The sequence below is a fragment of the Roseburia sp. AM16-25 genome (assembly GCF_003473825.1).
Taxonomy (GTDB): Bacteria; Bacillota; Clostridia; order Lachnospirales; family Lachnospiraceae; genus Pararoseburia; species Pararoseburia lenta.
Genome location: NZ_QUCW01000002.1, coordinates 519,044 through 734,397, shown reverse-complemented (window position 1 = coordinate 734,397; position 215,354 = coordinate 519,044). Strand labels below are relative to the sequence as shown.

212 protein-coding genes, 1 tRNA gene, 1 rRNA gene and 1 pseudogene (1 of these 215 cut by a window edge) are annotated in these 215,354 nt (G+C 45.5%); 148 read left to right on the top strand and 67 right to left on the bottom strand.

The annotated features are described in order from the left end of the window. The first annotated feature begins 165 nt into the window (after positions 1-165). From DW183_RS07465 to DW183_RS07310, 32 genes are all read left to right on the top strand, one after another. A 23S ribosomal RNA gene (locus tag DW183_RS07465) occupies positions 166-3,060 on the top strand. Positions 3,061-3,162: 102 nt separating this feature from the next. Next, positions 3,163-3,233, top strand: a tRNA-Trp gene (locus DW183_RS07460). A 93-nt stretch (positions 3,234-3,326) separates the two neighbouring features. After that, positions 3,327-3,899, top strand: a complete 573-nt coding sequence (locus DW183_RS07455) for a rhomboid family intramembrane serine protease (protein ID WP_118281347.1) — start codon at positions 3,327-3,329, stop codon at positions 3,897-3,899. A gap of 146 nt (positions 3,900-4,045) precedes the next feature. Then, a complete protein-coding gene (locus DW183_RS07450) occupies positions 4,046-4,444 on the top strand; it encodes a hypothetical protein (protein ID WP_118281346.1) in 399 nt (132 codons plus the stop codon). 12 nt (positions 4,445-4,456) lie between these two features. Further along, a complete protein-coding gene (locus DW183_RS07445; RefSeq protein ID WP_118281345.1) occupies positions 4,457-4,768 on the top strand; it encodes a hypothetical protein in 312 nt (103 codons plus the stop codon). Positions 4,769-4,908: 140 nt separating this feature from the next. Continuing rightward, the gene (locus DW183_RS07440) at positions 4,909-5,814 is read left to right on the top strand and encodes a LysR family transcriptional regulator (protein ID WP_158573036.1); all 906 of its coding nucleotides are present in this window, start codon (positions 4,909-4,911) and stop codon (positions 5,812-5,814) included. A gap of 138 nt (positions 5,815-5,952) precedes the next feature. After that, the gene (nikB, locus tag DW183_RS07435) at positions 5,953-6,897 is read left to right on the top strand and encodes a nickel ABC transporter permease (RefSeq protein WP_243069533.1); all 945 of its coding nucleotides are present in this window, start codon (positions 5,953-5,955) and stop codon (positions 6,895-6,897) included. After that, positions 6,894-7,730 (top strand): nickel transporter permease, encoded by an 837-nt coding sequence (gene nikC / locus DW183_RS07430; RefSeq protein ID WP_118281343.1) that lies wholly within the window; start codon positions 6,894-6,896, stop codon positions 7,728-7,730. The genes nikB and nikC overlap by 4 nt, the downstream gene beginning before the upstream one ends. Next, on the top strand, positions 7,730-8,509 hold the full coding sequence (locus DW183_RS07425; protein WP_199642615.1) for an ABC transporter ATP-binding protein: 780 nt from the start codon (positions 7,730-7,732) through the stop codon (positions 8,507-8,509). Before nikC ends, DW183_RS07425 begins: the two co-directional genes overlap by 1 nt. 3 nt (positions 8,510-8,512) lie before the next feature. Further along, a complete protein-coding gene (locus DW183_RS07420; RefSeq protein WP_118281341.1) occupies positions 8,513-9,271 on the top strand; it encodes an ABC transporter ATP-binding protein in 759 nt (252 codons plus the stop codon). A 46-nt stretch (positions 9,272-9,317) separates the two neighbouring features. Next, positions 9,318-10,871, top strand: coding sequence for an ABC transporter substrate-binding protein (locus DW183_RS07415; RefSeq protein ID WP_118281340.1), 1,554 nt, complete (start codon positions 9,318-9,320; stop codon positions 10,869-10,871). Between the two features lie 108 nt (positions 10,872-10,979). Further along, positions 10,980-12,413 (top strand): ATP-binding protein, encoded by a 1,434-nt coding sequence (locus DW183_RS07410; protein WP_118281339.1) that lies wholly within the window; start codon positions 10,980-10,982, stop codon positions 12,411-12,413. A 14-nt stretch (positions 12,414-12,427) separates the two neighbouring features. Next, positions 12,428-13,489, top strand: a complete 1,062-nt coding sequence (locus tag DW183_RS07405) for a response regulator (protein ID WP_243069532.1) — start codon at positions 12,428-12,430, stop codon at positions 13,487-13,489. 35 nt (positions 13,490-13,524) lie between these two features. Continuing rightward, on the top strand, positions 13,525-14,334 hold the full coding sequence (locus DW183_RS07400; protein ID WP_118281338.1) for a CheR family methyltransferase: 810 nt from the start codon (positions 13,525-13,527) through the stop codon (positions 14,332-14,334). An 11-nt stretch (positions 14,335-14,345) separates the two neighbouring features. Continuing rightward, on the top strand, positions 14,346-15,377 hold the full coding sequence (locus DW183_RS07395) for a protein-glutamate methylesterase/protein-glutamine glutaminase (RefSeq protein WP_118281337.1): 1,032 nt from the start codon (positions 14,346-14,348) through the stop codon (positions 15,375-15,377). 18 nt (positions 15,378-15,395) lie between these two features. Next, on the top strand, positions 15,396-15,788 hold the full coding sequence (locus DW183_RS07390; RefSeq protein WP_118281336.1) for a response regulator: 393 nt from the start codon (positions 15,396-15,398) through the stop codon (positions 15,786-15,788). Between the two features lie 13 nt (positions 15,789-15,801). Next, positions 15,802-17,952 (top strand): chemotaxis protein CheA, encoded by a 2,151-nt coding sequence (locus DW183_RS07385; RefSeq protein ID WP_118281335.1) that lies wholly within the window; start codon positions 15,802-15,804, stop codon positions 17,950-17,952. Positions 17,953-17,968: 16 nt separating this feature from the next. After that, positions 17,969-18,472: a chemotaxis protein CheW gene (locus DW183_RS07380; RefSeq protein WP_118281334.1), complete on the top strand. Its 504-nt coding sequence runs from the start codon at positions 17,969-17,971 to the stop codon at positions 18,470-18,472. A gap of 1 nt (position 18,473) precedes the next feature. Then, the gene (locus DW183_RS07375) at positions 18,474-19,817 is read left to right on the top strand and encodes a methyl-accepting chemotaxis protein (RefSeq protein WP_118281333.1); all 1,344 of its coding nucleotides are present in this window, start codon (positions 18,474-18,476) and stop codon (positions 19,815-19,817) included. Between the two features lies 1 nt (position 19,818). Beyond that, positions 19,819-21,153 (top strand): Hpt domain-containing protein, encoded by a 1,335-nt coding sequence (locus tag DW183_RS07370; RefSeq protein ID WP_118281332.1) that lies wholly within the window; start codon positions 19,819-19,821, stop codon positions 21,151-21,153. 13 nt (positions 21,154-21,166) lie between these two features. Beyond that, on the top strand, positions 21,167-21,895 hold the full coding sequence (locus tag DW183_RS07365; protein ID WP_118281331.1) for a hypothetical protein: 729 nt from the start codon (positions 21,167-21,169) through the stop codon (positions 21,893-21,895). Between the two features lie 85 nt (positions 21,896-21,980). Continuing rightward, a complete protein-coding gene (locus DW183_RS07360) occupies positions 21,981-22,667 on the top strand; it encodes a response regulator transcription factor (RefSeq protein WP_118281330.1) in 687 nt (228 codons plus the stop codon). Beyond that, entirely contained in the window at positions 22,651-24,135 is a 1,485-nt protein-coding gene (locus DW183_RS07355) for a sensor histidine kinase (protein WP_243069531.1), read from the top strand. The genes DW183_RS07360 and DW183_RS07355 overlap by 17 nt, the downstream gene beginning before the upstream one ends. Before the next feature lie 94 nt (positions 24,136-24,229). After that, positions 24,230-24,910: a hypothetical protein gene (locus DW183_RS07350; protein WP_118281329.1), complete on the top strand. Its 681-nt coding sequence runs from the start codon at positions 24,230-24,232 to the stop codon at positions 24,908-24,910. Between the two features lie 37 nt (positions 24,911-24,947). Continuing rightward, the gene (locus DW183_RS07345; protein WP_118281328.1) at positions 24,948-25,865 is read left to right on the top strand and encodes a chemotaxis protein; all 918 of its coding nucleotides are present in this window, start codon (positions 24,948-24,950) and stop codon (positions 25,863-25,865) included. Between the two features lie 76 nt (positions 25,866-25,941). Then, positions 25,942-27,678 carry a hypothetical protein gene (locus DW183_RS07340; RefSeq protein WP_118281327.1) on the top strand — a complete coding sequence of 579 codons (1,737 nt, stop codon included), beginning with the start codon at positions 25,942-25,944 and terminating at the stop codon, positions 27,676-27,678. 17 nt (positions 27,679-27,695) lie between these two features. Further along, entirely contained in the window at positions 27,696-28,301 is a 606-nt protein-coding gene (hisH, locus tag DW183_RS07335) for an imidazole glycerol phosphate synthase subunit HisH (protein WP_118281326.1), read from the top strand. Positions 28,302-28,323: 22 nt separating this feature from the next. Beyond that, the gene (gene hisF, locus DW183_RS07330) at positions 28,324-29,085 is read left to right on the top strand and encodes an imidazole glycerol phosphate synthase subunit HisF (RefSeq protein WP_118281325.1); all 762 of its coding nucleotides are present in this window, start codon (positions 28,324-28,326) and stop codon (positions 29,083-29,085) included. Positions 29,086-29,099: 14 nt separating this feature from the next. Then, positions 29,100-29,780: a uracil-DNA glycosylase gene (gene ung / locus DW183_RS07325; protein ID WP_118281324.1), complete on the top strand. Its 681-nt coding sequence runs from the start codon at positions 29,100-29,102 to the stop codon at positions 29,778-29,780. Between the two features lie 109 nt (positions 29,781-29,889). After that, on the top strand, positions 29,890-30,651 hold the full coding sequence (locus tag DW183_RS07320; protein WP_118281323.1) for a hypothetical protein: 762 nt from the start codon (positions 29,890-29,892) through the stop codon (positions 30,649-30,651). A 216-nt stretch (positions 30,652-30,867) separates the two neighbouring features. Further along, positions 30,868-31,581, top strand: a complete 714-nt coding sequence (locus DW183_RS07315) for an IMP cyclohydrolase (RefSeq protein WP_118281322.1) — start codon at positions 30,868-30,870, stop codon at positions 31,579-31,581. Between the two features lie 31 nt (positions 31,582-31,612). Further along, entirely contained in the window at positions 31,613-32,791 is a 1,179-nt protein-coding gene (locus tag DW183_RS07310; RefSeq protein ID WP_118281321.1) for a phosphoribosylaminoimidazolecarboxamide formyltransferase, read from the top strand. Positions 32,792-32,843: 52 nt separating this feature from the next. Here the strand turns inward: DW183_RS07310 and DW183_RS07305 are convergent, their stop codons facing one another. Next, entirely contained in the window at positions 32,844-34,085 is a 1,242-nt protein-coding gene (locus tag DW183_RS07305) for a nucleotidyltransferase (protein ID WP_158573035.1), read from the bottom strand. A 210-nt stretch (positions 34,086-34,295) separates the two neighbouring features. Here DW183_RS07305 and DW183_RS07300 point away from each other — a divergent pair, with 210 nt between their 5' ends. From DW183_RS07300 to DW183_RS07055, 50 genes and pseudogenes are all read left to right on the top strand, one after another. Continuing rightward, positions 34,296-35,492 (top strand): acetate kinase, encoded by a 1,197-nt coding sequence (locus tag DW183_RS07300; RefSeq protein ID WP_118281319.1) that lies wholly within the window; start codon positions 34,296-34,298, stop codon positions 35,490-35,492. A 74-nt stretch (positions 35,493-35,566) separates the two neighbouring features. Next, positions 35,567-36,091, top strand: a complete 525-nt coding sequence (locus DW183_RS07295) for a YceD family protein (protein WP_118281318.1) — start codon at positions 35,567-35,569, stop codon at positions 36,089-36,091. A 6-nt stretch (positions 36,092-36,097) separates the two neighbouring features. Continuing rightward, positions 36,098-36,277 (top strand): 50S ribosomal protein L32, encoded by a 180-nt coding sequence (gene rpmF, locus DW183_RS07290; RefSeq protein WP_118281317.1) that lies wholly within the window; start codon positions 36,098-36,100, stop codon positions 36,275-36,277. 139 nt (positions 36,278-36,416) lie between these two features. Next, a complete protein-coding gene (gene plsX / locus DW183_RS07285; protein WP_118281316.1) occupies positions 36,417-37,436 on the top strand; it encodes a phosphate acyltransferase PlsX in 1,020 nt (339 codons plus the stop codon). A 15-nt stretch (positions 37,437-37,451) separates the two neighbouring features. Next, complete coding sequence (acpP, locus tag DW183_RS07280; RefSeq protein ID WP_118281315.1) at positions 37,452-37,682, top strand: acyl carrier protein; 231 nt, start codon at positions 37,452-37,454, stop codon at positions 37,680-37,682. Positions 37,683-37,748: 66 nt separating this feature from the next. After that, positions 37,749-38,447: a ribonuclease III gene (rnc, locus tag DW183_RS07275; RefSeq protein WP_118281314.1), complete on the top strand. Its 699-nt coding sequence runs from the start codon at positions 37,749-37,751 to the stop codon at positions 38,445-38,447. A gap of 19 nt (positions 38,448-38,466) precedes the next feature. Then, on the top strand, positions 38,467-42,027 hold the full coding sequence (smc, locus tag DW183_RS07270) for a chromosome segregation protein SMC (protein WP_118281313.1): 3,561 nt from the start codon (positions 38,467-38,469) through the stop codon (positions 42,025-42,027). Positions 42,028-42,038: 11 nt separating this feature from the next. Then, on the top strand, positions 42,039-42,968 hold the full coding sequence (gene ftsY, locus DW183_RS07265) for a signal recognition particle-docking protein FtsY (protein WP_118281312.1): 930 nt from the start codon (positions 42,039-42,041) through the stop codon (positions 42,966-42,968). An 11-nt stretch (positions 42,969-42,979) separates the two neighbouring features. Continuing rightward, the gene (gene ilvA / locus DW183_RS07260) at positions 42,980-44,191 is read left to right on the top strand and encodes a threonine ammonia-lyase (protein WP_118281311.1); all 1,212 of its coding nucleotides are present in this window, start codon (positions 42,980-42,982) and stop codon (positions 44,189-44,191) included. A gap of 87 nt (positions 44,192-44,278) precedes the next feature. Continuing rightward, on the top strand, positions 44,279-44,623 hold the full coding sequence (gene ylxM, locus DW183_RS07255) for a YlxM family DNA-binding protein (protein WP_118281310.1): 345 nt from the start codon (positions 44,279-44,281) through the stop codon (positions 44,621-44,623). Position 44,624: 1 nt separating this feature from the next. Further along, complete coding sequence (gene ffh, locus DW183_RS07250; protein WP_118281309.1) at positions 44,625-45,977, top strand: signal recognition particle protein; 1,353 nt, start codon at positions 44,625-44,627, stop codon at positions 45,975-45,977. A gap of 43 nt (positions 45,978-46,020) precedes the next feature. Beyond that, on the top strand, positions 46,021-46,266 hold the full coding sequence (gene rpsP, locus DW183_RS07245; protein WP_118281308.1) for a 30S ribosomal protein S16: 246 nt from the start codon (positions 46,021-46,023) through the stop codon (positions 46,264-46,266). 39 nt (positions 46,267-46,305) lie between these two features. Then, the gene (locus DW183_RS07240; RefSeq protein WP_118281307.1) at positions 46,306-46,533 is read left to right on the top strand and encodes a KH domain-containing protein; all 228 of its coding nucleotides are present in this window, start codon (positions 46,306-46,308) and stop codon (positions 46,531-46,533) included. An 82-nt stretch (positions 46,534-46,615) separates the two neighbouring features. Further along, the gene (gene rimM / locus DW183_RS07235; RefSeq protein ID WP_118281306.1) at positions 46,616-47,128 is read left to right on the top strand and encodes a ribosome maturation factor RimM; all 513 of its coding nucleotides are present in this window, start codon (positions 46,616-46,618) and stop codon (positions 47,126-47,128) included. Positions 47,129-47,132: 4 nt separating this feature from the next. Further along, positions 47,133-47,867 (top strand): tRNA (guanosine(37)-N1)-methyltransferase TrmD, encoded by a 735-nt coding sequence (trmD, locus tag DW183_RS07230; protein WP_118281305.1) that lies wholly within the window; start codon positions 47,133-47,135, stop codon positions 47,865-47,867. A 112-nt stretch (positions 47,868-47,979) separates the two neighbouring features. Then, a complete protein-coding gene (gene rplS / locus DW183_RS07225; protein WP_118281304.1) occupies positions 47,980-48,333 on the top strand; it encodes a 50S ribosomal protein L19 in 354 nt (117 codons plus the stop codon). Positions 48,334-48,445: 112 nt separating this feature from the next. Then, positions 48,446-49,075, top strand: a complete 630-nt coding sequence (gene lepB, locus DW183_RS07220) for a signal peptidase I (RefSeq protein WP_118281303.1) — start codon at positions 48,446-48,448, stop codon at positions 49,073-49,075. Between the two features lie 8 nt (positions 49,076-49,083). Next, positions 49,084-49,953, top strand: coding sequence for a ribosome biogenesis GTPase YlqF (gene ylqF, locus DW183_RS07215; RefSeq protein ID WP_118281302.1), 870 nt, complete (start codon positions 49,084-49,086; stop codon positions 49,951-49,953). A 1-nt stretch (position 49,954) separates the two neighbouring features. Next, positions 49,955-50,539 (top strand): signal peptidase I, encoded by a 585-nt coding sequence (gene lepB / locus DW183_RS07210; protein ID WP_118281301.1) that lies wholly within the window; start codon positions 49,955-49,957, stop codon positions 50,537-50,539. A gap of 21 nt (positions 50,540-50,560) precedes the next feature. Further along, complete coding sequence (locus DW183_RS07205; protein ID WP_118281300.1) at positions 50,561-51,331, top strand: ribonuclease HII; 771 nt, start codon at positions 50,561-50,563, stop codon at positions 51,329-51,331. Between the two features lie 21 nt (positions 51,332-51,352). Further along, positions 51,353-53,029 carry a flagellar hook-length control protein FliK gene (locus DW183_RS07200; RefSeq protein WP_118281299.1) on the top strand — a complete coding sequence of 559 codons (1,677 nt, stop codon included), beginning with the start codon at positions 51,353-51,355 and terminating at the stop codon, positions 53,027-53,029. A gap of 2 nt (positions 53,030-53,031) precedes the next feature. Next, the gene (locus tag DW183_RS07195) at positions 53,032-53,340 is read left to right on the top strand and encodes an EscU/YscU/HrcU family type III secretion system export apparatus switch protein (RefSeq protein WP_118281298.1); all 309 of its coding nucleotides are present in this window, start codon (positions 53,032-53,034) and stop codon (positions 53,338-53,340) included. Then, positions 53,337-53,705, top strand: a complete 369-nt coding sequence (locus tag DW183_RS07190) for a YraN family protein (protein ID WP_256386595.1) — start codon at positions 53,337-53,339, stop codon at positions 53,703-53,705. Before DW183_RS07195 ends, DW183_RS07190 begins: the two co-directional genes overlap by 4 nt. Continuing rightward, positions 53,702-54,532: a peptidoglycan editing factor PgeF gene (pgeF, locus tag DW183_RS07185; RefSeq protein WP_118281296.1), complete on the top strand. Its 831-nt coding sequence runs from the start codon at positions 53,702-53,704 to the stop codon at positions 54,530-54,532. Before DW183_RS07190 ends, pgeF begins: the two co-directional genes overlap by 4 nt. 22 nt (positions 54,533-54,554) lie before the next feature. After that, positions 54,555-55,871 carry a DUF512 domain-containing protein gene (locus DW183_RS07180; RefSeq protein WP_118281295.1) on the top strand — a complete coding sequence of 439 codons (1,317 nt, stop codon included), beginning with the start codon at positions 54,555-54,557 and terminating at the stop codon, positions 55,869-55,871. A 16-nt stretch (positions 55,872-55,887) separates the two neighbouring features. Next, a complete protein-coding gene (der, locus tag DW183_RS07175; protein ID WP_118281294.1) occupies positions 55,888-57,210 on the top strand; it encodes a ribosome biogenesis GTPase Der in 1,323 nt (440 codons plus the stop codon). Positions 57,211-57,212: 2 nt separating this feature from the next. Next, positions 57,213-57,863, top strand: a complete 651-nt coding sequence (gene plsY / locus DW183_RS07170; protein WP_118281293.1) for a glycerol-3-phosphate 1-O-acyltransferase PlsY — start codon at positions 57,213-57,215, stop codon at positions 57,861-57,863. Between the two features lie 63 nt (positions 57,864-57,926). Beyond that, positions 57,927-58,919: an NAD(P)H-dependent glycerol-3-phosphate dehydrogenase gene (locus tag DW183_RS07165; protein ID WP_118281292.1), complete on the top strand. Its 993-nt coding sequence runs from the start codon at positions 57,927-57,929 to the stop codon at positions 58,917-58,919. Between the two features lie 113 nt (positions 58,920-59,032). Continuing rightward, the gene (nrdD, locus tag DW183_RS07160) at positions 59,033-61,153 is read left to right on the top strand and encodes an anaerobic ribonucleoside-triphosphate reductase (RefSeq protein ID WP_118281291.1); all 2,121 of its coding nucleotides are present in this window, start codon (positions 59,033-59,035) and stop codon (positions 61,151-61,153) included. 14 nt (positions 61,154-61,167) lie between these two features. Continuing rightward, a complete protein-coding gene (gene nrdG / locus DW183_RS07155) occupies positions 61,168-61,659 on the top strand; it encodes an anaerobic ribonucleoside-triphosphate reductase activating protein (RefSeq protein WP_118281290.1) in 492 nt (163 codons plus the stop codon). A gap of 25 nt (positions 61,660-61,684) precedes the next feature. After that, positions 61,685-62,122 carry a dUTP diphosphatase gene (dut, locus tag DW183_RS07150; protein WP_118281289.1) on the top strand — a complete coding sequence of 146 codons (438 nt, stop codon included), beginning with the start codon at positions 61,685-61,687 and terminating at the stop codon, positions 62,120-62,122. 12 nt (positions 62,123-62,134) lie between these two features. Beyond that, entirely contained in the window at positions 62,135-62,800 is a 666-nt protein-coding gene (locus DW183_RS07145) for an orotate phosphoribosyltransferase (protein WP_243069530.1), read from the top strand. Positions 62,801-62,871: 71 nt separating this feature from the next. Further along, entirely contained in the window at positions 62,872-64,794 is a 1,923-nt protein-coding gene (locus tag DW183_RS07140; RefSeq protein WP_118281288.1) for a DNA gyrase/topoisomerase IV subunit B, read from the top strand. A 34-nt stretch (positions 64,795-64,828) separates the two neighbouring features. Further along, positions 64,829-67,066 carry a DNA gyrase/topoisomerase IV subunit A gene (locus DW183_RS07135; RefSeq protein ID WP_118281287.1) on the top strand — a complete coding sequence of 746 codons (2,238 nt, stop codon included), beginning with the start codon at positions 64,829-64,831 and terminating at the stop codon, positions 67,064-67,066. Next, positions 67,066-68,346, top strand: a complete 1,281-nt coding sequence (locus tag DW183_RS07130; RefSeq protein WP_118281286.1) for a bifunctional folylpolyglutamate synthase/dihydrofolate synthase — start codon at positions 67,066-67,068, stop codon at positions 68,344-68,346. The genes DW183_RS07135 and DW183_RS07130 overlap by 1 nt, the downstream gene beginning before the upstream one ends. Positions 68,347-68,349: 3 nt before the next feature. Further along, complete coding sequence (gene folE / locus DW183_RS07125; protein WP_118281285.1) at positions 68,350-68,904, top strand: GTP cyclohydrolase I FolE; 555 nt, start codon at positions 68,350-68,352, stop codon at positions 68,902-68,904. 16 nt (positions 68,905-68,920) lie between these two features. Continuing rightward, entirely contained in the window at positions 68,921-69,469 is a 549-nt protein-coding gene (locus DW183_RS07120; protein WP_118281284.1) for an HD domain-containing protein, read from the top strand. Further along, positions 69,466-70,275 carry a dihydropteroate synthase gene (folP, locus tag DW183_RS07115; RefSeq protein ID WP_118281283.1) on the top strand — a complete coding sequence of 270 codons (810 nt, stop codon included), beginning with the start codon at positions 69,466-69,468 and terminating at the stop codon, positions 70,273-70,275. Before DW183_RS07120 ends, folP begins: the two co-directional genes overlap by 4 nt. Before the next feature lie 2 nt (positions 70,276-70,277). Beyond that, entirely contained in the window at positions 70,278-71,105 is an 828-nt protein-coding gene (gene folK / locus DW183_RS07110) for a 2-amino-4-hydroxy-6-hydroxymethyldihydropteridine diphosphokinase (protein WP_118281282.1), read from the top strand. Next, entirely contained in the window at positions 71,098-71,748 is a 651-nt protein-coding gene (locus DW183_RS07105) for a CPBP family intramembrane glutamic endopeptidase (protein WP_118281281.1), read from the top strand. The genes folK and DW183_RS07105 overlap by 8 nt, the downstream gene beginning before the upstream one ends. Before the next feature lie 39 nt (positions 71,749-71,787). Then, positions 71,788-72,258, top strand: a complete 471-nt coding sequence (locus tag DW183_RS07100) for a methylglyoxal synthase (protein ID WP_118281280.1) — start codon at positions 71,788-71,790, stop codon at positions 72,256-72,258. A gap of 18 nt (positions 72,259-72,276) precedes the next feature. Next, positions 72,277-73,014 (top strand): DUF308 domain-containing protein, encoded by a 738-nt coding sequence (locus tag DW183_RS07095; RefSeq protein ID WP_118281279.1) that lies wholly within the window; start codon positions 72,277-72,279, stop codon positions 73,012-73,014. Between the two features lie 21 nt (positions 73,015-73,035). Beyond that, positions 73,036-74,214, top strand: a complete 1,179-nt coding sequence (locus DW183_RS07090; RefSeq protein WP_118281278.1) for a DUF2974 domain-containing protein — start codon at positions 73,036-73,038, stop codon at positions 74,212-74,214. Between the two features lie 163 nt (positions 74,215-74,377). Beyond that, positions 74,378-74,662 carry a co-chaperone GroES gene (locus DW183_RS07085; protein ID WP_118281277.1) on the top strand — a complete coding sequence of 95 codons (285 nt, stop codon included), beginning with the start codon at positions 74,378-74,380 and terminating at the stop codon, positions 74,660-74,662. A 29-nt stretch (positions 74,663-74,691) separates the two neighbouring features. Continuing rightward, positions 74,692-76,311: a chaperonin GroEL gene (gene groL / locus DW183_RS07080; protein ID WP_118281276.1), complete on the top strand. Its 1,620-nt coding sequence runs from the start codon at positions 74,692-74,694 to the stop codon at positions 76,309-76,311. A gap of 135 nt (positions 76,312-76,446) precedes the next feature. Continuing rightward, positions 76,447-77,316, top strand: coding sequence for a DegV family protein (locus tag DW183_RS07075; RefSeq protein ID WP_118281275.1), 870 nt, complete (start codon positions 76,447-76,449; stop codon positions 77,314-77,316). Positions 77,317-77,341: 25 nt separating this feature from the next. Further along, positions 77,342-78,625: an adenylosuccinate synthase gene (locus tag DW183_RS07070; protein ID WP_118281274.1), complete on the top strand. Its 1,284-nt coding sequence runs from the start codon at positions 77,342-77,344 to the stop codon at positions 78,623-78,625. Positions 78,626-78,797: 172 nt separating this feature from the next. Then, positions 78,798-79,505, top strand: a pseudogene (locus tag DW183_RS07065) (ABC transporter ATP-binding protein); the annotation flags it as partial. A 5-nt stretch (positions 79,506-79,510) separates the two neighbouring features. Next, positions 79,511-81,652 carry a Gldg family protein gene (locus DW183_RS07060; RefSeq protein WP_118281272.1) on the top strand — a complete coding sequence of 714 codons (2,142 nt, stop codon included), beginning with the start codon at positions 79,511-79,513 and terminating at the stop codon, positions 81,650-81,652. Beyond that, positions 81,653-82,195 (top strand): DUF4340 domain-containing protein, encoded by a 543-nt coding sequence (locus DW183_RS07055; protein WP_118281271.1) that lies wholly within the window; start codon positions 81,653-81,655, stop codon positions 82,193-82,195. It abuts the gene before it with no gap. Here the strand turns inward: DW183_RS07055 and DW183_RS07050 are convergent. Continuing rightward, a complete protein-coding gene (locus DW183_RS07050) occupies positions 82,192-82,410 on the bottom strand; it encodes a hypothetical protein (protein ID WP_118281270.1) in 219 nt (72 codons plus the stop codon). The genes DW183_RS07055 and DW183_RS07050 overlap by 4 nt on opposite strands. Positions 82,411-82,586: 176 nt before the next feature. On the opposite strand from DW183_RS07050, the gene DW183_RS07045 reads away from it, so the two are divergent. Next, complete coding sequence (locus tag DW183_RS07045) at positions 82,587-83,096, top strand: SEC-C metal-binding domain-containing protein (RefSeq protein WP_118281375.1); 510 nt, start codon at positions 82,587-82,589, stop codon at positions 83,094-83,096. Between the two features lie 75 nt (positions 83,097-83,171). On the opposite strand, the gene aroA is transcribed toward DW183_RS07045, so the two are convergent. From aroA to aroF, 3 genes are read right to left on the bottom strand one after another with little or no spacing between them, the layout of a single operon-like run. Then, positions 83,172-84,449 carry a 3-phosphoshikimate 1-carboxyvinyltransferase gene (gene aroA / locus DW183_RS07040; protein ID WP_118281269.1) on the bottom strand — a complete coding sequence of 426 codons (1,278 nt, stop codon included), beginning with the start codon at positions 84,447-84,449 and terminating at the stop codon, positions 83,172-83,174. A gap of 18 nt (positions 84,450-84,467) precedes the next feature. Continuing rightward, positions 84,468-85,562 (bottom strand): prephenate dehydrogenase, encoded by a 1,095-nt coding sequence (locus DW183_RS07035; RefSeq protein ID WP_118281268.1) that lies wholly within the window; start codon positions 85,560-85,562, stop codon positions 84,468-84,470. A gap of 19 nt (positions 85,563-85,581) precedes the next feature. Then, positions 85,582-86,595 (bottom strand): 3-deoxy-7-phosphoheptulonate synthase, encoded by a 1,014-nt coding sequence (gene aroF / locus DW183_RS07030; RefSeq protein ID WP_118281267.1) that lies wholly within the window; start codon positions 86,593-86,595, stop codon positions 85,582-85,584. 133 nt (positions 86,596-86,728) lie between these two features. On the opposite strand from aroF, the gene DW183_RS07025 reads away from it, so the two are divergent. After that, complete coding sequence (locus DW183_RS07025; RefSeq protein ID WP_118281266.1) at positions 86,729-87,958, top strand: InlB B-repeat-containing protein; 1,230 nt, start codon at positions 86,729-86,731, stop codon at positions 87,956-87,958. A 257-nt stretch (positions 87,959-88,215) separates the two neighbouring features. Then, positions 88,216-90,633 carry a leucine--tRNA ligase gene (gene leuS / locus DW183_RS07020; RefSeq protein WP_118281265.1) on the top strand — a complete coding sequence of 806 codons (2,418 nt, stop codon included), beginning with the start codon at positions 88,216-88,218 and terminating at the stop codon, positions 90,631-90,633. Positions 90,634-90,684: 51 nt separating this feature from the next. On the opposite strand, the gene DW183_RS07015 is transcribed toward leuS, so the two are convergent. Both DW183_RS07015 and DW183_RS07010 read right to left on the bottom strand, forming a co-directional pair. After that, a complete protein-coding gene (locus tag DW183_RS07015; RefSeq protein ID WP_118281264.1) occupies positions 90,685-90,963 on the bottom strand; it encodes a hypothetical protein in 279 nt (92 codons plus the stop codon). Beyond that, positions 90,963-91,298, bottom strand: coding sequence for a hypothetical protein (locus DW183_RS07010; protein WP_118281263.1), 336 nt, complete (start codon positions 91,296-91,298; stop codon positions 90,963-90,965). Before DW183_RS07010 ends, DW183_RS07015 begins: the two co-directional genes overlap by 1 nt. Positions 91,299-91,378: 80 nt before the next feature. Between DW183_RS07010 and DW183_RS12440 the strand changes: the two genes are divergently transcribed. Then, entirely contained in the window at positions 91,379-91,534 is a 156-nt protein-coding gene (locus tag DW183_RS12440) for a hypothetical protein (RefSeq protein ID WP_158573034.1), read from the top strand. Between the two features lie 49 nt (positions 91,535-91,583). Here DW183_RS12440 and DW183_RS07005 read toward each other — a convergent pair whose 3' ends face one another. After that, on the bottom strand, positions 91,584-91,796 hold the full coding sequence (locus tag DW183_RS07005) for a chorion class high-cysteine HCB protein 13 (RefSeq protein WP_118281262.1): 213 nt from the start codon (positions 91,794-91,796) through the stop codon (positions 91,584-91,586). 172 nt (positions 91,797-91,968) lie between these two features. On the opposite strand from DW183_RS07005, the gene DW183_RS07000 reads away from it, so the two are divergent. The 4 genes from DW183_RS07000 (at position 91,969) to DW183_RS06985 (ending at position 100,115) form a co-directional block, all read left to right on the top strand. Continuing rightward, positions 91,969-94,560 carry a family 78 glycoside hydrolase catalytic domain gene (locus tag DW183_RS07000; RefSeq protein WP_118281261.1) on the top strand — a complete coding sequence of 864 codons (2,592 nt, stop codon included), beginning with the start codon at positions 91,969-91,971 and terminating at the stop codon, positions 94,558-94,560. Positions 94,561-94,660: 100 nt separating this feature from the next. Next, positions 94,661-95,914, top strand: a complete 1,254-nt coding sequence (locus DW183_RS06995; protein ID WP_118281260.1) for a helix-turn-helix transcriptional regulator — start codon at positions 94,661-94,663, stop codon at positions 95,912-95,914. Between the two features lie 136 nt (positions 95,915-96,050). Then, entirely contained in the window at positions 96,051-97,742 is a 1,692-nt protein-coding gene (locus DW183_RS06990; protein WP_118281259.1) for an MFS transporter, read from the top strand. Between the two features lie 12 nt (positions 97,743-97,754). Continuing rightward, positions 97,755-100,115, top strand: a complete 2,361-nt coding sequence (locus tag DW183_RS06985; RefSeq protein WP_118281258.1) for a glycoside hydrolase family 2 TIM barrel-domain containing protein — start codon at positions 97,755-97,757, stop codon at positions 100,113-100,115. 109 nt (positions 100,116-100,224) lie between these two features. Here the strand turns inward: DW183_RS06985 and DW183_RS06980 are convergent, their stop codons facing one another. Beyond that, positions 100,225-102,924 carry a glycoside hydrolase family 3 protein gene (locus DW183_RS06980; protein ID WP_118281257.1) on the bottom strand — a complete coding sequence of 900 codons (2,700 nt, stop codon included), beginning with the start codon at positions 102,922-102,924 and terminating at the stop codon, positions 100,225-100,227. A gap of 123 nt (positions 102,925-103,047) precedes the next feature. Between DW183_RS06980 and DW183_RS06975 the strand changes: the two genes are divergently transcribed. The 42 genes from DW183_RS06975 to DW183_RS06770 all read left to right on the top strand — a co-directional run bounded on the left by DW183_RS06975 (position 103,048) and on the right by DW183_RS06770 (position 151,412). Beyond that, positions 103,048-104,262: an AraC family transcriptional regulator gene (locus tag DW183_RS06975; RefSeq protein ID WP_158573033.1), complete on the top strand. Its 1,215-nt coding sequence runs from the start codon at positions 103,048-103,050 to the stop codon at positions 104,260-104,262. A gap of 53 nt (positions 104,263-104,315) precedes the next feature. Continuing rightward, positions 104,316-105,524 carry an NADP-dependent isocitrate dehydrogenase gene (locus tag DW183_RS06970; RefSeq protein ID WP_118281255.1) on the top strand — a complete coding sequence of 403 codons (1,209 nt, stop codon included), beginning with the start codon at positions 104,316-104,318 and terminating at the stop codon, positions 105,522-105,524. A gap of 9 nt (positions 105,525-105,533) precedes the next feature. Next, the gene (locus DW183_RS06965) at positions 105,534-107,477 is read left to right on the top strand and encodes an ABC transporter ATP-binding protein (RefSeq protein ID WP_118281254.1); all 1,944 of its coding nucleotides are present in this window, start codon (positions 105,534-105,536) and stop codon (positions 107,475-107,477) included. Positions 107,478-107,587: 110 nt separating this feature from the next. Further along, the gene (locus DW183_RS06960; protein ID WP_118281253.1) at positions 107,588-108,217 is read left to right on the top strand and encodes a redox-sensing transcriptional repressor Rex; all 630 of its coding nucleotides are present in this window, start codon (positions 107,588-107,590) and stop codon (positions 108,215-108,217) included. A gap of 21 nt (positions 108,218-108,238) precedes the next feature. After that, a complete protein-coding gene (locus DW183_RS06955; RefSeq protein ID WP_118281252.1) occupies positions 108,239-108,916 on the top strand; it encodes a hypothetical protein in 678 nt (225 codons plus the stop codon). Next, a complete protein-coding gene (locus DW183_RS06950) occupies positions 108,913-110,406 on the top strand; it encodes an NAD(P)H-hydrate dehydratase (RefSeq protein ID WP_118281251.1) in 1,494 nt (497 codons plus the stop codon). The genes DW183_RS06955 and DW183_RS06950 overlap by 4 nt, the downstream gene beginning before the upstream one ends. A gap of 2 nt (positions 110,407-110,408) precedes the next feature. After that, on the top strand, positions 110,409-111,575 hold the full coding sequence (gene alr, locus DW183_RS06945) for an alanine racemase (protein ID WP_330416335.1): 1,167 nt from the start codon (positions 110,409-110,411) through the stop codon (positions 111,573-111,575). A gap of 66 nt (positions 111,576-111,641) precedes the next feature. Then, complete coding sequence (locus DW183_RS06940) at positions 111,642-111,989, top strand: type II toxin-antitoxin system PemK/MazF family toxin (protein WP_118281249.1); 348 nt, start codon at positions 111,642-111,644, stop codon at positions 111,987-111,989. Between the two features lie 49 nt (positions 111,990-112,038). Then, positions 112,039-113,337 carry a hemolysin family protein gene (locus DW183_RS06935; protein ID WP_118281248.1) on the top strand — a complete coding sequence of 433 codons (1,299 nt, stop codon included), beginning with the start codon at positions 112,039-112,041 and terminating at the stop codon, positions 113,335-113,337. Positions 113,338-113,390: 53 nt separating this feature from the next. After that, positions 113,391-114,119 (top strand): YebC/PmpR family DNA-binding transcriptional regulator, encoded by a 729-nt coding sequence (locus tag DW183_RS06930; protein ID WP_118281247.1) that lies wholly within the window; start codon positions 113,391-113,393, stop codon positions 114,117-114,119. 27 nt (positions 114,120-114,146) lie between these two features. Further along, positions 114,147-115,601, top strand: coding sequence for a glycogen synthase GlgA (glgA, locus tag DW183_RS06925; RefSeq protein ID WP_118281246.1), 1,455 nt, complete (start codon positions 114,147-114,149; stop codon positions 115,599-115,601). Positions 115,602-115,696: 95 nt separating this feature from the next. Further along, a complete protein-coding gene (locus DW183_RS06920; protein WP_118281245.1) occupies positions 115,697-116,359 on the top strand; it encodes a ClpP family protease in 663 nt (220 codons plus the stop codon). 82 nt (positions 116,360-116,441) lie between these two features. Further along, a complete protein-coding gene (locus DW183_RS06915; protein ID WP_118281244.1) occupies positions 116,442-117,314 on the top strand; it encodes an undecaprenyl-diphosphate phosphatase in 873 nt (290 codons plus the stop codon). Positions 117,315-117,340: 26 nt separating this feature from the next. After that, on the top strand, positions 117,341-120,187 hold the full coding sequence (locus DW183_RS06910; RefSeq protein ID WP_118281243.1) for an FtsK/SpoIIIE family DNA translocase: 2,847 nt from the start codon (positions 117,341-117,343) through the stop codon (positions 120,185-120,187). 53 nt (positions 120,188-120,240) lie between these two features. Continuing rightward, positions 120,241-121,911 carry a formate--tetrahydrofolate ligase gene (locus DW183_RS06905; RefSeq protein ID WP_118281242.1) on the top strand — a complete coding sequence of 557 codons (1,671 nt, stop codon included), beginning with the start codon at positions 120,241-120,243 and terminating at the stop codon, positions 121,909-121,911. A 26-nt stretch (positions 121,912-121,937) separates the two neighbouring features. Next, positions 121,938-122,783 carry a bifunctional methylenetetrahydrofolate dehydrogenase/methenyltetrahydrofolate cyclohydrolase FolD gene (folD, locus tag DW183_RS06900; protein ID WP_118281241.1) on the top strand — a complete coding sequence of 282 codons (846 nt, stop codon included), beginning with the start codon at positions 121,938-121,940 and terminating at the stop codon, positions 122,781-122,783. Between the two features lie 9 nt (positions 122,784-122,792). Continuing rightward, entirely contained in the window at positions 122,793-123,986 is a 1,194-nt protein-coding gene (locus DW183_RS06895; protein ID WP_118281240.1) for a chitobiase/beta-hexosaminidase C-terminal domain-containing protein, read from the top strand. Between the two features lie 73 nt (positions 123,987-124,059). Next, positions 124,060-124,539, top strand: coding sequence for a 23S rRNA (pseudouridine(1915)-N(3))-methyltransferase RlmH (gene rlmH, locus DW183_RS06890; RefSeq protein ID WP_118281239.1), 480 nt, complete (start codon positions 124,060-124,062; stop codon positions 124,537-124,539). Positions 124,540-124,587: 48 nt separating this feature from the next. Beyond that, positions 124,588-124,878, top strand: coding sequence for a YabP/YqfC family sporulation protein (locus tag DW183_RS06885; protein WP_118281238.1), 291 nt, complete (start codon positions 124,588-124,590; stop codon positions 124,876-124,878). Further along, positions 124,875-126,110, top strand: a complete 1,236-nt coding sequence (locus tag DW183_RS06880; RefSeq protein ID WP_118281237.1) for a sporulation protein YqfD — start codon at positions 124,875-124,877, stop codon at positions 126,108-126,110. Before DW183_RS06885 ends, DW183_RS06880 begins: the two co-directional genes overlap by 4 nt. Beyond that, positions 126,103-127,125, top strand: a complete 1,023-nt coding sequence (locus DW183_RS06875) for a PhoH family protein (RefSeq protein ID WP_118281236.1) — start codon at positions 126,103-126,105, stop codon at positions 127,123-127,125. Before DW183_RS06880 ends, DW183_RS06875 begins: the two co-directional genes overlap by 8 nt. Beyond that, positions 127,100-128,299: a hypothetical protein gene (locus tag DW183_RS06870; RefSeq protein WP_118281235.1), complete on the top strand. Its 1,200-nt coding sequence runs from the start codon at positions 127,100-127,102 to the stop codon at positions 128,297-128,299. Before DW183_RS06875 ends, DW183_RS06870 begins: the two co-directional genes overlap by 26 nt. Continuing rightward, positions 128,296-128,799 carry an rRNA maturation RNase YbeY gene (gene ybeY / locus DW183_RS06865; RefSeq protein ID WP_118281234.1) on the top strand — a complete coding sequence of 168 codons (504 nt, stop codon included), beginning with the start codon at positions 128,296-128,298 and terminating at the stop codon, positions 128,797-128,799. Before DW183_RS06870 ends, ybeY begins: the two co-directional genes overlap by 4 nt. Continuing rightward, on the top strand, positions 128,792-129,886 hold the full coding sequence (locus tag DW183_RS06860; RefSeq protein ID WP_118281233.1) for a DUF3048 domain-containing protein: 1,095 nt from the start codon (positions 128,792-128,794) through the stop codon (positions 129,884-129,886). The genes ybeY and DW183_RS06860 overlap by 8 nt, the downstream gene beginning before the upstream one ends. 17 nt (positions 129,887-129,903) lie before the next feature. Beyond that, a complete protein-coding gene (locus tag DW183_RS06855; RefSeq protein ID WP_118281232.1) occupies positions 129,904-131,568 on the top strand; it encodes a putative polysaccharide biosynthesis protein in 1,665 nt (554 codons plus the stop codon). A 42-nt stretch (positions 131,569-131,610) separates the two neighbouring features. Next, on the top strand, positions 131,611-131,970 hold the full coding sequence (locus DW183_RS06850; RefSeq protein ID WP_118281231.1) for a hypothetical protein: 360 nt from the start codon (positions 131,611-131,613) through the stop codon (positions 131,968-131,970). A gap of 70 nt (positions 131,971-132,040) precedes the next feature. Next, positions 132,041-133,294 carry an NAD(P)/FAD-dependent oxidoreductase gene (locus DW183_RS06845; RefSeq protein WP_118281230.1) on the top strand — a complete coding sequence of 418 codons (1,254 nt, stop codon included), beginning with the start codon at positions 132,041-132,043 and terminating at the stop codon, positions 133,292-133,294. Then, complete coding sequence (locus DW183_RS06840; RefSeq protein WP_118281229.1) at positions 133,291-134,916, top strand: NAD(P)/FAD-dependent oxidoreductase; 1,626 nt, start codon at positions 133,291-133,293, stop codon at positions 134,914-134,916. The genes DW183_RS06845 and DW183_RS06840 overlap by 4 nt, the downstream gene beginning before the upstream one ends. Next, entirely contained in the window at positions 134,906-137,578 is a 2,673-nt protein-coding gene (gene mutS / locus DW183_RS06835; RefSeq protein WP_243069529.1) for a DNA mismatch repair protein MutS, read from the top strand. Before DW183_RS06840 ends, mutS begins: the two co-directional genes overlap by 11 nt. Further along, entirely contained in the window at positions 137,572-139,473 is a 1,902-nt protein-coding gene (gene mutL / locus DW183_RS06830; RefSeq protein WP_118281228.1) for a DNA mismatch repair endonuclease MutL, read from the top strand. The genes mutS and mutL overlap by 7 nt, the downstream gene beginning before the upstream one ends. A 2-nt stretch (positions 139,474-139,475) precedes the next feature. Then, positions 139,476-140,420: a tRNA (adenosine(37)-N6)-dimethylallyltransferase MiaA gene (gene miaA, locus DW183_RS06825; RefSeq protein ID WP_118281227.1), complete on the top strand. Its 945-nt coding sequence runs from the start codon at positions 139,476-139,478 to the stop codon at positions 140,418-140,420. Between the two features lie 24 nt (positions 140,421-140,444). Beyond that, entirely contained in the window at positions 140,445-141,713 is a 1,269-nt protein-coding gene (locus tag DW183_RS06820; RefSeq protein WP_442969793.1) for a methionine gamma-lyase family protein, read from the top strand. 62 nt (positions 141,714-141,775) lie between these two features. After that, positions 141,776-142,789: a rod shape-determining protein gene (mreB, locus tag DW183_RS06815; protein WP_118281225.1), complete on the top strand. Its 1,014-nt coding sequence runs from the start codon at positions 141,776-141,778 to the stop codon at positions 142,787-142,789. 12 nt (positions 142,790-142,801) lie between these two features. Further along, positions 142,802-143,656, top strand: a complete 855-nt coding sequence (gene mreC, locus DW183_RS06810) for a rod shape-determining protein MreC (RefSeq protein ID WP_118281224.1) — start codon at positions 142,802-142,804, stop codon at positions 143,654-143,656. 2 nt (positions 143,657-143,658) lie between these two features. After that, positions 143,659-144,195 (top strand): rod shape-determining protein MreD, encoded by a 537-nt coding sequence (mreD, locus tag DW183_RS06805; RefSeq protein ID WP_118281223.1) that lies wholly within the window; start codon positions 143,659-143,661, stop codon positions 144,193-144,195. Then, the gene (locus DW183_RS06800) at positions 144,188-147,046 is read left to right on the top strand and encodes a penicillin-binding transpeptidase domain-containing protein (RefSeq protein WP_243069528.1); all 2,859 of its coding nucleotides are present in this window, start codon (positions 144,188-144,190) and stop codon (positions 147,044-147,046) included. Before mreD ends, DW183_RS06800 begins: the two co-directional genes overlap by 8 nt. A gap of 13 nt (positions 147,047-147,059) precedes the next feature. Next, entirely contained in the window at positions 147,060-147,740 is a 681-nt protein-coding gene (locus DW183_RS06795; protein ID WP_118281222.1) for a septum site-determining protein MinC, read from the top strand. A gap of 11 nt (positions 147,741-147,751) precedes the next feature. Continuing rightward, positions 147,752-148,462 (top strand): nucleotide-binding protein, encoded by a 711-nt coding sequence (locus tag DW183_RS06790; RefSeq protein WP_118281221.1) that lies wholly within the window; start codon positions 147,752-147,754, stop codon positions 148,460-148,462. Positions 148,463-148,475: 13 nt separating this feature from the next. Then, a complete protein-coding gene (locus DW183_RS06785) occupies positions 148,476-149,576 on the top strand; it encodes an FtsW/RodA/SpoVE family cell cycle protein (RefSeq protein WP_118281220.1) in 1,101 nt (366 codons plus the stop codon). Between the two features lie 18 nt (positions 149,577-149,594). After that, entirely contained in the window at positions 149,595-149,990 is a 396-nt protein-coding gene (mgsA, locus tag DW183_RS06780; protein WP_118281219.1) for a methylglyoxal synthase, read from the top strand. Continuing rightward, on the top strand, positions 149,974-150,966 hold the full coding sequence (locus tag DW183_RS06775; RefSeq protein ID WP_118281218.1) for a D-alanyl-D-alanine carboxypeptidase family protein: 993 nt from the start codon (positions 149,974-149,976) through the stop codon (positions 150,964-150,966). Before mgsA ends, DW183_RS06775 begins: the two co-directional genes overlap by 17 nt. 23 nt (positions 150,967-150,989) lie before the next feature. Next, positions 150,990-151,412 (top strand): twitching motility protein PilT, encoded by a 423-nt coding sequence (locus tag DW183_RS06770; protein WP_118281217.1) that lies wholly within the window; start codon positions 150,990-150,992, stop codon positions 151,410-151,412. A gap of 58 nt (positions 151,413-151,470) precedes the next feature. Here DW183_RS06770 and DW183_RS06765 read toward each other — a convergent pair whose 3' ends face one another. Further along, a complete protein-coding gene (locus tag DW183_RS06765; RefSeq protein ID WP_118281216.1) occupies positions 151,471-151,668 on the bottom strand; it encodes a DUF378 domain-containing protein in 198 nt (65 codons plus the stop codon). Between the two features lie 66 nt (positions 151,669-151,734). On the opposite strand from DW183_RS06765, the gene DW183_RS06760 reads away from it, so the two are divergent. The 7 genes from DW183_RS06760 to DW183_RS06730 are packed head-to-tail and all read left to right on the top strand — an operon-like array spanning position 151,735 to position 157,781. After that, positions 151,735-153,120 (top strand): HlyD family efflux transporter periplasmic adaptor subunit, encoded by a 1,386-nt coding sequence (locus DW183_RS06760; RefSeq protein WP_118281215.1) that lies wholly within the window; start codon positions 151,735-151,737, stop codon positions 153,118-153,120. Between the two features lie 33 nt (positions 153,121-153,153). After that, the gene (locus DW183_RS06755; protein ID WP_118281214.1) at positions 153,154-153,849 is read left to right on the top strand and encodes a YggS family pyridoxal phosphate-dependent enzyme; all 696 of its coding nucleotides are present in this window, start codon (positions 153,154-153,156) and stop codon (positions 153,847-153,849) included. Between the two features lie 27 nt (positions 153,850-153,876). Then, positions 153,877-154,455: a cell division protein SepF gene (locus tag DW183_RS06750; protein WP_118281213.1), complete on the top strand. Its 579-nt coding sequence runs from the start codon at positions 153,877-153,879 to the stop codon at positions 154,453-154,455. Positions 154,456-154,458: 3 nt separating this feature from the next. Continuing rightward, positions 154,459-155,217: a YlmH family RNA-binding protein gene (locus DW183_RS06745; RefSeq protein ID WP_118281212.1), complete on the top strand. Its 759-nt coding sequence runs from the start codon at positions 154,459-154,461 to the stop codon at positions 155,215-155,217. A 15-nt stretch (positions 155,218-155,232) separates the two neighbouring features. Next, entirely contained in the window at positions 155,233-156,330 is a 1,098-nt protein-coding gene (gene aroB, locus DW183_RS06740; protein WP_118281211.1) for a 3-dehydroquinate synthase, read from the top strand. Between the two features lie 9 nt (positions 156,331-156,339). Then, entirely contained in the window at positions 156,340-156,870 is a 531-nt protein-coding gene (lspA, locus tag DW183_RS06735; protein WP_118281210.1) for a signal peptidase II, read from the top strand. 2 nt (positions 156,871-156,872) lie between these two features. Beyond that, positions 156,873-157,781, top strand: coding sequence for an RluA family pseudouridine synthase (locus tag DW183_RS06730; RefSeq protein WP_118281209.1), 909 nt, complete (start codon positions 156,873-156,875; stop codon positions 157,779-157,781). 163 nt (positions 157,782-157,944) lie between these two features. On the opposite strand, the gene lexA is transcribed toward DW183_RS06730, so the two are convergent. Further along, the gene (lexA, locus tag DW183_RS06725; protein WP_118281208.1) at positions 157,945-158,559 is read right to left on the bottom strand and encodes a transcriptional repressor LexA; all 615 of its coding nucleotides are present in this window, start codon (positions 158,557-158,559) and stop codon (positions 157,945-157,947) included. Between the two features lie 187 nt (positions 158,560-158,746). Between lexA and yneA the strand changes: the two genes are divergently transcribed. From yneA to DW183_RS06710, 3 genes are all read left to right on the top strand, one after another. Beyond that, positions 158,747-159,067, top strand: a complete 321-nt coding sequence (gene yneA, locus DW183_RS06720) for a cell division suppressor protein YneA (protein ID WP_158573032.1) — start codon at positions 158,747-158,749, stop codon at positions 159,065-159,067. Between the two features lie 88 nt (positions 159,068-159,155). Next, positions 159,156-159,878, top strand: coding sequence for a lysophospholipid acyltransferase family protein (locus DW183_RS06715; RefSeq protein ID WP_118281206.1), 723 nt, complete (start codon positions 159,156-159,158; stop codon positions 159,876-159,878). A gap of 290 nt (positions 159,879-160,168) precedes the next feature. Then, on the top strand, positions 160,169-161,236 hold the full coding sequence (locus DW183_RS06710; protein WP_118281205.1) for a tyrosine-type recombinase/integrase: 1,068 nt from the start codon (positions 160,169-160,171) through the stop codon (positions 161,234-161,236). A gap of 40 nt (positions 161,237-161,276) precedes the next feature. On the opposite strand, the gene rsfS is transcribed toward DW183_RS06710, so the two are convergent. The 20 genes from rsfS to DW183_RS06610 form a co-directional block, all read right to left on the bottom strand. After that, positions 161,277-161,633 (bottom strand): ribosome silencing factor, encoded by a 357-nt coding sequence (rsfS, locus tag DW183_RS06705; protein WP_118281204.1) that lies wholly within the window; start codon positions 161,631-161,633, stop codon positions 161,277-161,279. Positions 161,634-161,650: 17 nt separating this feature from the next. Continuing rightward, positions 161,651-162,865 (bottom strand): nicotinate-nucleotide adenylyltransferase, encoded by a 1,215-nt coding sequence (gene nadD, locus DW183_RS12785; RefSeq protein ID WP_330416331.1) that lies wholly within the window; start codon positions 162,863-162,865, stop codon positions 161,651-161,653. Positions 162,866-162,880: 15 nt separating this feature from the next. Beyond that, entirely contained in the window at positions 162,881-163,168 is a 288-nt protein-coding gene (gene yhbY, locus DW183_RS06695; RefSeq protein WP_118281372.1) for a ribosome assembly RNA-binding protein YhbY, read from the bottom strand. 14 nt (positions 163,169-163,182) lie between these two features. Continuing rightward, on the bottom strand, positions 163,183-164,463 hold the full coding sequence (obgE, locus tag DW183_RS06690; RefSeq protein ID WP_118281202.1) for a GTPase ObgE: 1,281 nt from the start codon (positions 164,461-164,463) through the stop codon (positions 163,183-163,185). 126 nt (positions 164,464-164,589) lie between these two features. Next, positions 164,590-164,880 carry a 50S ribosomal protein L27 gene (gene rpmA, locus DW183_RS06685; protein WP_118281201.1) on the bottom strand — a complete coding sequence of 97 codons (291 nt, stop codon included), beginning with the start codon at positions 164,878-164,880 and terminating at the stop codon, positions 164,590-164,592. A gap of 2 nt (positions 164,881-164,882) precedes the next feature. Beyond that, positions 164,883-165,260 (bottom strand): ribosomal-processing cysteine protease Prp, encoded by a 378-nt coding sequence (locus tag DW183_RS06680; RefSeq protein ID WP_118281200.1) that lies wholly within the window; start codon positions 165,258-165,260, stop codon positions 164,883-164,885. A 15-nt stretch (positions 165,261-165,275) separates the two neighbouring features. Next, positions 165,276-165,584: a 50S ribosomal protein L21 gene (gene rplU / locus DW183_RS06675; RefSeq protein WP_118281199.1), complete on the bottom strand. Its 309-nt coding sequence runs from the start codon at positions 165,582-165,584 to the stop codon at positions 165,276-165,278. A 143-nt stretch (positions 165,585-165,727) separates the two neighbouring features. Beyond that, positions 165,728-166,939 (bottom strand): ribonuclease E/G, encoded by a 1,212-nt coding sequence (locus DW183_RS06670; protein WP_118281198.1) that lies wholly within the window; start codon positions 166,937-166,939, stop codon positions 165,728-165,730. After that, entirely contained in the window at positions 166,926-167,660 is a 735-nt protein-coding gene (locus DW183_RS06665) for a TIGR03936 family radical SAM-associated protein (RefSeq protein WP_118281197.1), read from the bottom strand. Before DW183_RS06665 ends, DW183_RS06670 begins: the two co-directional genes overlap by 14 nt. Further along, on the bottom strand, positions 167,644-169,515 hold the full coding sequence (locus DW183_RS06660) for a TIGR03960 family B12-binding radical SAM protein (protein WP_118281196.1): 1,872 nt from the start codon (positions 169,513-169,515) through the stop codon (positions 167,644-167,646). Before DW183_RS06660 ends, DW183_RS06665 begins: the two co-directional genes overlap by 17 nt. A gap of 23 nt (positions 169,516-169,538) precedes the next feature. After that, the gene (gene hisIE / locus DW183_RS06655; protein ID WP_118281195.1) at positions 169,539-170,822 is read right to left on the bottom strand and encodes a bifunctional phosphoribosyl-AMP cyclohydrolase/phosphoribosyl-ATP diphosphatase HisIE; all 1,284 of its coding nucleotides are present in this window, start codon (positions 170,820-170,822) and stop codon (positions 169,539-169,541) included. A gap of 26 nt (positions 170,823-170,848) precedes the next feature. Next, entirely contained in the window at positions 170,849-171,445 is a 597-nt protein-coding gene (hisB, locus tag DW183_RS06650; protein WP_118281194.1) for an imidazoleglycerol-phosphate dehydratase HisB, read from the bottom strand. A 26-nt stretch (positions 171,446-171,471) separates the two neighbouring features. Next, a complete protein-coding gene (gene hisD / locus DW183_RS06645; RefSeq protein ID WP_118281193.1) occupies positions 171,472-172,767 on the bottom strand; it encodes a histidinol dehydrogenase in 1,296 nt (431 codons plus the stop codon). 9 nt (positions 172,768-172,776) lie between these two features. Further along, the gene (gene hisG, locus DW183_RS06640) at positions 172,777-173,433 is read right to left on the bottom strand and encodes an ATP phosphoribosyltransferase (RefSeq protein WP_118281192.1); all 657 of its coding nucleotides are present in this window, start codon (positions 173,431-173,433) and stop codon (positions 172,777-172,779) included. A gap of 1 nt (position 173,434) precedes the next feature. After that, a complete protein-coding gene (gene hisZ, locus DW183_RS06635; RefSeq protein WP_118281191.1) occupies positions 173,435-174,622 on the bottom strand; it encodes an ATP phosphoribosyltransferase regulatory subunit in 1,188 nt (395 codons plus the stop codon). An 83-nt stretch (positions 174,623-174,705) separates the two neighbouring features. Continuing rightward, a complete protein-coding gene (locus DW183_RS06630) occupies positions 174,706-175,242 on the bottom strand; it encodes a Holliday junction resolvase RecU (protein WP_118281190.1) in 537 nt (178 codons plus the stop codon). 2 nt (positions 175,243-175,244) lie between these two features. Next, a complete protein-coding gene (locus DW183_RS06625; protein ID WP_118281189.1) occupies positions 175,245-176,195 on the bottom strand; it encodes an RluA family pseudouridine synthase in 951 nt (316 codons plus the stop codon). Positions 176,196-176,200: 5 nt separating this feature from the next. Then, positions 176,201-178,132 carry a YgiQ family radical SAM protein gene (locus tag DW183_RS06620; RefSeq protein WP_118281188.1) on the bottom strand — a complete coding sequence of 644 codons (1,932 nt, stop codon included), beginning with the start codon at positions 178,130-178,132 and terminating at the stop codon, positions 176,201-176,203. Positions 178,133-178,146: 14 nt separating this feature from the next. Continuing rightward, positions 178,147-178,791, bottom strand: coding sequence for an HAD family hydrolase (locus tag DW183_RS06615; protein WP_118281187.1), 645 nt, complete (start codon positions 178,789-178,791; stop codon positions 178,147-178,149). Further along, a complete protein-coding gene (locus DW183_RS06610) occupies positions 178,760-179,482 on the bottom strand; it encodes a pseudouridine synthase (protein ID WP_118281186.1) in 723 nt (240 codons plus the stop codon). The genes DW183_RS06615 and DW183_RS06610 overlap by 32 nt, the downstream gene beginning before the upstream one ends. 31 nt (positions 179,483-179,513) lie before the next feature. Between DW183_RS06610 and DW183_RS06605 the strand changes: the two genes are divergently transcribed. Continuing rightward, complete coding sequence (locus DW183_RS06605) at positions 179,514-180,449, top strand: hypothetical protein (RefSeq protein WP_118281185.1); 936 nt, start codon at positions 179,514-179,516, stop codon at positions 180,447-180,449. Here DW183_RS06605 and DW183_RS06600 read toward each other — a convergent pair. The 10 genes from DW183_RS06600 to DW183_RS06555 are packed head-to-tail and all read right to left on the bottom strand — an operon-like array spanning position 180,436 to position 186,548. After that, the gene (locus DW183_RS06600; protein WP_118281184.1) at positions 180,436-181,098 is read right to left on the bottom strand and encodes an ATPase; all 663 of its coding nucleotides are present in this window, start codon (positions 181,096-181,098) and stop codon (positions 180,436-180,438) included. The genes DW183_RS06605 and DW183_RS06600 overlap by 14 nt on opposite strands. Before the next feature lie 14 nt (positions 181,099-181,112). Next, positions 181,113-181,592, bottom strand: coding sequence for a pantetheine-phosphate adenylyltransferase (gene coaD, locus DW183_RS06595; protein ID WP_118281183.1), 480 nt, complete (start codon positions 181,590-181,592; stop codon positions 181,113-181,115). Positions 181,593-181,598: 6 nt separating this feature from the next. After that, positions 181,599-182,153 (bottom strand): 16S rRNA (guanine(966)-N(2))-methyltransferase RsmD, encoded by a 555-nt coding sequence (gene rsmD / locus DW183_RS06590; protein WP_118281182.1) that lies wholly within the window; start codon positions 182,151-182,153, stop codon positions 181,599-181,601. Position 182,154: 1 nt separating this feature from the next. Further along, a complete protein-coding gene (locus DW183_RS06585; protein ID WP_118281181.1) occupies positions 182,155-182,637 on the bottom strand; it encodes a CinA family protein in 483 nt (160 codons plus the stop codon). Next, positions 182,637-183,179: a CDP-diacylglycerol--glycerol-3-phosphate 3-phosphatidyltransferase gene (gene pgsA / locus DW183_RS06580; RefSeq protein WP_118281180.1), complete on the bottom strand. Its 543-nt coding sequence runs from the start codon at positions 183,177-183,179 to the stop codon at positions 182,637-182,639. The genes DW183_RS06585 and pgsA overlap by 1 nt, the downstream gene beginning before the upstream one ends. Continuing rightward, positions 183,176-184,498: a 30S ribosomal protein S12 methylthiotransferase RimO gene (gene rimO, locus DW183_RS06575; RefSeq protein WP_118281179.1), complete on the bottom strand. Its 1,323-nt coding sequence runs from the start codon at positions 184,496-184,498 to the stop codon at positions 183,176-183,178. The genes pgsA and rimO overlap by 4 nt, the downstream gene beginning before the upstream one ends. Then, the gene (rpoZ, locus tag DW183_RS06570; RefSeq protein ID WP_118281178.1) at positions 184,498-184,758 is read right to left on the bottom strand and encodes a DNA-directed RNA polymerase subunit omega; all 261 of its coding nucleotides are present in this window, start codon (positions 184,756-184,758) and stop codon (positions 184,498-184,500) included. Before rpoZ ends, rimO begins: the two co-directional genes overlap by 1 nt. A gap of 5 nt (positions 184,759-184,763) precedes the next feature. Continuing rightward, on the bottom strand, positions 184,764-185,396 hold the full coding sequence (gene gmk / locus DW183_RS06565) for a guanylate kinase (RefSeq protein WP_118281177.1): 633 nt from the start codon (positions 185,394-185,396) through the stop codon (positions 184,764-184,766). Beyond that, a complete protein-coding gene (locus DW183_RS06560) occupies positions 185,393-185,656 on the bottom strand; it encodes a DUF370 domain-containing protein (RefSeq protein WP_118281176.1) in 264 nt (87 codons plus the stop codon). The genes gmk and DW183_RS06560 overlap by 4 nt, the downstream gene beginning before the upstream one ends. Before the next feature lie 13 nt (positions 185,657-185,669). Beyond that, positions 185,670-186,548 carry a YicC/YloC family endoribonuclease gene (locus tag DW183_RS06555; RefSeq protein ID WP_118281175.1) on the bottom strand — a complete coding sequence of 293 codons (879 nt, stop codon included), beginning with the start codon at positions 186,546-186,548 and terminating at the stop codon, positions 185,670-185,672. A gap of 153 nt (positions 186,549-186,701) precedes the next feature. Between DW183_RS06555 and DW183_RS06550 the strand changes: the two genes are divergently transcribed. Continuing rightward, positions 186,702-188,456, top strand: coding sequence for an Rqc2 family fibronectin-binding protein (locus tag DW183_RS06550; RefSeq protein WP_118281174.1), 1,755 nt, complete (start codon positions 186,702-186,704; stop codon positions 188,454-188,456). Positions 188,457-188,550: 94 nt separating this feature from the next. Next, positions 188,551-188,751 carry a small, acid-soluble spore protein, alpha/beta type gene (locus tag DW183_RS06545; RefSeq protein ID WP_158573031.1) on the top strand — a complete coding sequence of 67 codons (201 nt, stop codon included), beginning with the start codon at positions 188,551-188,553 and terminating at the stop codon, positions 188,749-188,751. Positions 188,752-188,786: 35 nt separating this feature from the next. Here the strand turns inward: DW183_RS06545 and recG are convergent, their stop codons facing one another. Genes recG through DW183_RS06530 form a run of 3 tightly spaced genes read right to left on the bottom strand, consistent with a single transcriptional unit; the run spans position 188,787 to position 192,903 of the window. Further along, positions 188,787-190,835: an ATP-dependent DNA helicase RecG gene (gene recG / locus DW183_RS06540; protein ID WP_118281172.1), complete on the bottom strand. Its 2,049-nt coding sequence runs from the start codon at positions 190,833-190,835 to the stop codon at positions 188,787-188,789. Between the two features lie 7 nt (positions 190,836-190,842). Continuing rightward, positions 190,843-192,528 (bottom strand): DAK2 domain-containing protein, encoded by a 1,686-nt coding sequence (locus DW183_RS06535; protein ID WP_118281171.1) that lies wholly within the window; start codon positions 192,526-192,528, stop codon positions 190,843-190,845. Positions 192,529-192,543: 15 nt separating this feature from the next. Continuing rightward, positions 192,544-192,903, bottom strand: a complete 360-nt coding sequence (locus tag DW183_RS06530; RefSeq protein WP_118281170.1) for an Asp23/Gls24 family envelope stress response protein — start codon at positions 192,901-192,903, stop codon at positions 192,544-192,546. 224 nt (positions 192,904-193,127) lie between these two features. On the opposite strand from DW183_RS06530, the gene rpmB reads away from it, so the two are divergent. After that, positions 193,128-193,313 (top strand): 50S ribosomal protein L28, encoded by a 186-nt coding sequence (rpmB, locus tag DW183_RS06525; RefSeq protein WP_118281169.1) that lies wholly within the window; start codon positions 193,128-193,130, stop codon positions 193,311-193,313. 381 nt (positions 193,314-193,694) lie between these two features. On the opposite strand, the gene DW183_RS06520 is transcribed toward rpmB, so the two are convergent. The 17 genes from DW183_RS06520 to proB form a co-directional block, all read right to left on the bottom strand. After that, positions 193,695-194,102 (bottom strand): NifB/NifX family molybdenum-iron cluster-binding protein, encoded by a 408-nt coding sequence (locus DW183_RS06520; RefSeq protein WP_118281168.1) that lies wholly within the window; start codon positions 194,100-194,102, stop codon positions 193,695-193,697. Between the two features lie 152 nt (positions 194,103-194,254). Further along, entirely contained in the window at positions 194,255-194,692 is a 438-nt protein-coding gene (locus DW183_RS06515) for a GerW family sporulation protein (protein WP_118281167.1), read from the bottom strand. A gap of 39 nt (positions 194,693-194,731) precedes the next feature. Continuing rightward, positions 194,732-195,676, bottom strand: coding sequence for a hypothetical protein (locus DW183_RS06510; RefSeq protein ID WP_118281166.1), 945 nt, complete (start codon positions 195,674-195,676; stop codon positions 194,732-194,734). Next, positions 195,677-196,009 carry a hypothetical protein gene (locus DW183_RS06505; protein WP_118281165.1) on the bottom strand — a complete coding sequence of 111 codons (333 nt, stop codon included), beginning with the start codon at positions 196,007-196,009 and terminating at the stop codon, positions 195,677-195,679. A gap of 40 nt (positions 196,010-196,049) precedes the next feature. Then, positions 196,050-197,642, bottom strand: a complete 1,593-nt coding sequence (locus tag DW183_RS06500; protein WP_243069527.1) for a peptidoglycan D,D-transpeptidase FtsI family protein — start codon at positions 197,640-197,642, stop codon at positions 196,050-196,052. Next, entirely contained in the window at positions 197,605-198,954 is a 1,350-nt protein-coding gene (locus DW183_RS06495; protein ID WP_118281164.1) for an FtsW/RodA/SpoVE family cell cycle protein, read from the bottom strand. The genes DW183_RS06500 and DW183_RS06495 overlap by 38 nt, the downstream gene beginning before the upstream one ends. Beyond that, positions 198,954-201,173 (bottom strand): peptidase U32 family protein, encoded by a 2,220-nt coding sequence (locus tag DW183_RS06490; RefSeq protein WP_118281163.1) that lies wholly within the window; start codon positions 201,171-201,173, stop codon positions 198,954-198,956. Before DW183_RS06490 ends, DW183_RS06495 begins: the two co-directional genes overlap by 1 nt. Before the next feature lie 44 nt (positions 201,174-201,217). Next, entirely contained in the window at positions 201,218-201,646 is a 429-nt protein-coding gene (locus DW183_RS06485) for a cell division protein ZapA (protein WP_118281162.1), read from the bottom strand. A gap of 72 nt (positions 201,647-201,718) precedes the next feature. Then, positions 201,719-202,711, bottom strand: coding sequence for a Holliday junction branch migration DNA helicase RuvB (gene ruvB / locus DW183_RS06480; RefSeq protein WP_118281161.1), 993 nt, complete (start codon positions 202,709-202,711; stop codon positions 201,719-201,721). Between the two features lie 9 nt (positions 202,712-202,720). Next, on the bottom strand, positions 202,721-203,323 hold the full coding sequence (gene ruvA / locus DW183_RS06475) for a Holliday junction branch migration protein RuvA (RefSeq protein WP_118281160.1): 603 nt from the start codon (positions 203,321-203,323) through the stop codon (positions 202,721-202,723). A 10-nt stretch (positions 203,324-203,333) separates the two neighbouring features. Beyond that, a complete protein-coding gene (locus tag DW183_RS06470; protein WP_118281159.1) occupies positions 203,334-203,825 on the bottom strand; it encodes a Gx transporter family protein in 492 nt (163 codons plus the stop codon). A gap of 8 nt (positions 203,826-203,833) precedes the next feature. Continuing rightward, positions 203,834-204,214: a NusG domain II-containing protein gene (locus DW183_RS06465; protein ID WP_118281158.1), complete on the bottom strand. Its 381-nt coding sequence runs from the start codon at positions 204,212-204,214 to the stop codon at positions 203,834-203,836. Further along, positions 204,214-205,650, bottom strand: coding sequence for a tRNA (N6-isopentenyl adenosine(37)-C2)-methylthiotransferase MiaB (gene miaB / locus DW183_RS06460; RefSeq protein ID WP_243069526.1), 1,437 nt, complete (start codon positions 205,648-205,650; stop codon positions 204,214-204,216). The genes DW183_RS06465 and miaB overlap by 1 nt, the downstream gene beginning before the upstream one ends. Before the next feature lie 22 nt (positions 205,651-205,672). Further along, positions 205,673-206,920, bottom strand: a complete 1,248-nt coding sequence (locus tag DW183_RS06455; RefSeq protein ID WP_118281156.1) for a glutamate-5-semialdehyde dehydrogenase — start codon at positions 206,918-206,920, stop codon at positions 205,673-205,675. Next, a complete protein-coding gene (locus DW183_RS06450; protein ID WP_158573030.1) occupies positions 206,917-207,492 on the bottom strand; it encodes a 5-formyltetrahydrofolate cyclo-ligase in 576 nt (191 codons plus the stop codon). Before DW183_RS06450 ends, DW183_RS06455 begins: the two co-directional genes overlap by 4 nt. After that, the gene (locus DW183_RS06445; RefSeq protein ID WP_118281154.1) at positions 207,485-207,703 is read right to left on the bottom strand and encodes a DUF896 domain-containing protein; all 219 of its coding nucleotides are present in this window, start codon (positions 207,701-207,703) and stop codon (positions 207,485-207,487) included. The genes DW183_RS06450 and DW183_RS06445 overlap by 8 nt, the downstream gene beginning before the upstream one ends. Continuing rightward, positions 207,703-208,548, bottom strand: a complete 846-nt coding sequence (gene proB, locus DW183_RS06440; RefSeq protein WP_118281153.1) for a glutamate 5-kinase — start codon at positions 208,546-208,548, stop codon at positions 207,703-207,705. The genes DW183_RS06445 and proB overlap by 1 nt, the downstream gene beginning before the upstream one ends. A 113-nt stretch (positions 208,549-208,661) precedes the next feature. Between proB and DW183_RS06435 the strand changes: the two genes are divergently transcribed. Then, positions 208,662-209,699, top strand: coding sequence for an FAD:protein FMN transferase (locus DW183_RS06435; RefSeq protein ID WP_118281152.1), 1,038 nt, complete (start codon positions 208,662-208,664; stop codon positions 209,697-209,699). A 76-nt stretch (positions 209,700-209,775) separates the two neighbouring features. On the opposite strand, the gene DW183_RS06430 is transcribed toward DW183_RS06435, so the two are convergent. The 6 genes from DW183_RS06430 to rsxC are packed head-to-tail and all read right to left on the bottom strand — an operon-like array spanning position 209,776 to position 214,820. Continuing rightward, the gene (locus DW183_RS06430) at positions 209,776-210,573 is read right to left on the bottom strand and encodes an RnfABCDGE type electron transport complex subunit B (RefSeq protein WP_118281151.1); all 798 of its coding nucleotides are present in this window, start codon (positions 210,571-210,573) and stop codon (positions 209,776-209,778) included. Between the two features lie 12 nt (positions 210,574-210,585). Then, the gene (gene rsxA, locus DW183_RS06425) at positions 210,586-211,164 is read right to left on the bottom strand and encodes an electron transport complex subunit RsxA (RefSeq protein ID WP_118281150.1); all 579 of its coding nucleotides are present in this window, start codon (positions 211,162-211,164) and stop codon (positions 210,586-210,588) included. A gap of 11 nt (positions 211,165-211,175) precedes the next feature. Beyond that, the gene (rsxE, locus tag DW183_RS06420; RefSeq protein ID WP_118281149.1) at positions 211,176-211,934 is read right to left on the bottom strand and encodes an electron transport complex subunit RsxE; all 759 of its coding nucleotides are present in this window, start codon (positions 211,932-211,934) and stop codon (positions 211,176-211,178) included. Beyond that, the gene (locus tag DW183_RS06415; RefSeq protein ID WP_118281148.1) at positions 211,927-212,541 is read right to left on the bottom strand and encodes an RnfABCDGE type electron transport complex subunit G; all 615 of its coding nucleotides are present in this window, start codon (positions 212,539-212,541) and stop codon (positions 211,927-211,929) included. The genes rsxE and DW183_RS06415 overlap by 8 nt, the downstream gene beginning before the upstream one ends. Further along, a complete protein-coding gene (locus tag DW183_RS06410; RefSeq protein ID WP_118281147.1) occupies positions 212,541-213,482 on the bottom strand; it encodes an RnfABCDGE type electron transport complex subunit D in 942 nt (313 codons plus the stop codon). Before DW183_RS06410 ends, DW183_RS06415 begins: the two co-directional genes overlap by 1 nt. Positions 213,483-213,497: 15 nt before the next feature. Then, positions 213,498-214,820 (bottom strand): electron transport complex subunit RsxC, encoded by a 1,323-nt coding sequence (rsxC, locus tag DW183_RS06405; RefSeq protein ID WP_118281146.1) that lies wholly within the window; start codon positions 214,818-214,820, stop codon positions 213,498-213,500. Positions 214,821-215,008: 188 nt separating this feature from the next. Here rsxC and DW183_RS06400 point away from each other — a divergent pair, with 188 nt between their 5' ends. Then, positions 215,009-215,354, top strand: the beginning of a protein-coding gene (locus tag DW183_RS06400) for a ribonuclease H-like domain-containing protein (RefSeq protein WP_118281145.1). It continues 743 nt past the right edge of the window; 346 of the gene's 1,089 nt are visible here — the first part of the coding sequence; its start codon is at positions 215,009-215,011; its stop codon lies off the right edge, out of view.

Here is a 215,354-nt window from a genome sequence, read left to right as displayed (position 1 = left end):
AATAGCACCTTGAAAATTTCATACAGATAGATTTTGATGAAAGAAAGTTGAATAAAATCAACTCTCAATATCAAGACATCCGAGAATTAACAAACCAAAAATTCAGTAAAAACTGAGAAAAGCTTTTTTAAGCAAAACAAAATGTTGCAACGCTATGCAACGCGAGGTTAAGCAAAGAAGAGCGCAGGGTGGATGCCTTGGCACTAAGAGCCGACGAAAGACGTGATAAGCTGCGAAAAGCCACGGGGAAGTGCAAATAACTTGTGATCCGTGGATATCTGAATGGGGAAACCTAGCTGAAAGGACTTCAGTTATCCTAACGCCAATCCATAACGTTAGGAAGGGAACCCGGGGAACTGAAACATCTAAGTACCCGGAGGAAGAGAAAGAAACATCGATTTCGGGAGTAGCGGCGAGCGAAACCGAAAGAGGCCAAACCGAGACGCGTGCGTTTCGGGGTTCGGACTGCATTTAGGATTCATCGATTTTAGCAGAATGGTTTTGGGAAAGCCAGCCATAGAGGGTGAAAGCCCCGTAAGCGAAAAGAGAGATGACCGAGCAGGATCCAGAGTACATCGAGACACGAGAAACCTTGATGGAAAGAGCGGGGACCACCCCGTAAGCCTAAATACTACTTAGTGACCGATAGAGCAAAGTACTGTGAAGGAAAGGTGAAAAGAACCCCGGGAGGGGAGTGAAAGAGAACCTGAAACCCTGTGTTTACAAGCTGTGGAACATCTTTAAATGATGAACCGCGTACTTTTTGTAGAACGGTCCGGCGAGTTACGCTTACTGGCGAGGTTAAGGACTACAGGTCTGGAGCCGAAGGGAAACCAAGTCTGAATAGGGCGCATAGTCAGTGAGAGTAGACCCGAAACCGGGTGATCTATCCATGTCCAGGTTGAAGATGATCTAATCGTCATTGGAGGACCGAACCCACATCCGTTGAAAAGGGTGGGGATGAGGTGTGGATAGGGGAGAAATTCCAATCGAACCCGGAGATAGCTGGTTCTCCTCGAAATAGCTTTAGGGCTAGCCTCATATTAGTCTTGTGGAGGTAGAGCACTGAATTTCCGCGGGGGCGTCAAAGCTTACCAAAGAATATCAAACTCCGAATGCCATAAAGATGATGTATGGGAGTCAGACTATACGAGATAAGTTGGATAGTCAAAAGGGAAAGAGCCCAGACCACCAGTTAAGGTCCCAAAGTATGTGTTAAGTGGAAAAGGATGTGGGATTTCATAGACAACTAGGATGTTGGCTCAGAAGCAGCCATACATTCAAAGAGTGCGTAACAGCTCACTAGTCGAGAGGTCCTGCGCCGAAAATGTCCGGGGCTAAAACACAACACCGAAGCTGTGGATTTATACACAAGTATAAGTGGTAGAGGAGCATTCTTAATACCGACGAAGCTGTACCGAAAGGAGCAGTGGAGGGATAAGAAGAGAGAATGCCGGAATGAGTAGCGAGAGTAAGGTGAGAATCCTTACGGCCGAATATCTAAGGTTTCCAGCGTAAAGCTGATCTGCGCTGGGTAAGTCGGGGCCTAAGGCGAGGTCGAAAGACGTAGTCGATGGATAACAGGTTGAGATTCCTGTACCGCATGGTAACAGAACTGTGGGGACGCATGGACAAAGCTCGAGCCGGGAATGGAAAGACCGGTACAAGCGAAGGAGGAGTACGGTTGGCAAATCCGCCGTATAATCCAAGAGCGTGATGTGGAGTGAACTAGAAGTAACGAAGCGAGTAGAGTCTGTGCCGAGAAAAGCCGCTATTGTTTGCCATGTGCCCGTACCGTAAACCGACACAGGTGGATGAGGAGAGAATCCTAAGGCCGACGGAAGAAGCATTGTTAAGGAATTCGGCAAAATGACCCCGTAACTTCGGGAGAAGGGGTGCCTGAGAAATCAGGCCGCAGAGAATAGGCTCAAGCAACTGTTTAGCAAAAACACAGGTCTATGCGAAACCGTAAGGTGATGTATATGGGCTGACGCCTGCCCGGTGCTGGAAGGTTAAGAGGAGAGGTTAGCTTCGGCGAAGCTTTGAATTCAAGCCCCAGTAAACGGCGGCCGTAACTATAACGGTCCTAAGGTAGCGAAATTCCTTGTCGGGTAAGTTCCGACCCGCACGAAAGGCGTAATGATTTGAGCACTGTCTCGACAATGCATCCGGTGAAATTGAAGTACCAGTGAAGATGCTGGTTACCCGCGCCAGGACGGAAAGACCCCATGGAGCTTTACTCCAGTTTGGTACTGGGATTCGGTACTGCATGTACAGGATAGGTGGGAGACTATGAACTAGGGACGCCAGTTTCTAGGGAGTCGCTGTTGGGATACCACCCTTGTAGTATTGGATTTCTAACCAGTCACCGTAATCCGGTGATGGGACAATGCCAGGCGGGGAGTTTGACTGGGGCGGTCGCCTCCGAAAGGGTATCGGAGGCGCTCAAAGGTTCCCTCAGAATGGTCGGAAACCATTTAAAGAGTGCAAAGGCAGAAGGGAGCTTGACTGCGACACCGACGGGTGGAGCAGGTACGAAAGTAGGACTTAGTGATCCGGTGGTATAAAGTGGGATTGCCATCGCTCAACGGATAAAAGCTACCCTGGGGATAACAGGCTTATCACTCCCAAGAGTTCACATCGACGGAGTGGTTTGGCACCTCGATGTCGGCTCATCGCATCCTGGGGCTGTAGCAGGTCCCAAGGGTTGGGCTGTTCGCCCATTAAAGCGGTACGCGAGCTGGGTTCAGAACGTCGTGAGACAGTTCGGTCCCTATCCGGCGCGGGCGGAGGATATTTGAGAGGAGCTGACCCTAGTACGAGAGGACCGGGTTGGACGGACCACTGGTGTACCGGCTGTCAACCAATGGCATAGCCGGGTAGCCAAGTCTGGACGGGATAAACGCTGAAGGCATCTAAGCGTGAAGCCCCCCTCAAGATGAGATATCCCCTCCTATAAGGAGATAAGATCCCTTGAAGACTACAAGGTAGATAGGACAGAGGTGGAAGTGTAGTAATACATGTAGCTGACTGTTACTAATAGATCGAAGGCTTAACCAAGAAGGTTTGATTCAAAGAATCTGTATGAAATTTTGAAGGTGTTATAAAAATTTATATTTGCATTACATCCTATAATCTAGTATTATAGGTTTTGTGATATATAGGGGATTAGTTCATCGGTAGAATAAGAGTCTCCAAAACTCCAGAGCCGGGTTCGATTCCTGGATCCCCTGTCTTAGTAAAGCCTTGAGATATTGTGTTGCAATGTTTCAAGGCTTTTTGTTATGGCAATAGGAAAATTATAGTGAAAAAAGGAGAGAAATTCTATGAAAAACAGTAAGAGAGGTATTCGCATTGTTTTTAATTCACCGGTCATTTTAGGATTTGTATTGATCTGTTTTCTGGTAACACTCCTAAATGAACACACCGGCGGACGGAGCAATCAACTTCTATTTGTAACCTATCATTCTTCTTTCAAGGATCCATTGACTTATGTTAGATTTTTTACCCATGTCTTTGGACATTCCGGCTGGGATCATTTTCTGGGAAATATGACCTATATCCTTTTACTGGGACCGATGCTGGAGGAGAAATATTCATCTAAGAATATTTTAAAAGTGTTCCTGATTACAGCACTTGTGACAGCCCTTATCAATTACATTTTTTTCCCTGGTGTTGGTTTGTGCGGAGCCAGTGGTATTGCCTTTGCTTTTATCGTAATGACCTCCTTTACCGGATTCCGCAGCGGAGACATTCCGCTTACTTTTCTGCTGGTTGCTGCAGTCTTTATCGGACAGCAGGTTTATGAGGGAATTACCCTGCAGGATAATATTTCTCATATGGCACATATTGTGGGCGGAATCATTGGTGCAATCGTTGGATTCAAATGGAATAAATAACAAAATGTTATAGAAGATACGGAATAACAGTATGCTTTGCCTATGATACATAACAGAATGGAATGACTACGAAATTGAAAAATTTGTCATATCGTTTATAATTTATTTATACGCATTATGAAATGCACATAAAGGAGGAGAATGAGATGGCATGTTTTTTAGTTCCAACAACAGAGGCAATTGTTACGACAATTGTTGAAAAAAATGTTGAGGCACATGAAAAAAAAGAAGAAGATAAGGGACAAACACTTCAGAAACAGGGTAAGGTAACATTTTCAAGAAAATTAAAATGGTTAAACACGATGTTATGGGGCGGTGCGGCTTTATTAGCGTTTGAACATGTATGGCATGGAGAGGTAGTTCCGTTCTTTCCATTTTTGACAGCGGCTTCCAATCCATCCGATGCGGCAGAAATGCTTCATGAGATGAGTACGACAGGTGTACTTATGGCGGTATTAGTTACTGTAGTATGGATAGGTATGGTGGCAGTTTCTAATATTTTGGAAAAACGTGATACAGATGTCTTACTTACCAACAAAAGATAGGAGGATAGAATTATGACATTACTTGTGACTGTTTTTGCGGCAATAGTTTCTACTATCCTTTGGTATCAAAAAGAAAACCGTAAGGAATTGCGTTTGGGAACATTGAGTTTAATGTACTGGGGTGCTTCTATTATGTGGTTTGTAGATGCTATCTTTGAATATGCAGAATTGCATGCAGCATACTTTACCCCGGATCCGATGGATATGCTCAACGATTTGTTCCTTGGGCTGTCTGTAGTTGCATTTGGTCTGATCATATGGTTGGTGATTTTATTGATCCAAGATCCTAAGAAGATTGTTAGAAATGCAATATTAAATCAGTAATTGGTAAAAAAGAAGCCTCTACTTTGAAAAGTAGAGGTTTCTTTTATGTAGATAATCTGTCAAGCATAGAAGATAACTGGACGGGATAGATTTTTGACGTTATAATAAAATTGAATACTTAAAGAGGAGATATGTTATCTATGCTGGAAGTGAAGGAGTTACAATATTTTGTGATCTGTGCAGATGTGAGATCTTTTAGCAAGGCCGCCAGGGTGCTTTATACGACCCAGCCCAATGTCAGCAAGGTGATCAAGAGTCTGGAAAGCAAACTGGGATTTCCTGTATTTCGCAGAGAAAATAGAGGAATAACGCTTACCCATAAGGGGAGAAGAGCCTACGAATATGCAGTAAAAATCCTAGAGCAGGAAAAACATTTGGCAGAAATTTATCAGTTAGATGACAGGGAAGAGGTAAATATGTCCAGCAACCCGAGTTCGTGGATTGCGGAAACCTTTACTTCTTTTTATCAACAATTTGGCAAAAAACAGGTCCGCTACCAACTGATAGAAGCGAATCTGAATCATATTCTGGAGCGTGTGTCTAGTGGCGAGGATGATATTGGCTTCATTTTCTTTATGGAATCGCAGAGAGAACATCTGGATTACAAGTTACAAAGGGCACAATTAGAATTCCATGAATTGAAAAAAAGCGAGGCTGTTCTGTATTATGGACAAAATCCGGCTCCGGAAAAGGGCACTGACATCAAAGAGTATATGGCAGATAAACGGTTGGTACAGGCCTATGAGGATGAATTTGCACTGAATCATTACTGGGAAATGGTGAAAGGTCAGGAAGAAGATTTGTTTTCCGACAAAATTGGTGTGATCACCAATAGTGATTACGTCATGAATATGTTACTCAAAAATACAAATCTCTGTAATGTGAGCAGTAATCATCTGGAGAAGCGTTCTATGTTTCAGGGAAGCATACTCTATCATGGGGAAAAATGTGTTTCCTTTGGCTATGTAAAACGCAGTGGCGAGGACATTGTACCACTGGCACAGGAATTTCTTTCTTATATGGAAAAACGATTAAATCTGCCGTAAAAAATGACATATGCTATAACAAAATGGAATGCATAATGAGGCAATTCTCGTCATGCATTCCAATTTTTTTGTTATAATGTTAAACAGTGTTTGCATTGTCCGAAAAGGACATGAGTGCCAAGAAAGAGGATAGTAGCAGTGAAATATGTTTGCAGACGTTTGTTACAACTGATTCCCATTTTATTAGGTATTACCTTTTTATCATTTGCAATGATGCATGTTGCCGGATCAGATGTGGTCACGCAATTATATACGAATCGAGGTGTCGAAGTTTCACAGGAAATCATAGATGCCAAAAGAGCGGAGTTAGGCTTGGATAAGCCTTTTTTGACGCAGTATTTTACATGGCTGAAGGGTATGCTCACCGGCGATATGGGCATATCCTATGTGACCGGAAGAAATGTTTTAGACACATTTATGGAAAAACTACCGGCCACCTTATTATTGACGGTTTTATCCATATTGCTTACGGTACTGATTTCTATCCCGCTGGGGATTCTGGCTGCCATAAAGCAGGGAAAGTGGATGGATCATCTGCTTCGGATAAGCAGTTTTATCGGCAACGCCATGCCGAATTTCTTCGTTGCTATCCTGCTGATGGAATTGCTCAGCATCAAGTTGGGCTGGCTGCCGGTGATTGCCAGCGATGTGTCGTTCCAAAGTGCGATTATGCCGACCTTGACACTTGCTATTTCTATGTCGGCAAAATATATGCGGCAGGTGCGGGCGACTGTTCTGGAGGAATTGAACAAAGATTATGTCATAGGACTTAAGGCAAGAGGCGTGCGGAGCAGGGACATCCTGTGGAAAAATGTCATGAAGTCAGCCATGGTTACGATACTGACACTACTTGCCTTGTCTATTGGCAGTCTCTTAGGAGGAACTGCGATTATTGAGAGCATTTTTATGTGGGATGGTGTTGGTAAGTTGGCAGTGGATTCTATTAACATGAGAGATTATCCTATGATATTGGCTTATGTGGTTTGGATGGCGATCATTTATGTGCTGGTCAATCTTGTTACGGATCTTTTATACCGTGTGCTGGATCCAAGAATACGATTGGGGGAGAAGGCAAAGCAATGAAAAAAAGCAGGAAACAAAGAAATATCGTTAAATTCCGTCTCGTAGTATTTGCATCCCTGGCAGGACTTTTGATCCTTTTTTCTCTGTTCAGTGATAAGTTATGTCCGATGGATCCCTATCTACAGGATTTAAGTAATGCGAAAGCGGCACCCTCTTTTGTACACCCATTGGGAACCGATCGGTATGGACGCGATATGTTATCTCGCATCATTGTAGGAAGTAAGACCAGTATTTTCTCAACGTTACTTTTGGTAACTTTTATTAGCGTGTTTGGGAGCATGATCGGTTTGATCTGTGGTTGGTTTGAAAACAAGATCGATGTCCTTCTTATGCGTATTGCCGATATGTTTCTGGCCTTTCCGGGACTGGTTTTTGCCCTTGCAGTCGCAGCGGTTTTAGGCGGAGGTCTGCAAAATGCCATCATAGCACTGGCTGCGATCTCCTGGCCAAAATACGCACGTCTGGCGCGCAGCCAGACCTTGACACAAAAAAAGGCAACTTATATCAAGGCTGCCCGGTTAGCGGGAGATAGTGATTGGAAACTGATCGTAAGACACATTCTTCCCAATATTATGGGACCGATCTTGGTAACTGCCGTGCTGGATATCGGAACCATGATGATGGAACTGGCGGGGCTGTCCTTTCTAGGTTTGGGTGCAAAGCCTCCGATCGCGGAATGGGGCAGTATGATGAGCGAGACCAGAAATCTTTTGACGACACAGCCATGGGTCACGCTATCGCCGGGAATCGCTATTTTTATCTCGGTTGTTATCTTCAATCTGTTTGGTGAAGCAGTGCGTGATTGGTTGGATCCAAAGAATGGGAGGTCATGATGGCGGAATTATTAAGATATGACCATATAAATATCCGATATGGGCAATCTCTGGTCATAGAGGATGTGGATTTTAACTTGGCGAGCGGTGAGATCTTGGGAATCGTGGGGGAGAGCGGTTCCGGAAAATCCACACTTTTAAAGGCAGGTATGGGACTTTTGGGAAAAGAAGGGCAACTCTGCCGGGGAAAGATCTTGTATGATGGGAAAGATCTGGGGCAATGCAGTGAAAGAGAAATGCAAAAGATCCGTGGAAGGGAACTGGGCATGGTCTTTCAGATGGCAGGAAGCAGTTTTTGCCCGATTCGCACCTTAGGCGTGCAAATGCAGGAAGCCGTCAGGGCGCACAAAAGGATCAGCAAGGCAGAATTTATGGATGAGGCTTTAGACCTTCTGAATAAATTTGGATTTGACAAGCCAGATCGAATCCTAGAGTCCTATCCTTTTGAATTATCCGGCGGTATGCAACAGCGCGTAGGAATTGTTGCTGCCATGCTTTTGCATCCGCGCGTTTTGCTGGCAGATGAACCGACCTCTGCACTGGATGTATCGGTGCAAAAGCAGGTGGTAGAGCAGTTTCTGATGATCCGGGAAAAGTTTGGTACATCTATTTTGCTGGTATCCCACAATATCGGTGTGATCCGTGCCATGGCAGATGAGATTTTGGTCTTACATCAGGGAAAGACAGTGGATTATGGTAAGAAAGACGATATTCTGGCACAGCCGACATCGGAATATACTGAAAAATTATTGGAGGCAGCGCCGAGGTTTAGGAGATAGCATATGCGGACATTGTTGCGGGTAGAACATTTGACAAAAGATTTCTCAACGCATGGAGGAGAAACATACAGGGCAGTAGATGATGTGTCGTTTTCGCTAGGGTTTCATGAAAAAATGGCAGTGATTGGAGAAAGCGGCAGTGGAAAGACAACACTTGCCCGCATGATCACACGGCTGACGGAGGCGACAAGCGGTCAGATCTTTCTGGAAGAAGAAAATATTACGCGGGCAAAAGGACACAATTTAAGAAATATCTATCAGAAAATGCAGATGGTCTTTCAGATGCCGGTAGATTCTTTTGATTCCCGGCGACGGCTGGGCGACGGTATCGCGGAAAGCCTGATCAACCGGGGGATGAAAAAAGCAGAAGCATGGGAAGAAGCAGAACGCTTACTGGGGGAATGTGGACTAGGCAAAGAATTTTTGACCCGGTATCCGCATGAGGTGAGTGGTGGGCAGTGCCAGAGGGCAGCAATTGCGCGGGCACTGGCGATCCAACCTAAATTATTGATCTTGGACGAGGCGACCTCCGCACTTGATATGACCGTGCAAAAAGAGATCATAGGCTTACTGGATAGTTTACAGGAAGATAGAGATATGTCTTATCTTTTTATCTGCCATGACCTTGCGCTCGTGCAGGCGTTTTGTGATCGCATGATCGTGATGCAAAAAGGAAAGATCGTGGAAGAGGGTACAACAGACCAGGTCATCCGGCATCCAAAACATGCTTATACAAAAATGCTGATGGATAGTGTTTTATAGTAGGAAAATAAAAATTATATATAGAGTTAAGAAAGGATAAGGGAGTATGCAAAAGAAAAAGATGATGGCAGTGCTAATTGGCATCTGTCTGGCACTTGGGACTTTAAGTGGTTGTGGAAAGACGCAAAAAGAGGCAAGTGATGGGAAAAAGACGTTGGTCATAGGGGATGTCAGTTTTAACAGTGCCAATGAGGAGGCAGACATCAATCCGCATAATACTTATGCGGGCTGGGCTTGTATCCGTTATGGTATCGGGGAGACTCTGGTCAAGTATTCCGACGATATGGAGATTGAGCCATGGCTGGCAAAGGCATGGGAAAATGTCGATCCACTGACCTGGAAGATCACTTTACAGGACAATGTAAAATTTTCCAGCGGAAGGGATATGGATGCGGAGGCAGTCAAGGAGTGTCTGGAACACTTGCTTGCTGTGCATGATCGTGCGGCAGCAGATACCAAGATCGCCTCTATGGAAGCAGACGGTCAGGTCTTGACGATCAAGACATCCGAGCCTAAACCGGCACTTCTCAATTACCTGGGAGATCCTTATGCTTGTATTATAGATGTTAAAGCAGGATTTGATAATGGCATTGTTTCGGGAACAGGACCTTACATTGCGGTCGATCTAAAGACGGATGATTATTTAAAACTGGTAAAGAATGACAATTATTGGAATGGAGATCCAAAGATCGATGAGATCACGATCAAATCCATTACCGATGGCAATACCCTGGCAAAGGCTTTACAGGCAGATGAGGTACAGGCGGCTTACGGTATGGCATATGAGTCTTATCCTTTATTTGAAGGAGATGATTACCAGTTTTCACAGATCTCGACTTCACGCTGTTTTTTTGCCAAGATGAATTTTGATGAAAATTCGGTGTGTGCAGATCCTGCGGTCAGAAAGGCGATCGCTATGGGAATTGACAAAGAGAGTTTTGTAGATACGCTTTTAGAAGGCAACGGCTATGTGGCAAATGGTGTTTTCCCGGATCAGACTGCATTTGGCGGAGATAAGGTAACGACCGAATCCTATGATCCCAAGGGGGCAAAGAAGGTCTTGGAAGATGCCGGCTGGGTCGATACGGATGGCGATGGCATCCGGGAAAAAGATGGTAAGAAACTGGTCGTTAAATGGCTGACGTATCCGACGCGCCAGGAACTGCCACTTTTGGCGGAAGCCGCACAGGCAAGCCTGAAGGAGATCGGTATCGAGGTGGATATCAACAATACGCTGGATGTCAATGAGGTGGTTCAGGATGCATCCGCCTGGGATGTGTATGCCATGGCAAATGTGCAGGCACCGACCGGGGATCCGGAATACTGGTTCCGCGTGTTTGCACTTAGCGATTCCGCGAAAAACCAGGGCAAGTATTCCAATGCGCAGTTGGATGCACTGGATGAGCAGTTGAGTCAGGAATTTGATACGGCAAAACGTGCAGACCTTGCAGTGCAGATGCAACAGATCCTTTTGGATGACAATGCCTTTGTCTTTTGTTCCTTCCTCAAGATGAGCATGATCTCAAGATCCAATGTATCCAATTATACCTCGCACGCCTGTGATTACTACCAGATCACCGCAGATCTGGATATCGAATAGTGTCAATTTTGTGAAAAGAATGTGTTTTTGCACATTCTTTTTTCTTGCACTTTAGCAGACACTTCTTTACAATAAAATGTGGGTTTTTCTAAATGGAGGACACGTTAGATGGAACAAAAGGAAATCATTGCAAAATCCATAGATCAGATCTGTGATATGATCCTTGCCTGTGATCAGACAGGCAGGATCATTTATATGAATGAGACAGCACAGAAACAACTGGAATATCCTGTGAGTGATCCTTCCATTTCTATTTTTGATATATTTCCCGGCATTTTTACTGAGGCAAAAGATCTGGCAGAGACCAGACAAAAGGCTGAGGTTGATCGTTTGCCGGTGGATATCTATCGATACAACCGGACCTGTTTTCCGGTGTGGATGCGCCTTTTAGATACTGGGAATGCAGATTATATCTGCATTGCACACGACCGGACAAAGGAGATCTATCTGACGCGTAAGGTCGACCAGGTCGGAGAAGAAGCCAAGGCGGCAGCCAAAGTCAAATCAGAATTTGTGGCAAATATCACACATGAATTGCGGACTCCGGTCAATGGGATCTTGGGCAATATCATGTCCTTACGGGAGATCGAAGAAGATTCCAAAAAATTGCAGATCATATCTTTAGTGGAACGCGGTTGTGCTGATATGAATGCTATTATCAATAATATCCTGGATTTTTCCAAGTTGGAAGCAGGCAAGTTTACATTAGAGCAGCGGGAGTTTGATTTCCGCTCTATGATGGAATATGTCAAGGCGAACCATAAGAATAAGATCGCAGAAAAAGGTTTGCAGTTTAGCATGAGTATCTCCCCGGAGATACCGGAACATATCATTGGAGATGAACTCCGTATTGTGCAGGTACTAAACAATCTCTTGTCCAATGCCTGCAAGTTTACATCGGTAGGACGTATTGCCGTGGAGGTCGTCAAGACTTCCCAGATCCACAATCGTATGGAACTCTTCTTTCTGGTCATCGATACCGGTATTGGTATCAGCAAAGAAGATCAGGACAAACTTTTTCAAAGTTTTTCCCAGGTGGATGCTTCTATATCCAGACGCTATGGCGGTACGGGATTAGGGCTGAATATCTGTAAGCAGTTAGTAGAACTGATGGATGGCTCGATCCATGTGGAGAGTACGCAGGGACAAGGTTCCATGTTCTCCTTTCAGATCTGGGTCGAGACACCACAGAGTGAGTTGCAGACCAGCCGGAGCCTGCAGGATCCAACGACTAAGTATGTTTCCTCTATCCATAGTCTTGCGGAGTTTACAGCGGAAAACGGTATGGATCATGTAAGGAAATATGGCACCCAGGAAAATAGAGAAGAATTAAAACGAGATTTAAATAAACTTATATTATCCGTGGAAATGGATAATTGGGTCAAGGCGGAAGAATTTGCAGCCACGGTGCGGGAATTGACCATGGATGCACCACAGGAAGTCAAAAGCGGTGTGCTCCGCCTTAAGATGGCAGTCCAGAAACAAAATTACGATACCGTCAACACCTATTATCAGGCGTTGAAAGAGATCTTGAAGAACTAGGGAGGCAGGAGATTATGGATCAGATTACGACACCTAAGATACTGGTGGTAGATGATGTAGAAGCAAATCGCTTTGCCTTGCGTGATATCATCCGGCAGGCGGGCTACACCCCGGTCCTGACGGAAAGCGGTATGCAGGCAATCAAGGTTTTGGAAAGAACGCAGATCGATCTTGTTATCTTAGATATTGCCATGCCGGAAATGGATGGCTTTGAAGTATGCCGGCAGATCAAGGAGAATGTGAGGACGAGAGAGATCCCGATTATCTTTACGTCCGCTCTGGACAATCCACAGGATATCAAACAGGGCTTTGCCTGCGGGGGAGCAGACTACATCACAAAACCTTTTGTACCGGATATTGTTAAAGCAAGAATTAACATCCATCTTAAATTATATGAGACGACACGCCAGTTACAGGATATGAACCACAAGTTGCAGTTATCTGTGATCGAACAACTGCGGCGTGTGGAAAATGAAAAAAGAAATGTTCTCTACGCCCTGCTGCGGGTTGCCAGAGAAAATGCTGCCTATGATGTGGCGCATATGGAACGCATCAGTAAGAATTGCCGTGTCCTGGCAGAAACCTTGCAACTGACCAAGGAATATGCAGACCTGATCCCGGATGCATATGTGGATACCATAGAACTGGCTGCCCCGGTGTGTGACATCGGAAACGTGGCAGTCCCGACAGAGATCTTACAAAAGACCGATCGCCTGACACCGGAGGAGAGCCGCATCATGCAGCGTCATACCGAAGTCGGGGAGCGTATCCTGCAGGGGATCGATGACGAGGAGCAGGGAAATGATTTTATACAGATGTCGCGGGATATCGTAAAGTATCACCATGAGAGTTGGGATGGCAGCGGCTATCCTACCGGGATTGCGGGAGAGGAGATCCCTTTGTCGGCACAGATCGTAAATATCGTTACCGCCTACTGTGCGCTGACAGAAGATAGGTCATACCGTAGTGCTTTTTCCAAGGAGAAAGCCGTGGAGATTTTAGGAGAAGAAGCAGGTGTCAAGTTTAATCCGGCACTTTACGATGTGCTTTATATGATAAAACGACAGTTGGTATAGGGGAGAATACAAAAGAGAATGAGGACTATAGTACAATGAAGATGACAGAAGCAGAATTCCAACGTATCTACCGATACGTGAAGTTACATTATGGAATTGATATGTCAAAAAAGAAAGAGATCATGACCGGGCGTCTGGAAAACTATGTGGTCGTACATGGCTACGCTTCCTATGATGCCTTTATGAATGCCTTGGAGACAGATCCGACCGGTCATATGGAAAAGCGCCTGATTGGCATGCTTACGACCAATCATACATTTTTTATGCGGGAGTTTGAACACATGGAATATCTATCCCGCGTGGTCTTGCCGGAACTTTCCAAAAAAGAGGCAAAGACAAAAGATCTGGGAATCTGGTGTGCGGCGGCATCCAGTGGAGAAGAACCCTATATGTTAGCTATGCTGATCAAGGATTATTTCGGTCTGGATCATGCAAATTGGGATACAACGATCCTGGCAACGGATGTATCCGCTGAAATCCTGGAGCAGGCGACGCGGGGGATCTATACGGCAGATGCGATCGCACCCATGCCGGCGCAATGGAAACGGCGCTATTTTAAGGCATGTCCGGATGGCTTGCATTATCAGGTGACGGACGAGATCAAAAAGGAGATCCTTTTTAGGCGTTTTAACCTGATGAGTCCCTTTTTATTCAAGCATAAATTTCACATTGTCTTTTTACGCAATGTGATGATCTATTTTGATAACAAAACAAAGCAGGAACTGATCCGCAAGGTCTATCAGTGTATGGAACCGGGTGGATACTTATTTATAGGAAGGACGGAAACGATAGATCGTTCGGTAGCACCATTTCAAATGATACAGCCATCGATTTTTTGCAAATAGGAGGTGGCTTGATGCTTAGAAAGATTAGAGTGTTAGTTGTGGAGGATTCCCTGGTATTCCGGGAACTCCTGGTACAAAATTTGAATAAAGACGAAGGAATCGAAGTCGTGGCTGCGGCAAGGGATCCTTTTGAAGCGAGGGACATGATCCTCAAATATCAGCCGGATGTCATGACCCTGGATATTGAAATGCCGCGTATGGATGGCATAGAGTTCTTACAGAAACTTATGCCCCAGTATCCTATGCCGGTTGTTATGATAAGTTCGCTGAGTGACCGTGTCTTTGATGCCATGAACGCCGGAGCGGTTGACTTTGTTGCAAAGCCGACATCCACAGAACGAAGAGCAATCGAAGAATTTATCCGCACGGAGTTGCCGGTCAAGATCAAGATCGCGTCCATTGCAAAGATCCATCGCAGACGGACGCATGCGGAAGTTGTAAATGCCCTGCATATTCAAAAGCCGACCGGAAAATGCGACCTGATCGCTATCGGGGCATCGACCGGTGGCACGGAGGCGACCATCGATGTCTTGCAGGGATTACATAAAGATGTGCCGGGAATCGTTGTGGTACAGCATATGCCGGCAGGCTTCACGGAACTGTATGCCAGCCGCCTGAACGAGCGGTGTGAATTGGAAGTGCGTGAGGCAAAGAGTGGAGATATTGTCAGACCGGGGCTGGTACTTTTGGCACCGGGTGGTGATCAACATATGGAGTTGATAAGACAGGACAATATGTATAAAATAGTACTCAAAAAGGCACCAAAGGTAAACGGTCACTGCCCGTCGGTAGATGTTTTGTTTTCTTCGGTAGCTAAGCATGCCAAGGAAAATGCCATGGGGGTGATCCTGACCGGCATGGGAGGCGATGGTGCCAAGGGGCTTTTGGAGATGCGCAAAAACGGATCCCATACGATCGGCCAGGACGAGACGACCTGTATCGTCTACGGTATGCCCAAGGTCGCTTATGAGATCGGGGCAGTGGAATATCAGGAAAAATTACCGGATATTGCAAAAAGAATTTATAATGTTTTAAACAAATAAGGGATAAGGAGAGGGAATATGAGGATTTTACTGGCAGAAGACGATTTTGTAACGCGTAAGTTTATGATGAATTTTTTGTCATCTTATGGAGAATGTGATGCGGCTGTCGATGGGATGGAGGCAGTGGATGCCTATCTCATGGCATTGGAGGACGGAGAGCCATACGATCTGGCATGTCTGGATATCATGATGCCGGTGATGGACGGCTATCAGGTCTTGCGTAGCATCCGTGATCTGGAGGCTGATCACGGCATACCGGAGGAAGAACAGGTCAAGGTCATCATGACAACGGCGCTCAACGATGAAGAAAATGTAAAGATGGCATTTGATCTGGGATGCAGTGTGTATTCCGGAAAGCCGATCAACAAAGAAAAATTCGATCAGGCATTAAAGAAATTAGGCTTGATATAGAAAGGAGTCTTTCATGGCAGACGATTTTAATACTGGCGATATGCTCAGTGTTTATCTATTTGAAAACCAGCAGCTTCTGGAAAATCTGCAGAATATCGTAATGGAACAAAAAGATGCGGATGGCTTTGACGAAGATAGTATCAATGAGATCTTTCGTACCATGCACACGATCAAAGGATCTTCCGGTATTATGATGTTTGATGAGATCACAAAAGTATCTCATAAGTTGGAAGATGTCTTTTATTTTATCCGTGAGTCCCATCCGACCACAGTACCACATGTAGAACTGGTGGAACATGTGCTGGATGTCTCTGATTTTATCATGGCGGAGATGGACAAGTTATCGGATGGCGGTGATGCCGATGGCGACGCGACAGAACTGGTCGCAAGTCTGGATGCTTTTTTGCAAAAGATCAAGGGGGAGAATGGAGCCAAAGAAGCGGATACCAAACCGGTACAAAAGGAAGAAACACCAAAGCAGTTCTATATTGCGCCGGAAACCGGTGGCAACAGTCACTTTTTCCGTATCTATCTGACTTATAATCCTGAGATCCAGATGGCAAGTATGCATGCCTACAAGACGGTATTTGCCTTAAAGAAGATCGCCAAGGACATTTTATACTCGCCGGAGGATATCCTGACAAACGAGGCGACATCCGATGAGATTGTTAAAGATGGATTTAATATCCTGATCAAAACAGATGCGACCGAGGAGGATATCCGCGAGATCGTACAGCCGGGCTATGATCTGACTAAAGTTGAGGTCTATGAATGTACGGCACAGGAATTTCAACTAGGATTCGAGGCAGAGGAGGCACAGATTCTGATCGATCTGGATTCCTCCGTGGAGGAGATCGAAAAGCGGGCGGATGCCAAAGAGGGGCAGACAGATACTGCACCGAAAAAGAAGATCGCACCCGGTGATTTCGTCATTGCTTCCAAGGAACCGGGCAAGGGCAAGAACCTGGCAAAAGAGCGTCCGGCGAAAAAGGATAAGGCTTCCTTTATCAGTGTCGACATTGCCAAGATGGATCAACTCATGGATCTGATCGGTGAACTGGTCATTTCCCAGTCGGTCGTCTTACAAAACCCGGATTTGAAAGTGCCGGGACTGAATTTAGACAATTTCAACAAGGCAGCCGGGCAGATGAAAAAGATCTCGACCGATCTGCAAAATGTGATCATGAGCATGCGTATGGTGCCGCTGACCAATACCTTCCAGAAGATGAACCGTATCGTCTTTGAGATGTCACGGAAACTTGGCAAGGATGTAACTTTTGAAATGATCGGCGATACGACAGAAGTAGATAAGAACATCATCGAACATATTTCGGACCCGCTCATGCATCTGGTGCGCAATTCCATGGATCATGGTATCGAGACCAATGAGGAGCGATTGGCGAGCGGCAAGCAGGAAAAAGCCAAGGTCACACTTTCCGCCAAGACAGAATCCGGCAAGGTATGGATCTCTGTTGCGGATAACGGAAAAGGCTTAGACCGCGGGCAGATCATGGCAAAAGCCAGACAGCAGGGACTCTTGGAACCGGGCAGACCGGAGTCCTCTTATACAGATAAAGAGGTATATCAGTTCATTACCCTGCCGGGCTTTTCGACTAACAAGAAAGTGACGGAGTTCTCCGGCAGAGGCGTAGGTATGGATGTCGTTGTTTCCAACCTGCAAAAGATCGGAGGTACGTTAGAGATCGACAGCGTACCCGGTCAGGGAAGTACAATGAATTTAAAGATCCCATTGACACTTGCCATTATTGATGGCATTGTTATGGATGTAGGGGATTCTTCTTTCGTCATGGAGACAGGAGCCGTAAGGGAATTCGTCCATGTCACGGAGGATATGCTTATCCATGAGCCGGATGGCAGGGAGTCGGTCATGATCCGTGGGGCTTGCTACCCGGTCATCCGTCTGGGTGATTTTTATGAGTTACATGACTATGAGACCAAGATTGCAAATGGTATGATGGTTCTAGTAGAAATAGAAAAAAATGTAGTCTGTCTATTTGTAGACCGTTTGGTCGGCAAACAGGAGATCGTCGTCAAACCGATACCGAAGTACATAAAAAAGGTCAAAGGTTTGTCGGGATGCACACAACTGGGAGATGGAAGCATCGCATTGATATTGGATGCCGCCGGTCTGATGGAATACTAGGAAAGGACGAAAGAAGATGAGTGAGTTTGACACACAAAAAGACAAATATGTGACTTTCCAGTCGGGGAGTGAATATTTTGGACTTAAGATCGAATATGTCAATGAGATTATTGTTTTTCAAGAGATAACAGAGATTCCGGAAAGCCCGGAATATGTCAAGGGATTGATCAATCTGCGCGGCAAGATCATACCGGTCGTGGATGTCCGCCTGCGTTTTCATCAGGAACCGATTCCTTATACGGACAGGACCTGTATCATCGTGATCCGTTATGAGCAGATGGTCGTAGGTTTGATCGTTGAAAAAATCGCCGAGGTCGTAGAGATACCGGCAGAAAACATTTTACCTTCCCCTTCGATTGGCAAAAATGATAATGCCAAAAGCCGATTCGTATCCGGTATAGGTAAAGTTGGAAATGATGTCAAGTTGTTGTTAGATCCTGCCAAGTTACTTGGGGATGAAGAAGCCGCACTGGTAGGATATTTGAATAATGAAGATGAGAGTGAAGAAGGAGAAGAGTAACATGAAAGAGAAAAAAGCAATCAAGGTACACACATTATTGATCTTTGCGTTTATCGTGCCGGAGATCCTTTTGATCATTACGCAGATCTTTTCGTATAAGTCTGTGGCTAAGGCACAACATGGTATGATGTCACCGAAATACTTACAGTCATACAATCTGTTTTTGTTTGTGGAATTGGTGATCTGCATTGCATTGATCACGACGGTCTGCATTACGATTTCCAGAAGCATCCGCACTTCATTGGCAAGCCTGAATGCGGCTGCAAGAGAGATTGCTAAGGGAAATGTGGATGTAGAATTAAAGAAAAAACGTAATGATGAGTTCGGCGAACTGGTAGATTCTTTCCAGATGGTCGTAGACAATATCCGTTATGAGTCACAGGTGGCAGGTCAGGTGGCAGAGGGTAATCTGATGATCGATGTCAAGCCATCTTCGGATAATGATGCACTTGGCGCAGCGCTCAAGGACATGGTAGAGAAGAACCAGACAACCCTGTCTCATATTACCGATGCAGCCATGCAGGTATCGACCAGTTCTTCTGAGGTGGCAAATGCATCTGAGGCATTGGCACAGGGATCTACCGAGCAGGCAAGTGCGATCGAGGAGATCACAGCCTCTATCAGTGATGTAGCCGGCAAGACCAAGGAAAACGCCCAAGAAGCATCCAACGCAGCAGAGTTGGTAGAACATGCTTTAGATAACGTACATAGAGGCAATGACCAGATGAGCGAGATGATGAACGCTATGCGTGATATCAACGATTCTTCCGAGAGCATTTCAAAGATCATCAAGGTGATTGATGACATTGCATTCCAGACCAACATCCTTGCTTTAAATGCTGCAGTAGAGGCAGCAAGAGCCGGAGAAGCGGGAAAGGGATTTGCCGTTGTTGCGGAAGAAGTCAGAAACCTTGCAGCAAAGAGTGCTACCGCAGCATCCGAGACCGCAGAACTGATCGAAGATTCCATCCACAAAGTCAATGCAGGTTCCAAGATCGCATCCGAGACAGCCAATGCTTTAGCAGAGATCACAAGCGCCGTAGAGGAGAGCGAAGGCATTATCCTTGGCATTTCCGAGGCATCCAATTATCAGGCAACGGCGATCGCACAGATCAATCAGGCGATCGATCAGGTATCCCAGGTCGTACAGAACAACTCTGCGACCAGCGAGGAATGTGCCGCAGCCAGCATTGAACTTTCCAACCAGGCAAACCGTATGCAGGAACTTTTATCGACCTATCATCTGGGAGATATCAGCCCTCACGAGTTGCCGGAAAGATCTTTTAACGAAGATGCTGCTGAGACACCATACATTCATTTAGATGATGGATTTGGAAAATACTAAGATGGAATCCTACGCAGAAAATGATCTGATCGATCATTTGATGGCGTTTTTGCACGAGACCTATGAAAAAGAACCTATGGGCATGGTCATCGACTGTGATGTCAATGTGCCCAAAAGACTGACAGGGGATCTGCAAACGACGCAGCAGGAGATTTTACAAAAGATACAAGAGGTCTTAAGTTATGGCAAGACCAGACTTTTGGTCATACGTCTGACTTATGAAAGAAGCCTTCCGACAGGTAATCTGTTAGTACTGATACAGACACATCCTGTTCGGGATCAGGGGCAGGCACCGCATGAAATGATGGGGAGAACCGAGACATTGGTTCTCCCTCAATTACTTGTAGAAGAAGGTCCGCTTGTCACCTGTAAAGAACCCTGCCAACTGATCGGTTATTATGAAAGACAACAAAATATGGATGCGGGGGAGCGACAGGCATATCTGATCACCCAGGAGCATCTGGCCAAGCAAATGGGACTGCCTTTTGTTCTCTGTGGCACCATACAGCATTTGCAGGCAGAACTGCAAAAGAAAAGAGAAGTCTGTCTTATGTTATCCATGGCGCAGTATGAGGTGCATCAGGCATACTTTTCCCATCTGCCGGAGCATGTGCGTCTGATCGTCTTTTGCCGGCAGGGACACAGGATAGAAGAACGCACGAATCAGATCGCTCTCTATGTTCCTTTTAGCAGTCTGGAACTGGCAGATGCCATTGTCAGTCCTCTGCCTGAAAAAGAGGATGTCCTGCCTACGCTGGATGCATCCGTTGGACGGCTCTATTGCGGCAATGATGAGATCTACCATAAGATCTTAAAAGACTATGCTTTGCGGGGAAAACACAACTGGGTGCGGATAGAGGAACTTTTTGCCAAGCAGGATTGGGACAATTACAGGATCGAGGTACATGGAATCAAGAGTTCCATGAAGGCGATCGGTGCTATGGAACTGTCAGAGGAGGCAAAGGCTTTGGAAGCCGCCGGAAAAGAAGGCGACATCCTTTATATCCTGTCACAACACGAAAAAATGATGCAGTTTTTTATCCGGGATATTCATAGCATACAGGCATATTTTGATATGCCGCTTTCCCCTCGAAAAGATGTGGGAGCGGAAAACGAAGAAAGTGCATCTGTCAACTTATCCGAAGCAGAGAAAAAAGAACTTCTGACGCAGTTGGAAGATGCAGCATACGGGCTGGATGGACAGGAAATGTTAAAGATACTTCAGCCACTGGAGGCGTCCGGCGGTTTTGTGGGGCTTTTACAGGAAGTAGAGCGAAAGATAGACAGCGAAGATTATTTGTCCGCCTATGATCTGGTGGAAAAGAGATTTACCTAAAAGGAGAAATGGTATGGCATACGTGATCGGTGATTTTTCATTTGAAACAGAAGAAGATGCAAGAGAGGCACAAAAGGAAGTCCAGGCGATCTCCTATATTATGAAGCAGATCGATAACGAAGATCCCAAGGCAGTATTAGCAGCCTATCAGCAGATGGTAAAAAAAGATCTCTTTCATACAAAACTCGGGCTGGGATTTTTGGAAGACATGAGAAAACAACTGCTTGCCCTTCCGGAAATTGATGCGGCAGATCTGCCGCCGGTTCCAAGCCTTCCGCCAAAGCCACAGACCGAGCGGTTACTGATCAAGGAAGAAGAAGCACCGGCACCCAAAAGGCCTGTAGAAAAGAAAGAAGGGGCAAAGCCGGCGCCTAAGCCAGGAGCAGAAGAAAAAAGAGCCGGGGGAAAGAGTGCATCCCGCCCGACCAGGCAGACAAAAAAAGAAAAAGTAGAAAAGGCTTCTCGTAAGGAAAAAAAGCAAAAAGAGAAAATAGAAGATCTGACGCCAGAAAAAATGACGGTGGCTTTGAAACGATATAAGAAATTATCCCGACTACTTCTGATCGCATGTATTACCATGCTCCTTATTATCATTGGCATGTTTGCCATCAATGCGACCAGCCAGAATCCGACGATCTTGAATTATGAAGAAAAGATCGTAGACAAGTATGCGTCATGGGAAGAAGAACTGGATGCCAGGGAACAGGAGTTAAACGAAAGAGAGCAGAAGTTGAACCAATAGGGACTTGGAGACGATAAGGTCACAATTTTGACATAATATATGTGTAGCATGAGAGAAAACAGTAGCAGAAAGGGTGTAGTGTAAGATGGCTGGAAAGAAGATATTGATCGCAGATGACGAGGCGAGGTTGCGCAAACTGGTATCAGATTATCTGGTGCGTGAGGGATATGAGGTATTGGAAGCCGCAGATGGTGAGCAGGCACTGGATATCTTTTACCGGGAAAAAGATCTTTCCCTCATGATATTGGATGTGATGATGCCGGGCGTGGATGGATTTATGGTATGTAAGGAAGTCAGAGAGACCTCCCAGATCCCGATCGTCATGCTGACCGCAAAAAGTGAGGAAAATGACATTCTAAACGGTTATGAATATGGCGCGGATGAATATATTCCAAAGCCCTTCAGTCCAAAGATCTTGGTGGCACATGTCAATGCCATTATCCGCAGGACATCGGATGCAGATGACGGCAACAAAGACCTCTTGGAAGCAGGTGGTATTGTCATTGACCGCAAGGCACATATCGTTACCATTGACGGACAGGAGATCATCCTAAGCGTAAAGGAATTTGAACTGCTGACCTATTTTATGCAAAATGCGGGAATCGCCCTGTCGAGAGACCGGATCTTAAATGGTGTGTGGAATTATGATTATTTTGGGGATGCCAGAACCATCGATACCCATGTTAAGAAACTGCGCGCCAAATTAGGCGACAAGGGAAATTATATCAAGACCATCTGGGGAATGGGGTATAAGTTTGAAGTCGAAGAATAAAGTACAGAGTATCAACCGCCAGATGGCGGGCATTTACATAACGATCATTGCCCTGACGATCGTGGCACCACTCATCATCAATTTCTGCTTTTTGGGCTATTTTTATCAGCACGAAAAGGAAGAAGCCATGATCTCGACCTTTGATCTGGTCAATCGGGCGGCAGTCGCAGGCAGTTTTGATGACGAGGAATTTCTGGATGAATTGGAAAAGGCGCATGCTAATTACAGTATTTCCGTTGTCGTTGTAGATTCGGCGGCAAATGTCCTTTTGACGACGGCACATGACACGGAGGACATGAACTCCCAGTTGTATTACGCCATGTTTGGAAAACAGATGCAGGGCAGTTCGGGGGCAGAAAGAAGTGGTGACAACTATGTCATCAAACAGCAGATGGATCACCGGCTGGGCGAAGAATACCTTGTGCTTTGGGGAACACTTGACAACGGCAATATCATCATGCTCCGTTCTGCGATCGAGGGTATCCGTGAAAGTACCAACCTGACCAACCGCTTTTTGATCTGGATCGGTATTCTGGCACTGACGCTGAGTATTTTAGCAACTTTCTTTTTGACGAGAAGGATCACCAAGCCGATACTTGCCTTAACAGACCTTTCCAAGCGCATGATCGGTCTGGATTTTCAAGCCAAATATCACAGTCAGAAAAAGCGCAACGAGGTGGATGTTTTAGGTGAGCACATGAACGAACTGTCCGAAACGCTGGAAGAGACGATCGTGGAATTAAAGCAGGCAAACCATGAATTGCAGGCAGATATTGCCTTAAAAGAGGAAAATCAGAAACGGCAGCAGGAGTTTATCTCCAATGTTTCACACGAACTGAAAACGCCGATCGCTTTGATCCAGGGCTATGCGGAAGGGTTGGCAGAGGGCATTACGGATGATGAGGAAAGCCGTGAGTTTTACTGTGATGTTATTATTGATGAAGCCAAGAAAATGAACCGTATGGTCTTGTCCATGATCTCCCTCAACCAGATCGAGACCGGCAATAACGAGATGGAGTACGATCATTTCGACATCGTTGCCTTGCTGGAAGGCATGATCCAGTCCATGAAGATCCTCTTGCAGCAGAATGACATCAGCCTGTCTTTTGCACACGATCAGGAGATCTTTGTCTATGCCGATGAATATTCGGTGGAACAGGTCGTCAGCAATTATCTCAGCAATGCCATTCATTATGCCAAAAATGAAAAGAAGATCGATATCAAACTGACAAAGAAAGAGCATGTACTGCGCGTCAGCGTATTTAATACGGGTGACCCGATCCCGCAGGATAGCATGGAGCATATCTGGGACAAGTTTTACAAGGTGGATAAGGCGCGTACCAGAGAATATGGCGGCACCGGAATCGGGCTTTCTATCGTCAAGGCGATCATGGAGAGCATGGGGCAGGAATATGGTGTGCAAAATCATGAAAATGGCGTAGAATTCTGGTTTGAAGTCGAGTGCTGATTTCAGAAAAAGGACAAATTTTTGTTGAATATTGCCAATAAGAATGATAACATAATAGTATATATAGAACAATATCATGTGCAAGGAGCGCAATATGAAATACAAGAAACAGGTTCTTTGTGGGTTGATGTTGTGTTTCTGCTTATGCATGACCGGGTGCGGAAAATTATATGTCATGACCGATGATGAGGAAAATCAGGTCGTGCTTTATGCCGCCAAGATGGTTTCCAAGTACAACCGTGCACAGGACACAGGTTACTCTTATGTATCGGATGAGCATAAGGACCAGCAAAAGGATACCGACGTGGGACAATCAGACGATGCATCGGTGGATGAGACGCAACAGGAGCAAACGCAGATGACATTGTCGGATGCTATTGGTATAGCCGGGATCAGTTTTTCATACCAGGGATATGATATATCTTCCTCATATGAAACGACAGATGTTGCCATACCGGATGCGGGAGAGGGCTATTCTTATCTGATCTTACATGTGCAGGTGGCAAATACGACAGATCAGGCTGTGACGGTCGATCTGATCAACCAGCCGGTCACTTATCAGGTCAAGATCAATGACGGGACAGCGATCGATGGTATCACGACACTTTCTATGGCAGATCTTTCTACCTATTACAACAAATCTTTGGAAGCACAGGCGACGCAGGATATGGTACTTCTTTTTCAGGTCAGTCAGACCGAGTTAGAGTCCATGGATACGCTTCAACTGCTGGTTACCAAGGATGGACAGACGAACACGATTGATTTAAACAATTAGCATACAGTGCCTAGTAGGCATTTGGGAGGAAAAAGGTATGGACACTAATATTTTACTTGAGTCAGGGACAAACGAATTGGAGATTTTGGAGTTTAAGGTAGCGAATAATCACTATGGTATCAACGTAGCCAAGATCCGTGAGATCTTATTGTATCAACCGGTCACTCCACTTCCAAATTCACATCCGTGCGTAGAAGGTATTTTTATGCCGAGAGATACGATGATTTCTGTCATTAACCTTCGCAGATGCCTGAATATTACTGAGCCGGCTGAGACAGACGGATTATTTATCATCACCAACTTCAACAAGTTAAACACAGCATTCCATGTAGATGAGGTACTTGGTATCCACAGAGTATCCTGGGAAAATATCATCAAGCCGGATGCGACTATCAGTGCAGATGATTCTGCCGTATCTACCGGTGTTGTCAAGTTAGATGACAAGTTGGTCGTGATCTTAGACTTTGAGAAGATCGTATCTGACATCAACCCCGAGACCGGACTTAAGGTTTCCGATATGGATAATTATGAGGAGAGAGACCGTAGTTCTTCTCCGATTCTCATTGCAGAAGATTCTCCACTCTTGAGCAAGTTGATCTGCGAATGTCTGCGCAAGGCAGGCTACACCAATCTGATCGTCAATATGAATGGTCAGGAAGCATGGGACAAGTTGTGTGAGATGAATGAGCGTGGCACAGTCTTAGATGATGTTCACTGTATCATTACAGATATCGAGATGCCACTGATGGATGGACACCGCCTGACCAAACTGGTTAAGGAAAATGATGTCATGAAGAAGATTCCGGTGGTTATCTTCTCATCTCTGATCAATGAAGAGATCAGACTTAAAGGAGAATCCCTTGGAGCGGATGCACAGTTGACAAAGCCGGAGATCGGTAAGTTGGTTTCAGCCATTGATGGATTGATCGAGAAATACGAAGCAAACCGCAAATAATATAAGGTTTAGAAGAGGGATGTGCTTTTGACACATCCCTTATCTGTATGTAAATAACCATTTTGGAGGTAACAATTTGGCTAATTCAGAAGATTACTTGGATAGTCTGTTGAATTCGGTACAGACCGTGCGCAAGGATGTCACGGATGCCCAAAAGCAGACAGAAGCAATCCTGAGAGAAAAACAGGAACAGAGAAACAGAATAAAGCCGGATGATGATTTTATGGAAGCCAGCGGGATCCGTGATTATAAGCCGGAACCGACCAGCCATGAAAATCTGCGCAAGGCATTGTCAGAAGATGATTTTCTCAAGATGTTCGAGGAAGAACTGGGCGAGGATCTTGATCAGTCGGATGACTTTATCCGCGAATTTGAAGATGAGATCGCACAGGATGAACTGGAATACGAAAAGTCCTTCCAAGAGGAAGCATCGTTAGAAGAGACGCCGGAAGAAGAAATCTCAGTGCCGGAGGAAACTGTAACCGAGGAAGATACGGTAGAAGGACCAGCCGAGGATCAGGCATCTGATGTGCAGACATCCGACGAAGACAGACCTGCGGATGATACGGCATCTTTTCTGGATAATATCGAAGAAGTCGTCAACAAGGCAAAAGAGCAGATCGAACAGGGCGATGATGACCTGCCGGCGCTGGATGGCTATGGCGAAGATGAGATGGATGCGGAATTTGCCGAGGATAAGGAAGAACCGGATGCGGAGGAGTCGATCGGTGAAGCGGGCGAGGACCTACTGGCAAAGTATCTACAGATGAACGATGCCGAGGCAGCAGATGCAGAAGAACCGTCTTTATTGGACGAAAACGATGAAGATATGGATCTCATGGGACTTTTGTCCGGGGATGAAGATCTGGATGATATAGGCGCTTTGTTACAGGCAGACGGCGAGGATCAGCCTTTAGAAGAAGCCCAGGAGACCTTTGAACAGTTGGCAGAACAGACAGACCCTTCTGCGGATGCGGACCCCGAAGGCAGTCCGGCAGAAGGAGACGGGGCACCGGGCAAAAAGGGTTTGGGAGCCTTGATCGATAAGATCAAATCCATCTTTAGCAAAAAGGATAAAGAGGAAGATCAGGTCTTAGATATCTCTCAGGCACCGCAGGAGGATCTGAATCAGGAAAATCTGGATATCTTGAAAGAACTTTCTGAGGCTGAACAGAAATCCAAGAAGGCAAAAAAGGAAAAGAAGCCAAAAAAAGAGAAAAAACCGAAAGAGCCAAAAGAAAAGAAGGTAAAAGTAAAGAAGGAAAAACCACCGAAGCCACCAAAGGAACCGGACAATTCTCCTAAGATCCCAGCCAAGGTCATTGTCATCTTCCTGGTACTGGCGGTCTCTATCGTTGCGCTGATCACACTCGCGCAGCATATGATGGGATATAAATTATCCTTAAGTGATGCGAGAACCGCATATAATGCAGGAGATTACTTTACTTCCTATGAAGATCTGATGGGTATGGATTTAAAAGAAGCAGATGAGGATCTTTTCAAGAAAGCGAGACTTTTGGGTGATCTGCAAAAACTGGATCAGGAATATCAGGTCTTTGTAAAAAGACAGAAGTATGAGTTGGCATTGGATTCTCTGGTAATAGGTGTTGCCAGATATGAGGAGAATTTAGACGAGGCAAAAGAACTTGGTATCGAGGATGAATACACCAAGTTGGGAGATGCATTAGCAGAACTTTTGCAGGATCAATATGGCGTATCAAGCGAGGATGCGGTCGCTATGTATCAGTTGAACCGCGAGGATTATTCGCTCCGCATTGATGAGATCATTGCATCCTTGCATTTAGACGACTAAGAGGAAAAGGACAGGATATGATAGCAATACTCGATTATGATGCCGGCAATATCAAAAGTGTAGAAAAAGCCTTGAACCATCTGGGACAGGAAACCATTCTGACAAGGAATTTCCATGAGATCCTGCGGGCGGATAAGGTCATCCTGCCGGGCGTGGGTTCCTTTGGCGATGCGATGGCGCACCTCAAGAAATACGAATTAGATCGTGCCATCCGGGAAGTCGTTGCCGAGAAGAAGCCATTTCTTGGTATATGTCTGGGACTGCAGCTTTTGTTTGAAGCAAGTCAGGAGACAGAGGGCGTTGAGGGACTTGGCATTTTAAAGGGACAGTGCCTGCGGATCCCGGAAACAGAGGGACTGAAGATTCCACATATCGGGTGGAATTCTCTGGGTTTTCCATCAGAGGGAAGACTCTTTTCCGGTATTTCAGAGGGGGCTTATGTTTATTTTGTCCACTCTTATTATCTTCAGGCAGAAGATCCTTCCATCGTAAAAGCAACCTGCCAGTATGGTGTGCAGATCCATGCATCGGTGGAAAAGGACAATGTGTTTGCCTGTCAGTTCCACCCGGAGAAAAGCGGGGAAGTCGGACTGGCGATCTTACAGAATTTTGCGGATTTATAAGAGATAGGAAGCGTGAGGATATATGTTTACCAAACGAATCATACCATGTCTGGACGTCAAGGACGGCAGAGTGGTCAAGGGTGTTAATTTTGTAGATTTAAAAGATGCCGGAGATCCGGTGGAGATCGCGGCTGCCTATGATAAGGCAGGGGCGGATGAAGTGGTCTTTTTGGATATCACGGCTTCCAGCGATCACCGGGCTACGGTGGTAGATATGGTGCGCAAGGTGGCAGCCAATGTCTTTATCCCTTTTACGGTAGGCGGCGGGATCCGCAGCGTAGAAGATTTCCGTGTTCTGCTTCGGGAGGGCGCAGATAAGATATCGATCAATTCTTCTGCCCTAAACCGTCCGGAACTTATCTCGGAAGCTGCAGACAAGTTTGGCAGCCAATGTGTAGTCGTTGCCATCGATGCCAAAAAGCGTGCAGACGGCAGTGGCTGGAATGTATATAAAAATGGTGGTCGTATTGATGTCGGTCTGGATGCCGTAGCATGGGCAAAAAAGGCAGAAGCCTTGGGGGCGGGAGAGATTCTTCTTACCAGCATGGACTGTGACGGCACCAAGTCCGGTTATGACATTGCACTCACCAGAAGCATTGCTGAGGCGGTTTCCATTCCGGTGATCGCTTCCGGTGGAGCGGGCACCAAGGAACATTTTTACGATGCTTTGACAGAGGGAAAAGCAGATGCGGCTCTGGCGGCATCCTTATTTCATTACAAAGAATTAGAGATCATGGATCTAAAAGCATATCTGGCAGAAAAAGGCGTATCTGTCAGAAGATAAAGGAGAGATGGCATATGCCTGCAATTTCAAATGATTGGCTGGCACCGCTCAGTCAGGAATTTCGTAAACCTTACTACAAAAAACTATATGAGACGGTTCTGGCAGAATACCAAAGAGGACCGGTATTCCCACCGGCGGACGATATTTTCAATGCCTTTCATCTGACACCGCTTTCAGATGTCAAGGTCGTGATCTTAGGACAGGATCCTTATCATAACTATAATCAGGCGCATGGATTGTGCTTTTCCGTACGACCGGAGGTAGAGATTCCACCATCTCTTGTCAATATCTACAAAGAATTACAGGATGATCTGGGATGCTATATTCCAAATAACGGATACTTGGTTAAATGGGCAGAGCAAGGCGTTCTTCTTTTAAATACCGTACTTACCGTGCGGGCGCATCAGGCAAATTCCCATCAGAATATTGGCTGGGAGGAGTTTACGGATGCGGTGATCCGCATTGTAGATAAGCAGGAGCAGCCGATCGTTTTCCTGCTCTGGGGCAGACCGGCGCAGATGAAAAAGAAACTTCTGACGCCAAATCCCAATCATTTGATCCTGGAGGCTCCACATCCGAGTCCGCTTTCGGCTTATCGGGGCTTCTTTGGATGTAAGCATTTTTCCCAGACCAATGCCTTCTTGGAGGCGCATGGTGCAGCCCCTATTGACTGGCAGATCGAAAATATTGTATAATCTGTATAGGATTAGGTGAAAAAGGTTATGAAAGCAAGCCTTTTTGCCGAAAATAAGTATATAAGTAAGTAACGTACATGGATGTTTTTTTATCAAAGGAGTGATGAAAATGGGACTTACCGTATCAGGATATGATTCTTCCAGTATCAGCACATTGTTCTCCAGTTTGAACAGTTCGAGCAGCAGTGGTGGATCATCTCTTTCCTCTATGACCAGTCTTTTAGGGGAATACAATAGTATCCAATCAGGATCTTATTTCAAACTGCTTCGCTCTTATTACACACCAAAGAACGGAACAGATACAACGACAACGACCGATAAGGACAAGTTACAGACGACGGACAAGCAGATGGCAGAGTGGAAAAGCGATGCTACCGAACTGTCGGATGCGGCGAATACACTTTTGAAAAAGGGAACCGATTCCTTATTCAGCAAGGTTGAACAAAAGGATGCGGATGGCAAGACCACCTATGGTTATGATACAGACAAGATTTACTCAGAGGTCAAGAAGTTTGCTGATGCCTACAATGACATGATCGATAGTGGCGACGGTGCCAGTCTTTCCGGTGTACGCTCTGCGGTATCTGGCATGGAGGGATTGACTTCTGCCAATTCTTCTATCTTAAAGAGCATTGGTATCAGTGTAGGCAGCAATGGGCATTTGTCTGTGGATGAGGCGACTTTTAAAAAGTCAGATATGACGGTTGCCAAGTCTTTATTCCAGACATCCGGCGGCTATGGCTATCAGATTTCTGCAAAGGCTTCTATGGTCAGAAGTAGTGTACTTTCACAGGCTTCCGGCGGTTCTTATACCAGAACGGGTGCCATTTCCATGAATGACCTTATGTCGACCTATAGTTCTTATATTTAATATGATTGATGATAGAGCCGGACTCCGGAAGGGGACTGGCTCTATTTTTTATGTAATAGGAAATTCCACTGATACTTATAAATGAAAGGCGTGTGATAAGATAGACTAATCAATCACATTAGGAAAAGCGCATAGTAAAAAACGGCGCGATACGTTATAATCATCTTATGTAACAAGCCATATAGCATAGACTAGAAAATTTTAGGAGGTTATTTCATGGAAATGTTATCATTAGAAGCGGAATTACAGTCAAATGCCTACCCGGGCAGAGGTATCGTGATCGGTAAGACACCGGATGGCACGAAGGCAGTGACCGCCTATTTTATCATGGGCAGAAGTGAGAACAGCCGTAATCGTGTATTTGTAGAGGACGGAGAGGGCATTCGCACACAGGCATTTGATCCATCCAAGTTGAGTGATCCAAGCCTGATCATCTATGCGCCTGTCCGCGTGCTTGGCAACAAGACCATCGTTACCAATGGCGACCAGACAGATACGATCTATGAACTCATGGACAAGCAGATGACATTTGAGCAGTCCCTGCGTACCAGAGAGTTTGAGCCGGACGGACCAAACTACACTCCTAGAATTTCAGGTATCATGCATATCAAGGACGGAAAATACAATTACGCCATGTCTATTTTAAAGAGTAACAATGGCAATCCGGATGCCTGTAATCGTTATACCTTTGCCTATGAAAATCCGGTCGCAGGCGAGGGACATTTTATCCATACTTACAAGTGTGACGGCAATCCACTTCCGAGTTTTGAAGGAGAGCCGAAACTGGTTGCCATCGAAGACGATATGGATGCTTTTGCAGACAAGATCTGGAAGTCTTTAAATGAGGACAATAAAGTTTCTCTGTTTGTTCGTTATATCGATATTGCAACAGGAAAATATGAGTCAAAGATCATCAACAAGAACAAGTAGATAGTATTGATTATATAAAGGGGACGAAAATATGCAGGAATTAGAATTAAAATATGGATGCAATCCAAACCAGAAACCATCACGTATCTATATGGAAGAGGGCGAACTGCCGATCAAGGTGCTTTGCGGTAAGCCGGGATATATCAATTTCTTGGATGCTTTTAATGGCTGGCAGTTAGTTAGAGAATTAAAGCGTGCAACAGGTCTTGCTGCAGCAACATCTTTTAAACATGTTTCTCCGGCGGGCGCAGCCGTAGGACTGCCGCTTTCTGACGTAGAGCGAAAAATCTACTGGGTAGACGATATGGATATGGAATTTACCCCGCTTGCCAATGCCTATGCCAGAGCCAGAGGGGCTGACCGTATGTCATCTTTCGGTGATTTTATTTCATTGTCCGATGTATGTGACAAGGCAACCGCACTTTTGATCAAGCGAGAGGTGTCTGACGGTGTCATCGCACCGGGCTATACGGATGAGGCGTTGGAGATCTTAAAGCAAAAGAAAAAGGGCAATTATAATGTGATCGAGATCGACCCGGATTATGAGCCAAAGAAGATCGAGAGAAAAGAAGTCTTTGGCGTTACGTTTGAGCAGGGAAGAAATGAACTGGTCATTGATGACGATTTCTTCTCCAATATCGTGACCGAAAATAAGGAACTTCCGGAGCAGGCAAAGATCGATCTGGCACTTGCCATGATCACTTTGAAATACACTCAGTCCAACTCTGTATGCTACGCAAAGGACGGACAGGCAATCGGTATCGGAGCCGGTCAGCAGTCACGTATCCACTGCACACGTCTGGCAGGAAGCAAGGCAGATAACTGGTGGCTGCGCCAGTCTCCACAGGTGCTGGGACTGCAATTTGTAGACGGTATCCGTCGTGCAGATAGAGATAATGCCATTGATCTGTATATCGGCGAGGATTATATGGATGTGCTTGCGGATGGCGAATGGGAAAAGATCTTTAAGGTAAAACCGGAGGTCTTTACCAGAGAAGAAAAGAGAGCATGGCTGGATAAGAACACAGGCGTTGCTTTAGGATCCGACGCCTTCTTCCCATTTGGGGATAATATCGAAAGAGCCCATAAGAGTGGTGTGGCATATGTTGCACAGCCGGGCGGATCTATCCGCGATGATCATGTGATCGCAACCTGTAACAAATATGGTATGACGATGGCGTTTACCGGCATCCGTCTTTTCCATCACTAATCAGAAATTTTCCAGTGGGGACGTTCCTTTTGCCATAAGGAGTGTCCCCTTTTTATGAAAACTTTCTGGTATATTCGTTTGGAAAAAACTGTCCGGTCTTATTGGAAAGCATCATGCGATAAACATCCGATGCAAAGATGTCCTTATCCAAAAGGTGCATGGCCTCCGGTGAGAGGAGTCCCTTGGCATTCTGGGGGCTTGTGATTAGAGGAACAGTTCCGTTTTTTTTGATCTGTTTTAATAAAGGACGACCATTATCTGAAAAACCTAAGATGCGTAGATATGGCGCCAGTTCTTTTGCATCGAGAGGGCAAGTATCGTTTGGCAGGAGCATATCCTGCTTTTTTATATCCAAAAGAATATGGCATAAAACGCGGGAGATCCTGCTATAGGCAAGATCTTTGGATTTTAACAGTTGACAGAAAGAATGAAAACTTGCAAATAAATGTCGATTCTGCAAGATTTTATTCGAAATATCAAAATTAGAATCGGCGATCTCTGTAAAGTCCTGCGTTTCCGTCAATGCATAGTGCAACAGAAGCGAAGTGTCATCTGCAAAAAGAAATTGTCCGTCATGGATCAATTCTTTCACAGAAGCATGCAAGGCTTCCGGAATCTGGTCTAAAAGCAGGGCAAGTTCCTGGTCGCTCATCTGCGGATGGTCTGCCAGAAAATGCCGGAGGCCGGAGGCAGATGCCATGTCCTCATCCAGAGAGGTTTCGTGATAGCCGGCACCCTGTCTTTGCAGACAAAGGGGTGTCATGGAAGAATCTAAGCGGGAGAGAGCCCCTAGATATTCTATGGCTAAGATATTGTTGGGCTGGGCTAAGATCTCGGCATAGGCAGGATTTTCTATGGCTTTTGCGCGGGCAGCGGCATAGGAGGATCCCTCCTGCAAAGCCTGGCGCAGGAGCGCCTGATAGGCAGGGGATTCTTCAGATATCCTGTCTGCAATATTTTTTAAAGCCGCAAGATCAGGACATTCGCTGCCGAATAAGAGGGTATCCACCAGCCCTGCATTTTGCAAAAGAGCCACACCGCCGGTAGCAAAGACCTGGGCACTGGCGGTCGCATAGACGACCGGAAGTTCCAAGACCAGGTCGGCACCGCAGGCAAGGGCATGGCCTGCCCGGCTGTACTTGTCAAAAAGTGCCGGCGTGCCACGCTGGGTAAAAGGACCGCTCATAGCAACGATCACATAGTCTGCGCCGAGCCTTTCTTTGGCATAGCGGATCTGGTATGCATGTCCTTTATGGAATGGATTGTATTCTGCAATGATGCCTACGACTTTCATGTATGGTCTCCTTGAAGATAAGTGCAATATTGATATTAAAACGATAGCATAAAGGCGATCGGGCGACAAGCGACAAATCATATTCTGCCATGCAGATTGAACTTAAATAAATCCATACTGGTATCTTGTACCAAAAAATATTTGATAGTATAATAGATTTAAGTTTGGGCTTGTCCCAAGAAAAGGAAATAAGAAATGGAGAGATAAACGATGAATATTTTAGTTATCAACTGTGGAAGTTCTTCTTTGAAGTATCAGCTCATTGATTCTGAAAGCGAATCTGTACTTGCAAAGGGACTTTGTGAACGTATCGGTATTGACGGCAGACTTGTATATCAGAAGACCGGTCTGGATAAGGAGATCACTGAGACAGATATGCCAACACATAAGCAGGCAATCCAACTTGTGATCGAGGCACTTATCAACGACAAGACAGGCGCGATCAAGAGCCTGGAGGAGATTGATGCCGTTGGACACCGTGTCGTACATGGCGGAGAAAAGTTCGCATCTTCCGTTGTACTTACCGATGAAGTATTAAAGACCATCGAAGAGTGTAATGATCTTGCACCGCTGCATAATCCGGCAAACCTGATCGGTATCAATGCCTGCAAGGAACTGATGCCAAACGTACCTATGGTAGGTGTTTTTGATACTGCTTTCCATCAGACCATGCCGAGAAAGGCTTATCTGTACGGACTTCCATATGAATATTATGAGAAGTATGCAGTAAGACGTTATGGTTTCCACGGAACCAGCCATAGTTTCGTATCTAAGAGATGTGCAGAGTACTTAGACATGGATCTGAAAAATTCCAAGATCATCGTAGCACACCTTGGAAACGGCGCATCTATCAGTGCTGTTTTAAACGGCGAGTGTGTAGACACTTCCATGGGACTGACCCCGCTTGAAGGTCTTGTCATGGGAACCCGTTCTGGTGATATTGATCCGGCAATCATGGAGTTCATCGCAAAGAAAGAAAACTTAAACATCGAAGAGATGGTTACTGTATTAAATAAGAAGTCCGGTCTTTCCGGTATGACAAAGGGCGGATCCAGCGACTTCCGTGATCTGCAGGCTGAGATCAAGGCTGGCAACCAGTTGGCAGCAGACGCTGTTGAAGTATTCTGTTATCGTGTAGCAAAATACATCGGTTCTTATGTAGCAGCCATGAATGGTGTGGATGCCATCGCATTTACCGCCGGTATCGGTGAAAATGTTGCACTTGTCCGCCGCAAGGTATGCGAATACTTAGGTTATCTTGGTATCGCTATTGATGAGGAGACCAACCTTAAGACTTTCGGTGATGAAGTTACCTTATCTACACCGGACAGCAAGGTTAAGGTATGCGTGATCCCTACCAACGAAGAACTTGCTATTGCAAGAGAAACGGTAGCACTTGTAAAATAAGAAATAGGGCGAAAAAGTTGTTGACAAGCGCCTGACATCTATGTATAATAGTTTGAGTGTGAATAGGAGAGACTATGAAGTTTGATATTTTAGATGTCATTTCTACAGCCGATAAGAAACGGGAGATACCTGTTACAACAGAGATGTCAGAAGTTTCTGTGAGCGGAGGAAGATTTCCTATTACCGACATTAAGCCATTCAGTATATGTCTGACAAATGATAACAATAAGCAATTATTGATTTCAGGTGACACTACTCTGGATGTGGTAGTTCCGTGTGATCGATGTCTGTCGGATGTCGATGTTACACTCCAGATTGCCATTGATCGCAAGGTTATGCTTGCAGATGGTCATGTGCAATTTGCAGAGGACGAGGAAAATACCTTTCTGGAGGAACATGAGTTAGATGTTGACAGACTGATTTATGACGAAATCTTGGTGAACTGGCCGACAAAAGTCTTGTGTAAGGATGATTGCAAGGGTATTTGCCCGGTGTGTGGTCAGAATTTGAACCAGCAGGACTGCGGATGTGATCGTCAGGTAATAGATCCAAGAATGGCAAAGTTCCAAGATATCTTTAATGAATTTAAGGAGGTGTGACCCGATATGTCAATTTGTCCAAAGAATAAGTCTTCTAAGGGTAGAAGAGATAAGAGAAGAGCAAACTGGAAGATGACAGCTCCTACATTAGTAAAATGTAGCAAGTGTGGAGAGTTAATGGTTCCACATAGAGTTTGTAAGAACTGCGGTTCCTACAATAAGAAAGAGATCATCGCTCAGGACTAAGATGAAACAGGAGGCTTTCCAATTTCGGAAAGCCTTATTTTTTTGCTCTTTTTCTGGGGAGATTTGGTGTTGATTTATAGGTACACTTATAGTATATTTTTCTTATGATGCATTTTTATGCATAGGAGGAAGGCGTATCATGGATAATATAAAAGTCGTAGCAGTAGATGCTATGGGTGGTGATAACGCGCCGGTAGAGATCGTCAAGGGATGTGTAGAGGCAGTCAAGGAGCGGGAAGACATCAAAGTCCTTTTGGTGGGGCTTGCAGATGTGGTTCAGGCAGAACTGACCAAATACACCTATCCGACAGACCGCATCGAGGTCGTGCCGGCAAGTCAGGTTATCGAGACAGCAGAACCACCGGTTATGGCAATACGCAAAAAGAAAGATTCATCGATCGTTGTGGCATTAAAACTGGTCAAGGAAGGCAAGGCGGATGGCTTTGTTTCCGCAGGCAGTTCGGGGGCGGTCTTAGTGGGCGGACAAGTGATCGTTGGTAAGATCAAGGGCGTAGAACGTGCACCTTTGGCACCATTGATACCGACCAAGAAAGGCGTATCGCTTCTGATCGATTGTGGAGCCAATGTGGATGCGAGATCTTCCCATCTGGTACAGTTTGCGCGTATGGGATCGATCTACATGGAGCATGTCGTAGGTATCCCGAATCCGAAAGTTGCCATTGTCAATATTGGCGCTGAGGAAGAAAAAGGAAATGCTTTAGTCAAGGAGACCTATCCTTTATTAAAAGAATGTAAGGACATCAATTTTATAGGAAGTATTGAGGCGAGAGATATTCCGTCGGGACAGGCGGATGTCATTGTCTGTGAGGCATTTGTGGGCAATGTGATCTTGAAATTATACGAGGGACTCAGTTCGACACTGATCGGTGTTATAAAGACAGGTTTGATGAGTACCTTAAGGAGCAAGATCGGAGCGGCACTGGCTTTGCCGGCTTTGAAGAACACCTTGAAGGCATTTGATGCATCCGCATATGGCGGAGCACCGCTTTTGGGTTTGAAGGGGCTGGTCGTTAAGACCCACGGCAGTTCCAAAGCAAAAGAGATCAAAAATTCAATTATTCAATGTGTGTCCTTTAAAGAACAGGATATTAGTGGTAAAATACAAGCAAACATTTGCGTGGGAGATAAGACAGAATAGAGGAGGTAATTCGAGATGGAATTAGAAATGCTGAGAAAGGTCATTGCCGAGGTCTTGAATGTAGATCAGGCAGAGATCACAATGGATACCACATTTGTGGATGATCTTGGAGCAGATTCACTTGATGTTTTCCAGATTATTATGGGAATTGAAGAAGAACTTGACATTGAAGTGAATGTAGAAGAGGCTGAAAAGATCGTGACCGTTGGCGATGCTGTAGAATTGATCAAAAAGACGGTTGGTTAATCGAACAGAATGTTAGATGACAAAAGCCCTTGGTTCAAGGGCTTTTGCTCTGTTAAGGAGAAAAAAGTGAAGACAATCAAAGAGTTTCAGGAAGTAATAGGATATGAGTTTGAAAACGAAAGTTTATTGCGCCAGGCACTGACCCACAGTTCTTATGCGAATGAAAAGCATATGAAAAAGTTATCCGACAACGAACGGTTGGAATTTTTGGGCGATGCTGTGCTTGAGGCTGTTTCCAGTGAATTTTTGTTTTTGAATTACAGGGATCTGCCGGAAGGAGATCTTACGAGACTTCGTGCAAGTATGGTCTGTGAACCGACTCTTGCCTATTGTACCAAAGAGATCGATCTGGGATCTTATATCTATCTGGGCAAAGGAGAGGACATGACAGGGGGCAGGAGCCGCAAATCGGTCTTGTCAGATGCCTTGGAGGCAGTGATCGGTGCTATCTTTTTGGATGGCGGTTTTGACGCTGCCAAAGCCTTTGTGCTCCGTTATATCATGACGGATATTGAGCACAAGCGCATGTTTTATGACAGCAAGACCATTTTACAGGAAGTGTGTCAGGCAAAGTTCCACCAGAATGTGACCTATCATCTTCTGGGAGAGAGCGGACCGGATCACGCCAAAGTATTCCATGTGGATGTGACGGTGGGAGATCACAAATTGGGCGACGGCAGCGGCGGTACGAAAAAGGCAGCCGAGCAGGAAGCCGCTTATCATGGACTCTTGTATTTAAAGCAGCAGGAGAGTCAGAACAAATAGAAAGTTTTTGGGGAAGAATATGTATTTAAAAAGCATTGAAATGTACGGATTCAAGTCCTTCGCAAATAAGATCGTATTTGATTTTCATAACGGCATCACCGGCATTGTAGGACCGAATGGCAGTGGAAAGAGTAATGTTTCCGATGCGGTCCGCTGGGTACTTGGTGAACAAAGTGCCAAGCAGTTGCGTGGTGCGAGCATGCAGGACGTTATCTTTGCAGGAACAGAGAACCGTAAGCCGCTCAGTTACGCTTATGTAGCGATCACGATGGACAACTCGGATCATCTGCTTCCGATTGATTATGAGGAAGTGACGATTGCCAGACGTGTCTACCGTTCGGGTGAGAGTGAATATCTGCTCAACGGTTCGCCTTGCCGTCTGAAAGATGTCAATGAACTTTTCTATGATACCGGTATCGGTAAGGAAGGTTATTCCATCATTGGTCAGGGACAGATCGAGAGGATCCTGAGTGGCAAGCCGGAGGAACGCCGTGAACTTTTTGACGAGGCGGTCGGCATTGTTAAGTTTAAAAAGCGCAAAGCCGCAACAGTCAAAAAACTGGAACATGAGCGGGAAAATCTGGTGCGTGTCAATGATATTTTATCCGAATTGGAGCGTCAGGTAGGACCCTTGGAGCGTCAGGCAGAGAATGCCAAACTTTTCTTAAAGAAAAAAGAGGAGTTAAAGACCTTAGAAGTCAATATGTTTTTGCTTGAGATTCAAGATATGAACCGTCGTCTTTCCGAGATCGAGAAAAATTATCAGATCGCCGAAACGCAGATGACGGAAAATAAGGACAAGCAGGAAAAGATCAAAGACCAGTATGCATCTCTGGAAGAAGGATTAAATGCCATGGATGAGCAGATTCAGGGTATCCGTGAGGAACAGAGCAATACAACGCTTATGAAGGGCAAACTGGAAAACCAGATCCGCATTTTGGAAGAACAGATCCGTTTCGCGGAGAGTGCTGATGAGAATCTTTCGGAAAGAAAGGGTGCCTTAGAGGCGGAAAAGAAAGAATATATCCGTCAAAAAGATGCCTACGAGACTGAAAAAGCCCAGTTGCAGGAGCAGTTGGAAGAAGTAGAAAGACGTCTTGCTTCTGTGCGTAAGTTCAATGATGACTTGCAGGCAGACATCAAGAAATACACGGATGGAATCGAGCAGAACAATCAGGCTATGATGGAACTTTTAAATAGCAAGGGAACCATCCAATCCAAAGAGCAGCGTCTGGATACCATGTTGGAGCAGATCAATATCCGCAAGGCACAACTCAACCAGCGCCTCTTACAGCGTAAGACAGAGGAAGAAGATCTGAATGAAAGACTAAAGTGTTGCCAGAAGGAATATGAAGACGCCAAGTCTGCCTTAGATGCCAGCAAGCATAAGGAAGAAGAATGCGGACATAAGGCGGTTGAGTGGAAGAACAAGCGCAGGGAAGCCCAGAACCGTCTGACAAGCAGTCAGGATGACTATAATAAATTATCTTCCAAGTTGGAGGCTTTAAAGAATATTGCCGAGCGCTATGACGGCTACGGCAACAGTATCCGCAAGGTCATGGAGCAAAAGGACAGCAATCCGGGCATCATTGGTGTTGTTTCCGATCTGATCCATGTAGAGAAAAAGTATGAGATTGCCATTGAGACGGCACTTAGCGGTAATATCCAAAATATCGTGACCAAGGATGAGGCAACCGCCAAAAAGATGATCACTTATCTGAAAGAAAATCGTCTGGGACGTGCGACTTTCCTGCCACTGACCAGCGTTTCCGGCAAGGGCTTTGCCAAGGATAAGAGCATTTTATCCGATACGGGTGTGCTGGGGCTTGCCAACGAATTGGTGGAGGCAGATGCAGAGTATGCCAATGTTCTTTCTTATCTGTTGGGACGTGTGATCGTGGTCGATACGGTCGATCATGGTATCGCATTGGCAAAGAAGAATCATTATTCTTTACATATCGTTACACTCGAAGGCGAGTATTTCAGTCCGGGCGGATCTCTTTCCGGTGGACGTTTCAAGAACAACAGCAATCTCTTAGGAAGAAACCGTGAGATTGATGATCTGGAAAAGAAACTGGCATCCCTGCGGGATGAAAAAAAGGCAGCAAAGGACCGCATCGCAGAGATTGAGACCGCACAGGCGCTCTTGGAGGCAGACCGCGAAGAAAACCGCAGCGAGATGGAGAAAAATGCACTTGCCTGCAACACGGCGCAGATCCATTTGCAGCGTGTGCAGGAGCAGAAGTCCGAAAGCCAGAATGCTTTCTCCAGTCTGAATACCGAGAGCGAGGAGATGGAGCGTCAGTTGCGTGACATCGCTGCCGGCAAGAAAGAGATCGAGCGCGAGCGTAGCGAAGCTGCCCAAAAGGAACAATCCTTAAAAGAGCAGACCGAGGAATATCAGAAACTTTTGGATGAAAAGACCTATATGGAGACATCGGCAGCCCGCAATGTTTCCGAGGCACAGATCGAAGAAGCCAGTGCCAGACAAAAAGTTACTTTTGTCATGGAAAACTGCCAGCGTGTCGCAAGCGAGATCGAGAAGAAGGAAGCCGATATCGTTCGTCTGGTAGAAGAAGCCCAAAATGGCAAGGAAGATGCCAATAAAAAACGCGGCGATATTGAAGAAATCAAAAAGACCATGATCGCCAGCGATGACAACTTCGCAACACTGGAAAAACGTCTGAAAGAAGCCTTGGAACAAAAGGATGCTATGAACCAGGAATACAAGGGATTTTTCGGACAGAGAGAAGAGATCGCAGACCGCATTTCTGCTTTGGATAAAGAAATCTACCGCTTGAATTCACAGCGTGAAAAGTTGGAAGAAGCCATCAATTATCAGAACACCTATATGTGGGAAGAATATGAACTGACCCAGCGTGGGGCAGAAAAACTCCGCGATCCGGAATATGATAATTTGGATGAGATGCGAAGGGCAACATCCGGTGTCAAGGATGAGATCCGTCGCATGGGAAATGTTAATGTCAATGCGATCGAGGAATATAAGGAAGTATCGGAACGATACAATTTCTTAAAGGGACAGCATGACGATCTGGTTGAGGCAGAACAGACTTTGATGGGTATTATCGACGATCTGGACGAGGGTATGCGCAAACAGTTCACGGAGGGTTTTGCCGATATCCAAAGAGAGTTTGATAAGGCATTTAAAGAACTCTTTGGCGGAGGCAAGGGTACACTGGAATTGGTCGAGGGTGAGGATATCCTTGAGACTGGCATCCGTATCATCGCACAACCGCCAGGCAAGAAACTGCAGAATATGATGCAGTTATCCGGTGGAGAGAAGTCACTGACGGCGATCGCGCTTCTTTTTGCCATCCAGAACTTAAAACCGTCACCATTCTGTCTCTTGGACGAGATCGAGGCGGCACTGGATGACTCGAATGTAGGACGTTTTGCAAATTATTTACATAAGTTGACGAAGAACACGCAGTTTATTATCATTACTCATAGAAGAGGTACGATGAATGCGGCAGACAGACTCTATGGTATTACCATGCAGGAAAAGGGTGTATCTGCACTGGTATCCGTCAACCTGATCGAAAATGATTTGGATGCATAAGGAGAGAAAAAATGGCAGAAGGCGGATTTTTCAAACGATTACTGGCAGGACTTACAAAGACCAGAGATAATTTTGTCAAAAACATGGACTATATTTTCCGGGGCTTTACCAATATTGATGATGAGTTTTATGAGGAACTCGAAGAGATCCTGATCATGGGTGATATTGGTGTTACCACAACGGAAAATATCTTAGAAGATTTAAAGCGCAAGGTCAAAGAACAAAAGATCAAAGAGCCGGGAGAGTGTAAGGAACTGCTTATAGAGAGCATCCGACAGCAGATGGATATCGGTGAGGCGGCATATGAATTTGAAAACCGTACCTCGGTCGTTTTGGTGGTCGGTGTCAATGGTGTGGGCAAGACGACCACGATCGGTAAATTGGCAGCCAAGTTGCGCGCACAGAATAAAAAGGTTCTTCTGGCAGCAGCGGACACTTTCCGTGCGGCGGCAGGTCAGCAGTTGAAAGAATGGGCAAACCGTTCCCAGGTGGATATGATCGGCGGACAAGAAGGCTCTGATCCGGCCTCCGTTGTCTATGATGCTGTATCTGCGGCAAAGGCAAGAGGGTGTGATGTGCTCCTGATCGATACCGCAGGCAGACTTCATAATAAGAAAAATCTCATGGAAGAACTGCGGAAGATCAACAATATCGTTGACCGCGAGTTCCCGGAGGCTTATCGGGAGACTTTGGTTGTCTTAGATGGTACGACCGGACAAAATGCGCTCAATCAGGCAAAGGAGTTTTCGGAGGTCACTGATCTAAGCGGTATCGTGCTTACCAAGTTGGACGGTACAGCCAAGGGTGGTATCGCGGTGGCGATCCAGGCAGAACTTGGCATACCGGTCAAGTATATCGGTGTCGGTGAGTCGATTGAGGATTTAGAGAAGTTTAATGCAGAAGAATTTGTGAATGCATTGTTTTATACAGAAGAACAGTAAAGGAGAAAAAGATGTTGACATTAGACAAGTTTGAAGAAGCAAGTAAGATCGTCAGCGAAGTTACTTTGGAGACAAAGTTGATCTACAGTGATTTTCTGAGTGAAAAGTGTGGTAACAGCATTTATCTGAAACCGGAAAATATGCAGTTGACCGGGGCTTATAAGGTAAGAGGCGCTTATTATAAGATCAGCACACTGACAGCAGAGGAAAGAAAGAAGGGACTGATCACAGCGTCCGCAGGTAACCATGCGCAGGGTGTTGCATATGCCGCAAAGAAATTTGGAGCAAAGGCAACGATCGTTATGCCGACCACAACACCGCTCATCAAGGTAAACCGTACCAAGAATTTAGGGGCAGAAGTTGTCCTTTATGGCGATGTCTATGATGAGGCATGCGCAAAGGCTTACGAACTGGCAGATGAGCATGGATATACCTTTATCCATCCTTTTGACGATCTGGCAGTTGCAACAGGACAGGGTACGATCGCTATGGAGATTTTTAAGGAGTTACCGCTGGTAGAATATATCCTGGTTCCGATCGGTGGCGGCGGACTTGCTACCGGTGTATCAACACTGGCAAAACTTTTAAATCCAAAGATCAAGGTGATCGGTGTAGAGCCGGCAGGGGCAAATTGCATGCAGGCATCCATCAAAAACGGAAAAGTTACAACCCTTCCGACGGTCAATACGATCGCAGATGGTACAGCTGTAAAGACACCGGGAAGCAATATTTTCCCATATATCCAGAAAAATTTGGATGATATCATCACAGTTGAGGATGATGAACTGATCGCAGCCTTTCTGGATATGGTAGAAAACCATAAGATGGTCGTAGAAAATTCCGGACTGCTTACCGTGGCAGCCTTAAACAAATTAAATGTCAAAGGCAAGCGTGTGGTTTCTATCCTTAGTGGCGGTAATATGGATGTCATCACCATGTCATCTGTCGTTCAGCAGGGCTTGATCTTTAGAGACCGTATCTTTACTGTATCCGTACTGCTTCCGGACAAGCCGGGAGAACTTGCAAGAGTCGCAGAGACGATCGCAGGGGTACAGGGCAATGTCATCAAATTGGAGCATAACCAGTTTGTAACGACCAACCGTAACGCAGCCGTAGAACTTCGCATCACCTTGGAGGCATTTGGCACAGATCATAAGAACCAGATTTTAGATGCCCTTGAAAAGGGCGATTATCAGCCAAAGATTGTGAGAACGAGTTTGTAAGAGCAAAATATAAAAAGTACAAGCAGGTGTCAAGAAAAAATACTTGACACCTGCTTTTTGCTATAGTATATTATACGAGGTGATGATATGAACGATAAGATTGAGCAGGGAGATCTTTATGATTTCTATGGTGAACTTTTAAACGATCATCAGAGAAGCATCTATGAAGATTTCGTACTAAATGACCTGTCTTTGGGAGAGATCGCAGCCGATCGAGGCATCAGTCGTCAGGCGGTGCATGATGTGATCAAGCGATCCACTCGAACATTAGAAGAATATGAGGACAAGTTACATCTGATTGAAAAGTTTGTTCATATCAGAGACAAAGTGAGGACGATCGATACTTTGGTTCACACTACCGATCAACATTCTGTGGAAGAGATCTTAGCACAGATCACAATCATATCCAACGATATCCTAGAGGAGTTATAAGATGGCATTTGAGAGTCTTTCAGACAAACTACAAAATGTATTCAAGAACCTTCGTGGTAAGGGACGTCTGAGCGAGGAAGATGTCAAGGCTGCTCTTAAGGAAGTCAAGATGGCACTCTTAGAAGCAGATGTCAATTTCAAAGTCGTAAAGAACTTTGTCAAGACAGTGCAGGAGCGTGCGATCGGTGCGGATGTCATGAACGGTCTGAATCCGGGACAGATGGTCATCAAGATCGTAAATGAAGAACTTACGAATCTGATGGGATCTGAGACGACGGAGATTGCTTATCGTCCGGGACAGCAGATTACGGTCATCATGATGGTAGGTCTGCAGGGCGCCGGTAAAACGACTACGACTGCCAAGTTAGCAGGTCATGTAAAGAAAAAAGGCAAGAAGCCGCTCTTGGTTGCCTGTGATGTATATCGTCCGGCGGCCATTACCCAGTTACAGATCAACGGGGAAAAGCAGGGTGTACCGGTATTTTCCATGGGAGACAAGAACAAGCCGGCAGATATCGCAAAGGCATCCATCGAGCATGCAAAGAAAAACGGCTTTAATGTTGTGATCCTCGATACTGCAGGTCGACTGCATATCGATGAGGGCATGATGGATGAGTTGGTAGAGATCAAGGAATCCGTAGATGTGGCACAGACACTTTTGGTTGTCGATGCCATGACCGGACAGGATGCTGTCAATGTAGCAGGTACTTTCGATGAGAAGATCGGTATTGATGGCGTTGTTCTTACAAAGTTAGATGGTGATACCAGAGGTGGTGCGGCACTTTCCATTCGTGCCGTGACAGGCAAGCCGATCCTTTTCTGTGGTATGGGAGAGAAACTGGATGATCTGGAGCAGTTTTATCCGGATCGTATGGCATCCCGTATCCTTGGCATGGGTGATGTGCTTTCTCTGATCGAAAAGGCAGAGGCATCCATTGATGAGGACAAGGCAAAGGACTTATCCCGCAAGATGCGCAAGGCAGAATTTGATTACAATGATTATCTCGACTCTATGGCGCAGATGAAGAAAATGGGCGGTATCGGCAGTGTGCTTGGTATGATGCCGGGGATGATCCCAGGCATGAACAGTGCGCAGGTCTCACAGTTAGAGGGCGCTATTGATGATAAAAAGATGGCACACATCGAGGCAATCATCCTTTCGATGACCCCGGAGGAGAGAGCCAATCCAAAACTTATGAATCCGAGTCGTAAAAAGCGACTGGCAAGAGGTGCCGGCGTTGACATTGCAGAAGTCAACCGTTTCATCAAACAGTTCGATCAGACGAAAAAGATGATGAAAAAAATGCCGGGCATGATGGGTGGTAAAAGAGGAAGAATGAAATTTCCTTTTTAACAACATAAATTTATAATTTTTAATTTCTTAGGAGGAAAACAAAATGGCAGTAAAGATTAGATTAAGAAGAATGGGACAGAAGAAGAATCCTTTCTACAGAATCGTAGTAGCAGATTCCAGATCACCTAGAGATGGTAAGTGCATCGAGGAGATCGGAACATACGATCCAAATCAGGATCCTTCCGTATATCATGTAAACGAAGAGTTGGCAAAGAAGTGGCTCGCTAACGGAGCACAGCCAACAGAGACTGTAGCAAGAATTTTCAAGCAGGCTGGTATTGAGAAATAATCCATAAAAACAGGCATTGAAAGAACGAGGTATTAGGTGATGAAAGAATTAGTTGAAGTAATTGCAAAGTCACTGGTAGATTACCCGGAGGAAGTTGTTGTTACAGAAACAGAAAATGACAAGACCATTGTTGTTGAGTTACATGTGGCTTCATCAGATATGGGCAAGGTAATCGGCAAGCAGGGACGTATTGCAAAAGCAATCCGTTCCGTAGTGAAGGCAGCAGCCTCAAAGTCGGATAAAAAAGTCGTTGTAGATATTGTATAAGACTAAGATCCCTAATTGCCATGCGAATGTATGGCGGTTGGGGATTTCTTCTTATATAAAAGAATAATTTTGGGAGAGAAGTATGGATTTGTATCAGGTGGGCGCGATCACTCAGACGCATGGCGTCCGGGGCGAGGTCAAGGTATTTCCCTTGACGGATGATGTGATGCGCTTTAAAAATATGAAAGATCTGATCTTAGATACCGGTCGAGAGCAGATCACGCTGGAGGTGACTTCGGCGAGACCACAGAAAAATCTGGTGATCTTAAAGTTCAAGGGCTATGACAGCATCAATGATGTAGAAAAGTACAAGGGCGCCAAGTTGTATGTGACAAAAGAAAATCGTGTTGCATGTGATGAGGATGAGTATTTTATTGCAGATCTGATCGGACTTACAGTTGTGACGGATGATGGAAGTGTACTTGGTACACTGACAGATGTTATTACAACAGGGGCAAATGATGTCTATGCAGTAAAGATGGAGTCGGGAAAAGAACTTTTGATTCCTGCCATTCATGACTGTATTTTACAGGTAAATGATGACGAGAGAAAAATGACGGTTCATTTGCTGGATGGACTGTTGGATGAGGAGTAATCACGTGAAATTTTTCATTTTGACTTTATTCCCGGAGATGGTAATGCAGGGATTGCATACAAGTATTATCGGTCGCGCCGTTGAGAAGGGAAAAATATCCATCGAAGCAGTAAATATCAGAGATTTTACGACAGAAAAACATGGTAAAGTAGATGATTATCCTTATGGCGGCGGTGCGGGCATGGTCATGCAGGCGCAGCCGATCTACGATGCGTGGAAGTCTGTTGTCGATCGTGTGGAAGGCAGTGTACGCACCATTTATCTGACCCCCCAGGGAAAGACTTTTGTACAGAACGATGCAAAGGAACTGGCTAAGGAGGAAAATCTGATCCTGCTTTGCGGCCATTATGAAGGCATCGATGAACGGGTATTAGAGGAGGTTGTTACCGATTATATGTCCATTGGGGATTTTGTCCTTACCGGTGGTGAACTTCCTGCCATGGTCATGGTCGATGCTATTTCCCGTATGGTTCCGGGCGTGCTTTCCAATGGAGACTCCAAAGAGACGGAGAGTTTTGAAAATAATCTCTTAGAGTATCCACAGTATTCCAGACCGGAAGAATGGAATGGCAAGAAGGTGCCTGCCATTCTTTTATCCGGAGATCATGCCAAGGTGGATGCCTGGCGGCATGAACAATCCCTGCTTCGTACAAAAGAGAGGCGACCGGATCTTCTGGCAGCAGCGGATCTTTCAAAACAAGATCGGGAATTTTTAGAAAAATGTAAGGAAATAGAATAAATACTTGCCTTTTGCACGGGTTTATGATATTATCAACGAGTTGTGAAAAGAGATGGTCCTCTGGTACGCATGTATTAAGAACGTCAAGATAATTTAATTAGGAGGTCACAAAATGAACGCAAATGAAATCATCAAGAACATTGAAGCAGAACAGTTAAAGTCTGAAGTAGACGAGTTCCACGTAGGTGATACTGTTAGGGTACACGCTAAGATCAAAGAGGGTAACCGTGAAAGAATCCAGGTATTCGAAGGTACTGTTTTAAAGAGACAGGGTGGAAGCAATCGTGAGACATTTACTGTTAGAAAGTTCTCTAACGGTGTTGGAGTAGAAAAGACATGGCCAGTGCATAGCCCTAACGTAGAGAAGATCGAAGTAGTACGTCGTGGTAAGGTAAGACGTGCTAAACTTAACTACTTAAGAGATCGTATCGGCAAGAAGGCTAAGGTTAAAGAATTAGTTCAGTAGTAAGACCAGAAGAGAGCAACCACAAATGTGGTTGTTCTTTTTTTTCATATCGTGTATAGTAATATAGGATTGTTATATATCCGATAAATGAGATATGATAATAGGATGAATTATGAATAAAAGACAGATTATACGCATGGCGAGGCAGGTAGGGAAAAAAATAGGCACTGGTAGAAGTGGGCTGAATTTCCGCCGCCGACGTCGCAAGATACAGGGTGAAAAAGTCCGCTATGTCAGTATTTGGATCGCAGAGATCTTAGCTGTTATCGCCTTAGCCTTTCTTGTTACCTTAGGCTATGGCAAAAGAATCTCCTGCTCGGGAGAATCCATGGCACCGGCAGTTGTGGAAAATGGCAGTGTGCTGGTCGATCGTGTGGCATATCACATCCGGTCACCGAAAAAAGGGGATGTCGTGGCTTTTACACCAAAGGGCAATACCAGTGCCAACGATAATGTCAAGCGTATCGTGGCGGTGCCGGGGGATACGGTGCAGATCAAAAGTGGTAGACTTTATGTCAACGGAACAGCCACAAACCTCAAACAGACCGGATTGTCTATTAAGGATGCCGGACGGGCTGAGACGGAGATCACCTTAGGGGATGATGAGTACTTTGTACTGGGTGACAATGTCAACAACAGTGAGGATAGCCGCTACGAATCCATTGGCAATGTGACGCGCAAGGAAATGATAGGAAAGGTATGGTTCTGTTTATCCCTCAAGGGATTCGGACCGGTAAACTAGGAGTAGATATGGAATTTCAATGGTACCCGGGTCATATGACCAAGGCAAAAAGACAGATGCAGGAGGACATAAAACTGATCGATCTGGTGATCGAACTGGTGGATGCAAGGATTCCCCTGAGCAGCCGCAATCCGGATATAGACGAACTGGGCAAGCAGAAGGCAAGACTGATCTTGCTGAATAAGGCAGATCTGGCAGACCCTAAGGTGACAGCAGGCTGGAAAACATATTTTCAGGATAAGGGATATTTTGTCGTAACCCTGGATTCCCGCAATCGCAAGGGCATGAAGGAAGTGACACAGGTCGTCATGGATGCCTGTGCCAAAAAGATCGAACGAGACCGGGCGAGAGGGATCAAGAACCGACCGGTGCGTGCTATGGTCGTAGGTATTCCAAATGTAGGAAAGTCGACCTTTATCAATTCTTATGCTGGAAAAGCCTGCGCCAAGACCGGCAATAAGCCGGGCGTTACCAAGGGCAAGCAGTGGATACGCCTCAATAAAAATGTCGAGTTGCTCGATACACCGGGCATCTTATGGCCAAAGTTTGAAGATCAGACGGTCGGACTGCATTTAGCATGCATCGGCTCGATCAAAGATGAACTTTTGCAGACAGAAGAACTCGCCTTAGAACTCTGCAAGATCTTAAAGGACAAGTATCCGGGGGCTCTGGCAGGGCGTTATCAGATCGATGAGACAAAAGAAGTTCTTACTTTCTTAGAGCAGATCGCTGAAAATCGGAATTGCCGCTCTAAGGGAAACCAGTTGGATTACAGCAAGGCAGCCCTTCTGGTGATCGATGATTTCCGCAGCGGAACGATCGGCAAGATTTCTCTGGAATTTCCGGAGAAAATAAAAAAGGAAGAGACGGAAGTATAAAATGACACAAGAACAAAAAAGTACAAAAAAACCGGATCAGGCAGAGCAGACATCACCGGCACATGAGATCTTAAGTTTGCTTTTATATATCGTTATTGTTTTTGGAATCTGTTTTTTGATCATAACCTTTGTGGGACAGCGATCCCGCGTGAGTGGTTCTTCCATGGAACCGACACTTTCCGATGGGGACAATCTGATCGTGGATAAGATCTCTTACCGCTTACATGATCCTGAGCGTTTTGATATCATCATCTTCCCTTATCAATATGAAGAAAACACCTATTATATCAAGCGTATCATCGGTCTTCCGGGCGAGACGGTCTACATCAATGATGCCGGAGAGATCTATATCAACGGCACTCTTTTGAAAGAAAATTACGGACTGGAGACCATCCAGAATCCGGGACTGGCATCGGAACCCATCACACTGGGCGATGATGAATACTTTGTTATGGGTGACAATCGCAACAACAGTACCGACAGCCGTTTTGCCTCGGTAGGAGCGATCAAGCGTCAGGACATCATCGGTAAGGCATGGGTGCGTATCTATCCATTCAACAAGATCATGGTCATCAAACACCAGTAGCATTTAGGAGAAGTCGTGGATATGGAAAAAAAGATCAAAGATATCCAGCAGGAATACAAGGAAAAAGACGATCTGGAATTGCCGGATTTTATTGAAGAATACATAAGAGACGGTAGACCGGGTGTTGCCAAGATCATCGGGCAGGCGAAAAAAAGACTGGACCGGTTGGAACAGGAAAGGCAGCGTTTGGAGGTCTTGCGGACTTATGAGCACCGCTATGAAGATGCATACCCTATGATCTGTGGCATTGATGAGGTGGGCAGAGGACCGCTTGCCGGGCCGGTGTGTGCGGCGGCAGTCATTTTACCAAGGGATTGTGAGATCCTTTATATCAATGATTCCAAGAAATTATCGGAGGCAAGACGTGAGGCGCTCTATGATGAGATCATGGAAAAAGCAGTTGCAGTAGGTCTTGGTTTTGCTTCGCCGGAAAAGATCGATGAGGTCAATATTTTACAGGCGACTTATATTGCCATGCGTCAGGCAATCGCAGAACTTGCGGTTGCGCCGGATCTTTTGTTAAATGATGCTGTGACCATACCGGAGGTATCCGTCAAACAGGTGCCGATCATCAAGGGGGATGCCAAGAGCATTTCCATCGGGGCGGCAAGTATCATTGCAAAAGTGACCAGAGACCGACTGATGAAAGAATACGATGCCATCATGCCGGAGTATGGCTTTGCACAGAACAAGGGCTATGGCACGAAAGAACATATCGAAGCGTTACAGAAGTACGGACCAAGTCCTATCCACAGAAAGTCCTTTATCGGTCATTTTGTGGAATGTGAGTAACTTTTCTAAGGGGGAAGAGAAGTGCAGGTTTCTGATTTGCTGACACAGTATCAAAACAATTTATCTTCCGGCAGTGAGGTCTCCACCAAGACAAAGGGGATAGAGCAATTAGTCGAGACGGTAAAACAATTAAAGACAGGCAATATCTTTGAGGGAACCGTAAATAGCATACGCGGTACTCAGGTAATATTAGGGCTGAGCAGTGGACAGAATATTACAGCCAGATTGGACGCGGGCTTGTCTCTTTCTAAGGGACAGTCTGTTTTTTTTCAGGTGAAATCCAATGACGGAGAACAGATCCGGATCAAGCCGATCGCCATGGGAGCAGGTCAGGGCAATCCGACACTGATGCAGGCACTGGATGCCGCAAGTCTGGCAGTGAGCGAGCGTAACTTAAACATGGTAAATGCCATGATGAAAGAAGGCATGTCGATCGATTCCAAAAGCCTGCAAAATATGGCAAGACAGATCGGCAGTGTCCCGGGCAGTCAGCCGGAGACCATTGTGCAGATGCAGAAATTACAACTTCCCATCGATGCCAACAGTGTCGAGCAGTTTGAAAATTATAAGGCGGACAGGCGTCAAGTCCTAAGTCAGGTGCAGGATCTGGTGGCGGTATTGGGAGAGTCTTTTTTAGATGATGCGGTAGATACCCAGACGATGGTCGGGCAGAACAACCGGCTGGTGGCATTTTTCGGAGATCTTTCCATGCAGGAGGCGTTTGCCACAGGCGAAGCGGTCTATGCAGAGGAAATGCTACCAGCAGAAGGGCAGGAGTCTGTGGATCTGGAATACTTATCCCAGAGGGCGGGGATCTTCTCGCAGACACTGGAGGATATGGATGCCTATGAAGCCGGAACACTTGGCAATAGTCTGGATCAGGGGACATTTGCAGACCTGCAAAATGTCTTGGGACAGATGCCGTCTTTTATCAAGGAACACGCCAATTTTTTTACGGCAGAGGGGCAGCTTCTACCACAGACCAAGGTGGATGCTTTTTTGCAGGAAGTCTCTGTTTTTTTAGGACAAAATGCTGGCAGGCTTTCCAAGGAGAGTGTGCAAGATCTTTTGCGTTCCAAGGGGTATCAGAAGTTATTTTCTGATCTGGTGACAAAAGAGTGGACGGTTGCGCCGCAGGATTTGCCAAAAGAACACAGTATCAGCCACCTGTATGAGAAAATGTCGCAGCAGATCCATGATCTGGAACAACTGGCAGACAAATTTCCAAGTGCCAAAGAGACCATACAGGGGACAGCCAATTCCCTGTCACAAAATATAGAATTCATGAACCAGTTAAGCCAGATGTATTCCTATGTGCAGGTGCCGATACGCCTGCGCGGACAGAATGTCAACAGCGAACTTTTTGTTTATCGCAACGGGGGGCGCGACAAGGGGGCAGACGATGAACTGACGGCTTTTTTACATTTTGATATGGACAATCTGGGCGGTGTGGATATTTCGGTCAAGATGCTCCAAAAAAATGTATCTGCCAACTGGTACTTAGAGGATGCAGACAGTCTGACGCTTTTGGAGGAGAATATGCATCTTTTGACGGATCGCTTAGAAAAAAAGGGTTACACCTGTAGCATGAAATTGGAACAGGATGCCAAAAAGATCGATTTTGTGGAAGATTTTTTAAAGGCAGACCAGAAAAGCAGCGGCGAGGTGCATCGGTATTCCTTTGATGTGAGGGCATAAGTATGGAAAATAAAGAGTGGAAACCCCAGGATTTTTCAAAAGAAAAGACAGCAGTCGCCCTATCCTATGATCCAAATGATATTGCACCAAAGATCGTGGCGACGGGCAAGGGACATGTGGCGGAAAAGATCATTACCTCCGCCAAGGAAAATGATGTGCCTTTTTATCAGGATGGAAAACTGGCAGATACCTTATCCAAATTTGACATTGGAGAAGCCATTCCACCGGAATTATATGAGGTCGTTGCGGAGATACTGGTCTTTGTGGACGGCATGGAAAAGGTGAAAGCAAAACTGGACGGGAGGAAATAGGAACGAAAGCAAATAAAAGAAGTGTGGGGAGCAGGTATGAAAAAGAAGCGGCAGACTATTTAAGGCGTCAGGGCTATGAGATCCTTGTTATGAATTATCGCAACCGCAAGGGTGAGATCGATATCGTGGCGAGGGACGGGGCCTACCTTTGTTTTGTGGAGGTAAAGTACCGCAAGGATGCTGCCGCCGGAGATCCTTTGGAGGCGGTCGGCTGGCGAAAGCAGACGGTCATCTGTCGGGTGGCGGATCATTTCCTTTTGACGCACAGACAGTGGGCAGATCTACAGATCCGCTTTGATGTCGTTGCCATTTTAAAGGACGAGATCACACTTCTTACCAATGCCTTTCCTTATATCGGCTTATGATAGAAAAAAGAAACTACAGATCAGAGGAAGGATATGTTCTGCCTTATCTTTCCTTTTCAAGTTATGAGGCACTGCCTTATATCCGGCATATGTTTACGACCAGAGAGGGCGGTGTCAGCAAGGATATCTATGAAAGCCTGAACCTAAGTTTTACCAGAGGGGATGACGAGACGGCAGTTTTGGAAAACTACCGAAGGGTGGCTCAGGCACTGGGGACGTCCATAGATCATATCGTGACGAGCGACCAGACCCACACGACCAATGTGAGACCTGTGGGAAAGGAAGATCTTGGCAAGGGGATCACGCGCCCACGCGATTATAAAGATGTGGACGGCATGATCACAGACCAGCCGGGTGTTTTGCTTGCCACTTTCTATGCAGACTGTGTCCCGCTTTATTTTGTGGATCCGGTGCATAAGGCGATCGGTCTGTCCCATTCCGGCTGGAGAGGGACGGTAGGACGTATGGGACAGGCGACGGTAGAAGCCATGGAAAGATCCTTTGGAAGTCAGCCGAAAGACCTGCTCTGTGCCATCGGTCCATCCATCTGCCAGGACTGCTATGAGGTGAGCCGGGATGTGGCAGAGGCATTTATATTTGCATTTCCGACTCATGAAAAGGAGATCTTACAGGCAGGCGCGCTCGGCAAATACCAGTTGGATCTGTGGAAAGCCAATGAGATCGTATTGACAGAGGCAGGTGTATTGAAAGAGCATATAGACCTTGCAGGGCTTTGTACCTGCTGCAACAGCAGTATTTTATTTTCGCACAGAGCCAGCAAGGGGAAACGAGGAAATCTGGGAGCATTTTTGATGCTTACCGAGTGACGAGAAAGATGAGGATAGATTTATGAGCACATCACATCAGATTGCTTTTGTAAGACCCGGGAGTCCCGCGGCACTTGCAGGAGTGGAACCGATGGATATCATAAAAGAGATCAATGGTGTCGAACTGATCGATATCTTTGATTATTATTACTACGAGGATGAACCGGCATTTGATATGCTGATCGAAAAGCCGGATCAGACAAGACATCTTGTGCATATCACAAAATCAGAGGGCGAAGATCTTGGTATCACCTTTGAAAATGGACTGATGGACGATTATCGGTCCTGCCACAATAAATGCATGTTCTGTTTCATTGACCAGATGCCGCCGGGCATGCGGGAAACCTTATATTTTAAGGATGACGATACCAGACTTTCTTTTTTACAGGGCAACTATGTGACCCTGACCAACATGAAGGAGGAAGATCTCAAACGTATCATCCACTATCATCTGGCCCCCATCAATATCTCTGTGCAGGCGACCAATCCCGAACTGCGCTGCAAGATGCTCCACAATCGTTTTGCCGGTGACATCTTAGACAAGATCAAGATGTTAGCGGATGCCGATATTGAGATGAATGCCCAGATCGTTTTGTGCAAGGGAGAAAATGATGGGGCAGAACTGGATCGTTCCATCGGAGATCTTTTATCTTTTTACCCGCAGATGCAGAGCATGTCTGTAGTGCCGGTAGGATTGACCAAGTTTCGAGAGGGGCTGTACCCGCTGGAACCTTTTGAAAGAGAAGAAGCGCGCGAAGTGCTTGCTACCATCCACAAATGGCAGGACATCAGTTTTGAAAAGTACGGCACACATTTTGTGCAGGCATCTGATGAATGGTATCTGATCGCCGGTTATGACCTGCCGACGGAAGAACGCTATGACGGCTATACCCAGTTGGAAAACGGTGTCGGCATGATCCGGCTTTTGATGGACGAATTCCGGGAAGCCTTAGCCAAAGAGAAAAAGCATCCTTTTATGCGGAAAAAAGAATGTGCGATCGCGACCGGAAGGCTGGCAGCCCCTTTTATCCGCATGCTGTGTCAGGAATTCATGGAGAAATTTCCCAAAGTCACCGTGTATGTCTATGAGATCCGCAACGATTTCTTTGGCGAAAAGATCACGGTTTCTGGTCTGATCACAGGACAGGATCTGATGGCACAACTCAAGGAACAGCCGCTGGGAAGCCACCTGCTCTTACCGCAGAATATGGTGCGTGCCGAGGAACAGGATTTCTTGGATGATGTGACGGTCGCCCAGTTAAGTGACGCTTTACAAGTAAAGGTGGATATTGTAAAATCAAGCGGACAAGATCTCGTGAAACAATTAATTACATTATAAATAGATGGAGGAAAATATGAGTAAGCCTGTAGTTGCCATTGTAGGACGACCAAATGTAGGAAAGTCTACTTTGTTCAATGCCTTGGCAGGAGAGAGGATTTCGATTGTAAAAGATACGCCGGGAGTGACCCGAGACCGTATCTATGCAGATGTTACATGGTTGAAGCATGAATTTACCATGATCGATACCGGTGGTATTGAGCCGGAATCAAAAGATATTATCATCAGCCAGATGCGTGAGCAGGCGCAGATCGCCATTGATACGGCAGATGTCATCATCTTTATGACAGATGTCAGACAGGGACTGGTAGATGCGGATGCAAAAGTAGCGGATATGCTGCGCCGTTCCAAAAAACCGGTCGTTTTGGTAGTCAACAAGGTTGACAGTTTTGAAAAATACATGGCGGATGTCTATGAATTTTATAATCTGGGTATCGGGGATCCGATTCCAATCTCATCTTCCTCTATGTTAGGGCTTGGGGATATGCTAGACCAGGTGATCGCACATTTCCCGGAAGATGCTGGCGCAGATGAGGATCAGGATATTCCTAAGATCGCGATCGTTGGCAAACCAAACGTAGGAAAATCATCCCTTGTCAACCGTCTGGTGGGCGAGAACCGTGTGATCGTTTCCAATGTGGCTGGAACTACCAGAGATGCGGTCGATACCAAGGTCAAGTTCCATGGCAAGGAATATATCTTTATCGACACGGCAGGATTGCGCCGCAAGAGCAAGATCAAGGAAGAATTGGAGCGATTTAGTATCATTCGTGCCGTTGCTGCCGTAGAAAAGGCAGATGTCGTGATCGTGATGATCGATGCGACCGAGGGCGTGACAGAGCAGGATGCCAAGATCGCCGGGATCGCACATGAGCGCGGCAAGGGCATTATCATTGCAGTCAACAAGTGGGATGCCATCGAAAAGGATGACAAGACCATTTACAAGCATAAGGAAAAGATCAGACAGACCTTATCCTTTATGCCATATGCGCAGATCATGTTTATTTCCGTTTTGACGGGACAGCGTCTGCCAAAGATCTATGAGACCATCGATGCCGTGATTGAGAATAATTCTATGCGTGTTGCGACAGGTGTCTTAAATGAGATCGTGACCGAGGCTGTTGCTATGCAGCAACCGCCATCCGATAAGGGCAAGCGTCTCAAGATCTACTATGTGACCCAGGTGGCAGTCAAGCCGCCGACATTTGTTATCTTTGTCAATGACAAGGAATTGATGCATTTCTCCTACACCAGATATTTGGAGAACCGTATCCGTGATGCCTTTGGATTTGAGGGGACTTCCCTTAAGTTTATCATCCGGGAGAGAAAGGACGACTAATTATGGAATTGATGAGGCTCGTCGCACTTGCGATCGGTTATGCCTTTGGATTGATCTTATCGGGCTATCTTTTTGGCAAGAAAAAAGATGTGGATATCCGCAAACAGGGAAGCGGCAATATTGGTACGACCAACACCATGCGTATTTTAGGCATCAAGGTAGGTGCGCTGACACTGGTGTGTGACTGCTTAAAATGTGTGGCGGCAGTGGTAGTCGTCTGGCTTCTTTTTCGCACATCATACCCGGAGCATATTGTCTTGTTGGAATTATACGGGGCACTGGGTGCCATACTGGGGCATGATTTCCCTTTCTTTATGAAGTTTAAGGGGGGCAAGGGCATTGCCTGTAGTTTTGGTATGATCCTAGCCCTCTTTCCGCAGTGTCTGCCACTTTGTGTTCTGATCTTTGTTCTGGCAGTGGCGATCACACGCTATGTGTCTCTGGGATCTATTCTGGCGGCGCTGGGACTCATGGTACAGATCTGGATCTTTGGGGCAAAGGGCTGGCTGGCATTTGCCACGTCGGATCTTTTAGAAGCCCAGATCTTAGTATCTTTTGCCTGTATCCTTGCCATTGTATTGCATCGGGGCAATATCAAGCGGCTTTTGGCAGGTAATGAAAACAAGTTTTCTTTTAAATCAAAACGAGACTAGCAAATCAGTCAAGGAATCCTGCTTTTGGCAGGGTTCTTTTGCATGGAAGTAAAGGAGCGGAAAATGAAAGTTGGTGTCATCGGCGCAGGAAGTTGGGGATGTGCGCTGGCAATTTTATTACAGAATAACGGATGTCAGGTGAGTCTGTGGGGACATAGAAGGGAACAGATCGAAAAGATGCAGGCAAGCGGGGAGTGTGACAAACTGCCGGGAGTCATGCTTCCAAAGGAAATGAGCCTGACCTGGGATCTTTCTTCCTGTCTTTTGGGCAAGGATCTTCTGGTCTTAGCGGTTCCTTCTACGGCAACCAGAGAGACCGCAGAAAAGATCAAGCCTTATGTGGAAAAGAACCAGATCCTTTGCAGTGTTTCCAAGGGAATCGAGGAAGATAGCCTTTTGACCCAATGCGGTATTTTAGAAGATGTCTTGGGGAAGGATGCTAAGGTGGGCGTTCTAAGCGGTCCGTCTCATGCAGAAGAAGTCGTAAAAGGTCTGCCGACCGTTGTGGTTGCCGGCTCACGCGATATAGCCGTGGCAGAATTTTTACAGAATGCCTTTATGAATGAAAATTTCCGTGTCTATACCAGCACGGATGTGACCGGGATTGAGATCGGTGCCTCTTTAAAGAATGTCATCGCGCTGGCTGCCGGTATGTCGGATGGTCTGGGCTATGGGGACAATACCAAGGCGGCACTGATCACACGCGGCATCAAGGAAATATCTTCCTTGGCACTTGCCATGGGAGGACTTCCGCAGACCCTGAGTGGTCTTGCAGGCACAGGGGATCTGATCGTGACCTGTTCCAGCCGTCACAGCAGAAACCGTAAGGCAGGTATGCTGATCGGTCAGGGCTTGCGTCCAAAGGATGCCATGGATCAGGTGCATATGGTTGTAGAAGGTGTTTATTCAGCCAAGGCGGCACTGGCGCTGGGAAAAAAATACCAGGTCAGTCTGCCCATCATAGAACAGGTCAATGAGGTCTTGTTTCATGACGTAGATCCCCGCCTTGCCGTGCGCAGTCTCATGGAACGTGACAAAAAATCAGAGATTGCTTAAAAATCTATTGACTGCCATTTCCTATGATGCTAGAATGTAGAAACGGAGCACAAGATATAGTATATTGCAGGATGTGCTATATCGACATATAGATAAGAAAGGGAGCGTAATCGTTGATAAAAGTAGTAAAAAAAGACGGAACATTAGAGGATTTTAACGTACAAAAAGTCGTGGATGCAGTCAACAAATCTGCATGCAGGGTATTGATCAATTTTACAGAAGAAGAAGAAAAGTTTATTTGCCAGTTTGTAGAAGAAAAAGTATTTGCTCTCGGTATCGACCGCATCGAGATTGCCCAGATGCATAACATCGTAGAGGGCGCACTGGAAAGAGTCAATCCGGTGGTAGCCAAGAGTTATAGGGATTACCGTAATTACAAGCAGGACTTTGTGCAGATGTTAGACGATGTCTATACCAAGAGCCAGTCCATTATGTATATCGGTGACAAGGAAAATGCCAATACGGACTCTGCTTTGGTATCTACCAAGCGAAGCCTGATCTTTAACGAGTTCAACCGTGAATTATACAAGAAGTTCTTCCTGACGACAGAGGAGATTCAGGCCATTCGTGACGGCTATATCTATATCCATGATATGTCAGCCAGACGTGATACCATGAACTGCTGCCTTTTTGATGTCAAAGCAGTCTTGGAGGGCGGCTTTGAGATGGGAAATATCTGGTACAATGAGCCGAAATCCCTGGATGTTGCCTTTGACGTGATCGGAGATATCGTGCTGAGTGCTGCCAGCCAGCAGTATGGCGGCTTTACGGTGCCAAGCGCAGATCTGATCCTGGATAAATACGCAGAGATTTCTTTTGCCAAGTATGTGGAAAAATATACAGGTCTGGGACTTTCCCAAGAAAAGGCAGAAGCAACCGCTATGGCAGATGTAGAACGTGACTTTGAACAGGGCTTCCAGGGCTGGGAGTACAAGTTCAATACCGTTGCCAGCAGCCGTGGAGATTATCCGTTTATCACGGTGACCGCCGGAACCGGAACGACTCGTTTTGCCAAGATGGCGACCATCTGCATGCTCCGTGTCCGCATGAACGGACAGGGCAAAAAGGGACATAAGAAACCGGTACTTTTCCCGAAGATCGTATTTTTATATGATGAGAATTTACACGGACCGGGCAAGGAATTGGAAGATGTCTTTGAAGCAGGCATCGAATGTTCCAGAAAGACCATGTATCCGGATTGGCTGAGCCTGACCGGTAAGGGCTATATCGCCAGCATGTATAAGCAATACGGAGAGATCATCAGTCCGATGGGCTGTCGTGCCTTCCTTTCTCCTTGGTATGAAAGAGGCGGTATGTATCCGGCAGACGATCAGGATCGTCCGGTCTTTGTCGGCAGATTTAATATCGGAGCCGTCAGCCTGCATCTGCCAATGATCTTGGCAAAGGCAAGACAGGAGAGCCGCGACTTTTACGAAGTGTTGGATTACTATCTGGAACTTATCCGTAAACTCCATATCCGTACCTATGCTTATCTTGGTGAGATGCGTGCATCCACCAATCCACTGGCATATTGTGAAGGCGGATTTTATGGCGGACATCTGAAATACAATGACAAGATCAAACCAATCTTAAAGACCGCTACAGCTTCTTTTGGCATTACTGCATTCAACGAATTGCAGGAACTCTACAATGGCAAGTCCCTGGTAGAGGACGGACAGTTTGCGGTAGAGGTCTTGGAGCACATCAATGACAAGATCAATGAGTTTAAAAAAGAAGACGGCAATCTTTATGCAATCTACGGTACACCGGCAGAAAACCTTTGCGGTTTACAGGTAAAGCAGTTCCGCAAGAAATACGGTATCGTTGAAAATGTATCTGACCGTGAATATGTCAGCAACAGTTTTCATTGTCATGTCACAGAAGATATCACACCGATCCAGAAGCAGGATCTGGAATATCGTTTCTGGGAACTTTCCAATGGTGGCAAGATCCAGTATGTAAAATACCCGATCGGCTACAACAAAGAGGCAGTCAAGACCTTGGTACGCCGTGCCATGGAAATGGGATTTTACGAGGGCGTCAACCTTTCCCTTTCCTATTGTGATGATTGTGGTCATGAGGAATTGGATATGGATGTGTGTCCGGTCTGCGGCAGCAAGAATCTGACCAAGATCGAGCGTATGAATGGATATCTTTCTTACTCCAGAGTCAAGGGAGATACCAGATTGAATGATGCCAAGATGGCAGAAATAGCAGAAAGAAAGAGTATGTAGTATAGGTGGAATAAATGCGTTATCATAATATAACAAAAGACGATATGCTAAACGGCGACGGTCTGCGTGTGGTCTTATGGGTTGCCGGCTGCGATCATTGCTGCAAGGATTGCCAGAACCCGGTCACATGGGATCCCAATGGCGGTCTGGAGTTTGATCCAGAGGCAAAGGCAGAGTTATTTGAGGCACTGGATCATGATTATATTTCCGGTATCACTTTTAGCGGTGGAGATCCTCTTTTTTATGGCAACCGGGAAGATGTGACCCTGCTTGCCAAAGAGGTAAAGGATCGTTTTCCGGAAAAAACCATATGGCTTTATACCGGCTTTACCTACGAGACTATCCAGACGCTTCCTGTCATGGAATACGTGGATGTTTTGGTGGACGGAGAATTTGTCGTAGAAAAGAAAGATACCAGTCTTTACTGGCGCGGCAGCAGCAATCAGCGTGTGATCGATGTAGTTGCCACTAGAAAAACAAACGAAATCGTGTTACATTGTAAATAGCAATTCTTTTTTAGGAGTAGATGGAATGAAAATAGCATGGAAAAAACTGACATCTTCCGCAAAAATGCCGGAGAGAGGAAGTGCTTGGGCAGCGGGCTATGATCTGTTTGCAGATATTGCAGAGGAGACAAGGCTTGCACCGCACGAAACCAAAATGATCGGCACAGGTGTCGCACTGGCAGTGCCGGAAGGATATTTTGGCGGTGTTTTTGCCAGAAGCGGACTTTCTGCCAAGGAGGGACTTCGTCCTGCCAACTGTACCGGCGTGGTCGATGCAGACTATCGTGGTGAGGTCAAGGTGGCACTACATAACGACAGCGGGGAGGAGCGCGTCGTAGCGCCGGGACAAAAGATCGCACAACTGGTCATCATGCCATTTCTTTCCGTAGAATTTGAAGAGGTTGCAGATTTAGACGAGACAGAACGGGGACAAGGTGGATTTGGATCTACCGGTAAAATGTAGGAGGTATGCATTATGGGAGAGGCAGTAAAGAGTATTCGGGATCGTATGGTCAAGTTTTATGCAAAGGATGACAATACCATTACGTTAAACGCGACACCGGGGCATTTTGCAACGAGTTCATCACACATCAACTTCTATATCGATGTGACGCGATTAAAGGTACGTGCCAATGAGGCGAGGGAAGCAGCAAGAAGCATCAAGAACAAGATGCTGCATCATGTGACGACAGTGGATACCATTGTCTGCATGGATGGTACGGAGGTACTGGGCGCTTATCTGGCAGAGGAATTAGAAAAAGGACATTTCGCAAATAACAACAAACATGAGACTGTTTATATCGTGTCTCCGGAAGTCAACAGCATCAACCAGTTGCTTTTCCGTGAAAATGTACGTCCGGCGATCGAGGGGAAAAATGTATTGCTTTTGCTGGCAACCATGACGACGGGCGAGACCGTGCGCAGGAGTCTGGAATGTATTGAGTATTACGGAGGTAATATCGTGGGTGTATCTTCCATCTTTGGTACCATGACCAAGGTTGGCAATACCGAGGTATTTCCACTCTTTACCACGGATGATCTGCCGGGCTATCAGACCTATGCACCGCATGAATGTCCGTATTGCAAGAAAGGCATACCGATCGAGGCCATGGTCAATGGCTTCGGCTATTCAAAGTTATAATAAGAGCAAAAGGATGCGCCAAGCATTGCTTCGGCGCATTTCTTTAGGCAATTTTTTAGTGAGGTTAGGAAATGGCGAAAAAGAACGTTTACGACGAGAGCAGTATTGCCGTATTAGAGGGACTTGAGGCAGTGCGCAAAAGACCGGGTATGTATATCGGAAGTGTATCCCGCAAGGGGCTGAACCATCTGGTGTATGAGATCGTGGACAACTCGGTAGATGAGCATTTGGCAGGAGCCTGTGATACGATCTGGGTGACACTGGAAGCCGATGGTTCTTGTACCGTAGAAGATAATGGACGAGGTATTCCGGTTGGTTTACATGCGACCGGTGCCTCTGCCGCGCGCGTGGTATTTACCACATTACATGCAGGTGGAAAATTTGATGACAGTGTCTATAAGACCAGTGGTGGCTTACACGGTGTAGGTTCTTCCGTGGTCAATGCCCTGTCTACCTATATGGATGTGGAGATCTCCCGCGATGGCTTTATCCATCACGACAGATATGAGCAGGGACATCCGGTGATCGCACTGGAAAATGGTCTGCTGCCGACCATCGGCAAGACTAAGAAGACCGGGACAAAGATCAATTTCCTGCCGGATCCCCAAATTTTTGAAAAGACCAATTTCAAAGAGGACGAGATCAAGAGCCGTATGCATGAGACTGCCTATCTGAATCCCAAACTGACCATCATTTATGAGGACAGAAGAAAAGAAGAAGTCGAGCATATCGAGTACCACGAACCGGACGGCATTATCGGCTTTGTCAAGGACATCAATAAAAATGCAGAAAAACTCCATGATGTCGTTTATTTTAGCGGAGAGTCTGATGGAATCAGCGTGGAGATCGCTTTTCAGTATTGCAACGAATTCCATGAAAATATTCTGGGATTTTGTAACAATATCTACAATGCAGAGGGGGGTACCCATATTACCGGATTTAAGACGGTCTTTACGACAGTCATCAATAATTACGCAAGGGAACTTGGCATTTTAAAGGATAAAGATGCCAATTTTAACGGGGCTGATGTCAGAAACGGTATGACGGCAGTTGTATCCATCAAGCACCCGGCACCGCGTTTTGAGGGACAGACCAAGACCAAACTGGATAACCAGGACGCTTCCAAGGCAACCGCTAAAGTGACCGGGGACGAGATCCAGTTGTATTTTGACCGAAATCTTGACACTTTAAAGACCGTGATCTCCTGTGCGGAAAAAGCAGCCAAGATCCGTAAGACAGAAGAACGTGCCAAGACCAATCTTCTGACCAAGCAGAAGTTTTCTTTTGACAGCAACGGAAAACTTGCCAACTGCGAGAGCAGGGATGCTTCCAAGTGCGAGATCTTTATCGTGGAGGGAGATTCTGCGGGCGGTTCTGCCAAGATGGCGAGAAACCGTATGTATCAGGCGATCATGCCGATCCGTGGAAAGATCCTGAACGTGGAAAAGGCAAGCATCGATAAGGTACTTGCCAATGCCGAGATCAAGACTATGATCAATGCTTTCGGTTGTGGTTTTTCCGAGGGCTACGGCAACGATTTTGATATTACCAAACTGCGTTACGACAAGATCATCATCATGGCGGATGCCGATGTGGACGGTGCCCACATTTCTACCTTGCTTTTGACCTTGTTCTATCGCTTTATGCCGGAACTCATTTATGAGGGACATGTCTATATTGCTATGCCGCCTCTTTATAAGGCAATCCCATCCAAGGGAAAGGAAGAATATCTCTATGATGATGCCGCCTTGGAAAAATACAGAAAGACCCATACGGGTAATTTTACCCTGCAAAGATATAAGGGACTGGGTGAGATGGATGCGGAACAGTTGTGGGAGACGACTTTGGATCCGGAATGCAGGATCTTGAAAAAGGTAGAGATCGAGGATGGACGTATGGCATCCGATGTGACCGAAATGTTGATGGGAAATGATGTGCCACCGCGCCGTGCCTTTATCTACGAACACGCGAGAGATGCGCAGCTTGACGTATAGACGTTTGAAATAGTAAGTAGGAGAGAAAGAACAGATGGCAGTAGAGGAAAAATTGATTCGCATGGAATATTCGGAGATCATGGAGAAATCCTATATCGATTATGCCATGAGCGTTATTATTGCAAGAGCCTTACCGGATGTCCGCGATGGATTAAAGCCGGTGCAGAGACGTACGCTTTATGATATGCACGAACTGGGGATCCGTTACGATAAGCCTTTCCGTAAGTCAGCCAGAATCGTCGGAGATACCATGGGTAAGTATCATCCACATGGTGATTCTTCCATTTATGACGCCCTGGTCGTTATGTCACAGGACTTTAAAAAGGGACTTCCTTTGGTGGAAGGGCATGGTAACTTTGGCTCGATCGAGGGTGACGGTGCAGCGGCAATGCGTTATACCGAGGCACGTTTGCACAAGGTGACCCAGGAGTGTTATCTGGCGGATCTGGATAAGGATGTCGTTGATTTTATTCCAAACTTTGACGAGACGGAAAAAGAGCCGGAAGTCCTTCCGGTCAAGGTGCCAAACCTTCTCATCAACGGTGCGGAAGGTATCGCCGTTGGTATGGCGACCAGTATTCCGCCACATAATTTTGGGGAAGTGGTCGACGGTGTCATTGCCTATATGAAAGACCCGGATATCAATACCCAGCAGATGATGGAATACATCAAGGGACCGGATTTCCCGACCGGCGGTATCGTGGTCAACAAGGATGATCTGCATGCCATTTATGCGACCGGTGTCGGTAAGATCAAGGTGCGTGGCAAGGTGGAGATCGAAAAGGTCAAGGGCGGCAAGGAACGTCTGATCATCACGGAGATCCCATATACCATGATCGGTGCCAATATCGGAAAGTTCTTAAATGACGTATATGGTCTGGTCGAGTCGAAAAAGACGACAGATATCGTTGATATTTCCAACCAGTCCTCCAAAGAAGGCATCCGTATCGTCATTGATCTGAAAAAGGGAGCCGATGCCGAAAATCTCTGCAATCTGCTCTACAAAAAGACAAGATTGGAAGATACCTTTGGCGTGAATATGCTTGCCGTTGCAGACGGCAGACCGGAGACAATGGGCATTGTCCCGCTCATCCGCCATCATGTCAACTTCCAGTATGAATTGGCTACCAGAAAATATACGACCCTGCTTGCCAAGGAACGCCAGAAAAAGGAGATTCAGGAAGGTTTGATCAAGGCATGCGATGTCATTGATCTGATCATTGAGATCCTGCGCGGCAGTAAGGATATGAAAATGGCAAAAGCATGTCTGGTTGAGGGGATTACCGAAGGCATCTGCTTTAAGTCGGAAGTGTCAAAAAGAGACGCCGAAAAACTGCATTTTACAGAACGACAGGCAACTGCCATCTTGGAAATGCGTTTGTATAAACTGATCGGTCTGGAGATCCAGGCACTCATGAACGACTATGAAAAGACCATGAAAAATATTCAGGAATATTCTGATATCCTGGAAAACCGTGCTTCCATGGCAAAGGTCATCATGAAGGAATTAAAAGAGTTTAAGAAGGAATATGCCAAGGAGCGCCGCACGGTCATTGATAATGTGGCAGAAGTTGTGGTAGAAGAAAAGCCGATCGAGGAAGTGGATGTTGCTGTCATGATCGATCGTTTTGCCTACGGCCGTGTTGTGGATATGCCTACCTTTGAACGCAACAAAGAGGCGGCTGAGGCAGAGAGCCGCCAGATCATCTTCTGTAAAAATACGGATAAACTGGCACTTTTTACCGATAAGGGACAGATGCATCTGATCAAGGTCTTAGACCTGCCGTTTGGCAAGTTCCGCGATAAGGGACAGCCGCTGGATAATGTAAGTAACTTTGATGCGAGCAAGGAAGAAAGCCTTTTGATCGCGTCCGTTGCTGCATTAAAAGATAAAAAACTGGTATTTGCGACCAAGACATCCATGTTAAAGGTAGTCGATGGCGGCGAGTTTGATGTGGCAAAGAGAACGACGGCTGCTACCAAGTTAGCCCCGGATGATGGTCTGCTTTTAGTCGGAGTCTTAGAAGACCAGGATAGTATTGTCATGCAAAGCGAGAAGGAAATGTTCCTGCGCATTGATACGGCGGCCATACCGGAGAAAAAGAAGGGCGCGATTGGTGTCAGGGGCATGCGCTTAGCCGATAAGGATCTCTTGCAGGCTGTCTATCTCTTGCATACAGGTGATAGCAAGACGGTCAAAGTCAAGGGCAAGGATGTGGTCTTAAACCGCCTGCACATTGGCAATCGCGATACGAAAGGTGTCAAGAAATAATGACGTTTGATGATAAGACCCGTGCTTTTATGGATAAAATTGCAAAAAAAGGCAGTGTCTTAGGGCTGGATGCCATGTGCCTGCTCATGCAGGCTCTGGGCGATCCGCAGGAGCAATTACAGGTCATCCACGTGGCAGGAACCAATGGAAAGGGTTCTACCTGTGCTATGCTGCAGAGTATTTTATGCCTGCAGGGCTACCGGGTCGGGCTTTATACGTCCCCGGCAGTCTTTTGCTACGAGGAACGTTTTTCCATCGATGGCGCGTACATAGACGCAGCGACTTTTAATGCCTATATGCACCGCATGGAGGATGCCTGGCAGGAAGTTGAAAGACAGCATGGTGTATGCGCGACCATTTTTGAAGTGGAGACGGCACTGGCATATCTTTATTTTTACGAAGCAGGCTGTGACTATGTCATCATGGAAGTTGGCATGGGCGGGGCGACCGATGCAAGCAATGTATTGAACCATAGCCTATGCAGCGTTTTTGCCGCAATCGGCAGAGACCATATGCAGTTCTTAGGACCGGATCTGGAAAGCATTGCCCGCATCAAGGCTGGCATTATGAAAGCAGGGGGACAGGCTGTTTCCACCTGGCAGGAGCCAAAGGCTGCCAAAGTCTTAGAGGATGTGGCTAAGGCTGGAAAGACCGGACTTACTTTTTGTGATGAGAGCAAGGTAAAGATAAAGCAAAGAAAGCCGCTCTGTTATGACTATAAGGAATTTTCGGATATAGAGGTACCCCTGGAGGGCTCCTATCAACTGCAAAACAGTGTCCTGGTCTTAGAGACCATTCGGACCTTGCGCAAACTGGGCGTTTTTATTTCGGATGCGGCGGTAAAAGAGGGCATGCAAAAGACCGTCTGGCAGGGAAGGATGGAGTGCCTTTGTAAGGAACCGCTGATCTATATGGATGGGGCACACAACCTGCCCGCAGCCAAAAGATTATGGGAAACGCTGGAAAGTGATTTTACAAATAAATCCATAACCTATATAATGGGGGTACTTGCGGATAAGGAATACGAGGAAATGCTGGCACTGCTTCTGCCAAGAGCAGGGCATATCTATACGGTCACACCGGACAATGCCAGAGCCTTGCCGGCCGAAAAATTGCAAAAGACCATAGAGAATCTTTCCTATGCGGCGCTTGCCTGTCCTTCTTTAGAGGATGCACTTTATCAGGCACTGCAGGCGGGGGATGATATGATCTTAGCCTTTGGTTCCCTTTCTTATCTGGGAGACTTTAAGAAGATTGTAAAAGCATCTGTAAAGGAGTAAGAGATGTTTGATCACGAAAAAATAAAAGAGGGCGTGCGCCTGATCTTGGAGGGCGTGGGCGAAGACGTGGAGCGCGAGGGACTTTTAGAGACACCGGATCGTGTAGCACGCATGTATGAGGAGATCTTTGCCGGTATGTATCAGGATGCCGCAGAGCCGCTTTCCAAGCGTTTTCATGTGGCTGGAAATGAGATGGTCTTGGAAAAGGATATTGTATTTTACAGCACCTGCGAGCATCATCTGATGCCATTCTTTGGCAAGGCACATGTAGCCTATATCCCAAAGGGCGAGGTCGTGGGACTCAGCAAGATCGCCAGGACGGTTGAGGTCTTTGCAAAAAGACCCCAGCTGCAGGAGCAGTTGACGGCACAGATCGCGGATGCTATCAATGAACAACTGCATCCCATGGGCGTTATGGTCATGCTTGAGGCAGAGCATACCTGTATGACCATGCGCGGCGTCAAAAAGCCGGGCAGCAAGACAGTCAGTTATGTGACAAGGGGCATCTTTGCAGAGGATACGGCACTACAGGATCGTTTTTTTCAATTAGTAAAATAAAGTTTGGATACGGCATATGGACACAGTGACACAGGTTTTAGAACATCCCCAATATAAAGCATGCTGCGAGACGATCACGGACTACGAAGCAGATAGGACTTATTGCAGACATGATATGGAACATTTTCTTCGGGTAGGACAGATCGCTATTTTGTTGGCAAAAGAAAATGGGCTTTCGATCGATGCAGAGGAGATCATGCTTGCAGCCCTCTTTCATGATCTGGGGCGTGCCTTGCAGTATCAGAATGGAATCTCCCATGCAGAATCGTCAGCGATCCTTGCAGAGGAGATTTTGTTGTCTATTGGCTATGATCCTGCTAAGACAGACAGGATATGTGCAGCGGTGAAATGCCATAGCAAAAGGCAGGATGTCAAGATTCGTTATGCCAAGCGTGGCAGCCAAAAGACCTTGGAAGACTTGCTTTCCTTTGCCGATCATTTTTCGAGGGAATGCTTTGCCTGCCTAGCAAGCGATACCTGCAAATGGAAAGCAGAAGAAAGGATCGACAGACCCTATTTTGAGATAAAGGAAGATTATGATATAAGAAAGAGAGGCTTGCTATGATCATAGGAAATCAGGAATTTTTGGAAGAGGGACACACTTATGTCATGGGAATCTTAAATGTGACACCGGATTCCTTTTCGGATGGCGGCAGATATAATCATTTGGACGCTGCCTTAAAACATACTGAGCAGATGATAAAAGATGGTGCGGCTATCATTGATGTTGGTGGAGAGTCTACAAGACCGGGACATGAAAAGATCACAGACCAGGAGGAGATCGACCGCATCCTTCCGGTGATCGAAAAGATCAAGCAGGAATTTTCCGTCCCGGTATCCTTAGATACCTATAAGGCAGCCGTGGCAAAAGAGGGAATTCAGGCAGGAGCCGATCTTTTAAATGATATCTGGGGTTTACAGTATGATCCTGCCATGGGAAAGATCGTAGCAGACAGCGGTGTCGCTTATTGCCTCATGCACAATCGGGATAAGATCACGGAGGAGATGGACGCCGATCTTTTTATCGGGCAGATGAAAGAAGATGCAAAAAGGGCACTGGATGCCGGCATCAAGAAAGAGCGGATTATTTTGGATCCGGGGGTAGGCTTTGCCAAGACCCAGGAACAGAACCTTATGACTATCGCAAATCTGGACCGCCTCAAGGCACTGGGCTATCCGGTTTTACTGGGGACATCCAGAAAGTCTGTGATCGGTTATGTCTTAGATGTGCCGACCGACAAGCGTCTGGTGGGAACTCTGGCGACAAGTGCCGTAGCCGTACAGACAGGCTGTATGTTCGTGCGTGTGCATGATGTCAAAGAAAATGTGGAATTGATTCAGATGTTAGAACGCATCCGGGAAAGCAGGTAAAAATGGAACAGATCATAGTAGAAGGATTAGAAGTATTTGGATACCACGGCGTATATGAACAGGAAAAAGAGGAAGGACAGATCTTTGTCGTGAATTGCTGGATTGATACTTCCTTTGCCGGAGCGATTCATTCCGATGACCTGTCAAATACGGTGGACTATGGAAATGTATGTCTTTTTATCAAAAAATATTTTGCGGAAAATGCACATGATCTCTTGGAAAAGGTAGCAGATGAACTTGCAACATCCATCATGTATGCTTTTCCGGGCGTACAAAAGTTAGTTTTAGAGATCAAAAAACCGCATGCACCGATTCCTATGGAATTTGCAAACGTGGGTGTCAAGGTAGAAAAGGCATGGCATCAGGTAGCCATTGCGATCGGAAGCAATATGGGCGACAAGGAAAAGTATCTGACCGATGCCATGGAAGAGTTGATCAGTGATCCTAATGTCAGAAATGTCATTGTTTCAGACTATATAGAAACCGAGCCTTATGGATATGTGGATCAGGATAAGTTCTTAAATGGGGCAGCGACCATAGAGACCCTTTTATCACCGGAAGACCTGCTTGCCTTTTTACATAGGATCGAGGAGAAAGCAGACCGTAAGCGCGAGATCCACTGGGGACCACGGACACTGGATCTGGATATTCTTTTGTATGATGATGCCTGCATCCATACCAAAGACCTGATCGTGCCGCATATTGATATGTGCAACCGCATGTTTGTCTTAGAACCGCTCATGCAGATCGCACCGGGACTGGTACATCCGGTCAGAAGACGTACCATCTATGATCTCTATTACATGTTGAAGGAAAAAGAAAATGCGTAAGTTTCGGACAAACAGACTCTGGCAGATCATTTATCCGATTGTGGTATATTATCTGCTATACAATGTATTTTTCGTGGCACTGCGCCTGCTTTTTGGCGCACACGCCAGTCATTTGTTTTTGCTGGGGATCGCCAGTCTTTTGACCATACCTTTTTGCTATGGTATTTACAAAAAAGCCCCAATCGTGCGGGCAGAAAAAGTCTGGGATAAAGAGACTTTCCCAAGAGAATGTCTGTATATCCTTGGTGTTGTGGCATTGGGACTGATCTTAAATTTCATCATTTCCCATACGCCGCTGGTGGCTTATTCTTCCGGCTATGCCCAGGCGAATGCCACGCTTTATGCGGGCGGTCTTTTGACCAAAATCTTTGCAAATTGCATCAGTATTCCGATTTTGGAGGAACTGGTCTACCGTGGGATCGTATGCGGGCAGTTGAGCCTCTGGTATGACGAAAAAATTGCAGTCATTATTTCTGCATTTTGTTTTGGTATCATGCACTTTAATGTGGTACAATTCTTATATGGATTTCTGGTAGGTCTTGCGATTGCAACGGTATATATCAAAACGCGCAAACTCTGGGTCGTTATCGTGGCTCATGGATTGACGAATTTTATCGTTGTCATATTGGCAAGCCTCGGATAGATAAGACATTTTTAAAAGAGACATAAGGAGGATCTGATTATGGACGACAGCAAGATCACACTTACCATTGGTAAGCAAAAGAACATTGCACTCATTGCACATGACGGAAAAAAGGCTGAGATCATTGCATGGTGTGAAGAACACAAAGAAGAATTAAAGAAGCACTTTTTATGCGGTACCGGCACGACCGCGCGTATGATCACAGATCGTACAGGACTTCCGGTACGCGGTTATAACAGCGGTCCTTTAGGCGGTGACCAGCAGGTAGGAGCCAAGGTCGTAGAGGGCAAGATCGATCTGATCATTTTCTTCTCCGATCCGCTTACGGCACAGCCGCATGACCCGGATGTAAAGGCACTGCTTCGTATCGCACAGGTCTATGACATTCCGATCGCCAACAACAAGGCGACGGCTGACTTTATCATCACATCGGATTTCATCGACAAGGAATACAATCATGATGTGATCAACTTCAAGAAGAACATTTCAGAGAGAGCAGAAACACTGTAAGACAGTGGGGAGGAATGGATGAGCAAACAGGATAATCCCAATGTTGTTGGAAATATTGCGATCGTCTTTATGTCGATCCTCTTGATCGCCGTGGGCTGCATCATGTTATTTACGGATGCGGTCAGGATGATCTATTTCTGCTACGGTGCCGGTGCCTGTCTTTTGGTATGGGGCATCTGGATGATCAGCCGTTACTTTTTACATAAGGAATTTCAGAGAACGACCAATTATGGCTTTTCGGTCGGCACGCTGGTCGTGATCTTGGGAGCCATTGATTTGATCCGTGCACAGGATATTGCGGACTCCATACCAAATTATCTGGGTATCCTGGTTCTGATCGAGGGCGTTGTCATGTTGCAGAACACCGTCCAGTTAAAGAACTTACATGGAGATCTTTGGATCGTCAGTCTGATCTTTTCCCTGCTTTCCGTAGCAGGATCGGTTGTCATATTACTGGATATCGGGAATATGATAACAAGGTATGAGACTGCCTTTTATGGTATCCTGATCATGGTTGGTGCATTTGCACTCTTATCCCTGTGTTTTGTTGGGGTGAGGACCAAGCATTATCACAAGGAAAGCAAACGGGAGTTGGAACGCAATATCGAAGAATCCGACCAGTGGTTTGAAGGCAAGCAGGAGACGACCACGGCTATTACGGAGGAAGTGGAAGAGGACCATGCCGATGAGACAGAAAGTGATCCACTGCCGGATACAGATCAAGCGGATTCTGCCTTGGTAGAGGAAGAAGTGTAGGATTTTTGAAAGGAGTTTGGCATGGCAAATATTTCGGATTATTTAGATTGGCGTGGTGATATTACCATGGAGATTGACCCCTTTAATGAAGTAGATAATCTGGTCTTAGCAGAACTGGCATACACAGATTTTGGCGGCATTGTCCCGGGCTTGAATCAAAAGGGACAATGGATCACGATCCGGGAGGCACACGATCGCTTCTTTTCTATGTATTCAGAAGAAGAGATCATGGCGAAGAACTCTACCACCAAGGTCGCACCTTTTTTGATGCACAAGATGGTAGCATCTGCACGTTTTCAAAATCTGCGGCTTATGAACTATGTCAATGAGATCGACGAAGAAAATCAGACCCAGTTTTCGGTTTTGTCTTTTCTTTTAGATGATGACAGGGTCTATGTGGCATTCCGCGGGACGGATAATACCATTGTCGGCTGGAAAGAAGACTTTAATATGTCTTTCCTTTATCAGACGGAGGGTCAGATCCGGGCAGCCCAGTATCTGAATGACTGCTATGGCGATACTTCTTATGAACTGCTTGTAGGAGGACATTCCAAGGGCGGCAACTTTGCCGTATATGCATCTGCATTTTGCCAGCCTGCCATTCAGGATCGCATTACTTGTGTTTATTCCAATGATGGTCCGGGCTTTTTAAAAGAGATCACGACGCAGGAGTCTTATGAGCGCATTATGCCCCGGGTCGTCAGTACCATACCGGAATCTTCCATTGTTGGCATGCTTTTGGAAAACGAGATGGATCATCGGGTGGTAAAGAGTTCACAGACCGGCGCCATGCAGCATGATGCCATGTCATGGGAAGTCCTTGGCAACCATTTTGTTTTTGCCGAAAATCTGTCAGAGTCTTCCGTGATGCTGGATCGTACTTTAAAAAACTGGATCTATGGTCTGAGTGCGGAGGAGAGGGAAGAATTTGTCAATATCTTATTTGGTACCCTGCAATCGACCGGAGCAACGACGCTGGACGAACTGACGGCAAACAAATTTTCCATGATGACCAATATCTCTAAGACCCTATCTGCCATGCCGGTGGAAAAGCAGCAGGTCTTAAAGGATGTCATCTGCCGTTTTGCCTATTCCAGCGGAGAGACCTTTGCAGATAATGTGCAGGAAAAACTCTTTCACAATCCGCTGTCAGAAAGGCTTATGAATACGACAAAAAGTATTGAGCGTAAGAAAAAGTGAGAAAATAAGAGTATACGTTAGATAAAGATAGGATTCTTGGAATTATTGGATGTGACTAAAGTTGCAACTTGGTTCTTAGAATCCTATTATATGAATTGTGGTTAGCACTCGTACAAAGTGAGTGCTAACAAAGAATGAGAGAAATATAAGGAGGCATATAGAAATGAAATTAGTACCATTAACAGATCGCGTTGTTTTAAAACAGTGTCAGGCAGAAGAAACGACAAAGTCAGGCATTATCCTGGCAAGTGCAGCACAGGAAAAGCCAATGGAGGCAGAGGTTATTGCCGTAGGTCCTGGCGGAATGGTAGAGGGTAAAGAGGTTGTTATGCAGGTTAAGGCTGGTCAGAAGGTCATCTATTCCAAGTATGCCGGAACAGAAGTAAAGTTAGAAGGCGAAGATTATATCATCGTTCGTCAGAATGACATTCTTGCTGTAGTAGAGTAAAAATAGATATAAGAAAGAAGGATTAAATTATGGCTAAGGAAATTAAATATGGCGCAGAAGCTAGGAAAGCATTAGAAGCAGGTGTAGATCAGTTGGCTGACACTGTCAGAGTTACGATCGGACCAAAGGGACGCAACGTTGTTTTGGATAAGTCTTACGGTGCTCCACTCATCACAAACGATGGTGTTACCATTGCAAAAGAGATCGAATTGGAAGATCCGTTTGAGAACATGGGAGCACAACTTGTCAAGGAAGTTGCTACCAAGACCAATGATGTTGCCGGTGATGGTACAACAACCGCAACCGTATTGGCACAGGCTATGATCAAAGAAGGTATGAAGAACTTAGCAGCCGGAGCAAATCCGATCGTTCTTCGTAAAGGTATGAAGAAGGCTACAGATGCCGCAGTAGAATCTATTGTTTCCATGTCTGAAAAGGTCAGCGGAAAAGAGCAGATCGCTAAGGTCGCTGCAATTTCAGCAGGTGATGAAGCCGTTGGTAACATGGTAGCAGATGCCATGGAAAAGGTTTCCAATGATGGCGTTATCACGATCGAGGAATCTAAGACCATGCAGACGGAACTTGACTTGGTAGAAGGTATGCAGTTTGACCGTGGTTATATTTCAGCATATATGGCAACCGATATGGATAAGATGGAAGCCGTTCTGGATGATCCATATATCCTGATCACAGACAAGAAGATCAGCAATATTCAGGAAATCCTGCCACTCTTAGAGCAGATCGTGCAGTCAGGATCCCGTCTTCTTATCATTGCAGAGGATGTAGAGGGTGAAGCCCTTACAACCCTGATCCTGAACAAGTTGAGAGGTACTTTCAATGTTGTTGCTGTTAAGGCACCTGGTTATGGCGACCGCAGAAAAGAAATGTTACAGGATATCGCCATCCTTACCGGTGGTCAGGTAATCTCTGAAGAAGTAGGTCTGGAATTAAAGGATGCTACCATGGATCAACTTGGTCGTGCAAAATCAGTTAAGGTTCAGAAAGAGTCTACCGTTATCGTTGACGGCGAGGGTGATAAGGATGCCATTGCAGCCAGAGTATCACAGATCCGTGGACAGATCGAAGAGACAACTTCTGAGTTCGATAAAGAGAAATTACAGGAGCGTCTGGCTAAACTTGCCGGTGGCGTTGCCGTTATCCGTGTAGGTGCTGCTACCGAGACAGAAATGAAAGAAAGCAAACTCCGTATGGAAGATGCCTTAAACGCAACACGTGCTGCTGTAGAGGAAGGTATCATCGCAGGTGGCGGATCTGCTTACATCCACGCTTCCAAGGAAGTTGCAAAACTGGTTGATTCTCTGGAAGGTGATGAAAAGACAGGTGCCAAGGTTGTATTAAAGGCGCTGGAGGCTCCGCTTTTCCATATTTCAGCAAATGCCGGATTGGAAGGAAGCGTTATCATCAATAAGGTAAGAGAAGCACAGCCGGGATTTGGCTTTGATGCTTATAATGAGACTTATGTCAATATGGTAGAGGCAGGTATCCTGGATCCTGTCAAGGTAACACGTAGCGCATTACAGAATGCATGCTCTGTTGCATCTACCTTGCTTACAACAGAATCTGTTGTTGCAGACATCAAGGAACCGGCACCGGAAATGCCAGCAAATCCGAGTATGGGAATGATGTAAGATCTTTAAAAAGGACGGCGGAAACGCCGCCCTTTTTTTGTGCAAAACGCATTTGCCAGTACCTATAAAGTATGGTATGATAAACCATGTGTGTGAAGACATGCACAAGATGGATAAAAACGAAACGAGGACCATATGAGTAAAGTAGCGATTTTAACAGACAGTAACAGTGGAATCACACAGGAAGAAGCCAAGCAGGCAGGGATTTACGTCTTCCCGACACCGGTCTATATCAATGACGAGGTCTTTTATGAAGGCGTGGATCTTACGACAGACCAGTTCTTTGCAAGACAGGCAGAGGGGGCAGAGATCAAAACTTCCATGCCGGTCGTAGGTGATGTGATCGACAAGTGGGAAAGTCTGCTTGAGGAATATGATGAGGTCGTATATATTCCTTTGTCCAGCGGACTCAGCAGTTCCTGTGAGACAGCCATCATGTTGGCTGAGGATTACGATGGTAAGGTGCAGGTTGTCAACAATCAGCGTATTTCCGTTACCATGAAGTTATCCGTTTATGATGCCAAGAAACTTGCAGATGCAGGAAAGTCTGCCACAGAGATCAAAGAGATATTAGAGGCGATGAAGTTTGAGTCAACCATCTACATCATGGTAGATACGCTGGAGTATCTCAAAAAGGGTGGAAGGATCACACCGGCTGCTGCGGCTATTGGTTCTTTGCTTAAGATAAAACCGGTATTGCAGATCCGCGGAGAAAAGTTAGACAGTTTTGCTAAGGCGAGAACGGTCAAACAGGCAAAGCAGATCATGATGGATGCCATTGCCAAGGATATGGACGAAGTGCTCCATGATCCGACCGGCGAGAATACTATCATTGCTATGGCACATACCCAGAATGAGGAAGAGATCGCCAAGTTCAAGGCAGAAGTGGAAGAACGCTTCCCGGGACATGATATTTTTGTGGATCCTTTATCTTTGGTCGTATCCAGTCATATTGGACCGGGTGCACTTGCAGTGACTTGTACAAAGAAATTAACATCATTTTAATAAATTTTTTAGGAGGAACAAGAGCATGGTAAAAGCAGTTGTTGGTGCCAATTGGGGTGACGAAGGAAAAGGTAAGATCACAGATATGCTTGCGCAGAATGCAGATATCATTGTGAGATTTCAGGGAGGAGCGAATGCAGGACATACCATCGTCAATAATTATGGTAAGTTTGCCCTTCATACCTTGCCATCCGGCGTATTTTATGATCACACAACAAGCGTTATTGGTAATGGGGTAGCCTTAAACATTCCTGTCTTGTTTGACGAGATCAAGTCTATTACAGACAAAAATGTGCCAATGCCAAAGATCAAGGTATCAGATCGTGCACAGATCGTTATGCCGTATCATATTTTATTTGATCAGTATGAAGAGGAGCGTTTAGGAAAGGCTTCCTTCGGCTCTACCAAATCCGGCATTGCACCATTTTATTCTGATAAGTATGCAAAGGTTGGATATCAGGTCAGCGAACTCTTTGATGATGAACTTTTAAAGGAAAAGGTTGCACGTACCTGTGAGTCCAAGAATGTATTGTTAGAGCACCTTTATCACAAGCCACTCATTGACCCGGATGATTTGTTGGAGACTTTACATAGTTACCGCGATATGATCGCACCTTATGTCTGCGATGTTTCTTCTTATTTGTGGAATGCCTTAAAGGAAGGCAAGACTATTCTTTTGGAAGGTCAGCTTGGTACTTTAAAGGATCCGGATCATGGTATCTATCCGATGGTAACATCTTCCTCTACCTTGGCTGCTTACGGTGCCATTGGTGCAGGTATTCCGGCACAGTCTATCGAGCAGGTCGTTACCGTATGTAAGGCTTATTCTTCCGCAGTTGGAGCCGGTGCTTTTGTCAGCGAGATCTTTGGTGATGAAGCAGACGAACTCCGCAGACGCGGTGGTGATGGCGGTGAGTTTGGTGCCACAACAGGTCGTCCAAGACGTATGGGATGGTTTGACTGTGTTGCCAGCAAATACGGTTGCCGTATGCAGGGCACGACGGATGTAGCCTTTACCGTGCTTGATGTATTGGGCTATCTGGATGAGATCCCGGTATGTGTGGGCTATGAAATCGATGGTCAGGTTACGACCGACTTTCCGGTTACCCATTTACTGGAAAAGGCAAAACCTGTCTATAAGACACTTCCGGGCTGGAAATGTGATATCCGCGGTATCAGAAAGTATGAAGATCTTCCGGAAAACTGCCGTAACTACATTGAGTTTGTAGAAAAAGAGATCGGCTTCCCGATTACCATGATTTCAAATGGACCGGGAAGAGAAGATATTATTTACCGCGACGTAAAGTAATATGAGATAAGATAAAGGCAAGACGAAAGAGAGCACTTGGCGGAGGGCTCTCTTTTTTCGTGGTACGCCTTATCTCATTCACAGAATTGACACAATTCCAACACCTTATCAGCACATAGGTGAAATACAATAATCAATGTGTGATTTTGGAAAAATTAGGGAGGAAATTAATTTGATAGAAGTAGAAAATCTGGTAAAAAAATATGGCTCGCTCACGGCTGTAGATGATCTGAGCATGAAGATTGAACCGGGGCATATTTATGGCTTGCTTGGAAAGAATGGTGCAGGCAAGACAACGACAATGAATATGGTCACAGGTTATATCGGTGCGACATCCGGCAGTGTCAAAGTGTGTGGGCATGACATTTTCAAAGAGGCAGAGGCTGCCAAAAAGGAGATCGGCTATCTGCCGGAGATTCCGCCCCTTTATACGGATATGAGCGTATATGAATATCTGGACTTTTGTGCAGAGTTAAAAGGCATCGGTAAAAAAGAGCGCGACGAACATATCGTGGATGTCATGGAAAAAGCCGGCATCTCTGAGATGGAGCATCGCCTGATCCGCAATTTGTCAAAAGGTTACAAACAGCGTGTCGGATTGGCACAGGCAATCCTAGGCAACCCATCCATTATCATTTTGGATGAGCCTACCGTTGGTCTGGATCCGGTGCAGATGATCGAAATGCGTGATCTGATCAAGGAACTTGGCAAAGACCATACCGTGATCTTAAGTTCCCATATCTTATCCGAGGTCAGTGCCGTATGTGACTACATTTATATCATTGATCATGGAAAATTAGTGGCAGATTTTTCCATGGATGAAGAGAAAGCAGCATCCTTGGAAGAAATATTTATCGAACTGACAGGAAAGGAGGACAAAGAATAATGCTTGCAATTTTTAAACGAGAATTTAAATCCTTATTCTGGAACATTACCGGATGGCTGTTCATCGGTATTACCTTAGCACTGTTTGGACTCTATTTCTTTGTCTATAATCTGTCCTATGGTTATCCTTATATATCTTATTCTTTGTCAGCCATCGCCTTTTTATTTATGGTGACTGTGCCGATCCTTACCATGCGTGTTTTGGCAGAGGAAAAACATGCCAAGACCGACCAGTTGCTCTTGACGGCACCGATATCCGTAGGAAAGATCGTACTTGGCAAGTTTTTGGCGCTTGCCCTTGTCTATACGATCTGTATCGGCGTTATCTGTGTGTCACCTTTGGTACTTATGATCTTTGGAGATGTGCCGCTGGCAGAGACCTATGTGGGTATTTTAGGTTTCTGGCTCTATGGTCTGGCAACGATCGCCATCGGTACCTTTGTATCTTCACTCACAGAGAGCCAGGTCATTTCCGCTGTTGTATCCTTTGGCTTGATCTTTGTTGGCTATATGATGTCATCCATCTGCAGCGTGATCTCATCATCCGGTAATCTTTTGACCAAGATCTTAGGATGTTATGACCTTTATACGCCATTGGATGATTTCTTCAATGGAACCCTTTCTGTTACCGGTATCGTCTATTATCTTTCTGTGATCGCACTGGCACTCTTTTTGACAGAGCAGATGATCCAGAAGCGCAGATGGACGATCAGCCGCAACATGATCTCTACCTCCGTATTTAGTACCGGTATGATCGCTATTGTCGTGGCACTGACGGTGGTTGTCAATCTGATCGCATCCGCTTTGCCGGAGACTTATACGCAGATCGATGCAACATCCCAGAAACTTTATTCCATTACGGAAGACACGGAGAAGTATCTGGATACCTTAAAAGATGATGTGACACTTTATGTCATGGTAAATAAAAACAGCAAAGATGATAATGTAGACCGCACCTTGCAGAAATATGCATCTGCATCCAAGCATGTCAAGGTAAAATATGTGGATCCGAATGTCAGTCCGACTTTTGCATCCAAGTATACGGACAGTGATGTGACCAGTAATTCCATTATTGTTGTCTGTGGAGACCGCTCTAAGGTCATTGACTACAATTCCGATATTTATGAGTATTCTTATGACTCCAGTTACAATTATTCCGTGACAGGATATGATTGTGAGGGACAGGTGACAGCAGCCATCCAGTATGTGACATCCGAGTCTACGACTAATGTATATGAACTGACAGGGCATGATGAGTCAACGCTTTCCGGTGACTTTTCAGAAGTATTCCAGAAGCGTTTCATGAATGTAGGATCACTCAGCCTTTTGACCGTAGATGCGATCCCGGAGGATTGTCAGGCACTCTTTATCACAGCACCGCAGTCGGATCTGTCTGAGGATGATCTGAGCAAATTGAGCCAGTATCTGGGAAATGGCGGAAAGATCTATCTGTCGATCGATTATTCCAAGTGGAATGATCTGACAAACTTTAAGAAATTACTTTCTGATAATAGCATTGAGACAACTGAGAGTCTTTTGGCAGAGACAGATCGTTCTTATTATTATCAGAGTCCATTTTATCTTTTGCCAAATGTAGAAAATACGGAAGTGTCTTCTTCTGTGGCTGGTATGACACAGGTCTTTGTGCCTTACAGTGTGGGACTTACCTATACGGGAGAGGATGACAGCAATGTGACATCATTTATGACGACTTCAGACACTACGATTGCTAAAGCAGCGGCCAATATTGCTGCCGTTCAGTCACAGGCGGATGCGGCCAATATAGCGAGTGTTCAGGATGGCGATACCCAGGGACAATATAGTCTGGGCATGATGGTCACAAATGAAAATGGAGGCGAACTCTGTGTGCTTGGTTCAGCTATGATGTGTACAGATAGTGCCAATCAGATCGTATCCGGTCATAATGCAACGCTTTTCAATGGAATCGTAAATGCACTTGTGACAACAGATGATGGAAACAGTGATAATGCGGTAGTGATCGCAGCCAAGGATTATACTGTATCCAACCTGACAGTTTCAGCAAATGCCATGCTTGTCTATGGTATTCTTTGGGGCATCTTTATGCCGATCGCACTTATCATTATCGGTATCATTGTCTGGGCGAGAAGGAGAAAACGTTAGATGGATAAGCAAAAAAAGACCCTGCTCATTCTGGCAGTGCTATTGGGTGTAGCACTGCTGGGATTGCTGGGGGCTAAGAAATTGGCAGATAAAAAAGAGAAGGCAGATGCCATTGACTCTGCGGAGGAAAGTATTCAGGTATATTCTGTGGATGCAGATGATGTGACAAAGGTAGCCTATTATAACAATGGTGCGCAGGTGACACTGACGAAAACGGATGATCAGTGGCAGGATGCGGACGGTGTGATCTTAGATGATGACAAGGTCAAGACCATGTTATCTTATCTTACCACCATCAAAGCCAGTGATGTCATTGAGGACACAGACGATATCAGCCAGTATGGATTTTCGTCAGCCACCAATGAAGTGACCGTCACAACCAAAGATAGTGAGACGACCTTTACGATCGGTATGCAAAACGCCATCACCGATAAATATTATCTCATGGTAAATTATGATGAGAGCAAGGTCTATGTGATCGATTCTTCTATGTTGACGGCATGCGGCTATAGCACTTCCGACTTAATGCCGGATGAGTCTTAGTGCTCCTTTTTTTCGTCCTGATCTTTCTTTTTGTTCTGGATCATGATATTTAACAGCCATAGGGTAAATGGCACGAGAATGGTTGCCGCAATGGAGGCTGTCAGATAAGACATGGTCTTGGTATTGTCAAAGACGGCGGCAAAGATGGTGAGGACATACATGCCGACCAATAAGATAATGCCGATGATGGCAAGGATCTGTCGTAAACGTTGCATAAGGGTTCTCCTTCATAATTGATAAGGACATGATACCACATATAAAGGGATTGTGCTAGAGGACGGTGGAGAGAGCGCGAGCCGTCCTTGCCCTCTGGCAAAATTATGTTTTGCTTTTTTTTATGGTCTGTGGTATCGTATATGTGCTACAAAAGTGATAAAGGATGGAAAAAGATATGGCATTATTACAGGAATGGCAGAAAATCTCCTACAACCAGGAGCAGGATCGTGCCACATTACAGAGATTTTGGCAGAATTATTTCTTGATCGAGAAGGGTATCTATGAAAAATTACTGGACAATCCGGATGAAGAAGTTTCCGGCACCGTCAAGGAATTGGCTGATAAGTATGAGATCGACATTATGGCTATGACCGGATTTTTGGATGGTATCAATGACAGTCTGATCACACCGAACCCGATCGAGACCATGGAAGAGGATACCGTAGTTTCTCTGGCTTTCGATAAGGAGAAGTTATATGAGAATATGGTAGATGCTAAGGCTGACTGGCTCTATGAACTTCCACAGTGGAATGAAATCTTTGATGCAGACAAGAAAAAAACCTTGTATCGTGAGGCAAAGAATGCACACACGATCCGTAATACCGTTAAGGTTGGACGCAATGATCCTTGTCCATGTGGATCTGGTCGCAAGTACAAGCAGTGCTGCGGCAAGAAAAATAAATAAGAAATACAAAAAAGCCTCTGACTTAGGATGTAATGCATCTTAAGCCAGAGGTTTTTTTATGTGCGAAGGATCGATCTACGATGAGATCTTTTGTAAAGTGTCATAAAAGTTTGGATAGGAGATGACAACGCAATCCGGGTCATCAAAAGTTGTTACGCCATCCGCGGCAAGTCCGGCAATGGCAAAGGACATAGCAATGCGGTGATCTGCATAGGTCTTGATCTGAGTTCCATGCATGGATCGTCCGCCATGAATGATCATGCCGTCCTCTGTTCCGATGGCATCAGCCCCCATGGCATTGAGGTTTTCTACAACTGAGGTAACACGGTCAGACTCTTTGACACGGAGTTCTTTGGCATCCCGGATAATGGTATCGCCCTCTGCAAATGCAGCCATGACAGCAATGACCGGGATCTCGTCGATCAGCGTCGGGATCAGGTCTCCCTCAATGGTCGTACCGTGTAAAGAAGAAGAACGGACGATCAGATCACAGACCTCCTCACCGGATACCTTGCGTCTGTTTTCGTAAGTGATATCTGCACCCATCTGTTCGGCAACTTCTAGGATACCGTCGCGGGTAGGGTTACAGTTGACATTGTAGATCATAAGTTCTGCATTTGGAACGATAGAAGCGGCTGCAATAAAATAAGCAGCGGAAGAAATATCGCCCGGAATCTGAATCTTTTGTCCGACCAGGTGTGGATTGCCCTCAATGCTTGCAGTTCTTCCGGATGAGGTCACATTCGCACCAAAACCACTCAACATAAGTTCGGTGTGGTTACGGGATAAGACCGGCTCTGTGACAGAAGTCGTGCCATCGCAGTAAAGTCCAGCCAAAAGGATGGCGGATTTGACCTGGGCGGAAGCCACAGGAGAGTCATAGTGGATGGCATGCAGATCACCACCTTTGATCTCTAAAGGCGCGCAGTCATTGCCACGCAGGGAGGTGATTCTTGCCCCCATCATAGAAAGTGGCTTGATGATACGCTGCATAGGTCTTTTCTGGATGGATGCATCCCCATTTAAGGTAGAGGTAAAAGGGCAGCCGGATAGGATACCGCTGATCAGTCTTGTCGTGGTGCCGCTGTTGCCAACGTCCAAAATGTTCCTTGGCTCCGTCAGACCATGTAAGCCTTTTCCTTGGATCACGACGTGATCGGCATCCTGTTTAATGGCAATGCCCATTTTTTGAAAGCAGGCGATCGTGGAACGACAGTCTGCCCCATCCAAAAAGCCGGTCAGTTCGGTCGTGCCATCGGCAATGGCGCCGAACATGACACCGCGGTGGGATATGGATTTATCACCGGGAATGTGGATCTGACCTTTGATATGATTTGCTTTTTTGATTTCCATTTTCTTACCTCGGATAGTCTAGGATTCGTGAATCGTGTAATGCTTGCTGAGAACAAGTTCTGCTGCATCCATGGCAGCCTGATCGTATAACTCGATACGCAGGACACCTTTTTCAAATTCTCGGTTGTGCACAATACCAATATTCTTGATACTGATGCCGTTGGCTGCCAGTGTTGTCGCGATCGTGGCAATGGCACCGGCTTCATCTGCAAGATCCAGATAAAACTCGTAGGACGAAGGAAGTACCCCTTGTTTTTTGAGGGGAAGATCATCCCGGTAATCTTTTGCCGAAGAAAAGAGCCTTATCACAGCATCTTCCTTTTGGTCTGTGATAGATGTGATAAAGTCCTGCAGGCTTTTCTGGTAAAGGGCAGCAGCCTTTAAGATCTCATCCCGATTGGTGGCACAGATGTGCTGCCACATGACAGGAGAGGAGGATGCGATCCTTGTAATGTCGCGAAAACCGCCGGCGGCGATCGTCTTCATGGTCTCATCCGCAAAATCATTCTCTGCAACAAAATTGACTAAAGATGCTGCAATGACGTGAGGCAGATGACTGATGCAAGCCGTTGCAAAATCATGTTTCTCCGGGCTCATGATCAGTGTGAGCGCACCAAGAGAAGTGATAAAGGCAGAAAAGTCTGCCAGTCTTTCCCTAGAAAAATCATCTGTTACCGTAAGGATATAATAAGCATTTTCCAGAAGGTATGGACTGGAGTGGTCGTAACCGATGGCTTCTGAACCTGCCATTGGGTGACCGCCGATAAAGCGGGAGGTCAGTCCCAGATCAGCAACGGCTTTTGTGATATCCCCCTTGACGCTTCCTACATCTGTAATGATACAGTGAGCCGGCAGAATATTCGCCAGACGGGTGAGGTAATCGACATTGACCCTGACCGGACCGCATAAAAATAAAAGGTCACAATCCGCAAAAGCCTCCAAATCCAGCATAGTATCGTTTGTGATGATGCCATCGGCATAGGCAGCCTGTATGGTGCTTTCGCGTGAGGCGATCGCAATCATTTCCGTTTCTGGGTATTTTTCTTTGATAATCTTAGCGATGGATCCACCGATCAATCCCAGACCGATAAATCCGATTTTTGGGTATAACATAATGATTCTCCTTATGTAACTATAATGTCCGACCTGCAAGTGAAATATAAGGCTTTAAGCCTTCCATCACAGAAGCAAACTGGTCAAAATCAAGCGACTGCGGACCGTCGGACAGGGCATGTGCCGGATCATTGTGGACTTCGATCATAAGACCGTCAGCACCGCAGGCGATGGCTGCTTTTGCCAAAGGTTCTACGAAAGAGCGCACGCCGGTAGCATGGCTTGGATCGACGATGACCGGAAGGTGTGTGCGTTCCTTTAAGACGCAGACAGCAGACAAATCCAAGGTATTTCTGGTGGAAGTCTCATAGGTGCGGATACCGCGCTCGCATAAGGCTACCTTGGAACTGCCGGAAGACATGATATATTCTGCTGCATTTAACCATTCATCGATCGTAGCGCAAAGTCCCCGCTTTAGAAGTACCGGCATACCGGTTTTTCCGACTTCTTTTAAGAGTTCAAAGTTCTGCATATTGCGAGCACCAACCTGTAACATATCTACATATTTAAAAGCAGATGCTACGGCGTGAGCAGAAGTGACTTCACAGATGGTAGCCAGACCGGTCTCTTTGGATGCGGTCTGCATATAGCGGAGACCGTCTTCTTCCAAGCCCTGAAAAGAGTATGGGGAAGTACGTGGCTTGTAGGCACCGCCGCGCAAGATGGTCGCACCCTCTTTCTTTACGGCTCTGGCGATCGTAAGCAGTTGTTCTTCGGATTCCACGGCACAAGGACCGGACATGATCGTGATGTTGTCTGGACCGATTTTGGTGTCTTTGACGGCAAATTCGGTTGGCTGTGGATGAAACTTTTTGTTGGCAAGTTTGTAACTTTCCGTGACCGGGATCATCTTGTCGACGATCGGGTTGGACTCGATGGCAGTCAGGTCGATCTTGGTCTTATCACCGATCAGACCGATGATCGTGACTTCCTCGCCACGGGACAGGTGTGTATGTAATCCGGTGGCTTCGATATCTTTTATAAGGTGATGCAGGGCATCCTCAGGTGTTTGTGGTTTGACTACTAAGATCATAGTGCATTACTCCTTTTCATATTAAATACAGATTTTATCATAGTCACTTTTATTCTTAAAGTCAACACTTTAAAGCGTAAAAGTTTAAAGTACGAAAAATAATCAAATCCATAAAATTGGGAAGACTACTTTTATGAAAGTAAAAGAAACGTGTATTATTGCCTGTTTTGTGATCGCCTTGCTTGGCATGCGGCAGACATTAGAGGCAAAATGGGGATTGGAAGATGTCATAGAAAAAGGACAGATCCTTTATGAACTGGGCGGCGGGAGCAATTCTATCTTAAACCCGGAGTCTGTGACAGAAGATGAACTGCCTATCCTTTTAAAAAATCCAAAAAGAGAGGGATATCTCTTTGGCGGCTGGTATCTGGACGAAAATTGGGAAGAACGGATCTATCGCATAGAGGATACCGGGGGCAAACGGTTGTATGCCAAATGGAATCTTTGCATCGAACCCAACCGCAATGTGCAGGAATATCCTTACAAGGCAAAGGATGGCGATCTTTTGCTCAAAGACCTGACCTACAGTTTTTTATATGAACTGGAAACGCCGGGCAATCCCGGAACCCGGATCCAGGATCTTTTGCAGCAAAAGTATGCCTCAGAGTATCAGTGTCCGCAGGGGCTTTGCATCACACCGGACTATATCATCGTATCGTCTTATGCACTGGAAGAAGATAAACTGGGCGCCCTGACCTTGTATGACCGGACAAGTCATACCTATATCATGTCTTTTGGCATGGAGGCAGACAGCCATCTTGGCGGGATCGCTTATGACGGCAAGGCACTCTGGATCTGTCATTCCAATAGCAAAGAAGTGGAGCGGATCTCCTATGCCTTTATCAAAAAACTGGCGGGGGTGAGCCGGCAGAATTTTATCGACATCACTTCCTGCTTTGAACGTTATCCGGTCGACAATACACCGTCTGCCATTGCCTGTATGGATGGTCAGATCTATGTCGCAACCCATCATGTTTATACGCCCGGGATCCTGTGTGCTTATACTTATGATGGCAAAAGCCTTACAGCAGACAAAAAGTGTTTGCTGCCGCCCAAGGTGCAGGGAATCTGCCGGGATGAGGCTGGACGTGTTTTTTTAAGCCTGTCCTATGGGCGCAATCAGTCTTCCTATTTAAATATTTATTCCGACATGGACCATTTACAGAAAAATTTCTGGACGCCTTCTGCACGGGTGGAAATGCCGCCGGGATCGGAGGCGATCGCTGTGGAAAACGGGCTTTGCTATGTTTTGTTTGAGACGGCTTCCTATAAATATTTTGAGGGGAGCGACGGCAAGGGAACCTGCAAGTATCCGCTGGATAAAATCCTCCTGCTTTCCGAGGAGAGCATTTTTTATGATTGAAGCGTGTAAAAGCCAGTTTTATAAGCTCTGCTGCTGACAGATGAATAAGATTTCTTTATTGACAAATAGTAGTGATATGCTAAAATATATTACGAATTGCATTCGTGATATATGATATTGCTATCGTGAATGTACAAATGAAATCGACTAGGAAAGGTATCTGTATCATACGAAATAGAGTGGTACCACGGAGTAAGATACTTCGCCTCTAATTAGATGATTCTAGTTAGGGGCTTGTTTTTTAGGAGGAAAAGAAAATGTCAAAACCTTACAATCACAAAGTCGTTGAGAAGAAATGGCAGAAGGTCTGGGATGATGAGAAGGCTTTCGCCGCAACAGATGATTATTCAAAACCAAAATATTATGCATTGGTGGAGTTCCCATATCCATCCGGACAGGGACTTCATGTAGGACATCCGAGACCATATACCGCATTAGATATTGTGGCAAGAAAAAGAAGAATGCAGGGATACAATGTACTTTATCCGATGGGCTGGGATGCGTTCGGACTTCCAACCGAGAACTATGCCATCAAAAATAAAGTACATCCAAAGATCGTAACTGCAAACAATGTGGCACATTTTAAGGATCAGTTGCATTCCCTTGGATATTCTTTTGACTGGGACAGAGAGATCAACACAACAGATCCGAATTATTACAAATGGACACAGTGGATCTTCTTAAAATTATTCAAGGCCGGACTTGCATACAAGAAAGAGATGCCGATCAACTGGTGTACTTCCTGTAAAGTAGGTCTTGCAAACGAGGAAGTTGTCAACGGACGTTGTGAGAGATGTGGTTCTGAGGTTGTCCGCAAGGTAAAGAGCGAGTGGATGCTTAAGATTACAGAATACGCTGACAAATTGATCGAAGGCTTGAATGATGTCGACTACATTGAGCGTGTCAAAGTATCCCAGAGGAACTGGATCGGAAAATCAACCGGAGCAGAAGTTGATTTTTCTATCAAGGGAAAAGAAGACAAACTCCGCATTTATACAACAAGATGTGATACCTTATTCGGTGTCACTTACATGGTAGTATCTCCGGAGCACCCATATCTTGACAAATACAAGGCAGAGATCAAAAACTGGTCTGAGATCGAAGCATACCGTGAGGCTGCTTCCAAGAAATCCGATTTTGAGCGTGCAGAACTTGCAAAAGATAAGACAGGCGTTCAGATTGATGGTCTTGTTGCCGTAAATCCTGTCAATGGAAAAGAAGTGCCGATCTGGGTTTCTGATTATGTACTGATGAGTTATGGAACAGGAGCCATTATGGCGGTTCCGGCACATGATGAGAGAGACTGGGAATTTGCAAAGAAATTCAATCTTCCGATTATTCAGGTAGTCGCAAAAAATGGTGAGGCTGTTGATGTCAATGAGGCAGCATTTACAGATGTTGCAACAGGAGTTTTGATCAATTCCGATTTCTTAAACGGATTGGAAGTAAAAGATGCAAAAGAAAAGATGATCTCTTACTTAGAGGAAAAAGGAATCGGTACTGCAAAGACAAACTACAAATTACGTGACTGGGTGTTCTCACGCCAGCGTTACTGGGGCGAGCCGATCCCGATTGTAGAATGTGAGAAATGCGGTTATGTGCCGATTGATGAAAGCGAACTCCCATTGATGCTTCCGGAAGTAGAGAGTTATATGCCTACCGATAACGGAGAATCACCGCTTGCTGCCATGACAGACTGGGTAAATACCACCTGTCCATGTTGTGGAGGACCTGCAAAACGTGAGACAGATACCATGCCGCAGTGGGCAGGATCTTCATGGTATTTCCTAAGATACTGTGATCCGCATAATGATAAGGCACTTGCCAGTCCGGAGTCGTTAAAATACTGGCTTCCGGTTGACTGGTACAATGGCGGTATGGAGCATACGACCCTGCATTTGCTTTATTCAAGATTCTGGCATAAATTCCTCTATGACCAGAAGGTCGTTCCGACACCGGAACCATATCAGAAGAGAACATCCCACGGAATGATCCTCGGTGAGAATGGCGAAAAGATGTCTAAGTCAAGAGGAAACGTCGTAAATCCGGATGACATTGTAAGAGAGTACGGGGCTGATACCTTAAGAACTTATGAAATGTTTATCGGTGCCTTTGACTTGGCAGCATCCTGGTCAGAAGATGGCGTAAAAGGCTGCCGCCGTTTCTTAGAGCGTGTCTGGAAATTACAGGATATCATGACAGATGAGGAAGGTTATTCTGCGGATTTAGAGACAAAGATGCATCAGACCATCAAGAAGGTCAGCAATGACTTTGAAAACTTAAAATACAACACAGCAATTGCAGCAATGATGGCATTGATCAATGACTTCTATAAGAAGAATGCCGTTACCAAGGGCGAATATAAGACCCTGATCACCTTATTGAATCCGGTTGCACCTCATATTACAGAAGAGTTATGGCAGATCGTTGGTGGAGAGGGATACCTTTACCAGACGACATGGCCGGAATATGATGAAGCAAAGACCGTTGAGTCAACCGTTGAGATCGCAGTACAGATCAACGGAAAGACAAAAGGAACGATAACCATTGGTAAAGACGATGCAAAAGATGATGTTATTGCAAAAGCAAAAGAATCTATTGCAGATAAGTTGACCGGTAACATTGTAAAAGAGATCTATGTACCGGGACGCATTGTCAACATCGTAGCAAAATAAGAGCAAGATATACATAAGGACGACTCATGTGGGTCGTCCTTATTGTCTGTCTTAATGTGGGCGGAAAGTATGTACCAGTTGGATGATACGATCCGCCTTTTTTTGTTCTTCCGGTGACATGTTCTGCTTTAACATACCGATGAGCAGTGTCGTCTCAGCATCGGTAAAAGTCAGTCCCTTGGATCTTGCCTCCATTGCGGCACTGGATAACTGGCTTGCCAGTTCGTTGGCTGTCCCCGTGTGGGATCTGGCGGCAAAAGCCTGCAAAAACTGTTGCTTTTCTTTGGGAATGGATTGGAAGATCGGGTTGTTCAGAAAAGAAGGATCCATTAGTCGTTGCCTCCGTTAAATAGGATTTCGTAGGTGGATAACATCTGCATGGCGTTTAATACCTGATCGATCTGTCTTTTTTCATTGTCGTTACAATAGACCTTGATGGCATTTAAGATGTCAGATGTTGAATTCTTTTTTTCCATGGCACTGATCTGCATGGTATTTTCCGGATTTTCAAAATATTCCATCGTCTTTTGCATTTGCAGATAGGAGATCATCATGGAGATATTCTTTTGTGCCGTCGATCCCAGGTAAGGCAGGATCGTTTTTAATATGTTTATTTCCTTATTTTGTAAACGGTTGTCATAAAGAGAAAGAGATTCATTTTCCATAAGCGTTTTTTATTTACTATATGACGGATTTTAAAAGTTAGAATAAGATAATAAGAAAATACTTATAGGAAAACAGAAATATGAGACGATTGATCCTGCGTGGAAATGAATGTTTTGAAGTGGATGAGGAATGCCTGCGGAAAAAGAAAATGCAGGGAGAAGAATGTGTGCACTGTAAAAAGAACGAAAAAGGAAAAGACGATCGTTGGAATGCCAGGAAAAAGAGAGGAAGATAGCATAATAAAAAGGCGCCCTAAATAAGGACGCCTTTTTCGATGAAGGTTTTTAGAAGAAACTTCCGCAGCCGCCGCCATCGTTACAGCAGCAAAGAAGTAAGAGGATGATCCAGATGCTGTTTCCACATCCACATCCGTCATTTGAGAAAGATGATCCATTACCGCACAATGCTAAGATCAGGATGATCCAGATCAAAGAAGAGCAGCATCCGTTATTGTTGTCATTTCCACATCCACAATTTGTTGCTACAAGGTCACTCATAAGAAACCCTCCTAAATATTTACACTGTATCTTATGCTGGTTTTTAAAAACGGTTACAGAAATAATCAAAAAGTAAAATAAACGATAATAAAGAAAAGAAAAAAATATAAAGAACCATTTTTTCCATTTATACTAATGCTAGAAACGATTTGTCAGAAAGGGAGTTATTTTTATGAGAGCAGTAAGACTTAGAACTTCATATTTAAAAAATCCCATGGGGATGGATATTACAAAGCCGCGTTTTTATTGGAATTGCGAGGGTGGTGAGAAACAGACTGCCTATGAAATCATGGCAGAATGCAATGGAAAAGAAATCTTTCATACCGGCAAGGTGGTCTCTGATGCCATGACGCATATTCCATACGCCGGAGAGACTTTGCAGAGTAGAGACATAGTGACATGGAAGGTCAGACTTTGGGATGAAAAAGATCAACCAGGAGCGTGGAACAGTGCCAGCTTTGAGATGGGACTTTTGGAAGAAAGTGACTGGCTGGCAAAATGGATCAGCGGAGACTACAAGCCTAAGAAAAAGGAACGCTATCCTGTGGATTGTTTCAAAAAGGATTTTCAGACGAAAAAAGAGATAAAAAAGGCCAGACTTTATGCGAGTGCGCGGGGGCTCTATGATGTCTGTATCAATGGAAGCCGCCTGACGGACTTTATTTTAGCACCGGGTATGACGGATTACAGAAAACGCATACAGTATCAGACTTATGATGTGACCGGACTTTTGCAGGACAAGAATACTTTAGAACTACGTCTGGCAGATGGTTGGTATCGGGGTAGCAGTGCAGCCTATGGCGTAACGGAGGTCTATGGAAACCAGACCAGTCTGATCGCACAACTGGAAGTGATCTATACCGATGGAAGTAAAGATGTCATTGCAACGGACGGCTCATTTGCATGGAGCAATGATGGACCAATCCGTTTTGCAGATTTAAAGGATGGAGAAATCTATGATGCCGAGAAAAAGCCGTCTTATCAGGGAAAAGCAGTTGAGATCATGGATTCTGCAAAAAACAAGCCACATTTACAGGCATCCAACAATGTAGCAGTACAGGAAAAAGAAACCTTTCAGCCAAAACTTCTGATCGCAAAAGATGGCACAAAAGTCTTGGATTTTGAGCAGAACATGGCCGGATATATTGCATTTTCTATCCATGGAGAAAAAGGGCAGAAACTTGTTCTGAAATGTGGCGAGGTATTGGATGAAGAGGGAAGAGTTGATTTGTCCGGTATTCAGGAGACCAGACCGGCAAAGGGGTGGAGCCAGATGGATCTGATAAAGAAATTGATGGGAGCACCGATCAAGGGAGCGACAGAGGTCACACCAAAGCAGGAGATCAACTTTGTTTGTAGTGGAAGTGAGGATTCCTACAAGACATCCTTTGCTGTATTTGGTTTCCGTTATGCTGAAGTGGAGACAGATATTGCCATCAAGCCGGAGAATTTTACCGCCATTGCAGTATATTCGGATATGGAAACCGTAGGAGAATTTAACTGCTCTAATCCAATGATCAATCAGTTGTATCAAAATACACTTTGGAGTATGAAAGGAAACTTCTTAGATCTGCCGACGGATTGTCCGACGAGAGAACGTCTGGGCTGGACAGGGGATGCGCAGATTTTCTTTTATACAGGTGCTTATATGATGGATACAGCGGCTTTCTTCAAAAAGTGGCTTTTGGATATGCAGGATGCTCAGTATAAAAATGGAACCATTCCGGCGGTTCTTCCATATCAGGGTGTAGACATGATGTACAAAGCGACAGGTGTTTCTGTGGGCTGGGCGGATGCTGTTTATCTGATCCCTTATCGTTATTATAAGCGTTATGGTGATCTGTCCGTGTTGGAAGATTGCTGGGATATGATAGAAAAGTATGCCGCATATCTATGGAAACATCTGGGTATGACAGACAAGAAGGCTGCAAAAGAGAATCCATACAATGCCTACACGTATGAAAAAGGCGTGCATCTGGGCGAGTGGCTGGAGCCGGAGAAGTTTAGGGACAAGGAATATGGAGCACAGGCAAAGCATCCGGAAGAATGTACGGCTTATTTCTATCTGTCTATGACGACGATTGGAGAGATTGCCGGACTCCTTGGCAAAAAAGAAATCGAGGCAAAGTGTCAGGAATATGCAAAGGGTGCAAAGAAAGCCTATCATAGCCTAATCGTGGAAAGTGGAAAACTGCGTACCAACCGTCAGGCAAAATTAGTACGTCCACTTGCTCTTGGCCTTTTGGACGGGGCTGAAAAAGAAGATGCCCAAAAGTGGTTGGTGGAGGCGGTAAAAGACTATGACTATTGTGTTGGAACAGGCTTTGTGTCAACGCCATTTCTTCTGCCCGTCTTGGCAGAGGCAGGAGAAGTAGAGACTGCCTATCGGATGCTGGAAAACACGAAAAAGCCGGGCTGGCTTGGGGAGGTGGCAGATGGAGCAACAACAATCTGGGAAAACTGGGAAGGTGACGTCAGTCACAATCATTATTCACCGGGCGCTGTCTGTGAATGGCTTTTTAGCGGCGTTTGCGGTATTCAGGTAGAAGGGGAAAATTATTTCGTGATCGCACCTTTACCGGGTGGCAGTCTGACCGATGCCAGTGCATCTTATCAGAGTATTTATGGAAAAGTGTCGGTTGCATGGAAAAAAGAGGAGAAAAACATCTCTTATGAGATTGAAATTCCAGCGAATACGTCAGCATTGGTACGTTTTCCAGATGGAAGAAAGCAGACACTTGGTGCCGGAAAATATCATTTATAGATAGGCTTAGAGCGAAAGGTTTTGCCTTTTTTATATGTGTCATATCTTGAGAAAAACGGATGAATGCTTTAGTATAGCAATCAGAGAGGTATGAAAGCAGATGAAAGATGTAAAGATGGATGATGTGCGCTTTGTCTTGGAACGTTTTTTCTATGGGTGGAAAATGAATGCTATCGTTTTTGATGCCGATGGCAAACTTGTGGACTTTGTTATGGGAACCAGGGAAAAGGTGGATTTTTCAAAAAAAGAGGAACTGGAAGGTAGCATAGATGTCGAGGATAATGACTTATATGATACGATCCATAGCAAAGCAGAGAAGGCAAATGCGCCAATTATCTATGTGGGGCAGGATGGAATTTACTATCTGGCATTTTGGGATGATGAGAAACGATTCTTTCTTTTTGGCCCGGCGGCAATTGAGGAATTATCTTTTGCCCAACAAATCGCCTATCGAAGAAGACATCAGATAAAAAAACAGGGCTATCTGGTGCCAAAGATACCGCTGGCATCCTCCTTGAACGGTGTAGCACTTGTCTATTACACGCTGACAGGAAGACAGGTGACGGAGAGACATATCTTTGAAGCAAGTCATCTGAAAGAAGGGGATATTGATCTGAAACAGGATATGATGGTCTATGAGACAAAAAATACTGTGGAAGAGAAGCAGCACCTTGCATATCAGGAAGAATTAAACTGGCTGAGTCGGATTGAAAATGGTACTTTAAAGACACTGGATGATCAGATGACACCGGAAAATCTGGAAAAGATGGAACGCATTGGTACACTGACTGGCGGAAATTCTATGAAACAGTATGAGTACATGGCAGTGACATCGGTTACGCTCGCTTCCCGTGCAGCCATTCGTGGCGGTGTTAATGCTTATGAGTCTTATCGGTTGAGTGAACTATATATGCAGAAAATCTCAATTTGTACCAACGCTATGGAGATATTGCAGATTCATATGCAGGCGGTTTTAAAATTCGCGGAATTGGTGCGTCAGTCAAAAGAAAACCGCAATTATGACTGTGTGGAGCAATGTAAGGATTATATTGCAAGACATCGTACCCAGAAGTTTTCTCTGGAAAAGGTATCCGAGGCGGTTGGAAAGAATGCCAGTTATCTCTCTCGTCTGTTTTCTGAGCAGACAGGCATGACTATGCAGGATTATGCCATGAATGTGCGCCTGGAAAATGCTGCCAACCTGCTTCAATATTCCAATGAGTCGATCGGCGAGATCGCGGAGTATTTGAACTTTTCATCGCAGAGTTATTTCGGCGAAAAGTTTAAGAAAAAATATGGACAGACGCCGGTGTGTTATCGACGTGAGCACAAGATACGTGATTTCGTGGAATAAAAGTAGTTTTTATATTTTGGAAAAATAAAAGATAAAAAAGCAAATATAACGATAACTATATAGGGGTTCCTTTGTTAACATTAGTTTAACAAAAGGGATTCCTATTTTATTTCAAAGGAAGAAGGAGAAAAAGTTTATGGGTAAAATGATGACAAAACTCTTTGCAAAGCCGCTTTTTGATTCTAAGATCAAATCGGCAAACACAGAGGGCAAAGAAAAAGTTTGGGGTTATTTTGTAGGACCAATGTTTATGTGTATGGCGTATTATGGTATTGCCGGTACTTATCTGACACAGTTCTATACGGATGTCTTGGGCTTGAGTGGTGTAGTACTTACCATGATGCCAGTCTTTTCTAAGATCTTTGATGCCATTACCAATATCATCATGGGGCGTATCATTGATAAGACAAAGACCAGACAGGGAAAGGCAAGACCTTGGATTTTAATATCCGGTGTGCTGATCATGCTTACCGGTATTATGCTTTACAATGTGCCAAGGGCAAGCCAAAGTGTACAGTTGGTATGGATTGTCATTAGTTACAATCTTTTCTTTGCCTTTGCCTATACCATCTACAATATGTCACATACGTTGATGGTGCCATTGGCAACAAGAAATACAAGACAGCGTGACAGTCTTGCTATGCTGACATCCACTGGAACATCTATGATTCCGGGAATGCTGGTTACTATCATTATGCCGATTCTGGTTGCCAAGATGGGCGTTGGACTGTCTGCACAGGGCAATTGGGCAAAAGTTATGAGTATTATTTCTATCTTTGCCCTTCCTGCGGTATTGGTGGAATACTACTTTACAAAGGAACGTGTAACAGAAGAAAACATCAGCGATGATGGTGAGAATACCATGCAGATTGCTGCCATGAAAGATCAGATCAAGGCATGTGTGACCAACAAGTACTTCTGGATGGTTATGGCATTCTGGGCAATTTTCCAGTTGACACAGAATCTGCAGACAAATGTTATGCTTTATTTCTGTAACTGGGTATTGGGAAGTTCGGTTACGCAGGGCGCGACCAATCAGATTCTGGTAAATGCTGTCGGTCAGGCACCGCTTGGCTTTGGTATCTTTATTCTCTGGCCGCTGATCCATAAGTTTGGTAAGCGCTGGGTTACTCAGATCGGTTTTGTAATCGCTGCTGTCGGATGTCTGATCATTTTCCTGAATCCACACAGTCTTGGTACGGTTTTGGGTGGATGTGTCCTGAAATCCTTTGGTATGCTTCCAACATATGCCATGGCAGCATTTTTGGCAGAGGCAATGGATCACATTGAGTGGAAGAATCACTATCGTGCAGATGGTTTTATCGCTTCTATGAACACGATCATTATTACAATCTCCGCAGGTATTGCGCAGACTTTGATTTTGGGTGGACTTAACGCATCCGGATACATATCACCGGCATCGATCGGAGCTACATCAGATACCATTATCAACCAGCCGGCTTCTACACAGTCCTTTATCATCTGGATGTTTGTAGGTGTCGAAATGATCGGATATCTGATCATTTCCCTGATCTTTACCTTCTATGATCTGGAAGCAAAGATTCCGCAGATTTCTGCTGATATCACAGCCCGTCATAAGGCAGAGGCAGAAGCACGCGGTGAAGTATGGATTTCACCGGAAGAAAAGCAGGCAATGGAACAGGAAGAACAGGAGCGTAAAGCAGAAGAGAAGCGTATTGAAGAATTAAAGGAAAAATGTGCTAAGAAGGGGCTGGATTTTGACGAAGAAGAAGCAAAGTATCAGGCAAAATTAGCCGAGGCAAAAGCAAAAGCAGAGGCAAAGGCTGCTAAGAAGAAAAAGAAATAATAGGAGAAGATCATGGTTCAAAGTATGAATGACGGATGGCTGTTTTATAAGGAGGGAGATAAGCAGAAACAATCAGTGATGCTTCCCCATGATGCCATGCTGCATGAAAAAAGAGATCCAAAAGCAGAAAGTGGAAGTGCCGGTGCTTTTTTCCCGGGCGGCGTGTTCTGCTATGAAAGAAAAATAATGTTGACGGAGGATCAGGTGCAAATGCACCTGACCCTTGAAGTTGAAGGTGCATATAAAAATGCTGAAGTTTTCGTAAATGGTCAAGAGGTTTATCAGGCTGCTTACGGTTATAGTCCGTTTTTCGTCATCTTGGATGGGCACATCAAGGCAGGAGAAAATACAATTCTTGTTAAGACGGACAATAGCCAACAACCGGACAGTCGTTGGTACAGTGGTGCCGGAATCTATCGTCCGGTCTGGCTACATATCCAACCCAAAGATCATATTGCCATCGAAGGCATCCGTGTAAAAACGGTGTCTATAGATCCTACCGTGATGGAAGTATCTGTAGAGCGCACCGCCGGCAAGGTGCAAGTAGAAATTATCGATGCAGAGGGCAAGCAGGCCGCTACTGCTTTATTAGAAAAGGATTCTGTACAGATTCCGCTACCAAAGGCACATCTTTGGTCGGAGGAGATTCCCTATCTGTATGGTATAAGAGCATCCCTTCTGGGGGCAGATAGCTCTATCCTGGATCAGGCGAAGGACACCTTTGGTGTTCGCCTGATTACATGGAGCCCTAAGGGATTTTTTGTAAATGGAAAAGAAACGCTTTTGCGAGGTGGATGTATTCATCATGACAATGGCGTTTTAGGGGCTTGCACCTATGATGAGAGCGAAATGCGCCGAATCCGTATTTTAAAAGAGAATGGCTATAATGCCATTCGTTGTGCACATAATCCTTGTTCTAAGGCGCTTCTTCGTGCTTGTGATGCGCTTGGCGTTTACATTATGGATGAAACCTGGGATATGTGGTATAGCCACAAGTCCAAATATGATTATGCGACAGAGTTTATGAGTCACTACAAAGAAGATTTGGAGGCTATGGTCAGACGGGATTATAACCATCCATCTGTTGTCATGTATTCCATTGGCAATGAGGTCAGCGAACCGGCAAGTCAAAAGGGAGTTGCCCTATCACAGGAGATGGCAGACTATCTCAGAAATCTGGATGAAACGAGAGCCGTTACGGCAGGATTTAACCTTATGATTATCAAGTCTTCCGCAGAAGGTAAAGGCGTCTATAAGGAAGAGGGGGGAAGAAACGACAGTAATGAGGCAAAAGCCGCCGGTATGAGCAGTACCATGTTTAACATGATCACGTCCATGGTTGGAACAGGTATGAACAAGGCTGCCAATGGGAGAAAGGCAGATGAAGTGACCAGTCCGGGATGTGCGATACTTGATATTTGCGGATATAATTATGCATCCGGTCGCTACGCAAAGGAAGGACAGATTCATCCGGATCGTATTGTGGTAGGTAGTGAGACCTTCCCACAGGATATTGCCAAAAACTGGGCTATGGTCAAAAAATATCCATATCTGATCGGTGATTTTATGTGGACAGCATGGGATTATATCGGAGAAGCAGGCGTTGGCACTTGGTCTTACGAGGCGGATGCAAAAGGTTTTGACAAGCCTTATCCATGGCTTTTAGCAGATACAGGTGCATTTGATCTTTTGGGCAATCCGACCGGAGAGGCAATGTGGGCAAAGGCAGTCTGGGGCTATGCCAAGCAGCCTCTGATCGGTGTGCAGCCATGCAATCATCCAAATGAAAAGATTATTAAGGCTACTTGGCGTGGTACAAATGCCATCCCTAGTTGGTCATGGAAAAACTGTGATGGCAATAAGGTGATGGTTGAGGTCTATGCAGATGCTGCCAAAGTAGAACTTCTTGTCAATGGAAAATCCTTGGGATGCAAGAAAGTAAAGGATGCAAGAGCCATCTTTAAGACTACCTATGTCACCGGTAATGTGGAGGCGGTGTCTTATGATGCAGCCGGCAAGGAAATCGGCAGAAGTCGCCTACAGTCGGCAAAGAACGCATCGCTTCATCTACTGCCGGAAAAGAAAGAGGTATCTGTGGGAGAAATTGTTTATGTCAAGGCAGTGCTCGCGGATGATTCCGGCAATGTGGAATCCAATCAGGATAGCAAGGTACAAGTTACCGTCGAAGGCGGAAAATTGCTTGGCTTTGGCAGTGCCAATCCAAGAACGGAAGATCGCTTTGATGCCGGGGAATATACGACATACTACGGTAATGCACTGGCGGTCATCCGGGTGACGGATGCCAATGTTGTCACGGTTCAGGCTAAGACAGAAGATGGCTCATGGGTAGAATGTCGGATACCAGTTATATAAACAAAGTGATAACATATGTAAGTGTAAAATAGAAAAGCAGTTTGTGATCAGACATGATAGATTGTCTTCACAAACTGCTTTTTACTGTCTATAAATAGAAGGGGCTTATTTAGGCCTGTGTCCGCTTACGGATGACGCGATACATATACTTGATATTCTGGCGAAGTCGATTTTCGCTAATTGTGCCATTTTTAATACCTTCGATAATCGGACTTACATAGGTATCGTCCGTAGTGCCTGGTGTCATCCAGCAGTTGCCTGCGGCAATGGCTTTGGCAACATCGGCGGTATCGTAACTGTTCCAGTCTGTCATTACATAGCCATTGAAGCCGAATTCGTTTCGAAAGATGCCCTGGATCATCTCTTCGTCCTCGGCTGTAAAGACACCATTACATGCATTGTAACCGGTCATGATAGAATCCGGTATGTGGATGTCAAAGGCTACCTCAAAGGTGCGCAGATAGAGTTCGCGGAGGGCACGCTGTGAGACGATGGAATGATTACGCTTTCTGGATGATTCTGCATTGTTACAGCAAACATGTTTAATGGATGCAGATACGCCATTTTCTTCCAATCCCTTGCATTGATTTCCTGCCATGATGCCGCCCAGCAGCGGATCCTCAGAAAAATACTCCGGATGACGGCCGCAGAGTGGATTCCTATGCAGGTTCATGGCCGGCGCCAGAATCATCTGCACATTGTTTTCTCTGGCTTCTTCGGCAATCACGCGACCGACTTGGTAAGCCAGATCAGGATTCCAACTAGCACAGACCAGATTAGAGGTAGGCATACCAATATTTGGTTTGTTGATATTGACACCATTATTGCCGTCTGCAACAGCAAAGTAAGGAATATCTCGTCCTTCCAATTGATAGATGCGTCCGGCAACGCCGACATCCTGCATACCCCAGCCGGAACTTGCACAGACAGAGAAGCGGGCTAGTTCCTCGACAGACCAGTCATCGATAAAGGAATCGTCGATGGCTTCTGTATCCGGAATGTTTGCACGGATGGTCTTATGCTGAAGTTCATGCACGTCTGCGATGATACCACTCTTTTTGCCGCTAGGATACGTGTTTTCATCCTTTTTGGAAAGGCGGGTAAAGTCTACCGGTGGTTTCATATAATCACCAACAATTTTGATGGTCTGGGTTTCTGTTGCTGTAATGGAAGCCACTTCTGTGAGGGCATGGATGTCATCCCCGCAATAGAAATGATATTCGCCAGCCTCTGTGATAAAGGCATGCCTTTCTTCATCGTAGGAAGCAAGGTTTTCTACAGGAACGTCCAGTGTTAAAATCTCGGAGGCTCCGGCAGCAAGCAGTGATGTTTTGGAAAAGGCAACCAGACGCAGTGCCGGTTGCTCCAGTTTCCCATCCGGGATGGTGGCATAGATCTCAACGACTTCTTTTCCGCTTACCTTTCCTGTATTGGTGACAGTGGCAGAAATGGAAATATGAGATAAGTCCTGTCCCGTGCATAAAGATTGGATGGCAAAGTTGGTGTAGGACAGACCGTGTCCAAATGCATAGGCGACATCTTTTTTGAACGTTTCAAAATAACGATAGCCTACATAGATATCTTCCTCATACACGGTATCGATCCAGATATCATCATCTGCGCCAACGGATTCTTCTGCACTTGGTGCAACATAGAAGTTATGTGCAGAAGGAATATCAAAGTAATCGAGACTCCAGCTATCTGGCAGTTTACCGGATGGATTGGTCGTTCCGTTTAAGATATTTACCAGTGCCTTACCGCCAAGCATGCCGGAAAATCCGGTCCAGATAACAGCCTCAACTGCCACGTCCAGTGTCCAGCGGACATCCATAGGATAGCCGGAATTGATGATAGCAATTATGTGGGCATATTTTTTCTTGGCTTCGCAAATCTGTTTTTCTTCCGCATCGGTCAGATAAAACTCCCCCTGAAAAGTTCCGTTGTCAAAGTTCTCTCCGGATGCGCGTGAGATTACAAAAAGACAGGTGTCGGCATTTTCAGTGAGGATAAAGTTACTGTCTGCCAATGCCTGTCCAAGGCGTACATGGTAGCGCGGATTGATCTTTCCGGCACCGACAGCACCGTCACGGAAATTTTCCTCACCGATCACGGCGAGTTTAGTATCTTTGACAAGGGGAAGCAGTCCATTATCATTCTTTAAGAGAACCATGCCTTCCTCAGCAGCCTTTTGCGCGATGGCTTCGTGGGTAGCGTAGGCAGGATCCGGCAGATTTTTAGCAACCGTGGAAATGATATAATCCTGTGGATCCATAACATTACCGTCGGTATCAGTAAATCCTTCAAAGTGGAAGGTATAGTCTGTGCCGTATTGGGTGCAGATGTCGCGAACATAGACGCCCATTAACTGCATACCGCCCGCAATAGACATGGTGGAAAGAATGTATTTGACAGGAATTCCATCGTAAGTGACCTGACCTTTGATATGTTCATCTATCGGTTTGGAAAAGGAAAGTATGAAACAACCGGAAAAGGCATGATTGAGCATATACATCTTGCCATCGACATCATCAATGTCATATTGTGCCACGGTTGAACCTCCCTTTAGGATGGGCTTCTTCTTACTTGGATCCAAAGGCGTCAGATCCACGTCCGCTCCATTTGCCAGCGCGAGTATGGCATCGGCAAGTTGTGCAGATTCCGGTTGTGCGACTTTTAACTGTGCCAGTGTAAGGGGTGTCAGGTAGCCCTTGGCAGGACCGCTAACCATCTGTGGTGCGGCTTTTTCCAGAAGTGCCATGACCTGGGGCAACTCTAAGAGTTCTCCTATGCTTGTGTTTTCTGTGTACATAAAAACCTCCTTGAATAAATAAATTCTACCTAAAGCATATTGCAGAAAAAGAAAAAATGGAATAGGATAAAATGACAGAAAAATATGCAGAAAGTGACATGTATATCAACAGAGGTAGAAAACATGAATGCATTTGACGAGGGGAAAAAAGAACCTGAAAGCAGGGACGACTATATGAGACAGAAAGAGGAAATGCAAAAGGAGTATGGGAGGATCTTTCGCAGTCTATGTTCCGGGGATTGCGAGATTTTGGAGAACGATGACTATATTGCCTGCATGATACGGACAGCCCAATGTCTGAAAGAGGAGAATGCCAGGGAATATCGCTGGCAGGCATTTGAAACAGTCAGCGAATTGCCACAAAGTTATAGGACACCCTTGGCACAATTGTTTCTGGAAGTACAAAGTGAACCTGATCAGGATGCGCAAAAGCGTCTGCAGGAGATCTTCCGTGTACAGCAGGAAGAAATTTTTTTACAAAATGATAGCAGTATTTCATCTGCCTTTTTGCAGCCGGGCATGCTTCCACACTGGCATAAGAATAATTATTTCGATATTATTTATGTTATGGAGGGAGAAAGTCAGTGCTTTTTCCGTCAGGAGAAACTAGAACTCGTTGAGGGGGATGTGCTGATCGTGCCGCCGGATATTGAGCATGGAGAAGGCGTGCGAGATCTCGATGGCAGGACGATGACATCAGCGATCCGCAAGCGGACCTTTTTAGAGATTTTCTTTCGGGTATTTTCCGGCAATCCTTTACTATATTCTTTTTTTCAACGGATTTTCCGTGGAGAGGAAGAGATAAGTTATATTCTTTTTCATACAGCAGAAAAGGATAAGCCGGATATGACGGTTGCACGTTTGTTTGATCATCTTTGGGAGGAACAGAAATGCAAGGAAAAATACCACAGTGAGATGTGTGAGACTATCATGAATGCGATTTTTGTGCACTTGCTTCGCTATTATGAACAGAATCTGGTTTTTCCACAGGACTGTAAAGCCAACTGGAAAAAGGAATATGCTAAGATTTTTTGGTATATTAGTGAGAATTATCGCAGTGTGACTCTGGAAGAACTGGAGGATAGGTTTCATTATAGCAGACGCCAGTTGATCCGCATTGTGCAGAATGCAACAGGGAAAAATTTTAAAGATGTGATTCGCGATATGAAGATGGAACGAGCAAAGATGCTTTTGCGGGATACCACACTGCCCGTGGAAAGAATCGCAATGGAGTGTGGATACGAGAATGCATCCAGTTTTACCAGAATTTTCAAGCAAACAGTGGGGGTAAGCCCCCACGCTTACCGACATGGAATATTCGTGACTTTACCACAGTAAAAAGTTTTGCTATACTAAAGTACAATAGTGAAAATGCTAAGGAGGCAAATGACATGAGCAAGATTATGATGAAGACACCACTGGTTGAGATGGATGGTGATGAGATGACAAGGATCCTTTGGAAGATGATCAAGGATGAATTGTTACTGCCGTTTATAGATTTAAAGACAGAATACTATGATCTCGGTCTTGAATATCGTAATGAGACAAATGATCAGGTGACAATCGATTCAGCAGAGGCAACAAAGAAATACGGCGTTGCTGTAAAATGTGCCACAATCACGCCAAACGCAGCGCGTATGCGTGAATATGATCTGAAAGAGATGTGGAAGAGTCCAAACGGAACCATCCGTGCCATCTTGGACGGAACGGTATTCCGCGCACCGATCATCGTAAAAGGAATTGAGCCTTGCGTAAAGAATTGGAAGAAACCGATCACGATCGCGCGTCATGCATATGGAGATGTCTACAAAAATACAGAGATGATTGTTCCGGGACCGGGAAAAGTAGAACTTGTTTATACGGCTGAAGACGGCAGTGAGACGAGAGAAGTGGTACATAACTTTACCGGCACCGGTGTTGTTCAGGGACAGCATAACCTGAATGATTCTATCGAAAGTTTTGCAAAGGCTTGCTTTAACTATGCCTTAGATACAAAGCAGGATCTTTGGTTTGCGACCAAGGATACCATCTCTAAGAAATACGATCATACCTTTAAGGATATTTTTCAGGAGATTTATGAGGAGTCTTATAAGGATAAGTTTGCCGAGGCAGGCATTACTTATTTCTATACCCTGATCGATGATGCCGTAGCTCGTGTGATGAAGTCTGAGGGCGGTTATATCTGGGCTTGTAAGAACTACGATGGCGATGTCATGAGTGACATGGTATCGTCTGCTTTTGGATCTCTTGCCATGATGACCTCTGTTCTGGTATCTCCACAGGGCGTCTATGAGTATGAGGCGGCTCATGGAACCGTACAGAGACATTATTACAAGCACTTAAAGGGAGAGGAGACATCCACGAACTCTGTTGCTACGATCTTTGCATGGACAGGCGCACTGAGAAAACGCGGTGAGTTGGATGGCACACCGGAACTTTGCGATTTTGCAGACAAATTGGAACAGGCATGCATCAAGACGATTGAGGATGGAAAGATGACAAAAGATCTTGCTCTGATCACAAGTATTCCAAATCCAGTCGTTTTGAATAGTGAGGAATTTATCAAAGCCATCAGAACAAGGCTTGAGGGCATGTTATAGGAGGAAGCCATGATTTTATCCTGCCAGAATCTTTCGAAATCTTTCGGAAGTGATGACATCATAAAGAATGTCTCTTTTCAGATCAATGAAGGAGACAAGGTAGCCATTGTCGGAAATAATGGTGCAGGAAAATCAACACTGCTAAAGATGATAACGGGTGAGTTGGATACCGATGCAGGAACGGTTGTTTTTGCCAAGGATACCACCATCGGTTATCTGGCGCAGTATCAGAATATGGAAGGAAATGAGACGGTCTATCAGACCGTCTATTCTTCGCGTACAGATATTTTGGAAATGCAGAAAAACCTGCAAAAAATGGAAGAACAGATGACAAAACTGACAGATGATGCCTTAGATGCACTGCTTGTCCGCTATCATGAGATGCATGATGTTTTTGATCATATGAACGGTTATGCGTATGAATCGGAAGTACAGGGCGTGCTTCGTGGACTTGGTTTTTCCGAAGAGGATTTTTCAAAGACGATGGATATGCTTTCCGGTGGACAAAAAACCCGTGTATCTCTCGGAAGACTCCTTGTTTTGAAACCGGACATCCTGCTTTTAGATGAGCCGATCAACCATTTGGATCTGAATTCTATTGAGTGGTTAGAGAACTTCCTTATGAATTATAAGGGAACCGTTGTTATTGTAGCACATGATCGTTATTTTCTGGATCGTATCGTTACAAAGGTTATTGATATCAGCATGCATACTGCACATGTTTACAAAGGGAATTATTCTGCCTTTGCCATGCAAAAAGAAGAGATCCGTAAGACCATGATGCGTGAATATGAAAAACAGCAGGCATCCATTGCCCATCAGCAGGAAGTCATTGATAAGTTAAAACAGTTTAACCGTGAAAAATCCATCAAACGTGCAGAGAGCCGTCAGAAAGCCCTCGATAAAATGGATGTTATGGAAAAACCGATCGATGCGCAGGAACATATGAAATTGTCCTTGCAACCAGATGTGACAAGCGGCAATGATGTACTGGAACTGATCGGACTTTCAAAATCCTATGATGGCATGCCGCTCTTTTCTAACGTAGATTTCCTTTTGCAAAGAGGTGAGCACGTTGCCATCCTTGGTGATAACGGTACAGGAAAGACAACATTGCTTAAGATCATCAATGAGATTGTGACCGCAGATTCCGGCTCTTTCCGGCTCGGCGCAAATGTTACGATTGGTTATTACGATCAGGAACAACAGGTTTTGGATGATGACAAAACACTCTTTGAAGAAATGAGCGATGCCTATCCAAACTTAAACAATACAAAGATTCGCAATGTGCTTGCGGCATTCATGTTTTTAGGGGATGACTGCTACAAGAGGATCGGCGATCTGAGCGGTGGAGAGCGTGGACGTATCTCCCTTGCCAAACTCATGTTGTCCGGTGCCAACTTTTTGATCTTAGATGAGCCGACTAACCATTTGGATATGGAGTCCAAGGAGATCCTGGAAAATGCCATCAATGCCTATGAGGGAACGGTGCTTTATGTGTCACATGACCGTTATTTTGTCAACCAGACTGCAGACAAGATTTTAGAACTTGAAAACCATCAGTTCAGCGTATATCTGGGTAATTATGATTATTTCATCCAAAAGAAAACAGAGCGTATGGCACAGGAAAAAGCAGTACAAGACGCAAAGCGTGGTGATACAGAATCGATTTCCGGACAATCTGAAGGAAAGACGGATTGGAAGCAGCAAAAGAAGATCCAGAGCGAAAAGCGCAAGGTAGAAAATCGTCTGGCAGAGGTGGAAGACCGCATTGCCGCCTGCGAAGAAGACCTGCGTCAGATCGAGGAAGAATTTGCCAAGGACGATGTGGCGACAAATTCGGCAAAGCTTAATGAATTATCACAAAAACAGGAAAAGTTACAGGAAGAATTGGATGCCCTCTATGAAAGTTGGGAAGAATTGTCGGAGACACTGACAAATGATTTCGCATAGGATAGGCGGATTCTGTTAAAAATTTGACATATATATTTAAAATATTTATAATTTTTATATAAATATGATATATATGTCATCATTGACAGTGGAAGTAGGGGGAATTTAACGTGGAAAAGGAAATATCCCAGGCAGTCATTCGTCGTATGCCAAGATATTACAGATATTTAGGAGAATTGCTTGATGCAGGAGTGGAGCGCATTTCGTCCAACGAACTCAGCAGTTGTATGCATGTGACGGCATCCCAGATCCGGCAGGATCTCAACAATTTTGGTGGTTTCGGTCAGCAGGGCTATGGCTATAATGTTCAGTACTTATATGATGAAATCGGCAAGATCTTAGGATTGAATGAGACACACAATGTGATCGTGATCGGTATCGGTAACTTGGGGCAGGCAATCGCCAATTATGTTAAGTTTGAAAAATTAGGTTTCAAGATCGTCGGTCTGTTTGATGTCAATCCGGCATTGAAGGGGAAAGAGGTAAGAGATATCCCAATCCGTATGTTGGAGGAATTACCAGAATTTGTAAAGACAACACGTGTGGATATTGCGGCACTGACCCTGCCAAAGCAGAATGCAGAAGCGACCGCGGCACAGTTATCTTCCCTGGGCGTACATGCCATCTGGAATTTTGCCCATGTCGATCTGGATGATGTGGAGGATATGGTCGTAGAGAATGTGCATCTGTCCGATAGTCTGATGCAGCTTTCTTACAATATTGCCAACCACAAAAAATAGTTTTCAAAAGAAGGTGAGCGTATGGAACGACAGGCGTTTACAGAAGCACTGGCGAAAACAAAAATACCCATTCTGGTCTTGGACCAGAAATGGCACCGGCTTTTTGCCTTAGATGGCAAGCCCAAAGAGGTGCAGGAACTGGAAAGCCAGTTGAAGGAGATCTTGGAGCGGCAGGGACGCCTGACGCAGGAGTTAAAGGATTTAAAGAAGGTCAAGTCATCCCTTATGCAGAATATCGTAGAGCATATGGACGCAGAGGAGGACAAGGAGACGCACAGCCGGCAGATGGACGAGAACAAACGGCTGATCGAGGAAGTCAAGGAAAAGATCGCAGCCAACGAGGATGCCCTTTTGGAGATCCCAAAGGAGATACAGACCTGCAATGACGCGCTGATGATGGAGACCATGACCTTTTGTTATGATCGTCTGCGCACCAATTGCAAAGAAGCCGAGGAGATTGCGGAATGGATCAAAAAGGTCCGGGTAGAATTAAAAAAGAACATCATCCGCAAACAGAATCGGGAGATCAACAATAAAGAAATCTATGCATATATGCATGATATATTTGGAAAAGATATCATCAATCTTTTTGATGTGCAAAATGATGATGTGGATCTGATCACAGGAGAGGATCGCCCGTCCGGTGATACGACCCAGGACAAACAGTTATCAAAAGATGTACAAAAAGGAGACGTATGAAATATATTTTAAACAGTCGCGAAATGAAACAATGCGATAGCCGCACGATCGAGCATTATGGTCTGCCTTCCATGGTGCTGATGGAGAGAGCCGCGTTATCGGTTGTTTCATTTTTGCATGAAAGAGATTTGTGGCAAAAGAAGATCGTCATACTATGTGGAAGTGGCAACAATGGTGGGGATGGACTCGCCATTGCAAGGCTTTTATACTTAGAGGGGGGTCAGGTGTCGGTATGCCTGGTGGGCGATTTTTCCAAGGCTTCGCCGGAAAACATGGCGCAGCAAAAGATCTGTCGGCAGTATGGCATGGACTTGTCTAGTTCTACGGATACACTTGCAGACGCCCAGGTGATTGTGGATGCCCTGTTTGGTATCGGACTTTCCAGAGAATTGGGCGGTGACTATCCTGCACTTTTGCAAGAGGTCAATGCCATGGATGCCTACCGGCTGGCGGTGGATATACCATCCGGTGTATCTGCGGATGACGGACAGATCATGGGGCAGGCATTTTTGGCGGATGCGACCATAACCTTTGCTTTTGCCAAGGTCGGACAGATGCTTTATCCGGGGAAAAAATACTGTGGTGAATTGATCGTATCTGCAATCGGAATCGAATCATGCAGTCTGGCAGATCAGGTTCTTCCTTGTAAGAGTCTGGAAAAAGAAGATCTAAAACAACTACCGCAGGCAAGCTCGGATGATCACAAGGGAAGCCGGGGAAAGGTGCTTGTGATCGCAGGCAGTGAGGATATGGCAGGCGCGGCTTATCTTGCATCGAAAAGTGCTCTGACGAGTGGTGCCGGCATGGTCAAGGTCTATACACCAAGATGCAATCGTGACATCATTTTGACACGATTCCCGGAAGCCATTCTTGTTACCTATGATAAATGGAATGAAAAGCAGTTGTTGGAAGAACTTGCTTGGGCGGATGCCATAGCCATAGGACCGGGGCTTGGAAAGTCTAATCTGGCGGAGAACCTGGTCCGCACGACTTTAGAAAATGCTGCAGTGCCGATGGTGGTGGATGCGGATGCGTTGGGGATTCTGGCAGAACATTTACAGTGGCTGAAAAAGCCGCATACAGAGACCGTCATCACTCCGCATCTGGGTGAAATGGCACGCCTGATGGGCAGTCCGCTTATGTATGTGACTGACCATAAATTATCCATAGCACAGGATTTTGCAAGAGATTATCAGGTCATTTGTGCACTTAAGGATGCGGCTACGATCGTATCCGTGCCTTATGCCACGACTTATATCAATGCGAGCGGCTGCAGCGGTATGGCGACAGCCGGCAGTGGTGATGTCTTGACCGGTGTGATCGCAGGATTGATCGCGCAGGGCTTAAGACCGGAAGATGCGGCATCACTGGGCGTTTACCTGCATGGACTTGCGGGAGAGGAAGCCGCAAGGACAGAGGCTAATCTTTGCATGCAGGCAGGTGACATCATAAAAGGAATAAAAACGATCTATCAGAAAGAAGGAAGATGACAGTGGAAATAGAAAAAAGGCGTGTTTACGCCATCGTAGATTTTGATGCCTTAGATCAAAATGTGCAGGCAATGGAAGAAAAACTGCCGCAGGACGTCGGCATGATGGCTGTTATCAAGACCAATGCCTACGGGCATGGTGCTAAGGCAATTGCTAAGCATTTAGAGGACAATGACCGCATCAGCGGTTATGCGGTTGCAACGGCAGAAGAAGCCTTGGAACTGCGAAAAGCAGGCATTGGGAAGATGATTCTGATTTTAGGCTATGTCTTTGAAAAAGATTATGAAGATCTGATTCTGCAGGATATCCGTTTTGGGATTTACCGCAAGGATGTGGCGCAAGCCTTGGATGCGGCAGCGGAAAAATGTCATAAAAAGGCACTGATCCACATCAAGATCGATACCGGTATGCACAGGATCGGCTATCCGGTCTGTCAGGAATCGGTAGAAGAGATCAAAGAGATTGCAGGGCTCAAACATCTTTGCCTGGAAGGTATCTTTACCCATTTTGCCAGAGCGGATGAAGCGGATAAATCTTATGCAAAAAAGGCATATAGCTTATTCAAGGATATGATAGGAGCGCTGCAAAAAGAGGACATTACGTTTCCGATATGCCATTGCTGCAACAGTGCCGCTATCTTAGAACTGCCGGGCTATCATGAAAATATGGTGCGTGCAGGCATTACTTTATACGGTCTGTGGCCGTCAGAGGAGATGGATCATGCCTTTCCTTTGCATCCGATTTTATCTCTTTACAGTCATATCGTACACATCAAGACCCTTCCGGCGGGAAGTGCGATCAGTTATGGCGGCACCTATGTCACTGAAAGAGAAAGCCGGATCGCGACGATCCCGGTAGGATATGGCGACGGCTATCCTCGTTCTTTATCCAGCAAGGGCTATGTGCTTGTGCGCGGCAAGCCTGCACCGATCGTGGGCAGGGTCTGCATGGATCAGATGATGGTGGATGTAACGGATATCCCGGATGCAGAGTATCTGGACCGCGTGACCTTGATCGGTCAGGATGGGAACGCAGTCATTTCTATGGAGACACTGGGAGAAATGTCCGGGCGTTTTAACTATGAACTGGCATGTGATCTGGGAGACCGCATTCCACGTTTTTATCAGAAGGACGGCGCATGCGTTGACGAAATGAATTATTTTGCATAATCTAATATGAATAGCTTTTGAAATTGTGGAAATACTATTTATAAATTCAATTTTGGAGAGTGTAGTATGACAATTAAAAGAGGCGATATTTATTATGCAGACTTGCGACCGGTCGTCGGCTCGGAACAAGGCGGGATCCGACCGGTACTGATTATTCAAAATGATGTCGGAAATATCCATTCTCCGACCGTGATCTGTGCAGCGATCACATCACAGTTGCACAAGGCAAAATTGCCGACACACGTTTCATTGGATAGTGGTAAATATGATCTGGTCAAGGATTCGGTCGTACTGTTGGAGCAGCTTCGCACCATCGATAAGACCAGACTTAAGGATAAGATATGTCATCTGGATAATCAGGTTTTATTTGAGATTGATAAAGCATTAGAGATCAGTCTGGAATTGCTTACATAGCAGTTTCAAAGATTTTCACATAAGAAAGGAAATGAGGGAATAGAATACCATGGATGAAGGAGTCAGGTGTTTGATCTGCATGATCGTATTTTGCCTATGTGCTATCATGCAGATCATCATTAGTAGTTTTAAGATCGCGATCGATCATATCAACGACAGTGATCTGGAGGAGTTACAAAAAGGGGATCCTGCCAAGGCAGGGTGCTTAGAGCGTTATCACAGTGATGATCATTTGCTGGTCATCAGCAGTTCCTTTTTGCGGATTTTTTCCGGGATCGGCATTGTAGCAAGTTCTTTTTACCTGCTTTACAATGGACTGTCGGACATTGCAGAAAATACATGGGAAAGGGTCTTATTTGCAATTCTTGTGTATGTGGTCTTTGTCGTATTATATGCGGTTTTCTTTTTTGGAACTCTTTATCGTATCAGTTCCAAAAAGCATTGTAAGATCGCACTGCGCTATCTGGGAGCCTATGAGACCTTGCGAAAAGTTTTTCGACCTCTGATCCTTTTGTATGATCTTCTCAGCAAGAAGATCAGCGGTCTTTTTGGGGTAGATCCCAAGGAGGAAGTGGATGATGTCACGGAAGATGAGATCATTTCCATTGTCAATGAGGGACATGAGCATGGGGTGCTGTTAGCCAGTGAAGCCGCCATGATACATAACATCTTTGAATTCGGCGACAAGGACGCCAAGGATATCATGGTCCACCGCAGGCAGATCATTGCCCTGGATGGCGAAATGACCTTTGGCGAGGCGCTTACCTTTATGCAGGATGCACCTTTTTCCCGTTATCCGGTCTATTTGAACGATCTGGATAATATCATCGGTCTTTTACATATTAAGGATGCACTAGTCTTTGCCAAAGACCATAAGACTTACGGGCAGAAACTGCGGGATTTTGACAAACTGCTGCACTCACCGGAATTTGTGCCGGAGACCCACAGTTTAAATACCTTATTTGCCAAGATGCAGTCCAAGAAAAAGCACATGATGATCGTGGTGGATGAGTATGGGCAGACCAGCGGTATTATTTCTATGGAGGATATCTTAGAGGAGATCGTGGGCAATATCCAGGACGAACACGACAAGGAGGAAGCGTCCATCGAACAGGTCGCACCGAATTTTTACCGCATGGATGGCGGCACTTCCCTAGAAGAAGCGGCAGAGGTTCTGGGGATTACCTTCCCGGAGGACTACGAGACCTTAAATGGATTCTTGATCTCCCATATTGACAAGATCCCGGAGGAACATGAGACTTTTGAAGTGCAATACAAGGGCTACCGATTCAAAGTGCTGGATGTAGAAGGAAAAATGATCCAGCAGGTACAGGTGTTTGCCATATAAAACAAAAAATGATACACTGGATAAGAATACTTTAGAAAAGAGGATATAATTTTATGTCAGGACATTCAAAATTTGCTAACATTAAGCATAAGAAAGAGAAAAATGATGCTGCAAAGGGTAAGGTATTTACCATTATCGGACGTGAGATCGCAGTAGCGGTCAAGGAAGGCGGACCGGATCCTGACAATAACAGCAGACTTCGTGATGTTATTGCCAAGGCAAAGGCCAACAATATGCCAAACGATACCATTGAAAGAGGTATCAAGAAAGCTGCCGGTGATGCAAATGCAGTCAATTATGAATCGGTTACATATGAAGGCTATGGACCAAACGGTACAGCCATCATCGTTGATGCTTTGACCGATAACAAGAACCGTACCGCTGCCAATGTGCGCAGCGCTTTCACCAAGGGCAAGGGCAGTCTTGGAACCCAGGGCTGTGTATCTTACATGTTTGATAAAAAGGGACAGATCATCATTGACAAGGAAGAGTGTGATCTGGATGCAGATGATCTGATGATGATGGCACTGGATGCAGGTGCAGAGGATTTCACAGAGGAAGAAGATTCCTTCATCGTGCTGACAGATCCGGATGATTTTTCTGTTGTCCGTGAAGCATTGGAGCAGGAGAAGATCGCTATGGCAGATGCACAGGTGACCATGATCCCGCAGACCTATGTAGAACTTACAGATGAGCAGGATCTTTACAACATCAACAAGATCTTATCTTTGCTGGATGAAGATGATGACGTTCAAGAAGTATATCATAACTGGGACGAGTAGTATTTTGATTCATTAGGAGGGGTTACTATGAAGAAAGTACTTTTTGCGGCAAGCGAGTGTGTGCCATTTGTCAAGACCGGGGGATTGGCTGACGTGGTAGGAGCCTTGCCAAAAGAATTTGACAGATCAGAATGGGATATCCGTGTGGTCCTGCCGGACTATACCTGTATCCCGCCACAATACCGTGATTCCTTTCAGTATGTGTGTCATTTCCAGATGGGGATGGGATCTTATATCGGCGAGCGCTATGTAGGCGTCATGCAGTATGAGTATCAGGGAATCACATACTATTTTATCGATAATCTGGAGTACTTTGAGTGCTTTTATCCTTATGGGGATACGCGCTACGATATCGAGAAATTTATTTTCTTTGACAAGGCAGTACTTTCCATGTTACCGCTCATTGACTTTCAGCCGGATATCATCCACTGCCATGATTGGCAGACAGGATTGATCCCTGTTTATTTAAAGACAGAATTTGCCGGTAATCCTTTCTTCTGGGGCATGAAGTCAGTCATGACTATACATAACCTCAAGTTCCAGGGTGTCTGGGATATCGAGACCATTCAGGGGATCTCCGGTCTGCCGATGGAACTCTTTACACCGGACAAATTGGAGTTCAAAAAGGGTGCCAATATGTTAAAGGGCGGTCTGGTCTATGCAGACTATATTACGACCGTCAGTGATACCTATGCAGGGGAGATCCAGACCCCTTATTATGGCGAGGGCTTGGACGGACTTCTGTCAGCCAGACATTTTGACATGCGCGGTATCGTCAATGGTATTGACTATGCTATGTATGATCCGGCAAAGGATGATTTGATCTTCAAAAATTACAGTGCATCCAATTTTAGAACAAACAAAAAGGTCAACAAGGAGAAGTTACAGGAGTTGCTTGGGCTTGTCGTAGACAAGAAAAAGTACATGATCGGGCTGATCTCACGTCTGACAGACCAAAAGGGACTGGATCTGGTCAATTACTGTATCGAGCGTCTGGTGGATGACAACACCCAACTGGTCGTAATCGGTACCGGCGAAGCCCAGTACGAGAATATGTTCCGTCACTTTGCATGGAAATACCCGGATCGAATATCCGCAAACATCTGTTATTCCGAGGATCTGGCTCACAAGTTATACGCAGCGGCAGATGCCTTTTTGATGCCGTCGCGCTTTGAACCGTGTGGTCTGACCCAGTTGATCTCTTTCCGCTATGGTACCGTGCCGATCGTGCGCGAGACAGGCGGCTTAAAGGATACGGTCATCCCTTACAATGAATATGAGCATACCGGGGATGGTTTCTCCTTTGCCAATTATAATGGGGATGAACTTTTGAACACTGTCAATTATTCCAAGTATGTTTTCTTTGAAAAGAAGGCAGAGTGGAACAAGATGGTAGACCGTGGCATGCAAAAAGATTATTCATGGAAAAACTCTAAAGCCAATTATGAGGGACTTTACTCCTATCTGATGGGCGAGTCGTAATAGATACAAAAAGATGCGTCAGTTCTTAGGAACGGGCGCTTTTTGTATTTTTTCATATTCTTTGATGCACACTAAAAAGAAAAAGGAAGATTAAAATGGATAGTGTGAAGGAATATGGACAGGAAGTCATTACAACAGAAAAGGGACACAGGATCGGAATTGTGACCATCATAGGCGAGATCGAAGGACACACGCTTCTGGCTGCAAATGCTAAGACAACTAAATATGAACATATGATACCGCTTCTGATCGGCATGGAAAATGATGCCTCTGTAGACGGCATTCTTTTTGTCTTAAATACCATTGGCGGGGATGTGGAGTGCGGTCTGGCGATGGCAGAATTGATTGCTGCCATACAAAAGCCAACGATCTCTCTTGTGATCGGCGGCAGCCATTCCATCGGCATCCCACTGGCAGTCGCAACGGATTGTTCTTTTATCGTGCCGTCCGCGACTATGCTGGCACATCCGGTACGGATGAGTGGAACCGTACTGGGAGCACCCCAGACCTATTATCAATTCAACCAGATGCAGGAGCGGATCATTGGTTTTATCTGTAGGCATGCGGCGATCAAAAAGACACGTCTGGAAGAACTCATGCTTGCTAAAGATACCATGGCCAAGGATCTGGGAACTATTCTGGTAGGCGAAGAAGCAGTCAATGAAGGTTTGATCTCTCATGTGGGCAGTCTGGGGGATGCCATGCTGACCTTGGAAAGAATGATAGCAGGCAAAAAGACGGTGCAAAAAGGCGTGTAATCTGTAGAAAAGTAATAATGACAGCTTCTGGAAAATATGGTAATATTAAAAAGTTGGTAAAATCACATATATGGAGGTCATTATGTCATTATTGCAATCTATTTTCATGGGGCTGATTCAAGGATTAACGGAGTTCCTGCCGGTCAGCAGTTCCGGGCATCTTGCACTTTTTAAGGCATTATTTCATGTGCAGACAGATACCGGGATTATGTTTGACGTTTTACTGCATTTAGGGACTCTGGTTGCTATTTTTGCTGTTTACTATAAAGATATCTGGGAGTTGATCTGTGAGGGCGTATCTATTGTGATCGACTTTCTTGCCAATGTTGGCATCGCGATCGGCAATCTTTCTTCTTCCAGGAAAAAGAAGTACCGCAAGATGGTGGATACACCGTATCGCCGCTTTGTTATGTTGATCATTGTCTCGACTATCCCTACCGGTATCATGGGTGTTCTGGGACAGAACCTGATCGAAGCAGCATCTGCGACGGTATTGGTTCCGGGCATCTGTCTGATCATCACAAGTATTTTGCTCTTTATTTCCGATCGTGTGAAAACCGGTAAAAAGACCGAAGAAAACGCAAGTTATGGCAATGCGGTTGTGATCGGCGTATGTCAGGGCTTTGCTACACTTCCGGGCTTATCCCGCTCAGGAACAACGATCACGGCATGTCTTTTGAGCGGCTTCGATCGCACTTTCGCAGTAAAATACTCCTTTATCATGTCCATTCCGGCAGTGCTTGGGGCAGCCGTTTTGGAACTGAAGGATTTGAGTCTTGCAACAACAGCATCTTCTGAGATCGTCAATTATGTTGTCGGTATGGTGGTTGCCGCTGTCGTAGGATATATTTGTATCAAGACCATGCTTCTTGTTGTCCGCAAGAAGAAATTTACCATCTTTTCTGTATATTGCATGATCGTTGGTGTGATTGCAGTGATCGTAGGATGTATGTGATTATAAGATTAGGGGATTCGTAAATTATGGCTAATAAAACGACAAGTGCAAAACGGAATACGACCAAGACTTCCGCAAGCAAAAAGTCTACAGCCACAAAGAAACAGACGACGAAAAAGGGGACAAAACCGAAAACAACTGCCAAAAATGTCACAGTCGAGGCGGAAGTGGTCGATGTTGCAAAGGCAGAAGCCATCAAAGAGATCTTTTTGTGGATCTTCCTTGCGGTCTGTGTTCTCTTGTTTTTGAGTAATCTGGGGATCGGTGGGATCGTAGGTAATGCTGTCAGTAGTTTCTTCTTTGGCATTTTCGGCTTGGTTGCCTATCTGTTTCCCATCCTGCTTCTGGTGGCTACTTTCTTTGGCATTTCCAATCAGGGAAACCGGATCGCCACGATCAAACTGATCGCCGGTGGCGTGCTTACGGTTTTTCTTAGTGTTTTGGTGGAATTGTTTGCCCACGGGGATGCTCCTTATGCAGCCATGCGTGCTTTTTACTATGGACGAGAGAGCAAGGCTGGCGGCGGGCTTTTGGGAGGAATGATTGCATCCGGGCTGGTGGAAGGTTTTGGGCTGATCAGTGCTTATGTGCTTACCTTTGTCATCATGATCGTTTGCCTGATTCTCATTACGGAACGCTCTTTGCTACAGCAGGCAGGCAGTCGCAGACGTAGAAAGAAAAGACGCTATGCAGATCCAAATGAAGACCGCGAGGCAAGACTGGCAAGGATCCGGGCCGATAAGAAACGGCAGGCGGCTGCCGGTCAGGTAGATGAAAACGCGCCGCGCAGAGATCGGAAGATCTCAGGTGTGGCATTTGATACCAAGATGGAACCGGAGATCCAGGCGGTGCAGGCATCCTCGGATGAGGTGGAACAGGTACATATGGCACCGCAAAAGGATGTCGAGGTTAAGAATGTTAAGCGTGTGCCTTTATCTTCCAAGTGCACCGGATCTGCGTCTGTCATTGGGCTGGATGAGGAAAAGCCGGTAGAAACTGTTAAGGCAGAATCGGTACGTCCAAGCCGACGCATTAAGTTATCGACCCCACCTGTCGCCAATGTGACCACGGAAGCGCCTAAGGCAGAAAATGATCCGGTAAGACCGACTTCTCCGGTACAGCCACAAAGGCAGGCAGTTATGCCTTCTACGCCGGAATTTGTCAGGGCTGAGGAAAAGGAGACGGCAGCACCCACAGCGGCTGAGGCTGTGGCACCCCCGGAAAAACGTCCACGCAAGACAGCGGCAAGCATGCAGGAGACCCGAAAGAGTGCAGATCAGGTGGCAGATGAGATCGCCAAGAGCAAGCAGGAGACAAAGCCGGCGGCAGCCTATAAATTTCCAACCCTGTCACTTTTGAAAAAGAAGGCGGCGAGCGGAAACGGAAATTCCAAGGCAGAATTGGAAGCCACGGCAGACAAACTGGAACAGACCCTCCGCAATTTTGGCATCAATGTAGAGGTGACAGATGTCACCTGTGGACCGACGGTTACCCGTTATGAGTTGCAGCCGGAAGTGGGTGTACGCGTCAACCGTATCACCAATCTGGCAGACGACATCAAGTTGAATCTGGCGGTTACGGATATCCGTATCGAAGCGCCGATCCCGGGAAAGGCAGCCGTTGGTATCGAAGTGCCAAACAAAAATAAAGTCATGGTATCCTTTGAGGAAATGGCTTCCTCCGCAGAATTTAAAAAGGCAGAGTCCAAGGTGACTTTCTGTGCAGGGCGGGATATTGCGGGCAATGTCATTACGGCAAATATTGCCAAGATGCCCCACCTTTTGATCGCCGGTACGACAGGTTCCGGTAAATCCGTCTGCATCAATACGATCATCATGAGTATCTTATATAAGGCAAGACCGGACGAGGTCAAGTTTATCATGATCGATCCAAAGGTCGTTGAACTTAGTATTTACAATGGCATACCCCATCTGTTGATCCCGGTCGTTACCGATCCCAAAAAGGCGGCTGGGGCATTGCACTGGGCGGTTACGGAAATGGATGACCGCTATCAGAAATTTGCGGATGCCAGTGTGCGTGACATCAAATCTTACAATAAAAAACTGGAAGAACATAATTATCAGTTACCGATCAATTCCAATGGAGAATTGGGTACCTTTGAAAAGATGCCGGAAATGGTCGTGATCGTAGACGAGTTGGCAGACCTTATGATGGTTGCCGCCAAGGAAGTCGAGGAATCCATCTGTCGTCTGGCACAAAAGGCCAGAGCCGCCGGTATTTATTTGATCTTAGCAACCCAGCGACCATCTGTTGATGTCGTGACCGGTCTGATCAAGGCGAATATGCCGTCCCGTATCGCATTTGCGGTCAACAGTGGTGTGGATTCCAGAACCATTCTGGATATGTTCGGGGCTGAAAAACTCTTAGGAAACGGAGATATGCTTTATTATCCACAGGGCTATACCAAGCCGCTGCGTGTGCAGGGTGCCTTTGTCTCAGATGAGGAAGTGCAGGATGTAGTCGACTATATCAAGGGTAACAATGAAGAGGCTTCCTATGATGAAAATGTGACCAAGCATATTGAGTCCGGCGCGGACGGCAGTGATGGTGCTACCGCTATCGGAGGCGGCAGTGGTTTTGAAGATACGAGGGATTCCTATTTCGCAGAGGCAGGTCGTCTGATCGTATCCAAGGAAAAGGGCTCCATCGGCATGTTACAGCGCAACTTCAAGATCGGCTTTAACAGAGCAGCCCGCATTATGGATCAGTTGGAGGAGGCCGGAGTCGTGGGACCGGAAATGGGAACCAAACCTAGAACGGTACATATGACACCGACCCAGTTTGAGCAATTCTTAAATCCATCAGCAGTTTCAGCGGTGGAAGAGGAATATCCGGTCAGCGATGACTTTTAGGATAGAGGTTACTAGAGACCAGACAACATTTTACTTATGTAAGGAGAGAGAACATGAAAACAGACATCCAAATAGCACAGGAAGCGACCATGCTTCCGATCACCGAGATTGCAGAACAGGTAGGACTTACGCCAGATGACTTGGAAATGTATGGAAAATACAAGGCTAAGTTGTCAGATGAGTGTATGGAGCGCTTGGCAAAGGAAGAAGATGGCAAACTGGTACTTGTCACTGCAATCAATCCGACACCGGCAGGCGAGGGAAAGACGACGACCAGTGTAGGCCTTGGACAGGCTTTTGCAAAGTTAGGAAAAAAGGCAGTCCTTGCACTTCGTGAGCCTTCCTTAGGACCTTGCTTTGGTATCAAAGGTGGTGCTGCGGGCGGTGGCTATGCCCAGGTCGTTCCTATGGAAGATCTCAATCTGCATTTCACCGGAGATTTTCATGCGATTACTTCTGCAAATAACCTGCTGGCAGCCCTTTTAGACAATCATATCCAGCAGGGAAACGAACTTGGCATTGATCCAAGACAGATCAAATGGAAACGCTGTCTGGACATGAATGACCGAGTGCTCCGTAATATTGTCGTTGGCTTGGGCAGCAAGATGGACGGTATGGTAAGAGAGGATCATTTTGTCATTACCGTTGCATCTGAGATCATGGCGATCCTTTGTCTGTCAGATGATATGGCAGACTTAAAGAGAAGACTCGGCCGCATTATCGTGGCTTACAACTTTAAGGGAGAACCGGTTACGGCAGCAGACCTGCAGGCAGTCGGTTCCATGGCAGCCCTGCTAAAGGATGCTTTGAAGCCAAATATGATCCAGACTTTAGAGCATACACCGGCACTGGTGCATGGTGGTCCGTTTGCCAATATCGCACATGGATGCAACAGTGTGCGCGCGACAAAGATGGCACTGAAAATGGGAGATATCTGTGTGACAGAGGCAGGTTTTGGTGCTGATCTGGGCGCAGAGAAGTTCTTTGACATCAAGTCCCGCATGGCAGGTTTACACCCGGATGCCGTTGTTCTGGTAGCAACGATCCGTGCCCTCAAATACAATGGCGGCGTGGCAAAGGATGCCTTGTCAGAGGAAAATATGGATGCTTTGAAAAAGGGCATTGTCAATTTGGAAAAGCATATTGAAAACTTACAGAAATTTGATGTGCCGGTCGTAGTGACCCTCAATTCCTTTATTACAGATACCGAGGAGGAGACAGCCTTTGTCCGTGACTTCTGTGAGAAACGCGGCTGTGCCTTCGCTTTATCCGAAGTATGGGAAAAAGGCGGTCAGGGCGGCGTTGCCTTGGCAGAGACCATTTTGGATGTCCTAGATCATAAGGAAAGTCATTTCGCACCGATCTATCCGTCTGAAATGTCATTAAAGGACAAGATCGCTACGATCGCCAAGGAGATCTATGGTGCCGCAGATGTTTCTTATGCACCGGCTGCGGAAAAAGAACTGGCTCATATTACGGAACTAGGGATGGGAGATTTCCCTGTCTGTATGGCAAAGACCCAGTATTCCCTTTCTGATGATGCAAAGAAACTGGGAAGACCGGAAGGCTTTACCTTGAATGTAAGAGAAGTCTATGCAAGTGCCGGTGCAGGCTTTGTGGTGGTTGTTACAGGAGCCATCATGACTATGCCGGGCTTGCCAAAGAAGCCGGCAGCATTTGGAATTGATGTTTCAGATGACGGTGTGATCACCGGATTATTTTAAAAAAGACTGGAAAGCGAGAAGATACAATGGCAGAAATCATTGATGGAAAGAAGATTTCACAGGAGATCAAGGACGAGTTAAAGGAAAAAGTAGCCGCTATGCATGCGCAGGGGCAGGAAGTGACCTTAGCAGTGGTTCTGGTAGGACAGGATCCGGCATCCTGCGTTTATGTGCGCAATAAGAAAAGAGCCTGTGAGTACATCGGCATCCGCTCTTTGTCCTATGAACTGGCAGAGGATACCAGCGAAGAAGAGGTGCTGGCGCTCATTGACAAATTAAATGGCGACAAGGATGTAAATGGTATTTTGGTACAACTGCCGCTCCCGAAACATATGGACGAGGACAAGATCACCAGAGCCATTGATCCGCTTAAGGATGTCGATGGTTTTCATCCGCAGAATGTCGGTGCACTTTCCATCGGTCTGCCGGGCTTTGTATCCTGCACACCGGCAGGCATTATCCAGTTGTTAAAGCGCAGTCATATTGACATGGAAGGCAAGCATTGTGTGATCGTAGGACGCAGCAATATCGTTGGAAAACCGATGGCACTTTTGATGCTGCGCGAAAATGCTACGGTCACTGTGACCCATTCCAAGACCAAAGATCTTGCTTCTGTGACCAGACAGGCAGATATCCTGATCGTTGCGATCGGCAAGAAGCAGTTTATTACGGCAGACTATGTCAAAGAGGGAGTCGTTGTCATTGATGTTGGTATGCATCGGGATGAGAACAACCATTTGTGTGGGGATGTGGCATATGATGAGGTAGCATCGCATTGTTCCGCCATTACACCGGTTCCGGGGGGTGTTGGACCGATGACGATCGCTATGCTCATGCATAATTGTCTGGAATCCGTTGATCTGCAAAAATAGGAGATTGCTATGAAATGTAGTAAATGTGGAGCCGAGATTGATGCCGGCAGTGTTTTTTGTAAAAAATGTGGGGAACCGGTGCAGATGGTGCCGGACTACAATATCTTAGAGGATGATTTTCTGATATCCCTTCTGGAAGAAGAAAAATCAGCCGGAAAAACGGAAGAAAATCAGCCGGAGACAGCTGGACAAAATGTCCAGTCGGATAAGAAGACTTCCGCCGGTGGCAAGAGTGCTTCTACCGCTAAAAAGGCAGTAGAAGAAAATCCGGAAAAGAAAAAGGGCTTTGCGGGGCTTTGGGCAAATAAGAAGGCAAGAGCTGGTTTGATCGGTGGGATCATTGCCCTGTGTCTTGTGCTGGTCTTTTTGACCGTTTATATGACATCTTACGACCATTATGTCGCCAAGGGCAAGACTTTGGATACAAAAGAGGATTATACAGGTGCTTTGGTCTATTACAATCGTGCCATAGAAAAGAACGATACCAAGACAAAGGCGAAGATACTTGCAGCCAATGACTATATCAAGTTGGAAGAATATGATACAGCGGAAAGTTTATTATTAGAGGTGATCGCTCAAGATGATGATAACGTTTCTGCCTACAAATCGCTGATCGTTCTATATCTGACCACAGGCGATTATGATAAGTTGACCAATTTACAGACACAGGCTTCCAGCCAGAAACTACTGGATCTCTTTAATGACAACCTCTTGTCCGCACCGGTCTTTTCCGTAGACGGAGGAAAATATGATGATGATGTCACCATCGAACTTTCCTGCAAGACAGGCAAGATCTATTATACCTTAGATGGCAGTGATCCGACTGAGGGCGGCATTCTTTATACGGAAGCCTTTACTTTAGAGGAGGGCACGACGACGGTCAAGGCGGTATGTGAAAATGACGACAAGACCAGTCAGGTAGTTGAAAAGAATTATAAGATCACCTATGCTGACCCGGATTATCCGGTTGTCACCCCATCCGGCGGCAGTTTCACGACGCCAACGACGATCACTGTGGAAGTGCCGGAAGGTGCAAGTGTCTATTATACCTGGGACGGTACGACACCGACACAGGCTTCTGCCAAGTACACAGGACCGATCGAGATGATGGAGGGCAACAATATCTTATCTCTGATCCTTGTAGATAAGCATGGCAAGACCAGTGACGTTTTAGAGTGTAATTACAAATATATACCACAATAGTAAGAAAGAAGCATTAAGACCGCAGGAATTTCCTGTGGCTTTAATGCTTTGCTTATATGGAGGAAATTAAGGTATGAATATTACCATCTTGTGTGTCGGACAGATCAAGGAAAAATATTTTCGTGATGCGATCGCAGAATACCAAAAGCGTCTGAGCCGCTACTGCAAATTGCAGATGATCGAAGTTGCCGATGAAAAGACCAAGGAAAATGCATCCGAGGCGGAAAACGATCTGATCCGCAAAAAGGAAGGTGAGCGTCTGCTCAAACACATCAAAGACAGCGATTATTGTATCACCTTAGAAATCGATGGAAGGATGCTGACATCGGAAGGCTTATCCAAGGAAATCGACCGTCTGGGACTGGCGGGTAAGTCCAGTCTGGTCTTTGTGATCGGTGGTTCGATCGGTTTGGATACCGCTGTTTTAAAACGCAGTGACTATGCCTTGAGTTTTTCAAAGATGACCTTTCCACATCAGTTGATGCGGGTCATTCTTTTGGAGCAGATCTACCGGTCTTACCGCATTATGCGTGGCGAGCCATATCACAAGTAAAAAGACCTTTTGAGGCATATGTTTCTGGCATGACTCATATACTGCATTATGATGAAAAATGATAAGAGGACGATCGGCAATCTTTTAGAGCGGGAGGAACCGCTGGAAAATCCTTTGATGATCGGTATGATCCAATTGACCCTTCTGGGAAACCGCAGCGCCTTGATCGAAAATTACAAGGGTCTGATCGAGTATCATGACAAACTGATCATTGTGCAGTCCAAGGAGGAGGAAGTCAGCATTTTGGGAGATCATCTGCGGATCTGCTATTATACCAGGACCGAGATGCAGATTGCCGGAAACATTGAAAAAATAGAGGTAAAGGAAAAGAATCATTGATCTTATTTCGTTTTCTTAAAGGCTATGTGTGCGTAGCATTTACAGGAGATGATCTTCCCCGTCTGATCAGAATATGTATTAGCCGGGGGATTTTTTTATGGGATGTAAAGAGTCAGGATCCTTATCATATGCAGGCTATGCTCTACGGAAACGATGTCTGGAAATTGCATGACATACTGCATAAGACCAAATCTAGGGTGCGGATACAAAAGAAGATCGGTCTGCCCTTTTCTTTGCACAGATACCGTCACAAGGCTGGCTATGTCCTGGGCATCTTCGCCATGCTTGCCCTTCTTTTTTATGTCTCAGGTTATATCTGGATGATCCGGGTGTCGGGCAATTCCTTTGTGACGGAGGAAATGCTGGAATCCTATCTGAGCCGGAAAGGACAGGGAATCGGCAGCAAAAAGAAAGACATGGATTGCGAGATTCTGGAAAAAGAAATCCTTGCAGATTTTCCGGAGGTCATCTGGGTATCGGTTTCCATGGAAGGTTCCTCCTTACAGATCGCTATGAAAGAAAAGATGGCGGCAGCCGAAGAAGCGCAGACGGAAGAAAAAAGCGGCATGGACCTGCTTGCACCATGCGATGGTAAGGTCACGTCTCTTTATGTACGCGATGGAACGGCGGCAGTGGAAAAGGGAAGCGATGTCAAAAAGGGGGATGTCCTGATCTATGGCTGGATCGCCATCACCAACGATGCCGGAGACCAGACTTTGGCATATGCTCCCAAAAATGCGGACGGGGATGTTTTGATCGAGGGCGTCTATGCCTTTTCCTTTGCGGAAGAAATGACCTATCAGAAAAGGATCGAGATGGGGCAGCGTAGGGAATACCTTGTCTTTGGCACCAATGGTTCTTATTTTAATGTCGTTCCCTATATGTTGGGAAAAACACAGCATACGACCTTAAGAGAGATCCATCCGATCTCTCTGGGAGGCGTTTGGGATCTTCCAATCTATTGCAACTATTTGACAGAAAAATCCTATAAATTGCAGAAAACGTCACATAGTAAAAAAGAAATGCAGGAAATCATGCAAATACATCTTGACGACTTGCAAAAAAACTTTGAGGAAAAAGGTATTCAAATAATGGATAAAAATGTTATTATGGAATACAGTAATGATTTGTGCACCATGCACGGAGAATTGCTTTTGCAATCTCCGGCGACCGAAAAGAAACAAACGGACCTGCCGGAAATATCCGATATAAAGGAAAGCATTTATGAGTGAAAAAGAATGTATTCTTGATATACCAGTAGAACATCTGGAGAATATCTTTGGGCAGTTTGATGCCAATATTAAACTGATCGAACAGACACTTTCGGTTACCTTTATCGCACGCGACGACCGCTTAAAGGTAATCGGAGAGGAAGACAAGATCAAAAGTGCAGCTGATATCATGCAGCGTCTTTATGCACTTTCAAAAAAGGGAGAGACGATCACCAAGCAGGAAGTCAATTATCTGCTGGGACTGACCGAACAGAAACTGCCGACCAAGGCGGTGGAAGATCTGGCAGACGACTGTATCTGTCATACGACCTCCGGTAAGCCGATCAAGCCCAAGACGATCGGACAAAAAGCCTATGTGGATGCGATCCGGGATCAGATGATCACTTTTGGTATCGGTCCGGCAGGTACCGGTAAGACATATCTTGCCATGGCAATGGCGATCACGGCCTTTCAGCGGGAAGAAGTCAGCCGTATCATCCTGACACGACCGGCGATCGAAGCCGGAGAGAAACTTGGCTTTTTGCCGGGGGATATGCAGAGCAAGGTAGATCCTTATCTGCGTCCTTTGTATGATGCCCTTTATCAGATCATGGGGGCAGAGAGTTTTGCACGCAATATGGAAAAAGGTCTGATTGAGGTGGCACCGCTTGCCTATATGCGAGGCAGGACTCTGGATAATGCCTTTATCATCCTAGACGAGGCACAGAATACGACACCGGCGCAGATGAAGATGTTTCTGACCCGTATCGGTTTTGGATCCAAGGCGGTCATTACGGGAGATGCGACACAAAAGGATCTTCCGGCAAGTGCCAGATCCGGTCTGGATGTGGCTGTGGATGTCCTTAGCAGTGTAGATGAGATCAGTATCTGTAAATTGAGCGGTGCGGATGTTGTCCGACATCCTCTGGTACAAAAGATCGTACACGCATACGAGGTCTACGAGAAGAAAGAAGATACGAAAAACAAAAAGAAAAAGGTTGGAAAGACACATGGAAAAGACCGTGGAAGAAAATAATATTTCCAGCAAAAGACTGACATACTGTCTGGGTATGGGACTTCTTTTCCTGGCGGGGCAGGTCTTACTTTGCCTAGGACAAGAGATCCTTTTGGATCAACTTTTATGCCTTGTAACTTTAGACATCAGTTTCTTTCTGATCTTTATGCTTGCCCTGATGAAGCACCGTTTATTAGGAGAACTTCCCCAGAAGCAGTCCGCTTCTTATCAAAAGGTATTTTTATCGGTCTTGCCGGCGTGGGCAGTCCTGCTTGCAGGATCCTTTTGTCCGCATTTTTTTACACCGGTCTTGCTGATCGGCATACTTTTGTTTCCGGCAATGGATGATGTGCTTGCCTTAGGACTTGGACTTTATATGGTCTTACTCTTAGGTATCACACAAAGTCTCAGCCTGTATGAGATCGTCTGCTATAGCCTTTTGGTCATCTGTGGTATTTTATTGACCCCTTATTTGCAGGGCAGGGAAAAGACGTCGTTTTTTGGCATTCATTTGCTTTATTTTGTTCTGGGATTTTTACTGCCGATCGTATTTTATTATCTTTCCCATCACACACTGGGGATCCGACAGGTCTTGTGGGGATTGGGGGATGGCATAGCCTACGCTTTTGTAGTTCTTGCCCTGGTTCCCTGGCTTCTACAAAAAAATCAGACAGAACTGGAAGGATCATATCGGCTTTTTTTGGAAGATACCTATCCGCTGGTCATGGATATCCGACGGTTTTCTATGGCAGAATACAATCACGGCAGGCGGGTTTCGCGTTTAGCGGGGATCTGCGCGGGTGAGATCGGTGCAGATGCACCCTGTGCTATGATGGCAGGATTTTATTACCGACTGGGCAAGATGGAAGGCGAGCCGGAGATTGACAATGCACTGCGGCTGGCAAACAACCATTGTTTTCCGACTGATGTCATGGCGGTCATGGAGGAATACGGGGGTATTTTGCGCCTGCCACAGACACCGGAATCGGCGATCGTGCACATGGTAGATGCTCTGGTGACCAAGATCGAACTTTTGGATCAGGATACTATGTCTAGCACATGGAACCAAGATATGGTAATATATCAGACGTTGAATGAATTATCGCAAAAGGGGATCTATGACGAGTCGGGGATCAGCATCAATCAGTTTTTGAAGATCCGTGAGAAATTAGTCCGGGAGGATTCTTTGTTATGACATTATTATTAGAAGAAGAGGTGGATATCCCATTTTCCTTTGACTACCGCAAGGTGGCAGAGGATGTCATTGATAAGGCTTTGGAAGTGGAAGAATTTCCATACGAAGTCGAGGTGAGCCTGGTACTTACCGATGACGCGGCGATCCATGAATTAAACCAGCAATTCCGGGAAATGGACCGGTCTACGGATGTATTGTCTTTTCCTATGATGGATTATCCGGCACCGGGAGACTTTTCTTTGCTTGATCTGTCGGCAACATCAGAAAATGATGAACTGATCTTAGGAGATATTGTGATCTCTGTAGATCATGTTTTGGCGCAGGCAAAAGAATACGGACATTCCCGGAAGAGGGAATATGCTTTTTTGATCGCACACAGTATGCTGCATCTGATGGGCTATGATCATATGACCCCGGATGAGGCAACCCTTATGGAAGAAAAACAGTCTTATATCTTAGATTTATTACATATTACGAGGGAGGAAGAAAAGAATGTCTAAGAAAGCATTGATCGGCATTATCTGTGCCGTTGTAGTGGCGCTCGCAGGAGGCACTGCTGCATTTGTTGTCACCCATCAGAAAAAAGATGATGGGCAGACCAAAGAGGTCGTTGAAAAAGAGGAAGAAGTCAACCATGACGGACAGGTCAAATCTTATCTGACCGGAGAATGGGTAGATCAGTCGATCGGCCGCAGTCGTGCCGTTGCCGTCATGACAGAGAATACCAAAGCGGCTCTGCCACAGTATGGTATCAATTCTGCCGGTGTTTTGTATGAGGCTCCGGTTGAAGGCTCGATCACCAGAATGATGGCGATCTACGAAGATTATGCCGATCTGACACAGATGGGAAATGTGCGTAGTTGTCGTCCGTATTATGCCCAGTTTGCTGCAGAGTTTGATGCCATTTATGTGCATTTCGGACAGAGCGTACAGGGCGAGCAACTGCTTGCTACCGGTATCGTGGATAATCTGAGCGGCTTGGACGGATCTTTGGGAGATACATTCTACCGTACCAGCGAACATGCTGCACCACACAACGCATATACGAGTGCAGAGGGTATCGCCAGCGGTATTGCAAAGAAGGGATACGACACACAGTATGATGCATCTTATGACGGACACTATATCTTTGCAGAGGATGACAGTCCAAATACCTTATCCGCAGGCACAGACTGTGTGGTTGTAAAGCCGTATTATTTCTACAACCATCCGTATTTTATTTACAATAAGGATAGCCAGACCTATGCCAGATACCAGTTTGGCGCTGAGCAGATCGACGCTGTGGACGGTAAGCAGGTAGAGGTTTCGAATATTATTTTCCAGAATGTCAATAATAGTATCTATGAGGGAACCCAGTACTTAAATATTACCGTTTCCGGTTCCGGAGAAGGTAAGTTCTTTACACAGGGTAAGATGATCGACATCACATGGCGCAAGGGCGATGACGGTATCACACATTACTATGACAACGACGGCAATGAGATCGTTTTAAATCAGGGTAAGACATGGGTATGCATCATCCAGAGTCAGTATGCAGATGACTCCGCATTCTATGCGACCGAAGAGGAATTCTCATCAGCACAGTAAGAGTTAAGAGGTAAAAATTGGGTAAGTCAAAGAACAGTGATGCCAGTTTTATTATGCAGGGATCCATCCTTGCCATTGCATCCATTATCAGCCGTATCGTGGGACTTATTTATCGTATCCCGTTGACGGCGATCATTGGAAAGACGGGTAATGATTATTATGGAACGGCATACAGTATATACAATATTATATTGATCATGTCATCATTCAGTCTGCCGCTGGCGGTCTCCAAACTGGTCGCATCCAGAATGGGAAATGGCAGAGCAAAAGATGCTTTCCGGGTATTTAAGGGAGCGCTTGGATTTGCTATCGTTAGTGGCGGGCTTGGTGCTTTGCTCTTGTATTTTGGTGCCGATTACTTTACCGGGACACTGCTAAAGACACCTTTGAGTGCGATCGCTCTTAAGGTTCTGGCACCGACCGTATTTGTCGTGGCTCTGCTCGGTGTATTCCGAGGATTTTTCCAGGGCTTAAATACCATGATGCCGAGTGCCTTTTCCCAGGTAGCGGAGCAGATCTTAAATGCCATCGTCAGTGTGGTTGCCGCTTATATGCTTTATTCCTACGGAAAGAGGGTAGGAGCGGTATTAGGTGATGCGGATGCTTACGCGGCAGCCTATGGTGCTGCGGGTGGAACCCTTGGTACGGCGGCAGGTGCCTTTCTGGCTTTCCTATTTGTGCTCTTTGTTTATCTTGTCTATCGGAAACGCTTTAAAAAGCGTATGCGGCGCGACCATCATCGCGAGCAGGAGTCCTATGGACATGTATTAAAGATGCTTTTACTGACCATTTTCCCGATCCTGCTCAGCACGATCGTTTACAATGTCAGCACCCTTATTGACCAGGGTGTATTTAAAAATATCGCATCTTTACAAGGCTATTCTGCAAAGCAGATTTCGGAATGGTGGGGTGTATATTCCGGTCAGTTTATTGTTCTGACCAATGTTCCGATCTCCATTGCATCTTCTTTGGCGGCATCCAGTGTACCGAGTCTTTCTACAGCATACCATGCCAAAGATTTTGATACGGTAAATCGACAGATCTCTCTGGCGACACGTTTTATTATGGTCATTGCAATTCCGTCAACGATCGGCATGGCAATCTTGGGCAGACCGCTCAACCTGCTTTTATTCCATGATGGAGACAAGACGACTATGATGATCATGCTGCTGGGAACCATTTCCATTGCACTCTTTGGACTATCGACCCTGACCAATGGACTTTTGCAGGGGATCGACCGCATGAAGACACCGGTCATCAATGCTGTGATCTCTTTGTTGGTACATGTCATAGCCTTATTCCTTTTGATGGAACTGTTTGATCTGAATATCTATGCGGTCGTGATCGCTAATAATATTTACGGACTGTGTGTCTGCATCTTAAATGATCTGGCACTGCGCCGTTATAGTGGAGCAAGGGTGAATCTGCAAAAGACCTATATCATTCCGCTGTTTGCGTCCATCGTGATGGGAATCGGAGTTTTCCTGTCCTATGAACTGGTGCACAAGATCATCAATTCCAATGCAATTGCAACGATTCTTAGTATCTGTGTCGGTGTTCTGATCTACTTTGTTCTGCTTTTGCTGATGAAGGGACTGACAGAATCCGAACTGGCGCGTATGCCAAAAGGCAATACTATCATTGCGCTGGCAAAGAAAATGCACTTGTTGCAGGAATCATGAATATATTTTTTTGAAATGCAAATACTGTTTGTGGTGATGAAAATGAAACGAACAAACAGTATTTGTATTTTTTTATGTATTGGACTGGTGGCTCTGGCACTCATCTTTTTTGCCATTGCAAAAACAAGTGAAAAAGACCAGAGAGAGGCGGAGGAAGAAGACAGGATGCTTCTGACCGAAAATTCCAGCATACCAAGTGCCAGTGAAAACCAGGCAAAGTATATGGTGCTCTTAGAAAATGACACGGTCGTAGTTTATGAGATCGTTGACTGGAAAAAGTATCTGACGACGGATATCGCAAAGGAGCGCCTGCCGGAAGATGTGGTCGAAGACTTAAGAGACGGCATGGATTTTTCCAGCGAAAAAGATCTCTTTGCCTTTTTGGAAAATTACAGCAGTTAGTTATATAAAACTGCCTCGCCAGTGTTGAGAATTGACAGGGCTTATGCTACAATGACATGTGGTGATTTTTATGAAGAATACTAGCAGTAGGGGATATGATGTCATTGTGGCAGGCGGCGGAGCCGCAGGTATGATGGCGGCTATTTTTGCAGCCAGAGCCGGTGCATCTGTCCTTGTGATCGAATTTAATGATAGACTTGGAAAAAAGATTTTGGCGACCGGAAACGGCAAGTGTAATTACACCAACCGGGCTATAGACCTGCACAATTATTATGGAGCCGACAGGGCTTTCTTAGAGCAGGTCTTTGCTGCCTTTTCAGAGCAGGATACGGAAGATTTCTTTCGAGGGCTTGGCATTGAGCCCTATGAACAGGAGGGGCTTTTGTATCCGCGGAGCAAGCAGGCAAAGAGTGTTCAGGGGGCTTTATTACAAGAGATCCAAAGGCTGTCTGTGACGCTGGTCATGGAAAAACAGGTCAAACGTATCGAAATGACAGATCCGGGATTTCTCGTTACGACGGCGGATAAAGAGACCTTTACGGCAGGAAGCGTCATTCTTGCCTGTGGCGGCAAGGCATCTGCTATCCGTGGCAGCCGGGGGGACGGTTATTATCTGGCGTCCTGTCTGGGGCATGAGATCGCAGAGCCGGTACCGGCACTTGTGCAACTGCATGCGGCGGATCCTTTGGTAAAAATGGCTGCGGGTGTTCGGGCAGATGCCGGGATCACGACCTGGATCGACGATAAGAAGACCGCTTTCTGGCAGGGAGAATTACAGATCACTGATTATGGGCTTTCAGGCATTGTAGTCTTTCAGTCCAGCCGGCTGGCGGCATATGGACTCTTGGAGAAAAAAGATGTCTGTCTGGATGTGGACTTTTTGCCAGAGTATGCTAAGACAGAGGCGGAAGAACTCTTACAGAGACGTTTGCATATGCGGGAAGGAAACCTGACCTTGGAGCAGAGTTTACAGGGACTCTTGCACGACAAACTGATCGCCCCGATCTTAAAAAGAGCCGGGCTTTCGGCAGAAAAACTGGCAGGAGATTGTGACAAAGAGGATGTGACCTGCCTCTTGGCAGCCCTGCGTCATTATGTAGTAAAGATCACGGATACCCATGGATTTTCCAATGCGCAGGTTACGGCAGGCGGCGTAAAGACCGACAGGATCGATCCAAAGACTATGGAATCTGAACTTGTGCCGGGACTTTTCTTTGCAGGAGAAGTCCTTGATGTGGACGGTATCTGTGGAGGCTATAATCTGCAATGGGCATGGTCCAGCGGAGCCCTTGCAGGCATGCATTGTATAGGAAAAAGAAAATGATCTTAATCAGACAGTTAAAGGTTGCCGTGTCGGAGCAGGAGACAGAAGGCATACGGCAGGCGGTCGCAAAGAAAATACATATTACGGTAGCATCGATCTACGAGATAGAGATCTTGAAGCGTTCGATCGACGCAAGGAAAAAGCCGGATCTTTTTTATATTTATACCGTGGCGGTTCGTCTGGACATCCATCAGGAAAAGAAGTTACTAAAGAAATGCGCAAAGGATACGGACATTTCCCTGTATCAACCGATGACTTTTCAGATGCCAAAGAGCGGAGAACAGCCACTCTCTAAGCGCCCGGTTATTGTCGGTATGGGACCGGCAGGGCTTTTTTGCGGGCTTTTGCTGGCACGCGCCGGTTTTTCACCCATCCTTTTGGAAAGAGGACGCGCAGTCGAAGATAGACAGGCGGATGTGGAAAAATTCTGGCAGACCGGATTGCTTGATACAGAGTCCAACGTGCAGTTTGGTGAGGGCGGAGCCGGAACCTTTTCGGATGGTAAATTAAATACATTGACTAAGGACAAGACCGGCAGAAATCAATTTGTTTTGCAGACTTTTGTGGAATTTGGGGCACCAAGGCAGATCCTTTGGGATGCAAAGCCACATATCGGTACGGACATCCTGCAGGAAGTCGTAAAGAATATGCGACAGGAGATCCGGCGCCTTGGTGGACTTGTCTATTTTGAGACAAAGTTTGAGGATTTTGAGGTCAAGGATGGCGTTTTGTCTGCCTTAAAGATCCGACAGGCAGGTCTAAATGAGACCATTAGGCTGGATGCCGGAGTGGCGGTGCTTGCCTTAGGACACAGTGCCAGAGATTCCTTTCAGATGCTTTATGAGGGCGGACTCTCCATGAGTGCCAAGGAATTTGCGGTCGGACTGCGCATTGAACATCCACAGACCATGATCCAGGAGGCGCAATACGGTAAGGATGCGCCGGGCTTTTTGGCGGCAGCCCCTTATAAGATGGCGACCAAATTAAAAAACGGACGTGGTGTCTATTCCTTTTGTATGTGTCCGGGTGGCTATGTCGTCAATGCATCTTCCATGCAGGAACATCTGGCGGTCAACGGTATGAGTTATTCCAAGCGGGATTCTGCCAATGCCAACAGTGCCATTGTGGTTTCCGTGGGGGCGGGCGAGTATGCCCTAGATGATCCCATGGGAGCGATCGCTTATCAGATGGCACTGGAAAAGAAGGCTTATACCCTGGCAAAGGGAGCCGTTCCCCAGCAGTTATACGGTGATTTTTGCAGCAATGTCAAAAGTTCTTCCTATGGCGATTTTGCTTCGCTTACCAAGGGAAAGACAGATTTTGCCAATCTGCGGGAACTTTTTTCTGAGGAGATCAATGCATCTTTTGTGGAGGGCATGACCTTGTTCGGGCATAAAATGACAGGCTTTGACCGAAAAGATGCCATATTATCCGGCATTGAAAGCAGGACATCTTCGCCTATCCGCATCCATAGAGACGGATCCTTTGTCGGCAGTGTGGAGGGGATATATCCTTGCGGAGAAGGTGCCGGTTATGCAGGCGGGATCACGTCTGCTGCTATGGATGGCATGAAAGTTGCAGAAGAGATTATAAAGAGATATCAGGTGAATTATGAATCATAAAAGTGTAGATTTTGAACAATTAACGCCCATGATGCAGCATTACATACAGACTAAGGATGCCAATCCGGACTGTATCCTGTTTTATCGTCTGGGTGATTTCTATGAAATGTTCTTTGAGGATGCTGAGATCGTATCCAAGGAACTGGAACTGACTTTGACCGGAAAAAGTTGTGGGCTTGAGGAACGTGCTCCCATGTGTGGCGTGCCATATCACGCAGCAGAGACCTATCTGACACGCCTGGTACAAAGAGGTTATAAAGTGGCTGTCTGCGAACAGATCGAGGATCCAAAAGAAGCCAAGGGCATGGTAAAGCGTGCCGTGACCCGTATCGTAACACCGGGCACCAATATGGATGCTATGTCTTTGGACGAGTCCAAGAACAATTATATTATGGGCATCTTTTTCGACGGTGACAAATACGGTCTGTCGATCGCAGATGTGACGACGGCGGATTTCTTTGTTACAGAAGTGGATTCCAACCGTTCCTGTCTGGACGAGATCAATAAATATGTGCCATCGGAGATCATCTGCAATGAGAATTTTACCATCAGCGGTATCGATATTGCGGATCTCAAAGAACGCATGCAGATCTCCATCGCAAAATTGGATGCTCATTATTTTGATGACCGTCTGGCTGTGGCTGTCTTGCTGGAACATTTCCACACCAGTCGGCTGTCTGCCCTTGGTCTGGAAGAGTTCCCTATGGGAAGTATTTCTGCCGGTGCTTTGATGAAGTACCTGACCGAGATCCAGAAGTCATCCTTGGAACAGTTCAACCATGTGCAGCCTTATCTCAATGGCAATTTTATGCTCTTGGATTCTTCGACCAGACGCAATCTGGAATTGGTCGAGACCTTGCGGGAAAAGCAAAAAAGAGGTTCCCTGCTCTGGGTCTTGGATAAGACCAAGACTGCCATGGGAGCAAGAATGCTCCGTTCTGATGTCGAACAGCCCCTGACCAATGCCGACCTGATCACTGACCGGCTGGATGCCGTAGACGAACTTTTACATAATATGATGGCAAGAGAAGAATTGCGGGAATACTTAAATCCGATCTATGATCTGGAACGTTTGAACACCCGTATCGTATATCAGACGGCAAATCCGCGTGATCTTCTGGCATTTAAAAATTCGGTTGCCATGTTGCCGGCGATCAAGACCGTGCTGGCAGACTTTAAGTCAAAAAATCTGGTGGAACTTTCTGAAAATATCGATAGTTTATCGGATATCTGTGCAGATATTGATGCGGCAATCTGTGAAGAACCACCGATATCTTCCAGAGACGGCGGCATCTTAAAGGATGGTTACAATGAGGAAGTAGACCGCCTCAGAAAAGCCAAGACCGAGGGCAAAAAGTGGCTGGCAGAACTGGAAGCGAAAGAAAGAGAGCGTACCGGGATCAAAAATCTAAAGATCAAATACAACAAGGTTTTTGGCTATTATCTGGAAGTGACCAATTCCTATAAGGATCTGGTACCGGCGGATTATCAGAGAAAACAGACGCTTGCCAATGCAGAACGTTTCTTTACCCCGGAATTAAAAGAGTTGGAAGATACCATTTTGGGAGCGGAAGATAAACTGATCTCCTTGGAATACGAATTGTTCCGGCAGTTGCGCAACCGCATTGCGTCGGAGGTGTCCCGTATTCAGACAACGGCAAAAGCCATTGCCAGACTGGATGTCTATGCATCCCTTGCCTATGTGGCAGAAAAGAACCATTATTGCAGACCAAAGATCAATACGCGCGGCCTGATTGACATCAAGGGTGGTAGACATCCGGTGGTCGAGCAGATGATGGATCAGCAGCTCTTTATTGATAACGACACCTATTTAGACAACAAAAAGCAGCGTGTTTCCATCATTACCGGTCCAAATATGGCAGGAAAATCTACCTATATGCGCCAGAGTGCATTGATCGTACTCATGGCACAGATCGGATGCTTTGTTCCGGCAAAGTCAGCAAATATCGGTATTGTAGACCGTATCTTTACCCGTGTAGGTGCATCGGACGATCTGGCGAGCGGACAGTCCACCTTTATGGTAGAGATGAATGAAGTAGCAAACATTTTGCGCAACGCTACCAAGGACTCCCTTTTGATCTTGGATGAGATCGGACGGGGAACAAGTACCTTTGACGGACTCAGCATTGCCTGGGCAGTAGTCGAGCATATCAGCAATGTCAAACTGATCGGAGCCAAGACCTTATTTGCCACCCATTATCACGAATTGACGGAGTTGGAAGGCAAATTAGAGGGTGTACATAACTACTGCATTGCCGTAAAAGAAAACGGTGATGATATTGTATTTTTACGAAAGATCGTCCCGGGCGGCGCGGACAAGAGTTATGGTATCGCGGTTGCCAAATTGGCAGGTTTGCCGGATGAGGTCATTGATCGTGCCAACCGCATTGTGACCCAGCTTTGTGAAAATGATATTGTAGACCTGGCAAAAAATATTGCGGTCGAAGGGCAGACGACAGGCGGCAAAAAACAGACCAAGCCACTGGATGATGTAGACAAGGCACAGATGTCCTTTTTGGATACGGTCAGTGATGATGCGATCATTGACGAACTCCGCAATCTGGACATCAGTCATATGACACCACTGGAAGCAATGAATGCGCTCAATGAACTACAGGTAAAGGTAAGAAATCGATGGTAAGAAATAAGATAGCGGTTCTGGAAAAATCGACAATAGATAAGATCGCGGCAGGAGAGGTCGTTGAAAGACCTTCCTCTGTCGTAAAGGAACTTGTGGAAAATGCGATCGATGCAGGGGCATCTGCCATCACGGTCGAGATCAAGGATGGCGGCAAATCCTATATCCGCATTACGGACAACGGCTGTGGCATCCCGGAGGACGAATTGTCTGTCGCTTTTATGCGCCATTCTACGTCAAAACTCCGGGACGCATCCGAACTGGCGGATATTCATACCCTAGGCTTTCGCGGTGAGGCGCTTTCCAGCATCAGTGCGGTCTCCAGGGTAGAAATGATCACCAAACCGGCAGATACCCTTATGGGCGTGCGCTATGTGATCGAGGGCTCTAAGGAAGTATCTTTGGATAAGATCGGGGCACCGGATGGAACGACGATCATGGTCTATCAGTTGTTCTTTAACACCCCGGCACGCAAGAAATTTTTAAAGACAGACACGACGGAAGCCTCCTATATTTCCGAACTGATGGAGCGGCTGGCACTGTCGCACCCGGATATTTCTTTCTGCCTTATTTCCAATAAAAAAGAAAAGATACATACCTCCGGCAATGGCAATCTCATGGATACCATTTATCAGATCTACGGCAGACTGATCGCATCCAACCTGCTTGCGGTAGAAAAGGAGACCGATCTTTTAAAAGTCAGTGGTTTTATCGGTAATTCCAATGTGGCGCGCGGCAACCGCAGTCTGGAGAATTTTTATATCAACGGCAGATATATCAAGAGTCCCCTGCTTTCCAAGTCTGTGGAAGAAGGCTATGTGGGCTATCTGATGCAGCATCAGTATCCTTTCTGTGTCCTGATGATCACGACCAAGGAAGCATCTGTGGATGTGAATGTACATCCGACCAAGCAGGAAGTCCGCTTTGATGATGAGATGGCAATCGCGGACATCTTTAAGTCGCTGATCTTTGAACGTCTGCATCAAAGAGAGGACATTGCCGAGGTGACCTTAGATGAAAATGTGCAGGCTGCTCCTTTGCGTAAGACGACAGAGAACGATGCGACAGATCCGGGGAGTGAGTCTATGACATGCGAACCGGAGAGCAAAAAAGAAGAAACCATAATAGAAGTGGCACCGGAACCTTTTGAAAAGTCCCGTCTGGAAAAAATGCGCCAGAAGATCACGGCACAGATCCATGCGGACACGCCATACGAAAGAAAGTACCAGGAGTATTATCAGGAAAAGGAAAAAGAGCAGGACCAGAGCCGGGAGGAAAAGGTTACTTATGAGCAGACCTCGTTTTTATCCGAGCAGGCGCGTGCCAAGCACCGTATCATCGGACAGGTCTTTGATACCTACTGGCTGATCGAGCATGACAATAAGTTGTATATCATCGACCAGCATGCCGCCCATGAAAAAGTCTTATTTGAGCGCATGATGAAGCAGCTGCAGGATAAGGAGATGACGACACAATACGTCAGCCCGCCGATCATTGTATCGCTGACCAAAGCAGAGCAGGATATCCTGAAACGCTACGAGGAAGTCTTTTCGGAATTGGGCTATGTCATTTCCTCTTTTGGTGGCAATGAATTTGCCATTGAGGGTGTGCCGGGCAATCTCTTTTCCTTTGATGTCAAAGAATTTTTTATGGAACTGCTGGCTTCCTGCGGCGAATTAAAAGGCAATGACGGTCACGATATGATCGTAGAAAAAGTGGCTTCCATGTCCTGCAAGGCGGCGGTCAAGGGAAACAACCGCCTGTCTTATCCGGAGATCGAGGAATTGCTGGATGAATTGTTATCCTTGGAAAATCCTTACCATTGCCCACATGGCAGACCGACGATCATAGCCATGACCAAATATGAATTAGAGAAGAAATTTAAGAGGATCGTATAATTATGAGCAAGAAACCACCTTTGATCATCCTTGCCGGACCAACGGCAGTAGGAAAGACAGAACTTTCTATCTCTCTTGCAAAAGCAATCGGAGGCGAGATCATTTCCTGTGATTCTATGCAGGTCTACAAATATATGGATATCGGTTCCGCCAAGATCCGGTCGGAGGAAATGGATGGCATCAGGCATTATCTGGTAGATGAGTTGTTGCCGGATGAGGAATTTCATGTGGCGCGCTTTGTCGCTATGGCAAAAGAGGCTATGGCAGAGATCTATGAGCGCGGGCATATTCCCATTGCAGTCGGCGGTACGGGCTTTTATATTCAGGCACTTTTGTATGATACGGATTTTTCCAAAGAAGACAGTGACGGAAAGATCCGGGCGGAATTAGAAGCCTTTGCAAAGGCGGAGGGTGCACTTGCCTTGCACGATCGTCTGCGTCAGGTTGATCCTGCCAGCGCGGATACCATCCATCCCAATAATATCAAACGTGTGATAAGGGCACTGGAATATTACCGGATGCACGGCAAGCCGATCTCCCTACATAATCAGGAACAAAGACAAAAAGAATCACCTTATGATTTTCGTTATTTTGTTTTAAATGACGACAGGGAAAATCTTTACAGACGCATTGATAAGCGAGTGGATCAGATGATGGAAGAAGGACTTTTGGATGAGGTCGATCATTTGCAGAAAATGGGCTATACCAAGGATATGGTGTCTATGCAGGGACTGGGTTACAAGGAACTCTTTGATGTTTTAGATGGAAGTTGCAGTCTGGAGGAAGGTATCTACCGCATCAAAAGAGATACCAGACATTTTGCCAAACGGCAGTTGACCTGGTTTCACAGCAAACCGGAAGTTATCTGGATCAATAAGGCGGATTTTTCCTATGACAATGCCGCTATTTTGACCTACATGATAAAAAATATGCAAAAAGAAAACTAGGAGAATAGATCAGATATGAAAGAAATGTATAAAAACTTTGGGATCGCGGATGCCGTTTCAGATTTTTGTCTGGAGGTGGAGGCATCCCTCAAAGATAGATTTGAAAAACTGGATGAGGTTGCAGAGTACAATCAGATGAAGGTGCTGGCAGCCATGCAGAAACACCGCGTGAGTGCCGAGTGCTTTAACGGAACCACCGGTTATGGCTATAACGATCTGGGGCGTGATACCTTAGAGGAGGTTTATGCGACCTGCTTTAAAGGAGAAGCCGCACTGGTACGTCCGCAGATCACCTGTGGGACACATGCGCTGGCATTGGCACTGATGTCAAATGTCCGTCCGGGTGACGAGATCTTATCCCCGGTCGGAAAACCATACGATACTTTAGAAGAGGTGATCGGTATCCGCCCGTCTAAGGGATCTTTGGCAGAATATGGTGTGACCTATGCCCAGGTCGATCTGCTTGCCGATGGCGGATTTGATTTTGATGGGATCAGAAATGCCATCAATGACCGCACAAAACTCGTGACCATCCAGCGTTCTAAGGGCTACGCTTCCAGACCGACATTATCGGTAGAACGCATTGGTCAGTTGATCTCCTTTATCAAGGAGGTCAAGCCGGATGTCATCTGTATGGTCGATAACTGTTATGGCGAATTTGTAGAAAAGAGAGAGCCACTGGAAGTCGGCGCTGATATGATCGTCGGTTCTCTCATCAAAAACCCGGGCGGTGGACTGGCACCGATCGGCGGCTATATTGTCGGAAAGAAAGAATGTGTCGAAAATGCGGCATACCGTCTGACCTCACCGGGACTGGGCAAGGAAGTCGGTGCATCCCTTGGCATGATGCAGTCTTTCTTCCAGGGATTTTTTCTGGCTCCAACGGTGGTAAACGCGGCCTTAAAGAGTGCCATCTTTGCGGCAAATGTATTTGAACGACTGGGCTTTGCCGTCATTCCGAACGGTAGTGAGTCCAGACATGACATCATTCAGGCAGTGACTTTTGAAAAGCCGGAAGGATTGATCGCTTTTTGCCAGGGGATCCAGGCAGCAGCACCGGTAGATTCCTATGTGACACCGGAGCCGTGGGATATGCCGGGCTATGACAGTCAGGTCATCATGGCGGCAGGTGCTTTTGTCCAGGGATCTTCCATCGAACTCAGCGCAGACGGACCGCTCCGCCCGCCATATACAGCCTTTTTTCAGGGCGGACTTACCTGGTATCACGGCAAACTCGGTATCATGATGGCACTGCAAAAACTTTATGATGCCAATCTTGTTAAGGGTATTTAATTATGCTAATATAAAATAATGTAGCCAAGAATGTTTTGACAAAGGCAACGGAGGAAGAACAAATGAGCAATTCATATGGAATTGATATGGGAACCAATAACCTTAAAATTTATAGCAGCAACAGCAGTGAGATCATCAATGTGAAAAATACCATCGCCATTGTAGACAAAGATCAGATGTATGCCTATGGCGATGATGCATATTCTATGTATGAGAAGGCACCGGAGACGATCGCTGTCTCATTTCCGATCGTATCTGGTGTGATCGCTGATTTTGATAATATGCAGACCATGTTATTTGAGGTCTTAGAAAAGAAAGCAAAGGCAAGGATCAAGGGATCGGACATCGTGGTTGCCGTTCCTACCGACATCACAGAGGTAGAAAAAAAGGCATTTTACGATATGTTTGCCCGTTCCAAGACCAAGCCACACAGTGTGCTTTTATGTGAAAAGCCACTGGCAGATGCCATTGGTATGGATCTGGATATCACAGAACCGACCGGTGTCATGGTCGTTGATTTTGGTGCCGATACGACAGAGATCTCTGTGATTTCCCTGGGCGGACTGGTACTGACAGAATTATTGCCATTTGGCGGCAATCATCTGGATGATGCCATCGTGACACACATGAAGCGCAAGTTTAATCTTTTGATCGGACGCAAGACAGCCTGTCAGTTAAAAGAGAATATCGGCAGTGCAATGCCTGGCAAAGAGGCTTCTATGACGGTAGTCGGACGTGATGTGGTAAGCGGTCTGCCGATCGAAATGGAAGTGCAGGCATCTACCGTTTATGACGGTATCAAGTCTGATCTGGAAAATCTTTGCAATTCCATCAAGATGATCTTGGAGAAGGTTCCGCCGGAACTCGCAAAAGATATCGTGTATTCCGGTATTTATCTGACCGGTGGCAGTGCAGCCATCGCAGATCTTTCCGATCTGTTCACAGAAGTGACAAACATTAAGGTTAATGTTAGTGAGCATGCAAAAGAGACAACGGCTCTGGGACTGGAAAAAGTTTTGACAGATGCCAAATACAAACGCTTTGGCTATAGTATGCGAACAAGAATTTTTAAATAAAGGTAGGATTTTATGAAGCGCAGAGGAAAATCTTCTTTTCCAAGTAAATATGTTTTATTGCTTTTGACTGTGATCTGTATCATGCTGCTCTTTGCCGGCTATGCGACCGGTTATGCTGGAGAACCGATACGGACCATCTGTAACTATGTCTTTGTGCCAATGCAAAAGGGCTTGGACTATGTGGGTGAATCTATCTCCATCAACAGTGATGATACCAAGACCAAGGAGCAGTTGATCGCAGAGAATGAGCAGTTACAGGAGCAGATAGACGAACTTTCCACACAACTGACCAATACCAGATTGCAGCAATCCGAACTGGATACTTTGCGGGAGTTATATGATCTGGATCAGACTTATGCAGACTACAAGACGACCGGGGCACACGTGATCGGCAAGGGAACCAGCAACTGGTTTAATACCTTTACGATCGACAAAGGCTCCAAGGATGGGATCAAGGTAGATATGAACGTCATCGCAGGAAGCGGACTGGTCGGCATCGTGACAGATGTGGGCAAGAATTATGCGGTAGTACGTGCTATTATCGACGACACCAGCAATGTCAGCGGTATGATCTTATCCAACAATGACAACTGTATCGTATCCGGTAATCTCAAGTCCATGACGGAATCCAACATGATCACTTTTTCTAATTTAGAAGACAGTGAGGATAAGGTTTCCACAGGAGATTCTGTTGTTACCAGCAACATCAGTGACAAGTATCTGCCAGGACTTTTGATCGGCTATGTGACAGATATCACAGAGGACAATAACAATCTGACCAAATCGGGCGAGATCACACCGGTGGTCGATTTTAAACATTTACAGGATGTGCTTGTGATCACGCAGTTAAAGGAGACAGGTAAGTAGTCATGGAGATCAAGGGTATCATAAAATATATTCTTGTGGTTCTTGCTATCGTCATTGTAGGATTTTTATTGCAGACGACCGTGTTCCCACACGTGGAACTGGCAGGTGTCACACCCAATATCATGGTCATCATCATCACTTCTTACGGATTGATGCGAGGACGCAAACAAGGGATGATCATAGGCTTTTGCAGTGGACTGATTTTGGATTTCTTTAGCGGTACGACTTTTGGATTATATGCGATCCTCTATCTTTATCTGGGATTTTTGTGTGGTCTGTTCAAAAAGCTCTTCTTTGGTGATGATATCAAATTACCGCTTGCCGTGATCGGTCTGAGTGACCTGATCTATGGGATTGCAGTCTTTGTCGTTCTGTTTTTATTCCGTGGAAGATACGACTTCCTCTTTTATCTGACCAACCTTATTTTACCGGAGGTCACTTATACGATTTTGGTTGCCATCCCGATTTATTATGTCATCTTAAAGATCAATCAGCGATTGGACAAAGATAATAAAAGGAGTTCTAGAAAACTTGTTTGAGCAAATAAAAGATTTTTTGACGAATCGAATATTTACGTCGCGTTTGCGTGTATTGACGGCTGTTATGGTTTTGCTTGCGGGCATACTGATCACCCGTCTTTTTGTCTTGCAGATCGTCCGCGGTGCCGATTATCAGGAAAATTATGACCTGACTGTAGAAAAGGATGAGACGATCGCAGCGACCCGTGGCAACATATACGACTGCAATGGCAAACTCCTTGCCTACAATGAACTTGCCTACGCCATTACCATTGAAGACAACGGCACTTATGAGAACAGAAAAGACCGCAATAAAAAGATGAACCAGGAGATTTCTGACATCATCACCCATATCGAGGCGAACGGTGACAGTATTGACAATAATTTTGGTATTACGCGGTCTTCTTCCGGTCAATATTCCTTTGTCAATGACAGCGGCACAGCATTACAGCGTTTCCGTGCGGATGTTTTTGGACATGCAAGCATTGATGATCTGGAATACAATGACAAACTGGGATTTGATGAAGCGGAAGCCACACCGGATCAGATCATGGACTATCTGATGGGAGAGGAACGCTACAACATTTCCGACAAATATGATGGAGAAATGCGCTATAAGATCTGTATCGTGCGTTACAATATCGGACAGAATTCTTATCAGAAATATATTGCTACGACCATAGCCAGCAATGTCAGTGATGAGTCTGTTGCCTATATCAAGGAAAACAGCAATGAACTGACCGGCGTAGACATCAAGGAAACTTCGATCCGTAAATATGTAGACAGCGAGTATTTTGCACATATCATCGGTTATACCGGTACCATTTCTACTGATGAATACAACGAAAAAAAGAAGGATGACGATTCCGTCGAACTGACAGATGTAGTTGGTAAATCCGGCATCGAACAGGTCATGAACGATTATCTGTCCGGTACCAAGGGCAAACAAAAACTTTATGTAGACAGTGTCGGTAATCTGATCCAGGTATCGGATTATGAGGAGCCGGAATCCGGGGATGATGTCTATCTGTCGATCGACAAGGATCTACAGGAGGCGACCTACCGCGCTCTGGAAAAAGAGATCGCAAGTATTGTCTATTCCAAGATCGCCAATATCAAGACCTATCATACGACAGGAGAAGAATCGGATATCATGATCCCGGTCTATGATGTCTATCATTCCTTTATCAATAACAACCTGATCGATACCTCAAAGTTTTCCGATGCGGATGCAACGGATACAGAGAGGTCAGTAAAGTCTGCTTATGATAAAAAGACAGCGGATGTATTCAGCCAGTTGCAAAGCCAGCTTAAGCCGACCACCGGTACGGTCTATAAGGATCTGTCCGAGGAATATCAGGATTATGCGACTTACATTGTGACCTATCTGAAAAAACAGGGCATTTTTGATAAAGATGCGATCGACGCCTCGGATGAGATGCAGACCAAATGGACCAGTGAGTCTTTGAGTGTCAACGAATACTTACTCTATGCGATCGAGCAGAACTGGATCGACATTACAAAATATGCAAAAGATACCAAGTATGTGGATACGGATGAATTGTACGGTCTTTTGATTGACTATGTCTTGGATCAGTTGCAGACCGATGCATCTTTTGAAAAACTGGTCTACAAATATGCTATTCAGCAGGATATGATATCCGGCAACCAGTTGTGTGCTCTTTTATATGAGCAGGGCGTTCTGCCGGAGGATGATACGACACACGATGCACTCTTGTCTGGTCGTATCTCTGCTTACAGTTTTGTCTTGGATAAGATCAAGAACCTTGAGATCACACCGGGGCAGTTGGGACTGGATCCTTGTTCCGGATCTGCTGTCGTCATTGATTCAAAGACCGGCGAGGTTCTGGCTTGTGTCTCTTATCCGGGCTATGACAACAACAAACTGGCAAATTCGGTGGATTCTACCTATTATGCTTATCTGACCAACAGTAAGTCGGAACCGCTTTATAACCATGCGACTCAGCAGAAGACGGCACCGGGTTCTACCTACAAGATCGTCAGTGCGACCGCCGGGCTTGCAGAAAATGTCATTACGACTTCAACCCAGATCCTGGATCAGGGTAAGTTTGAAAAAGTCAGCAATAAACCGGAATGTTGGATCTATCCGCGAAGTACACATGGTCTGATCAATGTGGCTGAGGCATTGCGTTTTTCCTGCAACTATTTCTTTTATGAAGTGGGGTATGATCTGGCTGGTGGCAACAGCAATAATTATAATGACAGTCAGGGTATTGAAAAACTTGCCAAATATGCATCTATGTATGGCTTGGATTCCAAGACGGGCGTAGAGATCGATGAGTCTACGCCGACACCGGCAACGGAATTCCCAGTCATGGCTGCCATTGGTCAGTCTGATAACAACTTTACGACGATCTCATTGGCACGTTATATCACGGCAGTTTCCAACCGCGGAACTGTCTACGATCTGACACTTTTAGACCATGTGGAGGATCCGGCGAGCGGAGAGACCGTTGCAACATACAGTCCAGCTGTGAAAAATCAGATCACGGCATTGACGGACAGTGAATGGTCGACCTTAAATTCCGGCCTTCGTATGGTCGTAGAAGACCTGTCGGCATTTAAGGGAACCAGCGTTGCGGCAGCCGGAAAAACAGGTACGGCGCAGGAGTCCCTGCTTCGACCAAACCACGCTCTTTTTGTAGGATATGCACCATATACAGATCCGGAGATCGCGGTTGCGACCCGTATCGCACATGGATATGGATCCAGCAATGCATCCGTTGTTGCGGCTGAGATCATGTCTTATTACTTCGGCGAAAAGACGCTGGAAAACATTGCGGAGAGTGGTGCCAACACAGAGACTACCACCAACAGTGTGACAGATTAAAAGGGAGGCGCTTATGGTTAAAAAAGATTCTGTAGTGATCAAGAGCAGTCCTTATGGACTGACACTGGTTTTGGATCGGGAGATTTCTTTTGAACAATTAGTGCGGGAGATCTGCAAAAAATTTGCCACATCGCGCAGTTTCTTTGGAACTGCCACACTTGTGCTTTCCATTGAGGGGCGTCCGGTCAGTGCTGAGGAAGCCGCGGTCATCGTGGAGGCGATCCAGTTAAATTCGGACATTACGATTTCTTTGATCGAGGAAGACAACGAATTAAAGAATATCGAAATGAAAGAAAAAATCGACAGATTCTACTATGAAAATATTTATGAGAATGCTAAAATTATTATGGGTAGTGTGACAAAGAAGGATGTCGTGACGTCAGACGGAAGCATTGTGATCCTTGGTGATGTCAAGTCAAAGGCGAGTGTTCAGGCCGCCGGCAATGTCATCGTTATGGGCAGTCTGGAAGGCAGTGTTTATGCCGGTTATCCTGAGGATGACAAATGCTATATCGCTGCCAATCAGATCAATGCCGCTCACATGCAGATCGGCAAGGTCGCAGGCGATGTCAAGGTGGCGAGTAAATGGTCTTTCCGCTCCAGAAAGAGTGAGAGCGAGCCATATGCGGTCGTTGTCTGGGAACAGGAACTTCTGGCGGAGCCACTTCGGAGTGGACTATTAAAACATTTATAAGGAGATTTGTTGTGGGCGATGTGTTTATGGTCGCTTCGGGCAAGGGTGGCGTTGGAAAGACGACACTGTGTGCCATGCTTGGAAGCCAATTCGCACGCATGGATAAGACCGTTGTCATGTTGGATACAGACTTCGGACTAAGGAACCTCGACTTATATTTTCATTTGGAAAATAAGATCATATATAATCTGGTGGATGTATTAAAGGGCGTTTGTTCCTATCGGCAGGCTCTTTTACCACTGGATTCCAATCGTACATTTTATATTATGCCGGGCAGCAGGAATTATGATTTTTCCTTACCGGAAGATGCCTTTTCCTGCCTGATCGAAAAATTAAAGGCGCAGTTTGATATTGTCTTGATCGATACGCCGGCGGGGATCACGCCGATACATCAGGCTATGTTTCCCTATGTAGATCAGGCACTTGTGGTCGTGACCATGAGCCAGGCCTCTCTGGCTGATGCCTTATCCTTTTGCCATGTTCTGCAAAAGCAAGGACTTCCAGCCCGTCTTATTTTTAATCAGATGGGACCTGATATGGCAAAAAGACGCAACCGCAGCAGGCTGCAGGAGATGGCAAGACATGCCTTTCATGCAGAGTATTTGGGCAGTCTGCCCGATATGCATAAGAAATGCGCTATGCCGTCAGATTTTCTGATCCGGGGCAAGGAGATCCTGCCGATCTGTCGGACCATCCTGATGCCGGCAAAAGAGACAGAATAGAAGAGAGTAGTTTATGTTTCGAACTTACAAATTAAAAAATCTGAATATAAAATTGATCATCGGGATTCTGGCACTCACAATCCTGGGGATCTTGATCATCGGCTCTGCTGATGCGGACTACCAGAACAAGCAGATCTTAGGTATGATCCTTGGTATTATCGTCATGGGGATCGTGGCACTGATTGATTATGATTTTGTCCTACAGTTCTCGCGGCTTTACTATGTTGCCGTGATCGGACTTTTGGCTCTGGTTCTTTTGGTAGGAGATAGTTCCAAGGGCGCGACCCGTTGGATCGATGTTGGTATCCGTTTCCAGCCTTCGGAACTTGGAAAGGTTCTGCTGATCCTTTTCTTTGCCTCTTATCTGATGCGTAATGAGGATGAGATCAATAATCCTAAGTTTATCATCCAGACAGCGATCTTAGCAGCCATTCCACTGGCACTGATCGTAAAAGAGCCGGATCTGTCGACGACTATCGTTACCTTTTTGATCATTGCATCCCTTATGTTTGTGACCGGACTTAGTTACAAGTTGGTCGGCATTGTACTGGGGATCACGATCCCTGCCATTGCCATTTTACTTCTTGTCATTGTAAACAAGGGAAGTTCCATTTTACAGGGCTACCAGAGCCTGCGTATCTTGGCTTGGCTCAAACCGGAGGAATATCCCGAGACGGCTTACCAGCAGCAGAATTCCATCATGGCGATCGGATCCGGTCAGTTTTTTGGCAAGGGACTTTACAATAACAGTGTAGATTCCGTCAAGAACGGTAATTATATATCAGAGCCCCACACCGACTTTATCTTTTCGGTTGCCGGTGAGGAAATGGGATTTCTGGGCTCGGTCTTGATCATTTTATTACTTCTTTTTATTGTTTATGAATGTATCCAGACGGCAAAGGTGGCAAAAGATCTTTCCGGTAAGTTGATCTGCTCTGGTATGGCAGCCCTGGTCGGTTTCCAGTCTTTTGTAAATATCTGCGTTGTTACGGGACTTTTTCCAAATACCGGATTACCACTGCCTTTTGTCAGTTATGGTCTGACATCCCTGGTGACCATGTATTTTGGTATGGGATTTGTATTAAATGTTGGATTACAAGCGAAAAAATATTAAATTAGGGGGATTTGCATTATGAACATCGGTTTAGTAGCACATGATTCAAAGAAAAAATTAATGCAGAACTTTTGTATTGCCTATCGTGGGATTTTATCCAAAAATGACCTGTATGCCACAGGCACGACCGGAAGATTGATCGAAGAGGTGACCAATCTTTCCGTACATAAATATCTGGCAGGACATCTGGGAGGAACCCAGCAGTTGGCTGCACAGATCGAGCACAACGAGATCGACCTTGTGATCTTTTTGCGCGATCCGCTCACTGCCAAATCCCATGAGCCGGATGTCAACACGATCGCACGCTGTTGTGATGCCAACAATATCCCATTGGCAACGAATCTTGCGACAGCGGAACTTCTAATCAAATCCTTAGATAGAGGAGATCTTGAGTGGCGTGAAATGTATCGATAAACTGCTTTCCCTATTGTTAGTCGCCTGTCTTGGATTGGGGCTTGTCTCCTGCGGGAGTGAGAGCACTGATCAGACATCATATGATCTGGAGACGACTTCCTATCAATACGGGATCACAAAGGTCAATAATATATCGGATGTATCTTTTTACGGTAGCAATCTGTGTGTGACCGATCAGGACAATTTCGGGATCGATCAGGTGGATTCCCAGGTTGCCGGAGCCGGAGGCGTCTTTAATCTGGCGACCGGTCAGTGTACCTACGGACAGAATTTATTTGGCAAAATGTATCCGGCAAGCACGACCAAGATACTGACCTGTCTGGTTGCGATCGAGCAGGCAGACTTAGATACGCAGGTGACGGTCAGTGCCCATGCAGCCGACCAGACAGCGGATTCTTCCGTAGCCAATCTGGCGGAAGGGGATGCCATGACACTAAAAGACCTATTATATGGTCTGATGCTCCGCAGCGGTAATGATGCCGCTATCGCCATAGCAGAGACGATCGGTGGCAGTGAAGAAGGCTTTGCAAAGTTAATGAACGAAAAGGCAGCCGCACTTGGGGCAACACATTCCCATTTTGTGACACCGCACGGCTTACATGAGGACGATCATTATACGACCGTTTATGATATGTATCTGATTTTTCAGGCAGCCGTACAGAATGAGACTTTTTTACAGATCATCAGTACGCCGTCCTATGATGTCTCTTATACCGGGGCAGACGGGCAGGCAAAGTCACAGACCTGGGTTTCGACCAATCGTTATCTAAATGGCAAGGAGAGCGCACCGGCAGGGTTTACCGTAGTTGGCGGCAAGACCGGTACGACCTACGAAGCCGGCTATTGTCTGGTTCTTTACTCTTATAACGACCAGAACCAGCCGATCATTTCCATTGTATATAATTCAGATTGTACGCTGAATTTATATTATCTCATGAATGAATTGTTATATACATTCGGAGAAGCACCATCGTAAAGCACAGATAAGGAGTGGACGCTATGGTAGAGATTATTGTTGGAGAAAAAGGAACGGGAAAGACAAAGCACATGTTGGAACGCGTCAATCAGGAGATCAAAACAGTGCAGGGGACACTTGTTTACATTGATAAGAGTCCCAAATATATGTACCAGTTGGATTCTCGTGTGCGCATGATCAATATGCCGGATTATCCGATCAATGATACGGATGAACTGATCGGATTTTTATGTGGTGTGATCTCGCAGAACAATAGCATTGAGAAGATCTTTATTGATAGTTTTCTCACACTGGCATACATTGACACCTCAGAAGGACTTCGTCTGGCGATCGACAAGTTATCCGTGATCAGCAAGACATTCCATGTGAATTTTGTCCTCAGCATTTCACAAAAAGAGGAAAAATTGCCGGAAGAATTAAATGCAAAGATTTGTTTATCACTTTAGATAAAGGTATCAAAAAAGGTGTTCGTTATATGAGAACACCTTTTTACATGATAAAAGTTTAATTGGATCGGATTCTGCCATAGGCACTGATCATGTATAGTCCGCTCAGACCGACAAGGGCATATATGATACGTGATAGCCATGACATATTGCCAAAGATAAAGGCCACGAGGTCAAATTGGAAGAAGCCGATCAGCCCCCAGTTGATTGCACCGATGATTACAAGAGTGAGTAATGTATAATCTAAACCTTTCATGATAACCTCCTTTTTAGATAGTATGGGACAGGTAAGGCGCGATTATACATGCCAAGGAGCAGTTTTTTGAAAAGAAATGATAATATTATAAAATTTCATAAGCAGATACAGATCAATATCGGACTGATCATTTTTGGTATTATCTTTATTTATGTACTTTTCCATATCTTCAGTTATATGACTTCGGATAATATCACGGTCTACGAGGTACAGGAGGGGACGATCGCACAGAATTACATCTATCAGGCGCTGGCAATCCGTCAGGAGCAGGTTGTCAACGCGGATAGTTCCGGAGATATTTTTTATTATGCATCCAATCTGGATCAGGTAGGAGTCAAATCCAATATTTACTCTATTGACACTTCGGGAGAGATCACCAAGCAGTTAAAGAGCCATGCCACGGATACGACAGCACTGACGGATAATGATATGAGCCGCCTACAAAAGCAGATCGGTGATTTTGTCTATGATTATGACAGCAATCAGTTCCAGAAGGTCTATTCCTTTAAGTCAGATCTTTCTTCCAATCTGCAACAGTATTATAGCAATAGTCTCATGTCAGAGATTGCACCGCAGATCGAACAGGCGACGCAGGAAGGAAAATTTTCCATTTATACGGCACCGACCTCCGGTGTGGTCGTCTACCAGACGGATGGCTATGAGGGGCTGACATTGGATCAGGTCACATCAGAATCTTTTGATACGGGCAATCTTTCCGTGACCAATCTAAAAACGCAGGAGAGTGTAGAAGCAGGGAAACCGGCATATAAACTCATCACCTCCGACGACTGGAATATGATCATGCCGATCGACGAAGACCTGGTCAAGATCATCCAGGACGAGAAGATGGAATATATCGAGATCCGTTTTGCCGCGGACAATGCGACGACCTGGGCGGCATGCAGCATCACGGAAAAGGCAGGCGATTACTATCTGGTGCTGAGTCTGGATGATAGCGTTGCCCGTTATGGGGATTCCCGTTTTATCCCGATCGAACTTTTGTTAAATGAGGAGTCGGGGCTCAAGATTCCAAACAGTGCTATCGTGGAAAAAGAATTTTTCACTGTTCCGAAGGCTTATTTCTTTATGGGAAATGATTCCGATTCTTCCGGTCTGATGGTGCGGGATAAGAAGGGCGATTCGCAGTTCGTAGCACCAACGATCTATTATGAGACGGACGATTATTACTATATTGATTCCGAGGATGTCAAAAAGGATACCGTTATTTTAAAACCGGATTCGCAGGAAACCTACACCATCGGTTCTGAGACAGCATCTTTACAGGGCGTGTATAATATCAATAAGGGCTATGCGGTATTTAAGCAGATCAATATCTTATATCAGAACGAGGATTATGCCATTATCAGTACCGGCACGACCTATGGACTTTCCCTGTACGACCACATTGTGTTGCAGGGAGATCTGGTAAAGGAAAATCAGATCATTCGTTGATCAATCCATACATTTATTTTGAGGAGGAAAGGCATGTTAAAAGAAAATCTAAGAGAAGTTGAAGGACGCGTTGAGGCAGCATGTAAAAGAGCCGGACGCGATGTGAGTGAGGTTACACTGATCGCTGTAAGCAAGACCAAACCGGTAGAAGACTTACAGGAGATCTATGATGCCGGCAAACGTGATTTTGGCGAAAATAAAGTACAGGAATTGTGTGCAAAGATGGAAGTTATGCCACAGGACATCAAGTGGCATATGATCGGTCATTTGCAGCGTAACAAGGTCAAATATATTGTTGGCAATGTTGCCCTGATCCATTCGGTTGACAGTTTCCGCTTGGCGGAAGAGATCAATATTCAGGCAAAGAAAAAGGGTATTGTCGTACCGATCCTGGTAGAGGTCAACATCGCAGAAGAAGAAAGCAAGTTTGGTGTTACCAGAGAAGATGCCATGGAATTAGTCAGACAGATCGCAACACTGGATGCGATCGAGATCAAGGGTCTCATGACAATAGCACCATATGTTGTAGAGGCCGAGGAAAATCGCCCTTATTTTCGCAAAATAAAGGAGTTATCTGTTGACATAGCAAAACAAAACATTGATAATGTATCTATGGATATTCTGTCTATGGGAATGACGGGTGACTTTGAAGTTGCGATCGAAGAGGGAGCGACCATGGTGCGCGTCGGGACAGGAATCTTTGGCAAAAGAAATTATCAAAACACCTAAAGGATATTAGTTAAGGAGAGATAAATCATGGCTTTTTTTGATCGTATGCTTGATGTGATGAAATTAGGCGAAGATGAAGACGATTACTACGACGATGATGAGATGTATGATGACGACGATTATGATGATTACGATGATGACGATGATCATTCTATCTTCCATCTGTTCGGCAAGAAAGACGATGACGAGGATGAGGAAGAAGATGAGCAGCCTCGTGTAGTCAAGGCAAAGCCGACACCAAGTGTCAAGGAGAAACCGGCAGCCAAGGCTTCGTCAAAGATCACACCAATGCGCTCTAGTAGAAAGGGTAATAGTACAAATATGGAAGTATGTGTTATAAAGCCGTCTTCATTTGAAGATGCAAGAGAGATATCCGAAACATTATTGGCAGATCGTACCGTGATCTTAAATATGGAAGGTCTGGATCTTGGACTTGCCCAGCGTATCATTGACTTTACCTCAGGATGCTGCTATGCGATCGATGGCAACCTGCAAAAGGTAAGCAATTATATCTTTATCATTACCCCGGCAGCCGTTGATATTTCGGGTGATCTGCAGGGAATCGTGGATGCCTTTGACTTTTCCGGCATTCAGACAGGATTTTAGATCATGAGTAAAAGTGACAATCCGGATGAGATCCTACATCGCTTTTTAGATCTCGCCAATCAGGCAGACCGAAAAGGGATCGTATTATTTAGTAATTTCCTCAATATGTATGAAATTAACCTTTTACATCAGAATGAGAACCTTTTTTATACCGGGTTCTCATTATATGGAGGTTATCAGGAAGCAGAGCGTCAGATGGTAGCATTCCAGCCTGATGCTCTTTATTATAATTGGGAATATCCGATTTCCTGCGTGCAGGTAGAGCCACTCAACCATCGTTTTTCCGAGGATCTGTCCCATAGGGATATATTAGGGGCTTTGATGCACTTGGGTATCGACCGGTCTTTGATCGGAGATATCCTTATAAAGGATAAGTCGGCTTATATTTTCTGTGTAGAGAAGATGGCTGATTTTATCGCAAAGGAACTATACAAGATCAAACATACCCAGGTCATGACCCAGCGCGTAAAGCCTGTGGATCTGCATATTGAGATGCAGTACCGTACAGAAGAGGGCTTTATTGCCTCCAATCGTCTGGATGCTTTTGTGGCACAGGCATGCAAATTGTCCCGGGCGCAGGCAGCACAATTTATCCTGAGAGAGAATGTCTTTATTAACGGCGCACTTGTGACGAATCATAATCAGGGTTTAGCAGAGGGGGATGTCGTTTCCCTGCGTGGTCATGGCAAGTTACGTTTCGAGGCATTTTTAAATACAACAAAAAAGGGCAGACTGCATATAAGGTATGCCTGGTATGTATAAAAAGGAGAGACAGATATGGCACGACAGGTTCAGGTAAATTATCAGGAGAAACCCTGCTATAAGATCATTTTAAACCATTCTTTTGACGGATTTTTGGATGCGTTAGAGCAGGAAGGCATTTCCAGAGATCGGAAAATATGCATTGTCACAGACACTAACGTGGCAAAACTATACTTAAATGAAGTGACAGAGATCTGCAAAAATGCATTTCCAGTCGTCGAATACTTTGTATTTGATGCTGGCGAATCCTCTAAAAACATGGCTACAGTAGAGAAATTATATGAATATTTAATAAAAAGCCGCTTTGATCGCAAGGATTTGCTTCTGGCTTTGGGCGGTGGTGTTGTCGGTGACCTGACCGGATTTGCAGCCGCTACCTATTTACGTGGTATTGATTTTATCCAGATGCCAACGACCCTGCTTTCGCAGGTTGACAGCAGTATCGGAGGTAAGACCGGTGTAGACTTTTTACAATATAAAAATATGGTCGGTGCCTTTTATATGCCGCGTATGGTCTATATCAACATCCATAGTCTTTTGTCTCTGCCAAACTTACAATTTGCTTCCGGGATGGGAGAGATCATCAAACATGGACTGATCCGGGATGCATCTTATTATCAGTGGCTCAAAGATCATCAGGCTGCCATTCAGGCGCATGATGAGGATGTTCTGGAAGAAATGGTCTACGGTTCTTGTCTGATCAAGAAGAATGTGGTTGAGACTGATCCAAAGGAACAGGGCATACGTGCCTATTTGAATTTTGGCCATACCATAGGACATGCCATTGAAAAGATGTCTGATTTTTCTTTGTATCATGGGCAATGCGTGGCAATCGGTATGCACAGTGGAGCATATCTGTCTTTCAAACGGGGACATATCACAAAAGACCAGTATGAGGATATTTTGGCGATGATTCAAGGCTTTGATCTGCCGGTCAGTGTATCCGACTATGATGCAGGGGAGATCCTTGCCAACACCAAGTCCGATAAAAAGATGGTGGGCGATAAGATCAAATTTATTGTATTGGAAAAAATCGGGCAGGCAGCTATCGACATGACCTTTAGTGATCAGGAATTATTAGAGGGCATTCAGGTTCTACTTACAGATGAATGAGGTAACAGGATGAAAAGATCACTTGCAAAAAAATATATTTTGGCACTCATCGGCTTTGCAATTTTGGTATTTCTTGATCAGTGGACCAAGCAGTTGGCAGTCAGTCATCTGATGGATCAGGGGAATATCATATTGATCCCCGGCATATTGCAGTTACATTATCTGGAAAATACGGGAGCAGCCTTTTCCATTATGGAGAATAAGACAATCTTCTTTTGCATCATTACGCCGATCTTATGTGCTCTGATGATCTGTCTTTTTATCAAATTGCCGGATAAAAAAGAATATGGCTCTCTGCGTCTGATCCTGGTCTTTTTATTAGCCGGAGCCATTGGCAATTTTATCGATCGGATCTCTTATCACTATGTGATTGACTTTATTTATTTTTCACTGATCAATTTTCCGGTCTTTAATGTAGCGGATATCTATGTGACCTGTGGGGTGATCTGCCTCTTCTTTTTGATCCTCTTTGTCTATTCGGACAAGGAGTTTGATGAGATCTCTGCGGCAGCACTTGGCAGGAAAAAGGAGCGCAAGTAGTTATGGCAGAGTATCATGTGACAGAGCAGGACCAGGGCATGCGCATCGATCAATTTTTATGTAAGTGTCAGCCGGATGTTTCCAGAAGTGCCATACAAAAATGGATCAAAGACGGCAATGTCCTCGTCCAAGGGAAAGCCTGCAAGGCAAATTATCGCATCAACAAGGGAGATACGATCGCTTTATTTGTACCGGAACCGGTAGAAGTATCCATCCAGCCACAGGATATCCCTTTGGATATCTTATATGAAGATAAAGACCTTCTGATCGTCAATAAGCCAAAGGGCATGGTCGTGCATCCGGCGCCGGGGCATCCCGATGGTACACTGGTTAATGCCATTATGTATCACTGTAAGGAGTCGCTGTCCGGCATCAATGGAGAGATCCGTCCGGGCATTGTCCACCGAATCGATCAGGATACGACCGGATCTCTGATCGTATGTAAGAATGATCAGGCGCATATCAAGATTGCGGAACAGATCAAGGTACATTCGATCAACCGTATTTATCGGGGAATCGTGATCGGTCATCCGGCAGAGGATGAGGGACTGGTACACGCACCGATCGGGCGCAATCCTAATGATCGAAAGAAAATGGCGATCAATGAGAAGAATGGTAAAGATGCCATTACACATTACCGCCTGCTCAAGCGTTTTAAAGATTATTCCTATATGGAATTTAAGTTAGAAACCGGTCGGACACATCAGATCCGTGTGCATATGGCGTCCATTGGACATCCTTTATTGGGAGACGTCCTATATGGTCCAAAGAAGTGTCCTTACAAATTACAGGGACAGACACTGCATGCCGCGGTCATTGGCTTTGTGCATCCGACCAGCGGGGAATATCTGGAGGTCGAGGCGCCATTACCGGATTATTTCAAATATTTACTGGAGATATTGCCGGAATAGAAGGCTAATCTAAAAAAGAATACAGATGTTTTAAAAGAAAACGGACACCGCTTGGTCTGTATGGAAATCCTACATGACAAGGCAATGTCCGTTTTATGCTTTTATATAATTCCTGGTACAGGAAAACGGGCAAAGCCCTGTAAATAAATATGCCATGCAAAAATCAGAAGAAGCGGAAGACACCAAATACAACGCCGAGGATCTGGCAATCCGGGACGATGATCGGATCCATGTTGTCGTTTTCCGGCTGCAGGCGTATGTGTCCGTCTTCTTTATAGAAAGTCTTTACCGTAGCAGAATCATCCACCAGGGCAGCGACCATATCACCGTTGGAAGCCGTATTCTGCTGCTTGACAATGATCACATCACCATCACAGATACCGGCATTGATCATGCTTTCGCCCTTGACACGGAGCATAAAGGTATCCTGATTTGGCATGTATTCTGCAGGGATCGGGAAATAATTCTCGATATTCTGAATGGCTAATAGCGGCTGACCTGCGGCAATAGAACCGATGATCGGAACGTTGACCATCTCACGCCGGGTCAGATTAAAACTGTCATCCACGATCTCGATCGCACGCGGCTTGGACGGGTCTCTGCGGATATAGCCGTTTTTCTCCAAGGATTCCAGATGAGAGTGGATAGAAGATGTAGACTTTAAATGTACTGCATCGCATAACTCTCTGACGGTAGGCGGATAGCCTCTATTTAAGATCTCCTGCTTGATGTATTCTAAGATTTCACGCTGCTTTGGTGTAATGCGTCCGTATTCCATAGAAAACTCCCTTCGTAAACAAATAGATAAATGATTTATTCAGATTATAGCATAGGAAAGTATAAAAAGCAAACATACATTCCGAAAATTTGTTCGAAAAACTTCTTGACAAACATCTGTTCGCGTTGTATTCTAATACCAGAACAAAGGTTCGTTCTGATACATTTTGAGAAAGAGGATGAGAGATATGACAAAGAGAATCCAGCAAAAGCAGTGTATTTTATTTTATTTGTTGATGGCAATCGCTATTATGGTTACCGTTATCTGTGCCTTTGCTATGACATCCAATGCCAAGCAAGACCACAATATGTACAAGTATTATACCAGCGTCCAGGTAGAGGATGGGGATTCCCTTTGGTCTATCGCCAAGGAGTACTCTGACGTAGACTCTTACGCATCTTATACCGATTATATTGATGAGGTGAAGCAGATCAACCATATCTCCGGGGATGACATTCATGCAGGAGAGTATCTGACGATACCTTATTATTCCGCACAAGTACAGTAGTTTGCTTGTCTTTTCCCACTATTACCAGTATAATATAGATTGTAGTTAAATTATATTTACCTACAGGATAGAGGGAGAAATTGAATTTATGTTACGATTTATTTTAGTAGTACTTGCAAATGTAAAGCGTGGACCATATCTGATTCCCAAGATGCGAAAGATGTTCCATCATCCGGAGCGTTATTCCGAGCAGGTACGTTATGCATTTGCACAGAAACTGATCAATTACATGAAATCTTCCGGCAAGATCAAGACGGAAGTCTATGGCACCGAGAATTTACCTTTAGAGGGCGGTTATGTGATGTATCCCAACCACCAGGGCAAGTATGATGCATTAGGGATTATATATGCTCACAAGCAGCCCTGTTCCTTTGTTATGGACAAGGCAAAGTCCAATTCTTTTTTGGTCAAGGAACTGGTCGATATGTTGGGTGCCAAGCGTCTGGAACTGGATAATGTCAGACAAAATCTTACCGTTATCAATGAGATCACAGAGGAAGTCAAGCAGGGCAAGAAATACATCCTGTTTTCAGAAGGTGGTTATGATAGGAATCGCAACAAGGTACAGCAATTTAAGCCGGGAAGTTTTAAATGTGCGGTTCGTTCCAAAACACCGATCGTACCGGTTGCATTGATCGATTCCTACAAACCTTTCAACAGTTTGGAATTTGGAACAGTTACGACCAAGGTTGTTTTTTTACCAGCCATCTATTATGACGAGTATAAAGATATGAAGACACCGGAAATTGCCAAACTGGTTCGCCAGCGCATCATTGCCCGCATGGCAGACTTTGCTGTGGATGCCGGCTGACAGGCATCGATCTGATCGGTATAAGGTAATACAACAATTATGATCCGATGAAGGGCAATCAAGTTTTCTTCGGATGTGTAAGAAACTGCTATGGTATCTATGATTAGGTGACATAGCAGTATTTGTTTGAAAATGTATCGTGCGGATAAATATCTGTTTTTCCGAAAGATGTTGTGCCAAAAGACAGAAGATGATATACTTATATAGAGAAACGCACCCAAAGACTTTTATGCATGCTATGCGTTTTCTTATGAGTTCCTAATGTTTTTATATATGGATGAGGATTTATTATGGGAAAAGATTCTGCTTATTACAAATCAAAAACAAGATCACAGAAAGTCAAACTGCGCGGTCTTATCGACCAGTTGCCGAGTTTGGCTGCAGATTATATCTACAGTAAAGAACTTACCACACAGCCCAGCACCTTGATATCTTATTGTTACGATCTGCTGACGTTTTTTCGCTTTTTACAGACGCATAATTCAACTTTAAAGGATCTTTCTTTGACAGAAATCCCTTTGTCCGTCCTGGATCACTTACAATCAGAAGATATTGTGGAATACCAACGTTATCTGGAGTTAAATTTAGATGGTGAAATGCATGAAAACGGTAAGAAAGCCATCGCACGGAAAATGTCGCCTTTGCGAGGTTTATTTCAGTATCATTATGAACGCAAGAATATTTCAGATAATCCGATGATACTGGTCAAATTGCCAAAGTTAAAAAAGGATAAAAACATTGTCCGCATGAACAATTATGAGGTGCAGGCACTTTTAAATGTCATTGAAAATAATGCCGGCGTGCCTATGACCGAAAGACAAAGAAAATATGCCGCCAAGACCCAGAAAAGAGATCTTGCTATCATGACCCTTATGCTTGGCACCGGCATCCGTGTTTCGGAATGTCGCGGCCTGGATTTAAACGATCTGGATTTTAATGTCAATTCTATGACCATTGTCCGCAAAGGTGGTGGGCAGGATGTCTTGTATTTTAGTGATGAAATCCATCAGGTCTTAGATGACTATATCTGTTCGGAACGCGCCCTGATCACGCCATATGAGGCGGATGCTCCTGCCCTCTTCTACTCTATCCAAGGACGGCGCATGAGCGTAGATTCCATCGAACGTCTGGTAAAGCGTTATGCACAGATGGCGGTGCCCAACAAAAAGATCACGCCGCACAAACTGCGCAGTACCTATGGCACAGCCCTTTACCGTGAGACAGGCGATATCCGTCTGGTAGCCGATGTTTTAGGGCATGAAAATATCAATACCACCATTGATTATTATGCTGCCATGGAGGATGAACACAAGCGTCAGGCAGCAAATGCCGTAAATTATAAACGCAAGGATCTATGATCGGATCCTTGCGTTTTCTTATACCTTACGACTTATCATTTTATAAATTATCCAGTTCTTCTGCGGAGAGAACACGTCCATCCTGCCAGATCTTTTCCAAATTATAGAAAAGCCGGTCATCCTGTGAAAACAGATGCACGATCACATCTTCGTAGTCCATCAGGATCCAGGTAGAAGAACGATTTCCTTCAACCTGCTTTGCGTGGATCCCATGCTCATACATTTCCTTGTCTACTTCATTTTGCATAGCAAGCAACTGGTTCTGACTTCCGCCACTGGCAACGATAAAGTAGTCAGCCATAACGGAAAGTCCCTTAATATCAATTACTTTGATGTCTTCTGCTTTCTTTTCGTCCAAAGCATGACATACCAATTTCACCATTTCCTTGATTTCCATAAATTTTGCTCCTTTTTTTATTTTTGCAAGTTTTTATAGTATTCATATGTTTCTAAAGTCATTGGATCCATATCGGATGGACTCTGACTTAAATATTGGACAGAATCCTCCAAGATCATAAAAAGTCCGGCATCGATATCTGCAAAAGATTTACGGCGTATCTCTTCCAAATGTGGCGCTTTGTCACGGTGCGGCTCTATATAATCCGCAATATAAATGATCTTATCCAGAAGATTCATATCCGGACAGCCGGTCGTATGCACAGCAATTGCATGCAGGACCTGTGGATCTGTAATATCATATTTCTTTTTTGCAAGGTAAGCACCGACTTTTCCGTGTAATAAATGCGGATGCCGGTTCTCGATATCTGTAACCGTAATTTTTTGCTTATGACAGATGTCTAATCGCTTTTCGTCGCTGAGACATTTAGCACAATCATGCAGTAAACCGGCAACCATGGCCTTTATCTGCGGATAGCCATGGACGGATGCCAGATTGCCTGCCGTATACATGACTCCCAAGGTATGTTCAAAACGTTCCGGTTTTAACTCCCTTTTGACCTTTTTTTGTAAAGTATCGATCAAAGAAAGCGGATAGTCTGCCTGATATAATTGATGCTCAGCAATATAAGAAAGCACCGCATCCGGTAGCATGGATAAAATCGTTTCCATTTCCCCTGCTTGCAGACATTTGCGGATATAGGAAGAAGAAATATCCATCACCTCTACCGGCATCTCAATAAATTCCGTCGAGAATTTCTGCCGATATGCCTCTATACGCTCGTTAAATGCCATTGGATGGGCTTTTTTGATAGCAGCCTTATCCAGTGGACGTTTGGCGACGACAATTTTACAGACGGCACAGATGCGCTCCGGATGCACCCATTGATCGAACATGGCAAAAGAATCTTCGCCAATGATAAAATAAAAATCTGCATTTTGACCATACTGCGCATGTAATTCTTCCAAGGTCTCCCAGGAATAACACGGTGTCTTTTTTTCTAATTCAATATCACAGAGCAAAAATGCCCGTTCAGACGCGATCGCAGAATTTACCATATTCTTACGGTGCCAGGCAGACACATGTTCTGCAACATCCTTGTGTGGCGGTGTTCCCGCCGGCAAAAACCAGACTTCATCCAGGGAAAGAAAATCTCTGGCACATCTTGCAATATTCAAATGTCCTTCGTGAATGGGATTGAAGGTCCCACCTAAAATTCCGATCTTTTTCACAGCAAGCAACCTTTTTTATTTTGGAAGTTCGATCTTTGGCTTTTTCGCCGCACGGTAAAGAACGATCTTTCTACCGATCACACGGACTACCTGGCTGTGGGTACGCTCTGCCATGGTCTCTGCAATGGCTCTTGGATCATCAAAACAATTCTTGAGCACGGATATCTTGATCAGTTCTCTTGCTTCTAAGGCTTCATCTACGGCAGTAATGATCTCCGGTGTCAGAGAAGATTTTCCAATCTGTAAAATCGGTGTCATTTTGCTTGCCAAACCTGATAAATAGGCTCTTTGTTTGTTATTCATCATTCTTTTGCTCCTTACTTATAATAATCGAACATCAGACCATACATGCGAACAGTATCGCCTTCCTCAATGCCAAGTTCCTCTAATTGCTTTAAAATGCCCTGCTCTTTCAAGAAACGCTGGAAGAAAAGGAAGCCCTTTTCGGAATCAATATTGGTATAGCCCAGCATCTTCTCGATACGAGGTCCCTCTACCACATATTCGCCTTCTTCGTTGACTTCAACGGTAAACGGTTCTTCGCTAAAGAAACGCAGCGCCGGATCAAATTCAGGTTCATAGACGGTCACTTCCTCCGGACAAGTCTTTAAGAGTTCCTGTACGTGATACAAAAGTTCCTTTACACCCTGCCCGCTGACGGCGGAAATGGAAAAGACTTCGATGCCCTTTGGTTCAAATTCCTTGCGGAGTTTTTCGATGATCTTCTCACTGCCTTCCATGCAGACATCCATCTTGTTGGCTGCGATCACCTGTGGCTTATCCAAGATTGCCGGATCATAGGCCTCTAATTCCTTATTGATCGCCTTGATGTCCTCAAGAGGATCCCTACCCTCAACAGAAGCACCGTCTACCATATGGATGATGACCTTGGTACGCTCAATGTGACGTAAGAATTCATGCCCCAGACCAATGCCTTCAGAGGCACCCTCGATCAATCCCGGGATATCCGCGATCACAAAGCCGTTGCCATCTAAATCTACCACACCAAGGTTTGGATTTAAGGTAGTAAAGTGGTAATTTGCGATCTTTGGCTTGGCATTTGTCACGCGGGAAAGGAAGGTGGATTTGCCGACATTTGGAAATCCGACCAGTCCGACATCAGCAATGACCTTCAACTCCAGCTGTACCTCGATCTCAATGGATTCGCCACCCGGCTGGGCATACTTTGGTGCCTGCATGGTGGAAGTCGCATAATGCTGGTTGCCGAGGCCGCCACGTCCGCCGGTCAAAATGATCTGGCGTTTGTTGTCGCCGGACATGTCTGCAATGACTTTGCCGGACTCTGCATCCTTGATCACGGTGCCTTCCGGTACTTTTAATATAAGATCAGCTCCATTTTTACCGTGGCAGTTCTTTTTACCGCCCTCTTCGCCTGCCTGTGCGGCAAATTTCCTGCGATGGCGATAGTCTGTCAAGGTATTTAAGCCCTCGTCAACTTCAAATATGATGTCGCCGCCCTTTCCGCCGTCACCGCCGTCCGGACCGCCATTTGGTACAAATTTCTCGCGACGGAAACTGACATGTCCGTCGCCGCCTTTTCCTGATTTGATTATAATTCGTGCACGATCTGCAAACATATGATTACACCTTTCAAAAAATACTTGGTATACATTACTTTGTTATATAGTAGTATCCGCTTTCTAAATACTATTATATAACAAAGTAGACTCGGCTAAACAATAGTCGAGTCTACCAAAATGTTCTTAGTTTTCGCTTGCTACTGGATAAACACTAGCCTGCTTCTTGTCGCGGCCCTTTCTTTCGAAACGAAGAATACCATCTGCTGTTGCAAATAATGTATCATCACCACCGATACCTACGTTAGTACCCGGATGAATCTTTGTTCCACGCTGTCTGTAAAGAATATTTCCAGCCTTAACGAACTGTCCGTCCGCTCTCTTTGCGCCTAATCTCTTAGACTCTGAATCACGTCCGTTCTTAGTAGAACCAACTCCCTTTTTGTGGGCGAAAAATTGAAGATTCAACTTTAACATGTCTACACCTCCTCAAATTTTAGTGTAAGATACGAATCACCGTATTGCTTATAAATCTCTGTTAAGCCTAAGACCAGAACATCCATAAGTAAGTTCGATTCCTTGGAAACGGCCTCCGTAAATCGGAAATCAATCAGATTATCGGTTTCCTCTTTTCCTAGAAAAAATCTTTTCTTTTTCGATGTCTTGGTATCGTCCTCTTTGCTATCCAAAGCATATGCATCCTCTGTGAATTGATCGATCCCATTGATGGTATTGATCACCAGCATGGATACTGCCGCGCAGACAATGTCTTTGCCGGCTTGTTCAAATCCTGCATGTCCACTGCAACGGATGCCCCGATACTGCTCCTGATCTTTGAAAATCGTTATCGAAATCATAACAATTCCTATCGATTATCCATTAATCTTATTGATCTGTACTTGTGTGAACGCCTGTCTATGACCGTTCTTATTGTGATAGCCAGTCTTTCTCTTGTACTTGTAAACGATTACCTTTTTACCTCTGCCTTCTTTAACGACAGAAGCTTCTACAGTTGCGCCTTCAACGGTCGGATTACCAATCTTTAATCCGTTATCGCTGATAGCCAGAACCTGATCAAATGTAACCTTTTCACCAGCTTCTACTCCAAGCTTTTCAATGGTAATGATATCGCCTTCAGATACTTTGTACTGCTTACCACCTGTTGCTATAATTGCGTACATATGGCACCTCCTATTATCATTACTCGCCAACTACGGTGTGCAAAATGCAACTTAAACCTCGTTGTGCGGCATACCTTGATATATTAGCATAGGAATCTGCTTTCGTCAATCGTTTGTCGGAAATTATGTCGATATTTTGTATTTTATTGCGTACAATATGAAAGTGCTTGCTGCAAGGACTGATATTTCTTGGCGCGTGTGATCTCCATAAGATCTAAGCGGGTAAAATCCACAACATTCGCCTTGACATAATCCTCTTTTAAGAGGGATTTCATATAAGTAGTCAGTGCGTCTTTTTGCTCCTTATTTTTCAAATTGATAAAATCGACCACAATGATGCCGCTGATATTGCGCAGACGCACTTGTCTGGCGATCTCCTTGGCAGCTTCCATATTGTTGGAGAGGTAATAATCATCCTTCTTTTTCTTTTTGGTATTGTTGCCACTGTTGACATCAATGACCGTCAGTGCCTCCGTCGGCTCAATGACAAGGTAGCCACCGGAAGAAAGATAGACCTTTTGGGCAAGCGCCTGGGTCAGCATCTGCTCTATGCCGTAAAGCTGTTTGAGGGAATAGGCAGGATCTGCATACAGGCGTACCGGTATGCCCTCGGTATCAGTTTCTTTTAACCGTTCATACCAGACAGGATCATCGGTTACGATCTCTGTCAGACCTTCTCTTTGAAAACGATCTATATGCTCAAAAAAAGGATGCCTTTGTCCCGGCACCGAAAGAAGTGATCCAGCGACAAGGTGCTTCGCTCTTGAAAGCAGGTCACTCACGCTATCCTGCAGCATCCGGTATTCGGCATATAAGAGATCCTCGTCACATTCCATCGCATTGGTTCGCACAACGATCCCCAAATTTTCGTCTGCAACCCGGTCCAGAAAACCACTCTGGATCTGTTTTCGCCTTTCCCCAGAGATCTTCTTGGAGATCCCATGTAAGCGGTTGCCTGTCGTGAGCAAGAGATGCGCGGAAGAAAAGGAAAGGTTGGTCGAAACGCAGATTTCCTTGGATTTGATTGCATCACGGATGACCTGTACGAGCAATTCATCCCCCTCCACTAAGGCATCCTTCTTTCCGTTCTTTCCGGTAAAGATGATATTTTCCATAGCGGTATCTTCCATAGGATAAAAGAAGGTTAGGTCATCTGCCTTCAAAAAGGCGGCATGTATCTGGGGCATCACTCGATCGACCCTTGCAACATAAATATTGCCGATCAAGGATGGTGAACTTGTATCATATGGATGGATCTCGATGGGATGATCGTGCGCGTCCAGATAGAGCAAAAGTTCCATCTGCTTTTGCCCGCTTGTCCATTCTGTAATAAAGCAACGATTATTCTTTGTCATGACCGATCTCTCCCAAAGATACAAAGTCCGGAGCCTGACCGGTCAGCATATCCTCTCTATGGATAAAGAAGTCATATTTGCCTAAGTCGGTCTTTCCCATGCTTCTAAAAAAGTGATCCAGCACCAGTTCCGGCTTGATATTATCCGTACTGCCGGTGGAGACTAAAAGCGAAAAGATAATACCGCTGTCTCCGCAGGAATTGCAGACCTCAGAGATGGTAAAGTCATAGATCAAAGGTTTCAGATCCAATTCGCGCTCTCCCTTTTTGGTCTTTTTGATGATGGGAATGGTCCCTGCATCATCAAAAAAGGCTTTTTTGGCAGCCTGCAACTCTGTAATCGTATAAGGAAACTTCTCCGGGTGCTTATAGGATAAAATATAAGAGGCGGCGTTCACGGAGGACATGGCATTTTTCGTATTGTCCGGCAAATAGCGGAAAGACGTCACTTCCATGCCGTCTACCATAGCAGCCTGCAAACGCTGCAAGGCTTCCTGGCTTGGCACAAACTCTTTTAATTCAATATCCATATATTCGCCCGAACTGCTCAGACCAACGCCCAGCGGAGCCGCAAAAGACATGATCTGATGCGGGTTAAAACCTTCGGAATACTTGATCGGCAGTCCGCTTCTGCGGATGGCTTTCTGGAAATAGCGCATGATGTCCAGATGACCGATATAGACCATACTGCCGCTCTTGCTAAATTTAATTCTTACCTTCAAAACAAATGCCTCCTCCAAATGATGCTGCACCGCAACCGGAGCATTGCATTTTACAGTTTGGTGTTACCACCTGATCGATGGTCGCACGCTTCCATTCGCGTACAAAAAATTCCTTGCGCACACCAACATCAATAAAATCCCATGGCAGAACTTCATCCAAAGGACGCTGGCGATAGACATAAAAATCAAGAGAGATACCGTTTCGCTCCAAGATCTCATGCCATTTATCGACATCAAAATAATCCGACCAGGCATCAAACATACAGCCTTCTTCATAGGCTTCGTAAATGGCTTTGGCAAGTCTGCGGTCGCCTCTGGCAAAAAGTCCCTCTAATACCGTCACATCCGCTTCATGCCAGTTATAACGCAGGCTTTTGTGGTTCAACTGCTCCTTCATCGTATCGTTGACAATTTTGGCGCGGCGGAGATATTCGCCTTTTTCATACATAGGTGCCCATTGAAATGGGGTAAAAGGCTTTGGTACAAAAAAGGAAGTGCTCATCGTGATCTGGCACTTGCCGTTGCGCTTGTCCTTTGGGATCTCATAATAGCGAACCGCAATTTCATTGGCGAGTTCCGGGATGGCACGCATATCTTCTTCGGTCTCGGTCGGAAGGCCAAGCATAAAGTAAAGTTTTACCTTCTGCCAGCCGCCCTCAAATGCCATACCGGCACCGTTTAAAATGTCATCCTTGGTCAGTCCCTTATTGATGACATTGCGGAGCCGTTGGGAACCGGCTTCCGGGGCAAAGGTCAGACTGCTCTTTCTGACATCCTGTACCTTGCTCATGACATCCAAAGAAAAGGCGTCGATACGCAGGGATGGCAGGGAGATATTGACACCATCTCCACAGCAGTCGTCGATCAGGAAATTGATCAGTTCCGGCAACTGGGTATAATCACTGGAACTCAAGGAACTCAAAGAGATCTCCTCGTGTCCGGTCGAGTCTAACATTTCCTTGGCATAGGTCTTTAAAAGATCCAGACTCTTTTCACGGTTGGGACGATAGACCATACCTGCCTGACAGAAACGACAACCACGGATGCAGCCACGCTGGATCTCTAAGACCACGCGGTCCTGTGTGGCACGCACAAACGGAACCAAAGGCTTGGTCGGATAGGCGCCCTCATCCATATTAACCAGTACCTGACGCTTTACCTTTTCCGGGACATCCGCAAAACGCGGTGTCATGGCTGCGATCGTTCCGTCTTCCTGATAAGTCACTTCATACAAAGATGGCACATAGATGCCCGGGATCTGAGCAGCCTTGCGAAGAAATTCCGCTCTGGTGTAGTTTCCGACATGCTTCATATCTTTATATAGACTCAAGAGCGCATCATAAGAGATCTCGCCCTCACCGATATAGCACAGATCACAAAAGTCAGCAATCGGCTCCGGATTGTAGGTACAAGGTCCTCCGCATAAAATGATCGGATCCTGATCCGAACGGTCTTTCTGCCACAAAGGGATCTGGGCAAGGTCTAAGATCTGCAGGATATTGGTATAGCACATCTCGTACTGCAAGGTGATGCCAACAAAGTCAAAATCCTTGATGGGATCTTGTGTTTCTAACGCAAAAAGAGGGATATCCTCCTCTTTCATGATCTTATGCAGATCCGGCCAGGGAGAATATACTCTCTCACAGTAAACATCATCTCTTCTGTTAAACATTTCATAAAGGATCTGGATGCCAAGATGAGACATACCGATCTCATAGACATCCGGGAAACACATGGCAAAACGGATATCGACCTTGGAGGGATCCTTCTTTACCATGTTCAGTTCATTGCCGATGTATCTTGCAGGCTTATCGAGTTGCATTAAGATATCATCTGACAGTGCTAATTTATTCATATATTGTATAATTCCTCTCGCTTTTATCTCTGGGAAAGTTCGCGTGTAATGTCTTCCCAAGTCAGTCCTTTTTCCACCATCAAGACCATCATGTGATAGAGGAAATCAGACATTTCATACTTGACTTCTTCGTTGTCCGGGTTCTTGGCAGCGATCACGATCTCCGTCGCTTCCTCTCCGACTTTCTTTAAAATCTTGTCGATACCTTTATCGAACAGATAATTGGTATAGGAACCTTCCTTTGGATGCTCCCTGCGGTCAGCAATCACCTGGTAAACGGACTCAAAGACCTTGAGTGGATTGCGTTCTGTGTACTCTTTTTTGATGATCTCATTGAAAAAGCAGCTTGGTGCGCCGGTGTGACAGGCAATACCGCCCACCTGGGATACCTTGGCTAAAATAGTATCATAATCGCAGTCAGCGGTTAACGACTTGACATATTGGGTGTGTCCGCTTGTCAAACCCTTGATCCAGAGTTCCTGTCTGCTTCTGCTGTAATAGGTCATCTTGCCGATACGGATCGTCGTGTTAAAGGCTTCCTCATTCATATAGGCAAGCATGAGAACCTCGCCGGTCTGATAATCCTGCGCAATCACAGGCACCAGTCCGTCTGCATTTACTTTCAGATCGCTCCAGGCAAGTTTTGGCTCAAAATTGTCCATCTTGATGCCGGCATCGGAAAGTTCACATTTGACCTGCATGATATCGGTCTGGGTATCGTTGATAAAGGAACCACAGATACCACGGATCTTGTCAGACTTTAAAAGGTCGATCACATCTTTAAAGTTGTAAGAATCTACATCAACAATGTAAGGTACATTGGTAATGCTCTCAATGCTGTTTAAAAGTGTGCGATCATAGATCACAAGTTCATGGACATGGTCTTCCAGGACATCCTTGGTCTTAAAGAGAAAGTCCACATTTGTCAGGGATACCAGCATTTTCTCCGCTCCAAAACGGGCACTGGCTTCCTTTAAGATCTCGATCGCGGATGGCTTGGAGCCGTTTAAAATGACTTCCACACAGCCGGCATAAAGAAATTTCTTAACATCTTCCAGTCGCTTAATGTTGCCGCCGCCACAGGTCTTGATCTCGATATTACGGTTGATCTCACGGATGGCTAAAATGTTTTTCTCATGTTCTTCATCTTCCGAAGAAAGATCATAACAAATGATCTTGTCAATACCACTGTCGTTGTAGAGGCGTGCCAATTCTAAGACATCCTGCTTTTCGTCGGTATGCTTTGGATCACGCACTGCCATCCCATCTTTTAAATAGATTGTTGCTACGATATTTTTGTGTTCCATCTTAGTATGTTCACTTTCTATTGATTTTAAGCCAGACTTCCCTTGGTGGAAAGAATGTCTGCGATTCTCGGATCCTTGGTCGTTGCCGCATCCAGAGCCTTTGCAAAAGCCTTGAACATGGCTTCCGCCATATGATGATTGTTGCCGGATTTTAATACCTGTATATGCAGGTTCATGCCTGCACTATAGGAAATGGCATAGAAAAATTCGCGGATCATCTCCGTATCCATATAGCCGATCCGATCGGTGGTAAATTCTGCATCAAAAGACAGATAAGGTCTGCCGGACAAGTCTATGGCACAAAGCACTAAAGTCTCATCCATAGGTAAGATACAGGAGCCATAGCGACAGATTCCCTTTTTATCGCCCAGCGCCTGCTTGATAGCCTCCCCCAGAACAATGCCACAGTCTTCGATCGTATGGTGGCAGTCCACGATCAGGTCTCCCTTGATCTTTACATCCAGATCAAAAAGTCCGTGTCTGGCAAAGCCCTCCAACATATGGTCGAAAAAGCCGATATCCGTGGAGATCATCGATTTGCCACTGCCGTCGATCGTAAATGTCAGATCGATATCTGTTTCCTTTGTTGTGCGCACACAGTGGGCGCGTCTTACATCACTCACCCTTTATCCCTACTTTCTACTTAATCTTAAACATCTTCAAATCTTACTTTAATCGAATTTGCATGCGCCGTCAACTGCTCACACTCTGCAAACTGCACAATGTCACGGTAGACATCTTCCAGCGCCTCTCTGGAATAAGAAATGATGCTGGATTTCTTGATAAAATCATCAACACTGAGGGCAGAGAAGAATTTGGCGGTTCCATTGGTAGGAAGTACATGGTTTGGACCTGCAAAGTAGTCGCCAAGCGGTTCACTGCTGTATTCGCCAAGGAAGATAGCACCTGCATTTTTTACCCTTGTCATGGTATCAAACGGATTCTTGGTCACGATCTCCAAATGCTCGGATGCGATCTCATTTACCGTATCAATGGCAGTCTCCATATCCGGTGCGATCAGGATATAACCGTAGTTTTCCAAAGATTTTTCAATGATCGCCTTGCGGGATAATCTTGCCACAAAATAATCGATCTCCTTGGAAACCTGATCTGCCAGAGCACGGCTGGTCGTGATCAGGATAGCAGATGCCATTTCATCATGTTCTGCCTGTGACAAAAGGTCTGCCGCTACATATTCTGGATTTGCAGTCTCATCGGCTAAAACCAGGATTTCACTCGGACCGGCGATAGAGTCGATGCTGACATGACCGAACACTGCCTTTTTTGCCAATGCCACATAAATATTGCCGGGACCAACGATCTTGTCTACTTTCGGAATGGATTCCGTACCAAAAGCAAGGGCTGCGATCGCCTGGGCGCCACCAACTTTATAAATAGTATCAACACCGGCTTCTTTGGCAGCCACTAAGGTAGAGGCAGCAATCTTGCCATCAGCCCCAGGTGGTGTTGTCATATAAATATGAGGAACGCCCGCTACTTTTGCCGGAACGACATTCATCAGAACGGAAGACGGATAAACAGCCTTTCCGCCAGGAACATAAACGCCCACCTTATCCAAAGGAGTGACTTTCTGACCTAAGATCGTGCCGTTTTCGCCACTGGTGAACCAGGAGTTCTGCAACTGCTTGCTGTGAAAAGCGCGAATATTGACCAAAGACTTGCGGATCACATCCAAAAGTTCTGGTGCAACTGTCGCATATGCCTCATTGATCTCCTCATCGGTCACAACGATATTGTCTGCATTGATCTCGGCACGGTCAAACTGCTTGGTGTAGGAAAAAACCGCCGCATCGCGATTCTTTCGCACTTCCTCGATGATGGCAGCCACGCGTGCTTCGTATTCGCCATAACTGTTGGGACTTCTCTTTAAGAGAGATTCCAAAATATTGCTTGTTGTTTCTTTATTTAAGTCTAAGATCCTCATATCCCATACCTACCCTTCGATTGATAATGCCTGTTTTAACTCACCGATCAATTTGGTGATGCGTTCATATTCCATTTTCATGCTGACCTGGTTGACGACCATCCGCGCGGACAAAGGACAAACTTCCTCTAAGACTTCCAGTCCGTTTTCCCGCAGGGTCGAGCCAGTTTCTACGATATCTACGATCACTTCGGACAGTCCCACGATCGGTGCCAGTTCGATCGAACCGTTTAACTTGATGATCTCAACCGTCTGATGTTTTTCGTTATAAAAATAATTCTTAGCGATCCTCGGATATTTGGTAGCAACGCGGATCAATTCCTGGTGCTGCAGGAGTTCCTTGGATTCCTTTGGTCCGCAGACGCACATGCGGCATTTACCAAAGCCAAGATCTAAAACCTCATAAATATTTCGGGCTTCCTCTAAGATCGTATCCTCTCCAACAATACCGATGTCAGCCGCGCCGTATTCGACATAGGTCGGCACATCCGGTCCTTTTGCCAGGAAAAAGCGGAGTTTTAAATCTTCATTGACAAAGATGAGTTTTCTGGTGCCCGGATCTTTCATCTCCTCACAGGTAATGCCGATCTTTTCAAAAGTGGCAAGCGTCTGCTTTGCCAAACGTCCCTTTCCCAGGGCAAAAGTCAGATATCTTTGTTCTTCCATCTTATTCGTCCTCCAATACAATGATCTTTTGTCCCTGATACCGCTGGCGGTAATCCGCTATGCTGTGGCTGTCCAGATTCATCAGATGCAGGCGGACAATCTTGCCTGCATTTCGCAGTTCCTCTGCAGTCGTGGCAGCGATCTTTCTCTGCTGCGGTGTGTATAGGATGATCTCTGCTTCCTGTCCTGCCGAAATGGCGATCTTTTGCCGCTCCAATGCCAGTAAAAGTTGGTCTACCATAAGGGCAAAGCCGATCGCCGGAGCCTCTTTTCCAAAGTAGGACAAAAGCCCGTCATAGCGTCCACCCTTTACGATCGGTTCGCCGCTTCCGAAGGTATAGCCGCTAAATAGGATACCGGTATAATAACTGTAAGAACTGATCAATCCCAGTTCAAAGGAAACATATTTTGTCACATCATACACTTCAAGAAGTTCATAAAGTTCCTGAAGATAAGAAAGGGCATCCGCTACACCCGGGAAACGAAGGGCGATTTCATTCATCCCTGCCCATTCTTTTGGACTGGCATACATCTTTCCCAACATGGAAAAGAGGCTGCGCAGATCATCTGTTACCTGATGACGCTCCAAGAATTCATCCACGCCGAAGAAGTTTTTATTTAAGATCAGGTCGCGTAAGGTTTCTTCTGCCTCTGCATCAAAATCTGCTGCTTTCATGAGTTGACGGAAAAGATCTGCATGACCGATACTGATCTGGAACTGTTCTAAGCCGGCAGCCTTTAAGTTATTGACGACAAGGGCTATGATCTCGCCGTCAGCATCGACTGAATTTTCTCCGATGAACTCGACACCCAACTGGGTGCTTTCCTTGAGCCTGCCCTGATAACTGTTGTTATTGATAAAGACATTACCCTCATAGCAAAGGCGCACCGGCTCGGTCTCGATCGGAAAATACTTGGATGCTGCCCTTGCGATGGACGGGGTCATATCCGGACGCAGGACCAAGGTATTGCCCTCACGATCAAAAAATTTATAGAGATCTTTTGACGGCGTAGTACCCACTTCTTGTCCGAAGATATCAAAGAACTCAAAAGTCGGTGTCTCAATGAAACGATAGCCGTAAGATTGTATGACCTGTCGCATCCGGTCTAAGATATAATGCTTTTTCTCACATTCATCATTATAAATATCGCGAACACCTTCCGGGGTATGTAATCTCTTATTTTGCATAGTTTATGGCTCCTTTAAACTTTATCATGGTGCAGTGGTAAACAACTAAACTATCCATATTATAGGAAAAGACAGAACAACTGTCAAGCATCTCGCATAGATAAATCTTTTTGCAAAGGATCCAGATAAGGAACAAAGATACCGGGCTTTGCATGAAAGAAGAAATCGGGATCCAGTTCTTCGTAGCGGAAACTCTTGCGACCACCCTCCTGCCCGCGCTTCCAATAGCGCATGACTTCTTCTAAGCGCAGATAATAAAATTCGTCGCGCTGGGTAAAGTAGAGCAGAAAAAAAGCCATGCCCTGCTGCTTTTCAAAAGTCTGCATAAAGTTGATCTGGTGGTCATGGATGTTCTGCAAGGGAAAAAGGTCGCTGTGACATTCCTTGGCGTCAAAGCAGACAGGAATCCCCTGTACTACCCCGATATAATCGACGGTACTTTTTTTGTCAAAATATGCCAAAGTAATGTGTCTGGTATCCTTATCAATGTTGATCGGCGTGATGGGTGTCGGTACTTTTTGAATCAGACAAAGATTACTATTCTCGTAAATATCATTTGTGCGGTTGATCAAGTCCTCAAAGGTCGATCCACGCAATCCTCTGGAATGCCATGTTGCCATAATTATCCTCTCATGATCTGTGAAAAAATTTCCGGTTCGTCTGCAATAAAGGTACGTCCATCCGGCAAGGTGATGGAATAAGCATGGAGCAGTTGGGATCTGACAGAAAAGTCCTGACGGAGTTTTTTGTTCCAGACCATATCTCCATACTTTGGATCTCCGGCGATCGGGTGTCCGATAGATGCCAGGTGTGCCCGGATCTGGTGACTGCGCCCTGTAATCAGATGCACTTCCAAAAGCGTGGCATCCGGTCCTACGACAAGCGGACGATAGGCTGTCTCGATCGGCTTGGCATCTTGTGTTTCATCGGAAAATATCTGCACCTGATTGGATCGTTCGTCTTTTAGCAGATAGCCTTTTAAATGCATCTCTTCTTCTACTTTGCCGCGAACGATACAATGGTAGATCTTTTTGGCACTGCGATCCCGCAGAATATCCGATAAGAACTGCTGCCCTGCTAAGGTCTTTCCGGCAAGCACGATCCCGGAGGTGTTGCGGTCCAGCCGGTTGGCAACCGACGGGTGAAAGACGGCATAAGTCTCCTCTGATAAGAGCCCTTCATGGATCAGATAAGAAAGGATGCTCTCGTTTAAAGAAATATCCGACTCGCTTGCCTTCTGTGACAGCATTCCACTCGGCTTATTGACGATCAGCATAAGGTCATCCTCATAGACCACTTGAAGCTCATGAGGTACTTGAAGTAGTTTCTGATATTCTGAAGAAACCGCCTCCTGCCCCCGCATCTTGGAAAAGGTCTCATCGGAGAAAAACACCTGGATCATATCGCCTGCCTGTAAGATCTCGGATCCGTCCGCCTTTTTCTTGTTGAGGGTAATGTTCTTTTTGCGCAGCATCTTATATAAAAATCCGCCACTGGCAGCCTTAAAGTATTTCTTTAAGAACTTATCAAAACGTTGTTTTTCCTGACCGGAAGTAATCTGAATTTCTGTCATAAGACCTATCGTTTTCCTTTCCTGTTTGCGCGTGGTCGCTGCGTGGCTTTTTTACTATGCTGCCGCTTATCTTTGGATTGATATTTACTATCCTGCTTTTTCTTACGGCTCTGCCCTTGCCTTTCTTCCGCTAATTTGCGCGGGCGGATCAGACAGTGCTTATCAAAACCGATCAGATCTTCCCGATGTTCTTTCTTAAGTGCTTCATAGACCAGATCATAATTCTTTGGATTTCGGTACTGGATGAGGGCACGCTGCATGGCTTTTTCATGCGGATTGTGCGCCACATAGACCGGTTCCATGGTCGCCGGATCCAGCCCCGTATAGTACATACAGGTCGATATGGTCGACGGTGTCGGGTAAAAATCCTGTACCTGTTCCGGCATATAACCAAGATCCCGCAGATATTCTGCCAAAGCAATGGCATCCTTTAAGGTAGATCCCGGATGCGACGACATCAGATATGGCACCAGGTATTGCTTCTTTCCGATCTTTTCATTGATCTTGCGGTATTTATCCTTAAAGCGATCATAGACGGCTACCGGCGGCTTTCCCATATATTTTAAGACATTGTCACTGATATGCTCCGGTGCCACTTTTAACTGGCCGCTGACATGATATTGGCACAATTCCCGGAAAAAGGAATCATCCGGATCTTCCAGCAAATAATCAAAACGGATACCGGATCGCACAAAGACCTTTTTTACGCCCGGCAAAGCACGCAGTTTGCGGAGCAGTTTTAAATAATCCTTGTGGTCGACCGTCAGGTTTTTGCAAGGCTTTGGAAAAAGACACTGGCGGTTCATGCAGACACCCTTGGTCAGTTGCTTTTGGCAGGATGGGTGCCGGAAATTGGCGGTCGGGCCTCCAACATCATGAATATAGCCCTTGAAATCCTTATCCTTTATCATACACTCTGCCTCTGCAAGAATGGAAGCATGACTGCGCGTTTGCACAATGCGTCCCTGATGGAAAGTCAGGGCACAGAAATTACAGCCGCCAAAACAGCCGCGGTTACTGATCAGGCTGAACTTGACCTCGGAAATAGCCGGGATCCCGCCATCTTTTTCATAGATCGGGTGATAGGTGCGCATATAAGGCAAGGCATAAACATCATCCATTTCCTGCATGGAAAGCGGCTTTTGCGGTGGATTTTGCACCACATAGACACCGTGCGGATAGGCTTCTGCCATCTTTTTGGCACTAAAGGCATCTGTATTCTGATACTGGGTATAAAAACTCTTGGCATATGCCTCTTTATTGGTCGAAATCTCCTCATAAGACGGCAAAAGGATGGCATCTTCGATAAAGGAAGGGTCTTGTGTCCGAAAGACTGTCCCGCGGATATAGGTGATATCCTTAACGTCGATGCCGGCGGCAAGTGCCTCTGCGATCTCAATGATCGAACGCTCGCCCATACCATAGGAGATCAAGTCTGCACCGGAATCCATCAGAATGGACCGTTTGACCTTATTTGACCAGTAGTCATAATGTGCCAGACGGCGCAGACTGCCTTCGATCCCACCTATGATGATCGGTGTGCGCTTGTAAGTCCGGCGGATCAGGTTGCAATATACGATGGATGCATAATCCGGACGTTTTCCCATGACACCGCCCGGAGAAAAGGCATCAGTCTGTCGTCTCTTTTTGGATACCGAATAATGGTTGACCATAGAGTCCATATTGCCACCGGAAACCAAAAAGCCAAGACGCGGTTCTCCCAGAACAGAAATAGACGCATCGTCTTTCCAGTCCGGCTGGGCAATGATCCCCACGCTATAGCCATAGGATTCCAAGAGACGTGTGATAATGGCATGCCCAAAGGAAGGATGATCCACATAGGCATCCCCACATACATAGACAAAATCCAACCGGTCTATGCCGCGTCTTTTCATATCTTCTTTTGAAATCGGTAAAAAATCATGTATTGCTTCCATACTAACGTCCTGTTCTAGTCGATCTGCCTGTAATCTGTAATGTAATAGTCTGCCAGGGTCTTCTTCTCTGCCGTGATGTCCTTGGAATAGTCATCATAGACCGCGCAGATCTTCATCCCGGCATTTTTTGCCGCCATGATGCCCGGACAGATGTCTTCAAATACCAGACAGTCATTGGGCTGCACGCCTAAATGCTCTGCCACTTTTAAATAGATATCCGGTGCCGGTTTTCCGCGTTCTACTTCATTTCCGGTCAAAAAATAATCAATATAGTCCTGCATTCCCAGTGCATCTGCGACTGCCTGTAACAATTCCTTGGAATTGCTGGTCGCAATGCCTGTGGCGATGCCGTCCCTGCGCAGTCTTTGTAAAAATGCCTCTGCCCCAGGCTTCCAAGTCACATGATTGGCATAGGCATCCATTGCCATGGCATTCCACTCTGCCATCATGGTATCAATATCATCTGTGATGCCAAACTGTTTTTGAAAAAAGCAGGCGGTCTCCCGCATACTCATCCCCTCAATATCCTTTTGTAGGCTTTTAGGCATTTGCAGATGCCGCTTTCCCAGATAATCCAGATCGATCTGCCTCCAGACCCACATGGAGTCGACCAGTGTGCCGTCCAGATCAAAGAGTACTGCCTTTATATTCTCTAACATAATTCATTTCCTTTTCTGTCAATGTGCGATAAGCACCCTTGTCCAAAGTATCTTCTAAACTAAACTCGCCCATAGATAAACGTTTCAAATAAAGGACTTCCTTGCCGCATGCGTGCACCATGCGTTTCACTTGATGATACATCCCCTCCGAGATCGTGATATAGACGTGTGTCGGATCATTTTGGTCTATGACAAGTTCTGCCGGCTTGGTTGGTCTTTTTTCGCCGATATCGATCCCCTCCGCAAAAAGCCGGATATCTGCTGGATCTGCCGGCGCATCTAAATAGGCAAGATAAGTCTTTTTTACGTGTTTTTTGGGACTGAGCAAAGCGTGGGATAAGGCACCGTCATTAGTGATCAGTAAAAGCCCTTCCGTATCCAGATCCAGTCGTCCTACCGTAAAAAGATCTTGCTTTGCATTCATGGGTACATAGTTAAAAACCGTCGGATGCAGGGCATCCCTGGCGGCGCAGACACAGCCTGCCGGTTTGTGGAAGGCATAATAGACAAAAGTCTCATATTCCACTTTCTTTCCCTGATATAAGACCTGATCTGCAGTTTCATCGATCTGTAATTTACCGTCATTGACGACATTTCCATTGACGCGGACCGCGCCCTTTTTTAGTATTTTCTTGATCTCAGACCGGGAAGCAATCCCTGCATTGCTCAAAAATTTATCTAATCGCATCATATTTTCTGTATCACTTTCATAGATTAACTATATGAAGTTTGGACTTGTTTTCGTAATCATTGCCATCCTGATCGCCCTGTGTCAGCCCCAGATCACCTTTTCCGGAGCCGTTAGCGGTCTCAATATCTGGTTTTTTCAGTTGTTGCCGACCCTACTTCCCTTTATGATCCTATCCAATATCCTCTTGTCGGATCCTGTGCAGGAATATATCTTTGCCCGGATGTCACCCCTGCGTGCGAAAAAAATCCGCATCCTTTTTGCTGTCTTAGCGGGACTGACCTTTGGACTACCGATCGGTGCAAAAATGGCAAAAGACCTCTATCAAAAAAATCTCATCGATGCCAGGGAAGGACAGATCCTTTTAAACCACTGTAATCTGATCGGACCGTCCTTCGTCGGCTCTTATGTCCTGACGAAAAAACTGGACCTTCCCGACCTCTTTGGCATCAGCCTTTTGCTCTTATACCTGCCCCATATCCTTTGTCTTGTATGTTTTTTCTCTAAAAAAGAGGCAACTACAGAACAAAAAATACATATCACATCCTATGGCAAAACGACAAGAAAAGCGACACCAAGACTTCGAAACTGCTTTCAAATCTTAAATGTCGCTATCATGAATGGATTTGAAACCATAACCATTCTTGGCGGTTATCTGATCCTTTTTGGTATCTTTTGTGCCTTTGTTAAAGAAATCCAATTTCTGCCGACCGGGCTTCGGGCATGCATACTTGCTTTTTTGGAGATCACAATCGGAATACATGAGATATCCATACTAGAAATATCCGGTATGGTCAAATACCTGTGTGCCATCCCCTTGCTTTCCTTTGGCGGCTTATGTACGGCTATGCAGACCTGGTCCGTTTGCATGGGCGCCCCCTTTTCTATGAGAAATTATATCAAAGAACGCCTGCTCTTTGCCCTCATAAGTGGTCTGCTCACCATCTTGTATTTTTTTATTCTTTATTGAAGAAGGATTCCGGGATGTCGAGTGCCGGTACATTGTCCTCAGAAGCCGTCTCCTCTGCCTTTGGTTCTGGTGTCTGCGGCTGGTCTGCCGGTGCTTCCGGCTCTTTTACTTCCTGCGGTGCCAGTTCCTGACGGTTGGCAACAACGATATCCAGATAGCCCTGCATAGTCTGCATGAAGGTCTCTGTTCTTGCCTGTGTTGTCTCCATGGAATTGGAGATCACGCTCTCGATGGTATTTAACATATCATCGGTATAGGCAATGGCTCCCATACGGATGCTGTTGGCATCCTCTGTTGCCTTGTCCAGCATATCCTGCGCATTCTTGGTCGCCAGCATAATGATCTCATTGGCTTTGGCATATGCCTGTTGCATGATCTGATGCTCGCTGACCAGTTCGTTGGTCTGAATCTGTGCCTGTGCGATGATGGCATCTGCCTTGTTCTGTGCATCTGCCAAAATGGCTTCCTTATTGCTGATGATCTTCTGGTAACGCTTGATCTCTTCCGGCGTCTTGGTGCGCAGTTCTTCCAAAAGACTCTCTAACTCGTCTCTGTTGACGATGATCTTGGATGGAGAAAATGCAGATGGCTTGCATCCGTCTACATATTCTTCAATTTCTTCGATGATTTCTTCAATACCACTTGACATAATAGAATCTCCTTTTATGAATTATACTTTGCCTGAATCAGCGGAATGATCTCCGCAGGTACAAATCTACTAATATCTCCACCATAAGAAGCAAATTCTCTTACAATGGTCGAACTCAGATAAGAATAGTGCAATCCGGTCGTCAAAAAGATTGTCTCAAGTTCAGGATACTCGACTTTGTTGGTCTGTGCAATCTGAATTTCATATTCAAAGTCGGTCACGGCACGCAGTCCACGGATGATGACTGCAGCCTCTTTTTTCTTGGCATAGTCGACCAGAAGTCCGTCAAAAGAATCCACGGTCACATTTGGATACTGCCTAACCAGATCTTCGATCATGGCAACCCTTTCTTCGACAGTAAACAATGCATTTTTGGCACTGTTGTTGAGAACACCGATGATCACTTCGTCAAAGATCTTTGCAGACCGCTCAATGATGTCTAAATGTCCGAAAGTGACCGGATCAAAACTTCCCGGATAAATTGCTCTTTTCATTTGTCTCTACTCATCCTTTGCTAAAAAGACATGCTTGTTTGTCTTGTAATCCTTTTCGTTTAAGATCTGATAGCCCAGATCCGTGACAAAGGTAAAATCCGTGTGCAGATCTGCTTCTACGATCACATATCCATCCTCTGCCAGGAGATCACATTGTGCAATCGTCTCTAATACGTCATGCTCATATCCACCATGATAAGGCGGGTCTATAAAAATAATATCAAACTGCATCCGCCCCTCTAAATTGCGGAGTTCATAAATCACATCCCCCGGCAATACAAAGGCTTCATCATCAAAACGTGTATGCGTGATATTGTGATGGATGCAGTCTAAGGCTAATTTGTTGTTCTCAATAAAATAAGCACATGCCGCGCCCCGGCTGAGCGCCTCGATCCCCATCTGACCGCTTCCTGCAAAAACGTCCAGAAACTGTGCATCACACAGGTCATTCTGGATCATATTAAAAAGGGTCTCTTTGATGCGGTCCTGGGTTGGTCTGGTATGCATGCCTGATACCGTATGTAACTGCAAACGTTTTCTCGTACCGGAAATCACTCTCATCTTAGCAATTTAACTCCTTGATACATGTAAGTAATAATTGCAGGACCATTTCTGTCGCCTGCCTGCGCACGCATTGCCTGCCACCGGAAAAATGACATTCTTTGACAAGTGTTTTCTTGCTGCCGGCACACGCAATATATACCAGTCCGACCGGCTTGTCCTCAGTCCCACCATCCGGTCCTGCGATGCCTGTGGTGGCAAGTCCGTAAGTGGCTCCAGCCCGTTTTCGCACGCCCTCTGCCATCTGCTCTGCAGTCTGCCTGCTGACGGCGCCGTAGGCTTCTAAAGTCGTATGTAAGACACCGAGATTTTTCTCTTTTGCCTCATTGGAATAAGTGACATAGCCTTCTTTAAAACAGGCGGAAACGCCCGGATAATCGACCAGACTGGCACTGACCATTCCGCCGGTGCAGGACTCTGCAACTGCAACTGTTGCCTGTGCTTTTTCTAATTCTTTTACGATTTTTTCTATGATATCCTGCATTAGTTCTGCTCTTTTAATACGTCTTTATTCTTTACGATATAATCGATCAAAGATACGATGGTAAGCACAAGTGCTACATAGATAAGGATCGTACCTAAAACCGTAAAGAAAGGCATCTGGATATTGGCAATCAAAACAATGATCATAAGCATCTGGAATACGGTCTTGAACTTGCCCCAATAACTTGCGGCAATAACGATACCGTTATCGGATGCGATCAGACGGAAGCCACTGATGATAAACTCACGGCTGATAATAACGATCACGATCCAGGCAGCCAGTTGTCCTGTTGCGATCAGGCAGATCATAGCCGCACTGACTAATAATTTATCTGCAAGCGGATCCATAAATTTGCCGAAATTTGTCACTAAATTGTATTTTCTTGCGATCTTGCCATCCAACATATCCGTCAGACTTGCAATGATAAAGATCGCATCTGCAATATAGCGATAGGTCTGGTTGGACGGATCCAAGAGCAAAAATACAACAAAAAACGGAATTAAAATTACTCTGAAAATGGTTAATTTATTTGGTAAATTCATGCTAATTCTCCTATCAAATCATATTCATACGAACCTGTCACATGAACCGATACGATATCACCTGTCATGAGTTCTCTGGTCGTCTGAATAAAAACATAACCGTCTACATCCGGTGCATCCCGGTAGGTTCTGGCAACATAGACATTCTCGTCTGCAACCTTGCCTTCCACAAAGGCATCTAAGGTCATGCCGATATAGGTCTCATTGCAGGCAGCCGAGATATCCTGCTGTAATTCCATGATCTCTGCCACACGCACCTGCTTGATCTCCTCCGGTACCTGATCCGGGAAAGTATCTGCCGGTGTGCCTTCCTGTCTGGAATAAGCAAAGCAGCCCAGACGGTCAAACTTCATATCACTGACAAACGTTTTGAGTTCCTCATGTGCCTGTTCGGTCTCACCAGGAAATCCACAGATCAAAGTCGTGCGGATACAGATGTCCGGCATAGCCTGACGCAGTGCGCCAACGATCCGGCGCAGGTCAGCCTGCGAAGTCTTTCGTCCCATGCGTTTTAAGACTTCATCATTGGCATGCTGGATGGGAATATCAATATAGTGGCATACTTTTGGGTTGTCTGCCATCATCCTGATCAATTCGTCTGTGATCTCCTCCGGATAGCAATATTGTAAACGGATCCAGCGGATCCCCTCGATCTCGCTTAACTTTTTTAATAAGGTCGGCAGTGTTTTTTTGCCATAAAGATCCACGCCATAAAGCGTTGTCTCCTGGGCAACTAAGATCAGTTCCTTGACACCGTCTGCCGCAAGTGATGCAGCCTCCGCCAGAATATCTTCCATCGGTACGGAACGATAATTGCCACGGATAGATGGGATCACGCAATAGGTACAGTGCTTGTCACAGCCCTCGGCGATCTTTAGGTGGGCAAAATGTCCGCCGGTCGTAAGTGTCCTGCCGGCATAGTTTTTTGGCAAGCCGTTCAAAGGCTTTTTGACACTGGTCTTATGACCTTCCATGACCTCATGTATGACAGATACGATCTCATCATAAGCATTAGTGCCGATCACGGCATCCACTTCCGGGATCTGCTCTGCGATCTCTTTAGCGTAACGCTCTGCCAGACAGCCGGTCACGATCAAAGCTTTGAGATTTGCGGTTTCTTTGAGACTGCCCATGTCGATCAGGGTCTGGATACTTTCTTCCATGGCATCACTGATAAAACAACAGGAATTGACAACGATGACATCTGCCTCATTCTCATCATTGGTAATGATAATGCCATCTTTTGTGATCATAGAAAGCATATGCTCGGTATCGACCAGGTTCTTATCACAGCCAAGCGATATAAAAAGAAGTTTCATTATGCTTCCTCTTCCTGCTCCTCATCATCCTCAGAGATGATCTGTAATTCTCCGCGATAGAGTTCATCTACTGCGATAGAAAGTGGCTTTTCTCCCTTAGATACACGGATCAGCGGCTCTTGTCCGTCGATGATCTGTCTTGCTCTTTTTGCGGTAGCGCAAACGATGCTGTAACGGCTGTTTACTACCGGTTCTTCACCGATCTCGTCGCTGTTCTTGTTTACTACTTTCATTAATTCTACATATGATGGATGTAACATGTTTCCTATCTCCCTTCAAACTTCTTTAAATCTTTTTGGATCATGTCTATTGTATCTTCATTTCTCGCTGTCTTAAAATGCTCGCAAGAAATAATAGCATGCACTTGTTCTACACTATTTTCGATCTGATCGTTGATGACCAGATAATCATAGCCATTCATGTATTGTGACTCCTTGGAAGAGATCGCCAAACGCTGTGCGATCACATCCGGTGTCTCGGTTCCTCTGCCGACCAGACGCTCCTTTAAGGCATCTGCAGATGGCGGCATCACAAAGAGAAGCAGGGCTTCCGGGTATAATTTTTTGACCTGAAGCGCTCCCTGAATCTCAATCTCTAAGATGACATCCTTGCCCTCGTTTACCAACTGCTCCACATAAGAACGCGGTGTTCCATAAGAATTGCCATTGAAGATGGCGTATTCCAGTAACTGATTATCTGCGATCATCTGATCGAATTCTTCCCTGGTCTTAAAGAAATATTCCCTGCCATCTTCTTCGCCCTGACGCTTTTGTCTGGTCGTTGCAGAAATAGACAGGTGATACTGACCGGGATGTGCTTTTAACAGGTTCTTCATGATCGTGCCTTTACCGGCGCCTGAAAAACCAGATAAAACAATGATCATTCCCTTCCTTGTCATAAAACATCAGCCTCCTTCTTTTTTGTTGCTGCTTCTTTGGATCTTGTCGCGATCGTGTCCGGCAAAAGCGCGGAAAGCACGATGTGTTGGTCTGTAATGATGATTCCTCTGGTGCGGCGTCCCTGCGTCGCATCAATGATATTGCCTTCCTCCTTGGCACGTTGCACCAGGCGTTTGGCAGGCGCGGAATCCGGTGTCACGATAGATACCACTTTATCTGTATTGATGATATTGCCAAATCCGATATTGATAAATGCCATATTCTTGTCTGTCCTATTCTAAATTCTGGATCTGTTCTCTTACTTTTTCGATTAGGGTCTTGAGAGAAATCCCAATGCCTGCGATCTCTACGTCTGTAGACTTGGACAGGATCGTATTGGCTTCGCGGTTCATCTCCTGGGCGATAAAGTCCAGTTTACGACCGACTTCGCCACCATCTGCTAACATGTGCTTGGTTTCTTCCACATGGCTGCGCAAACGTACCATTTCTTCGTCGATACAAACCTTATCTGCATACAAGACAACTTCGGATGCGATCCGGGTCTCGTCTATGGCATGATCTCCTAAGAGATCTGTGATCTTGGTCTGTAAACGCTCCCGGTATTCCTCGATGATCTGCGGGGAACGTTCTTCTAAGGTCGTCACATAAGACGACATCTCATCCATTTTGGCAAGCATATCCTGACGCAGGCGCATGCCCTCCTGGGAACGGTTCTCAACGAACTGGTCTGTTGCAGTGGTCAGTGCATCCATAAGGAATAAGTGAAGCATCTCATCATCATCCTCTGCATCCGTCATCTCCAAGACATCCGGGAAACGCGCCAGCGAAGTCGCTGTGACATCAAAAGGAATACCGTAATCCTGCGACATCTTGCGGATGTTTTCCATATACATATCGGCGATATGTGTGTTGTAATGCAGGATATCGGATGCTTCTTTGGTCTCTTCCAAGGTGATATAAACATCAACCTTGCCGCGCACAATACGGGATTTGATAAAATTGCGTATCTCCACTTCAAAAGCGTTTAATTTTCTAGGGAGTTTCACATTCAAGTCCAGGTAACGATGATTTACGGATTTGATCTCCACAACTATTTTTCTTGTTTCATCACCGGCTTCGCCTCTCCCGAAACCTGTCATGCTCTTTATCATGCCATCGGCACCTCCCATTTGCATAAATACCTATGCATAGATGTCTATATTATATTAAATCCATGGCAAAAGGTCAAATTATTTGTATTTGTTTTTTCAATATAAACATTTATAATAAATAGAAAAAGATAAGAAGAAAAAGGAGATCATCTCATGGCATTTGACGGGATCACGACAAATTGCATTATGCAGGAATTAAATCATCTACTGGCAGGACAGCGTATTAGCAAGATCGCCCAGCCGGAGCGCGAGGAACTGCTTTTTACCTTTAAAGCATTAAATGAAGGCAGCAACCGCCTTCTGATCTCTGCCAATGCTTCCCTGCCCTTTTTATATATGACAAAAGAAAACAAGACCAGCCCTTTGAATGCGCCTAATTTTTGTATGCTCCTTCGCAAATATATCGGAAACGGACGCATCAGTGCGATCAGCCAGCCTTCTATGGAACGTGTGCTTTGCTTTACCATCGAGCATTTGGATGAAATGGGCGATCCTGCGGTAAAATATCTCTATGTGGAGATCATGGGCAAGCACAGCAATATTATTTTTTGTGATAAAGATGGGCAGATCATCGACAGCGTCAAGCATGTATCCGGGCAGATGAGTTCCATCCGTGAAGTCCTTCCGGGACGACCTTATTTTATCCCGGCACAGCAGGATCGCTTCGATCCTTGGCAGATTGCAAAAGAACAATTCGTCGAGCAGATCTTAAAGAAACCTTGCTCTGTGGCAAAGGCGATCTATACGTCCTTAGTCGGTTTTTCACCGATCATAGCAACCGAACTTGCCTATCGCAGCGGCTTGGATGCCGATGATTCTACCGCCGCACTGACGCAGGCAGATGTAGAGCGCTTGTATGATGTCTTTCGTTCTTTATTACAGGATCTGTCCGATGGGAATTTTTCTTATGGTATTTACTACGATCCCGTCACCGGCGCGCCAAAAGAATTTGCCCCGATCCCACTGACTATCTATTCCGACATGGAATATAAGACATTTTCTTCTATATCCGAGGTCTTGGAAGCCTTTTATGCGCAGCGCAACAAGCACACTGTGATCCATCAGAAGTCCACAGACCTACGCAAGATCGTCAGCATTCATTTAGAGCGTGACCGCAAGAAATATCTTTTGCAGAAAAAGCAGTTGGCTGATACAGAGAAGAAGGATAAATACCGTATTTACGGAGAAATGCTCCACACCTACGGCTATGCCGCAAGCCCCGGTGATAAATCCATCGAGGTCACAAATTATTATACCAACGAGCCTTTCGTCATCCCTTTGGATCCGACACTGGATGCCATGGAAAATGCCAAGAAATATTTTGATAAATATGCCAAGTTAAAAAGAACCGGAAATGCCCTCTCCTCTTATATTCTAGAAACTGAAAACGAGATCAAACATTTAGAGTCAATCGAGACTTCCCTTTCCATTGCTGAAACAGAGGGCGATCTTGCCGCCATCAAGGAAGAATTGCAGGAATACGGTTTTATCAAAAAACACAGTGGAAAGAAAACGAACCGGATTTCCAAAAGTCAGCCCCTTCACTTTGTGGATGACAACGGTTTTCATATCTATGTCGGGAAGAACAATTATCAGAACGATCAGTTGACTTTTAAATTTGCGACCGGCAATGATTGGTGGTTCCATGCCAAGCAGATGACAGGCTCGCATGTGATCGTCAAATCCGAAAACAAAGAATTGCCGGATTCCACTTATGAGTACGCCGCCGCGCTTGCAGCCTACTACTCCAGTGGCAGGGATAACGAAAAAGTGGAGATCGATTATCTGCAAAAGAAAAACGTCAAAAAGCCAAACGGCAGCGCGCCGGGATTTGTTGTCTATTACACCAATTATTCCCTAGTGGCAACGCCATCTCTGGCGCACGTCACTTTGGTCAGTGATAAATAAGACTTTTGTTTTTTCTAGTAAATTGTGCTAGGATGATATGATTTTTTGATCATATACTATGATTGTAACCATAGTCCTGCAACAAGGAGCACAAATGAAAAGAAAGCCCGAGACCAAACGACTGGATCCTGCGGCAAAAGAGGCTTTGCAACAGTTCAAATGCGAATTATCCCAAGAACTCGGCACGGTTCTTCATTCGAAAACCAAGGTACAACGTGCAAAAGACTCACAATCCATCGGCTCTTATATGGTGCAGCAGATGATCCGGTCCCAGAAAAACAAAATAGACCCCTAAGAAAAAACTACCTGTGAAAAATCACAGGTAGTTTTTTATAAGATCATATTGTTATCACTTGCAAAAGAGGACAGATTTTTTCGGATGGCAGGATAATTTTCCAGACTTTCATCTTCCTTCAAAAAATCTGCCACATCCTGGGATGCCTTTTGCAGCAAGTCTGCATCTCCTATGATGTCCGCCAGTCGAAAACCAAGTTCGCCACTCTGGCGGATGCCAAAAAAGTCTCCCGGTCCGCGCAGACGCAGGTCTTCCTGGGCGATAAAAAATCCATCGTTGGACTTGTGCATGACTTCCAGACGATCGGTCTTTTTCTTTCCCTTGGACTTGTCCATTAGTATGCAATAGGACTGCCATTTTCCACGTCCGACACGACCGCGCAACTGATGCAGTTGTGCCAGTCCGAATCGATTGGCATCTTCGATCATGATCAGAGTCGCATTCGGGACATTGACCCCGACTTCAACAACGGTCGTAGATACAAGGATCTGCGTCTTTCCCTCGGCGAATGCCTGCATGATCGCATTTTTCTCCTTGGGCGGCATTTTTCCGTGTAAGGCTGCGATGGAAACCTGTGCGCCAAAGATCGGACGGATCCGCTCCACATAGTCGGTCACATTTTCCGCCTCCGTCTGCTCGCTTGCTTCCACCAGGGGACAGATAATATACGCCTGATGCCCGCCTGCCAGTTCCCGCCCGATCATTTCATAGGCTTTTTGCCGCAGATCTTCTTTGATAACACAGGTCTTGATCGGAATACGGTCTGCAGGCAATTCATGGATGGCAGATATCTGCATATTCCCATATAAGATCATGGCAAGGGTTCGCGGGATCGGTGTCGCACTCATGACAAGCATATGGGGTGTCATACCCTTCTTTGAAAGGCTCTCCCTTTGCTTGACACCGAAACGATGCTGTTCATCCGTTACCACCAATGCCAGATTCAGATAATCGACCTTTTCCTGAATCAAGGCGTGCGTGCCTACCACAAAGATCTGTGGTCTGGTCGCTATGATCTCATATGCCTTTTTCTTCTGGGATGCCGTCATGGAACCAGTCAGGCAGACAACCTGATAAGGCAGCCCATAATCTGCGCACATCTCCCGGAAACCAGCCGCATGCTGCATAGCAAGTACCTCTGTCGGTGCCATGATGGCAGCCTGATAGCCGCTGGCAACCACATCCAGCATGGCAAGAAAGGCAACAATCGTCTTACCGGAACCGACATCCCCCTGTATCAGACGCTGGGACACATAAGGGCCCTGCAAGTCGCTGCGGATCTGTGATAGTGTATCCATCTGCCCTTTGGTAAGGGTGTAAGGTAACTTTTGGATGGTCTCATCCGTCAGTGCGGTCTCTGTAAAATGCCAGGGATTTTCAATGCCTGTCGTCCCTGCTTCTAAGATCCTGCTATGTAAGATAAAGTAGAAGAACTCCTGATATACGAGCCGTCGACGCCCTTCTGCCAATGCCTCAAAATGCATAGGAAAATGGACTTGGCGTATCGCCTGCATATAGGAAGGAAAGCCCTCTCTTTGTTCTACAAAATCCGGCAGGTTTTCCTCAGAATAATCCGCCAGACTATCGCATGCCGCCAGGGTAAGTTTGCGCACCATCTGTTGTGTCATACCCTTGGTAAGGCTATAGATCGGCTGTAAGCTGTCCCGAAGCGTAAGATATTTTTCCGGTGTAAATATAGCCGGTTGTTCCATCTTGTAGCCCTGTTTTTCTTTCAAAAGCCGCCCATAAAAAATATAGGGCTGTCCCACCTGCAACTGTTTGGCAATGTAAGGCATATGAAACCAGACACATTCTACGACCTGATTCTTACAAAAGAGGCTTGCCAAAGTAATATCCATGCGTTTTCCCCTACGAAAGATGGCTGGGGTACGAAGGGAACCGCAGACAGCCACGATCTGCCCTATATTTTCCTCATCTGGGTCTTCCGGCTGCGGATATTCCTGATAAGTTCTGGGAAAATGAAGGAGTATATCCCCAAGGGTATATACTCCTATCTTTTGAAATAATTGTTCAGTTTTTTCTCCCACGCCCTTGATCTCGCGTAATGAAGAATGTAAATCCATAATACTCCTATTCTACTGATGCAATGTAATAGTAAACCGGCTGTCCACCCATCTGTAACTCTACCTCCAGATCAGCAAACTTCTCGCCAACAGCAGCGGCAAGTGCCTCTGCATCTTCCTCTGTCACATCTGCACCATAATAAATGCTAACGATAGCAGAATCTTCGTCTACCATTTCAGCGATCATATCAAGGAATACGGTCTGGATGTCAGTATTCACGGCAAGGATGCCGGCATCACCGATACCCATATAATCTCCCTCATGGATCTCCTTGTCGTCGATCACGGTATCACGCACTGCATAAGTGACCTGACCGGTCTTGACATTGGAAAGTTCCTCGATCATACGATCTTCATTTTCCTTGGCACTCTGCTCCGGAATGAAGTTGATCAATGCTGTAATTCCCTGTGGGATCGTCTTGGTCGGAAGAACGATGACTTCCTTATCCTCACACAAAGAAGCCGCCTGATTTGCAGCCAGTATGATATTTTTATTGTTTGGCAATACAAAAACGGTCTTGGCAGGTACTTTAGCAATCGCACCCAAGACATCCTCTGTGCTAGGATTCATGGTCTGACCGCCTTCGATCATGTAATCTACGCCCAGTTCCTTAAAGATCTCATTGAGACCTTCGCCGATCGATACGGCAACAAATCCCATTTCCTTTTCCGGTTCTGCGCTGGCAGGTGTCTCTTCTTCAGTTTTCTTTTCCTCAGCCTGCTGTGCAACCGCTTTCTCTGCATCCTTGAGCAGACGCTCCTGATGCTCCTCACGCATATTGTCAATCTTGATCTTGCTAAGAGAACCATGTGTCAGGGCTTTTTGAATGGCAAGTCCCGGATCATTGGTATGTACATGGGTCTTAACGATCTCATCATCTGCAACAACGACGATAGAATCACCGATGGATTCGAGATAGCCCTTGTACTCCTGCTCTTGTGCCTCAGTCAATGGTTTATCTAAAACAATAATAAATTCTGTACAATAACCATACTTGATCTCTGCCTCAGCCTCCGGAGCAGTCTTTGCCACATTGCCGGATCCGGATTCTGTTTCGATCGTATAGTCTACTTCTTTGCCAAGCAGACAGTCATAAGCACCCTGCATAACAACGACAAGTCCCTGTCCGCCGGAATCTACAACGCCGGCCTGCTTTAATACGGGAAGCATATCCGGTGTCTTTCCAAGGACATAATCAGCCTCTTTGATCACTTCATCAATAAAGTAAACAATATCATCTGTCGTATCGACTAATTCCAATGCCTTGTCCGCAGCGCCCTTGGCAACAGTAAGGATCGTACCTTCCTTTGGCTTCATAACAGCCTTATAAGCGGTCTCAACGGCACGCTGCAACGCTTCACACAAAACATCGACATCTACCTGATCTACCTCTTTGATAGCCTTTGTAAATCCACGTAAAAGTTGTGAAAGAATAACGCCGGAATTTCCGCGTGCACCGCGAAGGGAACCGGATGAAATTGCCTTGGCAAGAGTCTTCATATCGACCTGCTCCAATGCACTGACTTCCTTGGCTGCTGACATGATCGTCATTGTCATATTAGTTCCGGTATCTCCGTCCGGTACCGGGAATACATTCAGTTCATTGATCCATTCTTTTTTAGACTCTAAGTTCTTTGCACCTGCTAAAAACATCTTGGCTAATGTAGATGCGTTAATTGTATTGGCTTCCACTATCGTATATCCTCCTTAGTCAATTACTCTTACGCCTTCAACGTAGATATTCATTGCCTTGACTGTCATACCGGTAAATGATTCTACTTTGTACTTGACAGTCTCCATCAAATTGTCAGCAACGGTAGCCACGCTGACACCATAAGAAATAATCACATGGAAATCAAGTGTGATCTCATTGTTTTCATCAATAGAGACAGCGATTCCATGATTCAGATAATCCTTCTTTAATAACTTTACAAGACCATCCTTCATATTGACAGCAGCCATGCCTACAATACCGAAGCACTCTACTGCTACAGATCCTGCATAAGTTGCGATAACGTCTGATTCGATCACGATCTTACCCAAATTGGTTTCCATTTGACCTTGCATATATATACCTCCACAATAATCGTCCATAATATAAATGACATAATATGTATTTATTATAAACGTTTTTCCATAAAATACAATCTAATTTTTGGCTTTCCCTATATTTTTTGAAAAAAAGAAGCAAAAAAACGTTGCTTTTTAGAAAATGCTCTGATATAATATGCGTGTTGCGATTTTGTATCGAATACAGAAATTACAAAACCATAATCCAAGGAGGTGCAGTCATGGCTAAGTGTGCAGTTTGTGGAAAAGGCGCTCATTTCGGAAATAATGTGAGCCATTCTCATAGAAGATCAAACAGAATGTGGAAATCAAACATCAAGTCTGTTAAGTGTAACGTAAACGGAACACCTAAGAAGTTGTACGTATGTGCTTCTTGCTTACGTTCTGGTAAAGTTGAGCGAGTTTAATATTTCGTCAATCAGGGAATTGTCTTTTAGACAGTTCCTTTTTTTGTTACCAAAATACTCCTCACGCTCTCCCCTTCTACTCAGTCGCAACAAAAGAGTTTAAATCCGACACACAAAAGTCCTATCGTCAGTAAAATACAGATGCATCCGTTTCCGATGCAATTTCCGATAAAGATCCCCACGCCTGTAAAAAACATGCCGAAGCCGATTACTTTTTTCATAATAAAAAAGACATATAAAATATGTGATCTTACATATATTATATGCCTTTTCTTTTACATTATTGCATGAAAAAAACCTTTACCAGACGCCGCCACCGCCGGATCCACCACCGGCAGAACCTCCGCCGCCGGAAGAACTCGGGCTGTTTGCTATTGTCTATCAGTGACAACAGCCCCCGCAAGTGGAGCCGCAGGAACTTTCTCCGCCGCAGCAACTTCCCGCGCCATGATCACAGTCACAATTCGGTGCATTTTCGATCAAAAGGCTTCCCTGCATAAAAGCCTCGATCGCATCATCTGCCAAGCCTTCTACATTCGGACACACGGCAATGCCATAGGCGGAAAGTGCCTGCATGGCTCCGTCACCGATGTTCTGACAGATGACCAAAGATACCGAATAATCATCCATGGTACTTGCCACTGCTTCATGTCCCTGTCCAAAAGGGGCTACCACTGCCGAATCCATGATCCTGCCATTTTCGATTTCATACAATTTGAAGAAATCAGCATGACCAAAGTGCTGCCCTACATTTCCTGTTTCCTTGTCATAAGTAATTGCTACTACCATTATTGTCTCCTCTATTTATAAAATTATTTTGTACTTTCCAATCCTATCTCTACGCTGCATATAATTCCACCACCTGGCCTACATCAATCAGATCTGTTTGTCTGACTTGCTCTGGATCCAAATAAAGTTAGCTTTCGCAGCTCTGTCTAAACCTACTCCTCTACCGTAGCATTATTGACAGCATCACTTAAAATATCTTCCATCTCCTCATGGGCAGCCTTTCTTGCCTCAGGATCCTGCTCGGCTCCTTCCTTCTTGCTCACGAACTTGTCTACAAAGTCAGGCACCATATCCAGGATCTTTTCGATACCGGAATTGCGCTCCACACTGATCATGCGGGTAATGCCATTATGGATCACCAGCACAGCGCTCGGTGTGAGTTTTCCGCCCATACCACCACCGGAGTTATTTTTCTTTTCTGCACGAAATGCCCCCGCAGCCACGCCAAAGGTTACATTGACAAGCGGTACGATGATCGTATCGCCGATATGGATGGCATCACCGACAACGGTCTTGGTGGAAATAAAACCATCCATCCCCTGAAAGAGTGTATTGACTGTCTCATTAAATACTTCATTATTCTTTTCCATATTACCTCTCCTTTATGATCTCTGCATCCCTGTGCATCTTTATAAATGAAATAATTTTTTACAATCTTTATTAAAATATACGCTAACTATAAGATAAACGAAATGCCATGAAAATACAATTCCCTTTAAGGAAATACTGCCCAGAAGATATAGTTCAGCGCTTTCAAAGTCCGGAATGATACGACATTTCTTTCCATAACATACCGGGCAAAGGCTGATGACTCCGGTCGCCCCGCCGGTCAGTGCCGGATCTCCCAGCGAAAAATCGACATCCGCTTCCATGATCGTCGGCTTGACGCGCCCTAAAATCCAGAGTGCCTTTTGCAGCAGAAAGAATACGGCATTCTTATTATGCTCATCCGTCACATTTTTATGAAATGTCTGCCATTTTTCTTTCAGACCGCCACTCGGCTTTTTTGTTTTGGACTTGTTCTTCTTTTTTGCAGCAGTCTTTTTCGTCTGTTTTTCCTGCGCCCCTGCCTGATTTCCGGCATCCTCCGCAGACTCATTATCTGCCTGAGCAGATGTCGCCTTTGTCGCAGATGCCGTCTTGCTCGACTCTGCCATACGTTTTACATCTGCTTTCGATACGGTTTTATCTTCTAAAATCTCCGCTATATCATCATCATCCAGAGTATCCTCCGCCGGCATATCCTCGGCAAAATCCTCTGCATCCGCCTCATCATCTGAAACAGCCTTCGCCTTTTTCTTCCAAGGATAGATCTGCAACATCCCCCAGAAAGCATAGATCCGCACTTCGTATTCCTCTGCAAACTTGGCAAAGCGCAACTGCCAGAAATGCAAAAAGCCGGCGAAATATACCTGTCCTTCCCAGCCGTCCTCTATGCTATGACTGCCGGAGAGTTCATAGTGGAAAGGCAAAAACAAGAGGTACAAAAGGATGAAAACGACCAAGCCCAGCAGGATAAGAAGAATCATGCCGATTACTTTTAAAATGGATAAGATAATTGTTAATACACCCATTTACGCACGCTCCTCTTTCTCAAATTTCTGCCGGAAATAGGCTTTCACCTGACAGTCTCCGGTCTGACTGTACACATCCCCATAAATGCGTTCTACCAGACTTCTTGCATGATAATAGCCCTTTGCCACGCCAATGATATCATAAGACTTATGGCGAAAAATCGGGATTTTTAAGGTTGCAACCGGAATGATCTCTAATTGTCCGTCACTGATCTCAGACAGGACGATCAGATATAAGGGTCTGACCTGCAAGCCATGATCGACCATAAACTGTATATACTTTAGGCTTCCTGTGATATTTTCACTGACATATAAATCCTTGTACCATCTCATATAGTATTACCCATTTATCCAGAATTTACCGGTTTTATTTCTAATATGCGCCAAAATAAGCATCAAAGATCTTTTTGGTCGCCGGTACGGCATAATGTCCGCCGGATTCCACACCCTCCATGACAACAGCCACGGCGATCTGCTTGCCTTCCGCATTCTTGGCAAAGCCTACAAACCAGGAGTGATCCTCATTTTTGTTGGATGAAAATTCAGCCGTTCCTGTCTTTCCGTATGCTTCATACAGGTCACTGTTCAAGACACTGCCGGTTCCGTTCGTGACAACAAAACGCATATATTCCTGCAAAGTCGCAGCATCCGAAGATGACAAAAGTTCGCCGTAAGAAGTCGCATCAAACTGCTTGACGATCGTTCCACTCTCGTTTTGTGTATGATCGATGATATATGGTTCCATCAAAGTACCGTTATTTGCGATCGCACTGGCGACCATTGCCATATGCAGCGGCGAAACCATGGTATCTCCCTGACCGATGGCTGTCTGCATGATCAAAGAAGATGATGCTCCATCCTCCAAGGTCATTTTGCTGACGGCGGTATTTTTTAAGGCTGTCGGCAAGTCCTGGTTAAAGAGCATCTTCTGGCACAACTTATGGTAAGCATCCAGATCCAGAGACAGCCCGATATTGGAAAAAGCACAATTGCAGGAATTACCAAAGGCATCCATGAGGTTTTCACTGCCGTGTGCCTTATTATTATAGCAATGCATGGCATAATTGTTGTATTCAAAAGTGCCGTTACAATCATAGGAAAATGCATTCGGATCATTGCCCTGCTTTAAATAAGAAAGCAAGGTAAAGATCTTAAAGGTCGATCCCGGTGCATACAAGCCCTGTGTCGCACGGTTCAAAAGCACAGTAGAATCGGAATCTGCCGCCACATAAGAATCCCAGTTCTGTGCGATGGTATTGGGATCATAGTCCGGTTTGGAGACCATGGCAAGGATCTTGCCTGTTGCAGGATCAATGACAATCGCCGCACCATCCTGGGAACCCATGGCATCATAACATGCCTGCTGTAAGGACACATCCAGGGTTGTAACGACATCATCCCCCGGATTCTTCTCGTCACGGATCTCGTTAAAAATACGGGTTAAGATAAAGGCATTGGAACGGAGCAGATTGTAGTTGGCATCCAGTTCCACCCCGGACATACCGTTGACCGAATAACCGACGGCATGGGCAAAAACACTGCCATAAGGATATTTTCGGGTCTCGTTGCCCGCTTCATCCACATTTGTCGTAGCAAGCACCGTACCGTCATTTGCAAGGATATCGCCCCGCACGGTATAATCGGAAAGTTTTGCCAGTCTCGCATTGTAGGAATTATTGATAAAATCTTCGCTTTTAAACTGCATAAAATAAATGATCCAGCCCGTCATACAGATAAAGAGTGCCAAAAATACATAGGTGACGATCGCATATTCCTTATTGCGTGTCGTCGTCCGCCGCTCATTCTTTGCCTTTCTCGGTGTCTGCATCTGACGAGACTGCTCGTACTTTGCCCCTCTTGTACTTGTCTTTGTTTTATCTCTGCGCTTCTTTTTCTGCTTATCGTTGAAATCTAGGATCTCAACTTCTTTATCTTCGTTTCTTTCGTGCGCGTTCCATTCTTTCATCAGACTCTCCTTCATCCACCTGCATTACATACAAGCCCTGAATAATCGCAAATAATATGATCGTGCTGAGCAGGGAACTACCACCATAACTTACCAGTGGCAGGGTGACTCCCGTAGACGGTATGAACTTTGTCACGCCGCCCAGTGCCAAAAAGACCTGCGTGCCATACAAGGTACCGATCCCCAGAGCGATCAATTTATAAAAGATGTCCTTTACCTGCATTGAGATATTGAAAAACATGAGGAAACAGGAAATGCAGATAAAGATGATACAGATTGCAAATACCACGCCGAATTCCTCAGCGATCGCTGAAAAGACAAAGTCCGTTTTTACGACCGGGATCTTGTCCGGCATCCCCTGACCCAGACCGACGCCAAACCAGCCGCCAGAACCAATGGCAAAGAGGGATTGTGAGATCTGATAGCCCTGGTCGTCGATCACGCTTAAAGGATCTTTCCAGGCGATCACACGGTCTCTGACATGGGCAAACAAGTGATATGCCACAACAGAGGCTAATGCCCCGGAGCCAAGTCCCAAGACCATATAGATGGGCTTTCGGCTCGCCACATAGAGCATGACCAGATAGGTGATCAGATAGATCAGCGCCCCACCCAGATCACGCGATGCCACCAGGATCAAAACATGCAATGCCGCTAGGATCGTCACCTTTACCACATGATGAAACTCCGTCGATTTGTAAAGCATGCATGCTGAGAAAAAGATAAATAAGATCTTGATAAACTCCGATGGCTGCAAAACGACCGGTCCGATGCTGATGCTGAGTTTGGCACCGTAAGTCGTCGATGCTGCAAGGCATACAAAAGCCAGTCCACCGATACCGATCAGACCATACAAAAAGCCCAGTTTATCCCAGACCTTTAACTTGGCAACCAGAATCGGCACAAAACAGGTGATCACGACCGCTACGCCCGCAAAGGCAAACTGCTTGATCGCCTTATCGATATCCAGTCTTGTCAGGATCAAAAAACTGATTGCCAGCAGCATGCACATATTATTTACCAATGCCTTGGAGGCATGGGCATAGATCTTCTGATAGATCAAAAGCGTGATGGCAAACAAAAGGATCTCACACAGGCAAAGCCCTAAGACCCGGATATCCTGCATGACCAGATACAATACCAGATTGGCATTGATCAAAAGCCCATACATCAGGGTCGTCTGTTTTTTGTAAAGCCTCGTCTGTCTGCGCTCCGAAATATTCTTTTTCAGTGTTGCAAAACAATAATAGGTATAGATCGCTATCATAAAAAGCATGGAAAAGCGACTCACCGAAACGATCAAATGAACCATTATTCTACTCCTCGTTTAAAATGGCCTTTGGTATAGTTACCGTCATCTTTGGCATCCTCTGTGCCAAAACCCTTATGATAAAAGGCATTCTCATATCGCGCTAAGACCTGCTTCATCTCCTCTTTTGTCTCAAAAGAAAAGTCCATGCGATATCCGAAAAAGCCCAGACTCTCTAAGGTCTTGTTTTCAGAAATGATCTGATAGATCTTGCTGTTGTATATCTCATTATAACAAAAAGCACAGCAGTTTTTAACTGGAAATCTCTCTTTGTAGCGGTCTTGCAGATAATATGTCCGCGGCCTATGATCGCAGCCTCTTGCATTTGCGTTCTGACAGTTTGCCGTGATCATGAGCGGTATCCTGCCATAGAGTAACATATAAGATGCTGCATTGTAGCGGTGGCGCAGTTCTTTGGCATTGAGTTCCAATGGTGCTGTATTGCGTGGATAGCCCATCTGCGCAAAAGCCTGCTGGCTCCGGTCAGAAAACGTATAGAGCCTGTGATCTAAGATCACGCGGTCCCTAGGATATGCTATGCTTTCCAAAAATCCCAGTCCATCATAGGAGGCTGCGATCATGCCGTCAAAATAGGAATCCGCAAAAAGAAAATCCCATGCCCGCAAAAGATCTGTCTCCTTTTTGCGACAGATCGGTGGCATTAGCAGATAGATCTCTTTATTCTTTGCATGAGCGTTTTCGCAGATCCTTGTTACCTTTTCAAGACATGCATCTTTTGAAAGTCTCTTATCCTGCTCCCATATAAAGAAGGCAAGCGGCAGACCGATTGTTTTTACCAGATTGTCCTCTAAGGCAAGCACATACTGGTCTTTGGTCTGACAGGTGACAAGCAGATGCAGCAAAGCGTCCGCCTTTTGTCCATTTTCCTCCATTTCCAACTTTTCAAAGTCAAGTGCCGGTTCTCTCTTGCCTGATCCTTTTTCTATTTGTTCCAGTAAGGCATCTAAAGCATTCCGGCGGATTTCATTGATACGCCCCATCGGAAGAAAGGCGCCCGATTCCAATGTGATCTCAAGATCTAAAAAAGTAAAAGGTGTGTTTCCCGTTTTTTTTAATTTCACCTCTACCTGTTCCTCTGTGATCGGCGTTTTACCGGCAGTCTCTACCACATCTCCAAAGACTTCTACACTTGCCGCACGTTTTCCATCCTGATATGACACACAGAGTCTGGCTGGACAGCCGATCTGTAAGTAACATCTGCCGGATACGCCTAATTTTTCTGCCACAGGCTCCGTGGTTGCAAGGTCTGCCTTCTCATGGGACGGCTTGGTATAGGTGATCATATCCGGGTCATTTTGCCTGGTAAAATAGGCGTGAGTAAAGCCCTTACGATTGCCAAGATCAAAGATCCGCTGACGGTCTGCCTTGCTGACAGGCAGGTCTCTGCCCTCCAGATAAGCATCCATATACCTTCGATATAAACTAACCACACCTGTTGCATATTCCTTTTGTTTCATGCGTCCTTCGATCTTAAAGGAGTAAACGCCCGCCTCTGCCAGTGCCTTGATATAATCTATGCCACAGAGGTCTTTTGGACTGAGCAGATACTGCCCCGGCATGCTGGATTTTTTTCCATGTTCATCCAGCAGATCATAAGGCAGACGGCATGGTTGTGCACAGCGACCACGATTACCACTGCGCCCGCCCAGCATACTGCTCATCAGACATTGACCGGAATAACAGACACAGAGCGCCCCATGGATAAAGGTCTCGATCTCGATGCCGGTCTTTTGGTAGATCTCTGCGATCTCCGCAATAGACAACTCACGCGAAGTGACAATACGGCTGGCTCCCTGCTTTTGTAAAAGGGCGGCTCCGTCTGCTCCCGCAAGTGTCATCTGGGTGCTGGCGTGGAGTGCCAGATCCGGAAAATAAGATCGGAGCATAGCAAAAACGCCCATATCCTGCACGATGACCGCATCCAGTCCCGCCTCATAATAGGCACGTATATACTTGTATAAATCCCGTTCGATCTCTAGATTTTTTAAAAGGGTATTGACCGTCAGATATGCCTGTCTGCCATATAAATGCGCATAGCGGATAGCCTCTGTTCCTTCCTCTATACTGAAATTCTTTGCATAGGCTCTGGCACCAAAGAGATCGCCCCCAAAATAGACCGCATCCGCCCCGGCATCGATCGCACTTTTAAAGATCTCAATATTCCCCGCCGGAGACAATAGTTCCAGTTCTTTTGCTCTCATACATCCTCTTTCCTATTATACAAAAAGGACAGTTTACACTGTCCTTACTTATCTTCCGCTATATCTCCAAGCAATGCATCTTCAAGCGATGCCTCCAACTTGGACTTCTGGACCAGCAATTCCTGCTTATCCGCTTCTAAAGCCTTGATCTTTTCCTCGTAGTTTTCGAGTTTGATCTGATCTGCGATCAAGTCATGCTTAAGATCATAGATCTCTTTTTCTTTTTGATCCATATCCATCTGATATTTGTCGACAGATTCCTTTGCCTTAAAATAATCGTCTGCAATATTGAGGGCAAGAAGCGTACTCCGGGTATCCGCAGATAATCTACGGAACTCCTCCATCTCATTAAACTCGCTTATTTTATTGTTGATGTAGGCACCTACTTTTTGCAGATAATCTTCTTCTTCGTATCCACTTAAGGTATATACCTTACCATCAATAATGACTTCCGCGCTTTTTTTCGCAGCCATAAAACGCTTCCTCCTACTGTCTACAATATATCTATTATATCGGGTTATTTTTAGAATTACAAGACTATTCCCTTATTTTTCCAATCCCAACTGCTGATATGCCAGATCGGTCGCCACACGTCCCTTTGGCGTCCGCATGATCAGTCCGTTCATGACCAGATATGGCTCGATCACATCTTCGATCGTTCCCGAATCCTCGCCGATCGTCGCTGCCAAGGTTTCAAGGCCTACCGGGCCACCGGAAAAATTATGAATGATGGTCTCTAAGATCCTTCTGTCATTGCGATCTAAGCCCATAGAGTCCACATCCAAAAGGTCAAGTGCCGCCGCAGCCACTTCCTTTGTCACCACGCCGTCATAACGTACCTCCGCAAAATCACGCACACGGCGCAAAAAGCGGTTGGCGATACGTGGCGTTCCTCTGGATCGTCTTGCCAGTTCGTAGGCACCTTCCTCATCGATCTTGACATTTAATTTTCCCGCCGACTGTAAGACAATGGTCTGCAACTCCTTTGCGTTGTAGTATTCCAGATGATGTACCACGCCAAAACGGTCACGCAGCGGTGCCGACAAAAGTCCTGCTCTTGTCGTCGCTCCCACCAGCGTATAGCGAGGCAGTTCGATACGCACGGATTTGGCTGAATTTTCTTTGCCGATCAAAACGTCCATGGCATAATCTTCCATGGCGGTATATAAAAATTCCTCCACCTGCTTGTTCAAACGATGGATCTCGTCAATAAATAAGACATCCCCCTCGCGCAGGTTGGATAGGATTGATGCCATGTCCCCTGTCTTTGCAATGGCAGGGCCGGATGTGATCTTGATGTTGGAGCCCATCTCACTTGCAATGATGCAGGCAAGAGTGGTCTTACCAAGTCCCGGCGGTCCGTAGAAAAGCACATGATCCAGTGCCTCTCCACGGTTCTTTGCCGCTTCGATATATACTTTTAAATTATCCTTGATGCGATCCTGCCCGACATATTCCGCCAATTTGACCGGACGAAGGGAGGATTCCACACTGCGTTCTTCTGTCAGAACTTCTGTTGATATAACACGCTTTTCCATATCCTGCTCCTATAAAAAAGACATTTTCTTTAAGACTTCTTTCAAGACCACTTCCACGGTATCGTCCTCCGTGATCTCCATATCTTCCATGGCACGCAGTGCCTGGGATGCCGAGTAACCGAGTGAGGTCATGGCATCGATCACATCCGTCTTGATCGCAGAGGCAGCATCATTTACCGGAATGCCGCTGGCACTGCCCGCCGGTGCGATCTTATCAATCTTGTCTTTGAGGTCAATGATAACACGCTGGGCTGTCTTAGAACCGATCCCCGGTGCTGCCGCGATCGCCTTGGCATCCTCTGCTAATATGGCAAAGCGCAGATCCTGCGCACTTAAGACACCAAGGACTGCCAAAGCCCCCTTGGGCCCGATCCCGTTGACACCGATCAAGAGTTTAAACAGAGCCAGTTCTTCCTTGGTGCGGAAACCAAAAAACTGCATAGCATCTTCTCTTACATACAAATAGGTATAGATCTTGACATTGCCGCCCACATTTGGCAACTGGTAGACCACAGATTTTGGTATAAAAAATTCATAGCCAATCCCATGATTATCCACCACGATCGTTTCTTCATTTACTTCAACCAACTGACCTGAAATATAGGAATACATAATCTCTCCATCATCTTATAAAATGTTTTGTTCTCGTATAGATTTCCTGGGCTAAAAGTCCGATCAAAAGTCCCGTGATCCAGCCACCGACAAAAAGGAAGGGAAAATAGCCGAAGATATAGTAATTCTTAACGACCACCATAGCCACCAAGATCTGCCCCAGATTATGGGTTATCCCTCCACAGATACTGACGGCGATCATATGAAACCAGCCTGTCTTTTTTAAAAGTGCCATGACAAACAAACTGAGCAGTCCGCCCGCCAGACTATAGAGGATACTAAAGGCATTTCCAAACATAAAACCGGCAAGCAAAATACGCATGAAAGATACCGCCAGTGCCTCTTTTGTCCCATAAAAGTAAAGAAGAAGCACAACGACAATATTGGTCAGTCCCAGTTTCATGCCCGGCACCCCGAAATAAAAAGGGATCAGGGATTCAATATAACTACAGATCAATGCCAGTGCTAAAAAAACACCCAGCAATGCGACTTTTTTTCTCATATCCACCTCTAGTTTGCCACCGAGTCGATCCCGGATGTATCCGCAGAGACCACGGTAACCACTACCTTATTGGGAAGGCAGACGATGGTCTCCTTATCGTGGCTCTTTTTCCCCTGCTTTTCACAGAGTTTGTCCGGACAAGTGGCATCCTGCATAAAGATCTCTCCATCCTGAATACAAAGGACATTGCATACAGAATCATCCTTTTTGATTTCGATCGTCTGGTCTTTTTTCAGATCATAAGTACCATAGGTTTCACCATCCAGCGTGACAATAGCTTTTTCTGCACTTTCCTTTTGCCAAAAACTCGTATAGCCCCAGATAGCGATAGCAATGATTGCTAAGACTCCCAACAGAATCCAATCTCTCTTACCAAAGTGCTGTCTCATCAAACCCGCTCTCCAATATAGTAAAATCCTTTACACTCTACCAGTTTTATCGGAAGGATCTGCCCGATCAGATCGGCTTCTCCCGGGAAATGTACGGTAGAGTTATTGCTCATACGTCCGGTCATCAGGCTGGCATCATGCTGGTTGATTTCTTCTACCAAAACATCTACAGTCTTGCCTTCGTAGACCTTTGCCTTTTCTGCGGAGATCGCCTGCACACGGCTAAGCAAGCGGTCAAAACGGTCTTTTACCACATCTGACGGGATCTGATCGTCCATGGATGCAGCAGGCGTACCGGTTCTCTTGGAATAGATAAATGTAAAGGCACTGTCATAGCGCACTTTTTCTACGACGTCTAAAGTCTCCAAGAAATCTTCCTCGGTCTCGCCCGGGAAACCGACAATGATATCGGTTGTGATCGCCATATCCGGCACTGCCGCGCGGATCTTATCTACCAGAGTCAAATAATCTTCCTTGGTGTAATGGCGGTTCATCTTTTGCAAGATCTTGCTGCTGCCGGATTGCAGTGGCAGGTGTAAGTGCTTGCAGACCTTTTGGGATTTCCCCAGAACCTCGATCAGTTCATCGGATAAATCCTTTGGATGGGATGTCATAAAACGGATACGTTCCAATCCCTCGATCTGCTCCACCTGCTCCAACAACTGGGCAAAAGTCACCGGCTCGTCCAAATTCTTTCCGTAGGAATTGACATTCTGTCCCAAGAGCATGACTTCTACCACGCCGTCTGCGACCAGTTTTTCAATCTCACGGATAATATCGATCGGCTTACGACTGCGCTCCCTGCCCCGGACATAAGGTACAATACAATAACTGCAAAAATTATTGCAACCGAACATGATATTGACACCGGATTTGAAACTGTATTTTCTCTCAATCGGCAGGTCTTCTACGATCTGGTCGGTATCTTTCCAGATGTCTACGATCATAGACTCGGATAAAAGCGACCGCACCAAAAGTTCTGCGAATTTGTAAATATTATGTGTACCAAAGACCAGATCGACAAAACGATATTTCTTGCGGATGGTCTCAACCACATGCTCTTCCTGCATCATACAACCGCACAGGGCGATCATCATATGAGGATTTTTCTTTTTCTTATTGTGCAGATAGCCCAAATGTCCATAGACCTTGTTGTTGGCATTTTCACGCACGGTACAGGTATTGTAGAGCACAAAATCCGCATCCTCGGAATCCGCCTGCACATAGCCGACCTGCTCTAAGATACCGATCAGTTTCTCAGAATCTCTGGCATTCATCTGGCACCCGAAAGTATTGACACAAAAGGTCAGTTTGCGTCCGGCTTCCTTTTCCTTATCTTCTAGGATCTGCTTTGCTACGTCAATAAAATAATACTGTCTTTCTACTTCGGTAGCAGGAATCTTGTCTTCCGAAAGCACATCTTCTAATCTCATCATAAAGTTATTCTCCTTCAAAAGGCTATGGACGGATCTGTCCATTTCCGTAAATAATATATTTTGTGCTGGTAAGCGCTTCTAAGCCCATCGGACCTCTGGCATGCAGTTTTTGTGTGCTGATGCCGATCTCTGCGCCAAATCCAAATTCAAAGCCATCCGTAAAGCGGGTAGACGCATTGACATAGACGCATGCTGCATCAATCTCATTTAAGAATTTCCGGGCATGGTTATAGTCCTGCGTGATAATGGCTTCCGAATGTCCGGTATTATACTTGTTGATATGATCGATCGCCTGATCAATATCCGATACGATCTTGACGGAGATCTTGTAATCCAGATATTCCGTTCCCCAATCCTCATCATTTGCCATAGAAATATCCGGGCAGATATTCTTTGCTCTGGCATCCCCTCGGATCTCGACATTGTGGGCAAATAATCTCGTCTTTATCATAGGAAGGACTTTTTCTGCCACATCCTTATGGATCACAAGGGATTCGCAGGCATTGCAGACCCCGATACGCTGTGTCTTGGCATTTTCGATGATGTCTACCGCCATGGAAAGGTCAGCGGTCTCATCGACATAGATATGACAATTTCCGGTTCCGGTCTCAATGACAGGGACGGTCGCATTGTTCACCACGGCACGGATGAGTCCTGCTCCCCCACGCGGAATGAGAACATCCAGATATTCGTTCATCTTCATAAACCGGTTGGTAACCTCGCGATCCGTATCGGTGATGAGTTCTAATGCATGTTCTGTCACGCCCGCCTTTTTCAGGCTTCGTTTGATGCTGGCAACCATTGCCATATTAGAGTAAAGAGCATCACTGCCGCCTTTTAAGATCACGGCATTTCCGGTCTTAAAGCAGAGTCCGAAAGCATCTGCCGTGACATTTGGCCTTGCCTCATAGATCATGCCGACCACACCGATCGGTACACGTTTTTTTCCGATGGTCAGACCATTCGGACGATTTTTCATGGAAAGTACTTCTCCGATCGGGTCATCCAAAGCGACGACCTGACGTAAGCCCTCTGCCATCTGCCTGATTCGGGACGGGGTCAGGAGCAGACGGTCCAAAAGTCCCTCCGGCATGCCTCCCTCTCTGCCTTTTTCCATATCTTTTTCATTTTCTGCTAAGATCTCAGCTGCATCCGCTTTCAGACCATCTGCAACCATTGTCAGTGCATGGTTCTTCTCATTTGTTCCCATGGTCGCTAAGACTCTGGATGCCTCTTTTGCCAGACTTCCTAATTGTTTTAAATCACTCATGCTCTCTCCTCATTTCCCTTGCACACCAAAAGACCGGATGGCGTCATCAGATAATCCATGGATATATCCTGCGCCTCTTTTGGGATCTTTTCTACTAACTGTTCCTCAAAACAGCATCCGATGCGTATCAGCCCCGGAAATGCCTGTAGATATCTGTCATAATAGCCCTTGCCATAGCCGATCCTGCCGCCTGCGGCATCAAATCCCAGTCCCGGAACCAAGCATATGCCCCGATTGTCTGTCAAAAGATCTTTTTCGTCCGCCTGCGGTTCTAAGATACCAAAGGCTCCTTTTTTTAAATCTAACAGTTGCCGGATAACATAAAAATCCATGGTATCACCAAAGACCTTGGGCATGCCTATCCTGCTATGTCTCTCCAAAGCATCTTCAATCAGTATCTGCAAAGACACCTCGGATCTGGTGGCACTATATGCATAGATAATATCTGTCTCTTTTACCATAGGCAGATCCAACAGATTTTGACAGATCTGCCTGCTGTAAGTCTCCCGCACATCTTGTAGCAGGGCATCCCGCCTTTTTTTGAGTTCTTTTCGCAGTTCCTGCTTATTCATGCTTCTTGCCGTATTTTTCTCCCAGGTTGACGATCGTTCCGTCTGCTTCTTTGACATCAATATTGTTTAACTGACTTCTCAGATTCTTTCTTACACTATCCAGATATTCCTGACGGAGTGCATGTTGTTCCTTTGCTTCTTCCTCTGTCAGCCCCTCTGCCTTGGACTTTTTATATAATTCATTGATCCTTGCAATCTTTTCCTCTGTCATTAGTTCATATTCTCCTCTATAAAATCTGCGATGAAAAAGTCATCCTTTTTGTCTGCTTTAAAGACGGTTCCCACAAAATCATCCTCTAAAATCTGATGCAGGACCCCCACATCCTTACCATTGGCGATGATCATATCCGAGCCGGAATAAGTAGCGATCCGCGCAGCATTGAGTTTAGTCGTCATGCCGCCGGTGCCCACATCACTGCCTGCCTTAGAACTTGCCATATGCAGATACCTTTCATCCAACTGTTCTACCACGTCAACCAGTTTTGCCTCCGGATCTGTCTTGGGATCTGCCGTAAACAGACCGTCAATATCGGAAAGCAGGATCAGAAGATCCGCCCCGATCAAAGAGGCAACGATCGCTGCCAGTGAGTCATTGTCACCAAACTGGATCTCATAGGTGTTTACCGTATCGTTTTCATTGACGACCGGGATCACGCCCAGACGAAAGAGTTCTTCAAACGTATTCTGTGCATTTTTGCGGGATACGTTATCGATCATGGTCTTTTTGGTCATCAGGACCTGACCGCACTGCTGGTGGTATTCTGCGAAAAGTTTCTGATAGGTCATCATGAGACTGGCCTGTCCTACCGCAGCACATGCCTGTTTAGTCGAAAGGTTCTTGGGACGCTTGGTGATACCGAGCATCTTTCGTCCGACGGCGATAGCACCGGAAGATACCAGGCAGACATCGATATCCTGATTTTTCAAGTCACAAAGTTCCCGGACCAGTTTTTCCAGTTTGATAAAATCCAGCTGGCCTGTTTTTTTATGTTGTAAAGAAGAAGACCCGATCTTGACAACGATCCGCTTCTTATTTTTAAATCTATTTTTCTTCATAAGATCTTATCCTTCCAAATCCCTAATAAACCAATGTAATTATAGCGAATATCTCTTTTTTATGCAATTCATTTATGCTATCATAATAGGACGATAAAAATGAGGTGTTTACCATGAAAAAAATACATGCACTCGGCTTATCTTTTTGCCTCTTTTTGACCTTGCTCTCACTGGGCGGGTGTGGAAAGACGACAGAGCCGATCTCAAAGACAGGCTTTTATTTTGATACGGTCATAACCATTACCTTATATGACGCATCCTATGAAAAGGAACTGGATCACTGCTTTTCTATGGCAGAAAAATATGAGGATCTTTTCAGTGCCCAAAAGGAAGGTACAGATATCTGGAAGATCAATCACAGCCAAGGACAAGCCGTGGAAGTCAGTGATGAGACAATCGACATCCTAAATGCCGGTATTGCTTACAGCAAGTCTAGCAATGGCAAGTTTGATATCACGGTCGGAAAATTATCTTCCCTTTGGGATTTCTCCGAATCGTCTTCCAAGGAAATCCCATCCGTAGAAGCCATCCAGGAAGCCCTTGCCACTATCAACTACCAAAATATTGTCATTGACGGCAATATGGTCAGCCTGACAGATCCGAATGCTGCCATAGATCTTGGCGGTATCGCCAAAGGCTACATCGCCGATCAGATGAAAGCCTACCTTAATGACCAGGGCGTTCAAAGTGGGCTGATCAATCTGGGGGGCAATGTCTTATGTGTCGGTCCGAAGGACGGCGATGAAAAATCTTATAAGATAGCCATTCAAAAACCATTTTCCGAGGACGGTACGGCACTTGCCACAGTAAAGGTGGCTGACGACTCGGTCGTCACCTCCGGCACCTACCAAAGATACTTTGAAGTAGATGGCAAGCGTTACCATCACATCCTGGATCTTTCCACCGGTTATCCATGTGACAATGATCTGGATTCCGTAACGATCATCAGCCATGACTCTCTTACCTGTGATGCCTTAAGCACGACGGTCTTTCTCATGGGGCTTGACGATGGTCTTGCCTATGTAGAAAGCCTTTCCGATGTAGAAGCCATCTTTGTGACAAGCGACGGATCCATCCAATACACTTCCGGCATCGGAAAAACCATCCCTTTTGAATTATTAGATAAGGATTATAATATAGTAGTAAAGTAAAAAACGGATAGGAAAGACATTTACGATCTCTCCTATCCGTTTTATTATTTTCCAAAACTCTTTTAAAAAGATGATCTTACTTGGAAAGAATGATCTTCTTCGGACACTTCTGTGCACAGACACCACAGCCTACGCACTTCTCCTGATCGATGTATGCCACATTGTCAATGACATGTACGGCATCATGCTCACAGTTCTTCTCACAAAGATGACATCCGATACATCCAACCGAACATGCCTTCATGACATCCTTACCCTTGTCCTTAGAACTACACTGTACTAATGTGGTAGCCTCGTAAGGAACCAGTTCGATCAAATGCTTCGGACAGGTGCTCACGCACTTACCACAAGCCTTACATGCTTCCGGATCAACCTTTGCAATACCGTCTACGATATGGATAGCGTCAAAAGGACAAGCCTTTACGCAGGAACCAAATCCCATACATCCATAGTTACAAGACTTTGGACCGCCGCCTGGTACGAATGCCATTGCCTGGCAGTCTTCTACACCGGCATACTCATAGTCCTTGCCAGCCTTTTCACAAGTACCGGCACACTTTACAAAAGCAACCTGCCTAACGCTGTCTTCAGCAGCAACGCCCATGATCTCGCCAACCTTGGCTCCAACCGCAGCGCCACCGACCGGACAACCATTGACCGGTGCTTCTCCCTTGACGATGGCAGCAGCCAGACCGGAACATCCGGCATAACCACATCCACCACAGTTATTTCCCGGCAGAACACCAATAATTGCTTCTTCTCTTTCGTCTACTTCAACCTTGAACTTTTCTGATGCAAAGCATAAGAAAAATCCCATCAAACATCCTGTGCAGCCGACAATGACAGCGGCTACAATAACTCCTGTTACGCTCATCTGTCAGCCCTCCTACTTAATAATTCCTGAGAATCCAAAGAATGCGATCGCCATAAGTCCTGCTGTAACAACAACGATGGCAGAGCCCTTAAATGGCTTTGGAATATCATTGAATTCGATCTTCTCACGGATACCAGCCATGATCACGATAGCGATGGTGAAGCCTACTGCTGTACCAAATCCGTTGATCACGCCCTCTAAGATATTGTATCCCTTGGTTACGTTCTTAAGTGCGATACCAAGTACAGCACAGTTTGTTGTGATCAGCGGCAGATATACACCAAGTGACCGATACAGTGCGGGAATCTGCTTCTTTAAGAACATCTCAACAAACTGAACCAATGCAGCGATCACAAGGATGAATACGATCGTCTGCAAATAAGAAAATCCAGTCGGCTCCAAAATAAACTTGTAAATAAGTCCTGTTACAAAACTTGAAATGGTAATAACGAAAATAATGGCACCGCCCATACCGGCAGCTGTCTCAATCTTCTTGGAAACGCCAAGGAAAGGACACAGTCCAAGGAACTGGCTAAGCACAACGTTATTTACGATTGCAGATGCAACCAATATCAAAAGTAATTCTTTCATTGCTCTTCCTCCTATTCCTTATCCTTTGCTTCTGTCTTTGTTTCTGCCTTTGCTACGCTGACATTAGACTTGCCTGAGCAAGATCCCATACCACAAGACTCGCAGTCTCCTGCAAGACATCCGGTAGCCGGTGCGATATGTTTGCCCTTCTTCTCTGCATTTGCACGGATCACATTCATCAGTGCGATCAAGAATGCCAGTACGAAGAATGCTCCAGGAGCAAGAACAAAAATAGTGATCGGTGTATAACCTGCTTTTCCTGTTGCAGCATCTGCAAGCGGAAGGATCTGGAAACCAAAGATCTGACCTGCTCCCAGGATCTCACGTACGATACCGATAGAGGTAAGACCTACGGTAAATCCAAGTCCCATACCAAGTCCATCAAAGATAGACGGAATGACAGGATTCTTAGAAGCATATGACTCTGCTCTTCCTAAGATGATACAGTTTACTACGATAAGCGGAATATAGATACCAAGTGCTGAGTAAAGACTTGGAATAAATCCCTGTACCAGGAACTGTACGATCGTTACGAAAGATGCAACGATAACGATAAATGCCGGCACACGTACACGGTCCGGAATAATATGTCTCAACAAGGAAATCATTAAGTTGGACATAACAAGTACAACGGTTGTGGAAAGTCCCATACCAAGTCCGTTGATCGCAGATGTGGTAACAGCAAGTGTCGGACACATACCAAGCATCAGGACGAAGGTAGGATTTTCTTTGATAATACCGTTCTGTAAACGTTCTACGATCTTATTCATTTGACGCACCTCCTACAAGGCTGTTGTAATAAGTAAGACCAGCATCGACACCATAGGTAACTGCCTTAGATGTGATCGTTGCACCACTGATGGCTTCGATCTCTGTATCGGCTGTCTTGCCAGACTTGGTAACTTCCAAGATCTGCGCAGGGATCCCGGCGAACTGGCTCATAAAGCCATCTTCTTTTGCCTTCATACCAAGACCTGCTGTCTCACTAATATCTGTAATGGAATAACCATTTAAAGTACCATCGTTTGTCACACCCATAGAGAATGTGATGTCTCCGCCGTATCCGGCATGAGATGTGATCGTGATGACATAACCGATCGCCTGCCCTGCATCATCTTTTGCAACCACGCAATTTGTAATATCATCATCTGTATAACCTGCATCAGCAGCGATCTTTGTTGCTGCGTCAGCATCAAATCCTTCCAAATCTTCAAAGGAAGCAGCATCTGCAAATACAGCCTTGTAAGACTCCTGGGTTGCAGACTCCTGTGCCTTTGCGATCGGATCCTTTGTGATCTCATATACACCACCAAGGCAGACACCGGCAATAAGAGTAATTGCAGTAAGGACTAATGCGTCTTTTACTAATTTATCCATTATTTGTTGCCTCCCTTCTCCTTGACAACGCCAAAGGCTCTTGGAATTGTGATGCGCTCGATCAAAGGAACCAAAAGGTTACTGAAGATGATCGCATAGGAAACACCTTCTGCGGATGCACCATAGATACGGAAGATACCGGTCAAAATACCAAGAACGATACCGTAAAGGATCTTGCCGTTTGGTGTGATCGGTGAAGTCACGTAGTCGGTTGCCATAAAGAAGGCACCAAGCATAAGTCCACCACCACATAACTGTGCAACCAGATAGTTCATATCAAATCCATGTCCACCAAAGATCAATACAAAGATGGCGAAAGTAATGATATAAGATCCCGGAATACGAAGATCGATAACCCCGAATAAGATCAGGATGATCGCACCGATCAAAAGTGCGATAACAGATGTCTCACCGATGGTTCCGGCTGTCGTACCAAGAAGCATTGACATGGTATCTACGCTCTCACCAGCCTTTAAAGCAGCAAGTGGTGTTGCACCTGTCACGCCGTCATAAGTAAAACTTGTCATAGATCCGGTAAAGGAGATCAAAAGGAAACATCTTGCTCCCAGTGCCGGGTTCATGAAGTTCTGTCCCAGTCCTCCAAATAACATCTTGACGATAACAATAGCAAATACACCGCCAAGGACTGCCTGCCACCATGGTAATGTTGGTGGTAAGTTGAGTGCTAACAGAAGTCCTGTAACAACTGCACTCAGATCATTGATTGTGCTCTTTTTATGTACGATCTTCTCGTAGATCCATTCAGAAGCCACACAGGATGCGATAGTCACAAGGATCAATACCAGTGCATGCAATCCAAAATTGCAGATACCGAAGATAGATGCCGGAAGCAAAGAGATCACTACCAATGCCATGATCTTCTGGGTATCCATTTTATCTCTAACGTGTGGCGAAGATGTAACGTTTAATAAATCACTCACAAGATTCACCCCTTCCTAATTTTTCTTTCTCTTTTCAGCAAGAACAAACTTTTTCATTGTCTTGACTGACTGTGCCAAAGGTCTGCGTGCCGGGCATACATAACTGCAACTGCCACATTCTACACACTCAAGACCATACCATTCTTCAAATTTATCCATCTGCTTGTGCTCAGAGTAATCAGCAAGTCTGGATGGAACCAATGCCTCAGGACAAGCCTCCACACAACGTCCACAGTTGATGCAGGCGGTTGTCTCATACTTAGAAGCCTCATCCTCTGTCATACAAAGCAGGGCTGACGTTGTCTTTGTTGTAGGAACATCTACGCCAAATAAAGCAAATCCCATCATAGGACCACCGGCGATCATCTTTTTCGCTGGTGCTACCAGTCCGCCTGCTGCCTCTAACAACTGGCTGTAACTTGTACCAATGCTGATATAGAAGTTTCTCGGCTCACATACCGCATCACCGGTAACTGTGAAAATACGGTTGGTCAGCGGACGACCAAAACGTACTGCATTATAAATAGCGACCATGGTCTCTACGTTATCAACGATACAGCCTGCGTCTGCCGGCAACATCTTGGAGTTGATGCTTCTGCCTGTGGTAGCAAAGATCAACTGACGCTCACCACCCTGTGGATACTTTGTCTGCAACGGACAAACTTCCATACGGGCCTCTCCTGCAACCAGTGCCTGTAACTTTTCGATACAATCCGGCTTGTTGTCCTCGACACCAAAGATACCCTTGGCATGTGGGAACAACTGCAAGATAATCTTCATACCTTCGACCAACTTTTCCGGTTCCTCGATCATTCTACGATAATCGGATGTCAAATATGGTTCACACTCTGCGCAGTTTGCAATAATATACTCGATTTTGTCCGGCTCCTTCGGAGACAACTTGACATGGGTTGGGAAACCTGCACCACCCATACCGACAACGCCGGCTTCCTTGATCTTTCCAATGATCTCTTCATTAGAAAGTTTGGTCACATCTTCTGTCTCTTCGTAGGTAACCTCATTGAACTCACCGTCACTCTCGATAATAATGGAATTGACCATATCACCAACAGTTACACGTCTAGGCTCGATCGCCTTGACCGTTCCTGAAACAGATGAGTAGATTGGAGATGACACAAAGCCACCTGCCTCTGCGATCTTCTGTCCTTTTAATACAGCATCGCCAACAGCAACGATAGGTGTTGCTGGAGCACCAATATGCTGAGATAAAGGAAAGACTAAGTCTCCTTCCGGCAGCAATTCTTTAATCGGCTTGGACTTGGATAAGTCTTTGCCATCCTTAGGATGAACGCCGCCCTTAAATGTCTTTAGGCCCATGAACTGTACCCCTCTTTCTTTCGATACTTATGTGATTACACACTTTGAATACATTATATCACTTTTGTAAACAAATCAAGACATACAGACGCATCTTTTTGTATCTTTTTGAGTACCTTTTCCATATGTGTTATACTATGGAATATACAGGCTTTGTCTGTTAAATTTTTAACCAAAAGGAGGCTCTCATGCTTACATTTACGGACACCTATACTTATACGCCCCGCTATCAAGAACTGGACTTTTGGCAGGAAGATCAACTCCTGTTTGACATCGAGACCACCGGTCTTTCTGCAAAATATAACACCATATATCTGATCGGCTGTGCCTATCACAAGGGCAGGAAGATTACCTTACTGCAATACCTTGCCGAGACACCCGCCGAGGAATCTGAGGTCTTAGAAGCCTTTTTGGAACTGTGTAAAGATTTTCAAGGTCTTCTTTCCTTTAACGGCATCCGTTTTGATGAAAGATTTATCCTTGACCGCTGTCAGAAACTGCAAATTCCTACCGACGCTCTGCCCGATCAGCATT

Excerpts from the sequence above, each read along its gene's own strand:
- DW183_RS07455 (WP_118281347.1), top strand. The coding sequence starts at position 3,327 with ATGAAAAACAGTAAGAGAGGTATTCGCATTGTTTTTAATTCACCGGTC.
- DW183_RS07450 (WP_118281346.1), top strand. The coding sequence starts at position 4,046 with ATGGCATGTTTTTTAGTTCCAACAACAGAGGCAATTGTTACGACAATT.
- DW183_RS07445 (WP_118281345.1), top strand. The coding sequence starts at position 4,457 with ATGACATTACTTGTGACTGTTTTTGCGGCAATAGTTTCTACTATCCTT.
- DW183_RS07440 (WP_158573036.1), top strand. The coding sequence starts at position 4,909 with ATGCTGGAAGTGAAGGAGTTACAATATTTTGTGATCTGTGCAGATGTG.
- nikC (WP_118281343.1), top strand. The coding sequence starts at position 6,894 with ATGAAAAAAAGCAGGAAACAAAGAAATATCGTTAAATTCCGTCTCGTA.
- DW183_RS07425 (WP_199642615.1), top strand. The coding sequence starts at position 7,730 with ATGGCGGAATTATTAAGATATGACCATATAAATATCCGATATGGGCAA.
- DW183_RS07420 (WP_118281341.1), top strand. The coding sequence starts at position 8,513 with ATGCGGACATTGTTGCGGGTAGAACATTTGACAAAAGATTTCTCAACG.
- DW183_RS07415 (WP_118281340.1), top strand. The coding sequence starts at position 9,318 with ATGCAAAAGAAAAAGATGATGGCAGTGCTAATTGGCATCTGTCTGGCA.
- DW183_RS07410 (WP_118281339.1), top strand. The coding sequence starts at position 10,980 with ATGGAACAAAAGGAAATCATTGCAAAATCCATAGATCAGATCTGTGAT.
- DW183_RS07405 (WP_243069532.1), top strand. The coding sequence starts at position 12,428 with ATGGATCAGATTACGACACCTAAGATACTGGTGGTAGATGATGTAGAA.
- DW183_RS07400 (WP_118281338.1), top strand. The coding sequence starts at position 13,525 with ATGAAGATGACAGAAGCAGAATTCCAACGTATCTACCGATACGTGAAG.
- DW183_RS07395 (WP_118281337.1), top strand. The coding sequence starts at position 14,346 with ATGCTTAGAAAGATTAGAGTGTTAGTTGTGGAGGATTCCCTGGTATTC.
- DW183_RS07390 (WP_118281336.1), top strand. The coding sequence starts at position 15,396 with ATGAGGATTTTACTGGCAGAAGACGATTTTGTAACGCGTAAGTTTATG.
- DW183_RS07385 (WP_118281335.1), top strand. The coding sequence starts at position 15,802 with ATGGCAGACGATTTTAATACTGGCGATATGCTCAGTGTTTATCTATTT.
- DW183_RS07380 (WP_118281334.1), top strand. The coding sequence starts at position 17,969 with ATGAGTGAGTTTGACACACAAAAAGACAAATATGTGACTTTCCAGTCG.
- DW183_RS07375 (WP_118281333.1), top strand. The coding sequence starts at position 18,474 with ATGAAAGAGAAAAAAGCAATCAAGGTACACACATTATTGATCTTTGCG.
- DW183_RS07370 (WP_118281332.1), top strand. The coding sequence starts at position 19,819 with ATGGAATCCTACGCAGAAAATGATCTGATCGATCATTTGATGGCGTTT.
- DW183_RS07365 (WP_118281331.1), top strand. The coding sequence starts at position 21,167 with ATGGCATACGTGATCGGTGATTTTTCATTTGAAACAGAAGAAGATGCA.
- DW183_RS07360 (WP_118281330.1), top strand. The coding sequence starts at position 21,981 with ATGGCTGGAAAGAAGATATTGATCGCAGATGACGAGGCGAGGTTGCGC.
- DW183_RS07350 (WP_118281329.1), top strand. The coding sequence starts at position 24,230 with ATGAAATACAAGAAACAGGTTCTTTGTGGGTTGATGTTGTGTTTCTGC.
- DW183_RS07345 (WP_118281328.1), top strand. The coding sequence starts at position 24,948 with ATGGACACTAATATTTTACTTGAGTCAGGGACAAACGAATTGGAGATT.
- hisH (WP_118281326.1), top strand. The coding sequence starts at position 27,696 with ATGATAGCAATACTCGATTATGATGCCGGCAATATCAAAAGTGTAGAA.
- hisF (WP_118281325.1), top strand. The coding sequence starts at position 28,324 with ATGTTTACCAAACGAATCATACCATGTCTGGACGTCAAGGACGGCAGA.
- ung (WP_118281324.1), top strand. The coding sequence starts at position 29,100 with ATGCCTGCAATTTCAAATGATTGGCTGGCACCGCTCAGTCAGGAATTT.
- DW183_RS07320 (WP_118281323.1), top strand. The coding sequence starts at position 29,890 with ATGGGACTTACCGTATCAGGATATGATTCTTCCAGTATCAGCACATTG.
- DW183_RS07315 (WP_118281322.1), top strand. The coding sequence starts at position 30,868 with ATGGAAATGTTATCATTAGAAGCGGAATTACAGTCAAATGCCTACCCG.
- DW183_RS07310 (WP_118281321.1), top strand. The coding sequence starts at position 31,613 with ATGCAGGAATTAGAATTAAAATATGGATGCAATCCAAACCAGAAACCA.
- DW183_RS07305 (WP_158573035.1), bottom strand. The coding sequence starts at position 34,085 with ATGAAAGTCGTAGGCATCATTGCAGAATACAATCCATTCCATAAAGGA.
- DW183_RS07300 (WP_118281319.1), top strand. The coding sequence starts at position 34,296 with ATGAATATTTTAGTTATCAACTGTGGAAGTTCTTCTTTGAAGTATCAG.
- DW183_RS07295 (WP_118281318.1), top strand. The coding sequence starts at position 35,567 with ATGAAGTTTGATATTTTAGATGTCATTTCTACAGCCGATAAGAAACGG.
- rpmF (WP_118281317.1), top strand. The coding sequence starts at position 36,098 with ATGTCAATTTGTCCAAAGAATAAGTCTTCTAAGGGTAGAAGAGATAAG.
- plsX (WP_118281316.1), top strand. The coding sequence starts at position 36,417 with ATGGATAATATAAAAGTCGTAGCAGTAGATGCTATGGGTGGTGATAAC.
- acpP (WP_118281315.1), top strand. The coding sequence starts at position 37,452 with ATGGAATTAGAAATGCTGAGAAAGGTCATTGCCGAGGTCTTGAATGTA.
- smc (WP_118281313.1), top strand. The coding sequence starts at position 38,467 with ATGTATTTAAAAAGCATTGAAATGTACGGATTCAAGTCCTTCGCAAAT.
- ftsY (WP_118281312.1), top strand. The coding sequence starts at position 42,039 with ATGGCAGAAGGCGGATTTTTCAAACGATTACTGGCAGGACTTACAAAG.
- ilvA (WP_118281311.1), top strand. The coding sequence starts at position 42,980 with ATGTTGACATTAGACAAGTTTGAAGAAGCAAGTAAGATCGTCAGCGAA.
- ylxM (WP_118281310.1), top strand. The coding sequence starts at position 44,279 with ATGAACGATAAGATTGAGCAGGGAGATCTTTATGATTTCTATGGTGAA.
- ffh (WP_118281309.1), top strand. The coding sequence starts at position 44,625 with ATGGCATTTGAGAGTCTTTCAGACAAACTACAAAATGTATTCAAGAAC.
- rpsP (WP_118281308.1), top strand. The coding sequence starts at position 46,021 with ATGGCAGTAAAGATTAGATTAAGAAGAATGGGACAGAAGAAGAATCCT.
- DW183_RS07240 (WP_118281307.1), top strand. The coding sequence starts at position 46,306 with ATGAAAGAATTAGTTGAAGTAATTGCAAAGTCACTGGTAGATTACCCG.
- rimM (WP_118281306.1), top strand. The coding sequence starts at position 46,616 with ATGGATTTGTATCAGGTGGGCGCGATCACTCAGACGCATGGCGTCCGG.
- rplS (WP_118281304.1), top strand. The coding sequence starts at position 47,980 with ATGAACGCAAATGAAATCATCAAGAACATTGAAGCAGAACAGTTAAAG.
- lepB (WP_118281303.1), top strand. The coding sequence starts at position 48,446 with ATGAATAAAAGACAGATTATACGCATGGCGAGGCAGGTAGGGAAAAAA.
- ylqF (WP_118281302.1), top strand. The coding sequence starts at position 49,084 with ATGGAATTTCAATGGTACCCGGGTCATATGACCAAGGCAAAAAGACAG.
- lepB (WP_118281301.1), top strand. The coding sequence starts at position 49,955 with ATGACACAAGAACAAAAAAGTACAAAAAAACCGGATCAGGCAGAGCAG.
- DW183_RS07205 (WP_118281300.1), top strand. The coding sequence starts at position 50,561 with ATGGAAAAAAAGATCAAAGATATCCAGCAGGAATACAAGGAAAAAGAC.
- DW183_RS07195 (WP_118281298.1), top strand. The coding sequence starts at position 53,032 with ATGGAAAATAAAGAGTGGAAACCCCAGGATTTTTCAAAAGAAAAGACA.
- pgeF (WP_118281296.1), top strand. The coding sequence starts at position 53,702 with ATGATAGAAAAAAGAAACTACAGATCAGAGGAAGGATATGTTCTGCCT.
- DW183_RS07180 (WP_118281295.1), top strand. The coding sequence starts at position 54,555 with ATGAGCACATCACATCAGATTGCTTTTGTAAGACCCGGGAGTCCCGCG.
- der (WP_118281294.1), top strand. The coding sequence starts at position 55,888 with ATGAGTAAGCCTGTAGTTGCCATTGTAGGACGACCAAATGTAGGAAAG.
- plsY (WP_118281293.1), top strand. The coding sequence starts at position 57,213 with ATGGAATTGATGAGGCTCGTCGCACTTGCGATCGGTTATGCCTTTGGA.
- DW183_RS07165 (WP_118281292.1), top strand. The coding sequence starts at position 57,927 with ATGAAAGTTGGTGTCATCGGCGCAGGAAGTTGGGGATGTGCGCTGGCA.
- nrdG (WP_118281290.1), top strand. The coding sequence starts at position 61,168 with ATGCGTTATCATAATATAACAAAAGACGATATGCTAAACGGCGACGGT.
- dut (WP_118281289.1), top strand. The coding sequence starts at position 61,685 with ATGAAAATAGCATGGAAAAAACTGACATCTTCCGCAAAAATGCCGGAG.
- DW183_RS07145 (WP_243069530.1), top strand. The coding sequence starts at position 62,135 with ATGGGAGAGGCAGTAAAGAGTATTCGGGATCGTATGGTCAAGTTTTAT.
- DW183_RS07140 (WP_118281288.1), top strand. The coding sequence starts at position 62,872 with ATGGCGAAAAAGAACGTTTACGACGAGAGCAGTATTGCCGTATTAGAG.
- DW183_RS07135 (WP_118281287.1), top strand. The coding sequence starts at position 64,829 with ATGGCAGTAGAGGAAAAATTGATTCGCATGGAATATTCGGAGATCATG.
- DW183_RS07130 (WP_118281286.1), top strand. The coding sequence starts at position 67,066 with ATGACGTTTGATGATAAGACCCGTGCTTTTATGGATAAAATTGCAAAA.
- folE (WP_118281285.1), top strand. The coding sequence starts at position 68,350 with ATGTTTGATCACGAAAAAATAAAAGAGGGCGTGCGCCTGATCTTGGAG.
- DW183_RS07120 (WP_118281284.1), top strand. The coding sequence starts at position 68,921 with ATGGACACAGTGACACAGGTTTTAGAACATCCCCAATATAAAGCATGC.
- folP (WP_118281283.1), top strand. The coding sequence starts at position 69,466 with ATGATCATAGGAAATCAGGAATTTTTGGAAGAGGGACACACTTATGTC.
- folK (WP_118281282.1), top strand. The coding sequence starts at position 70,278 with ATGGAACAGATCATAGTAGAAGGATTAGAAGTATTTGGATACCACGGC.
- DW183_RS07105 (WP_118281281.1), top strand. The coding sequence starts at position 71,098 with ATGCGTAAGTTTCGGACAAACAGACTCTGGCAGATCATTTATCCGATT.
- DW183_RS07100 (WP_118281280.1), top strand. The coding sequence starts at position 71,788 with ATGGACGACAGCAAGATCACACTTACCATTGGTAAGCAAAAGAACATT.
- DW183_RS07095 (WP_118281279.1), top strand. The coding sequence starts at position 72,277 with ATGAGCAAACAGGATAATCCCAATGTTGTTGGAAATATTGCGATCGTC.
- DW183_RS07090 (WP_118281278.1), top strand. The coding sequence starts at position 73,036 with ATGGCAAATATTTCGGATTATTTAGATTGGCGTGGTGATATTACCATG.
- DW183_RS07085 (WP_118281277.1), top strand. The coding sequence starts at position 74,378 with ATGAAATTAGTACCATTAACAGATCGCGTTGTTTTAAAACAGTGTCAG.
- groL (WP_118281276.1), top strand. The coding sequence starts at position 74,692 with ATGGCTAAGGAAATTAAATATGGCGCAGAAGCTAGGAAAGCATTAGAA.
- DW183_RS07075 (WP_118281275.1), top strand. The coding sequence starts at position 76,447 with ATGAGTAAAGTAGCGATTTTAACAGACAGTAACAGTGGAATCACACAG.
- DW183_RS07070 (WP_118281274.1), top strand. The coding sequence starts at position 77,342 with ATGGTAAAAGCAGTTGTTGGTGCCAATTGGGGTGACGAAGGAAAAGGT.
- DW183_RS07060 (WP_118281272.1), top strand. The coding sequence starts at position 79,511 with ATGCTTGCAATTTTTAAACGAGAATTTAAATCCTTATTCTGGAACATT.
- DW183_RS07055 (WP_118281271.1), top strand. The coding sequence starts at position 81,653 with ATGGATAAGCAAAAAAAGACCCTGCTCATTCTGGCAGTGCTATTGGGT.
- DW183_RS07050 (WP_118281270.1), bottom strand. The coding sequence starts at position 82,410 with ATGCAACGTTTACGACAGATCCTTGCCATCATCGGCATTATCTTATTG.
- DW183_RS07045 (WP_118281375.1), top strand. The coding sequence starts at position 82,587 with ATGGCATTATTACAGGAATGGCAGAAAATCTCCTACAACCAGGAGCAG.
- aroA (WP_118281269.1), bottom strand. The coding sequence starts at position 84,449 with ATGGAAATCAAAAAAGCAAATCATATCAAAGGTCAGATCCACATTCCC.
- DW183_RS07035 (WP_118281268.1), bottom strand. The coding sequence starts at position 85,562 with ATGTTATACCCAAAAATCGGATTTATCGGTCTGGGATTGATCGGTGGA.
- aroF (WP_118281267.1), bottom strand. The coding sequence starts at position 86,595 with ATGATCTTAGTAGTCAAACCACAAACACCTGAGGATGCCCTGCATCAC.
- DW183_RS07025 (WP_118281266.1), top strand. The coding sequence starts at position 86,729 with ATGAAAGTAAAAGAAACGTGTATTATTGCCTGTTTTGTGATCGCCTTG.
- leuS (WP_118281265.1), top strand. The coding sequence starts at position 88,216 with ATGTCAAAACCTTACAATCACAAAGTCGTTGAGAAGAAATGGCAGAAG.
- DW183_RS07015 (WP_118281264.1), bottom strand. The coding sequence starts at position 90,963 with ATGGATCCTTCTTTTCTGAACAACCCGATCTTCCAATCCATTCCCAAA.
- DW183_RS07010 (WP_118281263.1), bottom strand. The coding sequence starts at position 91,298 with ATGGAAAATGAATCTCTTTCTCTTTATGACAACCGTTTACAAAATAAG.
- DW183_RS12440 (WP_158573034.1), top strand. The coding sequence starts at position 91,379 with ATGAGACGATTGATCCTGCGTGGAAATGAATGTTTTGAAGTGGATGAG.
- DW183_RS07005 (WP_118281262.1), bottom strand. The coding sequence starts at position 91,796 with ATGAGTGACCTTGTAGCAACAAATTGTGGATGTGGAAATGACAACAAT.
- DW183_RS07000 (WP_118281261.1), top strand. The coding sequence starts at position 91,969 with ATGAGAGCAGTAAGACTTAGAACTTCATATTTAAAAAATCCCATGGGG.
- DW183_RS06995 (WP_118281260.1), top strand. The coding sequence starts at position 94,661 with ATGAAAGATGTAAAGATGGATGATGTGCGCTTTGTCTTGGAACGTTTT.
- DW183_RS06990 (WP_118281259.1), top strand. The coding sequence starts at position 96,051 with ATGGGTAAAATGATGACAAAACTCTTTGCAAAGCCGCTTTTTGATTCT.
- DW183_RS06985 (WP_118281258.1), top strand. The coding sequence starts at position 97,755 with ATGGTTCAAAGTATGAATGACGGATGGCTGTTTTATAAGGAGGGAGAT.
- DW183_RS06980 (WP_118281257.1), bottom strand. The coding sequence starts at position 102,924 with ATGTACACAGAAAACACAAGCATAGGAGAACTCTTAGAGTTGCCCCAG.
- DW183_RS06975 (WP_158573033.1), top strand. The coding sequence starts at position 103,048 with ATGAATGCATTTGACGAGGGGAAAAAAGAACCTGAAAGCAGGGACGAC.
- DW183_RS06970 (WP_118281255.1), top strand. The coding sequence starts at position 104,316 with ATGAGCAAGATTATGATGAAGACACCACTGGTTGAGATGGATGGTGAT.
- DW183_RS06965 (WP_118281254.1), top strand. The coding sequence starts at position 105,534 with ATGATTTTATCCTGCCAGAATCTTTCGAAATCTTTCGGAAGTGATGAC.
- DW183_RS06955 (WP_118281252.1), top strand. The coding sequence starts at position 108,239 with ATGGAACGACAGGCGTTTACAGAAGCACTGGCGAAAACAAAAATACCC.
- DW183_RS06950 (WP_118281251.1), top strand. The coding sequence starts at position 108,913 with ATGAAATATATTTTAAACAGTCGCGAAATGAAACAATGCGATAGCCGC.
- DW183_RS06940 (WP_118281249.1), top strand. The coding sequence starts at position 111,642 with ATGACAATTAAAAGAGGCGATATTTATTATGCAGACTTGCGACCGGTC.
- DW183_RS06935 (WP_118281248.1), top strand. The coding sequence starts at position 112,039 with ATGGATGAAGGAGTCAGGTGTTTGATCTGCATGATCGTATTTTGCCTA.
- DW183_RS06930 (WP_118281247.1), top strand. The coding sequence starts at position 113,391 with ATGTCAGGACATTCAAAATTTGCTAACATTAAGCATAAGAAAGAGAAA.
- glgA (WP_118281246.1), top strand. The coding sequence starts at position 114,147 with ATGAAGAAAGTACTTTTTGCGGCAAGCGAGTGTGTGCCATTTGTCAAG.
- DW183_RS06920 (WP_118281245.1), top strand. The coding sequence starts at position 115,697 with ATGGATAGTGTGAAGGAATATGGACAGGAAGTCATTACAACAGAAAAG.
- DW183_RS06915 (WP_118281244.1), top strand. The coding sequence starts at position 116,442 with ATGTCATTATTGCAATCTATTTTCATGGGGCTGATTCAAGGATTAACG.
- DW183_RS06910 (WP_118281243.1), top strand. The coding sequence starts at position 117,341 with ATGGCTAATAAAACGACAAGTGCAAAACGGAATACGACCAAGACTTCC.
- DW183_RS06905 (WP_118281242.1), top strand. The coding sequence starts at position 120,241 with ATGAAAACAGACATCCAAATAGCACAGGAAGCGACCATGCTTCCGATC.
- folD (WP_118281241.1), top strand. The coding sequence starts at position 121,938 with ATGGCAGAAATCATTGATGGAAAGAAGATTTCACAGGAGATCAAGGAC.
- DW183_RS06895 (WP_118281240.1), top strand. The coding sequence starts at position 122,793 with ATGAAATGTAGTAAATGTGGAGCCGAGATTGATGCCGGCAGTGTTTTT.
- rlmH (WP_118281239.1), top strand. The coding sequence starts at position 124,060 with ATGAATATTACCATCTTGTGTGTCGGACAGATCAAGGAAAAATATTTT.
- DW183_RS06885 (WP_118281238.1), top strand. The coding sequence starts at position 124,588 with ATGATGAAAAATGATAAGAGGACGATCGGCAATCTTTTAGAGCGGGAG.
- DW183_RS06875 (WP_118281236.1), top strand. The coding sequence starts at position 126,103 with ATGAGTGAAAAAGAATGTATTCTTGATATACCAGTAGAACATCTGGAG.
- DW183_RS06870 (WP_118281235.1), top strand. The coding sequence starts at position 127,100 with ATGGAAAAGACCGTGGAAGAAAATAATATTTCCAGCAAAAGACTGACA.
- ybeY (WP_118281234.1), top strand. The coding sequence starts at position 128,296 with ATGACATTATTATTAGAAGAAGAGGTGGATATCCCATTTTCCTTTGAC.
- DW183_RS06860 (WP_118281233.1), top strand. The coding sequence starts at position 128,792 with ATGTCTAAGAAAGCATTGATCGGCATTATCTGTGCCGTTGTAGTGGCG.
- DW183_RS06850 (WP_118281231.1), top strand. The coding sequence starts at position 131,611 with ATGAAACGAACAAACAGTATTTGTATTTTTTTATGTATTGGACTGGTG.
- DW183_RS06845 (WP_118281230.1), top strand. The coding sequence starts at position 132,041 with ATGAAGAATACTAGCAGTAGGGGATATGATGTCATTGTGGCAGGCGGC.
- DW183_RS06840 (WP_118281229.1), top strand. The coding sequence starts at position 133,291 with ATGATCTTAATCAGACAGTTAAAGGTTGCCGTGTCGGAGCAGGAGACA.
- mutS (WP_243069529.1), top strand. The coding sequence starts at position 134,906 with ATGAATCATAAAAGTGTAGATTTTGAACAATTAACGCCCATGATGCAG.
- mutL (WP_118281228.1), top strand. The coding sequence starts at position 137,572 with ATGGTAAGAAATAAGATAGCGGTTCTGGAAAAATCGACAATAGATAAG.
- miaA (WP_118281227.1), top strand. The coding sequence starts at position 139,476 with ATGAGCAAGAAACCACCTTTGATCATCCTTGCCGGACCAACGGCAGTA.
- DW183_RS06820 (WP_442969793.1), top strand. The coding sequence starts at position 140,445 with ATGTATAAAAACTTTGGGATCGCGGATGCCGTTTCAGATTTTTGTCTG.
- mreB (WP_118281225.1), top strand. The coding sequence starts at position 141,776 with ATGAGCAATTCATATGGAATTGATATGGGAACCAATAACCTTAAAATT.
- mreC (WP_118281224.1), top strand. The coding sequence starts at position 142,802 with ATGAAGCGCAGAGGAAAATCTTCTTTTCCAAGTAAATATGTTTTATTG.
- mreD (WP_118281223.1), top strand. The coding sequence starts at position 143,659 with ATGGAGATCAAGGGTATCATAAAATATATTCTTGTGGTTCTTGCTATC.
- DW183_RS06795 (WP_118281222.1), top strand. The coding sequence starts at position 147,060 with ATGGTTAAAAAAGATTCTGTAGTGATCAAGAGCAGTCCTTATGGACTG.
- DW183_RS06785 (WP_118281220.1), top strand. The coding sequence starts at position 148,476 with ATGTTTCGAACTTACAAATTAAAAAATCTGAATATAAAATTGATCATC.
- mgsA (WP_118281219.1), top strand. The coding sequence starts at position 149,595 with ATGAACATCGGTTTAGTAGCACATGATTCAAAGAAAAAATTAATGCAG.
- DW183_RS06770 (WP_118281217.1), top strand. The coding sequence starts at position 150,990 with ATGGTAGAGATTATTGTTGGAGAAAAAGGAACGGGAAAGACAAAGCAC.
- DW183_RS06765 (WP_118281216.1), bottom strand. The coding sequence starts at position 151,668 with ATGAAAGGTTTAGATTATACATTACTCACTCTTGTAATCATCGGTGCA.
- DW183_RS06755 (WP_118281214.1), top strand. The coding sequence starts at position 153,154 with ATGTTAAAAGAAAATCTAAGAGAAGTTGAAGGACGCGTTGAGGCAGCA.
- DW183_RS06750 (WP_118281213.1), top strand. The coding sequence starts at position 153,877 with ATGGCTTTTTTTGATCGTATGCTTGATGTGATGAAATTAGGCGAAGAT.
- DW183_RS06745 (WP_118281212.1), top strand. The coding sequence starts at position 154,459 with ATGAGTAAAAGTGACAATCCGGATGAGATCCTACATCGCTTTTTAGAT.
- aroB (WP_118281211.1), top strand. The coding sequence starts at position 155,233 with ATGGCACGACAGGTTCAGGTAAATTATCAGGAGAAACCCTGCTATAAG.
- lspA (WP_118281210.1), top strand. The coding sequence starts at position 156,340 with ATGAAAAGATCACTTGCAAAAAAATATATTTTGGCACTCATCGGCTTT.
- DW183_RS06730 (WP_118281209.1), top strand. The coding sequence starts at position 156,873 with ATGGCAGAGTATCATGTGACAGAGCAGGACCAGGGCATGCGCATCGAT.
- lexA (WP_118281208.1), bottom strand. The coding sequence starts at position 158,559 with ATGGAATACGGACGCATTACACCAAAGCAGCGTGAAATCTTAGAATAC.
- yneA (WP_158573032.1), top strand. The coding sequence starts at position 158,747 with ATGACAAAGAGAATCCAGCAAAAGCAGTGTATTTTATTTTATTTGTTG.
- DW183_RS06715 (WP_118281206.1), top strand. The coding sequence starts at position 159,156 with ATGTTACGATTTATTTTAGTAGTACTTGCAAATGTAAAGCGTGGACCA.
- DW183_RS06710 (WP_118281205.1), top strand. The coding sequence starts at position 160,169 with ATGGGAAAAGATTCTGCTTATTACAAATCAAAAACAAGATCACAGAAA.
- rsfS (WP_118281204.1), bottom strand. The coding sequence starts at position 161,633 with ATGGAAATCAAGGAAATGGTGAAATTGGTATGTCATGCTTTGGACGAA.
- yhbY (WP_118281372.1), bottom strand. The coding sequence starts at position 163,168 with ATGAATAACAAACAAAGAGCCTATTTATCAGGTTTGGCAAGCAAAATG.
- obgE (WP_118281202.1), bottom strand. The coding sequence starts at position 164,463 with ATGTTTGCAGATCGTGCACGAATTATAATCAAATCAGGAAAAGGCGGC.
- rpmA (WP_118281201.1), bottom strand. The coding sequence starts at position 164,880 with ATGTTAAAGTTGAATCTTCAATTTTTCGCCCACAAAAAGGGAGTTGGT.
- DW183_RS06680 (WP_118281200.1), bottom strand. The coding sequence starts at position 165,260 with ATGATTTCGATAACGATTTTCAAAGATCAGGAGCAGTATCGGGGCATC.
- rplU (WP_118281199.1), bottom strand. The coding sequence starts at position 165,584 with ATGTACGCAATTATAGCAACAGGTGGTAAGCAGTACAAAGTATCTGAA.
- DW183_RS06670 (WP_118281198.1), bottom strand. The coding sequence starts at position 166,939 with ATGACAAAGAATAATCGTTGCTTTATTACAGAATGGACAAGCGGGCAA.
- DW183_RS06660 (WP_118281196.1), bottom strand. The coding sequence starts at position 169,515 with ATGAATAAATTAGCACTGTCAGATGATATCTTAATGCAACTCGATAAG.
- hisIE (WP_118281195.1), bottom strand. The coding sequence starts at position 170,822 with ATGGAACACAAAAATATCGTAGCAACAATCTATTTAAAAGATGGGATG.
- hisD (WP_118281193.1), bottom strand. The coding sequence starts at position 172,767 with ATGAGGATCTTAGACTTAAATAAAGAAACAACAAGCAATATTTTGGAA.
- hisG (WP_118281192.1), bottom strand. The coding sequence starts at position 173,433 with ATGGAAGAACAAAGATATCTGACTTTTGCCCTGGGAAAGGGACGTTTG.
- hisZ (WP_118281191.1), bottom strand. The coding sequence starts at position 174,622 with ATGCAAAATAAGAGATTACATACCCCGGAAGGTGTTCGCGATATTTAT.
- DW183_RS06630 (WP_118281190.1), bottom strand. The coding sequence starts at position 175,242 with ATGGCAACATGGCATTCCAGAGGATTGCGTGGATCGACCTTTGAGGAC.
- DW183_RS06625 (WP_118281189.1), bottom strand. The coding sequence starts at position 176,195 with ATGACAGAAATTCAGATTACTTCCGGTCAGGAAAAACAACGTTTTGAT.
- DW183_RS06620 (WP_118281188.1), bottom strand. The coding sequence starts at position 178,132 with ATGGAAGCAATACATGATTTTTTACCGATTTCAAAAGAAGATATGAAA.
- DW183_RS06615 (WP_118281187.1), bottom strand. The coding sequence starts at position 178,791 with ATGTTAGAGAATATAAAGGCAGTACTCTTTGATCTGGACGGCACACTG.
- DW183_RS06610 (WP_118281186.1), bottom strand. The coding sequence starts at position 179,482 with ATGATGCGATTAGATAAATTTTTGAGCAATGCAGGGATTGCTTCCCGG.
- DW183_RS06605 (WP_118281185.1), top strand. The coding sequence starts at position 179,514 with ATGAAGTTTGGACTTGTTTTCGTAATCATTGCCATCCTGATCGCCCTG.
- DW183_RS06600 (WP_118281184.1), bottom strand. The coding sequence starts at position 181,098 with ATGTCAAGTGGTATTGAAGAAATCATCGAAGAAATTGAAGAATATGTA.
- coaD (WP_118281183.1), bottom strand. The coding sequence starts at position 181,592 with ATGAAAAGAGCAATTTATCCGGGAAGTTTTGATCCGGTCACTTTCGGA.
- rsmD (WP_118281182.1), bottom strand. The coding sequence starts at position 182,153 with ATGAGAGTGATTTCCGGTACGAGAAAACGTTTGCAGTTACATACGGTA.
- DW183_RS06585 (WP_118281181.1), bottom strand. The coding sequence starts at position 182,637 with ATGCAGGATATCATAGAAAAAATCGTAAAAGAATTAGAAAAAGCACAG.
- pgsA (WP_118281180.1), bottom strand. The coding sequence starts at position 183,179 with ATGAATTTACCAAATAAATTAACCATTTTCAGAGTAATTTTAATTCCG.
- rimO (WP_118281179.1), bottom strand. The coding sequence starts at position 184,498 with ATGAAACTTCTTTTTATATCGCTTGGCTGTGATAAGAACCTGGTCGAT.
- rpoZ (WP_118281178.1), bottom strand. The coding sequence starts at position 184,758 with ATGTTACATCCATCATATGTAGAATTAATGAAAGTAGTAAACAAGAAC.
- gmk (WP_118281177.1), bottom strand. The coding sequence starts at position 185,396 with ATGACAAGGAAGGGAATGATCATTGTTTTATCTGGTTTTTCAGGCGCC.
- DW183_RS06560 (WP_118281176.1), bottom strand. The coding sequence starts at position 185,656 with ATGGCATTTATCAATATCGGATTTGGCAATATCATCAATACAGATAAA.
- DW183_RS06555 (WP_118281175.1), bottom strand. The coding sequence starts at position 186,548 with ATGATAAAGAGCATGACAGGTTTCGGGAGAGGCGAAGCCGGTGATGAA.
- DW183_RS06550 (WP_118281174.1), top strand. The coding sequence starts at position 186,702 with ATGGCATTTGACGGGATCACGACAAATTGCATTATGCAGGAATTAAAT.
- DW183_RS06545 (WP_158573031.1), top strand. The coding sequence starts at position 188,551 with ATGAAAAGAAAGCCCGAGACCAAACGACTGGATCCTGCGGCAAAAGAG.
- recG (WP_118281172.1), bottom strand. The coding sequence starts at position 190,835 with ATGGATTTACATTCTTCATTACGCGAGATCAAGGGCGTGGGAGAAAAA.
- DW183_RS06530 (WP_118281170.1), bottom strand. The coding sequence starts at position 192,903 with ATGCAAGGTCAAATGGAAACCAATTTGGGTAAGATCGTGATCGAATCA.
- rpmB (WP_118281169.1), top strand. The coding sequence starts at position 193,128 with ATGGCTAAGTGTGCAGTTTGTGGAAAAGGCGCTCATTTCGGAAATAAT.
- DW183_RS06520 (WP_118281168.1), bottom strand. The coding sequence starts at position 194,102 with ATGGTAGTAGCAATTACTTATGACAAGGAAACAGGAAATGTAGGGCAG.
- DW183_RS06515 (WP_118281167.1), bottom strand. The coding sequence starts at position 194,692 with ATGGAAAAGAATAATGAAGTATTTAATGAGACAGTCAATACACTCTTT.
- DW183_RS06510 (WP_118281166.1), bottom strand. The coding sequence starts at position 195,676 with ATGGGTGTATTAACAATTATCTTATCCATTTTAAAAGTAATCGGCATG.
- DW183_RS06505 (WP_118281165.1), bottom strand. The coding sequence starts at position 196,009 with ATGAGATGGTACAAGGATTTATATGTCAGTGAAAATATCACAGGAAGC.
- DW183_RS06500 (WP_243069527.1), bottom strand. The coding sequence starts at position 197,642 with ATGAAAGAATGGAACGCGCACGAAAGAAACGAAGATAAAGAAGTTGAG.
- DW183_RS06495 (WP_118281164.1), bottom strand. The coding sequence starts at position 198,954 with ATGGTTCATTTGATCGTTTCGGTGAGTCGCTTTTCCATGCTTTTTATG.
- DW183_RS06490 (WP_118281163.1), bottom strand. The coding sequence starts at position 201,173 with ATGAGAGCAAAAGAACTGGAACTATTGTCTCCGGCGGGGAATATTGAG.
- DW183_RS06485 (WP_118281162.1), bottom strand. The coding sequence starts at position 201,646 with ATGGCTGCGAAAAAAAGCGCGGAAGTCATTATTGATGGTAAGGTATAT.
- ruvB (WP_118281161.1), bottom strand. The coding sequence starts at position 202,711 with ATGGAAAAGCGTGTTATATCAACAGAAGTTCTGACAGAAGAACGCAGT.
- ruvA (WP_118281160.1), bottom strand. The coding sequence starts at position 203,323 with ATGTATTCCTATATTTCAGGTCAGTTGGTTGAAGTAAATGAAGAAACG.
- DW183_RS06470 (WP_118281159.1), bottom strand. The coding sequence starts at position 203,825 with ATGAGAAAAAAAGTCGCATTGCTGGGTGTTTTTTTAGCACTGGCATTG.
- DW183_RS06465 (WP_118281158.1), bottom strand. The coding sequence starts at position 204,214 with ATGAGACAGCACTTTGGTAAGAGAGATTGGATTCTGTTGGGAGTCTTA.
- miaB (WP_243069526.1), bottom strand. The coding sequence starts at position 205,650 with ATGATGAGATTAGAAGATGTGCTTTCGGAAGACAAGATTCCTGCTACC.
- DW183_RS06455 (WP_118281156.1), bottom strand. The coding sequence starts at position 206,920 with ATGAGTGATTTAAAACAATTAGGAAGTCTGGCAAAAGAGGCATCCAGA.
- DW183_RS06450 (WP_158573030.1), bottom strand. The coding sequence starts at position 207,492 with ATGAATAAGCAGGAACTGCGAAAAGAACTCAAAAAAAGGCGGGATGCC.
- DW183_RS06445 (WP_118281154.1), bottom strand. The coding sequence starts at position 207,703 with ATGACAGAGGAAAAGATTGCAAGGATCAATGAATTATATAAAAAGTCC.
- proB (WP_118281153.1), bottom strand. The coding sequence starts at position 208,548 with ATGAAGAAAAATAGATTTAAAAATAAGAAGCGGATCGTTGTCAAGATC.
- DW183_RS06435 (WP_118281152.1), top strand. The coding sequence starts at position 208,662 with ATGAAAAAAATACATGCACTCGGCTTATCTTTTTGCCTCTTTTTGACC.
- DW183_RS06430 (WP_118281151.1), bottom strand. The coding sequence starts at position 210,573 with ATGAGCGTAACAGGAGTTATTGTAGCCGCTGTCATTGTCGGCTGCACA.
- rsxA (WP_118281150.1), bottom strand. The coding sequence starts at position 211,164 with ATGAAAGAATTACTTTTGATATTGGTTGCATCTGCAATCGTAAATAAC.
- rsxE (WP_118281149.1), bottom strand. The coding sequence starts at position 211,934 with ATGAATAAGATCGTAGAACGTTTACAGAACGGTATTATCAAAGAAAAT.
- DW183_RS06415 (WP_118281148.1), bottom strand. The coding sequence starts at position 212,541 with ATGGATAAATTAGTAAAAGACGCATTAGTCCTTACTGCAATTACTCTT.
- rsxC (WP_118281146.1), bottom strand. The coding sequence starts at position 214,820 with ATGGGCCTAAAGACATTTAAGGGCGGCGTTCATCCTAAGGATGGCAAA.